Raw genomic sequence first — 216,848 nt, forward strand, 5'->3', positions numbered from 1 at the left:
CAGGATTCCGGCATTTGCCACCGCGTAGTCGAGACGGCCGTACTCGTCGACCGCGCGTTGGGCGAGAGAGTCGACGGAGGGAGTACTGCGGACATCCACTTCGTGGACGACTCCCTGCCCGCCGGCGTTCTTGACCAGGCTCAGGGTTTCTTCGGGATCGTGCGGGTCACCAGGAAAGGTCCCGATCACCGAATGTACGCCGCGGTGGGCGTAGTGGACCGCGAGGGCCCGTCCAATGCCGCTGGCCGCTCCTGTGATCACGGCCACCCTGTTCTCAGGCGTCATGGGGATGATCCTCGAGCAGGGCCTCGACCGGCGGCTTCGCGGCGATCATCAGGAGGCCGGAGAACAGCGTTCCGGCCGCGCCGACCCAGAGGGCGGCGGCACCGGTTCCTGCGCTGGCGGCTGCTGCCGTGAACAGGAAACCGCCGAGAATGGTGCCGGGCTGGCTCATTGCGCCGATGAAGGCTGTGCCGGTGGCGCGGCAGCTGACGGGGTAGCACTCGGCCATGAAGTACTGGATCGCGGCGTACGGTCCGACCAAGAAGAACAGTCCGGCACCGTAGGTCAGGATGATCATGAAGGAGCTCTCGGCGAGGGGGCTGAGCATGATGGTGAACGAAATGCCGGAGAGAATCCAGCCGCCGATGATGGTCCGCTTCCGGCCGATCTTATCGCCGAGCCACCCGTGGAAGACATAGCCGAAGTACGCCAGCCCGTTGATGACGATCAGCATCCAGAAGGCGTCAGAAAGTTCCACCCCCTTGGCGTTCTTCAGGACGGAGCTGCCGAGAATGCTGAAGATCAGGATGCCGAAGAAGTTGAAGATCCAGGCCAGCGAGAAGACGATCGTGTTCCGGCGCAGGTGCGGCTCCCAGATGCGCTTGAGCGGGGCCGCGGAGGAGTGCTCGACGCCGAATGCATGGGCCAGGGCGTGGGCTTCCTCGGTCTTGTCGCTCTTCTCGAGTTGGGTCAGCTTGTGGTGCAGTTCGAACTGCGGCGTTTCCTTCAGTTTCTTTGCGATGAGCCACACGATGATTGCTGCCGGAACGGTCGCCATCAGGTACAGGGCGCGCCAACCGAGGGACGGAAGGAAGACTAGGGCGAGGGCGCTGGCGAGCAGGAAGCCCAGCGGCCAGCCACCCTGGATGAAGGAGTAGTGGAAGCCGGGGCGCTTGCGCTTGTCGGCGACTTCGGTGACCTGGTAGACCTCGTTCATGTAGGTCGCGTTGACGGCCTGCTCCGAGAATCCGAGCCCGCCGAAGGAGCGGACCAGCACCAGCAGGCCGTTGCTGAGAAACGGGATTCCGGTCGGGATCAGGGCCGTCAGGCCGGAGACAATGGCGGTTCCGCCGATAGTGGTCATCATGCCTTTGCGGCGGCCGAGCCGGTCAATGACGGGGCCGATTCCGAAGCAGACGATGGCGGTGCCGACGGCGATCCAGGTGTTGATTGCGTAGGCTTCGGTCGCGGTCCAGCCGAATTCCTGCTGCATGGCCGGCAAGAGGGTGCCGAAAAGCCCGAAGTCGAACACGGCGACGGTCCAGGCACACAGGGCCAGGACGGTGGCAACGGTCGTGTTGTGCTTGGAGAATACCGGGAACCGGCGCTTCTCATTGGGTCCGGGTTGCGTCAGGTCGACGGCCGGCTGCTGGATGGTCATTACTGGTTTTCCTTTCTTGGGCTGCGGGCGAGGAAGGAGTCCGCGATCTGGTCGAACGTCAGCCAGCTGACGCCGTCGTGGGAGTTGATGTGTTCAATAAGGCGCTCGAGCATGAGCAGGACCTGGGGGCGGCCCGAGACGTCCGGGTGGATGGTCATGGTGAAGGCGGCCTGGTCCATTTCCCGGTACACCCAGTCGAACTGGTCCCGCCACATTTGTTCGATGTCCCGGGGGCTAACGAAGCCGTGGGAGTTCGGGGCCGCCTTGATGAACATCATGGGAGGAAGGTCGTCCAGGTACCAATTGGCCGGGATCTCGACGAGGTCGGTTTCCTCGCCCCTGACGAGCGGCTCCATCCAGGTCTCGGCGGCTTTGGTGTAGTCGATCTTCTTCCAGCTGTCGCCGACCCGGACGTAGTACGGCTCGAAATCGCGGTGCATCAGGGAGTGGTCGTATTTGATCCCGCGTTCGAGGAGGATCTCGTTGGTGACCGGGGAAAATTCCCACCACGGTGCGACATAGCCCGTGGGACGGCGACCGGACACTTTTTCAATGAGTTCGATCGACCGGTCCAGAATGGCGGTCTCCTGCTCACGGGTCATGGCGATGGGGTTTTCATGCGAGTAGCCGTGCACGCCGATTTCGTGCCCGGCGTCGACTATCATCCGCGTCAGGTCCGGAAAGGTCTCAATCGAATGGCCTGGCACGAACCAAGTGGCCGGCAGGCCGTACTTCTCGAAGAGACGAATGAGGCGCGGGCCGCCGACCTCACCGCTAAACAGGCCGCGGGAGATATCGCAGGGCGAGTCCTCGCCCCCATAGGAGCCGAGCATTCCGGCAACAGCGTCCACGTCCACACCGAACGCGACTTGGATGTCCTTAGTCATGAGATCAACCTTTCACTGCGCTTTTTTGTTGAGGTTTGTGGGTGAAACGTGGGTTGCGAGACGGACTAGCCACCGGGCGCGCCCCGGCTGACGAAGGCCTCCGCAATGCGGTCCGCGGGCGTGCCGAGCCTGAGCAGAAGACTCAGCAAGACGAGTGATTGGGATGGCCTGAGCAACCCGGAGGGGATGGCTCCGGCAGCGCGCAGGTCCTCGCCGCCGCCGTCGCCGTACCGGGGCACCACGGCACCGGACTCCACCCGGGTGCTGGTCACCACTACGACGCCCGCCGCTGTAGCGTTGGCGATGTCCCGGCAGAGCACACGGTTGGCGTTGCCGGTTCCCGTCCCCTGGAGCACGATCCCTGCCGCCCCCGCGTCGAGGCTCGCCAGCAAGAGGGTGGAATCCGCTCCGGGATAGGCGGCAATGAGGTCCACCCGCGGCGAACCGGCGTCTTCGCCCGGCAACGGCAACGGGGCAAGGGCGCGCCGTGCGCCCGCCATCGTGACCTCCCCGGAGTCGGACACCGAACCCGCGGTACCGAAATCCGGGTTGGCGAAGGCGTCGAGCCGCGTGGTGTGGTACTTCCGGACGCCGGCCACGGGAAAGATGGTTCCGGCGAACGCAAGCAGCACGCCCCTTCCCCGTGCCTGGGGAGAACCTGCGACGGCGATGGCGCGTGAGAGGTTGCCGGGCCCGTCGGGGGATTTGGCGTCGGCCGCCTGCTGCGCGCCGGTGAACACGACCGGACGCAGGTCAGCGTGGGTCAGGTCAACGAGATAGGCCGTCTCCTCCATCGTGTCCGTGCCGTGGGTGACCACGACGCCCAGAACCTGCGGGTCGGCGAGGACTTGGCGGATCCTGGCGCAGACGGCGATCATGTCGTCGACGGTCAGCAGGTACGACCCCTTCCGGAAAACGTCAACCACGCGGACCGGATGAGCGGTCGGCACACCCATGCTGGCGAACACCTGCTCCCCCGTGTCCGACGCCACGGCGGCTCCCCCGGCCTCGGACTCACGGGAGGAAATCGTTCCTCCCGTGGCCAGCAGCACCACATGGGGGCCAGCTGAATCTGCGACTGTCATGTCCACTCCGTCTGTTCTGGATCTGTTGCCAGATCCCTACCCAATCGATTGGGTGATCAGATAAAAGTTGCCCCTCCGACGTTTCCCGCAGATGCTCCCGGGAAGTATCAAGGGGGTGAAAACGGCGCCGTCCGCTGCTGGACGCCTGGCTACCCAATCGATTGGGCAACTCGATGGATCGACTATAGAATGTGAGTTGCGACACGTCAAGAGTGCCTGGGCTGGGGATCCGCTCATCATCAGGCAGTCTTGGTGACGACCTTTTGGACTGAGGCAGGGGAACGAATGGAAGAGAGCACGGCCGGTGGCCGCACGGTGACGCTGAAGGATCTCGCGAACGAGCTCGGCATCCATCCGTCGACCGTGTCCAGAATTCTGCACTCCGGCTCCGAAGTGGCCCGGGGGGCAGCTTCCGTCGCTACGGCCGAACGCGTACGCGAGCTGGCGCGGAAGCGGGGCTACTCCCCCGATCCGCAGGCCGCCGGCCTGCGGACGCGACGCACCCGCCTCATGGGCGTGATTGTTCCCCGGCTTTCCGACCTCGTTCTGGCAATCATGTACGAGGGCATTGACGAGGCCGCAGCGCAGCTCGGTTACTCCACGTTTGTCATGAACTCCCGCGACGACCCGGAGGAACAACGCCGCAAGACGGAGTCCATGCTGGCCCGGCGGGTGGACGGGCTGATCATCGGCGACGCACACCTGGGCAGCGGTCTGTTGCGGGAGCTGAGCGCCCGCAAGGTGCCGTTCGTGCTCATGAACCGCCGCGTCCCGGGCTTCCCGTCCGCCACGTGCGACGACGTCCTTGGCGGCGAGCTTGTGGCAGATCACCTGTGGAGCAAGGGGCACCGGAACGTCGCGGTGATCGCCGGCGAGCCCTATGCCAGCACGGCCGTCGACCGGACGGCCGGCTTCGTAGACCGCTGGCGTGCGCTGGGCGGGACTATTCCCCGGAATGCGGTGGTGTGGTCCCGCTTCGATACCGCCGGAGGACGGGAGGCGGCGGAGGCCATCCTGGCTCACTGCAGCCCCCGTCCGACTGCGCTGTTCGCCGTCAATGACTTCGCGGCGATCGGCGCGATGGGAGCTTTGCGGTCCCACGGCATCAGCGTCGGCCACGACGTTGCGGTGGTTGGTTTCAACGACACCTCCTTGGCCGCGGAGCTTCCCATCCCGCTGTCCTCGGTCCGCTCACCCATGCTGGATATCGGACGGACGGCAGTGCAGCTCCTCAAGCGCGTGCTGGACGGCGAACACGTCGATCCGGTGAGGCTGGAACCGTCGTTGTGCGTGCGCGAAAGCAGCGCCTGTGGCAACGCAGTATGACGCGGCAAGGGAACCTCTGATCGGCCGGACTGGTTAGTAGAATCGATCAGTCACATCCGTTGGCAAGGGCGTTGCGCCCAGCCCCTCGATGCACGGACCGGGCCCGCGTCCAAGCCCATGACTTGAGACTAGTGACCCGACTCACACGGCGCTACCGGAGATTCGCCCAATGTTGACTCCCCTTTTCATGCAGGTTGCACAAGGTGGTCAGCGGGGGGCGGCAACGATTCCGAGGGCAAGCATGTAGGTGGCCCGCACTTCGCCATCAGAGAGGTCCACCTTCAGCAGCTCTTCAATCTTCCGCAGCCGGTAGCTGAGCGTATTCCGGTGGATGAACAGCTCATCGCAGATCTTCGTAGAATTCCCGCTATGGCGCAGGTAGGCGTCGAAAGTCTCCCGCAGCGAGCTGCCGCCGTCCGCCAAGGGGGCCAGAAGGCGCTCGCACATTGCCACCAGTCCCGGGCTCGGCAACCCCTGCACAATGCCGGCGAGATCGGCCGGCGGCGCCTCGTGAACGCCGGGCCGTCCGATGTGACGGCGGGCAAGCTGAAGCGCCAGCGGCAGTTCGCTCAGGCCCCCCGATTCCGAGACGATGACCGAGAGTTCCGGGGCGTCCCCGAAGAATTCCCGGACGGCGTCAATCAAGTCGGCCGCTGCGTGCTGTTGCTGCAGCAGAAGAGTGGTGAGTCCGGCTTCTTCCATGAACCTCACGGTGCCAAAACCCGCCTGCAGCCCCACCCGGGCGCGCCACGCGATGGCGCGAAGCTTTGCGGGGGCCACTTCTACTGAGCCGCCGATGAGCACGGCGCCCCAGCCGCCGTCGGGATCGAACCCGGATTCGAGGGCGTAGCGGCGCAGCGGAGCGGACGGCTCGCCGCGGTCCTCATAGAGGGCCTCTATGAAGCGTGCCGCTTCCCGGGAATGCAGGGGCGAATGGGATCCCAAGGTATGGCTCAGCTGCATGGCGATGACGGCAGCCACGGGACCAAGGATTGGTTGCAGCACAATGTCGCTCCCGATCCCCTGGATGGACAGCCTGAATTGCTCGGATTCGCCGCTGGGCAGGCGCAGCGCGGTCCGCGCTGTCCCGCCGTGCGCCGCACCAGCGGAGACCAGCTCGAACGCATTGTGATCGATCACGGCCACTCTGGCGTTGACGACGTCCGCCACCTTCGCCAGAACCTCGGCCAGGGAACGCCCGTCGGCCGCCAGCCGGGTGCACTCATCGGCAAGCTCCCAGCCTTTCCGAAGTTCCTCGTAGCGCTCGGCCGCGATGACCTGCTCCACGTGCCGCATGACCAGGACGAAGGGCACCTCCGGCGGGAGCTCAAGCAGCGGCAGGCCGTGCGCCTCGCAGGCCAAGACCAATCCGGCCGGCAGTTCGCTGTGGGCGGCGCCCAAGCCGAATGCCAGCCCTGATACGGGCACGGAGCCCAGCCGCTCCACGTAGGCGTCCCAGATCCTGAAGTCCTTGACGTTCAGGCCCATGCCATTGGTCAGCACAAGGGCATTCACGCTAAGGAAAGGCGTGGGGTCCATGTGTTCGGTGGGGGCGCACCAGGTGATGGGCCGGGCCAGTCGGCCCTCGCCGCCCGCCACCCGGAGTCGGATGTTGAGATCGGCGTCGTCTGCTAGATCTGAAATTCGCACGCGACCCTCCCAGTACGGCGGGGCTCCCCGGCCGGTCAGTGCAATAACCATAATTGATACCCGCATATTCAGCGACCTGCACAATATCGGGCGCGTGAATTGCTGAGTAGCGTTGCAACCATGCAAACCAATGTGACTCCCGACACCTCTCCTGACGCCTCTCCCCGCGCTTCCGGGCGCGTCCTCTTGAACTCCGATATGGGCGAAGGCCTCGGCCTCCACGAGTTCGGCAACGACGAAGAACTCATGCGCATCATCGACGTCGCCAACGTGGCCTGTGGGTATCATGCCGGCGATCCCGACGTCATGGAACGGACCGTGGCGATGGCTGCAGAGCACGGCGTGGCAGTCGGAGCGCACCCCGGCCTGCCGGACTTTGTGGGGTTCGGACGCCGCCGAATGGTTCTCACGCCGGCGGAGGTCGAGTCGATCATCCTGTATCAGACCGGGGCCCTGACGGCGTTCCTCGCAAAGCACGGGCTGGAACTGAACCACATCAAGCCGCACGGCGCCCTCTACGGCATGCTGGCCGGTGACGAGGAACTGATGCAGGCCGCCGCCGGCACAGCCTTGCAGTTCGGCGTTCCGTTTTTCGGGCTCGCGGGGACCGCCCACGAACGCGTGTGCCAGGCCATGGGGGTGGATTTCGTGCCCGAACTCTTTGTTGACCTCAACTACGGTCCGGCCGGTGAGCTGCTGATCCAGCGCCGCCCGGCGCCCACCGACCCCGCCGCCGCCGCTGAGCGTGTCAGCAGGGCGCTGGCCGGCAAGCCGGTCCTCGCTGTTGACGGCACCGAGCTGGACATCCAGTTCCAAAGCATCTGCGTCCACTCCGACGCACCCAATTCTGTTGCAGTGGCCACAGCAGTGCGTGCGGTCCTGGGCTGAACCGATCAATCCAAACCATCTGAAAGAGAGCATCCCGTGGCAACCATCGTTTCCCCGCTCCCCGGCGTCTTCTACCGCAAGCCCGGCCCTGGCAAGCCGCCTTTCGCCAACGAAGGCGACGCCATCGAGGTCGGACAGACCCTCGGCATTATCGAAATCATGAAGCAGTTCACCGAAATCCAGTCCGATGTGGCCGGGACCCTGGAGTCGTTTGAGGTCAACGAGGGCGACATGGTCAACCCCGGCGATGCAATCGTCGTAGTCCGCGAAGGATAGAAATGAAGAAGCTACTCATCGCCAACCGCGGCGAGATCGCCGTGCGCATCGCCCGGACCGCCCGCGAGATGGGCATCGAGACATTTGTGGTGGCCAGCGAAGCCGACGTCGAGTCCTTGGCTGCCCGGTCCGCTGACCACGTCGTCGTGGTGGGCCCGGCGCCTGCCACCGCCAGCTACCTGAACCAGGACGCCATCGTCGCCGCGGCCGTGGACAACGGCTGCGATGCCGTCCATCCGGGCTATGGGTTCCTCTCTGAAAATGCGGACTTCGCGCGGAAGGTCGCAGATGCGGGCCTGATCTGGGTGGGGCCGGACGCGGACGCCATCGCGATGATGGGCAACAAGTCCTTGGCGAGGGAATCGGCCCGGAAGGCTGGCGTCCCCGTGCTCCGCGGCTCGGACGGCCCCCTCGATCCGGCGGCCGACGCCGTCGAAATCGCCAGCGGCATCGGCTACCCGCTCGTGATCAAGGCCTCCGCCGGCGGCGGAGGCCGGGGCATCCGCTTTGTGCACAGCGAAGGCAAACTTCTGGAATCCATTGAGCAGACGCGCGGCGAAGCGGCGGCCGTCTTCGGCGATCCCACCGTTTATCTGGAACGCTTTGTGCAGCATGCCCGTCACGTGGAGGTACAGGTCCTCGGCGATGGCACAAGCTTCATCCATCTCGGCGACCGCGACTGCTCGATGCAGCGGCGCTCCCAGAAGGTCATTGAAGAAGCACCGGCGCCGGACCTCCCGGACCACGTCCGCCAGAGGATCCGGGAGTCCTCCGTGGAACTGGCCCGCGAGTGCGGCTACAGCGGCGCCGGAACGGTCGAATTCCTCTATGATCCGGTCAACCATGAAGCGGCATTCATCGAAATGAACACTCGTATCCAGGTTGAGCACCCCATCACCGAGCAAATCACGGGCGTCGATCTGATCCGCGAACAGCTGCAGATCGCGTTCACTGGGGCAATGTCCCTCCGCCAGGACGACATCGCATTCAATGGCCACGCCATCGAATGCCGCGTCAATGCCGAGGACCCCGACCACCACTTCTTCCCCAGCCCTGGCCTGATCACGGCCATGGACTGGCCCGCGGGCGCAGGCATCAGGGTGGACACCGGGGTGGAGGCCGGTTCCACGGTCACTCCGTACTACGACTCCCTGCTGGCCAAGCTGATTGTGCATGCGGACACACGCGAAGCGGCCATTGAGGCGATGCTGACGGCCCTGGATGAGACCCACATCGAAGGGGTCAAGACCACCATCCCAGTGCACAAGAAGCTGCTGAGCCGGCCCGAATTTGCGGCCGTCACCCACCACTCGAAATTCCTCGAAACCGTCCCCGATCTGATGGAGGCACAATGAGCAGCCCGGAACCCGCCGTGTTGGAGGCCCGTTACACCTGGGGCGGAGACGAATTCCTGTTCGTTGAGGTCGCGGAGTCCATGAGTCTGGCGGCGAACTTCAGGGTCATGTCCATCGCAGCGAAGCTTTCGGCCATGCAGCTGCCCGGCATCGTGGACGTCTGTCCTGCGAACGCCTCGCTGCTGGTGAGGTTCGACCCGGACATCCTGCCGCCGTCGACCCTCGAAGAGACCGTCCGTGCGATTGAAGGGGACCTGGCGCACCACCAGGATCAAGCGCTGGAAACACGGATCGTCGAAGTCCCGGTGTGGTACGACGATCCCTTCACGGCGGAAGTGTCGGAGCGATTCCGCGAAGGATTCCATCAGGAGCCCGGCGGCACCGACATCGACTACGCAGCCAAGGTCAACAACCTCAAGGATGCCGCCGAATTCATCCAGCGCCACCATGAGCAGCCGTGGCTTGTCTCCATGGTTGGCTTCGTCGCCGGCCTGCCGTTCCTCTTCCAGCTGGTGGAACGGGAGAAACAACTGGAGGTACCCAAGTACTTGAGTCCCCGCACCGATACCCCCAAGCTGACGGTGGGCCACGGCGGCTGCTTCGGCTGCATCTACTCCGTGCGGGGTGCGGGCGGCTACCAGATGTTCGGAGTCGCTGCGGCGCCCATCTTCGATCCGGCCCAGACCCTGGCTGACTTCCGGGACTTCATGGTGTTCTTCAAGCCAGGGGACATCGTGAAATTCAAGCCGGTCAACGAGACCGCATACAACAACATCCAGGCTGAGATCTCGGCAGGGACGTTCCGCTACCGGCAGGTGCCCGTGACATTTGAGTTGTCCAAGGCGCTGGCAGATCCCGAAGGCTATAACCAGGAACTCATGGAGGCCCTTAATGGCGTTTGACATCAAGAACCCCGGACTGGCCACCACGGTCCAGGACCAGGGACGCACTGGCCACTACAACGTGGGCATCCCGCAGAGCGGTTCCATGGACCAATACTCGGCGGAACTAGGCAATGCCCTGGTGGGCAACACCGCCAAGGAGGCCGTCCTTGAATGCACATACCTGGGCCCGGTGGTAACCACCGACAAAGACGCCTTAATCGCCGTCACGGGGGCACCAGTTGAAGTTAAGATCAACGGCGAATCCCGGGCCCAGTGGACCCGGCTGCAATTGCGGGCTGGCGATGAACTCAGCTTCGGGGTCATTCGTGGCGGCACGCGCTACTACATTGCGGTCCAGGGAGGCGTCGATGTTCCCGAGGTGCTCGGCAGCCGGTCCACCTACAGCCTGGGCGCGATCGGCGGATTCCAGGGCCGCAAACTGGAGGCAGGTGACCACGTTCCGGTGGGCGCCGCGGTCAACACCGGAGCCTTGCCCGACGCAGATACCGTTCCGGAGGAATTCCGTCCTGTGTTCGCGAAAGAACAGGCCGTCCGGATTGTCCTTGGTCTGTACGACCACCGGCTCACCGACGAAGGACTGGACAACCTCCTGAACGGTGAGTGGAAAGTGACCCCGGTGGCTGACCGGATGGGGCTGAGATACTCAGGTCCCGGAGTGAAGTGGAAAGAACGGGAGCAGCCGTTCGGCGCCGGATCCGATCCCTCCAACATCGTGGATGCCGGATACGCCGTCGGGTCCATCCAGATTCCTGGCGGCACTCAACCCATCATCCTGCACCGCGATGCCGTCTCCGGCGGGGGTTACGCCATGGTGGGCACGGTCATCAGCGCCGACATGGATCTGCTGGCCCGGGCCGCGCCCGGCACCTCCACCAGGTTTGTAGCCGTCAGCCTGGATGAGGCCCTTGTGGCGCGCGCGGAACTCGCTGACCTGAGGAGGAAGGCCTGGGCTGCCCTCGGCGCCGACAGTTGACCGCCGGCAGAGGGGCCTTCGGAGGTACTCATGCGGCCAAGAAAACTCCAGCCTTGTGCGCCGGCGCCGACAGGTCCTAACTGGTGGGAGGAGGTCGAGCCGACGAACCCTTAGGGCGCGTTACCCAATGATCCAGCTACCGGTTTGAGGGCCAAAGGGGCCGGCGCTCCACACGTCAAAACCGGACCACAGGAGGCCAACATGTTCGCTCGTGTCAGCACGTATCAGCCCGGACCGGGCAGTTCAGGGGCGCCAACGGATGACACCGTCAGCCGGGTGCTCCAGCTGCCGGGGTGTTTGGGGATCTATTACTTGCTTGGGAAGGACAACAAGTCACTGTCGATCAGCCTGTGGGAGGACCAGGAGGCTCTTGCCGGCAGCGAGGAAGCTGCGACAAAGATCCGCACCGAAACCAGCGCCGAGCAGCACATGCAGATCCTCGGCGTCGAGGAATACGAGGTGCTGACACGGCAGCTCAAGGGTTGAGTGGGCGGCCGTCTCATCCGAGATCCGGCCATCCGGGCTTTAGGCTTCTGTCTCCCTGGCAGCTCCGGTGTTGTCCTTGGCGGCCTCTGTGAACAGGCCTCCCTGCGCGGCGCCGGAACCCGACTCGCCGCCGCCCGCACCGCGCAAAACAAAGGCGATGCCGACGGCGGCCACTGCTCCCACCAGTGGCCCGGCGGCATACACCCAGTAGTCGCTGAAATTCCCACTGGCGAGGTCAGGCCCGAACGTTCGTGCCGGGTTCATCGACGTGCCGGAGATGGGACTGCCCCACAGGCCCGCCAGGGCAATGTACCCGCCTACGCCAAACGCCCCCAGCAGCCCGACATTCTGGGCCCCGGAGGCGGTCCCCAAGATGACGCTGACCAGCCCCAGCGTCAGCAGTGCCTCCATCCAGAAGGCGGCTCCCGCCGAGTACTCCGGCGCCGGATAGTTTGAACCGGAGGTGGTCGAGACGCCGATGACGGCCTGCAGCAGCAGGCAGGCAAGTGTGGCCCCGATGAGCTGAACAACGATGTAGCCAGGTACCCGGCGCCAGGGGAAATCACCCCGAAGGGCAAAGGCGATGCTGACCGCGGGGTTCAGATGCGCGCCCGAGATCTTGCCCATGAACAAGATGATGCCCAACACCATCAGGCCGGGTGCCACGACGGCCGCCGTGCGGCTGATGACGCCGGGGAACGCCTGGCTCATCATGCCACCCCCGGCGGCGACTATGACGAGCAGGAAGGTGCCGTACAACTCCGAGAACAGGCGCCGCCATTCCTGGCTGGGATCATCAAAATCTTGGATTCGCAAAAGGATGTTTTGTTCGAGGACTCCCAATTCGCCGGCGAGACTGTGGGTGCGCGCCCCGCCCCGCTGGGTACGCACGCGCCCGGTTCCGTCTTTTCGCTGGTTTTCCGCCATGGCCAATCGCCTCCGACTGCGGCACAACGCTCTGCCGTGCCCCGCATGGGCCGGCATCTGGCAGCCACAATCTACCGCTGCCGGCGCCGGTTGTCGGCGTGCCGAAAGGCTCTAGTTAGCCGTGGGCCTGGTTCCGTCCGCCAGGCGGGGCTGCTCGGCCTGCAGAATGCGGGCGGACATCCGGGGAGCAAAGTCCTACCATTCAGCCATGACGCAAGAAACCTGGCTCAAGTATTCCGAGTGGCCCCTCGTCGGAGCGGCTTTTCTCTTTCTGACGGCCTATTCCATTCTGGTCATCGCCGAACCGCCGGACCCCTACGCCACTGCCCTAGCTCTCGTCATGGGGTCAACGTGGCTTGCCTTCGGCATCGACTACATCGTGAAATTACTGTTGGCCCGCCGGCGGGGCCGATGGTTCGTCCGCCACCCCTTGGACCTGCTTATGGTCGTGCTTCCGGTAGCGCGGCCACTACGCCTTCTTCGCCCATTTACCTTGCGTCAAGTCATGGAGCGGGCCCCGGGCACTGCCATCCGGACCCGCGTCATGGCCTACGTTATTGTCTCGGCCATCCTTCTGATCTACACGGTGGCCCTGAGCGTTCTCAGTTTCGAAAAGAACGCTCCGAACGCGAATATCACCACCATGGGCGACTCATTGTGGTGGGCGGTAGTCACCATCACCACGATCGGTTACGGCGACTATTACCCCGTCACGGTTCCGGGCAGGTGGGCTGCGGCCGCGCTAATGGTCGGCGGGTTTGCAGTCCTGAGCATGGTCACGGCGGCGGTGTCCTCCTGGCTCGTTGAAAGCGTAACTGCCGCAACCCATGACCGCAGGCAAGCGGATGAAATCATCAGCAGCGAGGAACTCGCCCGCCTCGCCGCCCAGATCAACAGGCTCCATGACCAGCTCGCCCGGGAGCGTGGCGCATCCGAGGATAGCCCTGAGAATGCAAAAGCACGCAAGGAACCAGGTACACAAGGAAGCGGGTAAGGCGCGCTCCCATAGCCGCACCCGGCGCGAGCGAGTACAACTGACTCATGACGACCTCTCCCTTGGTGCTCGGTCCCATGGTGCGGCACGTGGATGCGACATCTGCGAGTATCTGGGTGGAGACCGAATCTTCTGCCCAGGTCTCCGTCCGCGCCAGCGGCAGGGAGTGGGCGGCCAAAACGTTCGCAGTCCACGGTCACCACTACGCGCTGGTGGAACTGGACGGGCTGGAGCCTGGAACGGTCACCGCTTACGCCGTCGATGTGCACGGAACACAGGTCTGGCCCGATCCGTCGTCCGGGTTCCCGCAGTCGATGATCGCGACGCTGACCCCGGGCAAACCGCTGCGGATGGCCTACGGCTCCTGCCGGACGAGCGTCCCGCACGATGCGTCCGGCAACCGGACCCACGGCGTCGACTCGCTGCGCGCCTACGCCCTGCGGATGGCCTCGGACGGCCATCTGCCGTGGCCGGATCTGGTGGCCTTCCTCGGGGACCAGGTGTACGCCGACTCGACCAGCAAGCAAATGCAGGAGTTCATCCGCGCCCGTCGAGACATCGATGCACCGCCCGGCGAGGAGCTGAAGGACTACGAGGAATACGCCCATCTGTACTACCTGGCCTGGTCAGACCCTGCGAACAGGTGGTTGTTGTCCACCTTGCCCAGCGCCATGATCTTCGATGACCACGACATCCGAGACGACTGGAATACCTCCCTGAGCTGGAAGAAGGAACTGGAAACTACGTCGTGGTGGCATGACCGGATTGTTGCGGGGCTGGCCTCGTACTGGGTCTACCAGCACCTGGGGAACTTGTCTCCGCAGGAACGGGCGCAGGATGCCATCTGGCGCCGGATCACTGGCCACACGGGCGACGACGAGATCGACGTCGGCGCGGAGCTCGACGCCTTCGCGGAGCAGGCTGATCGGGACCCAAAGTCCTACCGGTGGAGCTACTGCCGGGATTTCGGGGACACCCGGCTGATCGTGGTGGATTCCCGCGCTGCCCGGGACCTGACACCGGACGACCGCGCCCTTGTAGATGATGCGGAACTTGCCTGGCTTGACGGCCGGATGCGTGGCGGACTCCGCCATCTGCTCGTCGCGACGTCTCTTCCCTTCCTGCTACCGATGGGCCTGCACTACGTCGAGTCGTGGAATGAGGCCGTCTCCGAGGGTGCGTGGGGGAAACATGCCGCCCGGGCCGGCGAGAAGCTGCGCCGCGCGGTGGACCTGGAGCATTGGGCCGCCTTCCAAAACAGTTTCCGCCAAGTGGCCGCCATGGCGAACGAGGTCGCCGATGGCAAACGTGGCCCGGCCCCGGAAACCATCACTTTCCTCTCCGGGGACGTGCACTTCTCCTACGTTGCGGAGGTGGAGCGGACCTCGGGCAGCCGGATCCTGCAAGCGGTCTGCTCCCCCATCCGAAATCCGCTGCCCCGGCTGATGCGGTCCTTCGCAGCCATCATGTCCTATGGCTTGGCCACGCCGGTTGGCGCCCTGGTTGCGCGCTCGGCCAAGGTCCCGGACCCGCCGTTTCGCTGGTCCGGCATCAAGGGTCCGTGGTTCGACAACAACCTGGCCTACTTGGAGGTGGCACCGGAAGGGCTGAACCTGTGGTGGCAGACCGGCGTGGTGGATGACGGCGACCATCTCCATCCGGGACTGGAACGCGTCGCTTCCCTCACGGTAGCTCCACGGGGAGGCGCCAACAGTACTCGACCGGCGTAGGCTGTCCGTGGGCCGCCTTGGCGGCGAAGCACGCGATCGAGAGCAGGACCGCATGGTGGCCGCGGCGACGATACTGGCGATCATTTTGGTCTGGAGTGCAATCTCCGGGCCGCTTGACCGTCGCGGAATAACCTCGGCCCTTTTCTTCACCGCCGCTGGCTTGATGGTCGGCACGTTGGCGCCCGGGATGCTCGACATCTCCCTGGAATCCGCCGTGGTCGAGCGGGTCGCCGAGATCGCGCTGGCCCTGCTCCTGTTCAGCGACGCCGCCCGGCTCGATCTGCATTCCCTCCGCCACGAGCTCGGCTGGCCCAGCCGCCTCCTGCTGATCGGGTTACCGCTAACCATGCTCGCCGGCGTGGGCGTGGGTGCGCTCGTCTTTCCCGGCGTGGCGCTCGCCTCCGTGTTCCTGCTCGCCACAATGCTGGCCTCAACCGACGCGGCCCTGGGCCAGAAAGTGGTCGCGGACACCTCTGTACCGGCCCGGGTACGGCAGGCGCTCGACGTCGAAAGCGGCCTCAACGACGGCCTCGCCGTGCCCTTTTTCATCGTCGCGTTGGGGGTCGCCAACGCCGAGCTCGAAACGGGCCTCACTTGGGCCGTGGCCGGCAACATGGCCACCCAGATCGGCTGGGGTCTCACAGCCGGGCTCGCCGCAGGGATCCTAGGCGGCCTGCTGCTCCGCGCCGCCAACCGGCGTACGTGGATCAGCTCCGAGTGGCGGCAGATCATGCCGCTCGGCATAGCGCTGCTGGCCTACACCGTCGCGCTGATGCTAGGCGGCAGCGGGTTTATCGCCGCCTTCGTAGGCGGGATCGCATTCGGGAGCGTCTCGGGCGCACCCGGTTCCACCGTCACCCTGTTCACAGAGGAAACCGGCGGCTTCCTTGCCGCCGCAACGTGGATCGGATTCGGAGCGCTGGCACTCACCGTCGCCGTTCCGTTCATCACCTGGCAGGTGCTCCTCTATGCCGCGCTCAGTCTGACTCTGGTGCGGATGGTTCCCGTGGCGGTGGCTTTCGCCGGCCGGGGCGTAAAGCGCCCGACCGTGGCGTTCGTAGGCTGGTTCGGCCCGCGCGGGCTCGCCTCGCTCGTGTTCGCGCTGCTTGCCTTCGAGCGCGGTGTCCCCGAAGGCGAGGTGGTGCTCACCACCGTGGTCGTGACCGTCGCCCTCAGCGTCGTCCTCCACGGCCTGACCTCAGTCCCGCTGGTGGCCGCTTACCATCGCTGGTACGCGGCTCACACCGCCGGGCACCCGGCGGCGGCGGAGGCGGCGTCGGCAACGCTGCCCCGCCGTCGGCGTCAATTCCCCGGCGCCGGACCCACCTGAGTCGGGCTGGCGGCTTTCGGCGCTACTTGCTGAGACGGAAGACATCGGCCGTGATCTCGTGGCGTCCTGACTTACGCTCGCCAGCCGGCGTCCCATACAACACCAAGGCCGACCGGCCGTCGTCGAGTACGGCGATCCCCTCGGCATGGTCCTCTCCCCTGCCGAAGGGCGCGTCAAATTCGCACGTGAGGTCCTCGTTCTGCACCACCGACTCGGCCTGCGACGTGAGCGCGTTCCGCCAGCGAAACACGGCCGAGCGCCCATCGAGCTCCATGGTGGGTCCGGCCAGGACGAGCAGGTCGTCGCCGTGCCGGCAAAGATCCCGCACGCCCAGGCCATGCAGGCGGAGAAAGTGCTTGCGGTAGGGCCGGTTGCCGGGACCGATCGGCTGGGGCTCGATGCCGGGCCCGCCACCGACCCTGAGCTCAACGATCATGGCCCACCCGCGCAGCACCGGTCCGCGCATTCCAATGAACACGCGGTCGCCGGCGACGGCGAGGCCTTCGCAGTCAATACCGTTGTCCTTGCCAGGTATTGGACCGTTCGGGGCCTGCACGAATCCTCCGAGGTGGGGGTCCTCAGCGAGAAGGTCCAGCAGGTCCTTCCCTCGACCGAGGCCGAAGACGGCGGGGGTTTGCGGCTGACCTGTCCGGCTGCCGGCCGGCTCGCGCCGCGATTTTGCGGCCCCGACCAGGGCCTTGGTGGAGAGCCGGGCCAACACCCTTCGACGCTGGCTGACCTCCACTGTCGCCAAGGTTCTTTGCGCCTCTGCGGGCGTCGAGTTGCCTTTGACCTGCTTGCGGGCCGCACTGTGCGATCCAAGCAACCACAGCGTGTCATCCTCCACAGCGAGTCCTTCGATGTCCAATTCGCCGCCGTCTCCCGGCAGTTCAAGGAGATCGGTGAGATCGAAGCTGCGATGGGCACGTGCCTGGCCGCCGGTCTCGAGCGTGAGCCGCTCGAGGCTGGTCGTCTCGTCATTGGCGAGCCAGAGGTGTGAGCCCTGGCGAGCGATCGCGGACAATCCATCGCGGAGGTCAGCCTTCCCACCGAGTGTGCTGCGCTGATCAAGTACGAGGGTGATGTGACCGGAAGGTTCGTCCGGCCGCGGCCATCCGTTCATCGACTGCACCCACCCTCACCAGCGGCGATCGGCCCGCAGTTGAGCCATGGTTCGTTCCGTCACCCCCATCATGCACCCGGCAGGCAGGCGGGGCCACTGCTTCAGGACATGGTTCGGGCCACCGCGCGAGGGCGGCACGCTCACTGCCGCAGCCACCGCTCAAACGAAGGGTTACAGAGGCATGCAGGAGAACGCTTTTCGCGAACCAGGCGGATCGCTTCCGCGCTGGGCATCCCTTCGAGGATGAGCGCCCGCGCGACGACGAGCGCCGACCGGTTGAGTCCGGCCTGGCAGTGGACAAGAGTCGGCCCGTCCGCCCGGCAGACGTTGACCCAGTGGGCGATTGCATCGACCTTCGCAAACTCTTGATCCTCGCTGTCGTACATGGTCACGAGAAGCAGGGAGCTGATGGGGTGCCCGACGACGTAGGACTCCCAGGGGTACAGCGACACCAGATGCTTGACGAAGGCGGGGAGGATCAGACCGGCCTCACAGCCGCCCTGCCAGAGATCGGCGACGATTTCGCTGACGTACGGCACATCGAAGGGCATCAGGCCGTGCTTGGAGATCCCCCTCATGCGCTGAACCGTCGGATCGAATTGAATCTCAATCCTGGTGGGGTCCACAGTCATGTCCGCCCTTTCAGCAGGGAACCCTGCCTTAAATTCTCCGTCATTTCCGCCGGCACAGCACGTCTTCCAGCCACCGTTGACGGACGATACTTACCGATATATCGTTAAGTATCGCTGAATATCTCAGCGGTGACTAAGAAGTGCAACACCATCGAAAGGACGATGCCGCTATGAAGGGCAGTCACGATCACAAATTCACAGACTTCGGACCGGGCAACGAGCGGTTCGGACGCGCAAGAAGCCGCCGTGGCCCCCACGGGCACGGACACGGAGGCTTCGGGCCGGGCCGGGGGTTCGGACCCGGATTCGGGTCGGGTTTTGGGCCGGGTTTCGGTCCCGGCGGCTCACGCCGGGCCAACAGGGGCGATGTCCGCTCCGCAATTTTGTCCCTCCTGGCCGAAGCCCCGTCCAACGGCTACGGGCTGATCAAGGCGATCGAGGAAAAAACCTCCGGCGCCTGGCGTCCGAGCCCGGGTTCGGTATACCCGACGCTTCAGCAGCTCGTCGATGAAGAACTCATCGCACCCGCCGGTGAAGGCCGGCGCACCGAGTACGCGCTGACCGACGCCGGGTCGGCCTACGTGGCCGAACATGCCGACGAGCTGGGCAACGCCTGGAACACCGATGCCCAGGGATCCGGGCCGGCCTTCCACCAGAGCGTGGCCAAGCTCATGGGAGTCATCCATCAGTTCCGGTTCTCGGCAACCGAGGAACAACGCACGGCCGCAATGGAAAGAATCGACGAAACGCGCCGTGCGCTCTACCTCATCCTGGCTGACTAGAACTGTTGAGTACTCGGTTCACGCCGGCCGGAGGAATGGGTGCCCATCGAAACGGACTGCGGACCGGCTCCGCGAGGAGCCGGTCCGCAAGATGTGACGGGTTTACCGGTGCCGGATCCAAGGCCCCCCTGCTCAGGCAGAGATCCGGTCAGGCGGAAATCCGGTCCGCCTGGCGGGAGTGAGCGGCGTCAACGGCCGGGACGCCGTCGCCGCCCTGGCCGTACAGCCAGTCGTTGTACTGGAAGTCGTTGTTCCTCCGGCTTTTGAAAAGCAGGTTGCGCAAGGTACGGGCCAGTCCGGAGACGTGCCACGACTCGCCCCACACCCGGGCGGTGCGCTGGACCCGGGCGGTGCGGCCGGCCCGGATATCGTTGAACTCCTTAATTGCACCGTCCCAAGCCTCCGGGTTCACGCCGTCGTCGGTGAAAACAATGCCGTTGCTGACCTCCTGGAGTACGGCTGCGTCCTCCAGCGCCTGGCAGGCACCCTGGGCGAGGTACTGGAGCATCGGGTGCGCGGCGTCGCCCATCAGCACCATCCGGCCGGCGACCCAGTTCTGGATCGGATCGCGGTCGTACATGGGCCAGCGCATGCTGGTGCCAAGGTTTTTCAGCGCTTCCTGGACGGCCGGGACGCAATCCTTGTACGCAGCCTCGAGCTCGTCCACTCCCCCGTACTGCTCCTCGCCGCGTTCGAAGGAAGCGGACTTGAAAACGGCCACGGTGTTCAGCAGCTCGCCCTTGCGCAGCGGGTACTGCACGAGGTGGCAGTCCGGTCCGAGGTAGACGATGACGTCCTCGAGGTCTGCCCTGGGCGTGTTTTCGGTGATCGGCACGGTGCCGCGGTAGGCGACATAGGCCGAGGGCACCGGCTCGTCGTTGGCAACCAGCGGGCGCAGGGTGGACTTGAGCCCGTCGGCGCCGATCACGACGTCGGCCTCGTAATCCACACCGGCAGCCGTGTGGGCCACGCCCCGGCCGTTCACGGTCTCAACACTTTCGACCATGACGTTGTTGACGAGTTTGACGCCCGCGGCCTCACAGCCTTCGAGCAGGACCCGGTGCAGGTCGCTGCGGTGGATCACGACGTACGGCGCACCGTAGCGTTCCTCGAACTCCCCGCCGAGGCTCTGGCGCGTGAGCTCCTCGCCGGTGACGGCGTCGCGGAAGACCAAGTGCTTGGGCTGGACGCCGATTGCCAGTGCCTTTTCCAGCAGGCCCCAGCGCTTTAGGACGCGGGAGGCGTTGGGGGCCATCTGCAGGCCCGCGCCGACCTCGCCGAATTCGGGGGCCCGCTCCACGAGAGTGACGTTGGCGCCGTTTTCCCGCAGCGCGAGGGCTCCGGCCAGTCCGGCCATTCCCCCTCCGATGACCAGAACATCGGTGGACAGGACATCAGTGGACAGGACATCAGTGGACGGGGCGTGCTCAGACATTGCTTGCTCCTGTTGTTGAGGGTGCAGGTGAGGGTGAGGATTTGGACTTCAGTTTGAGGCCGACAGCGGCCAGCAGGACTGCAGCGATGGCGGCTGCGCCGGCGAAGGCGAGGAAATTGGAATTGACGCCGAGGCCCGCGGCCAGCAGGAGGCCGCCAACCTGGGGCGCGGCGACGGCGCCGATGCGGCCCGTCCCCAGTGCCCAGCCCAGCGCCGTCCCGCGCAGGTGCCCGGGATAGTGGCTCGCGACGGCGGCGATGATGAGGCACTGCGTGCCGTGGGTGCCGACGCCTGCGAGGACCAGCATGAGGTACACGACGGTGACCGGCGGTCCCGCAACCAGGACCACGAGCGCGCCGGCGGCGACGGCCGCCGCGGCGATCGCCGTCGGGATCGGACCGAAGCGGGTCCCGGCCCAGGCCGTGATCACCGAGCCGGCCACCGCTCCCAGGTTGAGGGCAAGGGCGAAGGTCAGTGCGGACCCCAGGTTGTAGCCGGCCAACTGCATGAGGTTGGGCAGCCAGGTCCCCAGGCCGTACCAAGCGAACAGGGTAGCGATCGTCGCGAGGGCGAACAGCAGGCTGATCCCTAGGTACGGGGCGCGCAGCAGGGACTTGAAGCCGATCGGCTCCCTGACGACGTCGGTTGGGACGCCCGCCGTGTTGCCGGCTTTACCTTTGGCCTTGTTGCCGACACTGGCCGGGGCAAGGGTCTCCGGAAGGTATTTCAGACCCAGCGGCACGACGACTACAAGGGCCAGCACGGCGACGAGGAACATGGACTGCCAGCCGAAGGCGGGGATGAGCTGGATGCCGACGAGGGCGGCGATGGATCCGCCGATCGGGACACCGGACATCATCAGCGTGGCGACAGTGGACCGCCATTTGGTGGACACCAGTTCGGCAACGAGCGCGTTTGCGGAAGGCACCAGGCCGCCGAGCCCGATGCCGGCGAGGAGCCGCAGGGCGCCGAAAACAGGGGCGTTGGGGGCGAAGGCGCAAAAGATGGTGAAAATCGAGAAGACAACGGCGCAGCCGAGAATGGTTCGGCGGCGGCCCCAGGAGTCGGCCATCCGGCCGGCGAAGATGGCGCCGATCATCATGCCGAGGAAAGCCATGGAACCGATGGTCCCGGCGGTGGCCTTGCTTAGGCCCCAGCCGGTCTCGGAGATCAGCGAGGACTGGACGGTGCCGTAAACGATCAGGTCGTAGCCGTCGAAGACCACCAACAACCAGCAGACCAGGACGGCGGCTGCCGAGCCTTTGGAGAACCGGGGTGCAGGCCCACCAGCAGTAGTGGGGGCGGGAGCCCCCGGCGAAGACCGTTGCGGCACTGCAACAGATTGTGTGTGATTCATGCCACTACTGTCGTGGCCGTCTCAGGTGAACCACAATACAATTCTGATGTGCAGAACAACCCGCCCGGCAGGGCAGCCCGCAAGCCCGTTCAGAAACGGCCCACCTATTCCATCGAGGCCGTGGACAACGCGCTGCAACTCCTCCAGCTGCTCCGTGACGGCGGAACGCTCCGGCTCAAGGACGCCGCCGAGGAGCTCGGCGTGGCGCCGTCCACCGCCCACCGCCTTTTGGCCATGCTGGTCTACCGGGGATTCGCCGTGCAGGATGAAACCCGCCGCTACGTGCCGGGCCCGGCGATGGGCGTCGGGCCGGCGGGGCTGAGCTGGACTCGGCTGCTACGCTCGCTCGCCCAGCCGCACATGGACCTGCTCTCGGCGCACCTCAACGAGACGGTGAACCTCATGGTGCGGGTGGGGACGAAAGTGCGCTTCCTGGCGACGGTGGAAGGGGACAATGTGCTGCGTGTTGGTGACCGGCAGGGGACGGTGATGCCCGCCAACAAAACGTCCGGAGGCAAGGCCATGCTGGCCGAACTGGAACCTCCGATGATCGACCAGCTGTTCCGCAGCAACAATGCCGAGATTGGCGGGGACACCATTCCGGTCGCGGAGTACCCGGCGTTCCTGCGCGAGCTTGAAACCATCCGCAGCAACGGATTCGCGGCCAATTTCGAAGGCACGGAAGAGGGCGTGAGCGCGCTTGGGATGGCCCTGCACAACCGGCACGGGCACGTGGTCGGCGCGCTCACCGTCGCCACTCCGGCGACCCGCTTCCGCCGGGTGTTTGACGCCGGACTGGTCCCTGCACTGCGGGAAACCTGCCGGCAGCTGGAGATCGATATCGCGGCAAACCCGGCCGAGCCGGACTGAGTATCGCGGCGGCTCGGTCCCGGAAATTCTGATGAGCAGAATATGCTCGGGATCACACGGTCACGTCCTTACAGTCGAAGTACGCCAAGAACTGTTCCGCCCTACCCAGGAGGCCCACGTGTCCATCAGCGCCGAGAACACGACCCATGAATCAGTGGCCGCGGGCCACACTGCTCCGGAGCCGACGCCCGAGGAAGCAGCCCAGCTCCAGGAGCTGTACCGGGACTTCGACAAAGAAAACCTGATTCCGCTCTGGACCGAGATCGCGGACCTCATGCCGATGGTCCCGACCCCCAAAGCCGTCCCCCACGTCTGGCGGTGGAGCGACCTGTACCCGCTGGCCGCCCGTGCCGGCGATCTGGTTCCGGTGGGCCGGGGCGGGGAACGCCGGGCCATTGCCCTGGCCAACCCGGGCCTGGCTGGTACGCCGTATGCGACGCCGACGCTGTGGGCGGCCATCCAGTACCTCGGTGCCCGCGAGACCGCGCCCGAACACCGGCACTCCCAGAACGCGTTCCGCTTCGTTGTCGAGGGTGAAGGCGTCTGGACTGTGGTGAACGGGGATCCGGTGCGGATGTCCCGCGGCGACTTCCTGCTGACCCCGGGCTGGAACTTCCACGGCCACCACAACGACACCGATGAGCCGATGGCCTGGATCGACGGCCTGGACATCCCGTTCGTGCACTACGCCGACGCCGGGTTCTTCGAGTTCGGCACCGAGCGCGTGACCGACGAGGCTACTCCGGACATCTCCCGCTCCGAGCGGCTCTGGGCCCATCCGGGCCTGCGCCCGCTCTGCGGACTGGACGACACCACCAGTTCGCCCATCGCGGCGTACCGCTGGGAACACACGGACCGCGCACTGGCCGAGCAGCTGCTGCTCGAGGACGAGGGCCACCCGGCCACCGTGTCCCAGGGCCACGCCGCCGTCCGCTACACCAATCCCACCACGGGCGGGGACGTGATGCCGACCATCCGGGCCGAATTCCACCGCCTCCGTGCCGGCGCCGCCACCGAGATTCTCCGCGAGGTCGGCTCCAGCGTCTGGCAGGTCTTCGAAGGGTCCGGCGGCGTGCTGCTCAACGGCGAACGCAAGGAGCTTGCCAAGGGCGACCTGTTCGTCGTCCCGTCCTGGGCCGAATGGTCGCTGCAGGCCGAAGCTGGCTCTCAAACTTCGTTTGACCTCTTCCGCTTCAGCGACGCCCCCATTTTCGAACGACTGAATTTCAACCGCAGCTACATCGAAGGACGCAAGAACGCATGAGACTTCTCACCCTCCGCACTGAAAACGGAACCAAGGCCGTCCGCCAGGACGGCGACATCCTGACCGAGATCGACGGCTTCGCCGACGTCGGAGAGCTCCTCCGCAGCCCGGATTGGGAAGCCACGGCGAAGGCAGCGGCCGGCGTCACGCACGCGCTGGACGGCGCGGACCTGGCCGCCGTTGTGCCCTCCCCCGGCAAGATCATCTGCGTGGGCCACAACTACCGCAACCACATCAAGGAGATGGGCCGGGAAGTCCCCGAGTTCCCCACCCTGTTCGCCAAGTACCAGGAGTCCCTGATCGGCCCGAACGATGACCTGGCCCTGCCGCAGGAATCAGACGCCGTGGACTGGGAAGCAGAACTCGCCGTCGTGATCGGCAAGCAGGGCCGCCGGATCAGCGAAGCCGACGCCGCGGACCACATCGCCGGGTACGCCGTGCTCAACGATGTGTCCATGCGCGACTGCCAGTTCCGCACCATCCAGTGGCTGCAGGGCAAAACCTGGGAAAAGTCCACCCCGTTCGGTCCCGCCCTGGTCACCAAGGACGAATTCACGGCCGGGCCCCTGATGACCTCGGCGGTCGACGGCGAAATCCAGCAGCAGACCCCCACCGGCGACCTCGTCTTCACCCCCGAGTACCTGGTCTCCTACATCTCCACCATCATCACGCTGAACCCCGGCGACGTGATCGCCACCGGCACCCCCGGCGGCGTGGGCCACGCCCAGGACCCCAAGCGCTACCTGCAGGAGGGCCAGATCCTAGTCACCACTATCGAGGGACTGGGCCAACTGAAGAACCGCGTTGTCAAGGAAGCCTGATGGTTGCCCGCCACGATCAGACGACGGACCCGGAGCTGCTTGCTGCGCTGCTGGAGGCGCGCCGGGGAACCGCGTTCTTCGCCCGCAAGCTGAACGAGCTCTCCGACGCGGAGCTCGACGGCGATTCGCTGCTGCCGGGCTGGACCCGGCGGCACATCGCGGCGCACATCGGCTACAACGCCCGGGCGATCGCCCGCCTCATTGAGTGGGCCGCCACCGGGGTGGAAACGCCCATGTATCCCTCCACCGAGGTGCGGGACCATGAGATCCACTTCGGCGCCACGCTCAGCCCGATCGCGCTGCGGAACCTGTTCGACCATTCGGCGGTGCACCTGAACGTCGAATGGCGCGACCTGCCCGAAGACGCCTGGCACCAGAAAGTGCGCACGATCCAGGGCCGGGAGGTGCCTGCCAGCGAAACGGTATGGATGCGCAGTCGGGAGGTCTGGATGCACGCCGTCGACCTGGACAACGGCGCGGCCTTCCAGGACATCCCAGTCCCCGTGCTGGAGCGGCTCCTCAAAGACATTACCGGCGCCTGGAAAACCCGCGGCACCGATGAGGGGCTGGTGGTCAAGGTAACGGACCGCGAGCTCACGTTCGGGGACACGACGTCGGCGTCCCCCACCGTGGTCTCCGGACCGCTGGCGGCCGTCGTCGAATGGGCCGCGGGCCGGGGCAACGGCGGCGTCACCGCCGTCGGGTCCGGTGCAGCCGCCAGCGGCACGGTTCCGGCCGCGCCGAAGTGGATCTGAGCCCGTCACCGCCCCCGGCTCGGACGCCGCGAACGCGATCTACACTGTCTGGATGGAGGCTACGGTCAGCGGAGTGCCTGTACATTACGCCGAGCATGGCGGCGGCACACCCGTTCTCGCTCTTCACGGCGCCGGTGTGGACCATCGCGAGATCGCCGGTGCTCTTGAACCGATATTCCGCAACGTTCCCGGCTTTCGGCGCCTGTATCCGGACCTGCCGGGGATGGGCCGCACCCCGGCGCCTGAGACGATCAAGAGCAACGATGACGTTCTGGACATTCTGCTCGGCCTCATTGACAGCACTATTGGTGATGAACCGTTTCTCGTCATCGGTCAGTCGTACGGCGGGTATTTAGCCCGTGCAATTGCCCATCAGAGACCTCAGCAGGTTGTCGGGCTGGCGTTAATCTGCCCGGTTGGCGCGCATACCCGCGAGGTGCCCAAACACGAGGTTCTTGTTTCGTCGGCCGATCTGAGAGGTCAACTGGACCCCGAGCTCGAGGCTTCCTACCGAAGCTACTTCGTTGTCCAGACGACAGAAACGCTGAGCCGCTTCCGGGAGTACGTGGCTCCCGCAGTGTCCCTCGTTGATGAGCCGAGCCTGGCGCGGATCTTGTCGCACTGGGAGCTACGGGATCGTCCGGACGGTGCGAAGTCCTATTTCCATCCTGTGCTGATTCTTGCCGGGCGTCAGGATGCCACGGCCGGGCACACAGCCGCGCGGGAGCTGGCGGAGGACTACCCTCGCGCTACCTTTGCCGCACTGGACCGCGCCGGCCACGCTCTGTTGCACGAGCAACCGACGCTCACGCAGGCGCTAATTGTCGAATGGCTCGCGCGCGTGCGTGAGCACTAGGTCCAGGAGAAATCAGGGCCGGTTCTCGATCATTGCCGAGGCAACGGTTCCTGAATGCGTGGTGCCGCTGTCCGCCGGGAATTTTCAACAAGATACACCTGTCCTTCGGGCGCTTTCTTGTGAGACTCCGTGGTGTAAAAGCGGATCTCGTGTCCGTCCGGGTCTAAGAGACCGGACAGGATCCACCCGAGAGAGGCCACCTGGACGCCGGCGTGGGCGTCGCCCAACTGCGTCAGCCGCGCGGAGAGCGCTTCCATTGCAGCCTTGGTCGGAACGCCGATGGAGAAGTAATCGAATCCGGAGGAGGACGCCGCTTTGCCGGGGTCCAGCCGCAGGGCCAGCCTTGGTCCGCCATTTGGGTGGTAAAGGGCAAGACCCATGACCAGACCATTTTCGCGGAACTCCATGGCAACGGCATAGCCCAGCCGGCTCCGGTACCACTCAAGGCTGCGGTCCAGATCACTGACCGGGAGTTTGAGGTGGTGCACGCCATCGAACTGGGGAACTTGAGTGTCCACGGGAAATCCTTTGATCGCAGGCTCGTGCTCCCACGATAGTCCGAACCATCACCGGCACGCCGCGCAATAGCGGCGCCCGCGCGGCAGCCACCTAGGGACCCGGGACGCAGTTTGACGCCCGCCTAACTCTCCTTCTACTTCCGGGCGGGTTCAGCCCAGGTGGACCACGGGAGCTTCCCCGTCGGTGCCCGTGAACGTCTTGCGGTCGATGTTGATCAGGGACAGGGCAACCGGGGCGATCAGGATGGCAACGCCCGCTGCCCAGAGGAAGGCCTCGGCGTACCCCGCGGAGAGGGCAGCCAGCGAGACGCCTCCGGCCGTGGCGGCGGCAGCGATAGTACTGAAGAGCGCAATGCCGAGGGAGCCACCAATCTGCTGCGAGGCGTTGACCAAGGCGCTGGCGACACCTGAATCGTCCCTATCTACACCGAACAGGGCCAGGTTCTGCATCGGCACGAAAACCATGCCCAGGCCGACGCCCATCAGAAGCAGGGCGGGCAGCATGTTGACGAGGTAATTGCCCTCGGAGCTGACCTGTGTGAGCCACAGCATCGCAACCGCCATGAAAACCGGACCTGCGGCCGTCGGGATCTTCGCCCCCAGTTTCGGCAGGTTCTTCGCGACGAGCCCAGCCGTGATGATCAGCGCCACCGTCATGGGCAGGGACGCAAGCCCGGCGAGGAATGGTGCGAAGCCGAGCACAATTTGGATGTAGAAGTTGATGAACAAGATCCCGCCGATCAGGACCGCGCCGGACAAAAACGAAGCCAGGAAGGCCGCGCCGCGGTTGCGCTCGGTGGCCACGCGCAGCGGCAGGAGCGGATGCTTGACCTTGGTCTCAACCAGGACGAAGAATGCCATGAGCACGGCGCCGGCGGCTATGAAGCCCCACGCTTCGGGCGTGTCCCAGCCGTGCTCCGCATTGGTGAAGCCGTACACGAGGGACCCCAGGCCCAGTGCGGCCAGGACCACTCCGGGCCAGTCGTACTTGGTGGTCCCTCGGGCCTTGCTTTCGCTGACGAGCGACCACACGCCCACGAGGGCGATCATGGCGAACGGCGCGTTCACGAAGAAGCACCAGCGCCAGGTCACGTATTCGGTCAGGAACCCGCCCAGCAGCACACCGACGGCGGCACCGACGCCGGTGATGGAGCCGAAGATCGCGAACGCCGTGCCGCGGTCCTTTCCGCCCGGGAAAGCGACGGTCAGGAGCGCCAGGGCTGCAGGAGCCAGGAGCGCAGCGAACACACCCTGCAGGGCGCGGGCGCCGATCAGTTCCCAGGGCTGTTGCGCGATGCCTCCGATCAGGGACGCGACGGCAAAGCCTACGGCGGCCACGATGAACGTCCGCTTGCGTCCCCAGAAGTCCGCGATGCGGCCGCCGAGCAGCAGGAAGGCGCCGAAGGCCAAGGCGTAGGCCGTGACCACCCAGGAACGCGTCGAGTCGCTGATCCCCAAATCGATCTGGAGACGCGGCAGTGCCAGGTTCACGATCGTGCCGTCCAGCACCACCATGAACTGGGCGAGGGCCAGGAACACCAGTGCCCACCAGCCGCTTTTTGGCCGGCTCCCCTGCTGTGCGCCCGCTTCTGCTAACTGTGTTGCCATACCCAAACCCATCCTCGGAAGTAGTAATACTTACACAAGTATAACTACCTGCCCGAAGGTATCCTGGGGCAACTTTGAGTGATATTCCTTACTCGGGCTCGGACAAAAAGGCGGCGAGCCGCTGCAGAGCCGGCAGGCTGGCGGCGATTTGCTCGCGCTCTTCGGGCAGCAGCCGGGAACTCGCCGAGACCAACGCTTCCGCCCAGGCACCTTCAAGGAGCTTCTTGATTCGCTGCGATTCCGGCGTGGGGTACAGGGCGACGAACCGTTTGTCGGCGGCGTCGCGGACACGGGTGACCAGACCCGCGGCGACCAGCTCGCGCAGCTGGACACTGACGTTGCTGAACTGCCGGCCCAGGCGGGACGCGACCTCCGCCACGGTGATGCCGGGGTGGCTTTCGATCACCCGGAGGATCTCGAGCACGCCGTTCGACAGGGGCCGGACGCCGGTGTCATTGTGCGACTTCCGGCGGATATCGGAGGAAATGTCGATAATAGAGACGGCCAGGGGCCTGTAGTCCAGCACTTTTGCCGGTTCCTCGTGCGCGCCAACACTTTCCATTCCATAAGCATAGGCGTGAACAGGACTAGCCCCTCCCGCCGATCAGCGTTCGTCGCAGAGCAGGTGGTACCAGCTGTCTGCGAGCACCTCGAGCGCGTGTTCGCGGTTTGGCTCGAGCTTGCGGCGCGTCCAGAGCGTCGCGACGTAGTCGAGCTGCGTGAAGGCCAGCGTTCCGCGGATGTGGCGCGTTTCCTCAGAGAAGCGGCCGGCAAGCTGCATGCCGCGGACGATGTCGGAGATGACTTCCTCATGCCATTCCCGGGCCAAAGCCCTCACTTCGCGATCGACGGCGGCGGCCTCGTCGAGCACGTCGAGGTAGGGGCGGAAGACTGGCCAGAGCGCAGCGCGCGACTCGAGCCAGGCAAGGATGCCGGGCAACTCGCCTTTCCGGACTACGTCGACGAGTTCGGCGGCAGTCGTTGTCCGATCGGGGCCATCCGCGCGGTCGAGCACGGCATTAACGCGCGCCATAAAGTCCTTCATCAGGTCGACGCGCGAGGGGTAGTACGCGTAGAAGGTCGCCCGGGTGGTGCCGGCCGCGGCGGCGATATCGTCGATCGTCGTCGCTACGTAGCCCTTCTCGGTGAACAGCGTGAGAGCCCGCTCCACGATCATGTCGCGGGTCAGTTGCTTCTGGGCTTCTCGCAGCGACGACATGAGTCAATCCTAGCCGTGGTGTGCAGAATATTTGCGCAGGACGAGCAAAGCATGCGTGACGCCAATGTTCTGCAAGGGGGGTGCGTGAGGTTGCGCATCAGAGCTTCAGGGGTGCTGCCGGACGGAGTGCCCCCGGACCGGCATCGGCCAGCCGGCGCAGTTTGGGGATAGGGATCCGGTAGTTGATCGCAACGGCGGTGCCGGAACCGGCCTGGTTTCCCCAGCAAAGGAGCAACGAGTCCGGGTCATTGCCCGGCTCGCAGTAGTCCGGAGCCCCAACAACTGCGGTGTTGCCCACCGCCTTGAGCGACAGGCCAAAGCCCTCGGTCCAGAAGTAGGGCTGGAAGTTGAACTCAGGCGCCGCGTCACCTTTGAGCAGGCCGATGGCCGCGACCTTGGCCTGGTCGATGGCGCTGGTCCACAGGGGAATCCGCTCGACCCCGCGGCGGGTTGGGAACGCCGCCACGTCGCCGGCGGCGACGATGTCCGACCGGAGCCGGCCGCGCGAGTCCACACGCAGCTGCCCGTCGACAAGGAGATTCGAGCCGGTCAGCCACTCGACGTTCGGTTCGTCGCCGATGGCGGTGACCACAAGGTCCGCTTCCAGCTCGGTGCCGTCGGCCAGGGCGACCCGGCCCCCGGCGTCGGAGTCGATGAAACGGGCCTTTCCGCCGCCGACGACCCGCAGGCCGTGCCTGACTGCGGCCGTGGTGAATATCCCGGACAGATGCTCCCCCAGCTGGCGCGAGAGGGGCCGGACGTCGGAGACAAGCGTGACTTCGCAGCCGACCTCCAAGCAGCCCGACGCGACCTCCATGCCAAGCGGGCCGCCGCCGATCACGAGGACCGACGGGCGATCGGCGAGGCGCTGCCTGAGTGCGATCGCGTCTTCGATCGTTCGCAGCGTGAGCTCCCGGGGAGAACCGTCGCGTCGTGGCCCTGCAGCTCCTTGCCTGGGGGCGAGGCGCTTCGCCCGGGAACCGGAGGCGATGACCAGGCCGTCATACGGCAGCTCGCCACCGCCATCGAGCCGGACCACGCGGGCCTCGATGTCCAGGCCCGCTGCGCTCACGCCAAGCAGCACTGTCGCATCGTGAGTCGGCTCGGGCAATTCGTGGGCCCGCAGACCGTCGTTGCTGTTCCCGTCGCCGTCGCTGTTCCCGTCACCACTGTGCAGCAGGGCCTTGGAAAGGGCCGGCCGGCTGTAGGGGTGGTGGCGCTCGGCGCCGACGACGGTCAGCTCGCCGTCGTAGCCGGCAGAGCGCAGTGAGTCGCACGCAGTGAGCCCGGCGATGCCGTTGCCGACCACCACTATTCTGCGCATCGTCATGCCGCCGCCAGTCGCAGGGCGGCCACCGGGCAGACCCGGACCGCCGCTTTGGCGGCGGCGAGCTCGGCCCCATCCACGTCAGGGACATCGATCACCAGTTCGCCGTCGTCGTCCAGATGCATCAGCTTGGGCGCGGCTTCCTCGCACAGGCCGTGTCCCTCACAGCGCGGCCGGTCGAGTTCGATCCTCATGCTGCCACCACCTTTTCAACCTGGAGCAACTCGAAACTCCGCGTGATGTTGCTGGGCTCGCGGACCTCATCGGAGATGGTCAGGGTTCTCACCCTGCGGGCAAGCGCCTCAATGATCGCGTGCGCTTCAAGTTTCGCCAGGCCCTGGCCGGCACAGCCGTGCGGGCCATAGCCGAAGGACAGGTGGTCCACCGGGTTCCGCGTGACGTCGAAGACGTCCGGATTCTCGTAATGCCGCGGGTCCCGGTTGCCGGCACCAAAGAGGATGCCCACCTGGGCACCCGCAGGAATCGTGACTCCGTCGGTTTCCACATCGCGGGTTGCCTTGCGCCCCCAGATGTGGACCGGTGCCCAGTAGCGCAGCACCTCGGCGAAGGCAGCAGGGACGAGTTCCGGATTCTCCCGGACCAGCGCGAACTGCTCGGGGTGGTGGCCGAACAACGCAATAATGTTGCCAATCGAGGCGATGGTCGTGTCGACGCCCGCCCCCAGGTACTGGTGGATGATGTGCCCCGCAGAGCCCTGGGGGATGTCGCCGCGAGTCTCGGCGTCGAATATTCCGCGGCCAATAGAGCCGGGAGTGAGGTCTTCGGCGGTGACCGAGGAGCACCAGCCGTAAAGCTCGCCGGCGATCGGGAAGCTTTCCTGGGTGCGCTGGTTCAGCGGGCCGATGACCTGCATCGCAGCCTGGCCCCAGCGCAGCATGTTGTCCTTGACATGGCCGCTAAAGCCAATAAGGTCGGCAACGATTTCGATCGGGAAGGCCCGGGCCAGGGAATCGACGGCCTCGAAACTGCTGCTGGTGGAGAGTTCCGCGACGAGCTTGTCGGCCTTTTCGTCGATAACCACCTTGAGGCCGCGGAGGGCGCGGGGGGTGAGGTTCTGCGACAGCGTGGCGCGCAGCTGGGTGTGGACAGGCGGGTCGGAGGCAAGCGAGGTGCCCTGCAGCGCCTCGTTCACCATGGGGTTGAAGCCGATGCTGGTGGATGAAAAGGTTTCCGGATCACCGAGGGCGTCGCGGATGACGTCGTAGCGGGTCAGGACGTGCAGGTCGTTCTTGGGCAGGTGGACCACGCCAGCCTGCTCGCGCAGCGCGGCGTAGGTGGGATAGGGATCGATCAGGACGTCGTCGTCCCAGATGTCGATGCCGGATTCGGTGGGTGCAGTCACGGAATTCTCCTTAGGGATGGTTAGGGGGTCAGGTCGAGGCCGTCAGTTTTAGACGATCGCCGCGGCGTTGGCTTCAGTTGTTTTCGAGGTTTCCGCGATGGCGTCCGGCGTGGGCGCCGAGGAGCGTGTGGAGATAAAGAGGGTAAGAATGGCGGAAAGGGTCGCCGCGATGCCCGCAGCGAGGTAGACCGTCTGGAATCCGTGGCCGAGGGAGGTCCCTGCCACGCCCTGGATCTGCGGTTGCGCGGAGGTGAGGGCCTTGACCATGCCGTCGACAGCCTGTGCGGGTGCGCCGCCGGCCGTTGCCTGGCCCGTGAACTGCGCGATGACGCCGTCCCAGCCCGAGAGGTAGCCCAACGGCGGCACGTTCGTCAGCTCGGAAACGGCCTCTGCAGGCAGCCCTGCGCCGCCGAGGATCCCGGCGAGTGGTGCGGCGAAGACGCTGGCTCCGACCCCGAACGCGATGGCTGAACCGATGACGGGACCAAGGGCGAACCCGAGGTCGCGCAGGAGGTTGGTGGTGGCAGAGGCCATGCCGATGTGCTGCGGCGGGACCGTGTTGATTGCCACCGCGGTGATGGAGCCGACCGTCAGCGCGAACCCGATGCCCATCAGCAGGAGCGGCGGAATGAACGCTGTCCACGGAGTTCCGCCGAAGGCTTCGGGCGTGCCCAGGGCGAACGTGGAGAGCCAATAGGCAGAGACGGCCATGAAGGCGAAGCCCGCGGTGAGCACCCAGCGCGGGGCAACGTGGTGGATGAGCCAGCCCACCACCGGGATGAAGGCGAAAGCCGGGCCCTGGATAAAGACGAACAGCACACCGACCTTCCAGGCTTCGGCCAGGGCGAGTCCGCCGACGGCCACGCTGGTGCTGTAGCAGACCGCGAGGAAAGCGAACATCCCGGTGACGGCAACAATGCCCGTGATCGAGTAGGCGCTGTTCTTGAACAGCGACAGGTGGATGAGTGGCTGCGGGGTGCGTGTTTCGATGATGACGAAGGCGACCAGGAGGACGGCGCCAGCGATGTAGCTTGCGATCACCTCGGCGCTGCCGAAGCCGGCGTCGACCGCTTGAACGGTGGCGAAGAGGACGGCGATTAGGCCGAGCGCGAGGGTGATCTGGCCGGGCATGTCCAGCTTGCGCCCCTCGGCGGCTGCGGAGTCCAACGCCTGGACTGCGACGATGAGGACGGCGACGGCTATCGCCGCGGCAATGTAGTAGGCCACGCGCCACCCGCTGAAGACGTTAGGCGCGCCTGCTTCGGGACCTGCCACGGTGAAGGCTTGGGCCGTCAGGCCTGCCAGCATCGGGGAGATCACCGCACCAAGCGAGAGGAACCCGGCCCAGGTGGCGATCACCTTCGCCCGGGCGCCGTGGTCGGGGGTGATCGCCGCGATCATGGACAGCGAAATGGGGAAGAGGATGCCCGCCCCAATCCCGCCGACTGCCTGTGCCGCGATCATCATTTCGGTGGTGGTGGCCAGCGCCGCCAGGACGGAACCGGCGACGCTGACCACGGCGCCCGCATATAGCAGCTTCTTGCGGCCGAACATATCGCCGAGGAGCCCCCAGCTGAGCTCAAACACCACGATGCCCATCATGAACATGCCTGCGATCCAGGTCAGGCCCGCGCCCGAGGTGTGGAATTCGACGGCGAAGGTGCCGTTGAGGGCACCTGGCAGTGCATTGGTGATTTGGGCCAGCGTGACCGCGCTGTAGGCGGCTACGAAGGTGGCTCGTACCGAGCCGCGGCTCGACACAGAGGTGGTCTGACTCATCGATGAAACTCCTTGTTTCCGGTCGACTCTCCGGTGAAGCGCCAGAAGGTGCTCTACCGGGGTGGGAGCGGTAGGCCGGGGATGGATGTGGCATTCCCCACATTCTGCTGTGAATCTTTACATGATGTCAAGAAGATTTACTGACCGTCTGCCTCAATAGCGCCTTCATCGGTATTGCGTGAACGTTTCGCCTAATTTCTTGACATGTTGTAAAGAAATGGGTGATCCTGACTACACCGCAGCGGGGCGACGGCACCGTCGAACTCCGCGGCGCCCCTGCATTCAGCACCCGATCTTCAAGGGAGAAGCCAAGTGAGTCACACCACACCCGTCGCCACCGCCGGTGACGCGTTCCATACCCCGGCCGGGCCAAGCGTCAACACGGTCCTCGGGCCTGTCGCTGCTGCTGAACTGGGCGTCGTCGCGGTCCATGAGGCCTTGCTGTCGGTGCTCCCGGGCGCCCAATACGCCCCGGACATCACCATGGACCGGGCGGAAATCTTCGCGGCCCTGGCGGCGAAGCTCAACGACTTCCGCGAGCACGGCGGCCAAACGATCGTCGACAGCACCGGCATGTTCCACGGCCGCGACCTTAAGCTCTACGAGGCTCTGTCCCGCTCCACCGGCGTCCACATCGTCGCCTCCACGGGCCTGGGCCCGGAGGAAGAACTCGGCGGATACTTCCTTACGCCGCAGACCAATCCGCCCACCCCGTGGCCGGCCGAAAAGTTCGGGGAACTCTTCGGCAAGGAGGTCACCGAGGGGATGGTGGTCCCCCGCGTCGAGCGCCGTGCCGCCGCAGGCATCGTGGCCACCATCGCCGACCGCGTCGGCATGACCCCGACCGAGGAAAGCCTGTTCCGCGGCGCCGCCCGAGCCGCCAAGAACACCGGCGTTCCCGTCTCCATCCGTTTCGGTGCCGACGCCCTTCACGATCTGGACGTTGTCCTGGACGAGCAGGTCGGGGCCGACCGGGTGCTCGTGGGCGACCTGGACCGCAAGGACGCCGCCGAGACCGCCGTCAAGGTAGCTGGCCGAGGAGCCTTCGTCGGCATCGACCACGTGGGCCTGAACGACCACGCGGACTACCTGACTGACCACGGTCGCGCCGAGCTTGTGCTCGAGCTCGTCGAGGCCGGCCATGCCAACAAGATCATCCTTTCGGGCAACTCGATCGGCGTGGCCAAGGGCCTGCCGGAGTACAACTTGCCCTACAGCCATGTTCTGACCACGTTCGTGCCGTATCTCCAGACGCTCGGCCTGAGCGAGGAAGACGCCCGGCGCATCCTCGTGGACAACCCGCGCAACCTGCTGACCGTGCGCTAAGCACGCGTCGGCCGACACACAACACGCTTTCGAACCCCTGAGGTGGATGAATGACCAAGGTCAACACAGTGCTGGGAACCATCCCGGCCGAAGAACTGGAAATCGTGGCTGTCCACGAACACATCGGCTACGGCATGCCCGGGTCCGAACTGGACACCAAGTGGTGGAAGACCCCGGAGCAGGCCTACGAGGAGACCGTGCCGAAGCTGCGGAAATTCCGCGAATACGGTGGCGGGACCTTCGTTGATGCCACGGGCATCTGCAACGGCCGTGACGTGGACTACTACAAGTCCCTGTCCCAGAAGACGGGCGTGCACATCGTGGCCTGCACCGGCTTCGTCGGCGGCGACACCGCACTGCCGCATTTCTCCCGCGCCACCGTGGACTATTTGACCAAGGTGTTCATCCACGAGATCACTGTCGGGATCGGTACCACCGGTGCCAAGGCTGGCGTCATCAAGGTCGGCGTGAGCCGCGGCGGACGCATGACGGACCTGGACAAGCATATCTACCGGGCAGCGGCCCGCGCCGCCGTCGTCACCGGGGCACCGATCCTGACCCACCTGGCCATCGACCCCGAACCCGCTGTGACCATCTTCAACGAAGAGGGCCTACCGCTGGACCGCGTGCTCTTCGGGCACGCCGACGACGGCCTGAACGCCCCGGTCACCCCGCACGATTGGATCTACGAGCAGGGTGGCCGCATCGGTTTCGACACCTTTGGCTACGACCTCGAGCTCCCGGACCCGCCGTTTTGGGGCCGCAGGCGCGCCGAACGGATGGAGCACTTCGTCAGCCTCGTGAACAAGGGCTACGCGGACAAGCTCCTCGTCTCGGCCGACGCCAACTGCAGCCCGCTGGGCTGGCCGGGCGTCAAGGGCCACACCATCAACTACATCTTCGAGGACATGATCCCGGACATGCGGGCGGCCGGCATCGACGACGCCACCCTCAAACTCCTGCTTGAGGACAACCCTGCCGACTTCCTGTCCCTTGCCTGACCCCGGACAGACCAGCGCAACTTCCCCTTCCCCACGCTTGGCCCGGGCCAAGAAAGAGTCAAGAAAGAGATAAAACCATGAAGGCTTCGGAAATCAAGAACCTTAGAATCGCCATCGTCGGCGCTGGCTACGGCGGCGCGGCGGCGGCCAAGGCGCTGAGCCTGCTCGGCGCCGACGTCAAGGTCTACGAACAGGCAACTCAAATGCGCGAGGTCGGCGCCGGCATCGGGCTGCGGCCCGCCACCATGGCCCGGTTCCGCCAGTGGGGCATCTTCGAGGCGATCGCCAAAGTGAGCTCACCGAGCGACTACTTCGAGATCCTCACGGCAACCGGTGAACCCCTCATGAAGGACACCTGGCCCGAGTTCGGTGATGAAAAGCAGACGTACCTCATCCACCGCGGCGACTTCATCGAGGCGCTGCTCGGCGTGCTCCCCGAGGGCATGGTGCAGCTCGGCCACAAGCTGGAGACGATTGCGGACAAGGGCGGCCGCTCCGTCCTCACTTTCACCAACGGGAAGACCGTCGACGTCGATTTGGTGGTCGGTGCCGACGGCATCAAGTCCGTGGTGCGCGAGCAGCTGTTCAGCGACGAGGGCCCGGTGTTCTCCGGCGAGCACGCCTACCGCGTGGTGATCTCCGCTGATGACGCCCAGGGCATGGTGGTGGACGACAACCTGCGGATGTACATCGGCAAGGGCACCAAGGTCTACCTGCTGCCGCTGCGCCACCGCAACCAGATGTCCTTCGACATTACTGCCCTGAATACGGACGGCACCTGGGCCCCCACTGTCACGAAGGAAGATCTGTTGAAGTCGGTGGAAGGCTTCGACGAGCGGATCGTTGAGATCGCCCGGGGCCTCGACATGGACGCGGTCAACATCCGCGCCGTCTACGACATCGACCCCGTGCACACATGGCACACGGACTCCGCCGTGCTGATGGGCGACGCCGCCCACTCGATGCTGCACCACCAGGGCCAAGGCGCGAACTCTGCCATCGAGGACGCCGGCGCCCTTGCCGATGCGCTGGCCCAGGCCGCTTCCGTAAAGGAGGCCCTGGCCCTGTTCCAGGCAACCCGCAAGCCGGTGACGGACGAACTGCAGCGCATCTCCCGCCAAGGCTGGAGCGCGGAAGAGGTCAACGACGTCTTCCCGGGGCAGAAGCCCTCGTCCCAGATGCCCGCGGCCGCAGTGAAAGGCTGATCGCCATGACGATTCATCCCGAAATTGCCAAGATTCTCAGCACTCTGCCGGCGCCGGACGGTTCGCCGCTGAACCCGGAGGCCATGCGCGCCGGCGAGGCCGCCCAGGTCCCGCCGCTGGAGCAGCGCCTCCCGCTCCACGCCGTCGAGGACGCCATGGCTGTAGCGCCGTCGGGCGAGGTGCCGGTGCGGATCTACACACCGGCCGACGCCGACGCCTACGGCCTCCTGGTCTACTTCCACGGCGGGGCGTTCTTCCTGGGCAGCCTGGACACCTATGACCACGTGGCGCGGGCCCTGGCCAAGGAAACCGGCCACAAGGTCATCTCGGTCGGCTACCGGCTGGCCCCGGAGGCCGCCTTCCCAGCCGGGCTTGAAGACTGCTACGGCGTGGTCCGCTGGGCCGCCGAGCAGGGCAACAGCCTGGGCTGGGACGGGAAGAACCTGGCCATCGCCGGCGACAGTTCGGGAGGCAACTTCGTCGCCGCCGTCGCAGCGATTGCCCACGACGACGGCTTCAGCCGGATTACTCACCAGGTGCTGTTCTACCCGTCGCTGGACCTGGACTTCGCCGCCGACCGTTACGCCTCGCTGCGCGAGAACGCCGAGGGATACGGACTGGAGACGGCGGGCCTCAAACCCTTCAACTCGTTTTACCTTGAGAATGGCGCGGACCCGGCAGATCCCCTCGTGTCCCCCATCAAGCGCGAGGACCTCGCAGGCATGCCGCCGGCCCTCGTCATCACGGCCGAGCACGACCCGCTGCGGGACGAAGGCGAACTCTACGGCCGGCGCCTGACCGAGGCCGGCGTGGACACGACGATCAGCCGCTACGAGGGGGCCAACCACGGCTTCGTCCAGAACTTCTCCTGGATTCCGGAGTTCTACCGGGCGTTCGAGGAGACGGGTGAATTCCTGAACGCGAGGGCCGGACAGTGACGGATTCGGTTGCCGTCCATCCCATGGTTTCCCCGTGGGGCCGGTTCGGTCTCTACAGCTTCTTCATCGACGCCCCGGAGCCCGCCATCGTCGACACGGGAATTGCCTCGTCGCCCGCCCAAGGCATGATCCCCGCGCTAGAGAAGCTGGGCCGCCGGATCGAGGATGTCCGCTGGATCCTGCTGACCCACGGACACATCGACCATATCGGCGGCGCCTTCGCCTTGTGGGAGCTCACGGGACGGCGCGCGCAAGTGGTGATCCATGAGGCCGACGCACCGCTGCTACGCTCCCGCCGGGCGCATGTGGACGAATACCTTTCCGGCCGGGCGCAGTATCTGCTTGATCCCGACGGCGAGGCGCAGCTGACGGCGGCCACAAACGCCGTCATCTCCGGTGAGATGGAGCCGACGCTGCTGGTGCGGGGCGGTGAGACCATCTCTCTGGGCGGTGACGTCACTGTCTCGGTCCACGCGATTCCCGGCCACACCCCGGGCTCGGTGGCATATGTCGTAGACGGACAAAACGACGTGTTCGTCGGCGACGCCGTACAGGTGCACGGTGCGGCCAACGGATTCCCCGGTTTTGTGGACCCGGCCGGCTACCGCTCAAGCCTGCAGTTTCTCTGCGATGAGATCCGACCGCAGCGCCTCTACCTGGGGCACCCGTACCGCCGCGCGGACGGCGCACCCTACGGAGTGGAGCTCGACGCCGGGCAGGCCCGGGAAGCTCTTCAGGAAAGCCTGGAGATCGAGGCCCGCGTCCAGAATGCGGCCTTCGGCTGCCTGGCTGCCGGACTGCAGGATACAGACTCGCCGTACTCGCCCTTCGCCCGTGTCGCCGAGGACCTTGGTTACGCGGGGGACCCCACCCTGGAGCCATCCCCGTTCTTCACGACGCTGCACGGCTACCGCACTGCGTTGGACCATTCGCCGTCGAACCACTTGCCCGAAGATGAGGAGATAAGCACTCATGGATGACTTCCAGATACTGAATGCCGGTGGCGAAAAGATCGCCGTCCGCAAGGACCTTAGGGTCTCGATGCGCGACGGTGTCGAACTCGCCGCGGACGCCTATCAGCGTGCCGACGACAAGCCGCGCCCGGCGCTGGTGGCCCTCAGCCCGTATGGCAAGGAGCTGCAGGCGTTGGCCCTCACCACCCCGCCGCAGCGGCGCCCCAGCCCGATGTGGGACGGGTGCATCGAGGCCGGCGACATCGCCCGGATCGTCAAGGAGGAGTACGTCCACGTCATCGGCGACCTGCGTGGCTCCGGCCACTCCGGCGGCGAGCACATCGGCAACTACAACGCCGGCGGCGTTTCGCTGGGCCAGGACGCGTACGACTTCATCGAGTGGGTCGCGGAGCAGCCGTGGTGCGACGGCAACGTCGGCATGGTGGGCATCTCCTACTTTGGCTCCATGCAGGTGTTGGCCGCGGCCGAGCGCCCGCCGCACTTGAAAGCGATCTTCGTCTCCGGCGGCCACTACGACTTCTACGAGACCACCTACCACGGTGGTGTCATGTGGTTCATGCCCCGCGCGGCCCGCGAAGGCCGCGGCGGTGACTCCGGGTGGGCGTTCACCGACGACGCCAAGTCCCGCATGATCGAGAAGCACTCCCCCGAGGAACTGAAGAAACTCGTCGACCAGCGGCTGCAGGACCCGGACGTCGCCGCCTGGCCGAACCTTGTCCACGTCCTGAACTACCCCAAGAACCACGAGGCCTGGTTCGACATCGTGATGAACGAGCTCGACGGCGACTGGTACGAGGAGCGCAACCCCATCACGCTGGCCCCGAACATCGACATCCCGGTGTGGCTGCAGATCGACCAGGGCCGCGGATGGACCATGGACGGCACGATCGAACTGTTCAACGAGCTGAAGGGACCCAAGAAGCTGGACATCGGCCCCTACCCGCCGATGCAGTCGCGCCCCTTCATCGAGGAGCACGACAAGATGTTCCGGTGGTACGACTATTGGATCAAGGGCATCGACAACGGCGTCATGGACGAGCCGGCCGTGAGCGTCTTCGTCGAGGGCTCCCGCGAGGTGGTGACCGCAGACCAGTGGCCGCCGAAGGACGTCAAGTACAAGTCACTGTTCCTGCGCCCGCGCCACAAACTCTCCGCCGAGCCGGAGCCGATGGGTGCCGAGTACGCCGCCCCGGACGGCTTCTACCAGGCGCCGCTGACGGTGACCGACAAGGTGGAGATCACCAGCTGGAGTACAGAGCCGTTCGAGGAGGACACGGAGATGATCGGCACCGGCGCCGGCCACATCTTCGCCGAGATCGACCAGCCGGACACCAACTTCATCCTGCGCCTGTGGGACTACGCCCCCAACGGCAAGCGCCAGCTCATCACCAGCGGCTACCTCAAGGCCTCGCACCGTGAGCTCGACGAGCGGACCACGGAAGGCAATCCCTACCACCCGCACACCCGTTCCGTGCCGGTGGAGCCGGGGACGATCGAGGAGTATGTGCTGCGCCTCTACCCGTTCGCGAATACGTTCAAGCCGGGCCACAAGCTGACCGCCGAACTGTCGAACGGGGAGCCGCTGGCCGACGAGCACAACGCCCTACTGCCGCCCGATGCCTTCCACCTTCCCGTGGGCCGGCCCGTCACCCACAAGATCTACCGCGACGCCGCCCACCAGTCCAGGCTCGTCCTGCCGTTCACCACGCGGACGGCGGCAGAAAACTAAAACGACGTGGCCAGGCGGCCGTGCCGCCTGGCCACGTTTCGCACCATTCCGCACCACGGACTGCACTGACATGCTTATTGGGTGGCATCGATTTCGACCGGAACACCCCGTACTGCGCTCAGTTGGAAGCTGGTGCCAGCAGCGCTTGTCTCAGTGTCCGGGGTGCTGCTGTTCGGCGTCGAGAACAACCCCCTCGGCTACGGCGTGCTGGCCCTGGGTCTGCTCACCGCGGCTTTCATTGACCGGGGGTTGCTGCGGCACCTCGCGCTGGTGGCGGCAGGAATGTTCGTTATCAGCCTGGTTCCGCTGAACGCTGACTTGAGCATCCAGCACATGGCCCTCATGGGTGGCGCCCTTTCCTTGGCCGTACTGGTGCCGTGGCTGGTGTCGCGGTTCGTTTATGGCGAGAGGATCATCAGGTTTCCGGTAAACACCGGCCGTAGGTGGCCGTTGACCGCGAAGCTGTACCTGATCGGCGTGGCAGCGCTCGGATACTTCATTCTGCCTGTGTACTTGATCAGCACTGGGGTCTACCAAAACTGGCCGGACCCATCCGATGCGACCACCTTTTGGCGGCTCTTTCTCGGGGTGAACGCTGTTGGAATCTGGGACGAGTTGTTCTTCATCTGCACCACGTTCACGCTGCTGCGGCAGCACTTCCCAGACTGGCTGGCCAATATCCTGCAAGCCGTGGTTTTCTCGTCTTTCCTCTGGGAGATCGGCTATCAGGCCTGGGGGCCCCTGCTGACGTTCCCGTTCGCGCTGCTGCAGGGTTACACCTTCAGATTGACGAAGTCCTTCACCTATGTGGTCACAGTGCACTTGATTTTCGACTTCGTTCTGTTCCTCGCGCTGGTTCACGCACACAACCCGGACTGGCTGCCAATCTTCATATACTGAGCCAACGGCGAAGCATCCGGGGGTTCCCCGCTGACCTGCCAGGTGACGAGTGGCAGACTGGGCTTCATGCGTGAGTTCGTCGTCCTCGGCACCGCCTCGCAGGTCCCCACCCGGACCCGGAACCACAACGGGTACCTGCTGCGCTGGGATGATGAGGACATACTCTTCGATCCCGGTGAGGGCACGCAGCGGCAGATGATCCACGCCGGTGTCGGCGCCTCCCGGATCGCGCGGATCTGCCTGACACATGTGCACGGCGACCACTGCTACGGCCTGCCGGGCGTCCTTTCCCGCATGGCCCTCGACAGGGTCGACCACCCCGTCCACCTGCACTACCCTGCCTCCGGCGAGGACGTGGTCCGGGCTCTCGTGTCCGTCGCCACTCCTGGGATCGATCTGCGGCTGCACCCGCACGGCGGCTTTGCCTATGGTGGCATCGAACACGCGGGCCCCGGCCACAGGGCTGCCGAGCCAATCGCCCCGGGCCTCTACGTCCGGGCATTGAATCACCGCATCGAAGCCTACGGCTACCGGCTCGTTGAGCCCGACGCCCGCACGTTTCTTCCGGACCGGCTCGCGGCAGCCGGGATAGCGGGTCCCGACGTCGGCCGCCTGGAGCGTGTTGGGAGCCTGGGCGGCGTCAGCCTGTCGGAGGTGAGCGTCCCGCGGCCCGGCCAACGATTCGCGTTCGTCATGGATACCGCGCCGTGCCAGGGCGCGGAGGAACTGGCGGAGGGTGCCGACTTGCTTGTCACCGAGTGCACCTTCAGCGACGACGACGTCGGCCTCGCCTCGCAGTTCCGCCACCTCACAGCGGGGCAGGCGGGCGAGCTGGCAGCATCAGCCGGCGCGGGGACCCTGGTCCTCACCCACTTTTCGTCGCGCTACGGCGACGTGGCCCCGCTGGCCGAGCAGGCCCGGAGCCGCTCCGGCGGAGCCGTGGTGGCTGCCGCTAATGACCTTGACCGCTTTGCCTTTCCGCAACGCCGTGCCGCCGGCCAGGCCGGGGCTAGAACGCCGGAATCGTGAATCCAAGGCCCAGCAAGCCCCGCCCAGCCTGTTCGAGGATCGGGTCCATGCTCAATGTGGGGTGATTGAGGAGCACGTCAGGTGGCAGGATGGGCGCATGGAACTGCACATAACTGGCGACCCCGCCGCGGATAAACTTCTCGGCGATAACGCGTTCGCACTGCTGACGGGCATGCTGCTTGACCAGCAGGTGACCATGGAGTCGGCGTTCGCCGGGCCCGAAAAGATCAGAACCCGCACGGGGTCCATGGATCCTGCTGCGATCGCCGAATACGACCCGGCGGCCTTCGTTGAGATGTTCAAGGAGCGTCCGGCCGTCCACCGGTTCCCCGGCTCCATGGCAAGCCGCGTGCAGGCCCTTGCCGAGACCGTACAGCGCGAATGGGATGGGGATGCAACGGCCATCTGGACCCAGGACAACCCCGATGGGCAGGAAGTGCTCCACCGGTTGAAAGAACTGCCCGGATTCGGCGAACAAAAGGCAAAGATCTTCCTGGCACTGCTCGGGAAGCAGTGCGGACTCCAGGCGGAGGGCTGGCGGGAGGCTGCCGGCCATTACGGCCAGGAAGGTGCCTTTCTTTCGGTCGCCGACATCGTGGACCCGGAGTCGCTGACAAAGGTCCGTGCCAGCAAGCAGGCTGCCAAGGCCGCCGCCAAAGCCGCAAAAGCGTCCGGGCCAGCCTAAGCCCGGTGCACGCCCAGCATATTGGCCCCCATTCTCTACGGCTTCGTCCCTACAATTAATTACCGGCGTCCGCGGCATGCGCGCCGCGGGAGCGGCCCAGTAAGGAGAACCATCATGGGTTTGGGAGACAAGATTCACAACGCCGCCGAGAAACTCCACGGCAAAGGCAAAGAAGCCACCGGCGACGCCACCGGCAACAACGGCTTGAAGGCCGAGGGCAAGAGCCAGCAGAAAAAAGCCGACCTGAAGCAGGCCGGCGAAAAAATCAAAGACGCCTTCAAAAGGCACTGATAAGAGGCGCTAACAAGTTCAGCGTCACTGGAGCCTGCCCGTTGCCTGACAATGTGACGGGTGGCGCCCACTGCGTGGGGCCGCGGGCGGGTCTCGCTGAGGGCCAGCCAGGTCTGATAGGGCGGCTTTGGTTTGTTTCGAGGAGACATGATGGACGAGTGCTCCGACCTTAAACTCCTCATCGTCAACGGTGAAAAGCCGGGCACCACTTTTCTCGTCCCTGAAGGCGAAGCGGTGATAGGCAGCGGGAGCGCGGCCGGAATCGTTCTGCGATACGAGGGCGTAAGCCGGCGGCATGCTCTCCTCAAGTGCGCTGCCGGCCAGGCGACCATCGCCGATTTGGGATCACTAAACGGGACATGGATAAACGCGGGAAAAATTGATGGTCCAACACCACTTCAAAATGGTGATCTCCTGCAGTTCGGCAAGATCAAACTGCGCTTTTATTGTAATGACTCGACCATGCCGACAGCGTCGATAAAGTACATGCGCACTCCCGTTTCTTCAGTGCACACGCTGCCGAAAGACAGCGGTTCTACCGCGGGCAGCGGCGACGTCCCAAGGGAAGTCCCGCGCACAACTCAACGCATAAGCCAACCGGACACCGTCACTCCTTGGTATCGACGCGGCAAAACACTCCTAATTGGCGCAGGAACTATAGCAGCCGCCCTGGGGAGCATTTTGGCCCTATGGGATCGCTTCTTCGTGGACCCTGCTGACCTGGCAACGATAAAATCGGTGACCATTACCAAAAGGACGCCGCTTGCTGACTTCCCGATCGAGGGATTGGGTAAAAATCTTACCCTCAGGGGAGCCGCCCACGCAGTGAATCTCGAAATCAGAAAGCAAGCTGATTCACTGCCCCTGATACATGTCGGCGCAGCCATGCCGACCCTTCTTCCCCCCGTTTTGACACAGCCCGCTAAGCCCGGCACGTCGGCACCCACGAGAATCGGGTTTACTGCAATACTCACCGCCATCCCCAAACCGACGCCCGCTGGTACGCCATCGCCTGCGGTCACTCTCCCGGTACCCAGAACGGGAACGCCGACAATCCAACCGACGCCGGCGAAAGGTCGGATTCCGGAGATTCCCTCGGAAAACGCCCGCTCGGCCGTGGAGAAGCAACTCGTGGAGGACGGCGTGGCACCTGACGCGTCTAAGTGGGCGAGTCGGAGTACAACATTGGAGCGCGTCGACGACAAGGGCCAGCCTCACTCACCAGAACAGCTGGCCGCAGAGCTGAAACAAGCGCTGGCCGAAATAGAAACCAAAGACGGTAGCCAACCCTCCAATGCCGGCAGCGAACCGATGGGATGGACGGTCGCGGTTGGACTCGACCTCGAGGGAGTAGCCGGTGTCCCACTACTCTTGACCTGGTCCCTGGACGGTGTTGACGTATCGGAGAGTTGGCGAGCCGAAAATCTGGCATACAGAATCGTCCCGTCGACGCAACATGATGCGGGTGTCGCCGAGATTTGGGTGCCTGATCTGAAGAGAACCGGCGCCTACAACATCAATGTCACTCTTACCAACGAGTCAAAGGCAACGATCGCCGACGAGGGCCAACTGAAGCTGCCAAACGAGTAACTGCGTAGCAGCTGGAAATCGCAGAACCTGATTCCCCCCGTTCCGCTGGCCAGCGCCTCACGGGGCCAGCGCCGCGACAGTTGACGGTTCGGGCACCGCTGGCGATTCGGTGGGACGCAGCAGCTTGCCTGAGCCAGGTGGCGCCGGTTCGTTGGCTGTGCCTCCAGGCAGTCCCTCCAGAATCGTCTGCGCCCTCTTGTCCAGCGATCTGGACAGCGCCTGCTGGGCGAATCCAAAGACGAGGGCGTAGGCCAGGATCTGCCCTTGTGAGTCCAGGACCGACAGCCCGGGGACGAAGTTGCCCTGTATCGCGATCAGGCCCAGTATGGCTGTCAGCGCGCCCAGCGGTACCTTCAGAAACGCCAATGCGACCGGCACGTCGTAGGGCTCGGAGGTTCCTTTCAGGTTGCGGATCGACAGGCTGGCAGCGACTGCGCCACCCAATCCTCCGAGAAGAGCTACGACGAGGATGTCCGCGCTGCCCGGGGATGCCTGACTTCCCGAGCTGGTTGGGCAAGACATGCCACTAACCGTGGTGAGTGCGCCTTCCGCGCTCGAGATTATTTGCTTGGGGAAGCAGAGGGGAATCAGATAGGGGTTGGTGTACACCACTACGAGGGTCGCGGCCACGCCGACGGCGATAAAGGTCGCAGCGATAAGCAGGATATTGCGGAAGCTGCGGAGCTGTGCATGTTTGAGGTCTAAGTTTTCATAGCTGTCACCTATCACGCGCCGCATTCGGGACCGTTGGACTTCGGTGGACTCCGCCTCCAAATCTGGAATGGTGATACGCCGCGGGTCGTCCCTGTGCAAGGTCGCATTGGCCCGGGCCACGACCATCGGGATTTCGGCCCTCAGCTCTGCCTTGTCATACAGATCGATCAACTGCGCTCGGGCTGTGTGCATGTTCCGGTAGGCAGCCTCTACCAGAGTTCCCCGCCACCAGTTGGCCAAGCGCCCGGGAATGGGATCATCTCGGAAGGCGGCAGCGCGGGCCCTTCCAATGAACCGGCAGATACCGTCGGCGATGACTTCCTGCGACTTGGTCAAATTTCCTCTGGCCCGGGCTGCGTCCACCCGGATCTGCAGCTTGTCAGTTTCGACGGCCACGTGTTGGACCCAGATTCGTTTTCGTGGGCCATTTCCCTCCGCACGGGTCCAATCATCCTTCAGGTCAGTCATTGTCCTCCCCTTTCTGGCATGGAGCCGTATCAGCCCGGATGTTTGCACCAGGGCGCAGAACCTGGGAGGGATTTGCCGGGCCTAAACAGATCATCAAAAAGAGCTGTTACCCGGACGTTACAGTTCAGATTTTTGAGTGCCTCGGCAGCGGACCGTGGTGGCCGCTCTTTCGGGCGTTGGCCGGCTAAGGGCTCCAGTCGGCGTCGTCGTACGGGCCGTGGAAGTGAGCGCGGAGGTACTCCCCGACGACGGCGGCCCCCAGGTCCCCGACGTCGGGCGCCACCACCCTGCCGTCGATGCGCCGGGCCATCCGCTGGACAAACCGTTCCAGGCCGGGGTCCTCGCCCAACCGGAAGAACGTGGCCTGCACGCCCGCGCGCCCCAGGCGGTCCAGTTCCGCCACCGTGATGCGGATCGTCTCCGGGTCCGGCGGCCAGGAAAACCAGGACTCACCGTCCGGCAACAGGTGCGCTGTGGGTTCGCCGTCGGTCACCACCAGGAGGAGGGGCTGCATGGACGGGTGCTGGCGGAAGAATCGATTGGCCAGCAGCAGGCCGTGATGCAGGTTTGTTCCCTGTTCCCGCATCACCGGCAGGGCCGTGAGCTCACCGATGTCCATGGACTGCGCGTAGCGGCCGAACGTGATCAGCTGGAGCCGGTCGCCGCGGAAGCGGGTCGAGACAAGGTGGTGCAGGGCCAGCGCGGTGCGCTTCATCGGCACCCACCGCCCCTCCGCGGCCATGGAGAACGACACATCGACAAGCAGGGCGACGGCGGCCTGCGTCCGCGCCTCCGTTTCCGCCACCTCGATGTCCCCCACACCAAGGCGCAGGCCGCGGCTCGGATCACCGCCATCGGCCATCGTGCGGCGGATGGCGTTCGTTATGGTGCGGGTGACGTCCCACGGTTCGGCGTCGCCGAACTGCCACTCGCGGCTGGAGCCGACCTGCTCGCCGGCGGCCCCGGCCACGCGCGTGTCCCGGCGACCCTGCCGGCCGGACAGTTGCCTGGCAGTGTCGCGTAGCAGCGACTTCCCCAGCCGCCGCATGGCCTGTGGGGACAACCGCAGATCGCCGCCGGCGCCCCGCCGCAGGTAGCCGCCGTCCTGCATGGCCCGTTCGATCTCCGCGAGGGTGCGGGCGGTCACGGCGGCGTTCTGGCCCAGCTGGCGTGCCAGGGCGTCCAGATCCAAGTCATCGAGGGTGGATCCGCTGTAGGACTGGGAGAGCTGCTCGGCCAATTGGTCGAGTTCGGCGATGTCCTGCAGCACGCCCGTGCCGTCACCCAGCCCGAGCCCCTCCTGGCCCTCGAAACGTTCGGAGCCGGCCCAGTCCTCACCGGGACGCAGCGCGCGCAGGCTGGAATCGAGCTGGTCGAGCTGGGCCATCAGTTCGGCCGAGCCGAATGCCTGCGCCGAAAGACGCATCAGCTCATCGCGCTGCTCCGGGGACATGGATTGCAGGAGCCGCTGGGCCGCGGCCGCGCGCTGTGCCAGGGCGTCGATCAGTTCCTCGACAGATTCCGGGTTCTCTGGAAAGAATTGCCCGTGCCGCGCCATGAAGTCCTGGAAGTCCTCGTCGGTGTCCTCGCCGCGCCGGTGCTTGTCGAGCAGCTCGTTGAGGTCGCGCAGCATCCCGTTCACGGCGGCGCGGTCCTCGTCCGTGGCGTTCTCGAGCGCTTGTTTCATGCCGGCGAACCGCTGGTCAAGGGCTTCCCGGCCCAGCAAATCCTTGATCCGCTCGTAGGCCTCCCGTGCAGTGCTCGACTGCCAGTCATAGGAGGCGAGCTCGTTGACTGCCGCCGCCGTGGAAGCGGGCAGGTTCTGCAGCTGCATCTCCCGGAAAGAGCGGTTCGTGTCGTCCATCATGGTGTCCCGGGCCAGTTGCTTGCGCTCGTCCAGCACGGCGGTGTCGAGCAGCTTCCGGACCTCGCTGAGCGTGCCGTCCAGCCGGTGCCGGCCGAGCAGATTACGCCGGCGCTGCTGGACGCGGCCGGCGAGGTCGTCCAGGCCCTCACGGTTCCGGCCGCCGCGCCGCAGGAACTCCTGCAGCGCGTTCCGGGGCGAGTAGCCGGCCATGACGTCCTCGGCGATCGCGTCCAGCGCCTCGGCCAGGTCCACCGGCGGCGCCAGCGGATCCGGTCCGCCGGCGTACCGGCCGTACCGGGAGGACCGGTTGTGAGCGCCCATGTGCTGTCTCTCCTGCGCTAATGCTGTCGTTGATCTTTAGCCGTAGATCGTCTCCCCGTCGCCGGACTCCTTTGAGATCCGCCGGGCGAGGTAGAGACCTTCCAGTGCCAGTTCGATGGCGGCCGCCCGCTGGCCGTCGTTCTTCGCATCCGCCCGCGCGCCGATCTCGTCGTAAAGGCTGGAACCGTTGAGGGCGGGGAGATTTTCGAGGAACTCCCGCGCGGTGACTTCTTCCCCGGTGGTCACGGTCCTGTGGCCGTCGAGCGCCGCCACGAGCGGGCCGAAGTCGAGACCGCGGTAATGTTCCCGCACGGCTTCGGCAGTGGCTGTGCGCACCAGATGGTCAAGAATGGCCTGTTCACGCCCCTCCTCGCCCGATTCGAACTCGATCTTGCCCGAGAGGACGTCGACGGCACTCTCCAGGTCGACGATCCTCGCGACCGCCACGTCCTCCCCGCGCACGGCGGCCCGGCGCAGCGCCGCCGCTGCCACAGTCTCGGCCCCGGCGATGCCGAAGCGCGCCGAGACGCCGGAGCTCTGGTTAATGGCCGGGGACTGCCGAAGCGCACGGGTGTAGCGGGCCAGGATCTCCAGGAGAATGGTGGGGACGTCGGCCACCAGCCGCCCCTCCTGCCGGATGACCGCGACCTCGTCATCCAGCTCTATCGGGTAGTGGGTACGGATTTCGGCCCCGAACCGGTCCTTCAGGGGCGTGATGATCCGGCCGCGGTTGGTGTAATCCTCGGGGTTGGCGGAGGCGACCACCAGCACGTCCAGCGGCAGCCGCAACACGTAGCCGCGGATCTGGATGTCCCGCTCCTCCATGACATTTAGCATCGCCACCTGGATCCGCTCGGCGAGGTCGGGCAGTTCGTTGATGGCCACGATGCCGCGGTTGGAACGCGGGACAAGACCGTAGTGAATGGTTTCCGGGTCGCCGAGCCGGCGGCCCTCAGCAACCCGCATGGGGTCGACGTCGCCAATCAGGTCCGCAACGGAGGTGTCCGGGGTGGCGAGCTTTTCGACATAGCGTTCCGAGCGGTGGCGCCAGTCCACGCGCAGCCGGTCCCCTTCGGCGAGCGCACGGGCCCGGGACTGCTCCGTGATCGGTTCGTACGGATGCTCGTTCAGTTCCGACCCCTCGATCACCGGCGACCACTCGTCGAGCAGTCCGACCAGGGTGCGCAGGAGCCGTGTCTTGCCCTGTCCCCTCTCCCCCAGCAGGACGACGTCGTGGCCGGCAATCAGGGCACGCTCCAACTGGGGCAGCACGGTCCGGCTGAAACCGAACATGCCGGGCCACGGATCGCGGTCAGCGGCGAGCGCGGCGAGGAGATTGTCGCGGATCTCGTGGCGCAGGTCCTTGTGGACGTGGCCGGCTGCGCGCAACTCTCCAACGGTGAAGACATCGGGACGATTACTCACACCACCACCGTAGTCCTCGTACCCGCGCTGAATCGAGCGTTCCACGATTTCCAGACGCGCGAACGCTGCCGCTACCGCTCCGCGGCCACCCCCATCCCTCGCAAGCTCGGGCGGGGGCCCCTGCCGCTACCGCTACGCGGCTACCCCATCCCTCGCAAGCTCGGGCGGGGGCCCCTGCCGCTACGCTTGTGCTCATGACTGAAGCAACGGCTTCGGCACCGCCAACACCGCCGAGCACCCTGCTCCTTCTGGTGCGGCACGGACAGACGCCCACCACGGGCATGGTGCTGCCCGGGCGCGCTGCGGGACTCCACCTGTCGGATCGCGGCCGGGTCCAGGCTGAACGGGTGGCGGAACGACTCGCAGGTCTTCCGGTCGACGCCATCTACTCCTCGCCACTGGAGCGTGCCCGTGAGACGGCAGCGCCGGCGGCCGCCTGCACCGGGCGTAACGTGATCCTCCATGCCGGCCTGATCGAATGCGACTTCGGGGAGTGGACCGGGGCCACGCTCGCCGAAATCGCACGCCTGCCGGAGTGGCAGAGCGTGCAGCACACCCCGTCTGAGTTCAGCTTCCCGGGCGGGGAAAGCTTCCAGCAGATGCAGGCGCGAATGGTCGGTGCACTTGAGGAGTTGCGCACCGCCCATGCCGGCGGCGTCGTCGTCTGTTTCTCCCACGCCGACCCAATCAAGGCCGCCGTCTCCCACGCCTTGGGGACGCATCTTGACCTCTTCCAACGGATCGTCGTCAGCCCTGGCTCCGTATCGGTCATCTCCTACGCGGAAGGCCAGTCACCGGCGGTGCTCACGGTGAACTCGACTCTGGAACCCTTGAGCGGGCTGCGGGCACCGTGATGCGGGCACCGTGAGATGGAAAGAACGGTGAAGGAGGAAGAGCCCGGCCGGGAACTGACGCTGCTGGTCGATGGCCGCGTCGAACTGCTCGGGCGAATTCCGCACAGCAGCAACGCGACGTTCCTGGTCCAGCTCTCCTGCGGAGACGACTCGGCCTGGGCGGTCTATAAGCCGGAGGCCGGGGAACGGCCGCTGATCGATTTTGAGCCCGGGCTGTACCGGCGGGAACGCGCCGCGTACCTGCTCAGCGAACACCTTGAATGGGCGATTGTGCCGCCGACGGTGATCCGCGAGGACTCACCTCTGGGGGTCGGCTCGCTGCAGTGGTTCATCGAGGGTGACGTGCGTGAGCACTACTTCACGCTGTACGCCGGCTCCCCCGAGACCCATGCCGTTTTGGCGCAGATCGCCCTGTTCGACTGCATCACCAACAACACCGACCGCAAGAGCGGGCACGTGCTGCGCGGCGACGATGGCCACGTGTGGGGCATCGACCACGGGCTGTGCTTTTCCGCAGACTTCAAACTACGGACGGTGATCTGGGACTTCGCGGGCGAGCCCATCCCCCCTGCCCTGCTCGAGGACATGATGCCGCTGGCCGACGCCGTGCCTTCCGACGTCGCCGATCTCCTCGACGACGCCGAGGTCACCGCCGTGCAGCGCCGGGTGCAGCGCCTGCTGCGCGAGGGTGTACTGCCGGTGGATCACAGCGGCAGGCGTCACCCGTGGCCGCTCGTGTAGCTGTTCGTGCTTTAGCGATGCCCGTGGAGCAACTCCGCGGTGCGCTGACCGAAGGATTCCAGGCCGATTGGCTCACGAAGGTCTGCTGCCCGGCGGACCGTTGAGCACGGTGGGGATGTACTCGAGCAGCTGGAGCCGGCCGTCGAAGGTCCTGCTGTCCACCATCTGGAGCGCGACGTCAGGATAGCCGTCGTAGATCCGTTCGCTGCCAGTTCGGCCGGTGATCACCGGGAAGATAACCAATCGGAACCGGTCCACGAGGCCAGCGGTCAGCAGCGACCGGCAGAGGCTGAGGCTGCCGAGGGTGCTTAAGGGGCCGGTCCCGGTCCGTTTCATCTCCCGCACGGCCTCAACCGCGTCGCCGGTGACCAGCTTCGAGTTCGGCCAAGTCAGGGGCGCCTGCAGGCTGGAGGAGAAGACGACCTTGGGCATGGCCGCAAGGCCGGTCAGGCTGGCCCCCTCATCCTTGGAGAATCCCGGGTCCCCGGCGGCGGCCTCCCGCGACATGTTGGACATCAGCCGATAGGTTTTCGCCCCCAGAAGGAAGGTGTAGCCCTTCTCCCCCTCCTGCTCCAGCCACGCCAGGTATTCCGGCCCCTCCAGACCCCACCAGCCGGGCCACCCCTCGGCGGATGCATACCCGTCAAGGGAGATGATCAGGTCGACCAACAGGAACGCTGATGGCGTCTTTGCACTTGTCCCGCCCATGGCCGTCTCCTTGCTGCCGCACCGTACCGGTGCGCCACCGACGCCCGTGCCGGCCATGCTAATCCTCGGCGATCAGCCGTTCAAGAGGCTGTGGACCAGCGAGTTAACTAGGATGTACCGGGTGCAGCACCCAACCAATCAGTGGAACCCCGCGATCAACGTTTCCGAGCAGGCGCACGGCGTCTATCTCGCCGAAGGACCAGCCTCCAACTGGGTCGTGGTCCGCGACCAGACTGGCTTCATACTCGTTGACAGCGGTTATCCCGCCGACCGTCCTCTGGTCCTTGACTCCCTCCGCTATCTGGGCCTGCAGCCGGCTGACGCCCGGGCCATGCTGATCACGCACGGTCACGTGGACCACACCGGCTCTGCGGCTCATTTCTCCAGATCGTACGGGACACCGATTCTGTGCGCCCCGGAGGAAGTGGCCCACGTCCAGGGGAAGGAAAAGCACCAAGTCACGTTCGGGCAGGTCTTCGTCCGGGCCTGGCGCCCCCGCGTCTTCCGCTGGATGATCCACGTCATCAAGGCCGGCGCCCTCACGGCGAAGCCTTCCCCGGAGGCCCGGGCATGGGACGCGGAGGAGCTCCGGAGCCTGCCCGGCTCCCCCGCAGCGATCCCGCTACCGGGCCACACGCCAGGCAACGTCGCAATCCTGCTGCCTGTTGCCGGAGTCATCGCCGTCGGTGATTCGTTTGTCAGCGGCCATCCGCTCAGCCGAAAAACCGGACCCCAGATGCTTCACCCGATGTACCACACGGACGCCACAGCCGCGCTGGCCGCAATCCACCGCCTGGACGGCATCGAGGCCTCCATCATTCTGCCCGGCCACGGCCCCGCGCTGCACATGCCCTTGGCGGAGGCGTTGGCGGCGTTGCGGAGCTAGACCGCAGGGTTTCGGCGCCGCCGGCCCGATCGACTGCGACGGGCGGCCGCCAGATCTGTCGTACCGACAGCGCCGCCCAGCTCAGGGCAGCACGCGGTAGGTCACGTGCGTGACCAGGCTCGCTGGCCGCGACTTCACCTGCTCGAGTTTCAGTGGCGGTACGCCCTCAAACAGCCGGGTGCCGGCGCCGAACGTGAGCGGCGCAATGTGCACCCGCAGCTCGTCGACCAGTCCGGCGGCGAGGTACTGGTTAATGGTGGTGGCGCCGCCCCCGATCGCGACATCGCCGTCACCGGCCGCAACGCGCGCCTGTGCCAGTGCCGACTCGATTCCGTCAGTGACGAAGTGGTACGTGGTGCCGCCGTCCATCGGCTGCGGTTCGCGCGCGTGGTGCGTGAGCACGAAGACGGGGGCGTGGAAGGGCGGATCGTCGCCCCACCAGCCGTTCCACTGCCGATCCCACTCACCGCGCACCGGGCCGAACATGTTGCGCCCCATGATGAACGCTTTGGCGGCGATAATCTGATCGATCTCCGCCCGGTTCTCGTCGGGAGTTCTGAACATCCAGGCGTGCAGCCCGTCACCGGAGCCGTCGCCGCCGTCGTCACCGAACGGGCGTTGCTCCGTCTGGTTGAGCCCGGCCGAGTATCCGTCGGCCGTAACGGTGATGTCGCAAACCACCCGGCCCATACGATCAGTCATCGCTCCCTCCTGCACGGCCGAAACCGCCCTGTCTTCCTTTCACCCAACCCGCACCAACTACTGCCCCGCGCCGGCGCCGCCCGGCATGCCGGCCTTGATCAGCTCCATGACTGACGAGTCCGCCAAGGTGGTGACATCCCCGACCGGCCTGTCCTGCGCCACGTCTTTGAGGAGGCGTCGCATGATCTTGCCGGACCGGGTTTTAGGCAGCTCGGCTACCACCATGATCTGCCGGGGCCGGGCGATCTTGCCGATTTCCTTGGCCACATGTTCCCTCAGCTCCTCCACGACCTCCGGTCCGCCGTCGCCCACCTCGCTGCGCAGGATGACGAAGGCGACGATGGCCTGCCCGGTGGTTTCGTCGAGGGCTCCGACGACGGCGGCTTCGGCGACTTTAGGGTGGGCGACGAGCGCCGATTCGATTTCCGTCGTCGAAAGCCGGTGTCCGGCCACGTTCATCACGTCGTCCACCCGGCCGAGAAGCCAGATATCCCCGTCCTCGTCCTTCTTCGCGCCGTCCCCCGCAAAGTAGAGCCCCGGGAACCGTGCCCAGTACGTCTCCACGTACCGGTCGTTGTCGCCCCAGATGGTGCGCAGCATGGATGGCCAGGGCTCTCTCAGGACCAGATAGCCGCCGGACCCGTTAGCAACCGGTGCGCCCGCGTCATTGACGACGTCGGCCACCACCCCGGGCAGTGCCCTCATGGCGGCGCCCGGTTTACCTGCCGTTATTCCCGGGAGCGGACTGATCATGATGGCTCCGGTCTCCGTCTGCCACCACGTGTCCACGACGGGCGTTTGGTTGTGCCCAATGTTCTCCCGGTACCAGATGTAGGCAGCCGGGTTGATCGGTTCGCCCACGGTGCCGATCAGTCGCAGACTCTCGAGGCTGTACTTGGCCGGTATCTGGGCGCCCCATTTCATGAACGTCCGGATGGCGGTCGGGGCGCAGTAGAGGATCGAGACCTTGTACTTGTCGATGATCTCCCACCAGCGGCCCTGGTGCGGGGTGTCCGGCGTGCCCTCGTACAGGACTGAAGTAGCACCGTTGGCCAAGGGCCCGTACACGATGTAGCTGTGCCCGGTAACCCAGCCAATGTCCGCGGCTGTCCAGAAAATATCGGACTCAGCCTTGAGGTCGAACACTGCCCAGTGGGTGTAGGCACACGCCGTGAGGTAGCCACCGGTGGTGTGCAGGATGCCCTTGGGCTTTCCCGTGGTGCCCGAGGTGTACATCACGTACAGGGGATGTTCGGCGTCGAAGGCCTCGGCGTCGTGATCGGCGGAAGCCAGTTCCACCGACTCGTGCCACCAAATATCGCGGTCCGGTGTCCAGTCGACCTCCTGGCCCGTGCGCCGGACCACCAGGACGTTGCGGACGTCCGGGCAGTCCAGCAGGGCCTCGTCGACGGCGGACTTCAACCCGTTGGCCTTGCCGCGGCGGTAGGCGCCGTCGGAGGTGATGACGATCCGCGCATCGCAGTCGTGGATCCGGGTCCGGAGGGCGTCCGCAGAGAACCCGCCGAACACGACTGTGTGCGGCGCCCCAATGCGCGCACAGGCCAGCATCGCCACGACGGTCTCCGGAATCATGGGCATGTAAATGGCCACCCGGTCCCCGGACGTGACGCCCAAGTCGGTCAGCGTGTTCGCTGCCTGGCAGACAAGGTGGGTGAGCTGGGCATAGGTGATGGTGCGGGTGTCCCCGGCTTCGCCTTCAAAGTAGTAGGCAACCTTGTCGCCGCGGCCGGCAGCAACATGCCGGTCGAGGCAGTTGTAGGCGGCATTGAGCCTGCCCCCGACGAACCATTTGGCGAATGGCGGGTTGGACCAGTCCAGGACTTCGCTCCATTTTTCGGACCAGTCGAGCCGTTCCGCCTGCCGCGCCCAAAACGCCAGCCTGTCGCCGTCGGCTTCCTCATAGTCCGACGGCGTGGCGTTGGCTTGGGCGGAAAAACCGGCGTCGGGAGGAAAGCGCCGCTGTTCGTGCAACAGGTTTGCGAGGGTCTCATCCGATTCTGTTGGGTCTGCGGCCATAGCCTGTCACCGTCGTCCCACAGGAAGCACAGTCCGTTTGTAGGTGGAGTTAGCGACCACCGCGCAGGAGCAGTACCAGGCAACAAGCGCCGTCACGATGCCCAGCCAGCCGCCCAGCACTGTCAGCCCGGTTGCCCCGGAGAAGGCGCCGAGAAATAGCGCAATAAAGGTCAGGGTCAGGAAGACGAATACGGCAAAGACCCCCATGCTGACGCGCCACGCGGAAATGGTCATGTACGCGGTAAAGATTGCCCAGGCCAGAAGGTAAAGGCCGACTCCTTTGCTGGCATCCGCTGGCGGAAGGCCGCCCGCGCTGAACTGGCTCAAGAACCAGAAGGAGAGCCAGAAGGCCCCGTATGAGCAAAAGGCCGTGGCGCCAAAGACGTTGCGGTTGGCAAATTCCCAGATCCCGGCGGCGAACTGGGCCATGCCGCCGTAGAACAGAGCAAGTCCGAAGACTACGGGTTCGACTGTTTTCGGGATCAGGCCGGCATTGATGACACTGAGGACGAACGTGGTCAAGGCGAAAGCGCCCAGACCTAGAGCCGCCGGATCGGCAAAGGGTGGGCTCATGCTCGCCTGTGGCGACACACTGCTTTGGTTTGGTAGGAGATTTTCAGCCCTGCGACCACTTCCCGGAACGGTCCCCGCCGCGGAGCTTGATTCGATACTCATGGCACGACTCCTTGGTCAGCACCAGCACCATTGCTGGTGACTTATATCAGGCTACACCTGAGTATGCAAGGGCAACACCGGACCTTATGCACCAGGAGCCCGAAGTATGTCACCGAAGTCTGTCATTGCCCAATCTGGCACGCGGCGGCGAGGTACGGCGCCGTGCGGCTCTCCCTGGATCCCGCGACGGTGGTGGGTGTCCCGGCCGCGATGATTTTGCCACCGGCGTCACCGCCGGCCGGGCCGAGATCGATCACCCAGTCTGCTGCAGCCACAACATCCATTTCGTGTTCCACCACGACCACCGTGTTTCCCGCGTCGACGAGCCCGTGCAGCTGTGCCATGAGCAGCTGGATGTCGGCCGGATGCAGGCCCGTGGTGGGTTCATCCAGCAGGTACAGCGTGTGACCGCGGCGTGCCCGTTGCAGCTCGGTGGCGAGCTTGATGCGCTGGGCCTCGCCGCCGGAGAGTTCTGTGGCGGGCTGCCCGAGCCGCAGATAGCCCAGCCCGACGTCCCGGAGTGTCTGAAGGCTGCGGGCAGCTGAGGGAACGTCCTTGAGGAATCCAGCGGCCGCGTCCACTGTCATGCCCAGGACGTCGGCAACGTTCCTGCCGCGATAGGTGATTTCAAGGGTTTCAGGGTTGTAGCGCGAACCGCGGCATCCCGGGCATGGACCGTAGCTGCCCGGCAGGAACAGCAGCTCCACGGCCACGAACCCCTCGCCCTGGCAGGTTTCGCAGCGCCCGCCGGCCACGTTGAAGGAGAAGCGCCCGGCCCCGTATCCGCGGGCCCGCGCCTCGTCCGTGGCAGCGAACTCCTTGCGCACGGCATCGAAGAGTCCTGTGTAGGTGGCCAGATTGGACCGGGGCGTGCGGCCGATGGGTTTCTGGTCCACTGTTACCAGCCGGTCCACCTGGTGCAAGCCGGTCACGGTTCCGACGCTCAGCGGTGTGCCGGGATCGCCGGCGTTGATGGCCTGGTCCTCATCGGTGTCAGCGGTGGCGCCGTCGCCGTGAAGTTCCGATCCAACCACATCGGCCAGAACGTGACTGACCAGCGTCGACTTGCCCGAGCCGGAGACTCCGGTTACCGCGGTCAGGACCTGCAACGGGAAGGAGGCGTCAAGGCCGCGGAGGTTGTGGCGGGTGATGTCGCTCAGCTCCAGCCAGCCTCCGGGCTCCCGACGGCGGCTGGTACGGACGCTGCTGTCAGGGGCGCCGGTGCGGTAACCGCCGCCGGTACTGCCGCCGTCGTGATCACCGCTCCTGGATCCATCCGGCATGAGGAACGGGCGTGTGACGGAGGCCCCGACGGCGGCGAGGCCGGCCACGGGGCCGCTGTACAGCACTTCGCCGCCGCCTTCCCCGGCACGCGGGCCGACGTCCACGAGCCAGTCGGCGTGGCGGACAATGTCCATGTTGTGCTCCACCACGAACACGGAATTGCCGGAGGACTTGAGCTGCTCCAGTACTGCCAGGAGGGGCTCGGCGTCAGCGGGGTGCAGCCCGGCAGAGGGCTCGTCCAGCACATAGACCACCCCGAACAGCCCCGAGCGGAGCTGCGTGGCGATCCGAAGGCGCTGCATCTCGCCCGGGGAGAGGGTGGGTGTCTGCCGGCCCAAGGCGAGGTAGCCAAGCCCAAGATCCAGCAGGACCGTGATCCGCTGGAGGAGGTCGCGCGTGATGGCGACAGCCACCCCGTTGCCTTCGCCCGATGACTGCTGGCCGGGCGTCAGCTTGCGCGAGGCGGTTCCGGCATCCTTCAACTCGGTGGTCGGGCGGATCATGTCCGCCAGCTCGGCCAGGGGAACCGCATTGAGTTCGGCGATGGTCCTGCCGGCGAAGGTTACGGCCAGGGCCTCTGGCGTGAGTCCGCTGCCGGCGCACCGCGGGCAGGGGCCGGTCTCCATGAACCGGAGCACCCGCTCGCGCATCGTGTTGCTCTTGGAATCGGCGAGGGTGTGCAGCACGTAGCTCTTGGCGCTCCAGAAGCGGCCCTTGTACGGCTTGGCCACACGGTCCCGCTGAGGCGTGATTTCCACTACGGGCTGTTCCTCCGTGAAAAGGATCCAGTCACGGTGCTTCCTTGGCAGCTTCCGCCAGGGGGTGTCCACGTCGTAGCCGAGGTGAATGAGGATGTCGCGCAGGTTCTTGCCCTGCCAGGCAGTCGGCCAGGCCGCGATGGCTCCCCCGCGAATGCTCAGGGAAGGGTCGGGAACCATGGCGGCTTCGCTCACGGTGTGCGCAACACCGAGGCCGTGGCACTCGGGGCATGCCCCGGCGGCCGTGTTGGGCGAGAAGGCATCCGAGTCCAGCGGACTGGCACCCGCCGGGTAGCTGCCCGCGCGCGAGAAAAGCATACGGAGGGAGTTGGACAGTGTGGTCACCGTCCCCACCGTGGACCGGCTGCTGGGCGTGCCGCGGCGCTGTTGAAGCGCGACGGCGGGAGGCAGTCCCGTGATCATTTCCACCTTGGGATTGTGTCCCTGCTGGATCAGGCGGCGGGCGTACGGTGCCACGGATTCGAAGTACCGGCGCTGAGCTTCGGCGTAGATTGTGCCGAATGCCAGGGAGGACTTACCTGACCCCGAAACGCCGGTGAAGGCGACGATCGCGTCACGCGGGACGGCCACGTCCACGTTGCGAAGGTTGTTCTCGCGGGCGCCGCGCACCCGGACAAACCCATCGGTACCGTCATCGGAGCCCAACGTGGCAGGGGCCATCGCGGGCAGGTCAGAAGCATTCTGAAGTTCTTGCATCGCTTCGACTCTATCGGCGATCGCGTTATGGGCGGTCAATGCGAATGGCTTTGCACCCTTCGCTCGTACAGGCACTGCGGGGCGAATCTCCGGACGGCCCACGAGACATGCCAACGTCGAGGTAACTACCAGAAAATCTTGAGTTCGGTCTGAGAGAGTGCCAGACGGATGAGGGTGCCAGCGTTGGTGAGCCGGATCACCCTATTTGATGGCCGGATCGACGGGAGCTGATTGGATGGGCAGGGCAGTGTCCGATGACTTGAATGGGCCGAACGGTGGCCCGCCCACGCAGGCAACCTTGGTAATCCGAGTCTGGAGGGACCCGGAAAGTCCCGAACCCTTCCGTGCACGGATTATCGCTGGATCGTCGGAAGGTGACGAACCTACGGTTAGTTATGCTCGTGGCCGGGCGGAAGTCGTCGCAGCGGTGAACCGTTGGCTAGACAGCATCCCTGATGAGTAGGAACTGGGCCGGTTCCGGCCAAAGGTAGCACCGCCGAAGTGGACTCTCTTACAAGACGTCAGCGACGAGGCGCCGAATGGCCACTGACGGCACCAGGCCCATGTCCTCGTTCAGCTTGGCTCGATACTTTTCGAAGGCCCGGAGCGCGGCAGCATTGTTGCCCTGCCGCCTTTGAGCCTGAATGAGTAAACCAACCGCACTCTCATAGAGCGGTTCGAGTTCCAGCGCTGCCTCCGATGCTTCCAAGGCAATCTCAAAGTCGCCGCGCGCCAGCGATTCGCGGCCAATGATGTGGAACGCGTGGAGCCGGTCCTGCCGCAATCTGCTCTGTTCGAAAAGCACCCAGTCGTCGTACCAGCCCGGGAGCAGTTCGGCCTCGCGTAAGAGGTTCAGGGACGAAGCAGCCTTCCCGTCGACGCCGGATTGGCTGAGCTCCCGCATACACGACCGGACCCGGTGCAAGTCGACGTCGACCAAATCACTGAGTGACAGCTCGGCGCCCCCGTTGACCAGCAGGCCCGGGACTTGTCGTGAAACCAGGTGCATGCTGACGCGCAGACTCTCCATTGCCCGAGCCTCGCAACTCTCCGGCCAGAGGAGTCCGACCAAGTAGCTTCGGGGGCGGGGGCCATGGATGGCGAGTGCGGTGATGAGCCGCTGTTGACGCGCCGCAACATGCAAGATGCACGAGTCCCTGCGGAGTTTCCACGTTTGGAACAGGCTCAGCTGAAAATGGCATAAGTCGCCGCTTCCCATTGGTACCCCCAAATCCAGCGCCACTGCGAGCTGGAACAGTTCTAGCCACAAGGGGACCGCAATTCGGCAAGGGATGTCAATGTCCCGGCGTATCCGACGGGTTTGTGAAGCGAATGCTTGTGCAGCGCAGTGACCGTCCTCGATATTGGCCCTAGAATTCGGGCCAGAAGGCCCTAGTGACGACGATTCCAAGGAGGAGCAACCGTCTCGAATTCCGGATTCGCTGATTCTGCGCCGGCGACGGCCGGCGTCGCATTTCAAGTGGCCACAGCCGGCCGTGGACCTCTATCTCTTGTACTCGATCCGGACCGAGTTGTCGTCCGGGAGCACTATCACGGTTCCATCGCGCGGCGTCCAGCCGTCATGCAGGAAGAAGAAACGTCCGCCGCTGAGCACCAGCAGGCGCAGACCGTCATACCGGTAGAGCGCTGTGTCCCCGCTACCCAGTTTCACCTCCTCGACGGCATCCGAGCCGATACCCAGAGGCTTGAGTGAATAGACCTCCGCCCGGGGCATGTACTGAACTCCCTGCTCGAAGTTCACTGCCAGCCGACGGCCCAGGGCCTGGGCATAGTCCGCCGTTCCCCAGAAGAGCAGCAGCGTCACGATGCTCAAGACCAGCGTGGTTTCCACTGCCCGCTGCTCCGTGGTGAGCCGTGGCAGTTTGCCGTCCCGGCCCAGGCGGCGGAGACGAATGCACCAGGTGGCCATGAGCACGCCCAGGGCCATTAAATACGGCGTGACGAGCGCAGTCTGCGCAGGCTCCACTATGGCGAGCAGAAGACTAATGCTGACCAGGAGCCCACTGCACAGGGCCGCGATGCCGGCGGCTCGCACAATGTACGCCCGGTCGCGGTCCTCCTCTATTCGGCGGCGCAGCCAGCGGTCCAGGGCCACCCAAACAACACTGACGGCCAGAAGGCAGACCAGCGGCAGATAGAGCGCGTTAATGCTGATCAGGATGTAGTCCTGCACAGCGTACCCAAACAGGCTCACGTCAAGGCCCATCTGGGCTGCCTGCGCTTCTGCTCGGGCCCAGCCAAAGTAGAACAACAGTGCCGTCGCCACCGTGATTGGCGGGCCAATCGCCGAAATGACCCCAAGGGCCCGGGACCACGAGGATCGCTCATCGTGGCTGGCCTCGGTCATTGGGCGCTCCCCGGCGATGGCGGGCACGTGCTCGGGTCCGCTGCATAGTCGAAGGAGGCCGATCCCTCTACGGACCAATCGGCGTCGGCGACAGTGACGTTCACCGTGGTCGGCTCCCCCGGCACGGGAGCCGGTGCTTCGAAGTAGAACTCGAATGGGAAATTCTTGTCCTCGAAACTCTTGCGCTGCCGCACCTCTGCCGTCGTCGTTCCTACCTTCACCGTACGGATGGCGCCCGCAGGCAACCCGCCGAGAGTCCCGACCAGGGCAAGCGCATCACCGGCGCAGACGGAAATCGGCGAGTCCCCGGCGTCGTCCTTAAGGGCTTCGAGGTCTGGCTGGCAGGCGGTGCCTGAGCCAGCGGCAAGCTTGAACGGCATATCCGGCTTTTGGCTGCGGAAAGACGCAACATCGCGCAACAACGTGTAGGCGACTACGGACCAGCAATCAGAATTCCCCAGGGTTGGCACTGGCATCGTCTCCAGAGCCGACGCACCCACATCCCAGGCCGCCTGGTCACCGGCCAAACCCAGGCACAGCGTCTTCGCCGCCTTCTCCATCGTATCCAGAGGCTCGTCAAATCCCGGGAGCTTGTCGCAGTCCCTGTCCCTTAGCCACGCGTACCAGATTGGATCATCCCGTCCCACCGGGCCAATCGGCAGCCACTCGAGCACGGCGGTCTCGCGAACGGGAGGCTGACCCGCGGCGGGCGGACCGGGCGGCTGGGCGGGCGGCTGCGCGGGCTGACCTGGGACGGGAGGCTGGGCGGGAGGCTGACCCGGCGCCCGCGGACCGGGAGGCTGGGCGGGAGGCTGACGCGGCGCCTGTGGCGGGGGTTTCTGGCCCGGGGCTGGCTGCGCCTTCGGTTGGCCCGGGGCTGGCGGCCTAGGCTGTTCCCCCGGAGCCGGCCGTTGCGGCTGGTTGGGCCCGTCGCCGGCGCCATCACCAGATCCGCTCGAGTTGCTGCCGGCTCCGCCAGGGCCCGTCCCGTCAGAGGTGCTGGCCCCAGCCGATGGGTCCGCGCCAGCGTTTGCGGAAGTGCCGGGCCTGCTGGAGGTTGAGCCGCCGCGGTCGTCGTTTATCGCCACGCACGCAGCGAGAAGCAAGGCTAAAATGACCGCCCAGGCAAACGTGTTTGGAAGGCGGCGGCGGTAAGAGTGCATGTCGCACCAGCACTATCTCGGATTTTGGGCCGCTGAGCACCTCAGGTCAGTGAATTAAGTGTTCCGAGGTGCCGTTACTACGTCGTTACAGCGATGCTGTCCGGCAACTAGGCCGAACAGAGCCCGGCGCCTATTCGCTGTTCGACCGGCGACGACGGCCTTTAAACCACCGCGCCCAACGACGCGGCTCATCGCCGGCTGGCCCCGGGGACTCGCCCACTACGGACACCGGGACCTCCCCTGCCGGCCGCACATTGACCATCTGGATCGCACCGGCTGCCCTAGCGTCGTTGGCGGGAGCACTGAGGGAGGCATAGGGGCGGAACGTCAGGTTCGGCGTCGGCTCGGACACGCCCAAGATTCTGAGCAGGACCGATGTCATGGTGGGCGTGTCCTCGCACATGCCGGAATGAGAGGTGGCAGTGCAGCGGCTGGCGGGGGCTACTTCGTTCGGCGCCCAAACAAAGTCTGCTTCCAAATCTCCTAATTTCTGTGCCAGGTCGAAGCTCTCGACATGGCGCTGGATCCCTAATAGAGGCGTCTCCGATTCGCCAGGGCGGCGGCCGTTCTCGAGCGCCCGGGATACAAGATAGAGAATGGACTTCTGGTAGATGTTGATCCGGCCCATGCCGACGACGTCGTTAAGTTCCTGGGCCTCGTTCAGCCCGAACGTGACAAAACGTCCCACTCTCCCTGAGCGCAGGTGGGGCACCACCAAAGTCTGAAAGTCGTCGATCCGAATGGCGGGGGCCAGCCAAGAGAGCGATGTCACCGGGATGCCCAGTGCAAGCAGGCGATCGAGCAAATGCGCCGTGAAGATGGAACCAGCGCTGTGTCCTACCAGATGCACTTCGAGCTCGCCGTCGACCGCGTCCGCGTACAAACGCAGCCTGTCGGCAAACAGGGAACCACCCGGCAGGCCGGAAGCATCTGTTCCGTCCGCAGGGCTCCGGGGTGGCCAGGCAACGGGACCTGGGAGCTCCCCGGAAGCTGCGGCAGCGTTCTCCTTCATCTCGGACCAGATCCAGCCCAGGCGTGACCCTGCAATCTTCTCGACCAGCCGGTCCGCCTGCTCCACCAAGTCAAACCCCAGGCTGCCAAACGGCACCCTATCCCCGATGACGTCCTGCAGCTGGTCCGTCAAAGTTTCGGCCCCGCCGCTTTGCCACGCGAACGTAACGGGGTACACGCCGTTCTTAAGCCACCAGTTGAGCTGTGACTGGGCAGTGGCGAGACCCGCGCCCTCATTGGTAAGGCCGCCGTGGGCGTAGACGACGATGCGGCGGGGTCCCGGATCCCCGCTCCTTGGATCCGACTCCGCCCGCCACTGGTCATGGCTGTCCTTCATGGACTGGAAGATCCAGTCGATCTGGGACGGAGTGCTGATGAACCGTCCCCTTGTGGACAACCGGCCATTGTTGCCCAGGTTCACAACATGCCTTCTCAGGCTCTCCAGATCCGGACCGGGGCCCTGGGACACCACGCCCACCGTCGCCGTTTCAACTTTGGTGTTCTTGAGCAGGTTCACCGCCGAGGGGACGCCCGGGCGGGCGGCCCAGGCATCAAAGGCGGAATCGAGCCAGTCTTCGTACGGCAGCGTGGCGAACCCCCCTTTCCCCCACCCTTCGCCCCAGCTGTTCTGGACCAGGAACCCGACGTCGTTGTACCCCACAATCGAAAACGCATGTCCGCCCAGCTGGCGGAATCCGTCCGGCCGATCGATCCGGCAGTACTTGGAACCGTCCTCCCGCGCGACGAAAACCGGATTTTTCCACCCGCTGTGCACAAGCGCAGACGCCGCCACGGCGTGAAGCTCGCTGATCGCCGACTGCATATCATCGATGCGGAATGCGTTGACCCGGTAGAAAGCGCCCAGGGGATGCAGTCGCGCCTTTCGGGCCAAGTCGACGTCGAGGTCAATGTCAAGGTCGATGTCAAGCGAAGGCCAGTCGTCGACGGGGAGGACACCATGGTAGTACCAACCCTTGAGAGCCCCCCGTAGCGATGAGCCTTGGTCCTCGTCGCCGGCAAATTCATCGTAGCGGCGGGCCATCCGATAGATCATGTAGGGGCTGGCCATGATGGGGTCCGGCCCCTTGGAAAGGACCGTGTCGATCATGGCTGCCACCGCATGCCCGGTACATGAGTTGCCGCTCTGCGTCAGCACGAAATGTTCTTCCGGCCTCGCATCGAGGGAGCAAGGAAGCAGTTCGAGCCGGGGACGGTACTCCAGATCGCGCTTGTCGAAAACATCCGGCATCACATTTACGGCGAAAGTCTTCCCGGCAACATCTGCGACGCCGGCCGGGTAGGTTTTGGGCATCGTCATCACCTTTCCGGAGCGGATTGCCCTGCAGGCGCCACGAAGCCTTCCTGCCAGGTATCTGGTCGCGCTCATGCTCTCTGGCGCATGTGGGGAATTCTGCCGGGAGGGCGTTATCACGGCGTTACAGCCATGGAGGGCCGCGCCGGGGAATCCTTCGCAGATCCCGATAACGCTGCAGTAACGGTGTCCCGGTTGAGTTGGATATCGCAGGTAGCTCTCCCTACGAGGCACTAATCCCCGTCAAGGAGGTACAGCACAACCAAGTCACACTTGGCCGCCGACGTTGTGCCGGGCGGTTCACAATCCTTTGCAAGGGGACAATGCAATGCCAAACTCAACTTCCAGTGCGGCGGCGCGGAAAGCACTCGGCGTCATCCGTCTGGTCTTCGGAACGCTTGCCCTTACGATGCCGCACGTGCTGGTGCGAAGGTTCTCCGAAGAGGGCCCAAATGCGACGGCGGCGGCGTACGCCTTCCGGATGTTCGGCGTCCGAACGGTCGTCATCGGCTTGGAGCTGCTGCTGCTCAAAGGCACGGAATTGGAGCGTGCGGCCAAGATTGCCCCGGTGATTCACGGCAGTGACACCGTGGCGGCCTTCCTCGCGGCCCGGTACGGGCAGCTTCCCAAACGCATGGGCACCACGCTGGTCGCTGTCTCAGCCTTCAACACGGTGCTTTCCGTCATAGGTCGAAGGCGCTGAGCTCCGCCGTGACGGCGCCTTTCGGCGCTTGATACGCAGAACTTTTCCCATACACCAGCAGGAAGATCCGGACCCATGACACGTGCATCCACGTCAGTGCAGGGGCTGCTGCGCAGTCCCGGAACGAAACTCGATGACCTCTTTCGAAGGTCGCGTGCAGGTCGGATTCCCGTCGGCGACAGTGACGGAACGGTAATCCTCGCATCCGGTTCCGCGCTTCGGGCGGCCGCGGCCAAGCTGGCCCACCTGATTGTGTGGAAGGGCAAGGTTTTCGACGCCAAAACGGGAACCCTCCGCAACAAGGTCGGACCGCTGGGCACGCCGGCCATTGCGGCAAAGGTGTATTACGGACAGAGCTGGTACGACGCCAAACAGGCCATCATCCTCGATTACAGCCGTACCTCCCGCGTGGCCCGGTGGATCCGTGACGAGATCCGGGAAGTATCGCCGGGGGTGTTTCTCGGAATGGTCTATTGGGGCAAACGCCGGATTCTGAAATTCGTCCTGGATTTCACCCGCACGAAGTGAGGTCGGCCGATGCCCTACCAGAGTGCGGTGACGATCCGGGCGCAACTGTGCCCGGGCACGCCAGCGGAAACGCTGCACGATCCCTCACGTCACCAGTCATCGCCACCGTCCATGGCCATCGCCTTTGACCGAATGCAGAATGTGCATTCCGCCCGGGTTTTCATGATTCCTGAAGCCGAGGAACCCAGCGGTCGCCCCATCCCGGCAAGCATCATTTACGCAGCCGACGTCGATGGTCCGGTTCGCCGGCACCTGCACGACCTCGGAATGGTCTGCGGGGAGTTCACCGACCTGATCTTCTCGCACTGTGAGGGATACCCCGAGATTCCCGACACGCGTTCCAGGGTGGCGTGGCTGCGCCGTCATCAAGTCCCGTCCAGCGCTTACTACGTCAACACTGTGGGGCGGGGTGCGCAGCAGATCCGCGACGAAACCCGGCTCCGTGAGGCCCTGGAAGACATCATCGACCAACGCCGGAGCGACCTCGAATGCCTTCCCGCCGCACAGATCCACCGGATCCTGCGGGACGAGGTCCGCGGCCGGACCGATCTGGCCTTCTCCGGCCGCAGAGCTCGGGGGCTGCCGCCGCTTCGGCGGTACGGCGAGATGATCCGACTCGCCCTGCTGCTCCTGCTTCTTGTACTGCTCAGTCCCGTCGTGCTCATCACCGTCGTTATAGGACTGCTGGCCATCCGATGGCGTGAGATGCACGATTGGGTGTCCACCGAGCGGCCAGATCCCGAGGCCGTCCGGGCGCTGCGCGTCCAGGAGGACAACGCCGCCGCCAATCCCTTCGCGGCAGTTGGTGTGGTCAAAGCTGGCCGCCTGCGCCGGACCAGCACGGCGGCATCAGTCTGGGCGATCGATGCCGCATCCCGCCATTTATACAAAAGGGGCTCGCTGACGGGCGTTAAGACCATCCATTTCGCCCGCTGGATTTTCCTGGACGAGCACCGGCGGATGGCCTTCCTCAGCGTCTATGACGGCAGTCTGGAGAGCTACATGGACGACTTCATAGACAAGGTCGCGTTCGGCCTGAACGCAGTCTTCAGCAATGGCGTGGGCTACCCGAGGACCCGCTTCCTCGTGCTTGACGGCGCACGGGACGAGCAGTCCTTCAAGAACTACCTGCGCCGCCACCAGGAAGCCGTTCCCTTGGCATATTCCGCGTATCCGCAGCTCACTGCGGCCAATATTGAGAACAATGCACGGATCCGCGAGGGGCTGACCCGTGAACTCAATGACGAGGAGGCACGGCTGTGGCTAGCCCGCCTGTGAACCCGTCACCCCCGCCGGATCTGTCCGACCTGCAGGGCCTGCTGCGGTCGGGCTTCACCTCATTGCCGTACGCCTCGTTTTGCCTATACACGGTGGAAAGCGACAGCCTGGGGCGTGCTTTCCTGGCGGTCATGCGCCCGTTGGTCACCTCGGCAGCGGACCGTGACGCCCCGGTTGTGACCCAGGTGGCGGTGACGGCTTCCGGTCTGCGGGCGCTGAAGGTTCCGGACGACGTCGTCGCGGCATTCTCTCTGGAGTTCACCGAAGGGATGACGGTTGCCGCTCGAAGCGCCTTTCTCGGGGATACCGGCGAGCAGGGCCCCGCCAACTGGGCTTGGGGCGGCCCGGGCAGCGCACGAATCGACGTGCTCATGATGACCTACGCGGCTTCTCCGGGCCTGCTGGAGACAGCCTGCGGGGAACTGGCTGTCCTAGCCGCAGCCCATCAACTCTCGGTGGCGGCAGTGTTGGAAACCAGCCGTTGGTCGACTGAGGAACCGTTTGGGTTTCATGACGGGATTTCTCAGCCGCGGCTGGAAGAATTTGCCTCCGCCAGGCCAGGCGCTATGCAGAGCCCTTTTGCCGCGCCGCGGGCTGTCGCCCTTGGTGAGTTCGTGCTCGGGTATCCCAATGAGTATGGACGGCTGACCGAGCGTCCCGTGGTGCCGCAGTCCTCTGACCCGGACCGGCTTTTGCCGGACGATCCTTCGGGGTCGGGAGGGGCCGACCTTGGCCGTAACGGCAGCTACTTGGTCCTGCGGACGCTCCGCCAGAGCGTCGACGAGTTCTGGACTTACGCCAGGCAGGCCGCGGGCGGGGACCCCGAGGCCGCGACCGCCCTGGCTGCAAAGATGATAGGGCGATGGCCAAGCGGGGCACCTCTCACGCTTAGTCCCGACCACGACAGGCCCGAGCTGGGACAAGCCAACGATTTCGGCTACCACGCCAACGATCAGTTGGGCCTGGCCTGCCCCATCGGCGCCCATGTCCGGCGGGCCAATCCGCGCGACTCCCTGGACCCTCGCCCGGGCTCTGCGAAGTCCCTGGCAGTGACCGATCGGCACCGCCTGCTCCGGCGGGGCCGCAACTACGGACCCATGGGCGAAGGCGCCACGCCCGGAAGTGAACGCGGGCTGCAATTCGTTGCCCTAAACGCCAATCTCTCCCGGCAGTTTGAGTTTGTCCAGCACAGCTGGCTGAACAGTGCAAAGTTCGCCGGGCTGTACGAGGACGTCGATCCTGTGGCCGGGATGCGCGGCCCCGGCGCAACGACATTCACGGTCCCCGGCATGCCGTTGCGCACCCGCTACCGGGACGTGCCCTCTTTTGTCACGACCAGAGGCGGGGCATACTTTTTCCTCCCCGGCATCCGGGCACTGCAATATCTTGCTCGAGGTGACGGCGGATGAGCACGGAAAGAGTCGTCAACGACGCGCTGACCAGGTTGCTGTGGCTGGAGCGCCGGATTGATCCCCTTGTCCGGCCGGCGATCGACAAACTCGTGCGGCCGCCGCTTCAGGCCGCGGTGCAGTGGCTGGGCCGGCGGCGTCTGCCGGATCCCGGCCCGGGCCTGGCCCGGGAGCGCCGGCTGGCCGGCGAGGAGCAGATCGTCGGCGAGATCGTCGCATCCATGGAGAAGTTCGTCCGCCGCGAGTACGGGCCGGGTCAGGCGCAGCGGGCCGGGAACACCAAAACCTACGGGGTGGTACGCGGCGAGTTCGAGGTACTGGACGGCATTCCCGGGAATTTGAATCATGGTCTCTTTGCCCGGCCAGGGAACTACCTGGCCTGGGTGCGCCTGGCCGGCCCAGGCCCGCTGGCCCCTGCCGACCTTCGCGACAACGCCATCATGAGCATCGGTGTCAAGGTCATGGGTGTTCCCGGCACCAAACTCTCCGAAGATGAAAAGCACACACAGGACTTCCTGGGCATCAGCGCCCCTACGTTCACCACCCCGGACGTGCGGGAGAACCTGCAGCTGCAGCGCGAGGTGTGGAACCGGACGCCGCTGCTGTACTTCATCCGGCCGGGCAGTTCGCACTGGTGCGACCTGGTCATGCAGGGGCTCTATGCCAAAACAGCAGCGAGCCCATTACAGGTGACCTACTACAGCTGTGTCCCGTACCTACTGGGCGCCGGGCAAGCGATGCAGTTCCGGTTCGCCGTCAGGCCTTTTCCGTTCCGACGTGTGCCGTTTCGACCGGGACCGGACTACCTTCGTGAAGCCCTTGTGCGCACTCTGGCCGAACGCGAAGTTCTCTTCGACATGCTGGTGCAGGTCCAGACCGACCCACATCGGATGCCCATCGAACACGCCGGCATCATATGGCCCGCGCGGCTTTCCCCTCCCGTTCGGGTGGCGGTGCTGCGCCTCCCCCAGCAGCAATGCGATTCCCCCGCCCAGCGCGCCTTCGCGGACAACCTTTCCTTCAACCCTTGGCATGCGCTTCCCGAACACCGTCCACTCGGAAACCAGAACCGAGCCCGCCTCGCCATTTACACCACCCTGTCCCGCGTACGCCAGCAAATGAACAGTGCCGCCCACTTCGAACCCACCGGCCGAGAGGAGTTTCCTGATGAAAAGTCCCAAGAACGGTTCGCCTGTCCCGTCGAAGGCAGGCCCTGACGCAGCGGGCGCACCAGCGGGAGGGCCGGGGACCCCCGGACCATCTGCCAGCCCCTACCGGAATACCCCTGCGTGGCGGCTGTTCGACGCGCTCGCGCTGAGGCTGGACCGTCGGCGCGGCTGGTACCGGCTGCCCAAGCCGCTGGGCCTGCTCACCCTGGCCGGGATCCGCAACACCCTGCGGCGGGGCAACCTGTTCGACACAACAAGCCAACCGCAGGAAAACCCATCGCAGCCGCTTCCCTACTCGCCGTCGGTGCTTGCCGAACGCACGGCGGACGGCAGCTGGAACGACCTCGACAACCCAGCCATGGGCATGGCGAACACCCGGTTCGGCCGCAATGTCCCGATCGATAGCAGCCGCCCGGAGCCTGCCGACCGGATGCTGGAACCGAACCCCCGCGAAGTCAGCCGGCGGCTGATGACCCGGGACCGGATCATCCCCGCGACGGCCGGCAACGCGCTGATCGCGGCCTGGCTGCAGTTCATGATCCGTGACTGGTTCAACCACGGCAGAGGCTCAAGCGAGAACCCGTGGATCCTGCCCATCGAGCCCGGCGACGATTGGCCAGCGCCGCAGCTGGCCGTGCCCCGCACGCCTGCCGATCCCACGGCTCCGAAAGACTCCCCCCAACCGCCCACCTACCTGAACGTGATGTCCCACTGGTGGGACGGCTCGCAGATCTACGGCACCAGCCAGGCCGAGCAGGACTTCCTCAGGACCCGAGACGGCGGAAAACTGCGAATCGAGCACGGCCTCCAGCCCCTTCCGGACGATCCGGCCGCCAATCCGACCCTGAAGCCCGGCTTCTGGCTGGGCCTGGGCATGATGCAGACCCTCTTCGCCCTCGAGCACAATGCCATCTGCGAACGACTCGCCGACGCGTATCCCAGATGGAACGACGAACAGCTGTTCCAGCGCGCCCGGCTCACCACCGCGGCGCTGCTCGCAAAGATCCATACCGTCGAATGGACACCAGCCGTCGTCGCCCATCCAACCTCGGTGACGGCCCTGCACGCCAATTGGTACGGCCTTGCCGGCCGCCGCCTGCACGATGTCTTCGGGCGGCTCAGTCCAGACGAGATTGTCAGCGGAATTCCGGGATCGATGACGCAGAACTACGGAGTGCCCTATGCATTGACGGAGGAATTCGTTGCGGTCTACCGGATGCACCCGCTGCTCCCGGACACCTTCGACTTCAGGACCGTGGCCGGCGATACCCCGACGCTAGGGATAACCGAATTCGACCAGCTGACCGGACCCGCCGCCGTCGACCTTCTCTGGGAGTCCAGGCTGGATGATCTGCTCTACACCTTCGGGACGATGAACCCCGGCCTTGTCACCCTGCACAACTATCCCAAGCACCTGCAGACGTTTCGCCGTCCCGACGGCCAACTCATGGACCTGGCCGCAACCGACATCCTCCGGAGCCGCGAGCTCGGCGTCCCCCGCTACACCGAATTCCGGCGACTGCTCCACCTTCCGGTCCCCCGTAGCTTCGAGGAACTCACCGACAACCCCGACTGGGCTCGTGAACTCAGCGACCTCTACCGCGGCGATATCGACCGGGTGGACCTGCTCCCCGGCATGTTCGCCGAAACGCGCCCCGAGGGATTTGCCTTCAGCGACACCGCATTCCGGATCTTCATTTTGATGGCTTCGCGGCGGCTGAACAGCGACCGCTTCTTCACGCGCGACTTCACCCCTGCCGTCTACACGCCCGAAGGGATGCGCTGGATCGATGAAAACACCATGGTCACTGTCCTGCTGCGCCACTGCCCGGAACTGGCGCCCGCGCTCCGGGCAACAAGAAACGCCTTCACCCCGTGGCTGCGGACCAACCGCCAATAGCAGCCCGCTGATGATCTCCCTGACCCCGTCGTCTGCCGCGCGGCTCATCCTCGCCGTGCACTTCCTGCTCGGGACGCTCAGCTTGTTGTTTCCGCGGCTGGCCACCCGGCTTATGCTGCTAGACCGCGTCCGGTCTCCTGGGTGCGTGTCTCGGTGCCGCAGCGGCCGGCCGTGGCCCTCTCGCAGCCAAAAATTCAACTGGGTCATCGCACGCGCTGTAACGGCAGAGTAACGCCGGGAATCCTAGCCTTTTTCGTAGCGTCGGCCCGCACGGCGGGCCATTTGGTCGAAGGCCGTGTTGACAGGAAATCGATGATCGGGCCGCGGAAGCTAAGCCTGACGAGCTTCTCTCACGCGACACGAGTTCAGGAAAAAGATAGCGGAGGAAACCTGATGACAAGCAACCCAAGCCAGCTCCAGGATGCATTACTTGAGATTTCCCGCATAACCGCGCGGTTCACTCACAGCGATGAGCACCCGGACGGTGCCCAGTCCGGTGACGGTGCGGTGGACGTGAATGCCGGCTGCCGGATCATGCCACTGCCGGATCGGTTATGGGAGAAGGCGGCCAAGGCGGCAATGCGGATAAATCCGGTGAATGCCCCGTTGCAGGAGTTGCGCTTCGGCGACACACCGGTCCTCGAACCAATGCGGCTCACGCTCTTCGTCAGCAAATACTGGGGTCCTCAGCCCAAGCAGTTATCGGTGAGCTTCATGGAGAGCACACCGTCAGATCTGCGAAGTCGCATCGTCAGCCATCTCAACGCCTGGACGAACACCGCAGGCGCAGGCATCTCGTTCGCCGAAACCGCCGGGACCGGTGACGTGCGTATTTCCCGGGGCTCCGGAGGGTATTACTCCTATCTCGGAACCGACATCAAGTTCATCCCGTCCAACAGGCAGACCATGAACCTTCAGGGTTTCACCATGAGCACCCCGGAAAGCGAATACAAGAGGGTGATCCGCCACGAGGCCGGACATACGCTTGGGTTCCCGCACGAGCATATGCGCAAGGCCCTGGTGGACCGCATCGATCCTGCTAAGGCCTACACTTATTTCCTCAGGACCCAAGGCTGGGACCAGGAGATGGTTGACCAGCAGGTACTGGCCCCGTTGGGAGGCAACTCCATCATCGGCACAGAGCCGGACCAAGACTCCATCATGTGCTACCAGCTGCCCGGCGAGATCACCTTTGACGGCCAACCGATCCGCGGTGGGCTGGACATCAACGCCACGGACTCCGCTTTCGCCGCATTGATTTACCCCAAGGTCCTTCGCTCGACGATGGACAACGGCCAGGCGAATGCGGCGTCCAGTCGGATTGACTGGGATCCTTCGGAGGACGTGAACGTCTGACATGACCGACTCGCCGGCGGAAAGTGGCATGTCCTCCAGAGACGAGTCCACGAAGTGAGCCGGCTCATCAGTATCCAGCCCAGTCAGCAGGACCTGCCCGCGGAACTGGTGGTGGCGGTCGGTGACGTGCTCCAGTTTGCAGCCACGGGCGGCCACCTTCGGACCGGCACTGCCATCGAACTCATCGGAATACTGAACGACAGCGTGCTTGGGACAAATGGCCAGGTGCTCAGCCCGCTCGGAGCCCCTGGCGCGGTCCTCTTCCGCGCCGTCGAGCCGGGGCCGGCAGTCCTCGACGTCGTGACCGGCGACCCATGGCAGTCCCCTGTCACCCTCACGGTGAATGTCCGTGTGGAGTAACTACCCGGCCCTGGCCAACCTACTCAAGTAGAGCAAAGACCCCCTCTCGCGAGGGGGTCTTGTTCGTTTCGGAATCACTGTGGCCGAGGTGGGATTCGAACCGTACGCTCACGCCGGGAGTTTTCCACGATCCATGCAAGATTCCGGTGTTCCTCAGCTGGAGGCTGTCAGCGAGTAACGCTGTGATAACGGCGGCAGGAGAGACTGAGGGTGGGCTGGAGATCCGGAGTCGGCCAGTCCAAGTGGGCCAGGAGCGGAGTCGAGCAGTCGCGCCGCGTCGAGCAACGGTGCTCAGACAAAAAGTAAAAGTGGCGATGAGAGAAATGCCAAGACTTTCAAGTCGTGGACTGGGCGGGCACTCCCGTTCTATTGCGCATGTCCTGATATGGAGGAACACATGCCTCTGAAAGAATACGGCGTCCTCGCAGCCCGGGCCGTGGACCGCCGCCGGGAAGGTGCCGCGGACACGCCCCACTACCAGATCCATCTGCAGGACGGCGGCGGCAGGAACTTCCGGGCGGCGGTCAACGTCGAGTCGCAGCAGTCGCCCTCCGAACTGCTGTACCTTGCGGATGACAACTTCCGGCATCCGGTCTTGGACCTGTTGGCCGGCGCCGGAACCGGCTGGACGCCATTGCCGTCCGGGCCGGGCCGGGCCAATCTTGACTTTATCCGCGGCAACCTGTTCGATCCGGCGGCCATGCGGCTGCTGCCTCCAGACGCTGCGGGTCCGGACAATGACCTGGCGGACCTGCTGGACCACTACGTGCTGCGGGCCATCGCCGACCCCGAGGCCGGGCTATACGTTTTCGGTGAGCGCTGGGGTCCCGAGCAGGCAAAAAAGGACAAGATTTTCGGGTTCTCTCCGGGCAACGGGGTGCACGATGTCCATATGAACCAGGGCAACAGCACAGCCTTTCGCCGAGACGACGGCGTATGGCAGGACGGCGGCGTGCTGCTGCACTTTCCCGGCGAGGACCGCTGGGTCGCGATCTTCCTGGCCTTCCAGAGCCAGGCCTGGCACACCGACAACGCCACGGGGCACAGCATCGAAGGTGCCCAGCCGCGCCCCGAACCGGGAGAGCTCCAGTTGCTGATCCTGGCCGCGTTGGTCAACCCGCCTGGCCCGGCGCCCGAGGCGGAGTGCGTGCTCCTGCTCAATGCTTCCCCGGAGACGGCAGATCTGACCGGCTGGCGCATTGCGGACCGGCTGAAAAACAGCTGCCCGGTTCCGGCCGGCCCGCTGACGGCCGGCGCGGTCCTCCAGGTGCCGGTCGCCGACGGTGTGCAGCTTGGCAACAGCGGTGGCGTGATCACGCTGCTGGATCCGCAGGGGTTGAAGGTCCACGGAGTGTCCTACACGGCTGATCAAGCCAGCCGGGAGGGCTGGACCTTGACCTTCTGACCCATCGGCGTTCCCGCCGGCGGGGGTGGGCGGCCAGTTGGGTATCCGGAACTGCTCCCGGCGCCGGCGTGTGCCTGGCCCTGCAAACGAGGCTAGGCCTCCCCCGTTACACGGGCGTTATTGGCCCGCGTCCAAAGGCCCCCCAGGCTGTACAGGATCCCAAGCACTTCGCACTGTTCGTGTTTTCCAAGGGCCAGTAACGCGCCTGTAACGGCGCACTGGCATCGTCGATGGTGTGCGCGAATCTCTCAGATCAGCAGAACACGCGTAGCTGCATCGGCCCAAGGTGATCAGTGATGGCCGCCAAGAGGGACCGACCCGAGCCGGTCTTGCCGGCGCGGCGGCTGCTTCGCGCGTACGCGTTCGATCCGATGTCGACCCGCCTGTCGGGCAGGTTTCTCACCATCGACATCCCATTCGAAATAGACCTTCGGCCCGGGCCGTCCGGCCGGCTCTTGCAGGTGATCGATTACGACGTGTCCCGTGATCTTTGGTATTTGCCGGTGGACCTGAACAGCGCCGCCATCCTCGCCCAACGGGGAATGCAGCCGGCGGAAAGCGACCCCAGAACCCACCAGCAAATCGTCTACGCGGTGGCGATGAGTGTGATCGAACGATTCGAACGATTCGGCGGCTTCCGCTTCCGCTGGCGTGGAGATGACAAACTCCGCATCGTCCCCCATGCCTTCGAGGGACGAAACGCCTACTTCGACAAGCATCGGCGAGCCGTCCTTTTCGGCTACTTCCGTGCCGACTCGAGCGACCCTGGTGCAAACCTGCCCGGGCAGATGATGTTCACCTGCCTGTCCGTTGATGTGATCGCCCATGAAGTCACCCACGCCATGGTGCACCGCATGCGCAAGTACTTTTCCGAACCCACTCACCCAGATGTGTTGGCATGGCATGAAGCATTCGCCGACCTCGTCGCGCTATTCAACCACTTCGGCTTCCCCGAAGTCGTCTCCGATGCCGTAGCGAAATCGGAAGGGACACTTGAGCAGGGGGCGGCACTCCTGGATCTTGCAACCGAGTTCGGCGTGTCCACCGGCCGGGGCGCAGCGCTGCGGTCCGCGATCGGCTCCCCCCGCACGCCGGTCGCGTTCTTGAAAGCGGTCGAACCACACGATCGCGCTGCCTGCTTCGTCGCCGCCGTCTTCGACGCGTTCATTGACACTTACAAGTCGCAGATCGCCGATCTCCGACGTATCGCCAGCGCAGGCACGGGCGTCCTCCCGCCAGGGGCGCTCCCAACAGACCTGGTCAATCGTGTTTCCGCCGCGGCGGCGGTAAACGCCGACCGGTTCCTGGGAATGGTGGTCCGGGCGTTCGAATACCTCCCCGTCGTCGACGTGACCTTCGGCGATGTCGTCCGGGCGATCGTCACCGCCGACCGGGAACTCTACCCCGATGACGTCGCACACCTCAGGGCGATCCTTGTCGAGGCGTTCCGCCGACGCGGCATTTACCCATCAGGAGCGACCTCCCTCGCCGACGAAGCCTTGGTCTGGTCCAAACCACCACTGGACTTGAACCTAGGCGGTGGAATCAACGCCATCGACTTAGCACCGCTAATCTTGGAGGCAACCCTCGACCTTGACACGGGCAGCACCGTGTCATTCTCCGGGGAGAATGACACCGATGCTCCCTCCGGGGAAGCTGTCCCGGGGCCGGCGGTCCCAGCACAGGCGCCCCATGCCCGCATTCAGGACTGGGGTGTGGAACACGCCTACGAACTTGGCCTGGACAAAGCCGCAGGGAAGATCGAGCAGGTCAGCGCCCGAGTGGTTTACCTCCTGGCCTCCGACGGGCAACCCCGGCCAATCGTCGCCATCCAATTCGCCCAACGGCGGGACGATCTGGAAGATCAGCGAACCGACGAGACTGGCAGGCAGATCCCTCGAAGTCAGCGTGCAGCGGTCCGCGCCGGCACAACCGTTATCGCGCGCGTGGATGGCCAGGTCGAATTCCTCGTCGCCAAGCCATTGCCACTTTCGGACCGCACGGAACTCGAGCACCTGCCGCGGGACCTCAAAGAATGCGCGCTCGAGTTCGACAAGGCTGGCACCGAACGGTTGGGGCGGATGCACGACTGGATGGGCGACGTCGAAGACCAGGACGCACTCTCGGCTTGGACCGTCGAACCGGCAACGCTCCGGCTCTCCTTCGCTCGCCTGCACGCCGGCCAAGACGGCGTATGATCATGCCCGCATCCTCCGTCACCGTCCGCATGTATAACGTCGGCTTCGGCGACGCCTTCCTGATTACGGTTAAGCAGCACGATCGGGCCTGGCGAATGCTGGTGGACTGCGGCGTCCATAGCCAGGGCAAGGCGCGGCCCCTCCTCGACGTCGTCCGTGCCATCGTCTCCGACCTCACTGAGGCGGCCGAACCGGGAACACCACCCACCCTCGATGTGGTTGTGGCAACTCACCACCACGCCGACCACATCACGGGCTTCGCCTACGACGACTGGGACAAAGTACGCGTCGGCGAGGTCTGGGTGTCGTTCGTCGAAGACGATTCCGACGAGGACGCCAAGGCCCTGAAGAACGGTCTCGTTCGCGCAGCAAAAAACTTGAACACCCTGATCGGACGTGCCCCGGCCGCGCCCAACGACGAAACGCGAACCCTGGCTCTCGCCCTCGCCGGTACTCTGGCCCTGAACTCGCTCGGAAACGAGGACGCCATGGACCGCCTGCTTGGACGCAACGGCAAGCACTTCCTCAATGTCCCGAAGGTCCGCTACCTCACCGACAAGTATGCCCTGCTCAACCACATCCGCACGTCCCTGCCGGACGTCAACGTGCATGTCCTCGGACCGTCACGTGACCCTGCCCAGCTCAAACGGATGAACCCTCCGACGTCGGCCCGCTGGCTCGCGATGCAGCAGGCTTTGGAGACCGCACCGGGGAGCGACTCGGCTGGCAGCCAACCGCCAGTTGTGCCCCTCTTCGACGAGTCCTCCAGCGTCACTCCCGACCAAGTTAGCCACGAGATCGGAATCGAACTCGTCAGCACGCTGGATACCCTCGACCTCCCGGCCCTCCTTGACGACGCGAGCGAATTTCTGGCAGCGGCATCCATCCTCGAGCGCTCCGTCAACAACACCAGCATTTTTTTCGTTCTTGACGTGGACGGCACCAGACTCGTCTTCGTAGGTGACTCACAACAAGGTGCCTGGGACCACGTCCTTCAGGACCCCGCAGCCCGCGCCCTCGTGTCAGACCCGGCCTTCTACAAGATCGGCCACCACGGCTCCCACAACGCCACACCACGCGATTACGTCACCAACGTCATCGGCAACCACGAAACATACGCCATGCTCCCGTACGGGAAGGTCGAGCAGTGGGGCGACATCCCTAAGGCGGCTCTGCTGGCCGCTTTCGCCAAGATGAATACTCACATCATCAGGGCTGATGCACCAGTCGCCGACGCCCGAGTTCACGTCGGACCGGGCAACCTCTGGAGCGAGATCACATTCCCTGCGAATTGAATGAAGCCCCCAAGCCGGAGATCCTGTGCGACGTCGGTCCTTCCACGACCTGTGTACATTCCGACTTCAGAAAGAGCGAGCTAATTCTCCTCCGGGGCGGATTCGGGTGGTTCGAATCGGAATCCCGTGGGTATGCTTTCCGTTACAGGACGGCCGCTCCAGCCCAGGCTGATCGGAGCACCTGGCTCGAGAGTTTGAGGTTCAAGGGCAACAAATCGGTAGTGGGTGTCGTCGGCGGCGGCGACTTCGGTGAGGATGGATTCCCCCACCACGAGCACTGGGCCAAGGGCCCTGGCCGGGATGGCGCCGTCCGTCACCACCAGGAATTCGACGGCGGTGTCCACATCCGGCAGAGCCGTCTTGAAGTTACGGCGCCGGGGTGCGAACTGCGTTCGCCGGGTTTCCACGGATGTCACCCGCGGCAGATCGTAAGTTGGACGGTCCGGCTGCCGTTCCAATTCACCCGGGTCGCTGCTCATGACATTCCTCCATCCTCATGGCTTCACCAGCTGCAGATCATCAAAGGCTAGTGCGCGTTTGTCCCCGCGGTCGCATCGGATCAGGACAGCCACGATCCCTTGCAGGTCGAGTTTTCCTCGCTGTGGCCGCGCACAGCCGCTTTTGAAGCGCAGCAGAGACAGCATCGATTTGTCCGTACCGGGCCTGTCAAAGGGACGCGGGAGCCCTCCGACAAAGTCCGAGTCAATCCATCCAATGGTTCCTGCCCCGTCTTCGAGTCCCAACTGGAAGCCCGTGCCCCCGGCCGGAACAGAACCGGTGGCTACCTCGGCCACTCGTAGCCATATCTCGCGGCCGGTGAGGTCCTCACTTCCCACCTCGGTTCGGAATACGGCACCCCTTTCCAGAGGTTGGGCCACCATCCCAGTCGTGAGGCCGAAGAAGCTGCCATTGAACGCCGCGGACACTTGGTCAAATGGGTACTCATCCGCGGACATCCCGCCGGCTTGCGAGGTCGGCAGCATCAGGGAATTTACGGCGATGCCATTGCGGTCCTCGTGGTTGTCAACTGTGGTCTGCCCTTCCTTCTGATAGGACAAATGCACGATCGCGATGGGAGTTCCGACCGGTTTCAGTGTTTGATCCAAATAGACCTCTGTGGCGTGGCCCAGCAGTGTCGAACGGAACAGCGCGCAGCCATAGACATCAAGTATCCGTTCATGGGAGCTTCGGCTAATTACCGGTGTGACGCCGTCGTCGAACGCCCATTCGCGGTTGAAGAAGTTGTGGTTCGTGCTGTGGACGTACACCTGCGACTTGAACGGATCAGGACTGGCCTGGTCATAGAACTGGGCACCGTTGTTATCAACAACATCACCGTCCGCGGCAGGCAGCACGGTCATGAACGCATATCCTGCGGGCGCTATCGTCGGCAGACCAAACCAGTACCGGAAATTGGTCGACGCGAGGGCCAGTCCCGCCCTGATTGTCACCCCGATGGACCCAATCACGGCCGGAAGGGTAACGATGGCGTCCCCGCCACGGGAATGGCCCATCAGCCCGACACGGGCGAGGTCCAGCTTTCCGCCAAACAGGGAGCCCGGTGTGACGTCAAGCGTTTGGAAATGCCTGATGGAATCGATGATGAGATCGGCCCGGTCCTCGATGTTCCCGACGCCGCTGCCAGCGCCGTTCAGGGCGTTGCAGTCGACGGAGACAGCGACGATGCCCATGCGTGCCAGGCTTCGCTGAAAGTAGTCATACCCCAGATAGCTGGGATCGGCGGGACTGTGGTTTCCGTGGGCCATGAAGACCACCGGCACGCGGCCGGTTCCGGCCAATCGCTCGTTAAACGCGGTGTTCTCGCCGTCGTCGTCAGCCGGATAATAGACGCTGCCCCTGACCGGGCCGTCAGCGTACTCGATGAACCCAACCGGGAACAGGTCCAGCGCTGTCGGATCGCCCTGATACGGCGGATCAACACAGGCCACCGTGAGCTCAACTACCAGCCGGCCCACACAGCCAGGCAACTTCTGCAGTACGTGAACTGTGTCCCCGGCCACGAGAGTCTGCGTGAGATTCACAATCGGCGCACTGCCCAAACCCACTTGGACGAGGTTTCTATAGACCAGTATCTGCGAGCCCGGCACGGAACTGGTCACTACAAGACGGGAGTCGCCGGCTTGAACCGGTCCTACGCCCGGCGCCGGAAGCGAAGTACACGGCTGGACTGGAGTGGTTCCCGTACCACTGGGCGGATCTGTCGGACATAGTTGCTGGCTGGCCTCAAGATTCTCTCCAGTGGAGAACGCCGGATTCAAGCCGAGCAGCAGGGCGCCTCCCCAGCAACGGAAGGTGCCAAGCGGCAAACCATTCCGGCTGACCGAGACACGGGCACCATTCGCAATGCTGTTGATCCGCAACTGCTCGCCGCCTTCGTAGACGTCATCGAACCCAGGAATTGGCAGTGGGACCGGACCCGGCTGGGTGATGTGCTCCAAGGAGGGCGGGCTCTGGTCCCGGCACAGCTCAAAGTGCGCACGCACTCGTTGCCCCGACCCATAAAATGGATTCACGTTGACGCCTTGGCCGGGAATCGCGCAGCCGTTCACGCGTCCAACCTCTGCCCCATCCGCCGTGATCCACACGTTCCCGCCTCCCAACAGGTTGGCGACTCGGGTACGGGATCCGCAATGCAGTACAGGCGGCGGGTTGATCTGGGGCCGAGGTGGTCCGGCCGGGTAGTCCACAGTATGGTCACGCACCACAACTGAAGGTGACCAGGGACTGGTAAGCCCCGCCCACCGTTGCCGTACCCGCAGGGTTTGCCCGGACACCAGCGGTGCAGACAGCGCAAGGGTTTCTCCCACGGGCTCGGGAAATTCCGCCGTGATAGATACAGCGATGGCCCCGTCTACTTCCAGATCGATTTCCGCGTGCGGCACGAAACCGAATACCGTGACGGCTGTAGCACACTGATACAAGGGTTCACCCAGCCACGGCGGCGAAAGAAGTTCCCTGTCGTCTTGGAGGTCGAGACGATCCCGCTCCACCACTTTTCCGTCCATGCAGGCCTCCTACAGCCAGAGTCCACGCGACCGGCGTCGCATGCCGCCGTTCTGTTATGCGCCAATGCGCGTCAGGAACAAGTGCAAATGGTGCAAAAGGCTCCCTGGCAAAGGCCGTCCCAATTGAAATGCTTCCCCATGCAGACAGGGAATTTCTTGTCCAGTGCATGCCCAACTCAGAAGGCTCAAGGCCCGGCCATAGGAATAAACGCACTGCTCAGGCACGCCAACGACGTCATATTCTCACCACGGCGTTATTGGATCGTTATCACTGCTTGCACGCGAATTTCTCGGTGAGCAGCGGCGGTGCCACTGTGTCATCTCGTCAGAGGTCCCGCTTCTGGCGGTCCAATGCAGGAATGCCATCAGTAACGTCCAGGTAACGCCCGTCTGCTGTCCTGTAATTGCCCTCAGAGGCAGAATCGCGCTCAGGGACGAAGAGACCGCTCGGAATTTACGGGCTGACAATAGGAGGATTCCATGGCAGGCGTTCGTGTCTTTGTGTCATCACCTGGTGCTCAATTCATCGGCGGCGGGCAAACGTTGGTCTTCAGCTTTTTCCAACCCCTGGACGATGCCTACTGGGATATCTCGGCGGTGCCGACCGGGTCCAATAACAACATCGAGATACTTAGGAAGTTCATAGCTACCGACGCTTCAGGTGTGCGGCGTCTGAGCTACATCGTCAGGAACAACACGAACAACCCCACGACCTTTACGCGAGGTGCGATAAGGGCTCCCGAGTGACAAGCGGAGACAGCGGATTCGCACACGTGCCAGGCATGGAGAGTCTGATGACAATTTTGAGGAGAGACCGATGACAAAACTGCATGTCGCCTATACCGAGGACGGGACCATCGTGGCTGCGGCTGTGGAGGGAGGGGACCCACCACAGGAGGAAAACGGCATCAAGGTGGCCGAACTCGATGTACCGGACGAGGTCGGAGACCAGCCGCTGGAGCAATACGTGGGTTCTCTGACGGTTGACACCCAGACCGGGAAGCTGAGGCGTGGTTGATCCATGGCGCTGTCCCGTTGTTGAGGCTGACAGAGCCCCCGGCAACATATGGCGGACCGTTCGATCTTTTGGGCAGCCGGTCCGCACAGAGCGCGACAGGACCGGAGTCCCCGGATTTCCGGCCCGCTCCCTGACGGCATCCGCGCACGAAGTCGCCCGCCCTTGGGGCCGGCGCAAGGCCTGCTGATGGTCGCTCTGAACGACAGCAGCCGAAGTTCAAGTAGACCCGATCACAAGCCCGGAGGTCGCAGACCATGACGAACGGATCACTGCAGGAAAATGGCGAAGTTGACGAGAGTAGCGACCGCCTGATGAAGGTTCGTGGAGACTACGAACTGCCGCGCTCCGACGCGGAGCTAGTCGCCGGTGGTGATCCGGTGAAACAATTCCTGATCGAGCACGCGGAGGAGCTTCGGATACCGGCCGCCCCGGCCCTGGCCGAGATGCACAGCGCGACGACCCCGCTGGGCCGTGTGGTCCGCTACCAGCAGCAGCTCGACGGGCTGCCGGTGCTGGATACCCAGATCCTGGTCGCGACAAACGCCGCACAGGATCGGATCGTCCAGATCGACCTGGACCGGGAGCCGGAACTCGAGGTCACGCCCGCCGGCGACGCGCCGGTCACCGCCGAGCAGGCTCAGCAGGCCGCCTTGGAGGACGTAGGCCGGCCCGAGCTCCGTACTGAGCCGCCTCCGCCGACACAGGCCTACTTCCCGGGTGACGGCGGACTGCACCGTGTCTTCGTTGTCTTGCTGCCCACGCAGAACCCCCCGCACGACTGGCGGATCATGGTCGACGCCGCAACCGGCGACGTTCTCGACCGGCAGGACCTCATCAAGCACGTCGACGGGTCCGGCATGGTCTTCGACCCCAACCCGATCGTGACCGCTAGGGACGCCGCGCTGCGCGACCCGGACGCGACCGCCGGCGGCTGCAGCTTCACCGGGAGCGCCCGCTCGACGATCGACGCCCAGCGCGTCACTCGCCCTCTGCGTGGAATCACGTTCGATGCCGCGACTGGCCGGCACCGCCTGGCCGGCCCGTTCGTGGCCATTAAGAACTTCGGCCCCCCGAGCACTGTCCTCCCTGAGGAGGCGAATGCCCACGCCTTCACCTATTCCAGCAGCGATGCCCGCTTCGAGGCGGTCAACGTCTACTACGCGATCGACACCTTCCAGCGGTACCTGCAGGACCCGACGCAGGGACCAGGCATCACCACCGCCCGCAATTCACAAATCTCGTGTGACCCCCACGAGGGCAGCGGAGCCGCGTTCTACTCGCCCCTCGACAAGGGCCTCCACTTCTCCAACTCCGGGCCGTGCCGACCGGACCGCGCCGAAGACGCACACGTCATGATTCATGAGTACGGCCACGCCATCCAGGACGACCAGGTGCCCGGTTGGGGGGCGCCCAACCCAATCACCGGCCGACGCGAAACCCGCGCCATGGGCGAGGGCTACGGGGACATGGCGGCGTGCATCTACTTCGCCGAGCACGGCTTCCTGCGCGAGGTCTTCGAGCCGTGGATCTTCGGGGATCTGGCTGGCCTGCGCCGGGTTGACGGGATGAAGGTCTACCCGAGGGACTGGGCGGACGAGGAGCACGCGGACGGTGAGATTTGGTCGGCCGCGTTATGGAACGTCTACCTGGCAATTGGTGGTGAATCGACGGTCCCGGCCGAACGCCTCGCGGCCCGCGACGCGGTGATCAAGACCGTCACATTGTCCCACCACCTGCTCGTCGCCTCGTCGAGCATGCCCGACGGCGCAGAATCCGTGATGCGCACCAACGCGGCCCTGCCGCAGTATCGGGGACGCCACCTGACGGAGATGCTCATCAGCTTCCACGCCCGCGGCCTGCTGGTCGTCGATCCCGCTGCCGATCTCCAGCTCGGCGGCGCATCGACGACAGAAAGTTCTCCAGATGTGTGGATGCGACAGTCAGACGACAACGGCACGACGCATCAAACGCCACTGCCCGGACAGGACAACTTCTGCTACGCCAGGGTAAGGAATGTGGGAACAGCCGGTGCACGCGCCTTCGTCGTCACGTTCACCATCCAGCCTGTAGCGGGCACCGGGTTTACCTACCCGGCCGACTTCCTGCCCCCGCTATCGGCAGCGTGCGGCTTCGCGCTGGCACCGGGTGCCAGCACCATCGTCAAGGCAGCGATACCGGCAGCCAGCCTGCCGCCGACTGCCGCCCAGGGTCTGCTGCTCGCGTCGGTGTACACCCCTACGGACAGGGCCCCCGCCGGTTCACACGCGGGCGAGCACGAGAACCTGGCGCAGCGACACCTCGGCCCGGCTTCGGCGCCCTCCGAAGCCTTCCGGTCCGTGCCAACACCATGATCAACAACCGACTACCGGGAGGCACGCCATGACGCCGCGACTCATCGAAGTCCGCCAGCCCAAACCGAACGACGTGATTGGCCGGGACTTCACCATTGCCGGGTTCGGCACCGGGTTCGAGGCTGCGGTTCTTTGGCGCATGCTGGACACCGGCGGACAAACCGTCGCCGCCGGCAACATCCAGGGCGCCGGCGGCATGGGGGTGATCCGCGACTTCGGCCATCAGGTTTCGCTCGGGGGCTATTCCGCCCGGGCGGCGCACTTAACGCTTCAAGTTTTCGGCGAGGACGCATCCGGAATACATCCGCCGGGATCAGACCTCAACGTCGTCCCGGTCACCGTATTCACCGCGCTCGAAGGCTTCAGACTCTACGAAGTTATCAGCGGTGACAGCCTTGCCGAGATCGCCCGGGAGCAGGGCGAGAACACCACGATTGACGATATTTTCCAGGCCAACCGGGACCGCATCAGCAACCCGAACCTGATCTTCCCCGGCCAGGTCTTCCGCATCCCCCTGCTCCCGGCGGGTGTGGCCGTCGACGGCTGACGTTCAAGAATCGTTGTCCCGATGGACCAGTACAGTCCGATCAACTCGGTGTTGAAGGAGGCTCCAGCCCAAAACCCCCGCTACCCCGTATCGTTTAGAGTGCTGGCCGCCCTGGGACGGAGGCGTCTACCGGTCCACGCTCCATGAGCTCGTGCACAATCTCTGCGGTGGAAAGCCCGGCAAAAGCACCCAACCGCTCCCGCACGACTTGCAGGTCGGGCCGCAGCTCCGCCCGACCGTGCTCGGCTAGGGCGTCCACGAACTGAAGAGCTTCATATGCGGTCTCCGGCGCCAGGATGGCACCTTCGCTGGCAAGCTGCGCCCCGGCAGCGGTTACAAGGCGCGCGGCGCGCCCGGCCAGCTGGGGGTCCTCCAGCACGAGGCTGACCAGCGGCGCCTGGAGCTGCTCAAATAGCGCGATCCAGCCTCGTCCTTCCTCGGTGCCGCCGAGTTCGTCCCTGACCCGGCGCAACGCACGAACTTCCGTGTCACGGTCGAGCAGCTTCCAGCCAATCAGCTCGATGGCACAGATGGACTGCTGGAGCAGCGCCAGCAGCCCCGACTCCACCTCCCGCTTGACCGGTTCAGGATTGGCAGGGTGGAAGGATTCGGCCACGCTGCCCTGCCACGGACCGGTCTCGAGGGTGAAGCCGTAGGTCTTGTGCTGCCCGACGTCGGCAATGTGCCGCGCGTAGGCGTAGTCGCTCAGCGTCCCCGTGGTGGGATACAACCCGAGCCCGAATTCCCGGGTGTATTTCCGGCCGCGCACGTCGGCAATGGCCTGGACAATCCGGTCCCCGACGCCTTCAAAGCGCATCAGGTCCTGCGGCGTTATGTACTCGGCGTAGCTTGGGTCCGTGATCGGCTGGCAGGCAGTCGTCGGCAGGGTGGTGAACCGCTTCGTTGGATCCGTCTCTTGGGTTGGTGCATGTCCCCAGGGATGAAGTACGAGTTCGGAATAGGAATGCACATCAGCGAAGCAGTCGATACCGTGGGAATCGAACAGATACTGGACATTGCGGGTCTCGGGCTCCGAGAAGACGGAAGGCCCGCAGTAGACCTCCGAGCACGGGTCGCAGGAGGTCTGCCCTTCGGTGACGCCCCAGAGAAGGTCCGCATTGCGGTTCAGGTCCACCCCGTCGCAGGCGGTGCCCGGGTTGTCCCGCCGGTTCTTGCGCCACAGGTTGTCGACGGTCATCACATAGTGGCGCCCGTCCGGGTTCACGCAGGGCAACAGGTACACGTCGAGGGTCTCCAGGATCAGTTTGATATCGGCAGCCGGCCAGATGCGGCCACCGAGAACCACGTCGTTACCTGTGAGGTAGCTGGCCACGAGGTCAACGGCCAGTTCGATGAGCAGGTCCGGGTTCATCAGCTCACGCGCGTGGGTCCCGCCAACCAGCAGCACGCCCCGGCGGTTGTTCCCGCCGCCAGCGTGGAGCCGCAACGCGTGGACCGGCCGGCCTTGAACCGACGACTCGGGCAACGAGAATTGTGTGCAGAGCTGGGGATGGACCGCGGCGAGGGCGCTCCCGGCGGCGTCGAGTTGGGAAACTGTACGGTACATCAGTTCTGCCCTCCTTGTTCCGTGCCGCCAAGGCGTTCATCGAGCCAGGCCTGCGCGGCGTCGTCGTCCATGATTAGCGAGGGGTCCAGGGGGCCTGCGGGCGCGGCCTGGACGAGGGTGACCTCGAGTCCACTTTCGACGAGGCGGGCTGCCTCATCCATGTCGACCAATAGCCGCACCCCTCCCTCGGGGTCGGGCACGCGGTCCAGGTCCATATCCGCCACTTGGCGCATGTCCATCCTTTCCGCAGCCCCTGCGCGGACGATGACTTCGTACCTTGCCTTCGCATGGCTAGCGTCTTGGGGGGTGTTCTCGCCAGCCATCGCCGGCCTCCCTTTCTAAAGCAGGGAACCATCCGGTGGGCAGCACGTGAGCCTGCCGGATACCGGTGACTCGGTTCTCCTGAAATTGGAACAATTCTTAGTTCGGCTGCTTGCCGATCCCCTGCCCGGCATGGGCAGCATGGGTTGGCAGCCACGCCCATTCTGCCTAGACGCCGTTACTCGGCCGTTACACGCGTGTTGGCCCAAGCTCGACTTTCCCTAAGGCACCTCCATGATGGTCCGTTCTCGACCAAGACGATCCGGCGTCGTGTCACCGTTGCACCGGGTCAATGCCCGGGGCCGGTGACGATCTTGTTGCGTTCGGATTCGTGCGCGCCTCCCTTTTTCGCCAGCGTGGAGCACGCCTCTTCGATGTCTCGGGCGAGCGTGTCGACGTGCTCGCGGCTCAGCGTTTCCTTGACCAGGGCCCGCATGATCGTCACATCCTGGGCGTTCGGCGGGAGGGTGTATGCCGGCACCATCCAGCCGCGCTCGGCCGCGAGCTGCCAGGCAATGTCGAACTCGTCGTACCCGGTGTCCGCGGCGAGCCGGAACGCAACCAGGGGAAGTTGCTCCTCGCCGGAGCCGATGATCTCAAACCGGCCCATGGCGTCCAGCTTCTCGGCGAGGACGCGGGCGTTGGCCTGCATGTTCTGCATGATGTACGTGTAACCGGCGCGACCATAGCGCACGAAGTTGTAGTACTGGGCAAGAACCATCGCCGAACCGGTGGAGAAGTTCAGGGTGAAGGTCGAGTCGGTCTTGCCGAGGTAATTCTCCTCGAAGACGAGGTCCTTCGCCAGGTCGGCCTTCTCCCGGAAGATCAGCCAGCCGATGCCGGGGTAGACCAGTCCGAACTTGTGCCCGGAGACATTGATCGAGCGGACTTGCTCAAGCCGGAAGTCCCACTTCGAGTCCGGGTAGAGGAAGGGCCAGACGAATCCCCCACTGGCCCCGTCCACGTGCACCGGCACGTCAAGGCCTCGCTCACGCTTGATCCGCAGCAGCAGGTCGTTGATGCCGACAATATCGTCCTTGTGCCCGGTGAACGTCGTACCAAGCACAGCTGCGACACCGATGGTGTTCTCATCGACATGGGCCTGCACGTCGTCCGGGCCGATCGTGTACTTCCCCGGCTGCAGTGGCACGATCCGCGGCTCGACGTCGAAGTAGCGGCAGAACTTCTCCCACACGACATGCACGTCGCCGCCGAAAACCAGGTTCGGGTTCGACGTCGACGCGCCGGCGGCCTCGCGACGCTTGCGCCAGTTCCACTTCAGGGACAGACCGCCGAGCATGATCGCCTCGGACGATCCCTGGGTTCGGGCTCCCGTCGTCTCACCGGGCGCGTGGAAAAGGTCGGCGAGCATCCGGATGCAGCGCTGCTCGATTTCGGCCGTGCGGGGATATTCGGCGTGGTCGATGAAATTGCGGTGCAGGTTCGCGGCGATGATCTGCTGGGCCTGCGGCTCCATCCATGTCGTGACGAAGGTCGCCAGGTTCCGGGCCGGATCACCCTCCAGCGCCAGGTCCTCCGAGACCAGCCGCAAGGCGTCCTGGGCAGGAATGCCGGTCTCCGGGAACTCCCGGCTCGGAACCTCTTGGGTGACGAACCGGTTGCCGAAAAGCGCCGCGTCGGCATCCGTCGGCTGGTAATTTAGTGACATCACTTCTCCTTCAGAGATGGTGAAAAGGGGTTACGGAGGGGTTCCCCGGACCGCAGGAACCGAGGCGTCGGTTGATTCTGGACTCAGCATCAGAACCGCGCCGGTGAGGAAGCACAGGGCTCCCGCGAGTGTGCCGAGACTGGACAGCCCGGCGTTCCAGACCTCGCCGCTCGACGGTATGACAAAGGCCGCGACAGCCGAGATGCCGAACGCAACAGAGCCGGCCAGGTTGATCACGCCGATCTTCCACATCCGAGGCCTGGGCCGGCCGGCAACGGCGCCGCGACCGGCGTCCCGCAACGCCACAGCGCTTGCAACGAGGAAGGCGACCGAGCCCAGGGCGTCGGGTCGCCACACCCGCTGCTCGGTCAGCTCCGCATTGAGATTGACCCGCAGTGCGTTCCCCGTGCTCCAGTTGAACCACAGCGTGCCGGCGAGTTGAACCGCGCAAGCGAGCCAGCCGAGATTCCGCGGCGCCCACACCCAAAACGGATGGCGCCGCGTGGCACGCACGGCCGGGAGCGCGTCAACGGCTTCCCGGTACTGCAGGAACGCCGCACAGGTGAAGAACAGCGAACCGACGAAGAATGTGACTGCACACAAGCGCAATCCCACCGCCTCGGCGTATAACGGCACCGCCCCCAAGGCGAACAGACTCGAGCCGATGATGAACAGCCAGGCGGTCCACCGGCCCCGTAGGGTCGAACCGCCCTCGCTCGAACTCTCAGTTGCATGGTCGGCCCTCGGGGCAGCCCGATGTTGGACGCTGCCGGCAGCGTCAGGTGCCACGGACGCCGTCGGGCCCGCCGGGCCCGGGACCGGGAGCACATTGGTGATTACGAAGGCCACCGCCACAGCCACCACGACCTGGGGCGTTACGGCCACGCCATCCACTCCCAGCAGCAGCGTGGCCAGCAGCGTCGACGTCAACGGCAGCCGCAGCATCGCTGCGCACATGGCTCCGATGCCCATGCCGAGCCCTGCCGCGAGGTTCATTCCGGGCAACCCACTCGCAACAATACCGAGCGCCGCACCGATGAACATCGACGGGAACACCGGCCCACCACGAAATGCGCTCAGCGAAAGCCCGTAGGCCATGGCTTTGCAGGCGATCAGCAGGAGGAGCACCGCAAGGGAGTAGTCCGCGGCGTTTTCGACCAGCTCGGGAAGGGCGTCCTGCCCCGAGAACAAAACCTGCGTGAAGCTGTGCCCAGAGATCAACTGGTAGGCCATCGCGGCAAGCCCGATCAGCAGGCCGAGCGCAGACGTTACCAACACCCGGTTCAGATGGACCACCGGACGAAGCGACAGGCCGACCCAGCGGATCAACCATCCCAGCAGCGCGCCGACCGCACCCATGATCACCGCCCAGCCCAGCGTCGCCAGCGTCGGCGGCACCGCAGGCGGCACGACGGGCAGCGCCAGCGAGAAGCTGCCCAGCCCGGTCCAGCCATCCAGACCAACGAACACCAGCGCCCCGACACCGGATGCGAGCAGTCCAGGCAGTGCCATCAGGCTCAGCGTCATTCCCCCGATCCCGGCGGCCTCCATGATCAGGAATGCACCGAGCACGGGAGACCCGAGCAGGGTACTGATCGCTGCGAAGCTGCCAGCCGACGCCATGATGGTCAGGGCCATCGGCGGAGCGTCCTTCTTCGCCAGGTGCACCGCCAACGCCCCGAGGCCGCCACCGATCGCGATCAGCGGCCCCTCGGGCCCGAGCACCGCACCCAGGCTGAGCGTGGTAAGCGCCGCGAGAACGATGCCCACGAGCTCCCGGCCGCTGGGCGGACCGCCGCCCGTCTTGAAGCCGAAAGCCGGTGAGTGGCCCCCGGTTCCCGGCAGATACCGGATGGTCAAGGCCGTCAACAGGCCACACAGCACCAACCACGGAACCGGCCACCAGGCAGGAGCAGGACCCCCGAGGACTTGATTCGGCAGATTGACGAAGACGAACTGCTGGACCGCCGAGACCAAAGCGAGAAAGCCGTATGCAATGATCGAGATGGGAACGCCCAAGACCGCTGCCAGCACGAGCGCAGCGATGTACGGCCTGGAACGAATCACGACGACCGGATCGAAAGTGGGCGGCGACGCGGCAGGCCCGCTCATTCCGGGCAACCCGGCACCCATGGGCGATATAGGCTGGTCAGTCGCATGTTCGCCAAACTAACGCTTCGAGTGCGGGCTGTCTTCACCCAATGCGGGTGAAAGAGATCCAATGAACACCGACGCCCTTCGCGGACGTCGAAGGGCGCCGGCCCGCCAACCCAATAGACAGCCGCTAGGATCTCTCTTCCTAGGACACTTTCACGTGCCATAGTGTGGGCACTCCAGCCTGCGGCCGGAGGTGAAGCAGGCGGGACAGCAGGACATAAGCCGCGTAGAAGGGACCAACCATGCTGATCTGCGCAACCTGCGCCGTCGAACGCGAGGAACCTACCCCGGGGGTCTGCCCGATCTGTGCCGATGAGCGGCAGTATGTGCCCGAGGACGGACAAAAGTGGCTCACGTTAGAAAATCTGGCGCGGGCGGGCCAGCAGACATTGTTGAAGGAGAACGAGCCGGGGCTGATCGGGATCAAGACGGAGCCAAAAGTCGGGATCGGCCAGACCGCTCAGCTAGTGACGACACCCGAGGGTTCACTGTTGTGGGATCCGGTCGGATACGTCGATGACAACGCTGTGAAGGCAATTCTCGAGCAAGGTCCGGTCCTCGCGATCGCCGCTAGCCATCCACACATGTTTGGTGTGCAGGTCGAATGGTCGCATCGGCTCGGTGGTGTCCCTGTGCTTGTCGCGGACGCAGACCGACGATGGCTGGGGCGCAATGATCGGGTCATCGGCTACTGGTCCGGCAGTCAGACTATCGCCGAAGGGTTGACACTGCACCAGACCGGCGGGCATTTCCCCGGCAGCGCGGTGGTCCACTGGGCTGCAGGAGCGGGCGGCGATGGAGTTCTGCTGACCGGTGACAGCGTGTATCCGAATCCAGACCGTCGCTCCATCGCTTTCATGCGCAGCTACCCGAATCATTTGCCGCTATCCGGTGCGGTGGCGTTGCGAATCGCCGAGCAACTGGGAGAGCTCAAGTTCGACCGGATTTACGGCAACTTCAACAATGTCATCGCGTCCGAAGCCAAGGCCGTCTTGCACGATTCCGCCCAGCGGCACGCTGCTTGGGCGCGAGGAGACTTCGACCATTTGACCTGAGCCGGGCGCAGGAGTCGGTACAGCGCCGATATACCTGGCTCTTTAGGCTCGTCGGGCTTCCACGGCTGTCAAGACAGGAAGAACAGTAAGATGGTTCGATGTCCAGTTCAACGGAAAACGAAACCGCAGACCAGCTCCAGAACATTCTGGTGGGCGCAGAGAATGCATCTGAGTTTCTTTCCGGCCTCTCGAAGCTCGCCGCGGCCGCGGTTTCTGAAGTTGCCGACGATAACGTCGAATGTGCGGTCACCATCAAAGCGAGGCGCAGGCCCACTACTGCCGCAGCCAGCAGTAAACGCGCCGTGGAGTTGGATCAGATGGAGCAGGCCATCGGCGACGGCCCCTGCATAACAGCGCTCCGGCAGATGTCCCCGGTGGTGATCGACGACGTCTCATCGGATTTGCGGTGGCCGGAGTTGAACCGGAAATTCGCGGAAGCGGGCGTATATAGCTCATTAGGGGTGCCCCTGGAGATCAGCGGCGACGCCAGTGCAGCATTGAACTTCTTTGCGTCCAGGCCCGGTGCCTTCACCCCGAATGTCTACGACAAGGCCGTGGGCTTTGCCGCCGCGGCCCACAACACGCTGCATCTCTCGGTCCGCATCGACACTGCACAGAACCGGGCGGAGGATCTGGAGGCGGCCCTGCAGAGCCGGACTGCCATCAACCTGGCGTGCGGGGTAATCATGGCGCAGAACAAGTGCTCGCAGCCGGAAGCCATGGAAATCCTCATCAAGGTCTCCAGTAACCGCAACCGCAAACTGCGTGACGTGGCCAGCGAACTGATCGAACAGTTGTCCGGCGGCAGCATCCAGACCCACTTCGACGCGTAAGAGCAGCCGGCGAGCAGCCCGTTCAAGGAAGAGTCGGAGGGTCCGCCGACTCTTGCTCTTCGTCGAACCAGCGCACAACGCTGCTTCCCCCGTACGCCCTGCTGAGCGTCTCGTGCAGCCCTTCAGCCTGCTGGCCGGCAAGGTCCAGCTGTTCGACCACGGTCGTGACGCCGGCGGCGCTTTCGTCGTGGTGTTCGGCGAAGTGGACGCCTGGGATGGTTCGACGATGCCACTCAGCAAGCTCACGCAATGCCTGCTCGATGGAACGTTGCGCGTCGAGAAGGTCGCCCAAGAGAGAGTAACTGCTCGACGGGCTGTCCAGGCGCGTGATCACATCGGCGAGCTGGCGCGCATCCTGCCGGAGGCGTTTGGATGCCCCTACTGTGTCTCCTGCGCTCATAGCTGTACCCACTTCCCCGTCCGCCGTTCGTGACAACAGTCTACGAAGGAGGCGCGCACTAGCACCCCCGGATGCCGGCTCTAGGGAAGGGCGACCGAGATACTGCGACAAAGTAGCTGCATCTGAGTCAGCCTGATGGCCTCCGGACCATTCATCACCGACCCGTCGTCGATGTTCGACCGAACCAGCTACCCGGTCCAGGAGCATAGCCCACGAGCGCAACCAGAGTGCTGAAACAACTGGGTCAGTCCGTCAGGCAGGGATCAGATCCCCCTTGGGGGCGGAAAGTTCACGATGGTCATTCGACGTGAGGCAGATTTTGCGTACTTGGGCCCTGCAGGACCTCGCCTGTGGCCGCGAAGCGGGAGCCGTGCAACGGGCAGTCCCACGTTCTTTCTGCGTCGTTCCAGCTGACGATCCCGCCCAGATGTGTGCAGACCGCCGACACGCGGCAGGTTGTCCCATCCACTGTGGACACGGCCACGGGTTTGCGGCCCTGCCGAAGGACGGTGCCGGTGCCCTCCCCCGGGACTGTGTCCCCGGTGACGGGTTTGGCCGCTGTTACCTTGGCCCAGTTTTCGGCAAGGGTTTTGGCGACGTCGGCATTCAGGGCCACGGCTGCGGCCGCGCCGGCGGGCGAGGTTATCCTGCGGTGGATGGTCTCAGCCCAGCGGAGCTGTCCGCCCAGGATTCCGGCGCTGATCGCCAGAGCCGCGGCGATGCTGTTGCTCATGCCCCATTTGTTGTAGCCGGTGGCGAAGAAGATTTTCCCGCCGCCGCGGGGCATTTTGCCGAAGAAGGGCATCAGGTTGGTGGCCTGGTAGTCTTCCCCCGACCAGGTGTGGGTCGGCTCGGCGCCCGGGAAGTGGTGGCGTGCCCAGTTCAGCAGTTCATTCAGGCGGGCCTGGGGTGAGGCTTCCCGGCCGACTTGGTGTCCGTTGCCTCCGACCAACAACAGTTCCCCCTGCTCAGTTGGATAGGTGCGCAGGGAACGGCCGGGGGATTCAGCCGAGAGATACATCCCCGAGGGAATACTGGTCGAGGCAGGAATTTTTAGGGCCGCCACGTAAGACTGCGAGGCCTTCAGTTTCGCGAAATACAGGCCCCGGTCCAGGATCGGGATTCCAGTGGCCAGCACCACCCGGTCAGCACGGATTGTCCCAGCGCCGGTAACAACGGCGGGCCGGTTTCCACCGGTAACGTCCCGGACCCGCACTCCTTCGATGAGCGCACCTCCGTGGGCGCGGAAGTCTGCGCTCAGACTGTCCAGTACGTCCATCGGGTTAAATTGCGCCTGACCGGCCAGGCGAATGGCGCGGCGGGTACTGAACGGCAGACCGGAGTCGCTGGCTTCCTCCACGTCCAGGCCGGCAGCCCGGCTGACGGCCAGTTCGGCTTTTACCTGCTCTTCTCCCCCGGCAGTCATGGCGAACGTGTAGGCGTCACGGCGCTGGAAGGGCACCGCCCTTTCCTCCAGGTGACGCAGCAGCCAAGCCTGTCCCTCCCTGTTGGCCTCCACATAGGCGTTGACGATCTTCTGCGAGTACTGCCGGCGCAGCCCGGACAGGATCGTTCCCTGCAGCATGGTCAGCTTCGCGGTGGTGTTCCCGGTGGTTCCTGCTCCCAGGGTTCTGGCTTCCAGGACGGCCACCTTCATTCCCGCCCTGGCCAGCAACAGCGCTGTCGCCAGACCCGTAATGCCAGCTCCAACCACGACCGTGTCGTATTCAGCGTTGAGGTCGAAGGTGTCCGATGTGAGGGTCCGGGGACGGTCCAGCCAAAGTGAAAGCATTTACAGCACTCCCTGTCCGTCATGTGAGGCCGAAACCGACCTGGCTCTGGTGGTCACAGCCTAGACAGTTCCCGCGCCCGACAGAAGGCCCGGAGTCCACTGCAAGGCCAGCGACCCAAATAGGGGCGATCTGGGGCTGCCTCATGGACAACATCACGTCCTGGTCCGGCATTGGGTCTTGTGCTTTAACGGCAGAACTTACCAACGGCCCCGGCAGGTGCGAGGAACACCTCCGGAAGATAATAGGGACCGGGCGGGGCCAAGACCCAGATTCCGCAGAAGGTCCGGTAGGTCCCTGACGCCCGGATGACAGGATGCCGCTCCCCTCCGCCGGCAGAAGCTGAGCGGATTCGTTCGCCTGGAACTGCGTTTCGGGTCGGCAGGAACCTGCCCCGACTCTTCCTGCCGGCCAGGCACCGGGGCAGCCACCATCCATTAGAGAGTCGACTGACCTCTCGCCGTGGGCGGTCCACGTTGAATATAATTGTGGTGGAGATTCGCACCCGCCCGAGAGCGGGCAAACTTGCTCTATGCGCCTGACCGCGCAGCCCCAGCCCGATGGCTAACCCGGGGCCTCCGGCCCTTCGACTGTAGAGTGATCGCAACATCATAGCCGCCGCCAACCGGGCACCCGTCCAGCACGGCTTACTCCCCACGGGGCGGCCACCGCGCAGCTAAGAGAGGATCGCACCCGTGTCCGCCTCACCAGCCACCCTCGCCGGACCAGGGACCCTGTTGCTGGGACGGCCGTCCCGCGGTACGGCCGTCACTCCCAACCGGAACCAGTGATGGACGCCGACCTGCCCCTCGCGGATGAGCTCGCCGCCCTCACCGCCCGGCTCGCCGACTTGCTGCTGACTCACGACACCGTCGACGAGGCCGTCCATGCCCTTGCCCAAGCCCTTGTAGAAGCGGTCCCGGGAACCGCCGGGGCCGGCGTCAGTCTGATGGATACCCGGGGCCGACGTACAAGTACGGCATCAACCGATCCGGTGGTGCTGGACGCGGATCAACTGCAGTACGACCTCGGACAGGGGCCCTGCCTCACCGCCTGGGCCCAGCAGGCAACTGTGAATGTCGAGGACACCCGCACGGAAACGCGCTGGCCCGCTTGGACCCAGGCTATCGCCCATCTGCCATTGCGATCAGTGATCAGCTCCCCGCTCTCAACCCGCGACAGCGCGATCGGGGCGCTGAAGGTTTACTCCCCTACCCCTGCCCGGTTCGATGCCAGGGCCGTCCGCATGATCGAGCTACTTGCCCACCCAGCTGCCCTGATGCTTGCCAACGCCCTGGCTCGTGACTCGGCGCAGCGCCTCAGTGATGGGCTCATCCGGGCACTGGGAGACCGTGACGCGGTGAGAACAGCTACCGGCATCCTCATGGAACGCTTCCGCCTCGACCGTGATCTGGCCCTCGCCACCCTCATCATGACTTCACGAGAGCGGCACGAACCGCTGCACCAACTCTCCCGGGAAATCATCGGCGGCGCGGAGCCTTAGAACGGCCATTACCGCGGGATTTTGAGCTCCGACTACCCGCTGGCCCTCTAAGCTTCGCGGAAGTCCGGTGGCGCGAAGCCGCCCGTCCGCCCCTGCGCGGACCGGAAGCGGGTCATTTACTCGTCGAAGTGGGCGGCGAGAACGGCATCGCCACTGACGGATGCAACAATAGCCGCGGCGACGTCCCGCAGTTTGAGGTTCCTCAGGCTCGAGGCATTCTTTAAAATCCTCAGGGCAGAATCCTGTGTGCACCTGTTCTGGGCCATGATGACGCCTGTGGCGATGTCGATTGGCGTGCGTGACTGCATCGCCGCAGCCAGGTCGTTCCTGGCCTCAGTCAAATGGGCTATCCGCAAGGCCAGACGAAGGCTCCTGGAGGCTTGGGCGGCAAACTCCAAGCCACCGGCAATATCTGCGGCCGAAAATCTGTGCGGCTGGGGTGCAAATATATTCAGCGCCGCGCGGGTCTCGCCCTCCAGTTCCAGCGGGACCGCAAGGATCGAACCAACTCCTTGTCCAGCCACGGCCCGCATGTAATTCGCCCATCGGGATTCAGAAGCGACGTCGGCGACATAGACGGTGGACATGTCCTTCATGGCCGCAAGACAGGGGCCCTCTCCGAACTTAAGCTGAATCTCATCAAGTACCCGGGCCTGGGCGTCACTGCTGGCCACGGTGGCCGCCTTCTTCCTCCGCAGGACAGTAAAGGCGCAGCGTACTTCGCTGTCTGGAACTGAGAAGAATGCGCAGGAAAACTCCGCCAGAACATCGAGGAAATGTCCGACATCGACACTTTCCAGCACCAACTCCTGGAGTTGGGCAGCGATGTCCTCGCGCACCTTGTGACGGGCCTCAGCGACCACTACAACCTACTCACTTCGGCAAGCACCCCCGCGTTACACTAACGCCGGACGTGCTGCTTAAGGGCGGACAATGCTTCTGGACTGCCAGATTACCCCCCATGCGGATGCAGGGACCCGCATGTCAAGGAAAACGGGGCCTGTGAGAAGTTGGGAATCAGAAGCCGTGGACCTCCGGCAGTGCACTTTACGCCGCGGAAACACCGGAGGCGCGCGCAGCGATGCGGTTCCGTCGTGCCGCACGAGACCACCGCCCAAAAGCCGGCCCGCCCAAAAGAGACGGCCACGGCCGTCAAGGACTGCGTCCAAACCCGGATCGTGAGCTCCTTCCACAGGACCTGAACGCTGGTCAACCCCCGGGTGCATGGGCGTGTATCTTGTGTGGCCTTTGGAGAGTAGGCTCAAAATCAGAGGCGAAGCGATCACTCTGAGTACGGGAGCCACCACGTCAGGAGTCCCGGGATTGCGTTCGGCCTGTTTGTTACTCGTGGCCGTGGAGGCAAGGAGCCCGCGATCGTTCCCGGACGGTGTATCCGGCCAAAAGATGGATTGGGGATCCAGCTCCAAGTGGATCGAGGCATGTGATGGCTGAAACTGGTCGGCCGCTGACGTCCGGGCAACTTCCTTCGCCGACGATGGAACAGTTGCAAGATCTCCTGCTGGAAAGCCCTGGGTTTGACGAGTTCCTCCTTGAGCTGACGGTCTTCTCTGCCTCGAAACTCGCCGCACCCGAACCAATGCTGTGCGCGATTTCTGTGGAGCGGGACGGACGGCCCGTCACCGTGGCCAGCAGCAGCGACACTGCCAAGCGGATGGACGAAAAACAGTACGGATTCGACGACGGCCCCTGCCTCACTGCGCTGCGGGAAGGCCGCACCGTCGTCGTGGCGGATCTCAGAACGTCCGAACGGTGGCATCGGTACTCAGAGGCGGTCACTGGCGACGGCATCACATCGGTTGTTGCCGTTCCGATAAATGCCGGGGCGAACGCCGCGGCGGCCCTCAATTGTTATGCCCGGAGCACGGAGACGTTTGATGCAGCAACTATTGCTGCGGTGGAATCGTACGCGGTGCCGCTGTCCCGAATTCTCCGCCTGGCGCTTCGCGTACATAGACTGGAAATACATCCGGAAGGCCTGCACGGGGCGCTGCAGTCCAGGGCAGTAATTGATGCTGCCCTAAGCCTCATCATGGCCCAAACCCGGGGCAGCCGTGAGGACGCTGCCGCTCTGCTGCAAGAGATGGCACGGTCCAGCAAACAACAGCTGAAGCAGATAGCCATGGTCATCTTGAACGGCGCAAAGCTCCCTGAGCAGGCGCAACCTGATGGCGAAACGCAGCAGTAACCCCTCGGCGCCCCTTGCCGGACGTGGCATTATCATTTGAAGCAACTGCCGGATGGTCATCCCTCCAGAGGGATGCTGACGACCCTGATGACATGTGAGGCCAGCCTGTGACGCGGAAGCACCAAGTGGCAGACGAACTGCCCGAAATTTTCGCGCGGGTCTCGGGTCTCCTGCTCACAGAACCAGTGGTTGATCAGGCCGTGGCGAAGATAGCACAAGCAGCGCACCAAAGCTTGGCTGGCAGCGTCGGCGCCGGAGGCACACTCATCGACGCCCAGGGCCGGCCCACGAGCACGGCGTCCACCAACAGCCTCGTGGAGGAGGCCGACCGGCTGCAATACGAACTCGGCGACGGACCGTGCCTCTCCGCCTGGGCGAGTGCTCGGGCTGTGCGGGTGGACGATCTTCGCGACGATCAGCGCTGGCCGGAATGGGGCAAGGCGGGCGCCCGCCTGGGCTTGCTGTCCTGCATCAGCGTCCCGCTCCTGGTCCCGGACGCGACTGGAAACAATGAACCCGAGCCTTTCGGCGCGATGAAGGTCTATTCAGACCAGCCGCATGCCTTCGACGAACGCAGCGAAGAGGTTCTGTCCCTGCTTGCCGGACCGGCCGCGCTCATCCTGGCCAACCTCCAGGCCCGGGAGCGCGCCGCAAGGCTCAGCGTCGTCCTCAAGGACGCCCTGCATAGCCGAAGCGTCATCGACCAGGCGAAGGGGGTGCTCATGGAACGGCTGCACGTGACGGAAAGGGGTGCCCTGCAAGTCATGATCACCCGCGCCCGGGCAGAGGCGATCCTTCTGAGCAGGGTGGCCCAGGAGATCCTAGACACGACGGAAATCGACCTGACGCCATGAGCGTTGACTCGGACGGCGAGGCGCAAAGGGACGGGGCGGCCAAGGCATTCCGGGAGGCTGGCCTTGATGTGGATGATTTATGGATGCACTACTTCAGCATGGGCGGGGATGCAGGAGCCATGGAAACTGAGGCCTACCTCCACGGTTCCTACATGCTGCGCCCCATACAGCGGGACCTGCTGGACCACGCCATCTACGAACTTAGCAACGACGAGAAGCAGTGACCCGCACCATTTGGCCTGCCGGAGCTCTAAAGCTGAGCAGGTCAGCCCAGCCCGCTGCGGCAGCTCAGCGCGGCTGCGCAGGATTAGTGGGCACTCCTTGTGAAGGCGGGTTAATGGGCGGCCCCGACGTTGCGGGTGACACCTTTGATCCTTGCTGGGTCTGGCTTACCTCCGGAGTGTCCGGCGAGGACGTGCCGCTAGGCTCCGCACCCCCTTTCAGTGCGTTCAAGCGGCTTTCCAGGATTTGAATGACTGGAAGCCTGTTGCCGTGGGCGCGCTCGTAGGTGAGCAGTTGCCCCACGCCCGTCTCGTCCAGTCCCGAGATGCGCGAGGGCAGGGTTCCGCTGGGGATGTGGTCGTAATCGGCTAAGGGCAGTTCGGCATGTTCGTTCACAAAAACAACCTCCTAAAAAACCATGTCTTGCAACACCCGGAGTGCGGGCGAGGCAAGCCGATGATGCCAAATTAGCAGCGATCCACTGGCAACGTAAGCGGCAAGTTCAATGGGCACAACATCCTCAAGGGTCTCGCCGTACTTCGAAGTCCGCAACGGGGTGCGGGTGAGGTACGCGGACAACAAGGCAGACTCGGAAGGACATCATGGAAGCCCCGACTTTGGATGACGTGCGCACTCTCGGCGCCAGAACGAATATCGCGATCTGCTGCCGTCCATCACCACGCCGACCCAGATCACGGCGGGCCGCCACCACGACCTCGTGCCGTGGTCGAACAGCGAGTACCTGGACGGCCTCCTACCGAACAGCGAGATGCATCCTCTCGACGCTGGCCACTTCGCGTGGGAAAAAGCAGCGGAGGAATACAGCGACTGGTCGCTGACTGGGTCAGCGGCGGGGTACCGACGCGTCGCTGACTAGCTGCGCTGCATCAGGCACTACAAGAGATGACCCGTTGCAAGCTTGACTGTCTCGGCCTAGTTTTGGGGCTGGGATGTGATCCGGGGTGCACTCGACAACGGCCGGCGGACCCCTCACACCTCCGCCGCTGCCATCGGCACGCGGCCGCAGGCCCGTGGCATAGTTGTTGCATCCGAAACGGAGGGCGGCCCCGTGTCCTACCCATTCCAGGTGACCTTTGACTGCCACGACATCGAGACAATGACCCGATTTTGGGCGGTGGCCCTCAGCTACAGCCTCCAGGAGCCGCCCGAAGGATTTTCGAGCTGGGCGGAATTTGCCACGAACCAAGGCATCCCGGAGGAGCTGTGGCGTGGCGCTGTCATTGACCCGGCCGCCAAAGGCCCCGCCTGTTCTTTCAGCCGGTTCCCGAAGGAAATACGGCGAAGAACCGGGTCCATCTCGACATCAATGTCAGCAAGGGTGCCGAGTCGAGGGCCGACGGACGCCGCGTGGCCCTTGCCCACGCCGAACGCTGCGTGGACGCCGGAGCCACGCTCGCGACGGTGTACGACGGCGACGACGGCTGGCACATTGCCATGCTCGACCCGGAAGGGAACGAATTCTGCATCCAGTGACAGTTCCCGTGGACATTCCTGAGGCCATCCAAAAGGTGGTGATGTGGGTGCTGTTCCGGTGCGGTCCCGTCAGACCTCCCGGTGAGCTCCCTATTCCCCGAGGGGCTGGGCCGCGGCCGTGGTGTGCTGGGACTTCGCCGCATCTAGGGCCGCATGGGCGACCGCGGCGGACGAGCGTGCCTCGTGCTTCTCAGCCACGCGTGCAGTCTGGCCTGCCCGGTGCGGCGGATCGCGTCCGGGGTCCGGTGTTCTGTCGACGGCCTTGGTGGATCGCGGTACCACCAGACGTAATCGCGCCTGACTACCGGATCAGTGTCGCGGCCTGCTGTACCGGGCAATAGGTGCGCAGTCCGGACTCCTCGGCCCGCTCAATCCCGCGGCTGCACCGTGTGATGATCCCCGCGAGGGTCCCGAAGCGTTATCGCCTAGGCCGCTGACACATCGATCAGCACCTTGCCGACGATGCTCCCTTCCACCGCCGCGTGGGCCGCTGCCGTGTCAGCCAGGTCAAAGCGATGCAGCGGCAGGCCTGCGGTCTCTCCCACCGGAAGGGCGCCGTCGGCGATGGCTGCATTGATGTCCTCGGCGGCGGCTTGCACCGCCGCCATGCCAACGGTGTAGAGCAGCACGAACTGGTAGCGGACATTGAGGCTGAAATGCCTGCGCACGTCCAGGGTCACCTGATCGCCGCCGTTGTTGGCGTAGACCGCGACGGAGCCGTGGTTGCGGATCACCGCCAGGTCGAGTTCCGCGTTCTGTGCGGGTGCCAGCTCCACGATCTGGTCGACTCCCTCGGGAGCGATCCTGCGGATCTCCGCGGCCGCGCGGGTTTCCCGGTAATTGATGACGTGATCGGCGCCGGCGGCCGTGGCCAGCGCAGCCTTCGCCGGTCCGCTCACGGTCGTGATCACCACAGCGCCGGCCCACTTGGCGAGCTGGATGGCCGCATGGCCCACGGCGCCGGCCCCTCCAGCGACGAGAACTACTTTGCCGTCCAGGCTTCCCGGGTGCAGGCGCCGCGGGCCGTCCTCGGCGATGGTCAAGGCCCTGTGAGCAGTGATCGCGGGAACGCCCAGGCTTGCGCCGAGGTCGAACCCGGCGTTCTCCGGCAGCGGAAAGACCCGCTCGGCCGGCAGGACGGCGAACTCCTGCGCTGTCCCGCCGTCGGCGCGCTGGTGGGCGGCCAAGGCCACCCAGACCCTGTCACCGACGTGGAGATGCTCGACGCCGGGTCCGACGGCGTCCACCACTCCGGCGCCGTCCTGGTTCGGCACGACCTCCTCGAAGGGCAAGGGCTCGCCCCTTTTGGCGCCGCGGCGCGACTTCCAGTCCGTGGGGTTCACCGCGGAGACCATGATCCGCACCCGCGCCTCCCCGCGCCCCGGGTCGCGGATCTCGCGGTCGACGAGCTCTAGAACAGACGGATCGCCGGTGGCACGGTACACGATTGCTTTCATACTCACACCTAACGCCGGCCCTGACCGAAAATTCCCGCCGGGCGCCGGACCGGATGCGGGCACGGTCGCTCGTCCGCCGGCGGTCGCTCCCAAGTCGGCCTAGCGGGCTGTGCGACGAGTGAAGACTAGATGGAAGACGCCGCTTGGAGAAGGGGTCGCTTCAATTTCAAAGCGTTGCTCGAGTCCTTCGAGTCCATCCCAGAGCCGTTCGCCCCGGCCCAGGACGATTGGCACGAGGACGATGTGCATGTGGTCGATCAGATCGGCCTCGAGGAACTGTCGAACCGTGCTGACGCCGCCACCGATCCGGACGTCGAGGTCGCCGGCCAGGGCGCGAGCCTGCTTGAGCGCGGAGACGGGGTCGTCGTCAACGAAATGGAAGGTTGTTCCGCCATCCATCTCGAGTACCGGCCGAGGATGGTGTGTCAGAACAACGACAGGGGTGTGAAAGACAGGGTTGTCGCCCCACCATCCCTTCCATTCCTCGTCCTCCCAGGGACCGCGTTGAGGGCCGAACTTGTTGCGCCCCATGATCTCCACGCCAATCCCCGGTCCCCACTGGCTGGCGAACGCCTCGTCGACGCCGAGGGATCCCTCCGACTCCCCCGGGATGCCCATCTCGCGGAAGGTGCGCGTCTCGAAAGCCCACTCCATCAGCCGTGAGCCTGCGTGACCGAACGGAGCGTCGAGTTGCTGACCCTCGCCGGCGCCGAAGCCGTCGAGGGAGACCGAGAAGTTATGCACGCGGACGAGGGACATGTCATCTCCTGAAGTGCTTGTCGTTCGCATCACCTTATGGTGATCGAGCCCAACCACTCAAGACCGACGGTGGGAGGATCAAGCCGCGATGTACACGGAGCCGCGTAGCGGATGCCCCATCAATACGGCGCTCGAGCTCCTCGCCAGCCCCTTAAAGCACCTCGTGGATTCACCGGGCGTCCCTGGCTTCACCGCCATGGGCCATCAGCCCGTGGACTCATTCGTCGGTGCCCGTCTTCGCGGCATATGCGGTGGCTTGGGCCCGCACCTGGCGGATGTAGGGATCGGACTGGTTGTAGGCGTAGATGGCGTCCGTCCACCCTTGCGCGGTTGAGAGGTCACGGCCGTGGGCGCACAGATAAGTCGCCGCACTGAGGGCGGCGTCGTCGATATTGAACGGGTCCGCCGTTCCGTCCCCGTTCCCGTCCCGCCCTGCAATGCGCCAGGTGGAGGGAATGAACTGCATGGGTCCGACGGCGTGGTCCCAGCGGGCGTCGCCGTCCAGGGTACCGGCATCCGTGTCCGCGATGGCGGCGAATCCGGCGCCGTTGAGACTCGGGCCCACAATCGGGCCGCTCGCTTGCCCTGCGGTGTTAAGGCTGCCGCCGCCGTAAGTTCCGTGCGCTGATTCGATGGAGCCGACGGCTGCCACCGTATTCCAGCCGATCCCGCACAGCGGAGCGGAATCGTTGGCCGCGACGGCCGCAGCAACGTAGGCCCGGAGCGCGCGGGCAGGGATCCCCGTTTGCGCGGCAGCCCGGATGAGCCACTGGGCATCCGGGCTCCGGGTTACGTTCACGGCGGTGGTGATGCCGGTGGACAACGCTTCAAGTTTCGTCCCCGCTCGCGGCGGTGGGGGGAGGGTCCCGCGGGTGTCCGCGCCGGGGTGACGGAGTCCCCAGAACGAGAACGCGGTGATGGCGCAAATCGCGAACAGGCTGAAAACAGTAAGGCGTTTTAGACGGAGCACGGACTAATCAAACCATCCCAGGTCAGTGTCCCGCCGGTCCGAGCACGCCTCGGAGCGCGAGCCAGCGGGTAAGCTGGCGGCCATGAACGGGAACAACACCATCTTCGGCTGGGCCTTCGGAGACTCCGCACGCGCCGGGGACGAAGACTACCTGGCCACGATTAGGGACGAGTCGCTGGAGAACGCGCGACAGGATGCAGCCCGCCAAGGCGTGCAAATCGATCCCAGCACGGCGGTCTTCACTGTGGTTTCGGAAGACAATTCCCTGATCGATGCGGGCGAATCAGCGCGGGGCCGGATAACCGTGCGCTGCACCGTGCACGTGGAGGGTCCGGGCGCAGAGGAAATCCATGCCGAGGGGCCCATGAACGGCTAGTCATGGACAGACGTAGACCCGCCGCGTTCTGCGGCGTACCCATCGGCTCCGGCGCATCCCGCCTGCTGGAGCGCCAAGACCACGCTGCGAACTGCCTCCTCCACGCCGCGCAGCTGTATGGAATCTTCAGCCCAAGAGGCTCAATCTAGCAACCACGAAGAAGCAGTTGTCCGTGCCATTCAGGCCTGCGCAGCGTCGTCGAACGTTTTATTCCATCCATTGAAACCAACGGGGCCTTGCGAGGGCACCGGTGGCGATGATGATGCCATGTTCACAACCCGTCCCAATCCAGTCGCTCGGTGCAAAGTTCTCCATCCGGTGGCTGTCAGCGCTTCCGATGGCGGTTATCTGGCCAGCTCCATGTGGTGGCGCATCGATGAATTCCGGCGCTCCCTGCAGCCGAGACCGCAGACAGCGGCGGGCGGGAATCCGAAACGGGATTGCTCGGCATGACTGTCGCCACTTCAGCCTCCGGAGCAGTTTGCGGCACCATCCGAACAAGTGAACTTGCTGTCGACGGCGGCCCGTTGCACACCTTCCTCGGCGTCCCGTACGCCGAACCCACTGCGGGACGCCGCTTCCTGCCGCCCGTTCCCGTCCAACCCTGGGCGGAGGTCCGCGATTGCACACGGCCCGGGCCCATGGCGCCGCAGAACCCCGACCCGTTCATGGAGTCGTCGGACCTGTGGGATGAGGGCAGTTGCCTCAACCTCAACATCTGGACACCCGGGATCGACGCCGCCGCCCGCCCAGTGATGGTATGGATCCACGGCGGCGCATATCTGGGCGGCTCCAACAATGGCGGACTGCATGACGGCGGCAGCTTGGCTTGGGCGGAGAACGTCGTGGTGGTTGCAGTCAACTACCGGTTGGGAGCGTTCGGGTTCCTCCACTTGCCCGAGCTGCTGGGGCCCGAATACGCCGACTCGTCCAACGTGGCGCTTCTCGATATTCTCGAGGCGCTTCGCTGGGTGCGCCGGAACATCGCCGCGTTTGGCGGGGATCCTGGAAACGTCACGGTGTTCGGTGGGTCCGCCGGTGCGGCGGCCGTGGGTACCTTGCTGGGCATGCCAGCGTCGGAAGGGCTGTTTCGCCGTGCGATCATGCAGAGCGGCACCGCCGAACGGTTCAGGTCGACGCGGGAATCCGCTGCTGTGGCCCGGCAATTCCTGGGCCACTGCGGGTTGGAGGCGTCCCGGGCCGGCGATCTGCTGACCCTCCCCGCCGGCCGGCTATTAGAGGCCCAAAAATTGCTGGTCGATGCCGAGGCGGAGCGCGACTTCGGTGTGCCGTTGCCGTTCAAGCCCACTGTGGGGACCCCCTCGTTGCCGGCCTGTCCTCTCGACGCGGTCCGCGAAGGGCGCAGCTCTGCAGTGGACCTGCTGATTGGCACCAACCTCAATGAAGGATCGTTCGCTGTGGAAATGCGGCCTTCTTATCCCAACGACCCACCGCGCCTAGAAGATCGGGTTGGTCTGCTGGTGGCCGCACGCTCGGCGCACCCTGCCGTGGCAGCAAGAGGATACGCCGCTGCTCTCACCGATTGCATGGACGTTGAACCAACGGGCAAGGAGCTTATGGAAGCTTGCCTCGCGGACATACTTTACCGCCAGCCCAGCAACCGGCTTTTGGATGCCCGGGTCTCCGCTGCCGGAAATAGCTTCAGCTACCTATTCGCCTGGGCCACACCAGCCTTGGATGGCAGGCTCGGCGCCTGCCACACTCTCGAGGTACCGTTCGTTTTCCGGCACCTGGACGGCCAGCAGGCTCGCTTCCTGGTGGGACAGAACCCGCCGAAAGGATTGAGCGACAACATAAGCTCCGCATGGGCGGCCTTCGCTCGGAACGGAATACCATCAGCACCGGGGCTGCCGCGCTGGCCCGCGTACGGACCTGAGCGAAAAACGATGGTTTTGGACGTCGTGTCCCGTGTGGAGCTGGATCCCCGCAGCAACCTGCGTCGCTTTTGGCAAGCCTGAAGGCTCGCTTCCTGAGACACTCCATGACCGTCAAACACTGGCGCACCCGTTCGGAGATCGGTTTAAGGGGCACCCAGAATGACATTTGGCGCTGTAAATACACCGCCACGTCGGCGCATGACTGCAATCGAAAGTCATGTCACATAGGACTCGTGTCAGCAGAAAGAGGCGGCTGACTTCGATTCGGTGTTCTTCGCCCGCAGGGCTGTCTGGCCATTCATGGCCCGAGGCCGGAGGCCAGCTTGCTGGCGAAACTCCCTGTCGCACGTCCACGGAAACATTCAAATGCGCGCGGGCACCTAACGGCCCTCTTTGACAATATTTCTGAGTGCACTCACAATTGAGTTAACTCGTTTTTAGTCTATCGCGCGTCACAGAGGAGCAGCACGCCATGAGGGCATTCGTCGTTACCAAGTACAGGGAGCCGCTGCGCGCAGCAGACGTCCCCGAGCCGACCGTCGGCGACCGAGATGTGCTGGTCCAAGTCCAGGCAGCTGGACTCAACCAATTGGACGAAAAGATCCGCCTGGGTGAGTTCAAGCAGATCCTCCCGTACAAGCTCCAGCTGATCCTCGGGAACGATGTCGCCGGCACAGTCATCCGCGTCGGGCCGAAGGTGCGCGGATTCAAGCCCGGTGACGAGGTCTACGCCCGCCCCGACAAAGACCGCATCGGCACGTTCGCCGAGCGCATCGCCATCACCGAGGCGGATCTGGCACTGAAACCCGCATCGATCAGCATGGAGGAGGCCGGCTCGCTACCGCTGGTGGCACTTACGGCGTGGCAGGCCCTCGTTGAGCAAGGCAACGTGCGGCCGGGGCAGAAAGTTCTCATTCACGCCGGGGCCGGCGGGGTTGGGTCGATCGCGATCCAACTCGCCAAGCACCTCGGCGCCACCGTCGCGACCACCGCAAGTGCCTCCAATGCCGACTTCGTGCGAGACCTCGGCGCGAACACGGTGATCGACTATCGCACGCAGGACTTCGAGCAGTACATCACCGGGTACGATCTGGTGCTCGACAGCCTCGGCGGGGAGAACCTCGTGAAGTCACTGCGCATCCTGAAGCCCGGCGGGAAGGCGATCGGAATCGCCGGACCGCCGGACCCGGCCTTCGCGCGCAAAGCCGGCCTGAACCCTGTGCTGCGCCTGGCCGTCGCGGGGCTCAGCAGCAGGATCCGGTGGCAGGCGAAGAAGCTCGGCGTCAGCTACGAGTTCCTCTTCATGCGTGCCAGCGGCGACCAGTTGCGCCAGATCACCGCCCTGGTTGACGACGGCGTGCTGCGCCCGGTCGTGGGACAGGTCTTCGACTTCGCCCAGACCCCACAGGCGCTCGAGTCGCTGGCCAAGGGCGGCATCCGCGGCAAAGCCGTCGTCACCCTTCCCTCCTGAGCCGCCAGCAGCCTTTCACCTCACAGACCACTCAGGAAGACAACCAGCATGAGCAGCTTCGACACTCCGAACGGCGCTGCCGTCACCTCGTACGCGCAAGCGGCGCACCATCACCGCCGGTGGCGTCACCTACGCCTACCGTGAGCTGGGGCCCAAGGCCGGCATCGCGCCTCCACCGGGCAGGTTCCCGACAGCATCGAGGCAACGGCTGGGACGTCCTCCGCGCGACCCTGACGCGCGCGGACCCTAAGGAGTTCCTGTTCTTCAACCGCAACGCGACCGGCAAGCCCGCCGCGAAGGCGTTCATCAAGCGCCTGCAGGAGCGCACGGCCGACCGCGACAAGCCGGTCAGCACCAAAGCCTTCCAGACGCAGTTGAAGGCAATCCAGAAGTTCGGCCGCTCCGCGCCGTCGGACCTGTCGAAGCTCACCAACCCCACCCTCATGGCCAACGGCGACAACGACCGCATGGTGCCGTCGATGCTGTCCGAGGACCTGCACCGGCGCATCAAGGGATCCGAGCTGATCATCTACCCCGACTCGGGGCACGGCGGGATCTTCCAGTTCCACGACCGATTCTCCCCCGTCGCCGTAGAATTCCTCACCCACTGACCAGCACGTACTGACAAGATTCCGCCAACAGAGCAGAAAGGCACTGTGGCCCTGCCCGCCCGTGAATACGGGCGGGCAGGGCCATGGCGTGGGGCCTCGTTGCGCTGCAGCTGGTGATCACCCCGGCGTGTCAGGCCGACCCCGGATCCACCGATTTTCAGACACCCCCACCCGTTCCGTCGTCTCTTGGGCATCGTGGGCCGCGGCGCCCTTTGGCAGGGATGGTGCCACCGCGCTCACTGTTGGTGAACGCGGTGGCACCGGTTGTTCGCTTATGCGTTCGTGTCCACCAACTGCGGGTAGACCGCTTCGAGGGGTGCGCTGAGTCCGGCCTTGAGCTGGACAGACGTGTCGTCGGCGAGGACCTCGTACTCCCCCGCCTCCATGGCCTCGAATACGGTGCGCACCAGCACGGCCGGGTCGAGCTTCGGGTCAGTGGCGTGCGCGGCCATCGCGGTGTCGACGTATGCGACGTGGACGCCGACGACGTGCACGCCGGCGGGAGCGAGTTCGAGGCGGAGGGAGTTAGTCGCAGACCAGAGGGCGGCTTTGGTGGCGCTGTAGATGCCAGCGACGGCGTACCAGCTCAGGGCCGAGTGGATGTCGATGATCGTCGCTTCGTCCTTTGCTGACAGGACCGGAGCGAATGCGCGGGCTACGAAGAGGGGACCGAGGAAGTTCGTCTCGACGTTGCTGCGGATTTCCTCGTCCGTGTGGGTGAGGACCCCGGGGCTGGGGACCGACGCGCCGGCGTTGTTGATCAGCACAGTCACATCCGGTGCTGCCTCGACCGCTGCCTGGATGGAGGCCGAGTCGGTGATGTCCAGGGCGAGCGGAACGATGCGCTCGTCGTTCCAAGTGCGGGGTGTGCGGGCGGTGGCGTACACCTTTGCGGCTCCCCTGGCGAGGGCTTCGTGCACGAACTGCGTGCCGATCCCGCCGTTGGCTCCGGTGATGAGGACGACAGCTCCGTTGAGTGAGGGCATTAGCGTTTCTTCTTTCTTGTCGGTGCGGGGTATGTAAGGTCGGTGGCGGACGGCTCGCGGCAGACGATTAGGCGTGTGCCAGAGTGGGGTAGTCGATATACCCGGCCGCGCCGCCGCCGTACAGGGTGGCCAGGTCTAGCTCGTTAAGCGCTGCGCCGGTGCGCAGGCGCTCGACAATGTCGGGATTCGCTAGGGCGAATCGGCCGAGCGGCGCGATGTCCGCAAGTCCGGCGTCGATGTCGTCGGCGATTTGCTCGCGGTCGCGCCCGTACCGGACGACGAGGATGGCCGCAGGCCATGCGTCGCGGAAGGACCGCAGCAGTTCATCGTCACCGATGTGGTGTACGTGCAGGTATGCAAGGTCCAGTGTGGCGAGTTCGCCGACCAGGTGGCGGTACTGTGCCCGGACGTCGGCGGGGTCCCCTTCGTTGATTCCGCCGAGCGGGAACGCCGGTGAGATGCGGATTCCGGTCCGGCCTGCGCCGATCTCGTCTGCTACCGCGCGGGCGACATCGACGACGAACCGGGACCGGTTCTCCACGGATCCGCCGTATTCGTCCATGCGGTGGTTCGAGTTCGGCGAGAGGAACTGGTGGAGCAGGTACCCGTTCGCGCTGTGGATCTCCACGCCGTCCGCTCCTGCTGCGATAGCGGAGGCTGCGGCGTGGCGGAACCCGGCGATAGTTGCCTGGATGTCTTCGGCAGCCAACTCACGCGGCACGGGAGTCTTCTGCGGGCCCGTTGGAGTGAACATGTCCTGATCGGCCGAGATCGCCGACGGGCCAACTGGCTGGCGGTGGTGCGCGGTGTTATCCGGGTGCGCCATCCGGCCGACGTGCATCAGTTGGATGAACAGTGCCCCGCCGCCTGCGTGCACCGCATCGGCGACCTTTCGCCATCCCTCGATGTGTTCGGGGGTGTAGATGCCGGGGGTGTTCAGATAGCCCTGGCCGTCCTCGGACGGCTGTGTGCCCTCGGTGATAATCAGCCCGAGTGAGGCACGCTGGCCGTAGTACTCCGCGGCCAGCTCGCCAGGGGTGCCGTCAGGGTTCGCCCGGCTCCGGGTCAGCGGGGCCAGCGCGAGCCGGTGCGGCAGCTCCACACTGCCGAGGGTGAATGGTTGCCAGAGGGAGGAAGTCATGCGTGCGATCCTTTGGGTGGTTGGGTAATAGCGCCACCACCGTGCCGGGCGGAACACTGGGGTTGGGCCCTTGCATGGGAGAATGAAAGAAGAAAATTCAAACCCACACAGTAGTGACTACACTCATAACTGAGTGCAGTCAGAATCTATTCCGGAGGATCCATCACCATGTCTCTCGCCTCCCAGCCGGTCGGACGGCGCGAGCGGAACAAGCAGCAAAAGCTGGACCGCATCACTGCCGCGGCCAGCGAGCTGTTGGCCGCGCACGGCATCGAGGACGTCACGACCCAGCAGATCGCCGACAAAGCGGACATCGGCACCGGGACCCTCTTCCTGTACGCCAAGACCAAAGGCGAACTCCTCCTCCTCGTGCAGAACGCCCACTACGCCGAAGCGCTCCAGCGGGGTCGGGCGGATGCCGAAACCATATCGGATGTCCTCGATGCGGTGCTGGCCATCGTGCGGCCGATCGTGGAATGCAACCGCGTCCAGGTCGACAACGGACGCACTTACCTGCGGGAGATGGTCTTCGGCGATCCCGCGGAGCCCCGACACGCTGAAGCTCTGTCCATCGTCGCGCAGACCGAGGAGGCCATCGCTGCCGTCCTGGGCAGGCAGCCGCTGGTCGGGGCGGATGATGCCGCTACGACGGCCCGCATCATCAGCGCCATCATGTTCCTCAGCATGGCGGCGAGCGTGAACGCCGGATTGAGCATCGACGAGATTGTGCAGGATATCCGGACCCAGGTGGGCGTGCTGCTGTCTCGCTGACGCCTCCGGCAAGACCTTCGACGAAATTCGGCCGCCTGATGCAGGCCTCTTCGGTGCCCCTACATCATCTTTACGGCGAATTCCGGTGCCATCATCGCCGGCGCGCTGCCCTGGATCGCCACCCGCGGTCCGGCGAAAACCGGAGTGCTGAGCCCTTTAGCGTCCCCTAAGGCGGCCACACACCCTAGTTTCTGCTAGGAAAAGCCTTGCGGGCACGCGCAAGGGAGTACAACCGGGTACTGGCTCTTCTTTCGAACCGTACGGACGGGTGCTAGACCTGTTATCTCGGGATTGTGATGCCTAGCCTGGCGATGCGCCGGTAGATGGTCGCCCTGCTGATGCCCAGTTCTGTTGCCGCCCCGCTTACCGTTGCCCCCGGCGTGGAGAGACACCTGACGATTTCGTCACGTTCGACAGATTCAATCCGGCTCAGCTGTAGACGGCGCCCTCCCAGGAGGTAAGAGGGTAGATGGCTGATGTCGATGGTCTCTGTCTGGGCAGCGGCGGCATGGATGACGGTGAAGAGTTCGTCGATGTTTTCCGGCCAACCGTGGGCCATTAGTGCTTTTTCCGCGGCGGTCGTAAAGTCAATTTCTCTCAAACGGGTTTGGCGGGCCGCGTACCTAGCCAAGTGCAGAATATCGTCGCCACGTTCGCGCAGTGCCGGAGTGGAAACCACCGTGTCTACCATGCCTGCCAAAGGAAGCGGGATGTCGTCGAGCCTTGCGGCTGTGACCGCCCATGCGAACATCGGTGCGTTTCCGCTATGGGACACAGGAAGCGACCGAACTGCGCGGACGGCCTGGGAATGGAGTTCTTGCGCTGCCCACGCAGGCAACAGGTCTACGTTCTCGACGATAACAGCGGTTGCTGGCTTGGCCAGTTCGGGGGTCCACAGTGACAGCCAAGCCTCGACGTCACCAGGGGCGGGCACGGCAGCTGAGAGGATGCGACTCCCCGGGTGAACCTGCCGCATTGCCTGTGCCAGCAGCGTCGCGCGCCCCGTACCCTGCTCCCCTACGGCGGCAACAACCCGTCCGGCAGCCAGGGCGTGAGTCGCCTGATCTAGGGCGTTTGTCCAGGCTGACGACATCCTGCGCACTGTTCCGGCCGCCGGTTCGAGTTTGCCCCTCTGGATGCGGAAGACGCCGCCCTTTGGTCCGGCCTTTTCCTTGCGGCCCTGTGACCTTGCGAGCATCAGGGCGGAGGTGTTGCCGGCCGCTGATTCAGCCAACGCCAGCAGCAGTTGCGGGGACGAGCGGGACCATGTGGTGATGTTGACGCTGCCTTCCAGCAATCCACTGACCGGATCGAAGACCGGGACCGCAGCGCAGGTGTAGGTCCGGAGGCTGGCGCTGTAGTGTTCTTCGGCCCGAACAAGGGTCGGGGTACGGTCAGCCAGCGCGAGCCCCATCCCGTTGGTCCCTGCATCTCGTTCGGAAAACGCGAATCCTGGCGCCAAGTGAACCTTATCGAGTGCCCGTAAGAGGGACGTGTCTCCGCTGAGCCTGTTCAGGAGCAAGCCCTCGGCATCGGTGAGCATGAGGCTGAGGGGCTCGTTCTCCAGAGTGCTGTAGAGACCAGTGAGCACTTCCTGGCCGCACTGGAAAAACAGAGAGTCGGTCTCTGCGGAGCCTGCCCACATCGGGTCCACTTCTTCTGGTGAGACCCCGTATTCCTCGCTTCGCTGCCAAGAAGCGAGCAGGCGCTTGGCAGGAATGGCGAGCTGGCCCGCTTTAGGGTTTTGGGCCAGGTTATCAAGCCTCTTTCCCTTGTTCGGCGTCATCGCCGTCCTCCTCATTTCGATAATTCGAGGTTACTGCGTCCTCCCCTCCCCGGCTGAGGAGAACCGTCTCAAAATGAGACACAGACCACATGTTGACAGCTGTTCCCTCGGCCTAGCCTCGATGGTGTCGCGACTACGGCAGTTGCGAGAAGGAGACCAGACATGTACAGCAAAGACGGCGAAAACTACTTCATTGTCGACGCCCACATCGCATTGTGGGACGCCCGCCCGGAAAACCAGCGGAATATCCATGGCAAGCAGTTCATCGATTGCTTCTACGACTACCACCGCAACCTCTCCCCCGACGAGGAACAGTGGTCCTACGAGGAATACCTCTATCAGGGCGGCGCACGCCTTATGAAGGACCTGTTCGAAGACGGGTACGTCGACCATGCCATCTTCCAGCCGGCCTATCTCGGCGCGTTCTACAAAAACGGATTCGCGCAGGTCGAGGAGGCGTACGGCCTCGCCGCCGCCAATCCGGGCAAACTCACGTACAACCACTGCTACGACCCCCGCCACGGCGAGGCAGGCCTTGACCGACTGCGCGCCGACCACGAAAAGATGGGCTTCAAAGGAGTAAAGCTGTACACCGCCGAATGGCACGGCGATTCCCGTGGTTACAAGCTCTCGGATCCTTGGTCCTACCGGTACTTCGAGGAGTGCCGCAAGCTGGGCATCAAGAACATCCACATCCACAAGGGACCAACCATCCGCCCGCTGGACCGGGACGCTTTCGATGTCGCCGACGTCGACCACGCGGCATCGGACTTTACCGACCTGAACTTCATCGTCGAGCACGTCGGCCTGCCCCGGCTGGAAGACTTTTGCTGGATCGCCACCCAGGAACCCAATGTCCATGGCGGACTTGCCGTTGCCATGCCCTTCATGCACACCCGCCCGCGGTATTTCGCCCAGATCATCGGCGAGCTTATCTACTGGCTCGGTGAGGACCGGATCCAGTTCTCCAGCGACTACGCGCTATGGACACCCCGCTGGCTGATCGAGCGCTTCGTGGACTTCCAGATCCCGGAAGACATGACCGAATACGCCCCGCTCACTACCACCCAGAAGAAAAAGATCCTGGGACTGAACGCCGCAAAGATGTACGGCATCCCGGTGCCTGCAGAACTCCAGCTCCCGGATGCGGACGAGACAAAGACAGGACCACGACAGCCCGAACGCGCAGATCTGGCAGGCGTGCGATGACAGCCCTGATCGGCGATCCTGCAGCTGAAACCCAGATGGATGTGACCGAGGAGGACATCCGCCGTGCCTTGGAATCCGTGATCGACCCGGAACTGGATGAACCAATCACCGACCTGGGCTTCATCCGTTCCATTCAGGTCCAAACCGCTGGTGGGGGTGCGCAGGTCGAAGTGCACTTACGCCTGCCCACCTCCTTCTGCTCGCCAAATTTCGCCTACCTCATGGCCTCCGACAGCAAGGACGCCATCTCCGCACTGCCCGCTGTGGCGCAGGTGGTCGTCGAATTGGACGACCACCACGACTCCGACCTCATCAACGCCGGGCTGGCCGCAGACGCAGGGTACCGCGGCACGTTCCTGCACGAAGCTGAGGACAGCCTGGACGAGCTGCGGTGGACGTTCCGCCGCAAGGCCCACACCGCTGCAATGGAACGCTGCCTCACCGACCTCCTTCGTGCCAACGCCGAACTCCTGGAAACGCAGATGGGGACCGTTCGCCTCCGGGACCTTCCGGCCGGAAGAAACAAGCAAGCACTGCTGCGCAGACGCTCAGCGCTCGGCCTGCCCGAGGCTGCGGACTCCATAGTCCTGGTTAACCACGAAGGCCACCCCTATCCACCTGAGGCCGTCCCAATGGCACTTCGCCGGGCACGCTCGACCCGCATCTCCATTGACGGAAACGCGCACTTCTGCCGGGGTCTGCTGCGTACACGCTATGAGGGCTCCGGCGCGGACCAGAGCGCACGGCCCGAGGGTGCCGAGGCCAAAGACCACCACAACCTACTTCCGCTGAAAGTCAAGGAGATTCACTCATGAGCACCATGCGAGCCGTCCAGGTAGTCGGCTACCACGAAGGCCTGAAAATGGCAGAAGTGCCGGCCCCTGTAGTCACCGGCCCCCTGGACGTCGTCGTCAGAATCGGCGGCGCCGGCGTTTGCCGCACCGACCTGCACATTCTCGAAGGACAGTGGGCCGAAAAATCCCAGGTTCACCTCCCCTACACCATCGGCCACGAGAACGCCGGATGGGTGCACGCAGTCGGTAGCGCCGTCACCAACGTGAAGGAAGGCGACAAAGTCATCCTGCACCCACTCATCACCTGCGGTCTCTGCCGCGCCTGCCGTTCCGGCGACGACGTGCACTGCGAGCAGAGCAAGTTCCCCGGCATCGACACCAGCGGCGGGTACGCAGAATACCTTCTGACATCCGCCCGATCGGTCGTAAAAATCGACGACTCGCTGGAGCCCGCCGACGTCGCGGCACTGGCCGACGCCGGCCTGACCGCCTATCACGCAGCCGCCAAAGCGGCCAAGCGCCTGACGGCCAGGGACACCTGCGTCGTCATCGGCGCAGGTGGATTGGGGCACATCGGAATCCAGGTTCTCACAGCGCTCACGCCGGGCCGCATCATTGTCGTCGACCGTAACGCTGCCGCCCTGGACCTTGCCAAGGAAATCGGGGCGCACGAAGGCGTTCTGGCCGACGGAACCCAGGTCGAGCAAGTCCTTGCGCTGACCGATGGCAAAGGAGCTGAGGCACTCATCGACTTCGTCGGTGAGGGCGGCGCGACCGCCCAGGGCGTCGCCATGCTGCGCCGGGCCGGAGATTACTATGTGGTGGGCTACGGCGAGAACATCAACGTCCCCACTATCGACATTGTCTCGGCCGAGATCAACATCATCGGCAACCTCGTCGGCTCCTACAACGACCTCCAGGACCTCATGGCGCTGGCAGCACGCGGCGCCGTCACGCTTCATACCCAGAAATACGCCCTGGACGACTTCCAGCAGGCAATCAGCGACCTCGACGCGGGCAAGGTCCGCGGCCGGGCCATCCTCGTGCCCTAGCAGCCAACCTTGGGGGAATACGACACACCTCAAAGAGAGTAGACACGTTTTCTTCGCCGCAGGAGGAGGTGCACCCGGATTTGCCAAGGGACTGGCGTCCAACCTCTCCGGCGTCACGTACGGGTGGCTGATAGCACTGCTGACCAGCATGGCAGACTTCCCCGGCATGCTCGCCATTGGTGTATCCGTCGCAGCCCTGGCCATGTGCCTGCAAGCAGGGTGGGCACCACTGTCCTTTATCCCCGGCGCCTTCGCAGGGACAGCGGTGTTCTTCGGAGCACAGCTGTCATTCTGGCCCACCACAGTTTCCCTCATCATCGGCACCGGCCTCGGATGGCTTTCAGCCTTACTCGGAGACCGCATACAGACTCTCGTCAGCAAACCCCGCCGTGTGCCTCCCACAGACGACCCAAGCCGTCCCGTCCGCACAGCCTAAGAAAACGATCCCATCGGAACGGGCTACCGCCGTGCCCACCTGCCTCACCAAAGGACCTAGATTGATTTTCATCACCGCAAAATTTCCAGTAAAACCAGAGCACGCCAACAACTGGGCCGACATCACCAAGGACTTCACCGAAACCACGAACGCAGAAGAAGGCTGCCTCGTCTTCGAATGGTCACGCTCTCTCGAAGACCCCAATACCTACGTGTTAGTGGAAGCCTTCCGCGACGACGAGTCCGGTTCCAAACACGTGCAGTCGGCCCACTTCAGAAAAGCCACCACCGAACTTCCCACCTACCTTTCTGCGACGCCCGACATAATCAACGTCAGAGTCGAAGGCTGGTCAAAGCTGGGCGAAATGGCAGTCGACTAAACCCAACTCCTACATAGGACTCGTGGCTGCATGAACTCGTGTCAGCAGAAATAGGCACGGAGGAAGCCCGCAACTAGCAACGGCATCATCTGGTCACGGGTGTGGACACCGTACACGCCACCTTCGGCCGGGCATACAGCCGCATTGACCAACCGCGCCAGGATGCGTTTTGTTGCAGATGCCCATCGGAAACCTTCCCTCTGTCCAGCATCGCACCCCGGTTACCCGCCGCGAACCCCTGCAGCAGCCTGAGGATGGGATGACAACGTCCGAGGCGGGTGTTCAGGTCTCCGGCCGCCAGCGCGGGTCCCGTCCGGCCAGCCCCAGCACCCGCTCGAACTGTCCGGCTCCTTCGCCGACGGCAATGCGCGGGCCGAACAGTCCGTTCCGTGCGTCGGGGTCGTCCGGGATGCCGGCGCAGAACGCCTCGACCGCGTCGAGGGCCTCCGGTTCCGGCTCGTAGCCCTGTCCCGTGGCCACGGCCAGGTCCCAGCCGTGCAGCACCACCTCATCGAGGGCGACCAGTCCCGCGTCCTCGGCGGGCATGGTCACGCCGCCGGCCGCCGTCGTGCCGGCCCACGCCCCGGTTTCCTTCCACGCCGCGGCGAGCTCTTCGAGGCGTGCCGGGATGAGCTCGCGCCAATTCGCTGGAAGGACGAGACCGCTGGGGTCGGGCGGCGTGTTGGTGGTGGGGCCATTGATCTTCCGCGCCGCATCGCGGAACGCGATGGCCAGGCCGTGCAGGTGGGCCAGCATCAGACGTACCGGCATGTCCTCGCAGGGCGTGGGCGCGTCGAGCTGGGCGTCCTCGGTGCCGCGCACCAGGTCGGCGACCAGTCTCGTGCTCCCGATAAGATCGATGGTAGACATTAGCGACCTCCATCCGCCGGTTCACCCCCAGACTAGGGACGTCCCCTGCGGTTGTCGACTCCGTTCCTGCGCTCCATGCGGAGCGCGTCCGGCCTGGCCGGCCCAGTACATCGACCGGCCCCGGCCCGAGCACGAGGGGCCGGACACGCCGTCGACGCCATGACATGGGCGCTGGAGCACCTGGACGAGTCGCTGGGCGTATCCCGCAAAAACCCCCTCTGACGAGGGGGAATGCTGTGCCCGAGGTGGGACTCGAACCGGGCGCCTCCCCTTGAAAACCGCCACTCCCCCGCAAACCTCGCCGATCCGGCGAGGTCCGGCACCGGTACAACCGAGTCCGGAGCACAGGTGTGCACATTGTGCACCCCTTATTTTGCTTTGGTGCGCCGGAGCCGACGCCGGAGCCGCAATCCTGGTCTGCTGCCCGCGGCTTCCTTCCATACGATCGCAAGGAACTCCGGCCGCCTTAGCGCGCGAAATGCGGGTCACAGGTCGCCATCGCTGTCTCCGCGGTAAATTTCATCGCGTCTCTGCCACTGCGGCCTTGGTTGGGATATGCTCCTGCCATGGCACGGCGCAGTTTTCTTCAATGGCCGGTCGTCCGGCAGCTGAGTACGGGCGATCTGCTGGGCCGCGGGCCGGCAGTAACCTCCCCGCAGACGAGGACTATCACGCCGCGGACGGCCACTGCGGACCGAGTGGTGCAGAGTGTGTGCCCCTACTGCGCCGTGGGCTGTGGACAGCGGGTCTACGTCAAGGACGAGAAAGTCGTTCAAATCGAGGGTGACCCGGATTCGCCCATCTCCCGCGGCCGGCTGTGCCCCAAGGGCTCGGCCAGCGAGCAGCTGGTCAACTCACCGGGCCGGCAAACCGGAGTGCTCTACCGTGCGCCACGCTCCACTGAGTGGCAGCAGCTTGATCTCGCGACAGCCATCGACATGGTGGCTGACCGGTTCATCGAGACCCGCCGCAGGACGTGGCAGCAGGAAGACGAAAAGGGACGGTTGCTGCGCCGCACCATGGGCATAGCCTCCTTGGGCGGGGCAACCCTGGACAACGAAGAGAACTACTTGATCAAGAAACTCTTCACGGCTGCCGGGGCAGTGCAAATCGAGAACCAAGCGCGCATTTGACACTCCGCCACGGTTCCCAGTTTGGGAGCCTCGTTTGGACGCGGTGGTGCGACTCAATCACTGCAAGACATGGCCAACGCCGACTGCATCATCATCCAGGGTTCCAACATGGCCGAATGCCATCCTGTGGGGTACCAGTGGGTGGCGGAGGCCAAGGCCCGTGGAGCGAAGGTCATCCACGTCGATCCCCGGTTCACGCGCACCTCCGCGGTCGCGGACAAGCACATTCCGATCCGGGCCGGCTCTGACGTTGTTCTTCTGGGCGCGCTGATTAACTACGTCCTGACCCACGACCTGTGGTTCAAGGAGTACGTGAGCGCCTACACCAACGCGGCCACGCTGGTTCACGCCGATTACCGCGACGCCGAAGACCTCGGCGGGCTTTTTAGCGGCTTCGATCCTGAGACGGGAGCGTATGACACTGCATCATGGGCGTACGCGGAACAAGGCGGCGACAGCATCGATGATCCTGGGGCTGGCACGGAACACGGCTCCGATGCTTCGGCCCGTGCCGCTGGCCACCAGTTTGGCAGCGGAGGTCCGCCCCTGGAGCACGCCCAGGTGCAGCGTGACGATACCCTGCAGGACCCCCGGACGGTCTTCCAGATCCTGAAACGGCATTACGCCCGTTACACCCCGGAGATGGTCCAGGACATGTGTGGCATCGACGTCAGGGACTTCGAGTATCTGGCCCACGCCATAACGGAAAACTCGGGGCGCGAACGGACAACCTGCTTCGCCTACTCCGTCGGCTGGACCCAGCACTCGCTGGGAGCGCAGTTCATCCGCTCAGCCGCCATCCTGCAACTTTTGCTTGGGAACGTGGGCCGCCCGGGCAGCGGAATCATGGCCCTGCGCGGTCATGCCAGCATCCAAGGCTCCACGGACATTCCGACCCTGTTCAACCTGCTGCCCGGGTACTTGCCAATGCCCAGTGCCGGCCGCCATGACACCCTCAGCGAATATCTGGAAGCCATCGCGTCCAAGAAGCAGAAGGGTTATTGGACGGATGCCGACTCCTACACCGTCAGCCTGCTGAAAGCCTGGTGGGGCGATGCCGCGAGGGCGGAGAACGACTGGGCCTACGACTACCTTCCGAGACTGAACGGCGCGCACGGTACCTACGAGACTGTGATGAGCATGCTTGAGGACAAGGTGGAGGGTTACTTCTTGCTCGGACAGAACCCTGCAGTGGGCTCGTCTAACGGCCGGATGCAACGCATGGGCATGTCGCACCTGAAGTGGCTGGTGGTCCGTGACTTGAATCTCATCGAGTCGGCGACCTGGTGGAAAGACGGCCCGGAGATCGAATCGGGGGAACTGCGCACCGAGGACATCGAGACCGAGGTGTTCTTCATGCCTGCGGCAACCCACGTGGAGAAGGCTGGCTCGTTCACGCAGACCCAACGGCTGCTGCAATGGCGGCACCAGGCGGTCGCCCCGCCCGGGGAGTGCCAGAGTGAGTTGCAGTTCTTCTTCCAGCTTGGCCAGCGGATCCGGGAGAAGTTGGCTGGTTCGGAGGACGAACGCGACCGTCCGCTGCTCGACCTGACCTGGGATTATCCCACCGACGAACATGGAGATCCGGACGCCGAGGCGGTGCTTGCCGAGATCAACGGTCGTCACCTCAACGGCCCGGATGCGGGCAAACCCCTCTCCGCGTATACAGAGCTCCGCGCCGACGGTTCCACATCGGCGGGCTGCTGGATCTACACCGGCGTGTACGCCGACGGCATCAACCATGCCGCCAACCGGAAACCCGGCCAGGAGCAGGGCCCCGCGGCCTCTGAATGGGGCTGGGCGTGGCCGGCCAACCGCCGGATCCTCTACAACCGGGCGTCGGCCGACCCGGCAGGCAAGCCGTGGAGCGAGCGGAAGAAATACGTCTGGTGGGACCAGGAAAAGGGCCGTTGGGTCGGAGACGATGTTCCCGACTTCCCGGTTGACCGGGCACCGGGCAGCCAACCCGACCCAGACCTCGGCGGCGCTGCCGCCCTCACCGGAGATGATCCATTCATCATGCAGGCGGACGGCAAGGGCTGGTTGTTTGCCCCAAAGGGCGTCGTCGACGGTCCCCTTCCCACCCACTACGAACCGCAGGAATCGCCAGTGGCCAACGCGCTTTACCCGCAACAGCAAAATCCGGCGCGGCTAGTGTTCCCCCGTGCGGATAACCTCAGCGCACCAAGCGCCGGTACCCCTGGCGCGGACGTGTATCCCTACGTCTTCACCACGTACCGCCTCACCGAGCACCACACGGCAGGCGGCATGAGCCGCTGGTTGCCATACCTCTCGGAGCTGCAACCGGAAATGTTCTGCGAGGTCTCACCCGAGCTGGCCGCCGAGCGCGGACTTGAGCCCTACGGGTGGGCCACTATTATTTCGGCCCGCTCCGCCATCGAGGCGAAGGTGCTTGTCACTGACCGGATGAGGCCCCTGGCCGTTGGGGGTCACACCGTGCATCAGATCGGACTGCCCTACCACTGGGGCGTCGGCAGTAATGCCGTCGTCAGCGGTGACGCGGCCAACGATCTGCTGGGCGTGACGCTGGATCCCAACGTCCAGATCCAGGAATCCAAGGTGGCCTCCTGCGACATCCGTCCGGGCCGCCGGCCCCGGGGCGAGGAACTGCTTGCCTTGGTTTCTGAGTATCAGGCGCGGGCCGGAGTGACCATCGAGACCGGTAATCGCGCCGTCACCAATCCGGCTCTGGAAGGCATCGAACCAGGCCCAGGTGAGGGCGGCCGTGCCGCTGGTGGGCCGGGATGATGAAAATGACCGCTACTGCTTTAGCCGAAGCACACATTGCACCGCCCGGACAGCCCCTGCCTACCGGCAGCGTTCCGGGTACCGACTCAAAGTTGGAGGACTAGATGGGCCAGCTATCCGGGCCGACCGACCCCACCGCCGATGCCCACTGGGAGCACAGCCATCCGCGCAAGGGGTTCTTCACTGACACCTCGATCTGCATCGGCTGCAAGGCCTGTGAAGTTGCCTGCAAGGAGTGGAACCACAACCCGCAGGACGGAAACCTGGAACTGCTCGGATCCTCCTACGACAACACCGGTTCGCTCGGCGCCAGCACCTGGCGCCATGTCGCCTTCATCGAACAAGGCCAGGAACGCATCACTGAGGCGCGGGAGACCGGGCGCGCCCTCGTCAACCTGGGCATGCCCCGCATCGGCCCTCCCGCCCCGGCAGCGCCCGCGGCGACGGACCTGGCAGAGGCGGATACGACGCCCCCGGACACCGCCGACTTCCGGTGGCTGATATCCTCGGACGTCTGCAAGCACTGCACACATGCGGGATGCTTGGACGTCTGCCCCACCGGAGCGCTGTTCCGCACTGAGTTTGGCACGGTGGTGGTGCAGGACGACGTCTGCAACGGCTGCGGAACCTGCGTGGCCGGGTGCCCCTTCGGCGTGATCGAGCGCCGCAGCAATGGCACGGTCAAAGTCGCCACAAGCAGGGAAGAACAGCACACCGAACATCCCGCGGTCCCCAACGTCGGCGTCGCCCAGAAGTGCACGCTCTGCTACGACCGCCTGGTCGCCGATGAAACGCCCGCCTGCGCTAAAGCCTGCCCGACGACGTCGATCAAGTTCGGCAACCACGACGACATGGTGGAGACGGCCCGGGAACGGGTCGCCGGCCTGCACGCGCAAGGACTCACCGAGGCGAGGCTCTATGGCGCAAACGAACTCGACGGCGTCGGCGGCACCGGATCGGTCTTCCTCCTGCTTGACGAACCGGAGGTTTACGGACTCCCGCCGGACCCAAGGGTGCCCACCGCCGACTTGCCGCGGATGTACCGGCGGGCCGGTATGGCCGTAGCGGGCATGGTCGCCGCAGCTGCAGTGGCTTTCCTGAAAGGACGCGCGTGACCACCTCCGAGTTCGACAGCTTTCGGCCGCCCGAGCCTGCCCGCCGTCGTCGGCCCGGCGGCAAACGCGGCACGGGCCGTCGTAACAGCGGTGATGGCTCCCGCGAAATGCCGATGGTTCCGGAGCCGGAATTCACCTCGTACTACGGTCGTCCGGTGGTCAAGCCGGCGCCCTGGGGTGACGACGTTGCCGCCTACCTGTTCCTTGGCGGTGTCGCAGCGGGTTCCGCACTGCTTGGCCTCGGCGGTCAGCTGACCCGACGGCCGATACTGCGCCGAAATGCCCGGTTGAGTGCCCTAACAGCAGTGAGCCTCGGTGCTGTTGCCTTGGTGAAGGACCTGGGCAGGCCGGAACGCTTTTTGAATATGCTGCGGACCATCAAGGTAACCTCGCCGATGAGTGTGGGCTCGTGGATTCTCAGTGCGTTCAGCGCCGGCGCCGCCGTCTCGGCCGTGGCGGAAATCGATCGGATGAGCGGGGCGCGGTTGCCGCTCGGCCCGCTGCGGACCGTGCTGCAGGCGGTCGAGGGGCCGGCCGGCTTTGAGGCCGCGTTTTTCGCCGGCCCACTGGCGGCGTACACGGCGGTCCTGCTCGGTGACACAGCCACACCGACGTGGAACGCCGCGCACGAGGAATTGCCTTTCGTCTTCGTGAGTTCGGCGGCCCTCGCCTCTGCCGGGCTCGCCATGGTCACAACTCCGGTGCACGAGGCAGGTCCCGCCCGAAAACTTGCCGTGCTCGGCGTGGCCGGTGACGTCATCGCCATGCGCGTGATGGAACACCGGATGGACCCGGTGGCAGCCGAGCCCCTGCACCAGGGCAAGGCGGGCGCCATGCTCAAATGGAGCGAGCGGCTGGCTGCCGCCGGTGGCTTGGGGACGCTGCTGGCCGGACGTAACCGGGCCGTGGCCGCAGCTTCGGGACTGGCACTGCTGGCCGCCTCGGCCCTGACCCGGTTCGGCGTATTCGAGGCGGGCCTTGCCTCGGCCAGGGATCCGCGCTACACCATCGAACCGCAGAAGAACCGGCTCGCCGCCCGCCGCGCGGCTGGCATCACCGGGGATTCAATCACCACAGCCGGCTGACCGGGCTGCGGCGGTTTTGCGGATAGCGGGGGTTCAGCGGACCTCGATGCCCTGGCCCACGACCGTGTGCCCGATCACAGGATGTCCGGGCAATTCGCCGACGACAAGCAGGCCGCCCGAGGTCTGTGCATCGGCAAGAAGGAGCAAATCGTCTTCGGTGACGCCGGCAGCGACCTTTAGCTGCGGTCGAACCCAATCGAGATTGCGCCGGGTCCCGCCGGAAACAAAGCCATCCCGCAGAGCCTGCCGGGCGCCGTCGACGACTGGTACGGCCTTCCGATCGATTACTGCCCCCACTCCGGAGGCGCGGCACATCTTGTACAGATGCCCAAGCAGGCCGAAGCCCGTGACGTCCGTGGCCGCACGCAGGCCGGCCGCCACCGCCTCCCCGGCCGCGTCGCGATTGAGGCGAGTCATTGTCGCTACCGCCTCGGCGAACACTTCACCGGTCTGCTTGTGCCGGTTATTGAGCAGTCCGACGCCGATGGGCTTGGTCAGCGTGAGCGGCAACCCGGGCTTGGCGGCGTCGTTGCGCAGCAACCGGGCGGGATGGGCGACGCCTGTTACTGCCATCCCGTATTTCGGCTCCGGATCGTCAATGGAGTGCCCGCCAATCACCGGGCAGTCGGCCTCCGACGCGATGCTCAGGCCGCCACGGAGGACTTCAGTCATCAACTCCAGTGGCAGCACGCCGCGGGGCCAGCCGACGAGGTTGATCGCCATGATCGGGCGCCCGCCCATCGCGTAAATGTCCGAGAGCGCATTGGCGGCCGCGATCCGACCCCAGTCAAAAGCGTCGTCGACGACGGGAGTGAAGAAGTCGGCGGTGGAGAGTACCGCGAGGTCATCGCGCACCAGGACGGCTGCTGCGTCGTCACCGCTGTCGAGACCAACCAGCACATCCGCGCCGGGTTGGCCGGTGAGGCCGCGAACCGCTTCTTCGAGCTCCCCGGGCGGAATTTTGCACGCGCACCCACCACCGTGGGCATAGCCGGTGAGTCGCACAGCGTCGGCGCCGTCGTGAAGCTGCGGAATAGACGTTTGGGTCTCGTTCACTCCCCTAGCGTACCCCGGTGGTCCATCTGCTAAATTGAACGAGGTGGCGTCCGGGTCCTGGTGGGCCCCCCGGTCTTCAAAACCGGTGAGGCTGAGTATCTCGGCCTGGCGGGTTCGATTCCCGTCCGCCTCCGCCAACCACCGGCGCGCCGCGGAACGAGGAGGGACTGTGGACCAGGTCGATCCGCGCCGCCTGATTCCGCGCACCGATGACCTGCTGGCCCTGCCGGCCGTTCGGGCGGCCGGGAAGCGCCTGAGCGGACGCGTCATCCGCGAACTCGTCCGGCAGGCCCAGGAACAGGCGCGGCGCGGTGAGCTCGCTCCCGGCCAGGTGGAACCGGCCCTGCTGGCCGCCGTCGCGGCGTGCTCGGCCACAACCCTACGCCCGGTGCTCAACGCAACCGGCGTCATTGTCCACACCAATCTCGGTCGCGCCCCGCTCTCCGCGGGTGCGGTTGAAGCACTTGTCGCAGCCAGCGGCTACGTCGACGTGGAGCTCGATCTGGCGACCGGCAGCCGCTCCCGCCGCGGCGCCGGTGCCCGGGCTGCCCTGCTCGCCGCCTGTCCCGCTGCCGAGGACGCGCTGGTGGTCAACAACGGGGCCGCCGCGCTGGTGCTCGCCACCACAGCCCTCGCCGCCGGCCGGGAAGTGGTGGTGAGCCGCGGGGAACTGGTTGAGATCGGTGCCGGCTTCCGGCTGCCGGACCTGATCGAATCGACCGGCGCGACGCTGCGCGAGGTGGGCACCACCAACCGGACGCACCTGCGGGACTACGCCGACGCCCTCGGACCGGCAACCGGGTGCGTACTCAAGGTCCACCCGAGCAACTTCCGCGTCGATGGATTCACCTCCGCTGTTCCACTGGGCGAACTGAGCCCGCTGGCCGCGGCGCACGGGGTTGCACTGGTCGCCGACCTGGGCAGTGGACTGCTGGCGCCCGACCCGCACCTGCCGGAAGAACCGGATGCTGCCACCGCGTTGGCCAGCGGGGCCGACGTCGTCATCGCCAGCGGTGACAAACTCCTGGGTGGACCGCAGGCGGGTTTGCTGCTCGGTCGCGCGGAGATCATCACGCGGCTGGCACGCCACCCGCTCGCCCGCGCCCTTCGGGCCGACAAACTTGCCCTGGCCGCGCTGGAGGCGACGGTCGCGGGCGGATCACCGCCGGTTGTCCAGGCGTTGCACGCGGACCTGGGACAGCTGCGGAGCCGTACCGACCGGCTCGCCGAGGCCCTCGGGGTGCCTGTCGTCGCGCACGAAGGCCGGGTGGGCGGTGGCGGAGCACCCGGTGTTGCCCTGCCCGGATGGGCGCTCCGGCTCCCCGAAGCGCTTGCCGGCCCCTTGCGTACCGGCGACCCGGCAGTGCTCCCGCGCGTCCATGACGGCTCCTGCCTGCTCGACCTGCGCTGCGTGCCCGACGGGGACGATGACCGGATTCTCGACGCGGTACGCCAGGCGCTGGCAACCCTTGACCGTGCGGACGCAGGCAGGGCGGGCTGAGCCGTGCATGTCGTTGCCACCGCCGGACACGTCGATTCCGGTAAGAGCACGCTGGTGCGTGCGCTTACCGGCATGGAGCCGGACCGTTGGGAGGAAGAGCGGCGCCGCGGGCTGACCATCGACCTCGGTTACGCCTGGACCACGTTGCCGTCCGGGCGGGACGTTGCCTTCGTAGACGTACCGGGCCACGAACGCTTCCTGGGTAACATGCTTGCCGGTATCGGGCCGGCGCCCGTCGTCTGCTTCGTCGTCGCTGCCGATGAGGGCTGGCAGGCGCAGTCAAGCGATCACCGGGACGCCGTCGCTGCGCTGGGAATTGAGTATGGCGTCGTGGTCCTCAGCCGGGTCGACCGGGCACCCGGGAGGGTTGGCGACGTGCTGGCCCGGACCCGCAGAGAGCTAGCTGGAACAGGCCTGCAGGACGCGCCCGCAGTTGCGGTGTCTGCCACCGAGGGTACCGGCCTCGCAGAATTGCGTGCCACGCTCGACGGCGTACTGGCCCGGGTACCTTCCCCCACCACCACAGGGCGGCTCCGATTGTGGGTGGACCGCTCGTTTACCATCACCGGTTCCGGAACCGTGGTGACCGGAACACTGGCAGCGGGAACGCTCGTTCAGGGTGACCGGCTGCAGCTGCTCGGCCACGATGGTTCCCGGCCCGTCGTGGTCCGTGGCCTCCAAAGCCGCGACACGTCGTACTCCTCGCTGGGGCCGGTCAACCGGGTGGCCCTGAACCTGCGTGACGTTTCCGCCGCTGACGTCCGCCGCGGGGACGCGCTGCTTACCCCCGAGGCGTGGCCCATTACGGGCGTTCTGGGCATCCACCGCGTTACCGGCGTGGCCTACACGGATGTGCCGGAGCAGCTCATGGTGCATGCCGGCACTGCTGCCGTGCCGGCCCGGCTGCGTCCTTTTGGTGCAGACCACGCCCGGCTCGTCCTCGACAGGCGCCTGCCGCTCGTTCTCGGAGACCGTCTGGTGTTGCGGGACCCCGGGAGCCGCTCGGTGCTGGGCGGGGCACAGGTACTCGACGCCGATCCCCCGGCCTTGCGGCGGCGCGGTGACGGCGTCCACTGGGCGGAGCGGCTTGCAGGCCTGAATGCCGCCGGGGACGTGCTGGGCGAAGTGGCAGGCCGCGGGGCCGTGCAGGAACAACACCTGCGTCGGCTCGGGCTGCTGTCAGGGGACGACGCGGAGGCGCCCTCCGGTGTCCTGGTTTTGGGCGATTGGTGGGTGCATGCTCCCGTCTTCGAGGCGTGGCAGCACCGGTTGCGCACGGCCCTTGAGGTGCTGCATGAGCGCGATCCCTTGGCACCGGGCCTTTCCCAGGGCGCGGCACGGGACCTGCTCAAGTTGCCCGATGAGAGGCTTCTTGCCCCCGTCGTGCGCGATGCAGGTCTAGAACAGGAGGGCGGGCACGTTCGGCTGCCCGGCAGCCATGCCAACCTTGGCGCCGTCGGGTCCGCTGTCGCCGAGTTGGAGCGCAGGCTTGCCGAAGACGCGTTCCACGCCCCGGAAGCCGATGAGTTGGCCGCGCTGGGCTTGGGCGTCCGCGAGCTGGCTGCCGCCGAGCGGGCCGGGCGCTTGCTGCGGTTGCGCGACGGGGTGGTGCTCCTGCCTACGGCGCCGGCCTTCGCCATGCGCGAGCTGGCCCGCCTGGAGCAGCCCTTCACCACGAGCCAGGCACGCCAGGCACTTGGAACAACACGACGGGTGGCGGTTCCGCTGCTCGAATATCTCGACTCGCGCGGCTGGACGCGCCGCCTTGATGCGGGTCATCGCACGGTGGCGCGTTGACCCGTCTAAAGGAAGTTTTCGAGGCGGATCACCCGCCGAATGCGCTAATCAACGCCGAGACCGGACATTCCCAGGACCGTGATGGTCGAAACAATGACGCTGCGGCGCAGCTTGCCACAGCCCGTTGAGGCGTCGCCGAAGACCTTGACCGCTCCCGGTCAGGCTCGGACGCTACACACTCGGCTTGTCCGCGACTACCCGGAATTCATCACAGGATCCGGACCCGCGCCCCCTTGATCTCCACCTCGGTGAGCTTGACACTTTCGTCAGGAGGGTTGTTGGGCCAGTGGAAGACCAAGTAGCCCTTTCCCTTGGAGGTGCGGAGGATCATGCCGTGGCCGCCGTTGCTGGACCACAGGGGCCGGTCGTGCTGCATCCAGGGCCCCGTGATGGTTCCACTTTCTGATTCGGCGATGCCCATCGCGTATCCTGCGTCCCCGTGGCTCGACCACAGCATCAGCAGCGACCCCTCGGGCGATCGGATGAGAAAAGGACCATCGGTGAACATCGGGTCCTTGGCAAGGTTCAGGCCCTCCGGTGGTTCGACCCCGTCCGGGAACTGCAGTGGCCTGCTCCAACCTGCCGATGAAGCTGCGAACAACAGGATTGGCTCACCCACGCCAGCTTTTAGGTCTTGTGACAGGCGGAGCGCGTACATCTCGCCGTCAGAGATTCCTGCTTTGTCGGGTGTCCCCTCCGCGCCGCGGCTGTAGAGCAACCAGGGGACAGAGCCGTCATCAACGAAAAGCGTTCCGTCGAGGCTTGGCTCCGACACCGGTGTCACGGGTCCATCGCTCCACGGCTCGTAAGGGCCTGTGGGGTGGTCCGCGACCAGGACTGCGACTCCGCGGGGGTGCGCGCCGGTGGAGGTGGCGAATGTGGCGAGCATGAAGAACCGTCCGTTAACGGAGTGGACTTCCGGCGCCCAGTACTGGCTGTCCCCCCAGAAGCCGTGCGGGGGGCGGAACGCGGCAATGGGGCCATACCAGTGCTCGAGATCATCGCTGATGTAGCAGTCGAAGCCAGTCGCGGGCCCTCCCCAGACGTTATCGTCGGTGGTCCCGAAAAGGACGAACTCACCTGGAAACGGCTCCAGGATGAACGGATCACGCATCCGAATGTCTTCAAGGCGGAGTTGTTCAGCGGGCATCTGCGTTCCTTTGCTCGGGTTGGCGGCTCACCGCGTCCGGGTGCCCGGCCTGGTTCATGCGCCGATACCAGTCTTGCCGTCTTGGGCAACCGTTTGGAGAATCACTTTCGCCCAATGGAAGCTTTTGCCGCCAGTGCTTTTGATCCTTGGTCCGGCCATCCATGGGATGGTCGGACCGGTTTTTCTCTTGAAGCAGCGCAAGTGGCCGGTCCGAGGGCACGACGGAAAACGCCAGGCCAGGTCGGAGCGTTGAAATCGAGAAGGACTTCATCGACTCGGCAGTGAAGACCTTGTCTGTGCTATAGGTCACGACTGCTATTAGGCGGCAGCACACCCCATTTGACCGTCCCAACTCCCCTCCACCGAACCACCGGCCCCAAGCCGTAGGGGTGCTGCCCGCCTTTAAGTACTGACGCAATTCGGCTGTCTGGAGGTCGGCTAGATCGCCCTGCGTGTGGGCAGACGTCAGCACGTTTTTCGTTGTTCGACAATGCCCGGTTGGCGAGCGGATACTGAAGAAACCATGAAGCCTACCCAAAGCGGGTTGTGCATCCAGCTTCTCGGCTCGTTCATCGTGTACGTCAACGGGAACGCCATCGAGAACAGCCACTGGCGGCTGCAGAAGGCAAAGGCCGTGGTGGCGATGCTGGCGTTGGCGCGTGGTCAGCGTGGCCGTCGCGAGCAGGTACTGGACCGCCTGTGGCCTGACATGGAGCCGGTGGCCGCCGCACGGAATCTGCATCAGACCCTGTACGTCGCTCGTCGTACGCTCGCTGGCGCCGGAGCCGGCAGCGACGGGCTGCTCGCCATCCGCGGTGAAGTGGTCGTGCTGGATGACACTGGCCCGGTCGATGTCGATGTCCTGCAGTTCGAGCGTTCGGCCGTGGCAGCGTTGGCTGCCGGTGTCGAGGCAGGCCTGCGCGATGCGGCCGACTTGTACAGTGGTGATCTTCTGCCGGAGCTGCCGGATGCGGATTGGCTGACGACACGCCGCGATGAGCTCCGGGAAATCCATCGCGAGGTACTGGTGAAACTGGCGTCCACGGTGGCGCAGCGCGCACCGGAGGAAGCGTTGGTCATCCTCACCCATGCGCTCGAATCCGATCCCATCCACGAGGGGGCCGTGCGCGCGCAGATGGTGGTGCTGGCTGGGATGGGCCGGCGGTCGGAAGCATTGGCACGATATGAGCGGCTGGTCGACGAACTCCTCGACGCGTTCGGGACCGACCCGGACACCCAGACGATGGGACTGTTTCGCGAGTTGTTGACCGGTTCGCCGCCCGAGGAGCGCCTCCACCGACCCGTCGGCGTGGCCGGCGAAGACGATGCCATCGGTTATCTGCCATCCCCGTTGACAAGCTTCATCGGGCGCGAGCGTGAGCTCGTTGACGTCGAGCGGCTGATGGGCCATGCTCGCCTGCTCACCCTCACCGGGGCTGGCGGCAGCGGCAAAACCAGACTGGCATTGGAGGCCGCGAAGACGGTTCGTCCTGAGTACGTGGACGGAGTCTGGTTTGTCGACCTCGCGGCCGTTGGGGAGTCGCTGCTGGTGGCCGATGCCGTAGCCGAGGTCCTCGGGTTGGATTCCGGCGCGGCACCAAGCCGCGTGCAAGCGCTGGTCGACCAACTGCGGCGACGCTCGCTGCTCCTCGTGCTGGACAACTGCGAACACCTGCTCGCGGCCTGTGCGCAACTCGTCGTCGCGTTACTCGACGGATCCCCTGGGGTTAAAGTGCTGGCCACCAGCCGGGAGCCACTCCATGCCGACGGAGAGTACACCTACCGGGTGCCGTCATTGCCCCTGCCCTCGCCCCTGCGGACCGACGCTCTCGACCTGGCCGTGCTGGGCCGTCTGCCCTCTGTCCGTCTTTTCGTTGAGCGGGCAGCGCAGGTCCGGCCGGGTTTCGCGCTCGACGACGACAACGCGCAGGGGGTGACAGAGTTGTGCCGACGGCTCGACGGCATGCCGCTGGCCCTGGAATTGGCCGCAGCCAGAACCGCCGTACTCGAACCCGCCGAGATCGTCCAGAGATTGGGCGATGCTTTGTCCATGCTCGGCGGGGGAACCAGCGGCGTCACGCGGCACCAGACGCTGCGTGGCACCTTGGAATGGAGCCACGAACTGCTCACCAAACCGGAGCAGGTTCTGCTGCGCCGACTGTCTGTGTTCGCTGGTGGTTTCACCCTCGACGCTGTGGTAGCAGTCTGCGCTGACGCGCCCCTCCAGCAGATCGAACTGCTCGACCTGTTGGCCAAGCTGGTGGACAAATCTTTGGTGGTCACCGAAAGGAGGGGCGCCGGGACCCGATACCGGCAATTGGAGACGGTCCGCCAGTTTGGCCACGAGAACCTCGATCATGCAGGTGAGGCGTCTCAACTGGCGGCTGCGCATTGCGCCTACTTCCTTGCCGTCGCCGAATCCCACAATCCCGAAAGGGCCACCGGGGTGGTCATCGAACAGCCGAAGGTGCTCGACCGCGAGCACGACAACCTGCGCGCTGCGCTGCGCTGGTCGTGCGCCCACGAGCCCGAGACCGCGCTCCGGCTCGCCGCCAGCCTGTGGCGGTTCTGGTTCCTCCGCGGTCACGCGGTCGAGGGAGCACGTTGGGTCGAGCGTGCCTTGGCGGTGGCTCCCGACTCGACCCGGCCTCGCGCGGCCGCTCTGATCGGCCTGACCGGGCTGGACAGCCGGCAGGGCCGCGGCGATCGGCATCGGGCGCTCGGCGCGGAGGCCCTGGCAATTATGCGGGAGATCGGCAAACCCGACGAGGTGGCGATGGCCCGGCTCATTGAGACCTCGCTCGCTTGGAGCACTTTCGACTTGGACGAGGCCGAACAGCTGGCAGCCGACGTGCACACCGAGGCAGTCGAGGGTGGCAGACCCGAACATTGCGCTGCCAGCAGTTGGCTGCTCGGCCAGTGCGCGTTGTCCCGGGAGGACGGACCGCTCGCCGCCCGTCACCTAAACACCTGCCTGAGCGAACTCGCACAGTCTGAGACCAGCACTCCGCCTTTCCTGCCGGTGATCACACCCAGCCTGCAACTGGTCCCGATCGCCGGACGGTGGGTCCCCTGCGTCGAGGAGACCCTGCTGTTGGGCCGGCGGGTTGGCGTCGTCCAAGCCAAAGGCTACGTGCTGTCCGCGATCGGCTACGCGGCCAGGCTTTCGAGAGACACGCAGTCTGCGATATCCGTCATCACGGATGCAGCCGAACATTTCGCCGAGTTAGGAGATGACCTGGCTAGGGCGCAAACACTTCACCAACTTGGCTGCATTCTGCGCGACTGTGGCGACCACAGCGCGGCCGATGAGGCCCTGTCCTTGGCGCGGGAGCTTCGGCTCGGCCTGGGCGACCGGCGCGGCGAGCTGCTGACCGAGATTAATATCGCCCTGCTCCGCGCCATGGGTGGTGATATCGACCGCGGCCTGACAGACGCTCGGCGTTGCCTTTCAGGGTTCGAGTCCGCGGGAGATCAGGTGGGGATGGGCGCCACGCTGACCATTCTCGGTGCCGCCGAGCTGATCTCCGGGGAGGTCCGGGCAGCGCGGGAAATGTACAGGCAGGCAGCGGAAAAGGTCGCCCCATGGCGGCGACACACTGGCTGGCAACGGTTGATGGTGGCAGAGCTTTCCAACGAGCTCGGCGACCCGCATCGGGCGGCCCGCGAAATTGACAGGGCCGGGGCGATTTTCGACCGAACGAGATGCCTCATCGCCGGTCAGCGGCTGGCCGCACTGCGCAGGCGGGACTCGGATGATGATGTTGAGACGGCGTTGAGTGCTCGTTGAGTACGGTTCACTAGCGTGATTCCTGGATCTGACATATGGATCTGACAAACAAACAGCAATCAGGAGGAACGCATCGTGACAACGACGCAGACTAGGCCGACCCGCATCGGCGAGGCCACCATCGCCGAGTTCGCCGCCGGCCTGCGCGGCAAGGTCGTCCGGCCCGGGGACGCGGACTACGACCACGAACGCAGCATCTGGAACGGTGCCCACGACCGGCGCCCGACGCTCATCGCACGCTGTGCGGGTGTGGCAGATGTGATACGCACGGTCGATCTCGCGCGCAGCGAGGGGTTGCCGTTGTCGGTTCGCGGCGGTGGCCATTCGATCCCCGGGTTTTCCACCGTCGACGACGGTATCGTGCTGGACCTTTCGCTGATGAAGGGGGTCCAGGTGGACCCTGCCCGCCGCCGCGTGGCGGCCCAGGCAGGGTGTACCTGGAAGGACATGGATGCAGAGACCCAGCAATTCGGGCTTGCGGTGACCGGTGGCCTGGTTTCCTCGACCGGCATCGCCGGCTTCACCACCGGCGGCGGCATCGGCTGGCTCGTGCGCAAGCACGGGCTGGCCAGCGACAACCTGGTCGGCGCCGACGTCGTCACCGCCGACGGGCAGTTTATTCACGCCAGTGCCAACGAGCACCCCGATTTGTTCTGGGGACTGCGCGGCGGCGGCGGCAATTTCGGTGTGGTGACGTCCTTCGACTTTCAGTTGCACGAAGTGGGGCCTATCGTCCTTTCCGGCCTGGTTTTCTACCCTGCAGAAGAAGCGGAGCAGGTGTTGCGCGGTTATCGGGCGGCCTGCGCCGCGGCCCCCGATGAGCTGACCACGCTGGTCAACATGACCATGGCGCCACCGGTCCCGTTCCTGCCAGAATCAGTGCACGGCAAGCCAGTCATCGCTGTGGGAGGGTGCTGGTCCGGCGATCTCGATGCCGGCGAGGCCGCCACCGCGCCCTTCCGGTCATTGGGCACGGTCATCGCCGATGTGTTCGCGGCCAACCCGTACGCCGGATGGCAGCAGGCGCTCGATCCGCTGTACCCGCGGGGCGTGCACAACTATTTCCGCTCCGCATTTCTGCGCGCCGCCGACGACGGGTCCGTGCGCGTGCTGCTGGACTCGTTTGCGGCATTGCCCAACGCCATGACGCAGATTCACCTGCACCACCTTGGCGGCGCGGTCGGCCGGGTTCCGGCCGAAGCAACGGCCTTCGCACTCCGCGACCAGGAATTCATCGTCAATGTCATTGCGCGCACGCCGACGGCGGAAGGCTTCGCGGATGTCGTCGAATGGGCCCGGGGCGTGACGTCCGCGCTCGGTCCGGATGTGGCGGCCTACGTGAATTTCACAGGTGAAGCGAATACGACGCTCGTCCGGGCGTCGTACCCGGCGGATACCTACCGGCGGCTCGTGGAACTGAAAAACGAATACGACCCCGCCAATCTATTCCGGTTGAACCAGAACATCGTCCCCACGGTGTGACAGCACTGCCTGCGTGAGAAGTGGATGATCGACCGAGGATCCGGAAGCAACCTGACAGCCCGCGCCAGAGGGTTGAGGCAGGAAGATCCCCGGGTTTCCGGGGATCTTCCTGCCGGTCTCGTGGGGGATGACGAGGTCCTTCAGGTGTGCGGGATCGGTGTTCGTGCACTGCTGGAGGAGCCGGTAGAACAGCAGCCCGCGGCTGGCCGAGGTGCGGCGGTTGAAGCGGAAGGTGAACTCGTCCAGGTAGTAGGCCAGCTGCTCCCGGGAGACGCCCTGGTGCCGTTCTTCTGAGACGTCACAAACCAGACCGCGGCAAAGTGCCCATAGTCCCTTGACGCACGGCAAGCACCGGACGCAAAGTTCACACGAGGGCCATGCCTGAGATGGCCGCTAACCGTCCGGGCCCAGCCCTCTTGCCGCAACAGCCGCTGCACGGCGGACCGTACTGCATCCCTTGAGCTCTTCCCAGCCGGAGCCGATCGCCGTCGGCTCCGGGAGCGCTCCGGTCACCTCTTGGACAGGAGAAACAACGATGGATTTCGAGCAAACACCCCCAGGCCCAAAGACGGTAACTGCGGCTAAGGCCGCCAAAGACGCGGCCCGGGCGGCCTCTGCGTCGCCTAAGAAGGTTTCTTACGGCGCTCAGGACCGCAGAGGACCGCTACTGTGGAATTCAGGTCTGGAAATGCTCACCAACCGGACCCGCCTGCCGGGACAGCCAGCCACTGCAGGCATGAACCTGTTCTACGAGGACCTTGAGTGGAATACTTTCTTCGGCCCGGGCGATCCCTCGGGGATCATTCCGAAGGACACGGATCAGATTCCGCCTAGAAATATGGCTAATGCAGGCCGGCTGATTCTGCCGTGGTGCTCGAATTCGCAAGAGGTCCGCCAGAAGGCCATTCTTGTCTACCGTCTTGGGGAGGACCTGGATACGATCGAAGATCCCTTCCTGTACCTCTTCCAGTATTACTGGGACAACGTGGGGTATTTTTTGCCGGTCACCTTTGGATCATTTTTCGAGAAGGTCTCTATGGGTGAGGGGCCCAGCTCATCCCTCAATGTGGACTTCATCCTCGGCCCTTCAGGAGACCTGGTTGCCAGGGCATGGGCTTAGGGGCCTAGCCGGAGCGCGGCCCGGCCCCTGCCAATCACTAAAGGAGTCGGCAAGGTGTCCGGAGACTGGGTCGAGTATCGAGGCTCTCGCAGAGGGGAAAGGATGAGATGCGAGTTGGCGGCAAGCCCGGCGGCCCCCGACACTGCACTTCCCCCACCCGGCCAGGACTGCCGCCACTATGAACACCGCACCCCGTCCCTGGCGCCGGCTCATGGATCCACACCCTGGGTAGCATCGTCCGCAGCCCACCTGATGCGCGGATCTTCAAGGCAAAGAAGACGATTAGCTCAAGGGGCAGGGCAGCCACCCAGAGAACCAGGGTGAGGACTCATACAGCGTATTCGCCATGGGCCACTCCCCCCCGCGCATTGGGATCCGCTGTCAATTTTCGAACTCGTCCGCACTGATAACCCCCCAGAATTACGGGGGTAGTGCACACGGGTATGGACAGGCAGTCTCCGAGCCCGTTTGCGCCCCGATCGCTGTTGTTCCCGTTGCTGTTGCTGGCCCAATGAAGGTTCCAAGGACGTAGCGCGCGCTCTTGAAATGCGAAGGGGCTGGACGTCAGATGGTGTCAGACAACCACACCAAGGAGGCCACCATGACGGTCACTTTCAACCACACCATCGTCTACGCAACAGACAAGCGCCGTTCGGCGAAGTTCCTGGTCAACGTACTCGGGCTCCCGGAACCCCAAGCCATGTGGTCTTTCATGACCGTACCCCTTGACCATGGAGTAGCCCTCGATTTCGCCACGACGGACCGGCCCATCTCCCCGCAGCACTACGCCTTCCTGGTCAGCGAGGAGGACTTCGACGGAATCTTCGCAAGGATCCAGGCCGAAGGCATCCCCTACTGGGCAGACCCGGGACGGTCCCGCCCACAACAGATCAACCACAACGACGGCGGACGCGGCGTCTACTTCACGGATCCTGACGGACATTTCCTCGAGGCGATCACGCGTCCGTATGGATCGGGTGCTGCATGATTCCCCGTTACCAAGTTTCGCCGTTTTCAATCCGGGCGTGTGCGGAGCCCAGTGTCGGATGTCCAGCGCACTGACATCAGCAACGTCTGGCCATAGCCCTCGCCGCCCTCGTCCCCCTGGTCCCCCATGATGGATCCTTTGGTTCCTGCCCCTCTTCGCCGTCATCGGCATTCCCGAAGGGTAGCAGTCTGCGCTCTGACCATCTTTTCCGTCGCAGCAGGCATGCACCTGATCTTCCTAGACCCAAAAACCAAACCACCGTTCAAAACCACCAGCAGAGACCACCTGCAGGAACCCGCGCATGAGCTAATGGAGCAGCCGGCGACGCCGAAGCCATCAGCAGGCAGGCAGCCCTCCTCAGGCAGGTGACAGCGCCTGTCCGTGTCGAACCCCGGAATCCCCGACGCTCCTGACACCCCTTGGAAAACCACCCGATCGTCTCTTTAATCGATCCTTTATCAAGACGGAACGGCCGGTTCATCGGAGGTTTGTGGAGTTCAGCGCTTGGTTGAAGCCCTTCCAGAGTTACTGGAGCGGCTGTCCGGGCGCTGGGTTGACCAGTGATGCCCCGCGCACGAGAATGCGAACCATGAGTGATCATCGCGGCCTTTCCGAGCCGGCTCCGTTCACTGCCGATGACTTCGCCCAGCGGCTGCGGCGTGCAGCCCATGCCGCCCAAGATGCCGGGCTCGACGGCATCCTGGTCACTCCCGGACCGGACCTGCTGTACCTCACCGGATATGCACCTGTGGCCATCACTGAACGCATCACCACATGCTCGTGATCCCCGTCGACGCGGAGCCCGCCATGATCGTTCCGAGGCTCGAGAGGCCCGACGCGGAAGCGGCCGCCGGCGCCTCGATTTTGCGGATCACCGACTGGACCGACGGGAGCGACCCGTACACGAAATCTGCGACGCTGATGGCCGGCACCGGACGTTATGCCGTCTCTGACTCGGCCTGGGCCATGCACCTCCTCGGCCTGCAGGATCGACTGCCCAACTCGTCCTACGTCTCGATGACGACCGCCCTGCCGATGCTTCGGGCGATCAAGGATAACGACGGGATCGAGCGGCTGGCGGCGGCCGGCGCGGCCGCCGACCAGGCGTACGAGGAGATCGTCACCGTGCGGTTCGCTGGGCGCAGCGAGACCGACGTCGGCTCTGATCTCGCCGACCTACTTCGCCAGTTCGGTCATGCGCAGGTGGACTTCACCGTCGTCGGTTCGGGTCCGAACGGAGCCAACCCTCACCACGAGATCGGCCCGCGGATAATCGAGGACGGAGACATGGTGGTGCTCGACTTCGGCGGCCTGAAACACGGCTACGGATCGGACACGACGCGGACCGTGCACGTCGGCGAACCCACCTCCGAGGAGCGCGAGGTTCACGACGTCGTCAGACAGGCACAGCAGGCCGGGTTCGAGGCCGTGCGGCCAGGCGTCGAGTGCCAGGAGATCGATCGCGTGTCCCGGGCGGTGATTACTGAAGCTGGCTACGGCGACTACTTCATTCACCGCGTCGGGCACGGAATCGGACTGACGACTCACGAGCCGCCGTACATGGTGGAGGGCGAAACCCAGATCCTCCACCCCGGCATGTGCTTCTCGATCGAACCCGGAATCTACCTCGGGCAGATTCGGCGTACGGATCGAGGACATTGTGACGGTCGTTCCCGACGGCGGACGGCGACTCAATCAGACTTCGCACGAGATGAGAATCGTCCACTAGTTAGCCGACGTGGTCCGCGGTCTGACTGGCCCCGGAACGAGATCGCTTCTGAGTCCTCAGGAGCGATCTTGTTTTGGCCAGGCTGAGCGCTAGGCGGAACCCATGCGACCCCCGAGGCCCGCCGGCAGGCGCGATTCGGTCGATGCGGGCAAGTAGGTATTCCGGCTTAGCGGCCACGGCCCAGACGCGCACGGTGTAGCGCACTGCCAGCGGAATGCCCCTGGACAAGCTGCCGGGGCCGCTCACATGTGCGCGCACGCTCTCGGCGTAGCCGGCTACGCCGCGAAAGCGGTCGGTCTGGCCGCTCCGGAAAGGCCAACGGCCATCCCCGACGAGATCTCCTGCCAGCTCGAGCACATGAATGCTCAAGTGAGGGCGGCGCTTCAGAAGTTCCCACCACTTGGTGAGGACTCCGCGGGCCCGCTCCGTTCCGGACTTCTCGCGTCGGGCATTCTCGGGTCAATCATTCGGAAGATTCAGGCCGCTATGGACAGTACCTCGCCAGAAAAGGGTGCCCGATAGGCGGACGCTCAGCGGGATAAAGCAGCGCGTCCAGGCGAAAAATCTTCCAGAAAATTTCCTCAGGTCATGTCATCACTACAATTCGCCGGCATGAATAGGTACAGCGCCAACCACGGCCACCAGAACAATCCAGAAGGGAGACTCGGTTGACCCCACATCCCAGCCGGCGGAGGGCCCACCAGCCAGGGGACTAAACCCGCCACCTACACAACCGAACAGGCCATCGCGGCGGCCAGACAACGAGCCGCGACAAGCGTCAGAGGGACCCGGGGCAACGTACACACGTTAAAGCAAAAACCCCCTCTGACGAGGGGGAATGCTGTGCCCGAGGTGGGACTCGAACTACATTCCAGCCCTTGCAGACATTGGAAACACTGGGGACATGCGGAATCCGGCCGAATACGAAACCGGTAATGACCGGTCCGGCTCTGTTGTTTTTCGGGACGGTAATCGGCCCACTATTTGGCCCATTTGACACCTACCCCCGGATACGGGAAGTCGGGCAGCCCGTCAAGGCACCATGGTCCGGCGTCCCGAGAGGGAGCCTGGTTTTCCGCGATTCTCTAGGAGGTTTCCGGTGCGTCTCTGGTCAGGCTTTCGAAGGTGCCGGACCGGTGACAAGTGTCGCCAACTTCACTGCTCGACACCGGCCTTGTGGGTTTCGCTGCCTGTCGTGGACCACAATTCGTGGTGCACTGATTCGAACTTCCGGGGGCCGCCGTCGAACGACCCGACGTCACAGCACATCACCCACCCCGTGTCGTGGTCAACTGGACTGGCCGAGGCTGACGACGAGGTTGATCGCCACTGCGACCACGAAGGTGCCGAAGAAGTAGGAGAGCAAAGCGTGCCCCAGGGCGATCCTGCGGGAGGGAGTGGATGACTCGTTCACATTGCTCGCGCTGTATGCCATGCCGATAGAGAATGCTGCGTAGGCGAAGTCGCTGTACGACGGGTCCTCGTCCTGGTTGAAGCGGAAGCGATGGCGGTCGTCGTGGTAGTACATCCGAGCGTACTTGAACGCGTAGACAGTGTTGACGAGAGCCCACGCGAGCACCACGCCGAGAGCCGCCAGGATCGCCGCGGCCACGCCGATGGGGTCCTTCTGCTGGCTGCGGATCAATGCAAAGACGACCGCCACGAGACTGACGAATGTCGCGCCGATGATGAGGGAGTCAACGAGCCGTCGAGACCGACCTTCCTGGAGGGCGAGCTTACCCGTGGCCTCCGGACCAGCGGGCCACGCCTTAGTCCACGCCCAGACCAGGAAGACGCAGCCGGCGACAGCCCATCCGATCAAGGGCGCGAGTTCGGGAGCACCGATCAACGCCGGAACGAGTGCGATAACGAGGCCGATGACGGCCGAGACTAGAGCCTTGCGATCTATGTGCGACATTGAAGAAGTGCCCCTCCAGCCTCGATTGACCGCGAAGGGGTCCGATGGCCCACCGCCCTGGGCCAGAGCGAATCTCAACATCACGGAATATCTCAGGACCTACGGATTCCTTTGTGTTCACAAGGAACCGGGCGGTTCACTGCCCCCGATTGTACGCGGACATGCTCGGGTCCTTCATGATTGGTTCAATGAGTAAGTGATGGGCGTGCAATCCGCTTGGAGCATCAGAGCGATCCTAGACGTCACCGGATGGCTCGGGAACTTGCGGGTTCCCTTGCGCCACGAGATCCGGTGCCCAACTGGATCGTCAGCACTTCGGGAGCGCGGAGAGAGTACGTCTCCCCCTTCTGGCCGACGCCGGTGCTTCACCGTCGTGGTGCAGAGGTAGCGAAGAGCGTAACAAGCTCACGCGACACTTTGTCGTCTCTTACGCAACCGACACGACCAAAAACCCCGACCGACCACTGACCGTATCAGTACCACGTTCGGAAATTGCCCTTCCCGCAGCCAAATTCTCCGCTCCGGGCTCTCAGGATTTGGCTGGGTGGAGGACGACTTTCGTCCAGCCGTCTTCGCGGCTGTCGAAGTTTCTGTAGCCCTCAGGGGCCTGAGCCAACGGCAGTTCGTGGCTGACGATGAAGGGCCCATGACAAGGTCGCGCAGAGGCCGGTTGTACTCCGGGTCCAACAACCAGGGACTTGAATCATTCTTTCTAAGCGAGAGCTTTTTCCTACGCCGACTGCTTGCGAAAGACGTAATCAGCAGCTGCACGCCAGTGCTCGCCGTGGCCATTCAGGTACATGTCGGCCCAGGGCTGGATTCCCGTCTGTATGAGGATTCCAAGAGGTCGTACATGGCAGCCGTTCGTTTTACCAGAGCTTCGGGCAAAGCCTTCCGCATTGCGGCATCTGCTCCGTAGCCGTCCACCACTGCCCGCAATCTCAATGCAGCTTCAGCTACGGGTTGTTCGTCAAAGAGCAGGCCGAAGGACTGCGCAGCATACGCCAGGTCCCAAAGACGTGTGCTCGGACCAGCTGCATCCCAGTCGATGAAGACCCACCGCTCCCCCATGATCAGATTCCATGGAGCCAGGTCGTTATGACACATCAGATCCGGTTCCTCGGCCGGCAGCAGCATTTTCCACCCGTCTGTAGCGGGAAGCTTCACGCCTTCGCTCGCGTCGTGAATCTGCCGGATCAACCCGCCCACCCGCAGGAGCGCATCGCGTCCCAGCGGTAGCTGATCCATCGCCGAGACACCATCCACGTACTCGATAACGTGACGGCCTTCGTCATCCCTGCCTAGAGGCCGAGGAACATCAACACTTCCCGCATCGTGGCCCGCACCGATGAAATCCGACACGGACGCGTCCCCCTCCTCGTGCCCGGCAGCAAGGAACGCCGCACGGACCTGCCCGGCTTCGTCTTAAGTGAAATACGGCGTGAACGCCGCTACCTTCTTCATCCCGTTGATCTTCCCTTACGCAGTGCCCGGCTCATGATCCTTCCCTGTCCACGGCGTGCCCCGCCCGGCCCCGCTCCGTGCAGGACCAGCCGGGCGGCCCAGAAGACCAGCAGCACGGCGACCGCCACCTAGACATCCGCCCAGCCGAATGCCCCAACTCAAGCGACTCGCCCAGGGGACACGCGCCCAAGAAGAACGCGCCACCCAAGCAACTCCAGCACTCAGCCCGGGAGCCGTGGCTGTGGACCCCGAGCGGGGGCTAAGCGCCTACGATGCCCTGTTCCGCCGCTTACGGCCCGGTTCTCCTGAAGCTGTCATGAGGTGCCAAACGCTAGATCGAACGGCATGTCTTCGGGAATGCCTACTGTGGGAGATGGGCTACCGGCTGCTGCTGAAAAGCTAGTCATCAGGTGCTCCTATGGAAGAATCACGGCATGAGCGAAGCCACTGCCCCGACCCGGGTTGGCATCTTTGTATTCGACGAAGTTGAAGTCCTTGACTGCTGCGGACCGTTCGAGGTGTTCTCGGTCGCCAATCGTGTCAATTCGCTGCGCAACGGAACGCTGCCCTTCGTCCTCTCGCTGATCGCCAAGACTCCTGAGGTGTCTGCCAGAGGCGGACTGGCGCTGCGGGCTCACCAGATCATCGATCAGGATCCCGAGGTTGACCTGCTTCTCGTCTCAGGAGGCGTGACGGGTGCGGTCGAACGCGACCGGGCGACGATTTCCTGGCTCTCGAGGTCTCAGGCGCAGGTGAAGGCCTCTATCTGCACGGGAGCTTTTCTGCTCGCAGAAGCCGGAATCCTGACTGACCAGCGTGTCACGACGCATTGGGAGGACCAGAGTGCCCTCAGCGCCCGGTGGCCGAGCCTCAGAGTGGAACGGGACAGGCGGTGGGTGTGTGACGGGAACGTCTTCTCTTCAGGCGGGATATCCGCCGGGATCGACTTGAGCCTGCATCTCGTCGAAGTGACCGCTGGTCGCGATCTGGCAATCGCCACTGCAAAGCAGATGGAGTACACATGGGTCGAAGATGCCTACGCTCCCGGGGTGCGTTGATTCTAGACGCTTGCTGCTTGGCACCCAGTCAGGCGATACGCCGCGCATCCGGTGAGAGGGAACAGGGGGTGTAAGCGGCGGCCAACGCATCATGACGGATTCCAAAATCCGCTCCGCACGGAAGCTCCTCAGCGAGGGCACGCCACCCAAGAAAGTTGCCAAAATCCTCGGCGTCCCTGTACCTACCCTCTACCGCTGGGTCCCGGCAACGACTTCTGAAACTGAGAACATCCCCGTGAGACAGACTGTATGGGAAAGTGCCGACACCGAAACCACGGGATTTCGGAGGTCTGGCGGCCATCCGTCTTAACTAGAGTTTGCGAGACTGGGGGCGGCGGGCCGCTGACACGGGCGTGAGCGAGGCAGTGAACAGATGGCGAAGAGGCGGTGAACTGCGGCGTGTGGGTTGTGAGAGGCCTCCCGGCTCCCCATAGCGTCGGAGCATGATCACACCCAATCATCGTTTCCGCAGGGCCGCCATCACCGCCTTGGCCGTGACCCTCCCGGTCGCCTTCCTTGCCCCCGCCAGCGCCTCCACCGCCGCTCCGGGCACCGCGCACCAGGCCGCGGCCGTCATCCCGGACCCGTCCGCCAACCTCGACCTGGGCGCTCCCGGTCAGCCGGAGTCCCGCACTGTGACCACCCTGGCCCCCGGCCTCACCCGGACGTCCATCACCCGAGGCATCCCCAACCAGGACTTCTTCTGGACCGCTGAGGTCGCCGTTCCTTCAACGTCCCCGGACCCGGACGCGCCGGCTTCGGCGCTGTCAACGCGGGCTCAGGCCCAAATGGTCGCCAACAAGCTCAACGCAGCCGGTGCGGTTGCCCGCGTCGAACGCGTCCTGTCACCCCGGCTCGCCGACGCCGGCGGGGACCTCGGCTACCGCGTCCGCGCCGGACACTTCGCGGCCAAAGCCGACGGCTCCGCCACCGTGGCCCAGATCCAGGCAGCCGGCTACAAGTCCTCTATGATCTACACAGGCTGGGACGGCGACGACGGCTCCAGCGAGAACGACCGCGGACCCTGGAAGCTGGAGGTCCTCACCATCGACCCGAAACAATTCCGCGGCGACCTGACTTCCTCCTTCGGACCCGACCTAGAGAACCGGGAAACCACCAGCCAGCTCGCAGCCGCATCAGGCGCCTTGGCCGGGACCAACGGCGGCTACTTCGTCATGGACCCCGCCGCCGGGGCCCAGGGTGATCCCGCGGGCGCGGCGGTGCAGGACGGAAAGGTTCTCAGCGAACCCGTCGGAGACCGCCCCTCCCTCGTCATCGGGGCCAAGAACGCAACCTCGGTCCAGCGGCTGCACTGGCGCGGCACTGTCAGTACCCCCGGCAACCCCGAAGCGCTTTCCCTGGACGGCCTGAACCGTGTGCCGGGCCTCATCCGCAACTGCGGTGGCCCCGACGACACCCCAACGAACCTGCCGCTGCACGATTTCACCTGCACCGACCCGGACGAGATCGTGGCCTTTACCCCCGAGTTCGGCGTCTCCACCCCGTCCGGGCCCGGCCTCGAAGCCGTCGTTGACGCCAACGGCACGGTCACGGCCCTCCACCATACGCGCGGCACCACTGTCCCGGCCGACGGTCACACCCTGCAGGCCATCGGTGCAGATGTGGACAAGCTCGCCGCGCTGGCCAAGCCCGGCTCAAAGCTGAGGATCGGCACGGACCTCCTCAACGAAAGCGGAAAAACGCTGAAGACCGGCGTCACCACCGATGTCGTCAACGGCGGCCCCACCCTGGTCCAGAACGGTGAGCTCCACGTGACCGCCAAGCGCGACGGCATGGTCCGCACCGGCGACAACAACTCCTTCTTCTACGGCTGGGTGCACAAGCGCAACCCCCGCACCATTGCCGGCGTTGACGCCCAGGGACGCACCATGATCGTCACCGCCGACGGGCGGCAGACAACCTCCCTCGGGCTCAGCATCAAGGAGTCCGCCGACGTCGCCCGCTCACTGGGCATGATCAACGCGATCAATCTGGACGGCGGCGGATCCACCACCATGGTCCAGGGCGGTCAGGTCGTGAACTCGCCCTCCGACGCGACCGGTGAACGCCCGGTCGGAGACGCACTCCTCGTCCTGCCCGGCCGCAAGGACTAGTCCAGAGGAGCAGACCTCGCTAAAGCGCCTGTTCCGGCCCTGGAGCAGGCGCTTTCTGCGGTTCGTGATCCCGAGTTACCTTGTGCCTCCAGCAGCGCGGTCAGGTGCAGCACCTGCGCGGAGAGCTTCCAGAGTTCCTGCTGGACGTGCGCCTCGACGGCGTCCAGTTCGGCCTGGGTCTCTTGGGCGACGGTCTGCACCATCCAGGAGCAGCCCGGATTGCACCTTGCAGGCACACCCCCTACTTTCCCACCAAGTCGCCGGCGTTGTCGGTTGCTCTCGGCGACCTGCCCGGAGGGGGCGACGGGAGTGCCTTGGAAGTATCCACCGAAGGATGTTTCCCGCGAGTAGGGTGGCCAGGGGATCCGGCTTTGCCGAACGGCATAGCCGGGGCCACTCTTTGCAGCCACGAGTTTCGTTCCGTCGGAAATTGCTGACTCACAGGCCTGGGGTTTTTTCTTATGCCCTGCGGGGTGTGGGATTGAAGGGTGTTCAGGCAAGTGCTCAGGCTCTAAGCTTTAGCCCCAAATACCCGACTTCAGGAGGCTCTTGTGCGCACCTCTGACCAGATCGACCGGGCGGCTCAGGCCCGCCACTTCCAGGAAGCCCTCCTCACACGCGTTGCCAAGGGCAGGGAATGGGCGACCCCTGGCGTTGAAGCTGCGCTTCGTCGTGCCCTGACAGGCATCGACACCGGCTTGGAGGCGGCGTCACCCCGCCTTCAGGCCAGCCTGCGGACCATCGCCGATGAACTCGCCGGAAGGGTGGAAACAGCCACCCCGCGGCTCCACGAGCGGATAGCGAGGCTCATCCCAGTGGCCGAGACCCCCGCACAAGCGATGCCCCGCAGAAGACAACCCGGATGCTCTGGTGGTCGATCCTGGCTGCCTTGGCGGCCATGGCTGGCGGAGCGGCGGTGTGGCGGGTGATGCGGTCGTCGGTTCCCGAACCCGAACCTGAATCAGCGTCCGAAGCTGCAACAGCAGGGGAAACCTCCATAACCCCGCCCCCGGAAGTCGTCACATAAATCCCACTCGGGGTGAGGCCCCAACCATGCATCAACCTGCACGGGGCGTAAAACTCTAACGGCCGGCGGAGGACAGCCGGCAGGTCGCCCATGCGTGCCCGGACCGGCTCCGTCGCCGGTCCTTCGCATCGCAGCAGCCTTGTCGGCTTTGATCCAATGCCAGCGACACCGCATCGCTGTCGCGCGGTGATGTCTCGAACATGGTGGCACGGACGGCCAGCAACGCTTTCCCAAGGGCTGTAAGATCAATGCTCCCGGCGCCGGCAACCAGTCGTGACTACTCTTTCAGCCATGGACGACAGGGAGTTAAGCACAACAGCCGGCCACCCCAGCGCGTGTGCGCAGGGTTGGCCGGCCGCGGTGTTTGTGAATCAGGCCTGCTGGACGTGGTCCTTGGCGTCCGCGGCCCTGTCCTTCAGGTCAGCGACCGCGTTCTGGCCCTCGGCCTTGACGTTTCCGGTCGCGTCCGCGGCGGTTGCCTTGACGTTCTCCATGGCTTCCTGTGCCGGTCCCTTGAGCCCTTCGGCGACGTGCTTCGCAGCCTCGGTCAGTTCCGCGGTCAGCGGTTCCGCCGCGGTCTTCAGCCCGTCCGCTGCTTCGCGTTCCTTCTCGCTGGCCGGGATCAGGGACGAGACGAGCAGGCCTGCGCCGAACGCGATCAGCCCGGCCGCGAGCGGGTTGCCCTGGGTTTTGGCTTTGACCTGGGCCGGGGCATCCCCGATCGCGGCCCCGGCCTCGCCCAGGTGCGCTCCCGCAGGCTGGTGGGCTCCGGCGTTGCCGGTCGCTGGGTGCACGGTCCCGGCGGTGTGGTCGGCTGCGCCCATGACTTTCTCTTTCACCCCGAAGACGGCGTCCTTGACGCTTTCTTTCACCTTGTCCGTCTGCCGGCGGACGATGTTGGACGGCGTGACCTTGTCCGCGACGGCGTCGACGTTCGTGCCCAGGCGGGCGCGGGTTGCTTCGATATCTGCTCGGATGACATCCGGGTTTTCACTCATAGTGTTTCTCCTGGCTAAATTCTAAGAGTTGGGCTTAAGCGTGGGCGGGATTTCCTGCAGGGTCTCCGCGGTCCGGGGCAGGCCCTTGATCGCCTTGAGTTCCTTGCGCCCGATCGAGGCGAGCACGGCGGCGATGATGCCCCAGATAATGGCGACAACAACACCGGACCAGCCCAGCCCGATCACGGTGCCTAGCGCCCACCAGAGCGCCAGGGACAGGAAGACCAGGACGAAATGGCCCGCGACGCCCGCGCCGGCGAGCATACCGCTGCCCTTGCCGGCCCGTGTGGCGGACTGCTTGAGCTCGACCTTGGCCAGCTCAACTTCCTGCCGCATCAAAGTGGACATATCCCGCGTGACCTCGCTCAGGAGATCGCCCAGGGACGATGTTTCGGCCTTCGCGCGGGCGGCCGTAGGAGGCGCTTCCGGCATCTGATGACTCACAGCTGACCACCCTCCCGGCCCGGGAAGGGAACAGCGTCCCGAAGGGTCGTGTCAGCTGCAGTGCCGGACGGCAATGACTGGGTCGAAACCGGACCCGCCGTGCCGGGAAGGACCGGCTCATCGAAGAACCGGTCGCCGGAGCCCGCAGCGATCACAGTCTCGTAGTGAGTAGGGGCCGCTGCGGGCGACGAGAGTTGAGCGGGTTTCGACGCCGGCCGGTGCGTGTCCGGAGCACCGGCTTGCAGGCTTCGTCCCAGCCGGCCGGCGAGCAGCCCGGCGCCGGCTGCGGCCAGCAGGAAGGTCCCCGGGCGCCGGCGTGCGAAGGACTTCACTTCCTCGAGCAGAGACCCCGCATCCCTGTTTTCGAGCCAGGAAGCTGCGGACTGGGTCCGTTCCGCGACCTGACGGATGAGGTCAGCTGCGACGCCGGGCTGATCAGAAGCGTCCGCCATGGTGTGGAGCTGCGAAGAAATAGTGCGGATCCCATCGGCGGCCTTCTGCTGCTGCGCGCCGGCCTGATCGGTCAGGCCGGACTTGGCCTGGTCCAGGAGACCCTTGGCGTTGGTCTTCACCTCGGCCGCGACGTTGGCTGCCTCAGCCTTGGCGGTTTCAGCCACGTTCTTGGCTTCCCCTGCAGCATGCCCCGCCACTGCGGCGGCTTCGCCCTTCGCGGCTTCCTTCTTGGATGGTGAACCCTGCACACTGCCGGAGGACGCTGCCCCGATGCTCGGATACTCGTCCGCAGACGCCGATGGAGTCGTCTGGGGCCACTGGTTTTCTGTCATCGTTGCTCTCCTTCAGGAAGGGTCCGCTGGCGAACCAGCCGTGCCGGATGAATTAGTAAGCACGGTTACTAATTAGATAGTAAGCATACTTTCTGTTTCTTCCGCAAGGGGCTCCCCCTGAGGGCCGTCGGCCGCGTTCCCTCCGCCGGAGCCAGCGCGGCCTGGCTCTGGCAGTGCGCGGGTGAAGTCGGGAACGGCATGCGCATACCCGGCAGCTCGCATCCCCGTAGCGGAGAAATTAGCAAGTGGGGTTGCCAAACCGTTACTAAGCATGCTTATCGTTAAGTCATGGCGGCGTTCCCCACGGAGTCGCTGCAACCCAAACCGCATCACCGATCCAAAGGAGACATCATGCTCGCCAAGGAACATATCGATGACCTGCTGCACCGCAACGGAAACATCCTTTCCAGCGACGGCAGCAAGATCGGATCCATCGGCCAGGTCTACGCGGACGACACCACCGGGCAGCCCACGTGGGTGACGGCTAAGACCGGCCTGTTCGGGACCTCGGAATCCTTCGTTCCATTGGAGGGGGCCCGCGTCGAAGGGAACGACCTCGTCGTCCCGTACACCAAGGACCAGGTCAAGGACGCCCCCCGGGTGGACACCGACGGGCACCTCGAGCCTTCCGAGGAGGACCGGCTCTACTCCCACTACTCTTTGGGTGGCGGGAACCGGACTTACACCGATGCCGCAGCCGGCCGGGACGCGGACTCCCGCGGCACAGACTATGCAGATACCGACCGCGGGACGGTAGGACGCGACACGTCGGGCCCCACGACGGATGATGCCATGACCCGCTCCGAGGAACGCCTGAACGTCGGCACCGAACGGCAGGCCACCGGACGGGTCCGGCTGCGCAAATACGTCACCACCGAAAACGTCACCCAGACCGTTCCGGTGCAGCGCGAAGAAGTCCGGATTGAACGTGAACCCATCACCGACGCCAACCGCGGATCGGCGATGTCCGGGCCGGACCTCAGCGACGAGGAGCACGAAGTCACGCTCCACGAGGAACGCCCCGTCGTTGAGAAGGAAACCGTTCCGGTCGAGCGCGTCCGTCTCGACAAGGAAACGGTTACCGACGATGTAACCGTCAATGAGGAAGTCCGCAAGGAACGCATCGAAACCGACGACGACGACAGCACGCGCCGCTAGGCGCGGTGGGCGGGCAGGCCAGGGTCGCGGCTAACACCGGGCCTTGGCCTGCCCCTTCTTATTGACCCTTGCTCCGCTCCAGGAAGGCCGCCATCGATGCCCCTCGACCCTAAGGCCAACGTCCGGGACGGCTACCTGCTTCTCACCACAGCGGCCCGCCTGGTTCAGCGCCGCCACGACGAGGCACTTGCACCTCTGGGCCTGACACGGGCCGCCGTCATTGCCCTCAAAGCCGTGGCACCCCGCCCACTAAACCAGGAACAGCTTGCCGCAAAAGTACGCGTACAGGCCCAGACTCTGGGCCGCGTCCTGACCCGCCTGGAGGCAGAAGGCCTGGTCACCAGGAAGCGGAACCCGCATGACCGCCGCCAGTTCCAGGTTGAGATAACCGGCGCCGGAGAGGCCGCCCTCACGGCAGCCCATGAGGCCGAAAGCGCCGCGGTTCCCGCAGACTTCGACGGGTGGGACATCCTCCGGCAACAGCTCGCACGTTTTGTAACTTCACTCCAGAGTCCACGGCCGGGACGGCGGGTCAAGAAGGCCAGCCCGCGGGAGGGCGCCAGCCTTCAGCTCGTAGGTGTTGCCCGCCGCGAACCTGACCAGGATGCGCCTCCGGACCGCAGCGTGGAGTGGCCCCGCCCTGGGGATCAGAAGGGCAGCAGCCAGAAAACATCGTAGAAACGAGCCAGGGCCGGTGCTGCGCCCCGCATAATCGACCGTGGAGCAGCTCAGTCTTCGGTGGGTTCCTCGTCGCCGAGCTGACCAACCTCAATTCGGGCCTTCGTCTGCGCGTAGGCCCGCCCGAGGTAATCGGCCAAGTCGTCGTGGCTGACCCGCCACACGCGCCTCCCTTCCAGTTGCACGCCGCGAAGCTCCTGGGACGCCAGCAGCGCGTAGATGGTCGGCGTTCCGACGTTCAGGATCTCCTTCACCTGAGTGAGCGTGAGCATCCGCGGGAACTGCACCCCTGCCCGGTCGGGCTCCTGCACTCCGGATCCCCCATCAGAATCACGTGCCATCGAGGTCAGTCCTCTTTCCGGTGTTGCAGCTCGTCTTTGGTCCGCTGCCCGCGGCGCAGCGCGCCGGCCGGAACGGGCTCCCATTTCCGTCCGGCGTTGTGGCGGCGCTGCAGCCGCTTCACCTCACGCATCGTGGCACCGACGATCAGGTCGGACACGGACGCGTAACCCTCGGCTCCGCCCGCTGCCAGGAACGCGGCACGCACCTGGTCGGCCTCGGCCTCGGTGAAGTACGGGGTGAACGCCGCAATCTTCTCAGCCGGCATGCGGCGACCGGGGCCAGGGGTGGAAGGGTAGCCGGGCTGCGACGGGACCGGAGTGCGTCCAGATCTATGCTCGGCGGCGGGACTTTGCCTCCGGAAGACCTTCGCCCCAGCGCTTCACGTGACCTTGCGGCTTTCACCTTTCCCTTGCTCAAAATACCCCCCGGGGGTATATGGATGGTGTTGTCAGTGAAGTGGTATGTCCCAGCCGAAACCCGGCCTTCACAGCCGTTCAACCCCAGCACCAATCGAAGTTTTCGAATGAATGGAACTGACATGTGCGAGACCAAATCCCGTAGAGAACTTCCCCTAATTAACGCCGCATCCGGTTGCGACTGCTGCTCGCCCGCCGCTCCGGACGATTCCCTTACCCGGGCCGGGGACGCCGAATACGCCGTGGAGGGGCTCACCTGCGGACACTGCGTGGAAAGCGTCAAGAAGGCCGTCATGGCACTTGAGGGCGTGACGGCCGCATCCATCGAGCTGAACCCGGGCGGCCACTCCCGCCTCGTTATTTCCGGATCCCTCACCTCCGCGGCGGTCCGTGACGCTGTAGTTTCCGCCGGGTACAGCCTGGCCTCCAGCCGCTAATCCGGCCCCGCCGGCCTGCAGTGCCCAAACATCGCCCAGGCCGGCACCCGGTCCCCGCAAGAAGGAACCATGGAAAACCACACTCTGCACGGCCACCAGTCCGCTGCAACCGACGCCGCCTCCCACGACGCTCCCCCGGCCAGCGCAACGGCACACCCCCATGAGGCGCACGGCGGCAATGGCCACGACGATGACCACGTGGTGCACAGCCACGGCCAGCACGCCGGGCACAGCACCGCGATGTTCAAGGACAGGTTCTGGCTGACTCTGGTCCTGTCAGTCCCCGTGGTGTACTTCAGCCCGATGTTCGCTGACCTGCTCGGCTACATGCCGCCCGACTTCCCCGGCTCAGCGTGGATCCCCCCAGTCCTTGGGACCGTCATCTTTTTCCGTGGCGGGATGCCCTTCCTGAAGGGCGGCCTGAAGGAACTCAAGTCCCGGCAGCCGGGCATGATGCTGCTGATCGGCATGGCCATCAGCGTCGCCTTCGCCGCCTCCTGGGTCACCACCTTGGGCATCGGCGGCTTCGACCTGGACTTCTGGTGGGAACTGTCCCTGCTGGTCGCCATCATGCTCCTGGGCCACTGGATCGAAATGCGCGCCCTCGGATCCGCCCAGGGAGCCCTCGACACCCTCGCGGCCTTGCTACCCTATGAAGCCGAACGCATCACCGATGCAGGCACCGAAACCGTCACCATCTCCGAACTCCGGACCGGAGACACTGTCCTGGTCCGGTCCGGGGCACGGATGCCCGCGGACGGCACCGTCATCGACGGGCAGGCCGAGTTCGACGAATCCATGATCACCGGCGAGTCCAAGACCGTGCTCCACTCCCCGGGCGCCCCCGTGGTTGCCGGAACCGTCGCCACGGACAACACCGTCCGGGTCCGGGTGACCGCCGTCGGGGATGACACCGCACTGGCCGGGATCCAGCGCCTGGTCGCCGAAGCACAGGCGTCCTCATCACGGGCACAGGCCCTCGCCGACCGGGCCGCGGCATTCCTGTTCTACTTCGCCACCGTTGCCGGCGTCATCACCTTCATCGCCTGGACCCTGCTGGACAGCGTCCCCGAGGCTGTGACCCGCACAGTTACGGTCCTGGTGATCGCCTGCCCGCACGCCCTGGGCCTGGCCATCCCGCTGGTCATCGCCATCTCCACCGAGCAGGCCGCCCGCGCCGGTGTGCTGATCAAGAACCGGATGGCGCTGGAACGGATGCGGACCATCGACATCGTCTTGTTCGACAAGACCGGAACCCTGACCAAGGGTGAACCCGAATTCAAGGACACCGCCCCCGCCGGCGGCACCAGCCCGGAGGAGCTGCTGGCCCTGGCCGCCGCCGTCGAGTCCGACAGCGAACACCCGGTGGCCCGGGCCATCGTCAAGGCCGCGCGCCATCGGGGACTGGACATTCCACAGGCCACCGGTTTCACGTCCCTGACCGGCCGCGGCGTCCGGGCCACGGTGGATGGCCGCACCGTGCAGGTCGGCGGCCCGGCGCTGTTGAAGGAACTCGGCATTACCGAACCCGACACGCTGTCTGCTTCCACCCGGGAATGGATGGACCGCGGCGCGGCAGTGCTGCACGTGGTCGACGGGCGACGCATCCTCGGAGCCATCAGCCTCGAGGACGCCGTCCGCGAGGAATCGCGACAGGCCGTCGCCGCACTGCAGAAGCGGGGCATCAAGGTCGCCATGATCACCGGCGACGCCCGTCAGGTCGCCGCAGCCGTCGGAGCCGAGCTGAACATCGACGAGGTCTTCGCCGAAGTCCTGCCCGCCGACAAGGACAAGAAAGTCGCCGAGCTACAGGCCCGCGGCCTGAAGGTGGCCATGGTCGGGGACGGGGTCAACGACTCGCCGGCCCTGGCCCGCGCCGAAGTCGGCATCGCGATCGGCGCCGGCACCGACGTAGCGATGGAATCGGCCGGCGTGGTCCTGGCCGGCAACGACCCCCGGGCTGTCCTGTCGATGGTGGACCTGTCGCGGGCCAGCTACCGGAAGATGTGGCAGAACCTGGTCTGGGCCACCGGATACAACATCATCTCCGTCCCGCTGGCCGCGGGGTGCTCGCCTTCGCAGGGGTCGTGCTCTCCCCGGCCATGGGCGCGGTCCTGATGTCCGTCTCGACCATCGTGGTGGCGCTGAACGCGCAGCTGCTGCGGCGGGTGAAACTCAACCCATCCGAGGTTCGTTGAACCAAGAGGCCTCACCAGCCAGGGGCGCCAGCACCCCCGTGGCCGATAGCCTAGAAGCCACAGCAGACCCCCACGAAAAGGAGGAAACGCCTTGACCGCAGCCCATCGCACCGCCGCGGCGTTCCTTCGCAGTGCGGGCCTCGTGGCCGTGGTGCTGGCCGTCATCGCCGGGATCTTGGGCATGCACGTCCTGACGGGCACGCACGCCACACACTCCCTGGCCTCGGCAACGGCAGGCGCCCACACGCACCACCACCCCGACGCTTCCGACCACCACGCATCCCATCAGGATTCCCCCGGGATGCCGGACGCCGGAGCCGCCGGCCAGGACGGCGTCCGCGCCACAGCAGGGCAGTCCTCAGATTCTTGCTCGTGCGGCGGCATGCAGGCCATGACCTCCTGCACACCCTCAGCGAAGACGGCGTCCCTGGCCGCACCGGCACCCGGCACCTCCGTGCTGGGCATCCACACCGGCACCGCAACCGCACGCGATGCGGTCCGGTGGACCTACCTTCCGGGCAGCCCATCACCTTGTGAGCTGTCCATCAGCAGGACGTAAAACCGGGCATCCGCCGCGGCTTTTCCCGGCGCACGCTTTGTAACCTGGCCGTCCCTTCAGCGAGTGGTCAGGGCCTCACCCGATGCACCCTGTCCCTGCGCCTTCTCGGCGCCAGCTGATATTTGAAGGACCTGATTTTCCAATGAACAAGAATTTTCTGACTCTTTCCGCGACCGCCGTCGCGGCCGCACTCGCCCTGGCCGGATGCTCAACCGGCACCCCCGGATCCTCCGCCGCCTCCAGCAGTCCGGCATCCACCGGAAGTTCCACGCCGGGCATGGGCCACGGCGGCACGGGCATGATGTCCAGCAGCGCACCGGCCGCCGCGGCAGACCACAACGCCGCCGACACGATGTTCGCGCAAGCGATGATCCCGCATCACGAACAGGCCGTGGAAATGAGCGACCTGATGCTCAAGAAAACCGGTATCCAGGCATCTGTGACTGACCTTGCCACCCGGATCAAGGCCGCCCAGGCTCCCGAGATTGAAACCATGAAGGGATGGTTGAAGAGCTGGAATGAGTCCGCGACCATGGGCGCCGGCCACGGCATGGACGGCATGATGGGTGCCGCCGACCTGAAGGCGTTGGACGTGGCCCAGGGAACCGAAGCCGCGCGGCTCTTCCTGAAGCAGATGATTGCCCATCACCAGGGCGCTGTGATGATGGCCAAGAAGGAAAGCAGCGCCGGTAAGAACGCCGATGCCGTGCAGCTGAGCAAGGACATGGTGACCGCGCAGGAAGCCGAAATCCAGGAGATGCAGAAACTGCTGGCCACCCTCTAGCCAGCCCGGTTATGGCGTCGGCCCGGCCACTGCTGTTGCCGGGCCGGCACTCCTGCCCTCCTACTTTCGTCCCCCAACTCGGCCATGGACCTAATCGGCAGGTTCATCATCCTCCCGCGAGTCTGAGAAGGATGAGCGGGCCCGACGCGCCTGCCGCTTTGCGGTGTGCCAGGCCGGAACTGCCCCCCGCGGACATCGTCCTGCCCGTCATGCTGCATCCACTCGCCGGCGGCCAGTGAAGGCACGCACTGGTTAGGGGGCAGGCTCAATGAGTTCCGGGCCGTTGTTCCGCACGCTGTTGACCCGGTCGGTGACCACCCGGGGCGTCAGGACCGGTTCAGGGATGGCATCGAGCATTTCCTGCACTTTGTCCTTGTCCGTCGTGTCGGGGTCCAGCCACTGGGCATACATGCTGGGCGGAATGATGACGGGAGCCCTGTCATGGACGTGGCCGAGGGAATCATGGGCTGTAGTGGTCAGAACGGTGCAGCTGAGCAGCCACCGGTTCGGGTCATCCTCGGGAAGGGAGGGGTCCGGCCAGAACTCATACAGCCCGGCGAAGGCGAGCACATTCTCCTTTTCGGAGTAGAGGTAATTCGGGATCTTTTTCCCGTCCTCGGTTTTCTGCCACTCGTAATATCCCTCCGCCGGGACCAGTGCCCGGCGTTTGACGGCAGCCTTGCGGAACGATGGCTTGTCCAGGATCGATTCGCTGCGGGCGTTGATCAGCTTCGAACCGATCTTGATGTCCTTGGCCCAGGACGGAACCAGAGCCCAGCGCGCGATCAACAGCCGCCGGTCCACGGAGTCCTCGTACAAGCGCTCCGCGATGATGGGGACGTCCTGGGTCGGAGCGACGTTCCAACTGGGCGGGGGCGGGCTGCCTTCGATCTCCTTAGCCTCGAACTGGCTGAGGAGATCCCCGGTGGCTTTGGACATCACATATCTGCCGCACATGGACTCATTGTGCCCCACGCCGCATTCAACGGACGGCGAACCCGGGTGCGGCAAGACACGCTGCACCGCGGCTGGACGATCCGCAGATCAACAATTAAAGTCTTGCGGTATCGAATGAAGGCAGACGGACACGACGTCCGGGAAGGGGGCGCACATCACCGCTGGCCAACACCACAACCCACTGTTTCATCCGCAAAAGCCCCTCCCTCGAGGGGCTTTCCTATGTGCAACTCCTAACGTCTGTCGCGGATTCGAACTCTTCATCGAGTTCAAAGTGCCGGAACTCGGTTTCCGGGTTCGGCTCTCCCTCAGCAATGACCTCGAAGTCGAGTTGACGCTGAACCTGGCTGTCCAGGACCTGCAGCTGCCGATCTCCGACATCGGCGAGATTCAGGGGAAAATGCAGGCGTGCCAACCTTCGGTAGAAGCTCCTGTGTGAATCGCAGCGATAAGTGGCGGCATTCTCGCAGCGCTAATTGCCACCCCTGGTGCCCGTAAGCCGACCCCTCAACGGGACAGTCGGTTCTAACGCCCCCGCTATTGGCCGTAGCAGGGAGATCAAGGTTAAGCGTGTGGAATTGTGTGGCTATAATTCGGGTCCTTCTATTCCTTTATCGAACCTTCCAGCATCCCTTTGATGAAGTGCCGCTGAAGTATGAAGTACAGCATTACTACCGGGAGAGCTACCAGGACAGCGCCGGCGGCCAGCAGCGCCGTCCCCTGTGTGTACTGCCCTTGGAAGAACGCGAGGCCTAGCGGTGCAGTCCGAAATGCCCCCGTCGGCGACATAACCAGGGGAATGAGGAACTCGTTCCAGGTCCACATGAAAACCAAAACGACCATGGTGGTGATGGCCGGTCGTCCCATCGGAACGAGGATGGACCAGAGGATGCGCTGGGGTGTGGCTCCATCCATACGTGCGGCATCGAGGATCGACGGGCTGACGCCTTTGAAGTAGGTACGCATCCAGTAGGTGCCGAACGCCACTGACTGAGCAACCTGAGGGAGGGCGACCGCCCAGATCGTGTCGGTTAGGCCGAGGCTCCGTAGATCGAAGAACAGTGGGATGACAACGGCCTCTGCAGGGATCATGATGCCGAGGAGAAAGGTGTAGAACAACACCTCCCTTCCTCGGAAAGTCATGGTCCCGAAGGCGTAGCCGCTGAAAAGGGAAAGCACCACAGTCAGAGTTACCACCACGATTGCCACAAGCACCGACGTCGTCATGTATTGTCCAAAGCGGCCTTCATGCCAGGCAGTTAGAAAGTTCTCGGGGTGAAAGGAACCCTGTTGCGCCGCTTTGGCATCGGCCGGGGCAAAGGCTCCGACCACAATGGTGAAGATTGGAGCGAGGACTATCAGGGAGAAGATGATGAGAACGAAATAGTTTAATAGGCGCTCCGTCCGTCTTACTTTCATGACGAAATTCGATCCCCAATTCTGTTGACAAGGAAACTGATTACGAAGATTAGGACGGTAAGGGCAACTCCAACGGCTGCGGCCGAGCCCACTTCACCGAGCTCGAAGGCCCGACGGTATACCTCGTAGCTCGGAACGGTGGTGGAACTGCCAGGTCCTCCGCTGGTGGTCACGTACACAAGATCGAACGTCTTGAGCGAGACAACGATGGTCAGCGTGAGAGCAACAGTGACCTCGGCTCGGACCGCAGGAACGATTATGGCGAAGAACTCACGCATTGCCCCCGCCCCGTCGAGCCGGGCCGATTCAAATTGTTCTGAAGGGATCTTTGCCATCCCGGCAAGAAGCAGCACCGTGACCAGTCCAGTGGTCACCCACGTGCCAATCAGTCCTACGGCCGGCAGCGAGAAAGTGTAATCCCCAAGCCAGGCGCGGGTTAGGGAATCGAGGCCGGCCCATCTAAGGGTGCGGTTTAGGACGCCGTCTGGTGCGTAAATCTGCCTCCAGGCAACGGCCACGACGACCATGGCTATGACCTGGGGAAGAAAGACTATCGTGCGGAACATGGGGAGCCCACGCACCCGGGCCCTGGTCAGGACCGCAGCCAGAACCAGGCCGATGCCCACCGGAAGAACAGCGAAAAAGAAAACGAAGACCAGCGCATGCCCGAATGCTCCCTTGAGCCGCTCGTCGCTGAGAAGACTGACGTAGTTGTCCAGTCCAACAAAGGTGGCCAGCGACAGTCCGTCCCATTCGAACAGCGAGAGATGAACGGCTCTGCCGAGCGGGTACAGCAGGAAGGCGGCATATATGAGGAATGCCGGGAGTATGAAGTGGTAGGGAGTGGCGCCGTGGCGCCGCCCGCGGGGACGTCGTGCGGCCGTTTGCCGCACAGGGTCGCTAGCCGGCTTTAGTGAAGTCAGCATAGTCAGCTTCCAGAGCCTCAGTGAATTCCTTGGGAGCAAGGCGGCCGTCAAGCAGTCCCTGAAGTGACTCGCCCAGAGTGTCGGCCATGGTCGGAGTTGCATAGTCGAGATACGGCAGCAGGACTCCATCCTTGGTGACCGAGCCGAAAGCGGAGTAGACGTCACGGAGAACCCCTGTGGCCGGAGCGTATTTTTCCGCGTTGACAATGGGGAGATTGCCCGTCTTGGCCAGCGTCGCCATCGCTTCGTCGTTAGTGATGAAGTTGATGTAGGCGGCGGCGAGGTCGGGGTTCTTGCTGGCTTTCGTTACGGTAAACGGCAAGCCGGTCCCGCCTGTGACGTGGGCGCCGTCGCCCTCTTTGGTCGGAGGCACAAAGAAGCCGACGTCGTCGCCCATGGCACCTTGGAGATCGGCAGCGAGCCATGAGCCGCCCATAAGAAATACCCCTTCCCCCTTGGTGAGCTTCTGCCAGGCGGCGTCATAGTCAGTACCGTTTACCCCGTCATTGAAGTATCCGGCCGTTCTCCAGTCGCTGAGGCGTTTCGCTGCTGCCTCATTTTCGGGGGTCGTCCAGGACGCGCCGGCATTTCCGAAACCCAGTTTTTCGATCTGATCCGAGGGAACATTTGCTCCTTGGACTGGTCCAAACATGTGGATCGCGGGCCATTTTTCTATATTTCCCAACAGCAGGGGCGTTTCGCCGGCACTTTTCGCTGCGGCAAGAGCCGAGTCAAAGGCCGCCTGGTCTTTGGGAACTGAGATTCCCAGGGACGCCAGTTTTTTCTTGCTGTAGAAGACCCCGACAACTTCCCCGACCTGCGGTAGCCCATATACAGATCCCGTGCCGAACGACTTTCCGTCAGGGCTGTACTCGGAGTACTTCAAAACGCTCTCGGGGTACCGGTCAGCCCAGCCGTAGGCCTCTGCCCAATCGTCCAGCGGAAGGAGCTGATCCGCCTTGACGAATGCTCCCATGGAGCTTCGTGCGTTGTTGGCCTGGACGACGTCCGGAGCGTCTTTGCCGCTTAGCGCGAGTCGCAGTGTCTTGCCCAGGTCGTCAAAGGACTGGGAATCCCGCTTGATGGTGATGTTTGGGTAGGCCTTTTCAAACGCAGCATTCAGAAGTTTCATCTGTTCGTTTTGACCTCCCCGGACTTCCTGATCCCAGACTGTCAGTGTGAGGGCCCCCATTTTCGAAACATCCGTCTGTACGGTCCGGTCCGCCGCAGGCGATGACGGTGAGGCCGTGCCCGATCCCGGGGTACATCCGGCCAACGCCATGGCTACCAGGGTTGCCGCGGCAAAGCCTGCAGCTATGGATTTGTTCTTTTTCGTCATGATTTTCCCTTCAAGGAGTCAGAGATGGCAGCCAAGTTCTGAAGTGGGTTGAATCGGGGGAACTGCGTAGTGCTCACGCCAGAGAGTGCTGCTCTGCTTCGGTCAGCAGACCAAACGTGGCCTCTGCCCTGCGAACGGTTTCTCGGGATTTTTGAGCGATGAGTTCTTCCAGGAAACCGTAGCGCCTGGCAATGTCTTGGCTCTCTGCGTTTCGGTTTGCTTGTTTTTTAGTGGCTGACCACCAGTCGGATATGTCGCCCCAGCCCGGGGATGCCAGGGAACCGCCAAAGTGCTGGACTGCCAGCGCGGAACATAGGGATGCAAAAAGCAGCCGTTGCTCCAGCGGCCATTGATCCAAGGTGCCGACGACCATCGCGGCGGCAAAGACGTCGCCGGCGCCGGTGGGGTCGACCGCGTTGACCTTCAGGCTGGGAACGGATGCGCTCTCCCCAGTGGTCGAATCGACGGCGATCGCGCCACCGGCGCCCTTCGTGACGATCGCCAGCGGAACCAGGTCGCAAAGGGCACGGAGTGCTTCCCCGGCGCTGCCCGTGCGCGTGTAGGCCATGGCTTCAACATGGTTGGGAAGAAAGGCGTGGCACAGCCGGAGATCATCCAGGGCCGCGCTGTCCCATTTCTCCGTGGGATCCCATCCAACGGCAGCGAAAACCAATGCCTGCGAAGCTTCGCTTTGAACCCACCAAGGCGCTTCTCCTCCCGGCGACAACAGTTCGGCAACCACGGCCCTAGAGGGCGGGGGCGTCCCGACGAGTTCACCCTGGCTAATCGGGATGGGGTGTCCGTGGGTGATCATGCTTCGGTCTTCGTGGCGGGCAATTGAGACCGTAACCGCCGAGTGCCACCCCGGAAAAGTACGTGATCGGCTGAGATCAATCCGTTCCTGCCGTTCGAGCAATGACCAGGCCCAGGCGCCATAGGCATCGTCGCCAAATCCGGCAGCGAGTCCGGTTCTCAGGCCGAGGCGAGTCGCGGCCACCGCCAGATTGGCGATACCGCCCGGCAGTGATCCCATTCCATCGGCCCAGACTTCAGTGCCGGGTCTGGGATCAGAACGGAGGCCGGTGAAAACGATGTCGAAAAAAAGCGGACCTGTTAGAAAAAGATCGAGCTCTTTGTTCGTTTCCATGCGGTCTACCACCTCGTTCTTTCGTGCTCGGTCACGTAGTTGCACCGAATGTGCAACGGGGACGTGGGGCGAAGCGCGGGCCCCTATTCGGAGTGACCTGCGTCGCATAGGTTCGGACGCTACCATGCAACAGTGAGCAAAACCAAGCGCAAGTATGGTTGCAAATGCTCAATTCTGCGTGCTAATTTCTGTTTATGCTCACTTCAACTCGTCATGCCACGATCTTGCGTCGGGTGAAAGAAACAGGTGGGGCCTCTGTGCAGGAGCTCGCCGAGATTATGGACGTGAGCCCGTCCACCATTCGGCGGGACCTCAACATGCTTAGCGCCGAGGGCCTCCTTCGCAGGGTCAGGGGGGGTGGAAGCATTGAACCCGACGGAATACCGTTCCAGGAAGTGGCCGCCAAATCAGCGTCCTCCAAGGAGCGCATTGCCAAAGCTGCAGCCAGCCTTGTTTCGGCTGGCGATGTCGTGGTTCTGGACATCGGCACTACCACGGCCCTGATCGCGCGTGCCCTACGGGGCAAGGACATCACGGTGATAACGGCGAGCATCGCCGTCCTTGATGAATTGAGGGACGACAACGACATCGAACTCATCATGCTGGGCGGCGTCCTTCGCCGTTCGTACCACTCGCTGGTGGGTTCATTGACTGAAGACGCGCTGGGCCAATTACATGCGACGATTAGCTTCCTTGGCACCAGTGGTGTCCAAGTCGACGGAACCGTAATGGATTCGACTGGCATTGAAGTGCCTATCAAGCGAGCCATCCTCGCGTCTTCACCTCGCACCGTTCTGGTCGCGGATGAAACCAAGTTTCCTGGCACTGGAATTCTGTCTGTTTGTCAGGCGTCAGACATAAGTACCTTGGTCACATCAGCCAAGGCAAATCCCCAAACGCTCGAGTCGTTCAACCGGGCTGGAAGTGACGTGATGCTGGCGTGAAACTCACCATTATTGGCGGCGGCGGATTCCGTGTGCCCCAGATATTCGAAGCCCTCGCGGCCGAGGGCGACCACGCCCGAGTCACCGAGCTCTGCTTGTACGATTCCGCGCCGGAGCGGCTCGAAATAATACGGACTGTCCTCGCGCAACTCGCCGAAATAACGGCCAAGCCCCCACGTGTCACGCTGGCGCGGACCTTGGACGACGCCGTCAAGGCCGCCGATTTTATCTTTTCAGCGATGCGCATCGGTGGAGCCGAAGGACGCATCATCGACGAACGCGTCGCGCTGAACCTCGGCGTCCTGGGTCAAGAAACGATCGGTCCCGGCGGTCTGGCCTACGCCATTCGAACACTTCCCCATGCCCGCCACCTTGCTGAGCGCGTCGCCGCGCTGGCACCGGACGCGTGGGTCATCAACTTCACGAACCCAGCCGGCATGGTCACGGAGGCGATGCGGGCGATACTCGGGGATCGTGTCGTGGGAATCTGCGATACGCCGATCGGGCTGATGCGCCGCGCAGTCCACGCGGTCGGTTCGACACCGGAACTTGTTGACTTCGACTACGTCGGGCTCAACCACTTGGGCTGGTTGCGGCGAATTTCTGTCGACGGCCACGATCGCCTGCCCCTTTTGCTCAAAAGCGACGAAGCCCTCGGGCAGATTGAAGAAGCAAGGTTGCTCGGATTCGATTGGATCCGCGCGATGGGCGCCATTCCGAACGAATATCTCTACTACTACTACTTTGAACGAGAGGCCACGGAACGTATCCGTTCCTCCATCGAAACCCGCGGCGAGTTCCTCCGGCGCCAGCAATCCTCGTTTTACAGCGACGCCCACCAGCACGCGGACAGCGCCCTTGCCCTGTGGAACAAGACAAAACATGACCGGGAGTCGAGCTATATGGCCGAGAGCCGGGCCGAAGAAGATCGCAGCAACCGGCAGGATGCCGACGTCGACGGCGGCGGGTATCAGACGGTTGCACTCAACCTCATGACGTCCTTGGTGCAGGGCAGGTCAACCCGCATGATCCTTAATGTCGCTAACCGGGGTAATGTTCCGGAACTCCCCGATGAGGCTGTCATCGAAGTGCCGTGCACGGTGGACGCGAACGGCATCCGTCCACAGAATGTCGCCAAGGTCGAGGGCGAGATGCTGGGACTCATGCAACAGGTCAAAAGCGTGGAGCAGCTGACCATCGCCGCTTCCTTGCATCGGGACCCTGCCTTGGCCTGGCGGGCAATCGCTGCACATCCGCTTGTGGATTCAGTCAGCGTCGCCCGTCGCCTCCTCGACACCTATAGGGCAGAGATCCCCGGAGTCGCCGCCGCTTTTGACTAACTTCGTCGTTTCCCAAACCCTAAGAGCGGTGCAGCACAATGCAAGTCGAAATACTCGAAAACGCCCAGCAAGTCGGTGAATATGCCGCCGACCGGATCCTGCGCGGTGTCGCCTCCGGGAAGATCACAACCCTCGGAGTAGCGACCGGATCATCACCACTGTCCATCTACGAATCTCTAGAAAGCAAGTGGATCCCCCAACTCATTGATCTGCATGTATTCGCCCTGGATGAGTATGTGGGGCTACAGCCGGAACATCCCTCGAGCTACCACGCGGTCATCCAACGCGAGGTGACGGACCGGTTGAAGCTGAAGCCAGCGAACGTGTGCGTTCCTCAAGGCAACGGACCTGACCTCGCCGCAGCGTGCGCGCGATTTGAGGCAGCTATCGCCGCAGCCGGCGGAGTGGACCTCCAGATACTCGGCATAGGCAGGAACGGGCACATCGGTTTCAACGAACCAACGTCCTCGTTTTCCTCCAGAACTCGTGTAAAGACTCTGACTCCGGCTACCCGGGCCGACAACTCAAGGTTTTTTGAAAAGGATGAACAAGTACCGACGCGCTGCATCACGCAGGGCCTAGGAACCATCATGGAATCCAAAGAAATACTGCTGGTGGCCCATGGTGCGAGCAAGGCCAAGGCAATCGCACTTGCCGTCGAAGGACCCGTATCTGGAATGTGCCCTGCCTCTGTGCTGCAGTTTCACGCCCGAACGACCCTTGTGATTGATCGTGAAGCGGCCCGGAACCTGACCCTCCTTGACTACTACGATTCCATCAATGCCGGCTGATCGGAAAAGCTGTCAGCGACTCCCCCTTTTTCGAAGTTCGCCGAGACCACAAGGTAGCTCGCTAGCTTGTCCGATTCTCCTGGCCTACGAAGGCGCATTAGAGCCGCAATCGTCACGCTCGCATCCCACCTTGTCATCGGCCGTGGAGCAACCGTCCGAACAAGGACGTGAAGAAATAGCTGACTACAGAGGAGCGCAACAGCAGTGCGAACACAGATAACGCTTACGCTCCCGGTTGACCGCAACAGCCCGGAGCCGCTCTACTACCAGCTCGCCACGAGCCTCAAGAACGCCATCGAAATCGGACAACTGGCACACGGGAGTCACCTGCCGCCAGAGACACAACTTGCAGAGCAAATGAAACTGTCCCGGAACACTATTCGAAACGCCTGGGCATACCTCGAAAAAAGGGCATCATCATTCGCCGCCAGGGAGGCGGAACATTCGTGTGCTGAGGTTGGTTCGAGCGACCGTCCACAAGACACGTGGGGGCGCCCTGACCAACTCGGCGTGTCCGCGAACTACGTAAAAAGTGGCGTTTGTGCTGTTCGATCAAGGACTCGACGCACCCCATATGCCGGTCCTTCACCGGGCGCTACAGGCACCATCTGGTTCGCTACTCGAAAGACCGCCCCTCCGGCCCGTGCGGATTCCCGCAAGACACGCCCGCGAAACTGCCCGGTGAAGGTGCCCTAAACGCTCCGCTTCAGATCGTCTCGCAACCGAGACTCCGAGTCGGTGGACTCACGTAGAGCGCCTGACCGGCTATCGGCGTAAAGTTTTAACCGGCCGGCGGCGGACTGCCGGCTGGTGTCCCCCATGTCAGCTGGCACCCAGCTCCGTCGTCGGTCCGTCCCAGTGCGGCCGGCGTGGTGCCCTTGGGCCCGAGGAAAGCCCGATCTGGCGGCCCCGTGGTCCACCCTCCGGGACATGACTGCCTAACCCGGCCCGCCGCCAGCACCGCCAAGTTCGGGTCCTATGTCCTCGTTGATGCATGCAGCTCTGGGTGACGGTGGCGGCTTCTGGAAGATGGGTGGGGCCGTCCGGCCAATGGTAGGCGGCCGCTGCCTCGAGGTGAAAGCATCCTGTCCGGAGAGGATTACATCTTGGCGAGATGCGCCCGTACGATCGTGAAGAGCCCGTAGCAGGCCAGGCCTGCACCCACGCCGGCCACCACATACGTCCCGTAAGGCTGTTCGCGCAGGGCGTGGAGCGCGGCGTCGAGCCCTGCCTGCTCAGGATGGACGGTGACCGTGGCGATGAGCGCCGACAGTCCTGTTGCGAACAGGGCAACGCCTTTGAACACGTATCCGGTTATGCCTAGGGCGGTGATGGCTTTGTACCCGGCGGGTGAGGGCGGCAGGTTGATGTGTTTTTGGAAGGATTTCCGGATTCCGCGGATTGCGTAGATGATGCCGAGGATGGCTACTCCCGCTCCGATCAGCACCAGGAGCAGGACGCCGCCTGGCGCCCTCATGAGGTTGACTGTCAGGTCACTGGTGGATTCCCCGTCGTCTTGGTCCGTGCCTCGGGCGAAAGCGGCCAGCGTGAAGGCCATGGCGGTATAAACCACCGCCTGCGCGTCCGCTTTGAGTTTCTTGCCGGTCTTGTGCTTGGCGGGCAGGCGGTCGAAGTCGAAAAGGGCGTCGCCGGCTTGCCAGAGTGCCAGGGATACGCATGCCGCGAAGCTGACCCACAGGAGCAGCGGACCGGCTGGCTGGTTGGCCAGTGCGGCGACCGCCCCGGTGACGTCCGCGTGGCCGCTGCTGCCGGCGGCGACTCCGAAGGCAATAAGGCCTATTAGGAGGTGGAGCGCGCCGCTGACGGCAAATCCGCAGCGCGCCAGAATTCTGAGGGGCTTGGAGTTCATGACTTCCGCCGTCTTGCCGGCGGCTTTATCGGCGGCTTCGTCGGCCGCCTTTTTCAGTTCCCGCTTAATGATTCGTTCCTTTGCGCCGGCCTGCCCGTGCAGCTGCAGCGGGCACCCACACGCTTATCGTGCCACGGCGGCCCGCCGTGGAACAGGTGCCTCAGGACTGCTGGTGGCAGCCATCTATCGCACCTAAATTAGTAAGCAGAAGAAGCGCCTCCGGCGCCGACCCAACCCCACCATGAAAGGAACGCCATGCCTGTTGTGAAGATCAACGCCATCCACGTCCCCGAAGGCAAGGGCCCGGAGCTCGAGCAGCGATTCGCTGCCCGAGCACACGCCGTCGACGGACAATCTGGATTCGAAGGCTTCCAGCTGCTCCGCCCGATCAAGGGCGATGACCGCTACTTCGTCGTCACCACCTGGTCCACTGAAGAGGACTACCAGAACTGGCGGAACGGCAAGGCCGGCGAACACCACGGCGGCGACAGCTCACCCGTGGCAACTGGTGCGGACCTCCTCGAATTCGAAGTCGTCGAATTCTGACCGCTGCTCTCCTTACTCACCCATGGCGGGCCTCCAATAGGGATGGCCCGCCATCCTTGTTCTAAAGGACGGAGCCTGTCTCGTATCCCTTGGGATAGGAGAGGTCTCGCCACCTAGCGGGCGATCCGGATGACAGTGACTTGAATCCACTGCATTTGCACCAATCCGTCATCGCCCGGAGATTCTCGTAACTATGTCTCGAAACCTTCTGATTGAACTGGTGTATCCACCGTTGGTTACGAGCTGCGGAGCCGCTCCGCGGCGTTGTTGACTTGAGAAAACGGCCTTGTGGCTGGCTTGCTTAGCGGCGGATGATGACCGTGCCGCGGTCGACGCCGCTGTGTCCGACACCCAGGGTGTGCACATTGTGAACACCCCCTTTTTTGCGTTACAGCAGCAACCACGAAGGGGGCAAGGACACCGTCGCTGTAGCCCCGGCTGCTTCAGTCTCCGAATCCGGGAACCCCGGGTCGCGGCGACACTTCGAGTAGATCGAACGTTTTGTCTTCTTCAACGATCGTCATCGCTGCAGTCGCCTCCCGCCAGTCATCTCATGGCGTGACCGGCAGAAACGGACATGACGAACCGGGACGGGTCCCGCTGCCTTGGCGCCAATGGATCTCACGCCGCGAGAGGCTGCAACGTCGCCGGCATTCACCCGAGCACCGAGTCAGGCGCTGCCGTACCAGACTGGTCGGGAACAGCCACGTGGGAGGTGGCTACTAACTGCCTATTGGCTGCTGCAACTCGACCGATTTTTTTCCCTTCTGATCGGCTCTGCAATTTAGCCGGAGCGAGGTATCGCGCTGGTCTGTAATGCCTGGTTACACGTGTGTGACGGTGGTGATGTGGTTGGCGACGGCGTCGGCGAATTCGCTGGTGCCGGCGGTGCCGCCCAGGTCCTTGGTCGTGGTGCCGTCCAGGATGGTGGCTTCGACGGCTTTTTCGACGAGTTCGGCGGCCGCGAGGACTTTCTGGTCGCCGAATTTGGCGCCGAGCCAGCGCAGGAGCATCGCGGACGAGAGGATCATCGCGATCGGGTTGGCGATGTTCTTCCCGGCGATGTCCGGGGCGGACCCGTGGGAGGCCTGGGCCATGGCGCGGGTGTCCGAGGAGTTGATCGACGGGGCCATGCCCAGGGATCCGGCGACTTCCCCGGCGAGGTCCGAGAGGATGTCCCCGAACATGTTTTCGGTGACGATGACGTCGAATTTGTTCGCGCGGCGGACGAGGTGCACGGTCATCGCGTCGATGTGGAAGTCGTTCACGGTCACGTCCGGGTACTGGGCGGCGACCTCATTGCAGACGTCGCGGAACAGGCCGGTGGTCATCTTCAGCACATTGGCTTTGTGCACGATGGTCAGCTGCTTGGACCGGGACTGGGCCAGCTGGAACGCGGAGTGCGCGATGCGTTCGGTCGCGGCGCGGGTGATGATCCCGTGCATGATCGCCACGTCCGGCGTCGGCATGAATTCGCCGGTCCCGGCGAAGGTGTTCCGGTCAGCGTAGAAACCTTCGGTGTTTTCACGCACGATCACCAGGTCGGTGCCTTCGACGATGGCGTTCCCGCCCGGGAAGGCCTTGGACGGGCGGATGTTGGCGAACAGGCCGAAGTGCTTCCGGATCGTGCCGGAGGGGTTCAGCGCGGACTTGTGCGGTTCCGGGTAGGACGCGGAATCGTGCGGGCCCAGGAGCCAGCCGTCAACGTTGTTCAGCGCATCGAGGGTTTCGGCGGGGACGGCGGTGCCGTGGGTGTCGATCGCGGTCCGGCCCAAAGGCAGCTCGGTCCAGTCGATCGCGGGGGCACCCGCTGCGGCCATGGCCGCGTCGAGGATCTTCTCTGACGCCGGCACGATCTCCGGGCCGATGCCATCTCCGTTCAGGACGGCCAGCTGGTACTGCTTGGATTCAGTCACGGTATTTCCTTCTGCTCATTTTCGTGTCTCTGCCCGATCGCAATCTAAGCGGTGACCGGCAGGTGTGATGCTTCAAGGCGGGCATCAACGGCTGCGAGGAACTCTTCGGTTGTGAGCCAGGGCTGTTCCGTTCCAATGAGAAGTGCCAGGTCTTTGGTCATCATTCCGGATTCGACCGTCTTGATGACTACGTCTTCCAAGTTTTCGGCGAAGCGGATCACATCCGGTGTCTGGTCCAGCTTGCCGCGGTGCCGCAGCGCACCGGTCCATGCGAAGATGCAGGCGATGGGGTTCGTGGAGGTGGGCTTACCCTGCTGGTGCTGGCGGTAGTGGCGCGTGATAGTGCCGTGGGCGGCCTCCGCCACGACGGTGCTGCCGTCCGGGGTCATGAGCACGGACGTCATCAGTCCGAGCGAACCGAACCCCTGGGCGACGATGTCTGACTGGACATCGCCGTCGTAGTTCTTGCAGGCCCAAACGTAGCCGCCCTCCCACTTCAGGGCCGAGGCAACCATGTCATCGATCAGCCGGTGTTCGTACCCCAGGCCGGCGGCGTCGAAACGGTCCTTGAACTCGGCCTCGAACACCTCCTGGAACAGGTCCTTGAACTGCCCGTCGTAGGCCTTGAGGATGGTGTTCTTCGTGGACAGGTAGACGGGGTAGTTCCGCTGCAGGCCGTAGGAGAAGGACGCGCGGGCGAAGTCGCGGATGGACTCGTTGAAGTTGTACATGCCCATTGCCACGCCGCCTCCCTCCGGATAAGTGACCACCTCCTGCCGGATCTCCTCCCCGCCATCGGAGGGGGTAAACATCAATGTGAGCGTCCCCGGCCCGGGCACTTTGAAGTTGGTGGCCCGGTATTGGTCGCCAAAGGCGTGCCGGCCAATGATGATGGGTCTGTTCCAGCCGGGAACCAGCCGGGGGATGTTGGAGATGATAATCGGTTCGCGGAACAGGACTCCGCCCAGGACATTGCGGACTGTTCCGTTGGGTGAGGGCCACATCTTCTTGAGCTTGAACTCCTGCACCCGAGCTTCATCGGGTGTGATGGTGGCGCACTTGACGCCTACTTTGTGCTCACGGATGGCGTGGGCGGCATCCAACGTCACCTGGTCATCGGTCGCGTCCCGGTTCGCCAGGCAGAGATCAAAACTCTCCAGCTTGATGTTCAAGTAGGGAGTTATCAGGCGGTCCTTGATGAACTGCCAAAGGATGTGGGTCATTTCGTCGCCGTCGAGCTCAACCACAGAACCCACGACATCAATTTTCTCGAACGCACTCATAATTGTCCTTGCTGTTGGTGCGGCTTCCGGGTGTTTAGGATTTTGGTCTATTGCCTGCGCGCTTGTGCCTGAAGACCATGACGTCGTCGTCCGGAAGGAACATTGCCCGGCCTTTGCCGTTGTCCTGGATCAGCCAGAAAACGCTGCCGTCCAAGGCCAACATGTCCACCCGGCCTGAGGTCAGGGTTTTGCCGTTCGGGTGCACGAGCTCAAGATCGTCCTTGCGGGCGAGCTTTGTCCAGTTCAGTACCGGTTCCAGCTGGGCATGCCGGGGCAGCCCCGACTGAGAGCTGGCCGTTTGACGGTGATGGATTGGCATGAATTGCTCCTTGTTCTGATGGCGCGGGGTGCCGCCATCAGCTGTTCTTGTGGTCCAGGGTCTTGCGGAGAATCATGGGGATGACACCGCCCACGGCCAGGAGTTCGCACTCGAGTCCGGTTTCGACGGCGGCTGTGGCGGTAAAGGGCTCTTCGGTTCCGTCGCTGCGGACAATGGCAGCTACGATGTCGGCGCGGGGGTGGATGCGCTCTTCGCCGGCGTCGAGCCGGATCCGGTCGCCGGGCTCGAGGCTGAGGAGTTTGTCCCTCATATCCGCTGGCATGACGAGCGGGAGGATGCCCATCCCGATGAGGTTGGAACGGTGAATCCGCTCGAAGCTGGCCGCGATGACTGCCCGGACGCCGAGCAGTCGCTGGGCTTTGGCGGCCCAGTCGCGGGAGGAGCCCATGCCGTAGCGCTCCCCTGCCACCATGACGACGGATTCGCCGTCCTCGCGGTACCGCTGGGCGGCGTCCCAGATGGGCATGGTTTCGCCTGAGGGGGTGTGGATGGTCTGCGCGACAGGCGCCTCGGGATGGAGGAGGTTTTTGACGGACTTGTTGTGGAAGGCGCCGCGAACCATGACTTCCCAGTTGCCGCGGCGGGACGCGAAGACGTTCAGATCGGCCCGGTCCTCGCCCCTTTCGACCAAGAAGTCCGCTACATCGCTGTTTGGCGGGATGGCGCTGGCCGGGGAGATGTGGTCGGTGGTGATGTCATCGCCCAAGACCAGCAGCGGATGGGCGGCAAATCGGCCCAGGAGGCTTCCCTCGGTCATCGCCGCGAAGGGGGGCCTGCGCAGGATGGTTGATGCCGGGTCCCAGGGGTACTGGGCGCCGTCCGGGGCTTCGACCCGGCGCCACTGCGGGTCCCGGCTGGCGATGACGAAGTCGCGGCGGAAGTCGGCGGGGTCGTTGGCTATTAATACCAGCGCGTCGATCTCTTCGCGGGTCGGCCAGAGGTCGGTGAGGTAGACCGGGGTGCCGTCCTCCAGGTATTGGAGGGGTTCTGCGCTGAGGTCGCGTTTGGCGTCGCCGGCCAGGGCGAAGGCGACGACAAGGGGCGGGGACATGATGAAGCTGAGTTCGACGTCGGGGTGCACCCGTCCCGGGAAGTTCCGGTTTCCGGAGAGGATGGCCACGGGCTCGCTCCAGCCGTCGTTCTGGGCCTTGGCAACGACCGGTGTCAGGGGCCCGGGGTTGCCGATGCAGGTGGTGCAGCCAAAACCGACAATGTCGAATCCAACGGAGGCGAGGTCCTCCGTCAGGTCAGCGCGCTTTAGGTAGCTGGCAGCCGCGGGAGAACCGGGAGCGAGGGACGTCTTGACCCAAGCGGGGACTTTCATGCCCCGCTTGCGGGCATTCCGGGCCAGCAGCCCGGCGGCGATCAGCAGCCGCGGGTCCGAGGTGTTGGTGCAGCTCGTGATCGCGGCCAGGGCCACGGGGAACTCCGGCAGCGGTCCGGCGCCGGGGCGTTCCGGACCGGCTTCCTGTTCCAGGGCGTTGCGGATGCTGCCGTAGGGCAGGAGGTCCTGGGGGCGGCGGGGGCCGGCGGCGTGCATGGCAATGGAGGACAGGTCGACGTCGATGACCCTGGTGTAGACCGGGCTTGCTTCCGGGTCGAACCAGATGCCTGCCTGCCTGGCGTAGGCCTCGACGAGGCGTGTCTGTTCTGCCGTGCGGCCGGTGCCGGCGAGATAGTCCAGGGCCATTGCATCGATCGGGAAGTATCCCGTTGTGGCGCCGTACTCGGGTGCCATATTCGCGACCACGGCCCGCTCCCCCACCGTCAGAGTGGAAACGCCCGGGCCGAAGAACTCCACAAACTCTCCCGTGACGCCGACTTCGCGAAGGCGGTGGGTGATGGTCAGGGCCAGGTCGGTGGCGAGTGTGCCGGTGCGGAGTTCGCCGGTGAGCCGGACGCCGACGACGTCGGGGATCCGCAAGGTGGCGGGCATGCCGAACATCACGGTCTGGGCTTCCAGACCGCCAACGCCCCAGCCGAGGACTCCGAGGCCGTTGATCATCGGGGTGTGGCTGTCGGTGCCCACCATCATGTCAGGGACAGCCCACCGGGCACCGTCCTTCTCGATCGTGGTCACCACGGTGGCGAGCTGTTCGAGGTTAATGGTGTGCATGATGCCGGTGCCGGGCGGGTTGATGTGGACATCGTTCATCGCCTTCGATGCCCATTTCAGGAACTGGTAGCGTTCCCGGTTCCGGCGGATTTCGTGCTTGATGTTCCGGGCGGCGGCGTCGGCGCGGCCGTATTCTTCCACGGCCAGGGAGTGGTCGATCGATACGTCCACCCGCAGCATCGGGTTCAGTTCCATCGGGTCGGCGGCGCATTCGGCGAGGGTGTCGCGCATGGCGGCGATGTCCACCAGCGCCGGCGTGCTGGTGGTGTCATGCATCAGCACCCGGGTGGGCAGGAACTCGATCTCGGCGGTGCTGGTTCCGGCGTCCAGCCAGCGGCGCAGGGCGTCCATGGCGTGCTCCCGTTCGAGCCCGGTCATGTTCCGCTGGACGTTCTCGGCCAACAGTCTCAGGACGATGGGAAGACGGATATAGTCCGGCCCGAAAGCACCCTCAATGTCTACCGCCCGGAGCACCTCGCCGTTGACTTCGAGGTGGGTTACGGATGGATTGGAACCGGCGGCGGTGGCGATGCTCATGGGGACACTTTCTCGAACAGGATAGGGGCCTGGCTGAATTATAGGCTATAACCTCTGCTGCGAGGGGTAAGGCCGTGGAAGTTTTTTCGGGCCGGCGGGGAAGTTCCTTGGGGCTGACTTCCCCGCCGGGACTGGGCTGCCTAGTGGGTGACAGCCATCAGTTCGGCGACGTCCTTCGAGACGACATTCGCGCGGGGGTATAGGCGCACGGCCTCTGCCGGGACAACGAGACGGACCGCTCCGGTGAGACCGCCGGTGGTGCTGTCCACCAGGATGGTTTTGCTGCCGTATTTAAGGTCGTATTCGTAGCGTGAGCCCACGTAGGAGGTGGTGATGATGTCGGCGTTGAGGACGATGGCATCGGCCGGCAGCTCGGCGCCCCTGTTGGTCAGAAAGACTTTCTCGGGCCGGAAGGCCACGGTGACGAGGTCGCCGGCGGCTGCCTGTTCGCTGACGGCGACGTTGATGGTTTCCGCACTTTCTTCGAGGCGGACGGTTGCTGCGCCCCCGCGGGTGGAGACGACGGTGCCGTCGATGAAGTTGGAGCGGCCGATGAAGGCGGCGACTTCTGCGGTGGAGGGGCGTTCGTAGATTTCGTGGGGCGGGGCGACCTGGAGCATGTGACCGTTGGACATGACGGCGATGCGGTCACTCATGGCCAGGGCTTCTTCCTGGTCGTGTGTGACGTACACGGTGGTGATGCCCAGTTCGGACTGGAGGCGCTTGAGCCAGACGCGGGCCTGTTCTCGGAGCTTGGCGTCCAGGTTGGAGAGTGGCTCATCAAGGAGCAGGACCTTGGGCGAGTAGACCAGGGCCCGGGCCAGGGCGACTCGCTGTTGCTGGCCGCCGGAGAGCTGGTGCGGGTAGCGGTGGGCCAGGTGGGCCAGGCCCACCTTGTCCAGGGCGTCGTGGATCAGGGTTTTCTGCTCGGCCTTGGACACCTTGCGGATGTTCAGCGGCATTGCCAGGTTCTCCGCCAGGGTCATGTGCGGCCAGAGTGCGTAGGACTGGAACACCATGCCCAGGTTACGCTCTTCCGGTGGCACGAACTTGTTGGAGGAGTCATCGACCAGTACGGTTTCTCCGACGGCGATCGAGCCCGAGGTGGGCTGTTCCAGGCCGGCGAGGCAGGACAGGGTGGTGGATTTTCCGCAGCCCGAAGGGCCGAGGAGGGTGAAGAACTCCCCGTCCTTGATGGTGAAGCTGACTTCGTGGAGGACTGTTACTCCTCCGAAGTCTTTGCGGAGGTTCTTGACGGCGACATCAGGCATCTTTCTTACCTTTCATGAGCAGGCCGGCGACGCCGACGAAGACTGCGGTGATTACGATCTGGATGGTGGCCAGGGCGGCAACCGATCCGGTGTTGCCCTGGACCCAGAGCTCGAGCATCGTGGTGCCGATGACGGCCGTATCGGCAGAGCCGAGGAAGATCGCCGGGGAGTATTCCTTCATCATCACGACAAAGGTCAGGACCATGGCGGCGACGAAGGCGGGGGTGAGGAGCTTGACGAGGATGCGGAGGAACATCTTCAGCCAGTCCGCGCCGTTGACGCGGGCGGCGTTGTCCAGCTCCTCCCCGATTTGCATCACGGCCGGAGAAATGGAGCCGAAGGCACTCGGCAGGGCGCGGAGGCCGAAGCCGATGATGATGGCCCAGATGGTGCCCTGAAGCAGGGCGCCCATGTTGAACGGCATAAACGCGAAGGCCCAGAACAGGCCGATGCCGATGATCAGGCCGGGCATGGCCTGCGGGGCCAGGGCCAGGTATTCGATGACCTTGCGGTGCCGGAAGGTGGAACGCTTGGAAACGACGACGGCGACGACGGCCAGGACGCTGACGAGGATAGCGCCGACGCCAGCAACGATGAGGCTGTTGCGGATCGAGCCGGCGTAGGCCGGGAATTCGAAGATGCGCTGGTAGTTGGCCATGGTCAGGGAGGCCAGCGGGTTCTGCAGCGGGGTGAAGATCTTGGTGAACGAACGCATCACCAGGCCGAGGATCGGCACCAGTGCACCGATGACCACGTAGATGGTGATGAAGGCGACGGCGAGCCATTTGATCCATCCCAGGTCCAGCAGGCGCGGCCGGGTGGCCTTGCCCCGGACTGAAACGAAGCGCTTGGCGTCCTTGAGGAGTTTGGCCTGGACGGCGACCAGCAGGACGGTGACCAGCAGGATGATGGCTGAGGCGGCCCCCAGGATCCCGTAGTCGGGATCGATGGACTGTAGGCCGTTTTTGTACAGGAAGGTCGCGAAGACGGTGATATCGACGGGCTGGCCGTACAGCAGCGGGATGGACAGGGTCTCGATGGACATGCTGAAGACCAGCACGGAGCTGTAGACAATCGGCGGGCGCAGCATCGGGATGATGACTGACCACAGAATCCGGAACGGACCTGCGCCCACGGTCTGGGCGGCACCTTCAAGGGACGCATCCGAGTTGCGCAGGGCGTTGGCGCAGAAGAGGTACGCGATGGGGGCCAAGGCGACCGCTTCGGTCAGAGCCATGCCGGGGAGGGTGTAGAGGTCCCATGGCAGGAAGCCCAGGACCCGCTTGACCTGGACACTGACAAAGCCGGCCGGGCCGTACATGGTGATCCAGCCGAAACCCAGGATCAGGGAGGAGATGAAGAACGGCCACTGCATGGCCGCGCCGAAGAACTTCCGTCCCGGGATGCTGGTCCGGATGACCACGATGGCCATCGGGACGGCGATCAGGAGCGTCATGACGGTTGTCATGACGGCAAACAGGATGGTGTTCAGAGCGACGGAGCCGAAGCCGGCTTCGGTAAACAGGCGGGTGTAGTTCTCCAGGGTGAACAGACCGCCCTCCTCGTACAGAGGACGGTCCATCACCGACTGGTAGAGCGTGGGGACCACGGGTGCAAGGACCAGAAGCGCCAGAACGACGATGGTTGCCCAGAAAAGCAGCTGGCTGCGGTCGGCGCCGAGGATTCTTCGGTACTTCGGGGCCGGATATTCCGACCGCTGCGTCGCCACCTGGGCTGGCGGCCTTGTATCAGGGATTGTTGTCATGAGATCTCTTCCGGTCCTTGCTTGCTTGGTCAGTCACAGGTGCTTACTTTTTGAGGCTGTTCCAGCGCTCGGTGAAGGCGGCCGTTTCGGCCTCGGAGACCTTCTCGAAGGGAACGGCGATGATGTTCTCCTGCCCCACTTCCTTGAGGATGTCGGCGTAGGTGTAGGTGAACTCGACGGGCTTGACGCCCTCCCGGAAGGAAGAGAGTCCGCCTTCCTGGATGGCCTGCTGGCCTTCGGCGGAAAGCGTGAAGTCCATGAAGAGCTTTGCAGTGGCAGCGTGCGGGGCCTTGGCGGTGATGCCGAGGCCGCGGGGCAGAACCACGGTGCCGTCATCCGGCAGGGCAATCTTGAACAACCCTGCGGAGTCCTTTACTACCGGGAAGGCCGGAGCGGCGCTGACCAGGGCGCTGGCAGCATATTCGCCGGCCAGGACCTTCTCAGTGGCCGAGGAGCTCTCGGGGCGGGAAATGGGAAGGATCGTGGCCAGGGAGTCCCAGGCTTCCGGCTTGGCCTTGGTCAGGGCATGGAAGATCGTGAACCCGAAGGCGCCCTTGATGTCACGGATACCGATCTTGTCCTGGAACTGCGACGGGTTGGCCTTGACCTGCTTCGCCAGTGAGGCCAGGCCGGTCGGCGCCTCGGTCACCAGCGCGGTGTTGTAGGTGACCGTCATCGCATCGGCGGACATTGCAGTCACGCCCGGCAGCAGGTTGGCGAACTCCGGAACCTTCGTCAGCTCCGGGGAGGTGTACTGCGTCAGGACATCTCCGCGTTCGGCGAAGTCGGCCCAGGCCCCGGCCGCGTTGGTGACCAGGAGGTCGGCGGGAGAGTTGCCGGTGGCGTTTTCACTCAATACCCGCTGGAACACCTCGTCCGAGCCAAGGTTGTTCGCGGAGATTTCCTTGATAAACGGGTACTTCTTCTTGAAGTCCCGGAACACCGGCGCCCAGTTTTCCTGGTCGGTGTTCGAGTAGATGGTAAGTGCGCCACCCTCCTTTTCTGCCGCGGCGACAAGGTCCTTGTAGTCGGCCGGGTAGTAGTCGGGGTACTGCCCCGCGGCGATCGAATTCTCCGGAGCGGGAGTCCCTGCAGGGGCCGAGCCTCCGCAGGCAGTCATTGCGAGGGCGAGGGCCGAGGCCACCCCTGCTGCGGCGTACCTAGTGAACATCCGCGACCGGGACTGGGAGGTAGAGCGTGGTTTGGACGCCGTCATGGCTGTCTCTCCTTTGAGCAAAGCAACGGGATGTGGCGAAGGAAACACGGGACGTGATCCGACTCACAGAACTATAGCTTATAACCTATAGGTCATTGTCAAGCGCGTGTTCCTCTTGACTTGATCTGGATCGCCATCTATTTTTATTACAGCCTATAACCTATAGGGGTCTTCTAAGGGCCTGACCAGGAGATTTCATGAGCGTCAAAGACGACCCGGGTCAAGCACTTTTCGAGAAAAGGACCGTCCGCAAGATCACGATGCGGATCATTCCGTTCATGTTTTTGCTCTACATCGTCAACTACATCGATCGGGCAAACATCGGCTACGCATCGCTGCAGATGAACGCCGAACTCGGTTTGACGAGCCAGGCCTTCGGGCTGGCGGCGGGCCTGTTCTTCATCGGGTACTTCCTCTTTGAAGTCCCCAGCAACATCGCCCTCGCCAAGTTCGGTGCCAGGCGCTGGATCGCCCGGATTCTCGTTACGTGGGGCATCCTCGCGGTTGCTATGGGCTTTGTGCAGAACGACATCCAGCTGTACATCATCCGGTTCCTGCTCGGCGTCGCCGAAGCGGGGTTCTTCCCCGGCATCATCATCTACTTGAGCGTCTGGTTCCGGGGCAAAGAGCTGGCGACCACCATTGCACTGTTCGTCGCATCCATCCCGGTGTCCTACATCATCGCCTCCCCCCTCAGCACCTGGATCATGCACACCATCGGCTGGGCCGACATGAGCGGGTGGCGCTGGATGTTCATCCTCGAGGGCCTCCCGGCGGTCATCCTCGGCGTCGTCTGCTACTTCGTCCTCACCGAGCGCCCCAAAGACGCCAAATGGCTCACCGCCAAGGAACGCGACTGGATCAGCGCGGAACTGGAGAGCGAGCAGGCGGCAAAGAAGGGCACCACGATTCACCCGGGCATCTGGAAGACCCTGGCAAACCCCAAGGTCCTCTACCTGGGTGCCATCTACTTCGTCTACCAGGTGGGCAGCCTGGGCGTCGGCTACTGGCTCCCCCAGATCATCAAAGGCCTTTCCAAGACCCTGGACACGACCCAGATCGGCCTCATCGGCATGATCCCCTACATCGTTGCGACCGTGGCCATGATCTGGTGGCCCCGCCGTTCAGACCGTAAGAACGAACGCAAAATGCACAGCTACATTCCCATGGGCGTCGCCGCCGTCGCCATGTTCCTGGCCGCCAACCTGGAATCGCCCTTCCTGGTCATCGCCTCCATCAGCATCGCCCTGGCCGGCCTCTACGCCTTCAAATCCCCATTCTGGGCCGTTCCCAGCCAGTTCCTCTCCGTCGCCACCGCCGGAACCGCCATCGCGGCGATCAACTCCATCGGCAACCTGGGCGGATTCGTCGGCCCGTTCGCACAGGGAATGATCGTCGACGCAACCGGCTCCCAGACAGCAGGTCTGTACTTCTTTGCCGGCCTCCTGGTGGTCTCCACCGCCATGATGGTCGCCGTCCGGCTCCGCAAGTCCGAATCCCCGACGGAGACTCCGGTTGAGAACGCCGCAGTCGAGGGGGTCCGCTGAGGTGGATGCCCCCAAGCTTGCCTATGTCGGATCCCGAACCACGCCTGAACGAGGCACCGGCGCCGGCATCAGCAGCTTCATCATCACCGACAGCCGGTGGACCCTCCTGGCGGAGACACCGGCCGTCAACCCCGGATTCCTCGTCCTCGATCCGGTCTCCGAGGTGCTCCATGCATCGGCCGGAGACCACGATTACATCACCTCCTACCGGGCAGACAGTGACGGGAAGCTGAAAGAGCTGGGCCGCCAGCCCACCCTGGGAACGAACCCGGCGCATACATGCCTGGATCCCAGCGGCAGGTATGTCCTGGTGGCCAACCACACCAGCGGCTCTGTGGTCAGCCTGCCCATCCTCCCCGACGGGTCCCTAGGACCGGTTGCCGGGCAACTGAAATTCACCGGAGACCCAGGCCCGCACCGCACTGACCAAACCGGCGCGAAACCCCACCAAGTGGTGTTCTCCCCCGCCGGGGACTATTTCCTCGTCCCCGACAAAGGCCTGGACACCATCTTCACCTGTACGCTCGACACCGAAACCGGCCGTCTTGAGTTTGCAGGACGCCTCCGCCTGCGTGAGTTCAGCGGACCCCGGCATCTGGTCTTTCACCCACATCTCGCGCTGGCCTACGCCATCAACGAACTCAACTCCACTGTCACAGTCCTAGACTGCGGCTCCCCGGAAAACCTTTGCCCCGTGCAATACCTCCCGACCGTCGAAGACTCCGACACCAGGGACAGCAGAGCGGCAGAAGTAGTAATCAGTGCCGACGGGCGGTTCCTCTACGCCAGTAACCGCAGCGGTGCAGGAGACAAAACCCCCGGAGGGCCAGGGGATGACACTATTGCCGTCTACGCCGTGAAAGAAGACGGCACCCTCTCCCCCGCAACGTGGACCACAAGCGGCGGAATCCGTCCACGCTTCATCACGCTTAGCGGGGACGGCAAGACCCTTTATGCTGCGAATGAGAAAAGCGGAACGATCGAAGCGATCGGAATCGACGCGGATTCCGGTCTCCCGCGGACAGGACGCCAGGTTGCGCAAACCGGCTCCCCGGTTTGCATCGTCTTTGCCACTAGTTTTGAGGGATACACCCAAAGCCTCGCAGTACTATAGGACATAGCCTATCCGGAATTGCCCTCGGCAGCCCCCCGGAAAGGCCCTCACGAACAAGGAGTAACGGTGGCAAACCCGGCCGTAGCACTATCCAAAAACGCCTACGCCTACGAAGAACTGCGCCGCCAAATACTGACCGGGGATATTCCTCAGGGCTCGGTCCTCAACCAAGCACAGCTGGCACAGGAAATCGGGGTCAGCACCACCCCTTTGCGTGAAGCCCTCCGACGCCTCGCCGCGGAAGGACTCGTTCAGCTCGAATCGCACCGCGACGCCCGGGTTGCCTCGCTCACCGCAGACGAGGCACGAGACCTCTACGTCATCCGCGAAAACCTGGACCCCCTGGCAGCAGGCCTCGCGGCCGAGAGCAGAACACCCGCAGACATCGCCAATATCCAGGCTGCCCTGGAGCAACTGACACCCCTGCACGACGCGGCCGACCTCGGGGCAATGACCGTTCACCGCGAATTCCACCGTGCCATCTACAACGCATCGCACAACCCCCTCCTGATCGGCATCCTGGAAGGTCTGTGGGACAAAGCAGACCGCTACCGCCAGATCGGACTGCAAAGCCAGAAAGACTCCGAAAAAGACCGGATCCGCGTCCAGGAAGAACACATCCAAATCGCCGACGCAGTCGTTGCTGGCGACGCCATCCGCGCCCGGGAAATCATGCACCGACACGTTGTAGGCAGCCTCGGCCGGAGAGCCATCTCGGTGCTAGCGACCAGATAGCTCGACTGCCAGCTGGACCTGGACACAGGAGGACCAGTGATGGATCGGCGGCGTGGTCCGATGGTTCGTGCTGAGCCGCATGTCGAAGGGCTTGATGATCTCGTCGGGGTGGACTCGGCCTTGCTATGTAGCCATGTACACACCTGCGCGACAGCCTCTGGAGGCCGTTCCCGCAGCACATCCTCATGCACGAACCAATGTTTTCCGCCGGCTTGCAACGGTCGTGGAAATGGTGTCCCCGGCGGATATTTGGGACGAGATGGCGCGCACCACCTTGACTCCGATGAAAGGGCGGGGGAAGGAGCATGAAAATCACAGGGCCACTTGATGACAACGAGATCCCCAAGTACCTGCACGCCCTGGGCATACCGGGCATGGCGGATATACATGTGCATTTCCTCCCGGAGCCGATGATGCGCAAGGTCTGGACGTACTTCGACGGTGCAGAGGAGAACTACGGGCGGCCGTGGCATCCAATATCGCACGGATGAGCAATCTCGGCCGGCACGATTACGCGACTTCGGGCTCAAAGCCATCCCGGCGTTGTCTTACGCGCACAAACCTGGCATGGCCCAGTGGCTCAATGACTGGAACTTGGACTTCTCCCGGCGCATTCCGGATGCTCTGCACTGCGCCACCCTCTACCCCGAACACGGTGTTGGTAGGTACGTGTGCGAGGCCATAGACGGCGGAGCTCAGCTGTTCAAAGTCCACGTCAAGGTCGGCGGGTTCGCGCCCGAGAGCCCGCTCCTTGACGAGGCGTGGGAAGCTCTCGAGAACTCGGCCATCCCGGTCGTGATCCAGCCGGGTCGGCCCCGCTGGCCGCGATCAAAGCGCATCTTGGCCTCCGGAGAGGGATCCTCTAACGGGCGGCAGGGTGCCACTTAGCGCTGCGAAAACGACGCCACTTACCCCTGCAATTCACTGGAACCCTGGAATCGCGCGTACCCCGCCCGCAAAACTGTCCCGCTCAGCTCGGAGAATCGCGACAGTTGCACCCGCGCATCATTGGCTGCGTCCGGGTCTGCACCAACGAACAGGACCTGGCAGCGAAAGGCCCTTAAGGGGCTGGGCGTCCCTCGAGGGCCTGATCAATGGTGACCACGGCGTGACCGGCAGGAACAATGAACGGCCGGGACCGAACGAAGCCCTGGCGGCTGGCCGGGCCGGCGGCGCCCCGGTCGTCGCCAAGCCCGACCGGTTCGCCCGGCCCTACCCGATGCTCGAGAACATCATCGAGGGCATGACGAGAGTTCCCCAGGAGTTCCGGCGGCCGACCGGGACGATCACGAGAAAGTCGCAGCAAGTCATGCAGTTCCCGGCGCTCCCGGCCATGAAGGAGTAGGCAGCAACACCGCTGTCCAAGTCAAGAGAAGGAGCCGCCAGACCGCAACGGCCACCAACAAAAATGGGCCCCCGCAGGGCCCATAAAGGAGATTTGTACACATTCAGCGGCCACAAGCGCCTGAACAGGGAAAACACGTGCCCGAGGTGGGACTCGAACTGCATTCCGGGCCTTGAAAACACTGGGAACGCGCGAAAACACGCGGAATCCGAAGTAGTCCGAGGACTGTACGAGGCAGTTCGAGACGAAAAGCGTGGACAATGTCCACACCCTCCTTAGAGCCCAAATTCTCGAACTTGGTGGTCCTCTTCTGGGAGAATCCATAGCGGGCGAGGGTTGTCTTGAAAAGCTGTTGTTCTTCAAGACGCTAGGCTGCCGAACTAAGAAATGTGTTTGCTTCCGGCCTCGCACTAATCATCTCGGGCCGACGCCCTCTCACCTGTCTCATAACTAAGGATGAGTACCCGATTTTTGCTACGAAGTTATGAGACATAGTTACGAGAATCGCCCTTGCCATCGCGCGTCCAAGATTCGGTAGAGAATCTGCGGCTGTGGAGGGCAGACGTCTATTCGCTCGTTGAGGCGTCTCGTTCCCAAGGGTTTCGAGACAGTCGGGTGTGTAGCGTTTAGGGCACCTTCACCGGGCATTTTTGCGGGCGGGGTATACGGGACACCTCAAACTCCACCCCTGTAAAACCGCACGTCAAAGCAGGGTTGTCGCGGTAAGGGACAGGCTTACGAACGCTGGTGGCTCGCTGTGATCGCTGAGCGGCGATGTTGGCCTCCGCGAGACGACAGGGTCGAGGTAGATAAGGTTCCTATTTGTATTGCCTTGAACCTTTCGGCCGCCGTCGCCACCAGGGTCGTTGACGCAACTCGGCCTGCGCGTGGGCGAGCAGGAGTTGAGTCTCGCGAAGAAGTTCTAGCGACGTCTCTTGAATTTCTCGCGACGCATCCGTCGCCGCCTCTGCCTTCTCTGCCGCACGGCGGGGCAGGAGAAATTCGATAAGAAGCGTTGCTGCGGTGCCGAGCAAGACGCCTGACAGCACCAGTAGGAATTGCGCCATGGATCGCATCTCGGGAACGGTCCAGCGGACGACGAAGCCGTAAGCGATTGCGGGGAGGCGAGCTATCCGCTGATCCAGGTTGTCAGCCACCCACGGACCCTTGGGACGAAGGGAGAATTGCACGACCGCGACCCTTCCGATGTCGTTTAGGAGGACAGAGATCGTTTGCTGGTCAGGGGGGTCTGCGATGCCGTTCTGCGTCGAGTGGAGACCTCGTGAGGGCACAGGCCAGACCCTCCCTCCTGCCGGAGGAGGGCAGGTGACGGGGTGGTGGGAGCAAGCGCTTACTTGACGGCTCCCCGAAATCCGCTCAAGATTGCGTCCATGGGCGACTCGCACGAGGAAATGCTTCGCCACTACGAGCCGGGCGGACTTCTGCCGCGAATCGTGGCGGGGTTGCAAGCTCTCGGCAAGGACCTGGACTCGGTCACGCACGAAGATCTCGCGCCGGCCGACGAGTTTCATTCCGCGGGACGTTCGGCCACGCGCGCATTGTTGGAGCTTGCAAAGATTCCGCCAGGATCGCGAGTGCTCGACGTGGGCAGCGGGTTGGGCGGCCCGGCGCGTTACCTCGCCGCAACTTTGGGTTGCGACGTGACAGGCATCGACCTCTCGCCTGAATTCTGCGGGGTGGCCAGCGCCCTTTCTCGGATGACGCGGTTGTCCGATCGCACCCGCTTTCAGGCGGGTGATGCCCTGGAGCTTCCGTTCGCCGCGTCCAGCTTCGACGTGGTGTGGACGATACAAATGCAGATGAACATCCGGGACAAGCGCCGCCTGTATTCCGGAATCGCCCGGGTACTCAGGCCGGGCGGGCTGTTCGTCTGCCAGGAAATCTGCGCGGGGAACGGTGAGCCGATCGAGCTTCCGGTCCCATGGGCGAGCCGCCCCAACCAGAGCCACCTGGCCGATGCGGAATCCCTCCGCGGGTTGATCCGCGGTGCAGGTCTCCTCGAGCGCACCTGGCGCGACATTACCGCCGACGTCGTGGCGGCGCGCAAGGCACAGCAGGCGAAGGCGCAAGCGTCGGGTGCGAGCGGCTCCAGCGCCCCTCCTCCGCTTGGAATGCATCTCGTGCTGGGAGAACAGGCAGCCGTCAAGATGAGTAACTCCGGGCGCAACATCGACGCCGGGCGCACGGTGTTCATCCAGGGCGTATTCGACAAGCCTGGCTAGTGGTCCGATCCGATGATCCCGCTGGAAAACTCTGTCGAAAGCACGGGCGCGGCGAATCTCCATTGATCGTCCGGTCAAAGGGCACATTCGGTCACGACGACCGAAACTCGCCCGCTGAGGGATCCCCTTACGGACAGCAAGACCATGGCAGAAGCCGACTTGATGTGTCTCGAAACCTGAGTGCCTCAAATCCCTAGGGTTATGAGACGGGCAATAGTTGGGGAGCCAGGTTTCGGCGCGTCGCGTTGCAGGGGTGCTAATGATTTCCTGCTTGACGCGTCTTCCTAAGGTGGTCTCCACCAGCCAGAAGTTCATTCAGTCCTGGGAAGACCTCAGCCTCGATATCTGGGGCCCCCGTACCGGTAAGTCGACCTCCCGGGTTATGCCCGCAATCCTGGACGCACCCGGCGCCGTGGTCTCGACCTCGAACAAGCGTGACGTTGTGGACGGCACCCGTGGCGTCCGCGAACTCACGGCCCCGGTATGGGTGTTCGATCCGCAGAAGATCGCGCAGGAGGAAGCGCAGTGGTGGTGGAACCCGCTCTCCTATGTCACGGACGAAGAGAAGGCGTACAAGCTCACTCAGCACTTTTCTGTTGGATCACGGGTCCCGGTTTCCAAGCCCGATGCCTACTTCGATCCGAAAGCCGAAGACATCCTCTCCTCGTACTTCCTCGCGGCCGCACTCGGTGGGCTGCCCATTACGCAGGTCTACCTGTGGGTGACGGAGCAGGTGAACCGGGAACCAATCAACATACTGAAAGAGCATGACTACGAGCTGCCGTACAAGGGCCTGGAGTCCACGCTGGAACTTGCCGACAAACAGCGCGACGGTATCTTCGGCACCGCCGAGAAGATGATCCAGTGCCTCAAGTCCAGGAACACGCTGCGCTGGGTCGCTCCGATGGGTGGGGCGACGGTGGCCACGAATCCCGCCGGCAGTTCAACCCTCACGTGTTCGCCGCCTCACAGGAGACGATCTACATCCTCTCCAAGGAAGGTGCCGGCTCCGCTTCCCCCCTCACCACAGCATTGACGGTGGCCATCGCGGAGGCGATGGAGGACCGGGCCGAACGCAGCGGCGGCCGCCTGCCCAAACCAGCACTGTTCGCCCTCGATGAGTTGGCCAACGTCGTCCGCTGGGCAGCCCTGCCGGACCAGTTCAGCCACTACGGCTCCAAAGGCCTGATCGTCATGGGCTCCTGCAGTCCTGGTCACAGGGCGTCGAACTGTGGGGCGAAGCGAACATGCGGAAAATCTGGTCGGCCGCCAACGTCAAGGTCTACGGCGGCGGCGTCGCCGAAGAAGGATTCCTCCGGGCACTCTCGGGCCTGATCGGGGGCTACAGGTACACCAACGTCTCCATCTCCTCGGGCAAGTCCGGCTCCAGCCGCTCCCGCCAGGAGGGGAAGGAACGCATCTTCGATGTCTCCAACCTCGCCGAACTCGACCGCGGCCGCGCCGTGGTCCTGGCTTCTGGTGCACCTGCCACACTGGTCCGGACCATGCCCTGGTACACCGGTCGGCACAAGGAAGCCGTGGAGGTGTCCATCAAGAAGTACAGCCCCCGACGGGAGGAACCGGAGACCGGCCCGGTGCCCTCCCCTCCGGTCGCTAATCCTTGGGTCACCGGGTAAGGAAGCAATCAGCCATGGCAGATGATTTCAGATTGTTCGATACGGACACCCCCGCCCGCAACCCCGGCACAGGCGAGGACGGCAAGCCGGAGAAGGCACCGGAGCTCGTCTCCGGCACGGCCGAAGAATTCCTGCATGAGCAGCTGCTGCCGACATACGTCCGCAGCGTCACCGGAAAGACCGCGAAGTGGTGCATCGAGTGGTACTTCCACCCCGAAGCCGTCTCCCGCGTGGCGGCGCTCTGGCGTTCCTGGGAGCACCTGCGCCTCGATGCTGCCACCGGCATGAGCGTCTGGTGGCGGGACCACGCAGACCACCACATGCGGGTCCTGCTCGACCCGCACGGACCGTTCTATAACTGCGACATGAAAGAACATCGCGACCCCTACCATCTGGAACCAAAGAAAGCACCTGATGGCTGGTTCCGCGACGCACGGACGCCAACGTCTTAGACAACAATGCTCACGAAGAGGGGGACCGCCAGGCGGTCCCCCTCTTCCTTCCATGACCTATCTAAACGCCGCAAGATCCGCTCCGGAAAGGTGGCCTGACCTGGGCTGGGACTGAAGTCCGGCGACAGACCGGCCACGGTGTGGGTGGTGATGTTTTTGGGATTCAGAGTGCGAAACCACTACGGTTGCTGACCAATGGTAGCTTTTGACGAATCATCCGATCAGTCGCGGTCCGCGTCACCGCGTGGACCGGTCTTCGTCGATGCCTCAGGTCGGCGCCTGCGGCGGGTCAAGCTTATCGGCCTCGGGGCCCTCGGGCTCGTGGCGGGATATGTCATCCTCCTGCTGGTGGCATTCATTGGCGGCTCCAATGTCGCCGCACCTTTCCTCCCTCTGCCGGCCGCTCCGGCGGCCCGCGACCTTCCGTCATCCCCAGTGGCACCGGCCTCTCCCGCAACTAGGCCCCAAGCTAGCGAACCCCGATCGGCCGAGCCCGCAGCGCCAGCCGCCGTCCTGGCCCCGGTGGCTCCGGCTTCGGCCGTTCCGCTGGCACCGCCGATCGATACTGCCGCAAGGCAGCCTGCGGCACCCCTTGCCACTCCTGCGGCGAGCACGGCGCCGACAGCGCCGGGCAAGAGCGGGACGGCGCCGGGCAAGACCACGCGGCCGTCAGCGCCGCCGCACCCGTGAGGGTTCGTCGCCCGGGCAAGGGTGCTGTTCCCGACAGTGTAAGGGCTCATTGGTTCATCCTCATGGCCGTCCTGTTCGCGCTGGGTGTTGCCCTCGCAGTGCAGGGATACATGCATCACCTGGCTGGGATCGCCAATGATTCCGTTCCCGCGGGCGGCTCCGCCGGTACGGTCCCGGACGCGGTGTCCCACGGCGGCCCTGTGGTCGACGCCCGGGGCGGGGCCGTCCGCACCGTGGGCCCCGAGCACCAGACGCTAGCCTTGACATTCGACGACGGCCCGGACCCGGTCTGGACGCCTCAGATCCTCGACGTCCTCCGGAAGCACCATGTCCATGCCACGTTTTTTGTGGTCGGTTCGGCTGCCATCGACCATCCCGACCTAGTCCGCAGCATCCTCGCTGACGGCCACGAGATCGGCGTCCATACGCTGACCCACGCGGACCTCGGAAGTGCCCCGGCTTGGCGCCAGCAGCTCGAGGTGCAGGGGGCCCAGCGCGCGATCGCAGGCATCACGGGCCGCGCTGCGACGCTCCTGCGGCCGCCGTACAGCTCTGAGAACGACGCCGTCGGGGACGGCACCTGGTCAGTGATGCGCACAGCCGCAGACCAGGGTTACCTCACCGTGCTCACCAGTAAGGACAGCGAGGACTGGCAGCGGCCCGGCGTCGCCACGATCCAGCGGAACCTTGCCCCGTCCGGCCCGCAGGGCCAGGTCCTCCTGATGCACGACGGCGGCGGCGACCGGGACCAGACGGTCGCCGCGCTCGATTCCGCCCTCACTAAGTTCACGGACCAAGGATTCCGGGTCACGACGGTGGGCGACGCCGTCGGGATTACGAGCATGCGCGACGCGTCGGTGGGAGAGCGGATCAGCGGAATCGCGTTGGTTTGGGGGATCCGGCTCAGCGACTTCGTCATCACCGCCATCTCGTGGGCCCTCGTTGCGGCCGGAGCCGTGACGGTCATCCGGGCCGTCCTCGTGGTCGGATTCGCGGCGCGCCACAGGAGAGCGGCACGCCGCTCCCAGTCGGCCGGCCGCAGCCGGCGCCGGGTGGACGTGCCGGTCCGGCATGAGATCACCGAGACGGTCAGCGTAATTGTCCCCGCGTACAACGAGTCGGCCGGCATCGAAGCTGCGGTTCGATCCATCGTCGCCTCGACCCACCCGGTTGAGATCATCGTGGTCGACGACGGGTCGACCGACCGCACCGCAGAAATCGTGGAAGCGCTCAGCCTGCCCGGGGTCACGTTGATCCGGAAGGAGAACGGCGGCAAGCCGTCCGCCCTGAATGCCGGGCTTGCCGCCGCGAGCCACGACCTAGTGGTGATGGTCGACGGTGACACAGTCTTCGAACCGGAAACGGTGCATGCCCTCATACAGCCCTTCGCCAACCCACAGGTGGGCGCAATTTCGGGGAACACCAAGGTCGCCAACCGCGGAGGAATCCTCGGGGCCTGGCAGCACATCGAGTACGTCGTTGGCTTCAATCTGGACCGCAGGCTGTTCGACGTCGCGGAGTGCATGCCGACCGTCCCGGGGGCCATTGGTGCCTTCCGCCGCGATGCCCTACTCCGTGTTGGCGGAGTCAGCGACGACACGCTTGCCGAGGACACGGACTTGACCATGTCTCTGTGCCGCGACGGCTGGCGCGTCGTGTACCAGGACGACGCGAGGGCCTGGACCGAGGCACCCGAGAGCCTCGAGGCGCTCTGGAAGCAACGGTACCGCTGGTGCTACGGCACGCTTCAGGCCATGTGGAAGCACCGCGGCGCGGTCGTCCAGGGCGGAGCGGCCGGTAAGCTCGGGCGGCGTGGCCTTGGCTACCTGCTCGTACTACAGGTGTTGCTGCCACTGTTCGCACCGGTGGTGGACGTATTCGCCATCTACGGCCTGATCTTCCTTGATCCAGTCCGGATCGGAATGCTCTGGCTCGTCTTCCTTGTCGTTCAATTCCTCATGGCTGCCTACGCGTTCCGCCTCGACAATGAACGGCTTCGCCCGCTGTGGACGCTTCCTCTTCAGCAGTTTGTCTACAGGCAGCTCATGTATCTGGTCGTGATCCAGTCGGTGGTCACTGCCGTGGCCGGTGTGCACCTGCGGTGGCACCGAATGGAGAGGTACGGAAGTCTGCGCGTCCCGCCCGCCCGGATCCAAGCGTAGGGCCTGCAGGCATTCCCAAATTTTGCTGAAGCGGAACCCGACGGTGTCACAAACCGCCCTAGCTAGCGGGCGGGCCCGCTCTTGGCCCGTTCCGCGCCCACGGCTGCCCCCGCGCGGGTCTTTTTGGCTTTGGCTGCGCCCCTGCCCGCGAACGCCGCGTCGATGTACGCCGTGAGGTCACTCTCGCGGACCCGCCACACACCGCGTCCACCGAACTGCCCTGCAGGAAGCTCACCGCTTCGCACCAGCGAGTAAACGAGGGATCCTTTTGCATTCAGGACCTTCTGAACCTGCTCGAGAGTCAGCATCCTGGGGAACACCGGTCCCGTCGTCGGCGCAGGGTTCTCTTTCCCGTCCTCTGTTTGTTTCGGCATTCTCAATCCACCTCGTTCCGGTGTCGTAGCTCGTCCTTGGTGCGCTGTCCGCGGCGGAGGGATCCGGCCGCGTTCAACACCGCATTGCGCATCGTGATGCCTGATCGGGTCTTGGGTACGAGGAGGCGCGATGCGATGCCGGCGCCCCGTTGTAGCGGTCGGACGTGTTTGCGGTGCGTGTGTTCATAGCCGGCGAAAGCGGCGGTGTGGTCATCCGGGTGGGCGGCAATCGCGTCGGCGAGGGTCTTGGCACCGACGATCGCGCTGCTGGAGCCTTCACCGAACAGCGAGATGCAACTCGCCGCGTCACCGAGCAGCACCACGCGGCCGGCAGTCCACTGCGGTACGTCCACGCGGGTGACGGCGTCGAAGTACCTATTGCCGGACGCGCCCCATTCCTCGAGCGCGAGCGTGGTGAGCCATCCGCCGCCAGCGTAGGTGGACTCGACGAGGCGTCTGCCTTGTTCCGCGTCGCGGTAGTCGAAATCGTGCTGCCCACGGAAGATGAATGCGAACCCGGGCTTCCCACCTGCCGGATGGATGGCCAAGGAGGTTCCCGGTTCGTTGTACAACAGCACGGTGCGCGGATCCTCGATCGGAGTAGGGGCGCGCACGGTGCCCACGAACATGCCGAATGGGCGGGAAAAACGTTCCTCGGGGCCGAATGCCAAACGCCGAACGGTGGAGTGGGCTCCGTCGGCTCCGACGACCAGGTCGAAGCGCCGGGAAGGGGTCCGCTGAAACTCGACGTCGATTCCGCCGCCGTCCTGGTGCAGGGCAGTGATCGAGTCGTCCCGGATGATGAGGCTTGTCTCCTGGGCCTTCTCGAGCAACAGGCTGACGAGTTCATTGCGTGCGACCTCGACCTCTTCGCGGCGGTCGACGCGTTGGCGCGTGCGGATCGTGGCCTGTGGCCGCCCGTCGGCGTCGACGAAGACCAGGCGTTCGACACCGGTGGCGGCCTCCGCCAGGCGCGGCCAGATGCCCATTTGCCGTGCAATAGCGACCGCTGCTCCGCGTACGTCGACAGGGTTGCCACTGGATCGTGTGTCGGCCGCTCGTTCCACAATCGTGACCGACCAACCGGCCTTCGCCAGCCAGTACGCGGCGGTGGAGCCGGCAATTCCGCCGCCGGAGACCAGTACGCTTCGATCCACCATGCCCCCCATTCAAGCACTCAACACCAGAGGTAAGTCCGCATCGCTGGGGATTCCACATCGGGAACCCCTCTGGATCGAGATGCGTTCTCGGACGCATCTGCCTTACTACCTGAATTCCCGCCCGCACAAGTTCCCTCGTGCGGGCGCCGGCGCTGTGGTTTGGTTGCGCATCGATGAGCACGGCGATGGCCCGAGAGAGGCTGCGCACACGCATCTGGACCCCCGGACCGGGCTCGGTCGTGGTCCGGCAGACCCGAGTCGCGTCTTCAGCGGCAGGAACGTCCCGGAACTCGAACGCCGCGGGGTGCGTGTGCACAGCATCCCCGGGGCATCGCATTCGGCCTGGTACGGCCACTCGACGCATTCGTCACGGTGCTTCCCGAAGTGTTCCGCTAGGGATCCCCTTGAGGCACGTGGCATATCTCGCCCGCAAGCATCGTCCCAAAAGCCGTTCCCTTTACGGATAGCGCGGCCGTGCAGACGACTTTGGACATTTCGTGCAGACGAGTTTGGAAAAGGACATCTAGCCACCCCTGCACGGTCCGCGGAAGAGAGCTGCGGTGGAGGTGTGGCCGGTGTGACTGTGCCTGCAGGGGAAGGCCTCGTGTGCTCTCGCCTCGGGGCCCCGACCAAGAGATTGTTCGACAAATCACTTTTATGCCGCGGGTTCCGCTACCCTCATCGGAGGACTAGGGGAAATTATGCTGGAAATCGCACTGACCTGCACAAACGCAACCTTGAGCGTGGACGCGGAGGACACATTCCATCTGAGGTGGACGCCGGGTTCCACGGTCTCGGCAGCCGACGCCGACGCCGTCGTCGCGGCCGTGCAGGGCGTGACCGGAACCGGTCTGCAGCCGATGCTCGTCGAGGTTGTCGACGTGTGTATGAGTCCAGGGGCGAGAGCGACGCTGTTGGGGACGCGCTTCGTTTCCGCCGTGGCACTGGTGGGGGCCACGGTGGTCGACCGGGTGATGGCCGCAGCCTTGCTGCGTAAGCAGGAATGTCCCCACGGATATTTCACTTCCGTGGATGCGGCCAGGAAATGGCTGAGTCAACTGCCTGGCGCCCATGCGTTGGCAGGATCCTCCATTTAGCTGCGGGCCAACTGCCGGTGCAGTGGGGCCCAGCTGTTAAGCACCGCGCGCCTGCCTGAGAAGGATCGGCGCTGGGTGGTCGCCGCAACCGTACAGTGAACATATTTCGTCCACCGTCGACTGCGCCTCAGAGAGACGCCGCGGCGCCCGATCTACGATTGCGGCGTGCACTCAGCGATGGAAGAGCCCATGAATGAGCCCGCCCGGGACACGCGGCCCGGAGCCGGAGATGCTGTCTTTGTGCCGCGGCGGGTCACCGGGGCGGTCCTGGCAGGCGTCGTGCCCGGGCAACCACCGGCGGTCGTGCACCGCGCCGCAGAACTTGCGTTGACCCTGAACGTCAAGCTGATCTGTGCCTACGTGGACATTACGACCTATCTTGCCGGGGAGCCGGAGAACGGGCTGGTTGACGACGTTGAAGCCACCAGTGCCGGCATCCGGGAACGTCTCGGGAACATTCTGGATGGCACCGGAGTCCGTTGGTCCTTCCTGACGCTCACGGGGGAACCAGCCCGGGCACTGGGCCAGTTTGCCGAAACTGTGGACGCCTCCGTCATCGTCGTCGGTACCCGCGAACGCCGTCTGGGAATCCGGCTGGAACAGCTGCTCGTCAGTTCGGTCGCGGTCGAGCTCACCCACCGCCAGCACCGGCCAGTTCTGGTGATCCCACTCCCCCGGCAGGTCCCCCCGGGCACCCTCACCGGCTAAGCGCTCCGGTTTCGGCCGCCACCTTTGTGAAGGGACGGCTGAGGGGACGGCGACTGTGCGCCTCAGTCTCAGAAGGCGGATCACCGCCCCAGTCGATTCGGCGGCTCGCGTTGAGCGGGACAGGGCCCGGCGTTCTTCCCGCCGGGGCGGCATAGACGCCACGCCCTATATCTGCGTTGACGGCAGGCGTAGTCTGTACGGAATTCATCTTCATGAAGCCAGACAGGAAGGGGGGCCTGCAGAGCATGAGCATTAAAGACGGGTGGGACCGGCTCGATTCGGAGACCCGGACCTGGCTCCTGGAAAATCCGGGATGCCTGATCCTGCCACGTACCATGTCGACCAAAATGATCGAGGAAGCCGCCGGGGACCTCGAGAGTGACCCGCACGGACAGATCGTACTGTCCCAGGCTGACCACGAATTCATCCGGGAAAAGGCGGAGGCTGCCGGAACAATCCGCGTCCACCCATCGGAACACCAGTTCTTTGACACGGCACCCTTGCCTGATATCAGGACAGCGTCGGCTGGAAGGCATGCCGCGGCTCCGCCCGATGAGGCTCTGTAGGATCCAGCCGTTGCGACCGCTGCCCCAACCAACTGACAGGGCGCATGCGCGCGGTCCTGGACGACCTGGCCAGCGGACTCCCGCGGAGGACGTGGCCGCTGATCCGAGCAGCCTCCCTCTCTCCCGGTCGGATCACGCCCGCGAAGTGTTAGTCAACGAGATCGGCGGGGGCCGACCGTCGTGAGAGCAGAACGACCAGTGAAGTGTGAGGCACCGGGTTCCCCGCCGGGCAATCAGGATCGGCGGGTAGGGTCCTCGGTTGGCGGTCCCGGATCCGGCACTGGACCTGGACCGGGCCGTACGGGGGACGTCGGGTCCGGAGAATCAGGATACGGCTCCGGACCCGCCGGCGGTGCAGGGGGCGAAGTCGGATCGGGGGAACCCGGGGCAGGAACAGGCTCAGGGGGGAACGGGGCTGGTTCGCGTTGCGGCGGAATGGTCATGATGTTCCCCTTCAGCTTCTGGCCTTCTCCGGATAGTGGCTTCAGGCTACGTCTCAGCTTTCCGGAAGAACAGACCAACAGAAGTGTGGATCGCAGCGATAAGCGGCGTCATTCTCGCACCGCTACATGTCATCGGACAGGTAAGTGCCTCGGTCTTTCGCACGCATGCGCAAGGGTCGGAGGACCCATAGGCTGCGTCCCTCCCGGCGGATAGGTTAGGAAGGCGGACGACGTCGTCCGCCGCGGCTGGTGCGTTCCGTCGGGCCGAACAGACAGCAAAGGGTGAAGAAAAGCACATGGCAACTGGCACAGTGAAATGGTTCAACTCCGAAAAGGGCTTCGGATTCCTCAGCAACGACGACGGCTCCGCAGATGTCTTCGCCCATTACTCCGCCATCGCCAGTAGCGGCTACCGCTCCCTGGAGGAGAACCAGAAAGTCCAGTTCGACGTCGTCCAGGGCCCGAAAGGTCCCCAAGCGGACAACATTCACCCGCTCTAGATCCCACCGCCCGGCGAGAACCAGCGCGATCCATGGCGGTTGCCCGGGAATGCATGCGGAGCATATCGCTGGCAGAAACCCCAGACAAAGTTGTCGGGCTTCTGCGGGCAGAGTGCCTTTGAGCAGCGGGAACGGACACCGCACCCATGGGACAGGGGCCGGTTCCATGCTCACCCTCACGGCAAGGAAAACCGAAGGTTCAGAGCCTAGGGTTTCCGACGTGGCACAGCAGCCCAGTCAGGGGCACGCCACAACGTCATTCTCCCCTCGGAATGACGATGCACAACCCCAGAGACCGGCTCCATCTTCATTTATTGGATGGAGCCGGTCTCCGTTCACCGAGAACCACGACCCCACGGGACGTTCCTCGACCCCCGCAGCCTCGTCCCAGACATCCCCGCCATAGGGAACGGGACTGCCCCAGGTTTTGTTGACTCTCGGGGTTTAGTGTTGTCAGGCGGCTTTGAGGCCGGTATAGATTGTCTCAAACTCGACCGGCGTTAGCCGTCCGAGGCGCCGCTGACGGCGTTTCCGGTGGTACGTTTTCTCGATCCACGTCACCATGGCCAGGCGAAGATCCGCCCGCGTGGACCATCGCTGGCGATCCAGAACGTTCTTCTGCAGGAGCGAGAAGAACGACTCCATGGCGACATTGTCGGCACACGCCCCGACGCGTCCCATCGATCCTTTCAACCCGTTGCTCTTCAGCGTTCTGACGAAGGCATGGGAGCGGAATTGGGAGCCGCGATCACTATGCACGACGGTTCCTTCCGGATCCCTGAGTGCGATCGCGTTGTGCAGGGCCGAGACGGCCAGGGACGCTTTCATCCGGGAATCGATGGAATAGCCCACGATCCGATTTGAATAGACGTCCTTGATCGCGCACAGGTAGAGCTTGCCCTCATCGGTCCGGTGCTCGGTGATGTCCGTCAGCCACAGCCGGTCCGGCGCCGTCGCGGTGAAATCCCGCCTGACGTGGTCATCATGCACGGGCGGGCCGGCCTTGCGCGTCAGACCGCGTTTCTTGGCAAACACGGACCAGATCCGCTGGCTGCTGCACAGCCGCGCCACCCGGTTCTCTCCGGCACTGAAACCCTGGTCTTCAAGCTCGTCTGCGATGAACCGGTACCCGAACGCCGGATCGTCCCGGTGGACATCCAGGGCCGCGTTGACCACGTGCGCGTCAGACCAGTCGCGCTCCGAGACGGGACTGGTCTTCCACGCGTAGAAGGCCTGTTTGAAGAAACCCAGCACCCGGCAGGCCACCGCGACGGGAATTCCGTCCGCGGCAAGGTCAAGGACCAGCGGAAACTTCATTTTGGGGGCAGCTCCCGGGCGAAGAACGCCGCTGCCCGGCGCAGAATCTCGTTCTCCTGCTCCAGCAACCGGATCCGCTTCCTGGCATCCCTGAGCTCCGCGGCTTCCTTCTCCGTCACTCCGGGACGGGCGCCGTCCTCGATGTCGGCGTTCTTCAGCCAGTTGTGCAGGGTTGCTTCGGAAATCCCGAAGTCTTTGGCGATCTGCGAGATCGGCGCTTCGTGCTTGCGCGCCACCGCGACCACGTCACGACGGAACTCAGCGGGGAAAGGCTTCGGCATGTGAACATCCTTGCTGCAAGGAACGAATCCTCACAAGTCAGGAGTCAAGCAAACCCGGGGCAGTCCCTTGCAACCACATCCAGGCGAGGGGGCATCATGGACAAGCCCGACAACACGGCGGCGGCCACCGGCGTAAAGCGCGGGGCGTACAAGCTCGAGGCCGACGAGGGGACCGCACTGTGGTTCACGAACGCACTGGTCATGGTCAAGGCAGGCGGCCCCGAGACGAAGCAGCGGCTGACCGTTGTAGAGATTTTGCATCCGGCCGGTTACTCTCCGCCGATGCACCGGCATTTGGTTGAGGATGAAGCCTTCTACATTATTTCGGGTACGGCTCTCTTCGAGAGCGACGGTGAGCGCTTCACCGTGCAAAGGGGTGATTTCGCCTTTCTTCCCCAAGGTTCCACCCACTCGTTTTTGGCGGGCCCTCACGAGCCCTTCCGCTGCCTGGTGATCACCGTGCCGGCCGGCTTCGAAACCTTCACCGCCGAGGCGGGAGCGCCCGCAGCGCGGAGGGAACTGCCGGAACCCGCCCCTATCGACGGCGACGTACTGGCCAGCATTGCCGCCCGCCATAACATCGAGATCTTGGGACCGCCGCTTACTCCTTGACCTGCCCATTCTCGGTGCCGATGGCATCCAGCATCTCCTGCACTTTTACCTTGTCAGTCGTATCCGGGTCCAGCCACCGGGCATACATACTCGGCGGAATGATGACGGGAGACCTGTCATGGACATGGCCGAGAGAATCATGCGCCGTCGAAGTTTCTGTTGTCACAAGGGCAATCGTCCAGCACCGCTTACAAGCGAGCCAAACTGGGTGGTCGACGCACACAGCTAAGTCGGCCTTGTTCGGCCCGTCCCACTTCCTTGGCAGTTGTCATGCTGGCACTCTTCGGCGAGATGGAGCGGACCTACGCCGCCGAACGGGCCTCGCATGCGCGGGCGGTGGCATCTGCCAACGGGCGGCGAACGAGACGGCCTTCCGTGATCGATGCCGACAAGCTCGAACACGCCGCCCTGCTGCGGGACAAAGGCTTCTCCATGAAGGAGATCACCGCCAAGACCGGGCTGAAACGCACCACCCTGTACCGGCACCTGCCACCCCGCTCCCCCGCCGCTGACCTGGCAACCACTAGTGCCCCTTAATACGGACTCGTTGAGTTTTGCCCTGACCTATGGCGGAACGCTGGTCGTGGCGCTGCTGATGTTTATCGGGCAACTAACCGCGGTGGGGATTCTTCTGGTTCTTGCCGCGATTACCCGGCTGACGGCATACCCCATCCAGGCAATCGCCCGAGCATTTAGCAGACAGGACCAGTCATGAGAATGGCCCCGGCGCTGGACCTGGTTTTCTTCTCAAAACCCGTTCCGGGGTGCTGAACGGACTGTCCCGTCGGGCACGTTGCTGCACGGTCGGCGATCCCCGCAGCCCGCGAGCCGAAGACAGCGTCGACCCCGGCATGCGTGGCATCACTATCCCCCGCAAGGTCATGAAGGGCGGCTCGCACCTCTGCGCGCCGAATTACTGCCAGCGATACCGTCCGGCCGCGCGGATGCCGCAACACATCGATACGTCCACATCACACCTCGGATTCCGGTGCGTGCGACGTCCATGACCGTCCAACCAAAGACCCAGAAGAGAGAGCGGTGCTCGAGTGTCGACGTCAAGTTCTCTCCCCCGCGTCGGGTGCAGAGTTCGCCGCGTGCGGCGGCCGTGGCGAGAGCCTTGTTCGCTCTGCTCTTCGCCACATCCCTCGTCCTCCCTGCGGCTGTCGCTACCTGACGAGCGGGAAACCAACGCCGATTGGCCAGGTACTCAACGGTCGCGGCTATCTCACACGCAAGCAGACGCTGGAGATCATCGATTATGAACGGGGGCTGGATCAGCCAGGCGAAGGACCTGCCGAACACCAGCTGAAGCGTGCCAGCCCCGCCATGCCCGGCTCGAATCTCCACTCCTTCCAGACACGTGAACAGACTCTTTTCCTTTCCCACCGGCCAGCCGCAGCTAGGGTGGGCGGTGGGAAAGGAGAGATAATTCTGGGCGGATCTACCGCCATTGCAACTCCTGAAATGCTCAGGTGTTGCGACGATCGTTAGAATCCACCCCCTCCCCAATGGTCCTGATTCGGGTTGACATACTCAGCAGCTGACGGGCGCAGACCAGTGCCCGCCCTAGCCGGCCGCGGGCGAGAAGTCGAACAGGTCTTCCCCGCCTCCGTGCACTACGACGCAGGTCGACTCGGGTATTTCCCGCCACGCCCCGCGCAGGTCCCCCAGAGGCTCGGAGACCACCAAGCGTGCATCATCAGAGAGCTCATGGAGCATGGGGTTGTCCGGGTATTGGGCGCGGAGTGTCGCGACGTCAGTGCTGTGGAAAAGCGACCGGGACCGGCCTTCGCTGGAGTAGCGGAACGCCCAGGTGGTGTCGCCGTCGGTGGTTGCCACAGTCATCTGAAGCGGAAAATCGATGCCGTGGCGCCGGCCGACCTCTTCAATGAGCCCCACCGCGGCAGCGACCGCAGCGCGCGGGTCCTGCTCCAGACCGAAGGTGAGCGCGAGGAAGAAGAACAGCTCCGAGTCTGTCGCTCCCTCGATCAGCGGAAAGAGCGAGGGCTCGACGGCGAAGGCCAAGTCGCGCTTCATGGTCGGAAAATCCGTGAGGAGCCCGTTGTGCATCCACAGCCAGCGGTTGTGACGGAACGGATGGCAGTTGGTCTGTTGGACTGCCGAGCCGGTCGTGGCACGGATGTGCGCGAAGACGCGGCCGGACGATGCCTGGGCGGACACTTCGCGGAGGTTGCGGTCGTGCCAGGCCGGCTCCGTGCTGTGGAACACCCCGGGGGTCGGCGCGGAACCATACCAGCCGACCCCGAAGCCGTCGCCGTTGGTGGTCGTGGCTCCCAGGCGTGAGTGTTTGCTCTGCATCACGAGCGAATTGGCGGGTTTGTACAAAAGCTCCTCAAGCTTCACCGGCGAACCCGAATACGCAAGCCAACGGCACATGGCGTCCTCCTCTGCTTTGGACTGCAGTCCATCACGCGTACCGGGCGCGCGCATCATCACCCTGGGGTGATTCGACGTCGAAGCTGCAGCCACGTTAGGGCCCCGCGAACCATTCCCGGGGCTGGACCAAGGACATGACAGGGACGGCCCGTTCCGACGCTGCCCGAGCCCACGATCAGCACTTGCTCTGGCGTTTGCTGCCGCGTCTTCTCTCTTCAGCCCGCCCCAGGATCACCTCCGGCAGGTGAGGCGCCGGCGCGGCACTAAGCCAACACGGTTGGTACCTGCCAGTGATCGGGCTGCCGAGGCCGCGTCGTCTACTTTGCGGGGCCTTCCGCCGTGGCGGTTGTTGGCCGCGGCCGCGGCGAGTCCTGCTCTGGTGCGTTCGATCATCGTGTCCCGCTCCAGCTGCGCGAATGCGGCCATGATCGTCAGCATGGCGGTGCCCATGGGTCCGTTTGTGTCCAGCCCTTCGGTGAGTGAGCGGAAACCCGCTCCCTGTTCCCGGATAGCCTCGATGACTTCCAAGACGTGCCGGGTGTTGCGTCCCAAACGGTCGAGCTTCCGCACCGTGAACACGTCACCGGCCTCCAGCCGTGCCATGGCCTTGACGAGCTGAGGGCGGTCCATCGTGGGATCCGCTGACGCCGTTGTCGGCAAAGATCCTCGCAGCGATCGGGACTCCCGCCCCAGTGAGTTGCGTCAAGGATGTGGCCTCCGGAATACGCCTCTCGCCGACTTCCTGTCCCAGTGCGGAGCCGGTCTCGGGGGTGTCCCCGAGGAGGACATCGATTGCGGTCAGGCCGGTCACGAGCGTTCGATCTGCCCGTACACGGTGTTCCAATCCTTCTTGACGCTGACCACGGTCCAGCCCAGCTCCTTCGCTCGCGCTATCGAGGCCTCGGCGCCACTCGTGTAGGCGAACTCGCGATCATCGTCGTCATGGTCGATGATCAACGAGAACGTGGCGGACTCGAGCAGCTCGATGTCGACATCGGCGTTGCCGCCCGCAAGAACGGGAAGCCGGCCGGCGTGCGCGAAGATGTGCTCCGGCTTACCGGGCCCGATGTCCAACCCTCCCAGTCCGGCTTCGGCCCTTACGATCCGCCCATCGGTGTAACGGTAGTCGGCTGCCGTGCCAATCACGTTCTCCTTGTAAATCCCCCAGGTCTCTTCCGCGAAGGTGCGCATGAAGTCCCGGCCCCCGCCGGAGCAGACGAAGACACGGAACTCGTGCGCCTTGAGGTATTCGATCAACTCAAGCATCGGCTTGTAGACCAGTTCAATGTAGGGGACATCGAACTTCGGCTGCTTCACCGTTTCCAGCCACACCCGGACCTCCGCGTCGAATTCCGCCGGAGTCGACCCCGCCCACGACCGGCTGAACGCCTTCAACAGGGTGTCGATCGTCGCGGGATCCTGCGTCCCGACACCAGCGAAGAACGCCATATCCTTCTCGAGCAGCGCCTTATACGGCTGAACGCCTGCAAGCGACGGGTCCGCTTTGACCTCCTCGCCCCACCGTCGGAACACGAAGTCGAACTGCGGCGCCAACGGTCTTTCCGACCACAGCGTGCCGTCATTATCGAACGCCGCGATCCGATCCGCCACCTCGACGAACGACGGCCCAGGCGTTGTCGTGCTCGCAACGAAATCGAGCACTGCCTGCTTCGCGGGGCCATCGTTCCAACTCGGCAGAAGCTCAACACTTGTCATTGCCCGTACCCCTTCGCCGGGAAAGAGCCCCGCTACGGCCAAACCGCTGCGCCGCCGCGTCTCAATGTCCAGCATGCTCCACCCGGCAAAGGGACTCACCACCCGGTTCGGATGACCATCCGCCTGCGGGCGGCCGATGCCTTCTCTCGATCCGACGCCGTGTCTCGTAACCTCTGTCTCTCGAAACGCATGCCATGCAAGACGACGCGAAGGCTGGGGATGCGACACCGAGTGATCACAGAACACCGCCACGAAGCGCTGAACTCCACAGCGGTTGCGATCGGCCCTTGGGACAGTCTCACGAACGGCCGTTCACAAGAATTGCCTATCGTCATGCCCGGGGCCCCTCGGCCTATGGGACGAAGCGCTGCCCGGTGAAAACCTTCAGCAACAATATTTCTCAAGGTCGGAGAAGGGGGTCTTGACGTCGGCTTTGCAGCGGGCGAGGGTGCCGGAAAGATTGCCACCGCAACAACACCCCAGGGCGACTGTGTGCAGACGTTCACTGTGTTGGCTCGACGAGCAACTTTCTGATCTCGGTGAGCTTGGCTTCGGACTCTTCGAGGCGCAGGCGGAGTCCTTCGACCGTCTCGGTACTGGTGTCGGCCGCATCGACGGGAGGTGCGGGATTCCTGGGAGACAGGAAGAGGTTGGCCAGGTAGCCGGTGAATGTGCCGAAGATACCGACACCGAGGACGATGATCCATGCCCCGATGACACGGCCCAGATCGGTGACCGGATATTGGTCACCGTATCCAACTGTCGAGATCGTGACGATCGTGTACCAGATGGCGTCCGAGGCGGTCGTGATGTTGGCCCTTGGGGCGCCCTGCTCGACGCGGAGCATGGCGAGGCTTCCGAATTCCAGCACGAAAATGCCCATGACCAGCAGTACGTACAGCGAACTGCCAGCCCGGTCTTTGATCAGCGCGCGGCCGACCGTGCGGATGCCGACCTCGCGGAGCAGGCGGTATACGCGGATCAGCCGGAAAACGCGCAGGATCTTGAATTGCGCCAAAGGCACGCTGGCCAGCAGGTCGGCCCAGCCGAAGTGCTTGAAGAAATAGGCGGCCGCCGATGGCGCGGTGGCGATCCGGTAGAGGAAGTCGGCAACAAAGGTCACGCTGAAAATGCCGTTCATCACGCTGAGCACGGTGTCGAGGGACTGCTCCTGCACGACATACAAGAGCACGAGATTAATGATCGATAGGATCGAAAGGATTCCGATGAAGATCTCGTATCCGATGCTCTTCAGTTCACTGCGTTCCTTGGTCATATGAGGATTCTGGCACGCAAGCAGTTGCGTGGCCGACACTTTTTCGCGCAGGCCTGACAGGGTTTTGGGCCCCTGTTGCCTCAGAGCAATACGTCCGGGAAGCGGGATTCGTTGCCTCTCTAATGAAACCTCCGGGAAGATCAGGCGTGGTCCGCTTCGCTGCTGCGACCACCGACGCCATCGGGCGATCCCGTCCACGCTGGTCCAAGCACCAGGCCGCCTGATTTCAACGGCACCGTCGCCCCGACATGCCCGCAGCACATCGGGTCGCGCGCCAAAGGGCGCTGCTTAAACCACGCCAAATAGCTCTGCGATTCACAGAATTTCCGCGGCAGGGAGCGCCCCCAGAAAGTGTCGCTTCCAACAGACTTTGGGCGAGCGCGCGCGAGAAGCCGCGCCGTTCGGTTGAAGAGGATTCGGCCTCTGCCGATGCCCCCCGAGCGGGGCGTAGTATGAGCCGCATTCCCAGCTGCAGCCATCGAGACAGACGAATGGATACGTGATTATGGAAACTTCACTCGACTCTTTGGGGCCCGTTGACTTTCTGATCGTGGAGTTTCCCAAGGGGGAGTCCAACTTCACCGGCGAGATGGCCGATGAACTGGTCAGACTCGTTGACGCGGGAACGGTTCGGGTCATCGACGTGCTGATTCTCACCAAGGACGACGACGGCGTTGTCGAAGCGATGGAACTCTCCGATGTGGAAGAGCTCGGCGCCCTGCAGACGATCGAGGCCGAGCTGGCAGAGCTGCTGGCGGCGGAGGACGTTGACAAACTCGCCGCCGCGATGGATCCCGGAAGCGTCGCCGGCGTACTCGTCTACGAGAACCTGTGGGCCGCGCCCTTCGCGTCGGCAGCGCGGCGCGCGGGAGGCCAGTTGATCGCAAATGGCCGAATCCCCATCCAGGCCATCGTCGCCTCAATCGAAGCCGATGAGAATTCCGAGACAGAAGGAGAATGACATGCCATTGAGGCCCGCACGAGTTGGAAGAGTCGGCGTCGTCCACGCCCCTGTTGCCAAGGCCGCCGTCGTCGGTAAGGCTGTCTCACCGGGCCCTTCGCCGGTCGCCAAGGCCGCCGTCGTTGGGGCCGCTGTCACACCGGGCCGGCGCAGGCGCAGGATCTAGGTCCACCCGATCGGGGGACGCTGCTTCGCAGCCTGATTCATTAGGAGCCACCCCGTATTCTCGAACCTCCGTCCACTCCCGTCCTCTGGCTGGATTCCATAACATCACGGGTTTGGCCGGGGCCTCCCGGATTACTGGTCCGCGGGCAGGGAACGTGCGCAGCGGAAGCCGATGTGCGAGGTTGCCGTGTCCTCGGCCTGTGGGGAGCGGGCCGCCGGGCGGTAGCGCAGGCAGTACTCCGGGGCGCACAGGTGCGAGCCTCCCTTGAGTACGCGGCGCGGGATGCCGGACCCGGGTTCCGCGCTTTCGGCGGCCTTATCCCGGTGAGGAGTACATGCGCACCCGCTGACCCGGTCGTGGGTCCCTGCTCCTGCGACTGGGTCGTGGCGGGCCGAATAGTAGGTTCTGGTCCATTCCCACACGTTTCCGATCATGTCGATGAGCCCGTACCCGTTCGGGGGGAATGTTCCGGCCTGGGACGTTCCTTTCCACCCGTTCGCGCCCGTATTGAGGTACGGGAAACGTCCCTGCCAGGTGTTGGCCATGAGCACCCCGTCCGGGCTGGCCTCGTTTCCCCACGCATAGGTGAACGTGTCGGATAGTCCGCCCCTGGACGCAAATTCCCACTCGGCTTCGTCCGGCAGCCGTTTGCCGGCCCAGGCCGCATAAGCACCGGCGTCCGCGAAGGAGACCTGCACGGCCGGGTGGTCCTCCCGGCCTTCGATGGAGGATCCGGGGCCCAGTGGCTGCTGCCAGCACGCGCCCGGAACCCAGCGCCACCACTGTCTCCAGTCGCCCAGGTCCACCGGCCCCGGTGAAGGCGTGAAAACCAGCCCGCCCGGGTCCAGGTCCCGGGGCGAAAGGTCGGGAAATTCCGCCGGGTCCAGCGGCCGCTGGGCCACTGTCAGGTAACCCGTTGCCGCAACAAACACGGCGAATTCCGCGTTGGTGACGGGACGCTCATCGAGCTCGAAGGCCGGTACACGGACCCGATGTGTGGGTCCCTCATCGGGGTAGAAGTCGTCCGATCCCATCAGGAACTCGCCGGCCGGAATATGCAGCATCGTCGGCGTTACAGGCATGCCGGGCGTTATCCTTCCCGTTCCGCATGGGCCAGCTGCTCCGTCAGATGGGGACCGGTTGCCGCACGCCATGGCTTGAGCCGATGCTACCTGCTACCGCGGCATCGTTCCAGACGCCGTCCGACGTTCATTGGAACAGGTGTTCCTCGGACGCCTGGCCGTATCCGACGAGTCGAAGCCTCCCGTTCGGGCGACCCGGCAGCCGGAATCTCCCGCTCGCCTGGGCCTGTTCCGCTGATCCTGGTCGTGCTTGTGTCCCGTCTCTGTCGTCCTTGGAACGTTCGCCTTCGTGGGGATCTGGTCGGCCGTGGTCCGGGCGAATGGTTGGCAGCCGGTCTTTGCCGGTGTCGATGAACGCACGGAGCGCGCGCGTGTGAGGGGCGGGCGGTCTTGGCCGCGCGGAGGATAGCCCGGCAGCCGCGCGATGCCCAAGACGGCCTCGACCAGGTTCATTCATAAGCGTGGGACTGAAGGGGAGGCGGATGCGTATCCGACGCCCACGGCCAACAGGTTCATTCCTTTGGGGTGAGGCGGAGGTCGGCGGGGCGAAGCAGAGTTAGTGGCAAGCCACCATAGCAACTATCGAGGGGGGTCCCATGTCAATCAGGGAGTACAAGCCAGGTGACCCGTTCCCGGGTGTGGTCGGGCGGACGGTCGGGGAGTCGGAGCCGGCTTGGCCCGCTCTTCAACGGGCCCCTGAAGGGGCGCCGAACGTGTTGCTCGTCGTGCTCGATGACGTGGGCTATGGACAGATCTCCTGTTTCGGTGGACTGGTCGAGACGCCGAACATCGACCGTGTCGCGGCGAGCGGCCTGCGGTACGCGAACATGCACACGACTGCGATGTGCTCACCGAGCCGGTCGTGCATCCTGACCGGCCGCAACCATCACTCCAACGGAGTCGCCTGCATCATGGAGCTGGCAACCGGCTTCCCTGGCTACCACGGCCGGATGCCGTTCGAGAATGGCATGCTGCCCGAGATGTTGATCGATCACGGCTACAACACGTTCTGTGTGGGCAAGTGGCATCTGTCGCCGACGGAGGACAACTCCCCGGCGGGACCGTTCCACCGCCGGCCTCTTGGGCGGGGATTCGAGCGCTACTACGGATTCCTTGGCGCAGAGACCAACCAGTGGTATCCCGACCTCGTCCAGGACAACGCGCCGGTTGACCAGCCGCGGCTGCCCGAGGACGGTTACCACCTGAGCGAGGACCTGGCGGATCAGGCGATCAAGATGATCCTGGACAGTGAGGCCAACGCGCCGGAGAAGCCGTTCTTCCTGTACTACGCCACCGGGGCAGGACACGCCCCTCACCATGTGCCGAAGGACTGGGCCGACCGCTACCGCGGCAGGTTCGACGAAGGTTGGGACTCCTACCGCGAAACGGTGTTCGCCCAGCAAAAGAAGATCGGCCTGTTCCCCGCCGACGCCGAACTATCGCCACGTGACCCTGACGTCCCGGAGTGGGACTCGCTGAGCGAGGACGAGCGCCGGCTGTACGCCCGCATGATGGAGGTCTACGCCGGATTCGTCTCGCACGCGGACCACCACCTCGGGCGCGTGCTGGACACGATCGAGCAGATCGGCGAGCTCGAGAACACGCTGGTTATGGTCATCTCCGATAACGGCGCCTCGGGCGAAGGTGGCGTGTCGGGCTCCTTCAACGAGATGCTGTTCATCAATCGGGTCCCCGAGAACTTCGACAATAATCTTGCGATGCTCGACGAGCTGGGCGGCACGCGGACGTTCAACCACTACCCGTGGGGTTGGACCTGGGCGGGCAACACGCCGTTCCGCCGATGGAAGCGTGAGACGTACCGGGGCGGGGCGACCGACCCGTTCGTCGTCGCTTGGCCGGCGAGAATCGCGGCCCGCGGCGAAGTCCGCAGCCAGTACGCCCACGCGATCGACCTGGTGCCGACCGTTCTCGACGCCCTTGCTGTTGAGCCGCCGGCCACCGTGCGTGGAATCACCCAGACACCGATCGAAGGGGTCAGCTTCGCCGGCTCCTTCGAAGCGGCAGATGCGCCGACCGGCCACACGACGCAGTACTTCGAGCTGCTCGGTCACAGGGCGATCTACCACGACGGGTGGCGGGCGGTGTGTCCCTGGCCGGGGCCGAACTACACTGAGGCCGCAGCCAAGGGCCGCCGGATAGGTGAGCCGATCACGCCGAAGGTCCTCGAGGAGCTCGACGCGAGCGGATGGGAGCTCTACGACATCACCGGGGATCCCGCAGAGTCATCCAACGTCGCTGCCGAGCACCCTGACCGGCTGCGCGAGCTGATTGCCCTTTGGTGGGAGGAAGCCGGGAAGTACAAAGTACTGCCGCTGGACGGCTCGCTACTGGAGCGTATGAAGACGGAGCGTCCACAGACATCGAGGCCCCGCACCCGCTTCATCTATCGCCCGCACACCTCATTGGTCCCGTCCTTCACAGCGCCCCCCATCTACAATCGGCCCCACTCCATCGAGGCAGACGTCGAGATTCCGGCCGACGGCGCAAGTGGGGTTCTCATCGCGCACGGTGGAGATGCCGGCGGCTACACCTTCTTCGTGGAAGACGGACGCCCGCGGTACGTGTACAACTATGTCGGACGCGAACAGTTCGAGGTTTCCTCGTCCGAACTGCTGCTTCCGGGACGGCATGCCGTTCGCTACGAGTTCGAGCCCACTGGCCAGCCTGACTTCAAGGTGGGCAAAGGAACGCCCGGACGCGCCCAGCTCTACATCGACGGCAGACTCGTCGGGAACGCGGACTTCCCGTACACCACGCCGCTCCTCTTCGAACTCGAGGGCCTCAGCTGTGGCTACGACTTTGGCGCCCCGGCAACCAAGAGCTATCAACCGCCGTTCACGTTCACGGGCACGATCCACTCAGTCACAGTCGAGGTATCGGGCGAGCTGATCCGCGACAACGAGGCCGATATCGCCCGACTGATGGCGCAGCAGTAAGGCGGAAAGAACCAACATGACTGCCAGCACGTGTACGGGTTGCAGTGAGCGGCCGCAAGGAGCATGCAACGCTCAACCACCTTTGACACCCTCCCCCAGAGGGGAAACCCTCATCATCGGCCACTAAGGGTCGTTTTTGACGGGCAGGCAAGGCACGATGGGCCACACGGCCCTGGGCCTCCTAAGTCCAGCTTGGGACTGGGCGGGCTCCCATCCGACGGGTCCGGGTCGCGGTAAGTGCGTCGGCGAGCCTCCCGGCGTCCTCTGCCCGCACCACCTCCGTGGGCGCCACGGTGCGGGCCTCGGTGGTGCAGTTCAGCAGCGCTGCCGTGACCTCGGCGATCAGATCCGGGAAGAGGCTGGACCGGTAGTCGCTGTCGGCGGGGTCTTCGGGGTGATTCAGCGCCCTGGTGATGAGCACGGCGGCCTGGGTTCTGCGCGCCATGCCGAGTTTCATCAGGATCGTCGAGACCATGTTCTTCACGGTCTTTTCTGCCAGGAACATCTCCTGGCCTATCTGGCGGTTGGTCAGCCCTTTCCCCAGGCCGATGGCGGCATTCATTTCCTGTCTCGTGAGAGTTAGGAGCATCTCATCCGGGCGTTGCGGCCCGGGGAGGGCGAATGGGGCAACGAGCGCGGGATGGAACCGGGCGCTGTATGCGGTGTACCCGGCCAGGGCCCGGCGGATGAGCCTGAGCTGTTCGCTGCTGTCATCCTGTTTGGACAGGCACCCCCACGCGCCGGCCAGGATGGAGTCGATCAGCACCGCTACGTCAGTGTCGCCGGTCATCAGCACGCACCGGATGCCCGGAGCCGCCGCGGCGATGGCCCGGCACACGTCGGCACCGGAACCGTCCGGAAGATCATCGTCAAGGATGACCAGATCCGGGGGAAGGGCAGGGATCCGCCGGGCTGCTTCGCGCGCGGACCCTGATTCCCCGGCGATGCTGAGTCCGTTGGACTCCACCAGTTGGCGCAGGCCCCGCCTCACGACTTCGTGGTCGTCCAGCAGATACACGCCCCGGCCAGTCAAAGGGTGGTGCTGGTGGTTTTCCGGGTCGGTCATCATTTGCCGTTCCGTTCCTTCGCTTTTGACCGGAAGGCTCTGTTAGTGGATCCCTGCCGACCTCACCGTTGCGAAGACGAACCCCCGCCGGATCCCCATCCGGTGCTCCCTGCTGGCAGCCTGTGCGGATTCACTCGAACGCGTCCGGACTCATCACCCTAGACCTAATAGCGTCCAGGCAAGTGCCCTAGGCCCCGGTATTGCGCTCTCTGTTGAAGGTACCGGTTCCTGCGGCTCCAAGTTCCGGCAACAAGCCACGGACCAGCACTACCGTTTCCGGACCATCGCCTCGGGCGGTACACGGGAAAATCGGACTCAATCGATGCAGCGCCCAGGGAAAGCATAGGACGCGGACTCTATCGGCGTTCGGGATCCGTCGGTCCTACAGGAACGATTGCCCCCGACATTGGGCTGATCCCACATCCTGCGCGCCGGCTTCGCACAGATCCGGTCGCCAGTTGAACGCGATACGACATTCGGATCCATCGGCCCAGAACGCGGATAAAACTGTTGGATCAGGGCCGACAAATCGAAGCAGGACCGGAACCCCAGCGCGCTCTCAGACCGGTTCCCCGCTCTTGATCCTTTCGGACTCATCAGCGCTGATCGTTCCAGAGTCCGGAAGCGTCTCGGCTTTGGCGATCTCCTCGCTTGGACTCGCTGTGGCGACCCTACGGATGTACGCATCGGTGGCCTCTTGGTTTTCTCGCGCCCGTGCCAGGGACCGCTCAGCCATGCCCTTGCCGCGGGCAATCACGTACACCAGCAGGCCGAAGAAGGGCACGAAGGCCAGGAAGAGAATCCAGATGGCCTTCCCCCAGCCGCTGAGCTTGTCGTCGCGGAACAGGTCCCCTAGGACAGCGAACAATGCCCATATGAAGGCGACGAGTGCATACACGCATAAGGACCACCACAAAATATCCCAAAAATTTTCCCAGAAACTCATTTTAATTTCCCTGCTTTCAATTCGGAGCGGCGTGGTACATGAACGCTGCCTGGGTGGGCATGAGACTAACTGCAGATCTCCCAGAGAAGTCTGGAATTTAGCACTGCTCCGCAGTCTGGAGGTCGCTCATCGCGGCCTGGACCATAGCTGCTTTGTCTCGCAGGGAGCCGGCCGCCCGGGTGGCGGCGACGGAAGCGGGTTGGCAGCGGAAGCCGGCGATCGAACCTGCAAGGGTTGTGTGTGGTCTCGACAGGGTTCCTGTCCGAGACGGCACAATCCCCTGGCAGCCGACGGCTTTTGCAGATACAACCATTGTCTGGGCCGCACCGGGGCGTGAACCTCACCCAGGGAAGGTGAACCCGGACAGGCACCCGGGATCCGACGGCCGCCATGAAATACCCGCCCGTTACATTTATTGGGTCCCCGAGGGCCGGGGATTTGGTCGCTGGGCCCGGTATGACTTTCTCGCCCTGTCATTGATGATCCGGGGGGTGTTGTCGCCGGGCTCGGAGACACGCGTTGACTGCTGATAGGGACACGGCCGGCTCCTTCCACTGGTGCCAGGTCTCTTTGTAACGTGGGTGCCAGCATCGGGTGTCGTGACTGCGGCCATACAGTGGTGCAAAGGAGCGCCGGATGGACGAAGGATACGAGGTCTACTGCGGACTCGATGTCGGCAAATCCGAGCATCACGCCGCCGCATTGAACGCCGCGGGAGAACGGGTCTTCGATAAGCCGCTGCCGCAGGATGAGGCGCGGTTGCGCGAGCTTTTCCTCGGTCTGCAGCAGCACGGCCGGGTGCTGGTGATCGTGGACCAGCCCAACACCATCGGGGCCCTGCCGATAGCAGTGGCGCGGGACTGCGGCTGCACCGTGGCCTACCTTCCGGGCCTGGCGATGCGCAAAGCCGCGGACCTGTATCCCGGCAAGTCCAAGACGGACGCCCGGGATGCGTTCATCATCGCCGAGACAGCCCGGTCGATCCCGCACACCCTGCGCGCGGTCGACCGGGACAGCGAGGTGCTCGCGGCGCTGAAGGTCCTTTCCGGATTCGACGCGGACCTGACCCATGAATGCACCAGGGCGATCAACCGCCTGCGCTCCCTGCTGCTGCAGATTTTCCCCGCCCTGGAGCGCGCCTTCCCGGGAACCGTACTGACCAGATCCCTGGTCCTGGAGTCGAAAAACTCCTCGATGACTTCCCTCTTTCCCAGGTCTTGATGTCCATGCCGGGAGTCGGCATCAAGACCGCAGCGACGATACTCCTGACCATCGGCGACGCCCGCACCTTCACATCTGCCGGACACCTCGCCGCTTACGCCGGCATCGCCCCCGTGACACGGCGCTCCGGCACCTCGATCCGCGGCGAATTCCCCGCACGCTCCGGGAACAAACAGCTCAAGAACGCGCTCTTCAGATCGGCCTGGATCGCCAGCTGCCACCACCCGGCATCGAAGGCCTACTACCAAAAGAAACGCGGCCAAGGGAAGAAACACAACGCCGCCGTCATCTGTCTGGCCCGGCGCCGCTGCGACGTCATCTACTCCATGCTCAGACACGGCACCTTCTACGACGAGAAGCCGGCCCTGCCCGCTTGACCAAAAGCATAGGGACACCCCCCGTGGGACCATCGGACAACACGCCATCTTGTCGGCAAACATCTTTCGGCCCGATGGCAGGGCAGTGCCGCGAACTTGATCGATTGTTCGGCGTCAAGCCCCAGTTCGACCCGCCCGTGAGGACTGGAACGGCAACGGCCCCGTCAGGATTTGGGGGCCGCCGTCCACGATCTCAACCACAGGCGGCGGGCGCGACGATATTTGGTCCATGTACTCATCTGGTCTCGGCGCCAGAACTGCCATTGTTCCAACGATGGCATGCGCACGAGAAGACCACCCGATCCGGGTGAGATTGTGGATCTCAGCTAGCGGCTCCGTCGGCTGGCCAGTACGCTGGAAATGCGTCGGCTGTCAACTCTGCGGCTGTCCGCACCGAATCTCGGGGTGGCGTAGCCATGCACGTCCCAGGCAAGAAGAACGCGACAGTAAAACACGATGAACTTCCTCATGTCGTGCTGAACTTCGTCGATCGCCCACGACTGGACCTGGCTCCTGCACTCCTCTCCGGCGAGCGACGCGTGGCAGCGGTCTGGGCCGCGGCGGGCTGTGGAAAAACGTCGCTGCTGCGGTGGTGGGCGCAGAGCCTCCTTGACGCCGGACGCGATGTGTATTGGCTTGCCGGTGAACGCACGATGGATGCGCCCCGTCTGATTGCCTGGCTAAGCGCCCGGGCAGACGACGCATTCGTCTTCCTCGATGACATTCACATCTCCCCCGCACACGGGGCTATTCATGCGGCCATCGAAGCGGCGGCCGAGAACGTGCGCATCATCGTCAGTGGCCGCTTCCAGCCCATCGGTAGTCTGACCTTTCTGGAAGTGACCGGCGCGCACCTCGAACTGCGCACGGCAGACCTCGCGTTCACCACTGATGAGATCGCACGCTTCGCACACCTATGGGCCGTCGATCTGGGCCCTGAGGCAGCGAAGTCGCTTGAGGCGCGCACGGGAGGGTGGGCGACGGGCGTTGCACTCGCCATGTCGTGGCTCCAGGAAGCGGACAATCCGGACGAGGCAATCGGCCGTTTCTCCGGGGACCATCGTGCGGTCGCAGACTATCTTGTAGTCGAGATCCTGGATGGTCTTTCCCCGGCGGATCGCGAGGTGCTGACGTTCGCAGCGGTGCGGGAGATGGTTCCCTTGGCACTGGCGGCGACACTCACCGGTCGTAGCGACGCGGGTTCCGTGCTTCACGACCTCAGCCGCAAGAATGCCCTCATTACTGAGGAGCCCGCCGGATACCGCTACCACCCGGTGCTGCTGAGCTTCCTCAAAGCGGATGCCCGCCGGCAAGACATTGCAGGGGCCGTTCGAAGAGCGGGGACCGCGGCCCGTTGGTATGCGGCGCGGGACGAGGCGGTCACAGCACTGGAGTTGGCACTCGATCCCGGGAGTGAAGTAGAACTTGCAGAGATGCTTGACCGATTCGGCCTGCAGATCGTGCTGTCGGGGCGGACGGACCTCGCGTTGCGCGCGCTGTTACGGACGGATTCGGAAACCCTGGCATCGCTGGTGCTCCGCCTGCTGTTGGAAGCACCCTACTTCAACGACGTGGAACGCGCGCGCCATCTGATGGCCCGCGCCTATGGGCTGGTCGCTCTCGGGGCAATCGACATGAAGTGGATTCTGGTCATGGCCTCCCTGAAGGCCCTGACCGTCGAAGCGGAGCCAGATGTTGCCACGGTTGCGGGCGCCCTGCATTCCCCTGCCGCCCTCCGAGTGCGAGAGGACAACCTCGCCCTCGACCTGCTGGCGTCGACGGCCGAGGCATGGTGCCTGCACCGTCTCGACCGCACCACGGAGGCGCAGAAGCTGCTCGAGGACGTCGCACTTTCCGGCTTACGCGCCGGTTACAGCTGGGTGTTCATGATCGCGACCGATCTCGCCGCGACCATCGCTGCCAGCATCTGTGATTGGGACAGGGCAAGCACCCTCGACGAGCAGCTGGTCGAGAAGATGCCGGAGGTTACACTGTCACCGGCCACGCGCGAGGACGCGTCAGTGCTGCTCGCTTCAGGGGCCCGCGACTACCTCGTCTGTGACCCGGCTGCATCAGAGAAGTTGGCCGCTCTCATCGCGGCTGACCCGGCCGGGACCAAGTTCGCGCTGGATGTGCCCGCCCGAATGATCAACCTCCTTATCCGACTGGATTCCGAAAGGAACCCACGTGAGGCGCTGCAGGAGGCGCACCGCCTATTCCTGCAACACGGTCGCAGCTTCCCGCGGCTGGCCGCGGGAGCAGCAGTACGCCTCGTGAGCCTCGACCTCGAGTTGCACGGACCCGAACGCGCCCATGAATCCCTCAGCCTTCTGGAACGGATCCTCGGCAGTGACTCCATCGAAGTCGCTCTCGGGCGCTTCGCTCTCGACGTGCCTGCGCGAGCCGGTACTCTGGCCGAGGTGCGCATGCTTCACGCCCTTCACGCACCGGCCCGCTCGTGGCATTCGGGGGCGCCGATTACTGCGTGGTTGCTGCTCGCAGCCTCCGCAGCTCGTACCGGCCGCGTCTCCGAAACGCACCTGCGTCTCAACACAGCACTGCGTCTGGCCGAGCGGTACCGGGTGTGGCGTCCCTTCCTGGCCCGACACGGCGAAGGAGTCGCCATGCTGAAAGAACAGTACGGCCGGTTCGGTTACCTGGATGCGGTTGCTTCGACCATCATTGACGCCGCGCAGGCAGAGCTCCCGCCTCCCTGTGCGGACATCGGATCCATTCAGGTCCTCACTCGGCGTGAACACGAAATCCTCCTCGAGCTGCCCATTTTCCAAAGTGTCGCCGATATCGCCGCGAGCCACATGGTCAGTGTAAACACCGTCAAGTCGCACGTGCGCAACATCTACATCAAGTTTGGAGTCACAGATCGACGTGGTGCCGTGCTCGTCGCCCAACATCACGGCCTGCTCTGACCGCCCGGACCGGTTCACCCGTGCAGGGGGAAGACAACCCGGCTTTTGAGACGAGGATTAGTTGTAGGCCCAAAGAGAAAGGACGAGCAAGTGAAGCGCTATGAGATCCGGCTTCCCTATTCTCGCTCCGACACGCTCGCCGCGGCGTTCCCGGAAATGGAAGCCGTGGCCATGGGCCCGGACACGACGGTTCTCATAGGGGTGCTGCGCGATCAGCCAGAACTCCACTCATTGCTCGCGCGCATCGCCGAAATGGGCCTCGACGTCACAGAAGTCCGACAATTCGAGACGCGCTAGCTCCATGCATCCGTGGATCGACCGAAGCGGTCAGACCTCTAGCCCGGCAAGCGCGGCACGGGCCAAGTCGAAGCGCCGCGGGCCACTAATGCTCGAGCGCTGAACAATGCCATCACGGGCTGCAAATCGAGGGCGAATGCAGCTGCCTTCAATCAACAGGACCTGGCCCCGAGGCCCTGCGAACGCATTCGCGCACGCCAGTCTGCGGGCGACGAAGCATCGAGGCAGACGGCGGCCAGGAGCGTGGCGAAATGTTTGAGCGATTTACGGAGAATGCCCGGCATGTTGTGGTGCTTGCCCAGGAAGAGGCCCGCACGCTGAACCACAATCACATTGGTACGGAACATCTCCTGCTTGGTCTCACGCGTGAGACTGAGGGCAGTGCCGCCCGGGCCCTTGAGACCTTGGGCGTATCGCTCGACGGTGTCCGCGAGCAGGTGCAGGAGATCACCCGCCAGGGCCAACGGTCCCCGTCCCGGGGCATCCCCTTCACACATCGGGCCAAGAAAGTGCTGGAGCTTTCGCTGCGCGAGGCCCTGGGCCTGGGCCACGCCCGCGTCGGCACCGAACACATCCTGCTGGGAATCATCCGCGAGGGTGAAGGAGTTGCCGCCCAGGTGCTCGTCAAACTCGGCGCCGACCTGAACCGGGTCCGCCAGCAGGTCATCCGGTTGCTTCCGGGCGAGGCCAGGGAAACCTCGCGGACCGGCGCCAGCGCAGGTACCGCCGCGGGCCCGCAGAAATGGACCCCCTTGACCTCAGCGGTCCTGGATCAGTTCGGCCTCAACCTGACCCAGGCGGCGGCCGAGAACAAGCTGGACCCCGTGATCGGCCGCGAGCAGGAAATGGAACGCGTCATGCAGGTCCTTTCCCGCCGCACCAAGAACAACCCCGTGCTGATCGGCGAGCCCGGTGTCGGCAAGACCGCCGTCGTCGAGGGCCTTGCCCAGTCGATCGTCCGCGGCGATGTCCCGGAGACCATCAAGGACAAGCAGCTGTACACCCTTGACCTCGGGTCCCTCGTGGCCGGTTCCCGCTACCGCGGTGACTTCGAAGAGCGGCTGAAGAAGGTCCTCAACGAGATCCGCACCCGCGGCGACATCATCTTGTTCATTGATGAGATCCACACCCTGGTGGGTGCCGGTGCCGCCGAAGGCGCCATCGACGCGGCCTCGATCCTGAAGCCCATGCTGGCCCGCGGTGAGCTGCAGACCATCGGTGCCACCACGCTGGACGAATACCGCAAGCACATCGAGAAGGACGCCGCGCTGGAGCGCCGCTTCCAGCCGATCCAGGTCAAGGAACCCTCCGTTGCGCACGCGATCGAGATCCTCAAAGGCCTCCGCGACCGGTACGAGGCTCACCACCGCGTCACCATCACCGACGGCGCCCTCGCCTCGGCGGCAGCCCTGTCCGAGCGCTACATCTCGGACCGCTTCCTGCCGGACAAGGCCATCGACCTGATCGACGAAGCCGGTGCGCGGCTGCGCATCCGCCGCATGACCGCCCCGCCGGAGCTCAAGGTCATGGACGAGAAGATCGCCGCCATGAAGCTGGAAAAGGATGCCGCGCTGGATGCCGGGGACTATCCAGGCGCCGCCTCACTGCGCGACAAGGAGCAGAAGCTCATTGCCGAGCGCGCCGAGAAGGAACGCCAGTGGAAGACCGGCGGCATGGACGACATCTCCGAGGTTGATGAGGACCTGATCGCCGAGGTGCTGGCGAACTCCACCGGCATCCCGGTCTTCAAGCTGACCGAAGAAGAGTCCTCGCGCCTGCTGAAGATGGAAAACGAACTGCACAAGCGCGTCGTCGGCCAGGACGAGGCCATCAAGGCCCTGTCCCAGGCGATCCGGCGCACCCGTGCAGGGCTGAAGGACCCCAAGCGTCCCGGCGGCTCGTTCATCTTCGCCGGCCCCACCGGCGTCGGCAAGACCGAGCTGGCCAAGGCACTCGCGGAGTTCCTGTTCGGCGAGGAAGACGCGCTGATCACGCTGGATATGTCCGAGTACTCGGAGAAGCACACCGTGTCGCGGCTCTTCGGCGCCCCTCCGGGCTACGTGGGCTACGAGGAGGGCGGGCAGCTGACCGAAAAGGTCCGCCGTCGTCCGTTCTCGGTGGTCCTGTTCGACGAGGTGGAGAAGGCACACGCCGACCTCTTCAACTCGCTGCTGCAGATCCTCGAAGACGGCCGCCTGACCGACTCCCAGGGCC

At 64.4% G+C, this 216,848-nt stretch carries 192 protein-coding genes, 1 tRNA gene and 7 pseudogenes (1 of these 200 only partly in view); 117 read left to right on the forward strand and 83 right to left on the reverse strand.

Going from position 1 to position 216,848, the window contains the following annotated elements:
- The 4 genes from BM372_RS11250 to BM372_RS11265 all read right to left on the reverse strand — a co-directional run.
- Window positions 1–285: the 5' end (the start) of an SDR family NAD(P)-dependent oxidoreductase gene (locus BM372_RS11250; RefSeq protein WP_090955232.1), read on the reverse strand. Its footprint begins 483 nt before the window's first position; only the first 285 of its 768 coding nucleotides appear in the window; its start codon is at window positions 283–285; its stop codon lies beyond the left edge, outside the window.
- Window positions 275–1,663 (reverse strand): MFS transporter, encoded by a 1,389-nt coding sequence (locus tag BM372_RS11255; RefSeq protein WP_090955234.1) that lies wholly within the window; start codon window positions 1,661–1,663, stop codon window positions 275–277. The genes BM372_RS11250 and BM372_RS11255 overlap by 11 nt, the downstream gene beginning before the upstream one ends.
- Window positions 1,663–2,550, reverse strand: a complete 888-nt coding sequence (locus BM372_RS11260; RefSeq protein ID WP_090955236.1) for a polysaccharide deacetylase family protein — start codon at window positions 2,548–2,550, stop codon at window positions 1,663–1,665. Before BM372_RS11260 ends, BM372_RS11255 begins: the two co-directional genes overlap by 1 nt.
- A gap of 65 nt (window positions 2,551–2,615) precedes the next feature.
- On the reverse strand, window positions 2,616–3,635 hold the full coding sequence (locus tag BM372_RS11265; RefSeq protein WP_177235971.1) for an asparaginase: 1,020 nt from the start codon (window positions 3,633–3,635) through the stop codon (window positions 2,616–2,618).
- A gap of 285 nt (window positions 3,636–3,920) precedes the next feature.
- On the opposite strand from BM372_RS11265, the gene BM372_RS11270 reads away from it, so the two are divergent.
- The gene (locus BM372_RS11270; protein ID WP_090955240.1) at window positions 3,921–4,961 is read left to right on the forward strand and encodes a LacI family DNA-binding transcriptional regulator; all 1,041 of its coding nucleotides are present in this window, start codon (window positions 3,921–3,923) and stop codon (window positions 4,959–4,961) included.
- A gap of 207 nt (window positions 4,962–5,168) precedes the next feature.
- On the opposite strand, the gene BM372_RS11275 is transcribed toward BM372_RS11270, so the two are convergent.
- A complete protein-coding gene (locus BM372_RS11275; protein WP_177235972.1) occupies window positions 5,169–6,611 on the reverse strand; it encodes a PucR family transcriptional regulator in 1,443 nt (480 codons plus the stop codon).
- Between the two features lie 120 nt (window positions 6,612–6,731).
- Between BM372_RS11275 and pxpA the strand changes: the two genes are divergently transcribed.
- The 6 genes from pxpA to BM372_RS11305 all read left to right on the forward strand — a co-directional run bounded on the left by pxpA (window position 6,732) and on the right by BM372_RS11305 (window position 11,494).
- Window positions 6,732–7,499: a 5-oxoprolinase subunit PxpA gene (pxpA, locus tag BM372_RS11280; RefSeq protein ID WP_090955244.1), complete on the forward strand. Its 768-nt coding sequence runs from the start codon at window positions 6,732–6,734 to the stop codon at window positions 7,497–7,499.
- 36 nt (window positions 7,500–7,535) lie between these two features.
- Window positions 7,536–7,775: an acetyl-CoA carboxylase gene (locus BM372_RS11285; protein ID WP_028276237.1), complete on the forward strand. Its 240-nt coding sequence runs from the start codon at window positions 7,536–7,538 to the stop codon at window positions 7,773–7,775.
- Between the two features lie 2 nt (window positions 7,776–7,777).
- Entirely contained in the window at window positions 7,778–9,130 is a 1,353-nt protein-coding gene (locus BM372_RS11290; protein ID WP_090955246.1) for an acetyl-CoA carboxylase biotin carboxylase subunit, read from the forward strand.
- A complete protein-coding gene (locus tag BM372_RS11295; RefSeq protein ID WP_218160870.1) occupies window positions 9,127–10,032 on the forward strand; it encodes a 5-oxoprolinase subunit B family protein in 906 nt (301 codons plus the stop codon). Before BM372_RS11290 ends, BM372_RS11295 begins: the two co-directional genes overlap by 4 nt.
- Window positions 10,022–11,008 carry a 5-oxoprolinase subunit C family protein gene (locus BM372_RS11300; RefSeq protein WP_090955248.1) on the forward strand — a complete coding sequence of 329 codons (987 nt, stop codon included), beginning with the start codon at window positions 10,022–10,024 and terminating at the stop codon, window positions 11,006–11,008. The genes BM372_RS11295 and BM372_RS11300 overlap by 11 nt, the downstream gene beginning before the upstream one ends.
- Window positions 11,009–11,209: 201 nt before the next feature.
- Window positions 11,210–11,494 (forward strand): antibiotic biosynthesis monooxygenase family protein, encoded by a 285-nt coding sequence (locus BM372_RS11305; protein WP_090955250.1) that lies wholly within the window; start codon window positions 11,210–11,212, stop codon window positions 11,492–11,494.
- Window positions 11,495–11,533: 39 nt separating this feature from the next.
- On the opposite strand, the gene BM372_RS11310 is transcribed toward BM372_RS11305, so the two are convergent.
- Window positions 11,534–12,385, reverse strand: coding sequence for an MIP/aquaporin family protein (locus BM372_RS11310; protein WP_256214207.1), 852 nt, complete (start codon window positions 12,383–12,385; stop codon window positions 11,534–11,536).
- A gap of 244 nt (window positions 12,386–12,629) precedes the next feature.
- Between BM372_RS11310 and BM372_RS11315 the strand changes: the two genes are divergently transcribed.
- The 3 genes from BM372_RS11315 to BM372_RS11325 are packed head-to-tail and all read left to right on the forward strand — an operon-like array spanning window position 12,630 to window position 16,475.
- Entirely contained in the window at window positions 12,630–13,415 is a 786-nt protein-coding gene (locus tag BM372_RS11315; protein ID WP_090955254.1) for a potassium channel family protein, read from the forward strand.
- Window positions 13,416–13,462: 47 nt separating this feature from the next.
- Complete coding sequence (locus BM372_RS11320) at window positions 13,463–15,145, forward strand: alkaline phosphatase D family protein (protein ID WP_090955256.1); 1,683 nt, start codon at window positions 13,463–13,465, stop codon at window positions 15,143–15,145.
- A gap of 7 nt (window positions 15,146–15,152) precedes the next feature.
- Complete coding sequence (locus BM372_RS11325) at window positions 15,153–16,475, forward strand: cation:proton antiporter (RefSeq protein WP_143111463.1); 1,323 nt, start codon at window positions 15,153–15,155, stop codon at window positions 16,473–16,475.
- Between the two features lie 22 nt (window positions 16,476–16,497).
- Here the strand turns inward: BM372_RS11325 and BM372_RS11330 are convergent, their stop codons facing one another.
- Together BM372_RS11330 and BM372_RS11335 are read right to left on the reverse strand one after the other, a co-directional pair.
- A complete protein-coding gene (locus tag BM372_RS11330) occupies window positions 16,498–17,598 on the reverse strand; it encodes a DUF3616 domain-containing protein (RefSeq protein ID WP_143111464.1) in 1,101 nt (366 codons plus the stop codon).
- Window positions 17,599–17,738: 140 nt separating this feature from the next.
- Window positions 17,739–18,230 (reverse strand): protein-tyrosine phosphatase family protein, encoded by a 492-nt coding sequence (locus BM372_RS11335; protein ID WP_090955262.1) that lies wholly within the window; start codon window positions 18,228–18,230, stop codon window positions 17,739–17,741.
- 170 nt (window positions 18,231–18,400) lie between these two features.
- Here BM372_RS11335 and BM372_RS11340 point away from each other — a divergent pair, with 170 nt between their 5' ends.
- Window positions 18,401–19,012, forward strand: a complete 612-nt coding sequence (locus BM372_RS11340) for a PadR family transcriptional regulator (protein WP_090955264.1) — start codon at window positions 18,401–18,403, stop codon at window positions 19,010–19,012.
- Between the two features lie 148 nt (window positions 19,013–19,160).
- Here BM372_RS11340 and BM372_RS11345 read toward each other — a convergent pair whose 3' ends face one another.
- Together BM372_RS11345 and BM372_RS11350 are read right to left on the reverse strand one after the other, a co-directional pair.
- Window positions 19,161–20,447 (reverse strand): FAD-dependent oxidoreductase, encoded by a 1,287-nt coding sequence (locus BM372_RS11345; RefSeq protein ID WP_090955266.1) that lies wholly within the window; start codon window positions 20,445–20,447, stop codon window positions 19,161–19,163.
- Entirely contained in the window at window positions 20,440–21,804 is a 1,365-nt protein-coding gene (locus BM372_RS11350; RefSeq protein WP_090955268.1) for an MFS transporter, read from the reverse strand. Before BM372_RS11350 ends, BM372_RS11345 begins: the two co-directional genes overlap by 8 nt.
- A 48-nt stretch (window positions 21,805–21,852) precedes the next feature.
- Between BM372_RS11350 and BM372_RS11355 the strand changes: the two genes are divergently transcribed.
- The 5 genes from BM372_RS11355 (at window position 21,853) to BM372_RS11375 (ending at window position 26,370) form a co-directional block, all read left to right on the forward strand.
- Entirely contained in the window at window positions 21,853–22,674 is an 822-nt protein-coding gene (locus BM372_RS11355; RefSeq protein WP_090955270.1) for an IclR family transcriptional regulator, read from the forward strand.
- Between the two features lie 118 nt (window positions 22,675–22,792).
- Complete coding sequence (locus tag BM372_RS11360; protein ID WP_090955273.1) at window positions 22,793–23,938, forward strand: cupin domain-containing protein; 1,146 nt, start codon at window positions 22,793–22,795, stop codon at window positions 23,936–23,938.
- A complete protein-coding gene (locus tag BM372_RS11365) occupies window positions 23,935–24,759 on the forward strand; it encodes a fumarylacetoacetate hydrolase family protein (protein ID WP_090955275.1) in 825 nt (274 codons plus the stop codon). Before BM372_RS11360 ends, BM372_RS11365 begins: the two co-directional genes overlap by 4 nt.
- Entirely contained in the window at window positions 24,759–25,514 is a 756-nt protein-coding gene (locus tag BM372_RS11370) for a maleylpyruvate isomerase family mycothiol-dependent enzyme (protein WP_090955277.1), read from the forward strand. The genes BM372_RS11365 and BM372_RS11370 overlap by 1 nt, the downstream gene beginning before the upstream one ends.
- 52 nt (window positions 25,515–25,566) lie before the next feature.
- Window positions 25,567–26,370, forward strand: a complete 804-nt coding sequence (locus tag BM372_RS11375) for an alpha/beta fold hydrolase (RefSeq protein ID WP_177235973.1) — start codon at window positions 25,567–25,569, stop codon at window positions 26,368–26,370.
- A 29-nt stretch (window positions 26,371–26,399) separates the two neighbouring features.
- On the opposite strand, the gene BM372_RS11380 is transcribed toward BM372_RS11375, so the two are convergent.
- The 8 genes from BM372_RS11380 to BM372_RS11415 form a co-directional block, all read right to left on the reverse strand.
- Window positions 26,400–26,888 carry a VOC family protein gene (locus tag BM372_RS11380; protein WP_177235974.1) on the reverse strand — a complete coding sequence of 163 codons (489 nt, stop codon included), beginning with the start codon at window positions 26,886–26,888 and terminating at the stop codon, window positions 26,400–26,402.
- A 150-nt stretch (window positions 26,889–27,038) separates the two neighbouring features.
- Complete coding sequence (locus tag BM372_RS11385; RefSeq protein ID WP_090955282.1) at window positions 27,039–28,496, reverse strand: MFS transporter; 1,458 nt, start codon at window positions 28,494–28,496, stop codon at window positions 27,039–27,041.
- Window positions 28,497–28,584: 88 nt separating this feature from the next.
- A complete protein-coding gene (locus BM372_RS11390; RefSeq protein WP_090955284.1) occupies window positions 28,585–29,058 on the reverse strand; it encodes a MarR family winged helix-turn-helix transcriptional regulator in 474 nt (157 codons plus the stop codon).
- 42 nt (window positions 29,059–29,100) lie between these two features.
- A complete protein-coding gene (locus BM372_RS11395; protein WP_090955286.1) occupies window positions 29,101–29,715 on the reverse strand; it encodes a TetR/AcrR family transcriptional regulator in 615 nt (204 codons plus the stop codon).
- Between the two features lie 97 nt (window positions 29,716–29,812).
- Entirely contained in the window at window positions 29,813–31,045 is a 1,233-nt protein-coding gene (locus tag BM372_RS11400) for an NAD(P)/FAD-dependent oxidoreductase (protein ID WP_090955288.1), read from the reverse strand.
- Window positions 31,042–31,236: a ferredoxin gene (locus BM372_RS11405; protein WP_090955290.1), complete on the reverse strand. Its 195-nt coding sequence runs from the start codon at window positions 31,234–31,236 to the stop codon at window positions 31,042–31,044. The genes BM372_RS11400 and BM372_RS11405 overlap by 4 nt, the downstream gene beginning before the upstream one ends.
- Complete coding sequence (locus BM372_RS11410) at window positions 31,233–32,405, reverse strand: cytochrome P450 (protein WP_090955292.1); 1,173 nt, start codon at window positions 32,403–32,405, stop codon at window positions 31,233–31,235. Before BM372_RS11410 ends, BM372_RS11405 begins: the two co-directional genes overlap by 4 nt.
- A gap of 48 nt (window positions 32,406–32,453) precedes the next feature.
- Window positions 32,454–34,184 carry an MFS transporter gene (locus tag BM372_RS11415; RefSeq protein ID WP_090955294.1) on the reverse strand — a complete coding sequence of 577 codons (1,731 nt, stop codon included), beginning with the start codon at window positions 34,182–34,184 and terminating at the stop codon, window positions 32,454–32,456.
- A 312-nt stretch (window positions 34,185–34,496) separates the two neighbouring features.
- Here BM372_RS11415 and BM372_RS11420 point away from each other — a divergent pair, with 312 nt between their 5' ends.
- The 11 genes from BM372_RS11420 to BM372_RS11470 all read left to right on the forward strand — a co-directional run bounded on the left by BM372_RS11420 (window position 34,497) and on the right by BM372_RS11470 (window position 45,852).
- A complete protein-coding gene (locus BM372_RS11420) occupies window positions 34,497–35,510 on the forward strand; it encodes a phosphotriesterase family protein (protein WP_090955296.1) in 1,014 nt (337 codons plus the stop codon).
- A 50-nt stretch (window positions 35,511–35,560) separates the two neighbouring features.
- Complete coding sequence (locus BM372_RS11425) at window positions 35,561–36,511, forward strand: phosphotriesterase family protein (protein WP_090955298.1); 951 nt, start codon at window positions 35,561–35,563, stop codon at window positions 36,509–36,511.
- 77 nt (window positions 36,512–36,588) lie between these two features.
- A complete protein-coding gene (locus BM372_RS11430; protein WP_090955300.1) occupies window positions 36,589–37,716 on the forward strand; it encodes an FAD-dependent monooxygenase in 1,128 nt (375 codons plus the stop codon).
- A gap of 5 nt (window positions 37,717–37,721) precedes the next feature.
- Window positions 37,722–38,654 (forward strand): alpha/beta hydrolase, encoded by a 933-nt coding sequence (locus BM372_RS11435; RefSeq protein ID WP_090955302.1) that lies wholly within the window; start codon window positions 37,722–37,724, stop codon window positions 38,652–38,654.
- The gene (locus BM372_RS11440; RefSeq protein ID WP_090955304.1) at window positions 38,651–39,634 is read left to right on the forward strand and encodes an MBL fold metallo-hydrolase; all 984 of its coding nucleotides are present in this window, start codon (window positions 38,651–38,653) and stop codon (window positions 39,632–39,634) included. Before BM372_RS11435 ends, BM372_RS11440 begins: the two co-directional genes overlap by 4 nt.
- Window positions 39,627–41,357: a CocE/NonD family hydrolase gene (locus BM372_RS11445; RefSeq protein WP_090955306.1), complete on the forward strand. Its 1,731-nt coding sequence runs from the start codon at window positions 39,627–39,629 to the stop codon at window positions 41,355–41,357. Before BM372_RS11440 ends, BM372_RS11445 begins: the two co-directional genes overlap by 8 nt.
- A 162-nt stretch (window positions 41,358–41,519) precedes the next feature.
- Window positions 41,520–42,257, forward strand: a complete 738-nt coding sequence (locus tag BM372_RS11450) for a CPBP family intramembrane glutamic endopeptidase (protein WP_256214208.1) — start codon at window positions 41,520–41,522, stop codon at window positions 42,255–42,257.
- Between the two features lie 66 nt (window positions 42,258–42,323).
- Window positions 42,324–43,286, forward strand: coding sequence for a ribonuclease Z (locus BM372_RS11455; RefSeq protein WP_090955310.1), 963 nt, complete (start codon window positions 42,324–42,326; stop codon window positions 43,284–43,286).
- A gap of 97 nt (window positions 43,287–43,383) precedes the next feature.
- Window positions 43,384–43,971 carry an HhH-GPD-type base excision DNA repair protein gene (locus BM372_RS11460; protein WP_090955313.1) on the forward strand — a complete coding sequence of 196 codons (588 nt, stop codon included), beginning with the start codon at window positions 43,384–43,386 and terminating at the stop codon, window positions 43,969–43,971.
- A gap of 114 nt (window positions 43,972–44,085) precedes the next feature.
- Window positions 44,086–44,262: a CsbD family protein gene (locus tag BM372_RS11465; RefSeq protein ID WP_090955314.1), complete on the forward strand. Its 177-nt coding sequence runs from the start codon at window positions 44,086–44,088 to the stop codon at window positions 44,260–44,262.
- Window positions 44,263–44,409: 147 nt separating this feature from the next.
- A complete protein-coding gene (locus BM372_RS11470; protein WP_090955315.1) occupies window positions 44,410–45,852 on the forward strand; it encodes an FHA domain-containing protein in 1,443 nt (480 codons plus the stop codon).
- 57 nt (window positions 45,853–45,909) lie between these two features.
- Here the strand turns inward: BM372_RS11470 and BM372_RS11475 are convergent, their stop codons facing one another.
- The 3 genes from BM372_RS11475 to BM372_RS11485 form a co-directional block, all read right to left on the reverse strand.
- A complete protein-coding gene (locus tag BM372_RS11475; RefSeq protein WP_090955317.1) occupies window positions 45,910–47,034 on the reverse strand; it encodes a hypothetical protein in 1,125 nt (374 codons plus the stop codon).
- A 184-nt stretch (window positions 47,035–47,218) separates the two neighbouring features.
- Entirely contained in the window at window positions 47,219–49,222 is a 2,004-nt protein-coding gene (locus BM372_RS11480; protein WP_090955319.1) for a vWA domain-containing protein, read from the reverse strand.
- 36 nt (window positions 49,223–49,258) lie between these two features.
- Entirely contained in the window at window positions 49,259–50,647 is a 1,389-nt protein-coding gene (locus tag BM372_RS11485; protein WP_090955588.1) for a sigma 54-interacting transcriptional regulator, read from the reverse strand.
- Between the two features lie 194 nt (window positions 50,648–50,841).
- Here BM372_RS11485 and BM372_RS11490 point away from each other — a divergent pair, with 194 nt between their 5' ends.
- Entirely contained in the window at window positions 50,842–51,501 is a 660-nt protein-coding gene (locus tag BM372_RS11490; protein WP_090955590.1) for an MSMEG_4193 family putative phosphomutase, read from the forward strand.
- A 15-nt stretch (window positions 51,502–51,516) separates the two neighbouring features.
- Window positions 51,517–52,242: an SCO1664 family protein gene (locus BM372_RS11495; RefSeq protein ID WP_090955321.1), complete on the forward strand. Its 726-nt coding sequence runs from the start codon at window positions 51,517–51,519 to the stop codon at window positions 52,240–52,242.
- 72 nt (window positions 52,243–52,314) lie between these two features.
- Here the strand turns inward: BM372_RS11495 and BM372_RS11500 are convergent, their stop codons facing one another.
- A complete protein-coding gene (locus BM372_RS11500) occupies window positions 52,315–52,950 on the reverse strand; it encodes a dihydrofolate reductase family protein (protein ID WP_090955592.1) in 636 nt (211 codons plus the stop codon).
- 154 nt (window positions 52,951–53,104) lie between these two features.
- On the opposite strand from BM372_RS11500, the gene BM372_RS11505 reads away from it, so the two are divergent.
- Window positions 53,105–53,836, forward strand: coding sequence for an MBL fold metallo-hydrolase (locus tag BM372_RS11505; protein ID WP_090955595.1), 732 nt, complete (start codon window positions 53,105–53,107; stop codon window positions 53,834–53,836).
- Window positions 53,837–53,917: 81 nt separating this feature from the next.
- Here the strand turns inward: BM372_RS11505 and BM372_RS11510 are convergent, their stop codons facing one another.
- From BM372_RS11510 to BM372_RS11545, 8 genes are all read right to left on the reverse strand, one after another.
- A complete protein-coding gene (locus tag BM372_RS11510; RefSeq protein ID WP_177235975.1) occupies window positions 53,918–54,538 on the reverse strand; it encodes a dihydrofolate reductase family protein in 621 nt (206 codons plus the stop codon).
- Between the two features lie 57 nt (window positions 54,539–54,595).
- Window positions 54,596–56,575, reverse strand: a complete 1,980-nt coding sequence (gene acs, locus BM372_RS11515) for an acetate--CoA ligase (RefSeq protein WP_090955325.1) — start codon at window positions 56,573–56,575, stop codon at window positions 54,596–54,598.
- A gap of 6 nt (window positions 56,576–56,581) precedes the next feature.
- Entirely contained in the window at window positions 56,582–57,250 is a 669-nt protein-coding gene (locus BM372_RS11520) for an acetate uptake transporter (protein WP_256214211.1), read from the reverse strand.
- Window positions 57,251–57,372: 122 nt separating this feature from the next.
- Window positions 57,373–59,973, reverse strand: a complete 2,601-nt coding sequence (locus tag BM372_RS11525; protein ID WP_256214224.1) for an excinuclease ABC subunit UvrA — start codon at window positions 59,971–59,973, stop codon at window positions 57,373–57,375.
- A 547-nt stretch (window positions 59,974–60,520) separates the two neighbouring features.
- Window positions 60,521–61,039: a bacterial transcriptional activator domain-containing protein gene (locus BM372_RS11530; protein WP_256214212.1), complete on the reverse strand. Its 519-nt coding sequence runs from the start codon at window positions 61,037–61,039 to the stop codon at window positions 60,521–60,523.
- A 474-nt stretch (window positions 61,040–61,513) separates the two neighbouring features.
- Entirely contained in the window at window positions 61,514–62,377 is an 864-nt protein-coding gene (locus BM372_RS11535; protein WP_090955596.1) for a hypothetical protein, read from the reverse strand.
- Window positions 62,374–63,051, reverse strand: a complete 678-nt coding sequence (locus tag BM372_RS11540; RefSeq protein ID WP_143111465.1) for a hypothetical protein — start codon at window positions 63,049–63,051, stop codon at window positions 62,374–62,376. Before BM372_RS11540 ends, BM372_RS11535 begins: the two co-directional genes overlap by 4 nt.
- 619 nt (window positions 63,052–63,670) lie before the next feature.
- Window positions 63,671–65,863 carry a C1 family peptidase gene (locus tag BM372_RS11545; protein ID WP_143111466.1) on the reverse strand — a complete coding sequence of 731 codons (2,193 nt, stop codon included), beginning with the start codon at window positions 65,861–65,863 and terminating at the stop codon, window positions 63,671–63,673.
- A gap of 328 nt (window positions 65,864–66,191) precedes the next feature.
- On the opposite strand from BM372_RS11545, the gene BM372_RS11550 reads away from it, so the two are divergent.
- The 11 genes from BM372_RS11550 to BM372_RS11605 all read left to right on the forward strand — a co-directional run bounded on the left by BM372_RS11550 (window position 66,192) and on the right by BM372_RS11605 (window position 79,464).
- The gene (locus tag BM372_RS11550; RefSeq protein ID WP_090955337.1) at window positions 66,192–66,566 is read left to right on the forward strand and encodes a hypothetical protein; all 375 of its coding nucleotides are present in this window, start codon (window positions 66,192–66,194) and stop codon (window positions 66,564–66,566) included.
- Between the two features lie 75 nt (window positions 66,567–66,641).
- The gene (locus BM372_RS11555; protein ID WP_090955339.1) at window positions 66,642–67,094 is read left to right on the forward strand and encodes a hypothetical protein; all 453 of its coding nucleotides are present in this window, start codon (window positions 66,642–66,644) and stop codon (window positions 67,092–67,094) included.
- Window positions 67,095–67,205: 111 nt separating this feature from the next.
- Window positions 67,206–68,372 (forward strand): hypothetical protein, encoded by a 1,167-nt coding sequence (locus tag BM372_RS11560; protein ID WP_090955341.1) that lies wholly within the window; start codon window positions 67,206–67,208, stop codon window positions 68,370–68,372.
- Window positions 68,354–69,781, forward strand: a complete 1,428-nt coding sequence (locus BM372_RS11565; protein ID WP_218160871.1) for a Dyp-type peroxidase — start codon at window positions 68,354–68,356, stop codon at window positions 69,779–69,781. The genes BM372_RS11560 and BM372_RS11565 overlap by 19 nt, the downstream gene beginning before the upstream one ends.
- Window positions 69,778–70,998: a catalase family protein gene (locus BM372_RS11570; protein ID WP_090955345.1), complete on the forward strand. Its 1,221-nt coding sequence runs from the start codon at window positions 69,778–69,780 to the stop codon at window positions 70,996–70,998. The genes BM372_RS11565 and BM372_RS11570 overlap by 4 nt, the downstream gene beginning before the upstream one ends.
- Complete coding sequence (locus tag BM372_RS11575) at window positions 70,949–72,850, forward strand: peroxidase family protein (RefSeq protein WP_090955347.1); 1,902 nt, start codon at window positions 70,949–70,951, stop codon at window positions 72,848–72,850. The genes BM372_RS11570 and BM372_RS11575 overlap by 50 nt, the downstream gene beginning before the upstream one ends.
- A 171-nt stretch (window positions 72,851–73,021) precedes the next feature.
- Window positions 73,022–74,206, forward strand: a complete 1,185-nt coding sequence (locus BM372_RS11585; RefSeq protein ID WP_218160872.1) for a zinc metalloprotease — start codon at window positions 73,022–73,024, stop codon at window positions 74,204–74,206.
- 54 nt (window positions 74,207–74,260) lie between these two features.
- Complete coding sequence (locus BM372_RS11590) at window positions 74,261–74,566, forward strand: hypothetical protein (RefSeq protein WP_090955353.1); 306 nt, start codon at window positions 74,261–74,263, stop codon at window positions 74,564–74,566.
- Window positions 74,567–74,963: 397 nt separating this feature from the next.
- Window positions 74,964–75,971: a DUF2278 family protein gene (locus BM372_RS11595; RefSeq protein WP_090955355.1), complete on the forward strand. Its 1,008-nt coding sequence runs from the start codon at window positions 74,964–74,966 to the stop codon at window positions 75,969–75,971.
- Window positions 75,972–76,264: 293 nt separating this feature from the next.
- On the forward strand, window positions 76,265–78,169 hold the full coding sequence (locus BM372_RS20680; RefSeq protein WP_177235976.1) for a hypothetical protein: 1,905 nt from the start codon (window positions 76,265–76,267) through the stop codon (window positions 78,167–78,169).
- Window positions 78,166–79,464 carry an MBL fold metallo-hydrolase gene (locus tag BM372_RS11605; RefSeq protein ID WP_177235977.1) on the forward strand — a complete coding sequence of 433 codons (1,299 nt, stop codon included), beginning with the start codon at window positions 78,166–78,168 and terminating at the stop codon, window positions 79,462–79,464. The genes BM372_RS20680 and BM372_RS11605 overlap by 4 nt, the downstream gene beginning before the upstream one ends.
- 80 nt (window positions 79,465–79,544) lie before the next feature.
- Here the strand turns inward: BM372_RS11605 and BM372_RS11610 are convergent, their stop codons facing one another.
- Together BM372_RS11610 and BM372_RS20455 are read right to left on the reverse strand one after the other, a co-directional pair.
- On the reverse strand, window positions 79,545–79,943 hold the full coding sequence (locus BM372_RS11610) for a hypothetical protein (protein ID WP_090955362.1): 399 nt from the start codon (window positions 79,941–79,943) through the stop codon (window positions 79,545–79,547).
- 15 nt (window positions 79,944–79,958) lie between these two features.
- Complete coding sequence (locus BM372_RS20455) at window positions 79,959–82,490, reverse strand: alpha/beta hydrolase (RefSeq protein WP_143111468.1); 2,532 nt, start codon at window positions 82,488–82,490, stop codon at window positions 79,959–79,961.
- A gap of 480 nt (window positions 82,491–82,970) precedes the next feature.
- Here BM372_RS20455 and BM372_RS11620 point away from each other — a divergent pair, with 480 nt between their 5' ends.
- From BM372_RS11620 to BM372_RS11635, 4 genes are all read left to right on the forward strand, one after another.
- Window positions 82,971–83,237, forward strand: coding sequence for a hypothetical protein (locus BM372_RS11620; RefSeq protein ID WP_090955366.1), 267 nt, complete (start codon window positions 82,971–82,973; stop codon window positions 83,235–83,237).
- Between the two features lie 70 nt (window positions 83,238–83,307).
- Window positions 83,308–83,508, forward strand: coding sequence for a hypothetical protein (locus BM372_RS11625; protein WP_090955368.1), 201 nt, complete (start codon window positions 83,308–83,310; stop codon window positions 83,506–83,508).
- A gap of 254 nt (window positions 83,509–83,762) precedes the next feature.
- A complete protein-coding gene (locus tag BM372_RS11630; protein ID WP_090955371.1) occupies window positions 83,763–85,859 on the forward strand; it encodes a M36 family metallopeptidase in 2,097 nt (698 codons plus the stop codon).
- A 28-nt stretch (window positions 85,860–85,887) separates the two neighbouring features.
- Window positions 85,888–86,406 carry a LysM peptidoglycan-binding domain-containing protein gene (locus BM372_RS11635; protein WP_090955373.1) on the forward strand — a complete coding sequence of 173 codons (519 nt, stop codon included), beginning with the start codon at window positions 85,888–85,890 and terminating at the stop codon, window positions 86,404–86,406.
- Window positions 86,407–86,500: 94 nt separating this feature from the next.
- On the opposite strand, the gene BM372_RS11640 is transcribed toward BM372_RS11635, so the two are convergent.
- The 4 genes from BM372_RS11640 to BM372_RS20855 all read right to left on the reverse strand — a co-directional run bounded on the left by BM372_RS11640 (window position 86,501) and on the right by BM372_RS20855 (window position 92,075).
- The gene (locus tag BM372_RS11640; protein ID WP_090955375.1) at window positions 86,501–87,973 is read right to left on the reverse strand and encodes a M14 family zinc carboxypeptidase; all 1,473 of its coding nucleotides are present in this window, start codon (window positions 87,971–87,973) and stop codon (window positions 86,501–86,503) included.
- Window positions 87,973–88,206: a hypothetical protein gene (locus tag BM372_RS11645; RefSeq protein WP_143111469.1), complete on the reverse strand. Its 234-nt coding sequence runs from the start codon at window positions 88,204–88,206 to the stop codon at window positions 87,973–87,975. The genes BM372_RS11640 and BM372_RS11645 overlap by 1 nt, the downstream gene beginning before the upstream one ends.
- Before the next feature lie 377 nt (window positions 88,207–88,583).
- A complete protein-coding gene (locus BM372_RS11650) occupies window positions 88,584–89,963 on the reverse strand; it encodes a glutamate decarboxylase (RefSeq protein WP_090955380.1) in 1,380 nt (459 codons plus the stop codon).
- 30 nt (window positions 89,964–89,993) lie between these two features.
- Window positions 89,994–92,075, reverse strand: a complete 2,082-nt coding sequence (locus BM372_RS20855; RefSeq protein ID WP_218160873.1) for a chloride channel protein — start codon at window positions 92,073–92,075, stop codon at window positions 89,994–89,996.
- Window positions 92,076–92,362: 287 nt separating this feature from the next.
- Here BM372_RS20855 and BM372_RS11665 point away from each other — a divergent pair, with 287 nt between their 5' ends.
- A complete protein-coding gene (locus tag BM372_RS11665; protein ID WP_090955382.1) occupies window positions 92,363–93,175 on the forward strand; it encodes an MBL fold metallo-hydrolase in 813 nt (270 codons plus the stop codon).
- 98 nt (window positions 93,176–93,273) lie between these two features.
- The gene (locus BM372_RS11670) at window positions 93,274–94,008 is read left to right on the forward strand and encodes a GAF and ANTAR domain-containing protein (RefSeq protein ID WP_090955384.1); all 735 of its coding nucleotides are present in this window, start codon (window positions 93,274–93,276) and stop codon (window positions 94,006–94,008) included.
- A gap of 22 nt (window positions 94,009–94,030) precedes the next feature.
- Here the strand turns inward: BM372_RS11670 and BM372_RS11675 are convergent, their stop codons facing one another.
- Complete coding sequence (locus BM372_RS11675) at window positions 94,031–94,408, reverse strand: hypothetical protein (RefSeq protein WP_090955386.1); 378 nt, start codon at window positions 94,406–94,408, stop codon at window positions 94,031–94,033.
- Between the two features lie 298 nt (window positions 94,409–94,706).
- The gene (locus BM372_RS11680; protein ID WP_090955388.1) at window positions 94,707–96,200 is read right to left on the reverse strand and encodes an FAD-dependent oxidoreductase; all 1,494 of its coding nucleotides are present in this window, start codon (window positions 96,198–96,200) and stop codon (window positions 94,707–94,709) included.
- 788 nt (window positions 96,201–96,988) lie between these two features.
- On the opposite strand from BM372_RS11680, the gene BM372_RS11685 reads away from it, so the two are divergent.
- On the forward strand, window positions 96,989–97,702 hold the full coding sequence (locus BM372_RS11685; RefSeq protein ID WP_090955390.1) for a GAF and ANTAR domain-containing protein: 714 nt from the start codon (window positions 96,989–96,991) through the stop codon (window positions 97,700–97,702).
- Between the two features lie 116 nt (window positions 97,703–97,818).
- Here BM372_RS11685 and BM372_RS11690 read toward each other — a convergent pair whose 3' ends face one another.
- The gene (locus BM372_RS11690; RefSeq protein WP_256214213.1) at window positions 97,819–98,565 is read right to left on the reverse strand and encodes a GAF and ANTAR domain-containing protein; all 747 of its coding nucleotides are present in this window, start codon (window positions 98,563–98,565) and stop codon (window positions 97,819–97,821) included.
- 581 nt (window positions 98,566–99,146) lie between these two features.
- Between BM372_RS11690 and BM372_RS11695 the strand changes: the two genes are divergently transcribed.
- The 4 genes and pseudogenes from BM372_RS11695 to BM372_RS20860 all read left to right on the forward strand — a co-directional run.
- A complete protein-coding gene (locus BM372_RS11695) occupies window positions 99,147–99,908 on the forward strand; it encodes a GAF and ANTAR domain-containing protein (RefSeq protein ID WP_090955392.1) in 762 nt (253 codons plus the stop codon).
- 125 nt (window positions 99,909–100,033) lie between these two features.
- A complete protein-coding gene (locus BM372_RS11700; RefSeq protein WP_177235978.1) occupies window positions 100,034–100,762 on the forward strand; it encodes a GAF and ANTAR domain-containing protein in 729 nt (242 codons plus the stop codon).
- Window positions 100,759–100,986, forward strand: coding sequence for a hypothetical protein (locus tag BM372_RS11705; protein ID WP_090955396.1), 228 nt, complete (start codon window positions 100,759–100,761; stop codon window positions 100,984–100,986). The genes BM372_RS11700 and BM372_RS11705 overlap by 4 nt, the downstream gene beginning before the upstream one ends.
- A gap of 1,261 nt (window positions 100,987–102,247) precedes the next feature.
- Window positions 102,248–102,478 (forward strand): annotated as a pseudogene (locus tag BM372_RS20860) (VOC family protein); the annotation flags it as partial.
- Between the two features lie 425 nt (window positions 102,479–102,903).
- On the opposite strand, the gene BM372_RS11720 reads toward BM372_RS20860, so the two are convergent.
- From BM372_RS11720 to BM372_RS11730, 3 genes are all read right to left on the reverse strand, one after another.
- The gene (locus BM372_RS11720) at window positions 102,904–103,935 is read right to left on the reverse strand and encodes an NADPH:quinone reductase (protein WP_090955400.1); all 1,032 of its coding nucleotides are present in this window, start codon (window positions 103,933–103,935) and stop codon (window positions 102,904–102,906) included.
- 99 nt (window positions 103,936–104,034) lie between these two features.
- Window positions 104,035–104,694, reverse strand: coding sequence for a dihydrofolate reductase family protein (locus BM372_RS11725; protein ID WP_090955406.1), 660 nt, complete (start codon window positions 104,692–104,694; stop codon window positions 104,035–104,037).
- A 217-nt stretch (window positions 104,695–104,911) separates the two neighbouring features.
- Entirely contained in the window at window positions 104,912–105,517 is a 606-nt protein-coding gene (locus BM372_RS11730; RefSeq protein WP_371261729.1) for a lytic transglycosylase domain-containing protein, read from the reverse strand.
- A 229-nt stretch (window positions 105,518–105,746) separates the two neighbouring features.
- Between BM372_RS11730 and BM372_RS11735 the strand changes: the two genes are divergently transcribed.
- The 4 genes and pseudogenes from BM372_RS11735 to BM372_RS11750 all read left to right on the forward strand — a co-directional run.
- Window positions 105,747–106,040 (forward strand): hypothetical protein, encoded by a 294-nt coding sequence (locus tag BM372_RS11735; protein WP_090955600.1) that lies wholly within the window; start codon window positions 105,747–105,749, stop codon window positions 106,038–106,040.
- A gap of 449 nt (window positions 106,041–106,489) precedes the next feature.
- Entirely contained in the window at window positions 106,490–108,019 is a 1,530-nt protein-coding gene (locus tag BM372_RS11740) for a carboxylesterase/lipase family protein (RefSeq protein ID WP_090955601.1), read from the forward strand.
- 391 nt (window positions 108,020–108,410) lie between these two features.
- The gene (locus BM372_RS11745) at window positions 108,411–109,409 is read left to right on the forward strand and encodes an NADP-dependent oxidoreductase (protein WP_090955410.1); all 999 of its coding nucleotides are present in this window, start codon (window positions 108,411–108,413) and stop codon (window positions 109,407–109,409) included.
- 209 nt (window positions 109,410–109,618) lie between these two features.
- Window positions 109,619–110,020: pseudogene (locus BM372_RS11750) on the forward strand (alpha/beta fold hydrolase); the annotation flags it as partial.
- A 272-nt stretch (window positions 110,021–110,292) separates the two neighbouring features.
- Here the strand turns inward: BM372_RS11750 and BM372_RS11755 are convergent.
- A complete protein-coding gene (locus tag BM372_RS11755; RefSeq protein ID WP_090955412.1) occupies window positions 110,293–111,006 on the reverse strand; it encodes an SDR family oxidoreductase in 714 nt (237 codons plus the stop codon).
- 67 nt (window positions 111,007–111,073) lie between these two features.
- Window positions 111,074–112,147, reverse strand: coding sequence for an alkene reductase (locus BM372_RS11760; RefSeq protein ID WP_090955415.1), 1,074 nt, complete (start codon window positions 112,145–112,147; stop codon window positions 111,074–111,076).
- A 168-nt stretch (window positions 112,148–112,315) separates the two neighbouring features.
- Between BM372_RS11760 and BM372_RS11765 the strand changes: the two genes are divergently transcribed.
- Window positions 112,316–112,918, forward strand: a complete 603-nt coding sequence (locus BM372_RS11765; protein WP_090955417.1) for a TetR/AcrR family transcriptional regulator — start codon at window positions 112,316–112,318, stop codon at window positions 112,916–112,918.
- A 280-nt stretch (window positions 112,919–113,198) separates the two neighbouring features.
- Here BM372_RS11765 and BM372_RS11775 read toward each other — a convergent pair whose 3' ends face one another.
- A complete protein-coding gene (locus BM372_RS11775; RefSeq protein WP_090955420.1) occupies window positions 113,199–114,704 on the reverse strand; it encodes an AAA-type ATPase lid domain-containing protein in 1,506 nt (501 codons plus the stop codon).
- A 162-nt stretch (window positions 114,705–114,866) separates the two neighbouring features.
- On the opposite strand from BM372_RS11775, the gene BM372_RS11780 reads away from it, so the two are divergent.
- The 5 genes from BM372_RS11780 (at window position 114,867) to BM372_RS11800 (ending at window position 118,574) form a co-directional block, all read left to right on the forward strand.
- Window positions 114,867–115,913 (forward strand): amidohydrolase family protein, encoded by a 1,047-nt coding sequence (locus BM372_RS11780; protein WP_090955421.1) that lies wholly within the window; start codon window positions 114,867–114,869, stop codon window positions 115,911–115,913.
- Window positions 115,910–116,728 (forward strand): metal-sulfur cluster assembly factor, encoded by an 819-nt coding sequence (locus BM372_RS11785; RefSeq protein WP_090955423.1) that lies wholly within the window; start codon window positions 115,910–115,912, stop codon window positions 116,726–116,728. The genes BM372_RS11780 and BM372_RS11785 overlap by 4 nt, the downstream gene beginning before the upstream one ends.
- Window positions 116,725–117,759, forward strand: a complete 1,035-nt coding sequence (locus BM372_RS11790; protein WP_218160874.1) for an NAD(P)-dependent alcohol dehydrogenase — start codon at window positions 116,725–116,727, stop codon at window positions 117,757–117,759. Before BM372_RS11785 ends, BM372_RS11790 begins: the two co-directional genes overlap by 4 nt.
- On the forward strand, window positions 117,668–118,195 hold the full coding sequence (locus tag BM372_RS21235; protein ID WP_371261732.1) for a DUF1097 domain-containing protein: 528 nt from the start codon (window positions 117,668–117,670) through the stop codon (window positions 118,193–118,195). Before BM372_RS11790 ends, BM372_RS21235 begins: the two co-directional genes overlap by 92 nt.
- Window positions 118,196–118,256: 61 nt before the next feature.
- Window positions 118,257–118,574 (forward strand): putative quinol monooxygenase, encoded by a 318-nt coding sequence (locus tag BM372_RS11800; protein WP_090955427.1) that lies wholly within the window; start codon window positions 118,257–118,259, stop codon window positions 118,572–118,574.
- A 282-nt stretch (window positions 118,575–118,856) separates the two neighbouring features.
- On the opposite strand, the gene BM372_RS11805 is transcribed toward BM372_RS11800, so the two are convergent.
- Window positions 118,857–119,444, reverse strand: coding sequence for a TIGR03086 family metal-binding protein (locus BM372_RS11805; protein WP_090955430.1), 588 nt, complete (start codon window positions 119,442–119,444; stop codon window positions 118,857–118,859).
- Window positions 119,445–120,010: 566 nt separating this feature from the next.
- On the opposite strand from BM372_RS11805, the gene fdh reads away from it, so the two are divergent.
- From fdh to nrfD, 3 genes are all read left to right on the forward strand, one after another.
- Entirely contained in the window at window positions 120,011–123,346 is a 3,336-nt protein-coding gene (fdh, locus tag BM372_RS11815; protein ID WP_256214217.1) for a formate dehydrogenase, read from the forward strand.
- A gap of 104 nt (window positions 123,347–123,450) precedes the next feature.
- Window positions 123,451–124,461 (forward strand): 4Fe-4S dicluster domain-containing protein, encoded by a 1,011-nt coding sequence (locus BM372_RS11820; protein WP_090955436.1) that lies wholly within the window; start codon window positions 123,451–123,453, stop codon window positions 124,459–124,461.
- Window positions 124,458–125,546 (forward strand): NrfD/PsrC family molybdoenzyme membrane anchor subunit, encoded by a 1,089-nt coding sequence (gene nrfD, locus BM372_RS11825; RefSeq protein ID WP_090955438.1) that lies wholly within the window; start codon window positions 124,458–124,460, stop codon window positions 125,544–125,546. Before BM372_RS11820 ends, nrfD begins: the two co-directional genes overlap by 4 nt.
- A gap of 33 nt (window positions 125,547–125,579) precedes the next feature.
- On the opposite strand, the gene selD is transcribed toward nrfD, so the two are convergent.
- A complete protein-coding gene (selD, locus tag BM372_RS11830; protein WP_371261733.1) occupies window positions 125,580–126,581 on the reverse strand; it encodes a selenide, water dikinase SelD in 1,002 nt (333 codons plus the stop codon).
- 63 nt (window positions 126,582–126,644) lie between these two features.
- Between selD and BM372_RS11835 the strand changes: the two genes are divergently transcribed.
- The 3 genes from BM372_RS11835 (at window position 126,645) to selB (ending at window position 129,900) form a co-directional block, all read left to right on the forward strand.
- Window positions 126,645–126,739: transfer RNA gene (locus BM372_RS11835), tRNA-Sec, on the forward strand.
- Between the two features lie 32 nt (window positions 126,740–126,771).
- Window positions 126,772–128,103 (forward strand): L-seryl-tRNA(Sec) selenium transferase, encoded by a 1,332-nt coding sequence (selA, locus tag BM372_RS11840; RefSeq protein WP_090955442.1) that lies wholly within the window; start codon window positions 126,772–126,774, stop codon window positions 128,101–128,103.
- A gap of 3 nt (window positions 128,104–128,106) precedes the next feature.
- A complete protein-coding gene (gene selB, locus BM372_RS11845; protein ID WP_090955444.1) occupies window positions 128,107–129,900 on the forward strand; it encodes a selenocysteine-specific translation elongation factor in 1,794 nt (597 codons plus the stop codon).
- Between the two features lie 208 nt (window positions 129,901–130,108).
- On the opposite strand, the gene BM372_RS11850 is transcribed toward selB, so the two are convergent.
- Complete coding sequence (locus BM372_RS11850; RefSeq protein WP_256214218.1) at window positions 130,109–131,050, reverse strand: glycoside hydrolase family 43 protein; 942 nt, start codon at window positions 131,048–131,050, stop codon at window positions 130,109–130,111.
- On the reverse strand, window positions 131,040–131,360 hold the full coding sequence (locus BM372_RS20460; RefSeq protein ID WP_143111470.1) for a hypothetical protein: 321 nt from the start codon (window positions 131,358–131,360) through the stop codon (window positions 131,040–131,042). The genes BM372_RS11850 and BM372_RS20460 overlap by 11 nt, the downstream gene beginning before the upstream one ends.
- A gap of 213 nt (window positions 131,361–131,573) precedes the next feature.
- Here BM372_RS20460 and BM372_RS11855 point away from each other — a divergent pair, with 213 nt between their 5' ends.
- Both BM372_RS11855 and BM372_RS11860 read left to right on the forward strand, forming a co-directional pair.
- Window positions 131,574–134,840 carry an ATP-binding protein gene (locus tag BM372_RS11855; RefSeq protein ID WP_177235979.1) on the forward strand — a complete coding sequence of 1,089 codons (3,267 nt, stop codon included), beginning with the start codon at window positions 131,574–131,576 and terminating at the stop codon, window positions 134,838–134,840.
- A 75-nt stretch (window positions 134,841–134,915) separates the two neighbouring features.
- Window positions 134,916–136,322 carry an FAD-binding oxidoreductase gene (locus BM372_RS11860; protein WP_090955449.1) on the forward strand — a complete coding sequence of 469 codons (1,407 nt, stop codon included), beginning with the start codon at window positions 134,916–134,918 and terminating at the stop codon, window positions 136,320–136,322.
- A gap of 129 nt (window positions 136,323–136,451) precedes the next feature.
- On the opposite strand, the pseudogene BM372_RS21240 reads toward BM372_RS11860, so the two are convergent.
- Window positions 136,452–136,604: pseudogene (locus tag BM372_RS21240) on the reverse strand (IS1595 family transposase); the annotation flags it as partial.
- 253 nt (window positions 136,605–136,857) lie between these two features.
- Between BM372_RS21240 and BM372_RS11870 the strand changes: the two are divergent.
- The 5 genes and pseudogenes from BM372_RS11870 to BM372_RS21250 form a co-directional block, all read left to right on the forward strand.
- Complete coding sequence (locus BM372_RS11870) at window positions 136,858–137,442, forward strand: hypothetical protein (protein ID WP_143111471.1); 585 nt, start codon at window positions 136,858–136,860, stop codon at window positions 137,440–137,442.
- A 601-nt stretch (window positions 137,443–138,043) separates the two neighbouring features.
- A complete protein-coding gene (locus BM372_RS11875) occupies window positions 138,044–138,430 on the forward strand; it encodes a VOC family protein (protein WP_090955605.1) in 387 nt (128 codons plus the stop codon).
- 589 nt (window positions 138,431–139,019) lie between these two features.
- Window positions 139,020–139,214, forward strand: coding sequence for an aminopeptidase P family N-terminal domain-containing protein (locus BM372_RS21245; RefSeq protein ID WP_371261730.1), 195 nt, complete (start codon window positions 139,020–139,022; stop codon window positions 139,212–139,214).
- A complete protein-coding gene (locus BM372_RS11880; protein WP_371261731.1) occupies window positions 139,205–140,245 on the forward strand; it encodes a M24 family metallopeptidase in 1,041 nt (346 codons plus the stop codon). Before BM372_RS21245 ends, BM372_RS11880 begins: the two co-directional genes overlap by 10 nt.
- Window positions 140,246–140,384: 139 nt before the next feature.
- Window positions 140,385–140,681 (forward strand): annotated as a pseudogene (locus tag BM372_RS21250) (putative immunity protein); the annotation flags it as partial.
- A 766-nt stretch (window positions 140,682–141,447) separates the two neighbouring features.
- Here the strand turns inward: BM372_RS21250 and BM372_RS11890 are convergent.
- Window positions 141,448–142,077: a DUF1345 domain-containing protein gene (locus BM372_RS11890; RefSeq protein ID WP_090955606.1), complete on the reverse strand. Its 630-nt coding sequence runs from the start codon at window positions 142,075–142,077 to the stop codon at window positions 141,448–141,450.
- Window positions 142,078–142,869: 792 nt separating this feature from the next.
- Window positions 142,870–143,439, reverse strand: coding sequence for a phosphotransferase (locus BM372_RS21170; RefSeq protein WP_090955457.1), 570 nt, complete (start codon window positions 143,437–143,439; stop codon window positions 142,870–142,872).
- Window positions 143,440–143,975: 536 nt separating this feature from the next.
- Between BM372_RS21170 and BM372_RS11900 the strand changes: the two genes are divergently transcribed.
- The 3 genes and pseudogenes from BM372_RS11900 (at window position 143,976) to BM372_RS11910 (ending at window position 146,713) form a co-directional block, all read left to right on the forward strand.
- Window positions 143,976–144,599 carry a DJ-1/PfpI family protein gene (locus BM372_RS11900; RefSeq protein ID WP_090955458.1) on the forward strand — a complete coding sequence of 208 codons (624 nt, stop codon included), beginning with the start codon at window positions 143,976–143,978 and terminating at the stop codon, window positions 144,597–144,599.
- A gap of 67 nt (window positions 144,600–144,666) precedes the next feature.
- Window positions 144,667–144,819 (forward strand): annotated as a pseudogene (locus BM372_RS21255) (helix-turn-helix domain-containing protein); the annotation flags it as partial.
- A 223-nt stretch (window positions 144,820–145,042) separates the two neighbouring features.
- Complete coding sequence (locus BM372_RS11910; protein WP_090955460.1) at window positions 145,043–146,713, forward strand: phosphodiester glycosidase family protein; 1,671 nt, start codon at window positions 145,043–145,045, stop codon at window positions 146,711–146,713.
- Here BM372_RS11910 and BM372_RS11915 read toward each other — a convergent pair.
- From BM372_RS11915 to BM372_RS20690, 4 genes are all read right to left on the reverse strand, one after another.
- Complete coding sequence (locus BM372_RS11915) at window positions 146,710–146,916, reverse strand: hypothetical protein (protein WP_090955462.1); 207 nt, start codon at window positions 146,914–146,916, stop codon at window positions 146,710–146,712. The two genes, BM372_RS11910 and BM372_RS11915, sit on opposite strands and share 4 nt — an antisense overlap.
- Before the next feature lie 1,195 nt (window positions 146,917–148,111).
- Window positions 148,112–148,738, reverse strand: a complete 627-nt coding sequence (locus tag BM372_RS11920; protein WP_090955465.1) for a DUF3618 domain-containing protein — start codon at window positions 148,736–148,738, stop codon at window positions 148,112–148,114.
- 21 nt (window positions 148,739–148,759) lie between these two features.
- Window positions 148,760–149,170, reverse strand: a complete 411-nt coding sequence (locus BM372_RS11925; RefSeq protein WP_090955467.1) for a phage holin family protein — start codon at window positions 149,168–149,170, stop codon at window positions 148,760–148,762.
- A gap of 8 nt (window positions 149,171–149,178) precedes the next feature.
- The gene (locus tag BM372_RS20690; protein ID WP_177235980.1) at window positions 149,179–149,967 is read right to left on the reverse strand and encodes a hypothetical protein; all 789 of its coding nucleotides are present in this window, start codon (window positions 149,965–149,967) and stop codon (window positions 149,179–149,181) included.
- 351 nt (window positions 149,968–150,318) lie between these two features.
- On the opposite strand from BM372_RS20690, the gene BM372_RS11935 reads away from it, so the two are divergent.
- Complete coding sequence (locus BM372_RS11935; RefSeq protein ID WP_090955469.1) at window positions 150,319–151,125, forward strand: YsnF/AvaK domain-containing protein; 807 nt, start codon at window positions 150,319–150,321, stop codon at window positions 151,123–151,125.
- Window positions 151,126–151,221: 96 nt separating this feature from the next.
- Window positions 151,222–151,803, forward strand: a complete 582-nt coding sequence (locus tag BM372_RS11940) for a MarR family winged helix-turn-helix transcriptional regulator (protein ID WP_090955471.1) — start codon at window positions 151,222–151,224, stop codon at window positions 151,801–151,803.
- A gap of 50 nt (window positions 151,804–151,853) precedes the next feature.
- Here the strand turns inward: BM372_RS11940 and BM372_RS11945 are convergent, their stop codons facing one another.
- Together BM372_RS11945 and BM372_RS11950 are read right to left on the reverse strand one after the other, a co-directional pair.
- Window positions 151,854–152,144 carry a helix-turn-helix domain-containing protein gene (locus BM372_RS11945; protein WP_090955473.1) on the reverse strand — a complete coding sequence of 97 codons (291 nt, stop codon included), beginning with the start codon at window positions 152,142–152,144 and terminating at the stop codon, window positions 151,854–151,856.
- A gap of 5 nt (window positions 152,145–152,149) precedes the next feature.
- Window positions 152,150–152,410: a ParB family protein gene (locus BM372_RS11950; protein ID WP_090955475.1), complete on the reverse strand. Its 261-nt coding sequence runs from the start codon at window positions 152,408–152,410 to the stop codon at window positions 152,150–152,152.
- Between the two features lie 273 nt (window positions 152,411–152,683).
- Between BM372_RS11950 and BM372_RS11955 the strand changes: the two genes are divergently transcribed.
- From BM372_RS11955 to BM372_RS11970, 4 genes and pseudogenes are all read left to right on the forward strand, one after another.
- Window positions 152,684–152,998 (forward strand): heavy-metal-associated domain-containing protein, encoded by a 315-nt coding sequence (locus BM372_RS11955; protein WP_090955477.1) that lies wholly within the window; start codon window positions 152,684–152,686, stop codon window positions 152,996–152,998.
- Window positions 152,999–153,067: 69 nt separating this feature from the next.
- A pseudogene (locus tag BM372_RS11960) lies at window positions 153,068–155,196 on the forward strand (heavy metal translocating P-type ATPase).
- Between the two features lie 91 nt (window positions 155,197–155,287).
- Window positions 155,288–155,755: a hypothetical protein gene (locus tag BM372_RS11965; protein WP_090955479.1), complete on the forward strand. Its 468-nt coding sequence runs from the start codon at window positions 155,288–155,290 to the stop codon at window positions 155,753–155,755.
- Window positions 155,756–155,897: 142 nt separating this feature from the next.
- Complete coding sequence (locus BM372_RS11970; protein ID WP_090955480.1) at window positions 155,898–156,539, forward strand: DUF305 domain-containing protein; 642 nt, start codon at window positions 155,898–155,900, stop codon at window positions 156,537–156,539.
- Window positions 156,540–156,791: 252 nt separating this feature from the next.
- Here the strand turns inward: BM372_RS11970 and BM372_RS11975 are convergent, their stop codons facing one another.
- Window positions 156,792–157,496, reverse strand: coding sequence for an SOS response-associated peptidase (locus BM372_RS11975; RefSeq protein ID WP_090955481.1), 705 nt, complete (start codon window positions 157,494–157,496; stop codon window positions 156,792–156,794).
- Window positions 157,497–157,770: 274 nt separating this feature from the next.
- On the opposite strand from BM372_RS11975, the gene BM372_RS20695 reads away from it, so the two are divergent.
- Window positions 157,771–157,935 carry a hypothetical protein gene (locus tag BM372_RS20695; protein ID WP_177235981.1) on the forward strand — a complete coding sequence of 55 codons (165 nt, stop codon included), beginning with the start codon at window positions 157,771–157,773 and terminating at the stop codon, window positions 157,933–157,935.
- A 164-nt stretch (window positions 157,936–158,099) separates the two neighbouring features.
- On the opposite strand, the gene BM372_RS11985 is transcribed toward BM372_RS20695, so the two are convergent.
- The 4 genes from BM372_RS11985 to BM372_RS12000 all read right to left on the reverse strand — a co-directional run bounded on the left by BM372_RS11985 (window position 158,100) and on the right by BM372_RS12000 (window position 162,327).
- Window positions 158,100–158,915, reverse strand: coding sequence for a carbohydrate ABC transporter permease (locus BM372_RS11985; RefSeq protein WP_090955485.1), 816 nt, complete (start codon window positions 158,913–158,915; stop codon window positions 158,100–158,102).
- Complete coding sequence (locus BM372_RS11990) at window positions 158,912–159,841, reverse strand: carbohydrate ABC transporter permease (protein WP_090955488.1); 930 nt, start codon at window positions 159,839–159,841, stop codon at window positions 158,912–158,914. The genes BM372_RS11985 and BM372_RS11990 overlap by 4 nt, the downstream gene beginning before the upstream one ends.
- On the reverse strand, window positions 159,816–161,180 hold the full coding sequence (locus tag BM372_RS11995; RefSeq protein WP_090955490.1) for an extracellular solute-binding protein: 1,365 nt from the start codon (window positions 161,178–161,180) through the stop codon (window positions 159,816–159,818). The genes BM372_RS11990 and BM372_RS11995 overlap by 26 nt, the downstream gene beginning before the upstream one ends.
- A 73-nt stretch (window positions 161,181–161,253) precedes the next feature.
- On the reverse strand, window positions 161,254–162,327 hold the full coding sequence (locus tag BM372_RS12000; protein WP_090955492.1) for a carbohydrate kinase family protein: 1,074 nt from the start codon (window positions 162,325–162,327) through the stop codon (window positions 161,254–161,256).
- A 194-nt stretch (window positions 162,328–162,521) separates the two neighbouring features.
- Here BM372_RS12000 and BM372_RS12005 point away from each other — a divergent pair, with 194 nt between their 5' ends.
- From BM372_RS12005 to BM372_RS21260, 4 genes are all read left to right on the forward strand, one after another.
- Window positions 162,522–163,271 carry a DeoR/GlpR family DNA-binding transcription regulator gene (locus BM372_RS12005; protein ID WP_090955494.1) on the forward strand — a complete coding sequence of 250 codons (750 nt, stop codon included), beginning with the start codon at window positions 162,522–162,524 and terminating at the stop codon, window positions 163,269–163,271.
- Entirely contained in the window at window positions 163,268–164,611 is a 1,344-nt protein-coding gene (locus tag BM372_RS12010; RefSeq protein WP_177235982.1) for a 6-phospho-beta-glucosidase, read from the forward strand. The genes BM372_RS12005 and BM372_RS12010 overlap by 4 nt, the downstream gene beginning before the upstream one ends.
- A 38-nt stretch (window positions 164,612–164,649) precedes the next feature.
- Window positions 164,650–165,402 (forward strand): glucosamine-6-phosphate deaminase, encoded by a 753-nt coding sequence (gene nagB / locus BM372_RS12015; RefSeq protein ID WP_090955497.1) that lies wholly within the window; start codon window positions 164,650–164,652, stop codon window positions 165,400–165,402.
- Between the two features lie 204 nt (window positions 165,403–165,606).
- A complete protein-coding gene (locus BM372_RS21260; RefSeq protein WP_090955499.1) occupies window positions 165,607–166,098 on the forward strand; it encodes a winged helix-turn-helix domain-containing protein in 492 nt (163 codons plus the stop codon).
- Window positions 166,099–166,501: 403 nt separating this feature from the next.
- Here BM372_RS21260 and BM372_RS12025 read toward each other — a convergent pair whose 3' ends face one another.
- Complete coding sequence (locus BM372_RS12025) at window positions 166,502–167,272, reverse strand: DUF1206 domain-containing protein (RefSeq protein ID WP_090955501.1); 771 nt, start codon at window positions 167,270–167,272, stop codon at window positions 166,502–166,504.
- 255 nt (window positions 167,273–167,527) lie between these two features.
- Here BM372_RS12025 and BM372_RS12030 point away from each other — a divergent pair, with 255 nt between their 5' ends.
- Window positions 167,528–167,818, forward strand: coding sequence for an antibiotic biosynthesis monooxygenase family protein (locus BM372_RS12030; RefSeq protein ID WP_090955502.1), 291 nt, complete (start codon window positions 167,528–167,530; stop codon window positions 167,816–167,818).
- A gap of 824 nt (window positions 167,819–168,642) precedes the next feature.
- Here the strand turns inward: BM372_RS12030 and BM372_RS12035 are convergent.
- The 7 genes from BM372_RS12035 to BM372_RS12065 all read right to left on the reverse strand — a co-directional run bounded on the left by BM372_RS12035 (window position 168,643) and on the right by BM372_RS12065 (window position 178,262).
- A complete protein-coding gene (locus tag BM372_RS12035; protein WP_090955504.1) occupies window positions 168,643–169,734 on the reverse strand; it encodes an isocitrate/isopropylmalate dehydrogenase family protein in 1,092 nt (363 codons plus the stop codon).
- Window positions 169,735–169,778: 44 nt separating this feature from the next.
- Window positions 169,779–171,017 (reverse strand): NADP-dependent isocitrate dehydrogenase, encoded by a 1,239-nt coding sequence (locus BM372_RS12040; RefSeq protein WP_090955506.1) that lies wholly within the window; start codon window positions 171,015–171,017, stop codon window positions 169,779–169,781.
- 34 nt (window positions 171,018–171,051) lie between these two features.
- Entirely contained in the window at window positions 171,052–171,336 is a 285-nt protein-coding gene (locus BM372_RS12045; protein WP_090955508.1) for a hypothetical protein, read from the reverse strand.
- A 37-nt stretch (window positions 171,337–171,373) separates the two neighbouring features.
- Entirely contained in the window at window positions 171,374–174,010 is a 2,637-nt protein-coding gene (gene acnA / locus BM372_RS12050; RefSeq protein ID WP_090955510.1) for an aconitate hydratase AcnA, read from the reverse strand.
- A 140-nt stretch (window positions 174,011–174,150) separates the two neighbouring features.
- Window positions 174,151–175,281, reverse strand: coding sequence for an ABC transporter ATP-binding protein (locus BM372_RS12055; RefSeq protein WP_090955512.1), 1,131 nt, complete (start codon window positions 175,279–175,281; stop codon window positions 174,151–174,153).
- Window positions 175,274–177,046 (reverse strand): ABC transporter permease, encoded by a 1,773-nt coding sequence (locus BM372_RS12060; protein ID WP_090955514.1) that lies wholly within the window; start codon window positions 177,044–177,046, stop codon window positions 175,274–175,276. The genes BM372_RS12055 and BM372_RS12060 overlap by 8 nt, the downstream gene beginning before the upstream one ends.
- 43 nt (window positions 177,047–177,089) lie before the next feature.
- A complete protein-coding gene (locus BM372_RS12065) occupies window positions 177,090–178,262 on the reverse strand; it encodes an ABC transporter substrate-binding protein (protein WP_090955516.1) in 1,173 nt (390 codons plus the stop codon).
- A gap of 197 nt (window positions 178,263–178,459) precedes the next feature.
- Between BM372_RS12065 and BM372_RS12070 the strand changes: the two genes are divergently transcribed.
- From BM372_RS12070 to BM372_RS12095, 6 genes are all read left to right on the forward strand, one after another.
- A complete protein-coding gene (locus BM372_RS12070; RefSeq protein WP_090955518.1) occupies window positions 178,460–179,809 on the forward strand; it encodes an MFS transporter in 1,350 nt (449 codons plus the stop codon).
- A 1-nt stretch (window position 179,810) separates the two neighbouring features.
- The gene (locus BM372_RS12075) at window positions 179,811–180,923 is read left to right on the forward strand and encodes a lactonase family protein (protein WP_090955520.1); all 1,113 of its coding nucleotides are present in this window, start codon (window positions 179,811–179,813) and stop codon (window positions 180,921–180,923) included.
- Between the two features lie 66 nt (window positions 180,924–180,989).
- The gene (locus BM372_RS12080; protein WP_090955522.1) at window positions 180,990–181,658 is read left to right on the forward strand and encodes a GntR family transcriptional regulator; all 669 of its coding nucleotides are present in this window, start codon (window positions 180,990–180,992) and stop codon (window positions 181,656–181,658) included.
- Between the two features lie 305 nt (window positions 181,659–181,963).
- On the forward strand, window positions 181,964–182,149 hold the full coding sequence (locus BM372_RS12085; protein WP_090955524.1) for a hypothetical protein: 186 nt from the start codon (window positions 181,964–181,966) through the stop codon (window positions 182,147–182,149).
- Between the two features lie 76 nt (window positions 182,150–182,225).
- A complete protein-coding gene (locus tag BM372_RS12090; RefSeq protein ID WP_090955526.1) occupies window positions 182,226–182,546 on the forward strand; it encodes an amidohydrolase family protein in 321 nt (106 codons plus the stop codon).
- 220 nt (window positions 182,547–182,766) lie between these two features.
- A complete protein-coding gene (locus BM372_RS12095; protein ID WP_090955529.1) occupies window positions 182,767–183,003 on the forward strand; it encodes a hypothetical protein in 237 nt (78 codons plus the stop codon).
- An 818-nt stretch (window positions 183,004–183,821) separates the two neighbouring features.
- On the opposite strand, the gene BM372_RS12100 is transcribed toward BM372_RS12095, so the two are convergent.
- Window positions 183,822–184,160, reverse strand: a complete 339-nt coding sequence (locus BM372_RS12100; RefSeq protein ID WP_143111473.1) for a hypothetical protein — start codon at window positions 184,158–184,160, stop codon at window positions 183,822–183,824.
- 234 nt (window positions 184,161–184,394) lie between these two features.
- Between BM372_RS12100 and BM372_RS12105 the strand changes: the two genes are divergently transcribed.
- The 6 genes from BM372_RS12105 (at window position 184,395) to BM372_RS12120 (ending at window position 190,187) form a co-directional block, all read left to right on the forward strand.
- Window positions 184,395–185,246 (forward strand): SAM-dependent methyltransferase, encoded by an 852-nt coding sequence (locus BM372_RS12105; RefSeq protein WP_143111474.1) that lies wholly within the window; start codon window positions 184,395–184,397, stop codon window positions 185,244–185,246.
- Between the two features lie 271 nt (window positions 185,247–185,517).
- Window positions 185,518–186,282 carry a type IV secretory system conjugative DNA transfer family protein gene (locus tag BM372_RS21065; RefSeq protein WP_256214219.1) on the forward strand — a complete coding sequence of 255 codons (765 nt, stop codon included), beginning with the start codon at window positions 185,518–185,520 and terminating at the stop codon, window positions 186,280–186,282.
- Between the two features lie 20 nt (window positions 186,283–186,302).
- On the forward strand, window positions 186,303–186,581 hold the full coding sequence (locus tag BM372_RS21265; protein ID WP_371261734.1) for a TraM recognition domain-containing protein: 279 nt from the start codon (window positions 186,303–186,305) through the stop codon (window positions 186,579–186,581).
- Complete coding sequence (locus BM372_RS21070) at window positions 186,494–186,883, forward strand: TraM recognition domain-containing protein (protein WP_256214220.1); 390 nt, start codon at window positions 186,494–186,496, stop codon at window positions 186,881–186,883. The genes BM372_RS21265 and BM372_RS21070 overlap by 88 nt, the downstream gene beginning before the upstream one ends.
- Window positions 186,884–186,897: 14 nt before the next feature.
- The gene (locus tag BM372_RS12115) at window positions 186,898–187,335 is read left to right on the forward strand and encodes a DUF4913 domain-containing protein (RefSeq protein ID WP_090955535.1); all 438 of its coding nucleotides are present in this window, start codon (window positions 186,898–186,900) and stop codon (window positions 187,333–187,335) included.
- Window positions 187,336–188,087: 752 nt separating this feature from the next.
- Window positions 188,088–190,187, forward strand: coding sequence for a bifunctional polysaccharide deacetylase/glycosyltransferase family 2 protein (locus BM372_RS12120; RefSeq protein ID WP_090955537.1), 2,100 nt, complete (start codon window positions 188,088–188,090; stop codon window positions 190,185–190,187).
- A gap of 62 nt (window positions 190,188–190,249) precedes the next feature.
- On the opposite strand, the gene BM372_RS12125 is transcribed toward BM372_RS12120, so the two are convergent.
- Together BM372_RS12125 and BM372_RS12130 are read right to left on the reverse strand one after the other, a co-directional pair.
- Window positions 190,250–190,561: a helix-turn-helix domain-containing protein gene (locus BM372_RS12125; RefSeq protein WP_090955540.1), complete on the reverse strand. Its 312-nt coding sequence runs from the start codon at window positions 190,559–190,561 to the stop codon at window positions 190,250–190,252.
- Between the two features lie 2 nt (window positions 190,562–190,563).
- Window positions 190,564–191,721 carry an FAD-dependent oxidoreductase gene (locus BM372_RS12130; protein WP_090955542.1) on the reverse strand — a complete coding sequence of 386 codons (1,158 nt, stop codon included), beginning with the start codon at window positions 191,719–191,721 and terminating at the stop codon, window positions 190,564–190,566.
- A 701-nt stretch (window positions 191,722–192,422) separates the two neighbouring features.
- Here BM372_RS12130 and BM372_RS12135 point away from each other — a divergent pair.
- The 4 genes from BM372_RS12135 (at window position 192,423) to BM372_RS12155 (ending at window position 195,035) form a co-directional block, all read left to right on the forward strand.
- A complete protein-coding gene (locus BM372_RS12135; RefSeq protein WP_090955544.1) occupies window positions 192,423–192,818 on the forward strand; it encodes a DUF7793 family protein in 396 nt (131 codons plus the stop codon).
- 189 nt (window positions 192,819–193,007) lie between these two features.
- Window positions 193,008–193,526 carry a universal stress protein gene (locus BM372_RS12140; RefSeq protein WP_256214221.1) on the forward strand — a complete coding sequence of 173 codons (519 nt, stop codon included), beginning with the start codon at window positions 193,008–193,010 and terminating at the stop codon, window positions 193,524–193,526.
- Window positions 193,527–193,771: 245 nt separating this feature from the next.
- Window positions 193,772–194,092, forward strand: coding sequence for a hypothetical protein (locus BM372_RS20700; RefSeq protein ID WP_177235983.1), 321 nt, complete (start codon window positions 193,772–193,774; stop codon window positions 194,090–194,092).
- Between the two features lie 739 nt (window positions 194,093–194,831).
- Window positions 194,832–195,035 carry a cold-shock protein gene (locus tag BM372_RS12155; protein WP_090955551.1) on the forward strand — a complete coding sequence of 68 codons (204 nt, stop codon included), beginning with the start codon at window positions 194,832–194,834 and terminating at the stop codon, window positions 195,033–195,035.
- A 453-nt stretch (window positions 195,036–195,488) separates the two neighbouring features.
- Here BM372_RS12155 and BM372_RS12160 read toward each other — a convergent pair.
- Window positions 195,489–196,633 (reverse strand): IS3 family transposase gene (locus BM372_RS12160; protein WP_090955553.1). Its coding sequence is split into 2 segments (ribosomal slippage): window positions 195,489–196,360 and window positions 196,360–196,633, totalling 1,146 coding nucleotides; the frame shifts between segments, so codons are not numbered across the junction.
- A 96-nt stretch (window positions 196,634–196,729) separates the two neighbouring features.
- On the opposite strand from BM372_RS12160, the gene BM372_RS12165 reads away from it, so the two are divergent.
- A complete protein-coding gene (locus tag BM372_RS12165) occupies window positions 196,730–197,245 on the forward strand; it encodes a cupin domain-containing protein (RefSeq protein ID WP_090955555.1) in 516 nt (171 codons plus the stop codon).
- On the opposite strand, the gene BM372_RS20865 is transcribed toward BM372_RS12165, so the two are convergent.
- Entirely contained in the window at window positions 197,235–197,468 is a 234-nt protein-coding gene (locus BM372_RS20865) for an SOS response-associated peptidase family protein (protein WP_256214222.1), read from the reverse strand. The genes BM372_RS12165 and BM372_RS20865 overlap by 11 nt on opposite strands.
- A gap of 47 nt (window positions 197,469–197,515) precedes the next feature.
- Between BM372_RS20865 and BM372_RS12175 the strand changes: the two genes are divergently transcribed.
- From BM372_RS12175 to BM372_RS12185, 3 genes are all read left to right on the forward strand, one after another.
- Entirely contained in the window at window positions 197,516–197,782 is a 267-nt protein-coding gene (locus BM372_RS12175; RefSeq protein WP_177235984.1) for a helix-turn-helix domain-containing protein, read from the forward strand.
- Between the two features lie 10 nt (window positions 197,783–197,792).
- The gene (locus BM372_RS20705; RefSeq protein ID WP_177235985.1) at window positions 197,793–197,960 is read left to right on the forward strand and encodes a hypothetical protein; all 168 of its coding nucleotides are present in this window, start codon (window positions 197,793–197,795) and stop codon (window positions 197,958–197,960) included.
- 166 nt (window positions 197,961–198,126) lie between these two features.
- Window positions 198,127–198,252, forward strand: coding sequence for an SUMF1/EgtB/PvdO family nonheme iron enzyme (locus BM372_RS12185; RefSeq protein WP_371261735.1), 126 nt, complete (start codon window positions 198,127–198,129; stop codon window positions 198,250–198,252).
- Window positions 198,253–198,811: 559 nt separating this feature from the next.
- Here BM372_RS12185 and BM372_RS12190 read toward each other — a convergent pair.
- From BM372_RS12190 to BM372_RS12205, 4 genes are all read right to left on the reverse strand, one after another.
- Window positions 198,812–199,642, reverse strand: coding sequence for a class II glutamine amidotransferase (locus BM372_RS12190; protein WP_090955559.1), 831 nt, complete (start codon window positions 199,640–199,642; stop codon window positions 198,812–198,814).
- A 231-nt stretch (window positions 199,643–199,873) separates the two neighbouring features.
- Entirely contained in the window at window positions 199,874–200,272 is a 399-nt protein-coding gene (locus BM372_RS12195) for a recombinase family protein (protein ID WP_143111475.1), read from the reverse strand.
- A 177-nt stretch (window positions 200,273–200,449) separates the two neighbouring features.
- The gene (locus BM372_RS12200; RefSeq protein ID WP_256214223.1) at window positions 200,450–201,433 is read right to left on the reverse strand and encodes an HAD family hydrolase; all 984 of its coding nucleotides are present in this window, start codon (window positions 201,431–201,433) and stop codon (window positions 200,450–200,452) included.
- 427 nt (window positions 201,434–201,860) lie between these two features.
- Window positions 201,861–202,634 (reverse strand): ion transporter, encoded by a 774-nt coding sequence (locus BM372_RS12205; protein WP_090955561.1) that lies wholly within the window; start codon window positions 202,632–202,634, stop codon window positions 201,861–201,863.
- A gap of 505 nt (window positions 202,635–203,139) precedes the next feature.
- Between BM372_RS12205 and BM372_RS12210 the strand changes: the two genes are divergently transcribed.
- A complete protein-coding gene (locus BM372_RS12210) occupies window positions 203,140–203,595 on the forward strand; it encodes a DUF6325 family protein (protein WP_090955563.1) in 456 nt (151 codons plus the stop codon).
- Between the two features lies 1 nt (window position 203,596).
- Window positions 203,597–203,761: a hypothetical protein gene (locus BM372_RS20710; RefSeq protein ID WP_177235986.1), complete on the forward strand. Its 165-nt coding sequence runs from the start codon at window positions 203,597–203,599 to the stop codon at window positions 203,759–203,761.
- Window positions 203,762–203,892: 131 nt separating this feature from the next.
- Here BM372_RS20710 and BM372_RS12215 read toward each other — a convergent pair whose 3' ends face one another.
- A complete protein-coding gene (locus BM372_RS12215) occupies window positions 203,893–204,843 on the reverse strand; it encodes a formylglycine-generating enzyme family protein (protein ID WP_090955565.1) in 951 nt (316 codons plus the stop codon).
- A gap of 713 nt (window positions 204,844–205,556) precedes the next feature.
- Here BM372_RS12215 and BM372_RS12220 point away from each other — a divergent pair.
- Window positions 205,557–207,800, forward strand: coding sequence for an arylsulfatase (locus tag BM372_RS12220; RefSeq protein WP_218160876.1), 2,244 nt, complete (start codon window positions 205,557–205,559; stop codon window positions 207,798–207,800).
- Between the two features lie 181 nt (window positions 207,801–207,981).
- Here the strand turns inward: BM372_RS12220 and BM372_RS12225 are convergent, their stop codons facing one another.
- Both BM372_RS12225 and BM372_RS12230 read right to left on the reverse strand, forming a co-directional pair.
- Complete coding sequence (locus tag BM372_RS12225; protein WP_090955569.1) at window positions 207,982–208,869, reverse strand: response regulator; 888 nt, start codon at window positions 208,867–208,869, stop codon at window positions 207,982–207,984.
- A gap of 556 nt (window positions 208,870–209,425) precedes the next feature.
- Entirely contained in the window at window positions 209,426–209,812 is a 387-nt protein-coding gene (locus tag BM372_RS12230; RefSeq protein WP_090955571.1) for a PLDc N-terminal domain-containing protein, read from the reverse strand.
- 636 nt (window positions 209,813–210,448) lie between these two features.
- On the opposite strand from BM372_RS12230, the pseudogene BM372_RS12235 reads away from it, so the two are divergent.
- From BM372_RS12235 to BM372_RS12250, 4 genes and pseudogenes are all read left to right on the forward strand, one after another.
- Window positions 210,449–211,410 (forward strand): annotated as a pseudogene (locus BM372_RS12235) (IS110 family transposase).
- 416 nt (window positions 211,411–211,826) lie between these two features.
- On the forward strand, window positions 211,827–214,337 hold the full coding sequence (locus BM372_RS12240) for a helix-turn-helix transcriptional regulator (protein ID WP_090955573.1): 2,511 nt from the start codon (window positions 211,827–211,829) through the stop codon (window positions 214,335–214,337).
- A 90-nt stretch (window positions 214,338–214,427) separates the two neighbouring features.
- Window positions 214,428–214,634 carry a hypothetical protein gene (locus BM372_RS12245; protein WP_090955576.1) on the forward strand — a complete coding sequence of 69 codons (207 nt, stop codon included), beginning with the start codon at window positions 214,428–214,430 and terminating at the stop codon, window positions 214,632–214,634.
- Between the two features lie 251 nt (window positions 214,635–214,885).
- A partial coding sequence (locus tag BM372_RS12250) for an ATP-dependent Clp protease ATP-binding subunit (protein ID WP_090955578.1) occupies window positions 214,886–216,848 on the forward strand: 1,963 nt, incomplete at its 3' end.

The organism is Arthrobacter sp. ov118 (assembly GCF_900116495.1).
GTDB lineage: Bacteria > Actinomycetota > Actinomycetes > Actinomycetales > Micrococcaceae > Arthrobacter.

Excerpts from the sequence above, each read along its gene's own strand:
- BM372_RS11935 (WP_090955469.1), top strand. The coding sequence starts at position 150,319 with ATGCTCGCCAAGGAACATATCGATGACCTGCTGCACCGCAACGGAAAC.
- BM372_RS11610 (WP_090955362.1), bottom strand. The coding sequence starts at position 79,943 with ATGAGCAGCGACCCGGGTGAATTGGAACGGCAGCCGGACCGTCCAACT.
- BM372_RS11985 (WP_090955485.1), bottom strand. The coding sequence starts at position 158,915 with ATGAAAGTAAGACGGACGGAGCGCCTATTAAACTATTTCGTTCTCATC.
- pxpA (WP_090955244.1), top strand. The coding sequence starts at position 6,732 with ATGCAAACCAATGTGACTCCCGACACCTCTCCTGACGCCTCTCCCCGC.
- BM372_RS11345 (WP_090955266.1), bottom strand. The coding sequence starts at position 20,447 with ATGTCTGAGCACGCCCCGTCCACTGATGTCCTGTCCACTGATGTCCTG.
- BM372_RS11785 (WP_090955423.1), top strand. The coding sequence starts at position 115,910 with ATGACAGCCCTGATCGGCGATCCTGCAGCTGAAACCCAGATGGATGTG.
- BM372_RS12190 (WP_090955559.1), bottom strand. The coding sequence starts at position 199,642 with ATGTGCCGTTGGCTTGCGTATTCGGGTTCGCCGGTGAAGCTTGAGGAG.
- BM372_RS11425 (WP_090955298.1), top strand. The coding sequence starts at position 35,561 with ATGACCAAGGTCAACACAGTGCTGGGAACCATCCCGGCCGAAGAACTG.
- BM372_RS11870 (WP_143111471.1), top strand. The coding sequence starts at position 136,858 with ATGGATTTCGAGCAAACACCCCCAGGCCCAAAGACGGTAACTGCGGCT.
- BM372_RS11875 (WP_090955605.1), top strand. The coding sequence starts at position 138,044 with ATGACGGTCACTTTCAACCACACCATCGTCTACGCAACAGACAAGCGC.
- BM372_RS11920 (WP_090955465.1), bottom strand. The coding sequence starts at position 148,738 with ATGAGTGAAAACCCGGATGTCATCCGAGCAGATATCGAAGCAACCCGC.
- BM372_RS11305 (WP_090955250.1), top strand. The coding sequence starts at position 11,210 with ATGTTCGCTCGTGTCAGCACGTATCAGCCCGGACCGGGCAGTTCAGGG.
- BM372_RS11435 (WP_090955302.1), top strand. The coding sequence starts at position 37,722 with ATGACGATTCATCCCGAAATTGCCAAGATTCTCAGCACTCTGCCGGCG.
- BM372_RS11390 (WP_090955284.1), bottom strand. The coding sequence starts at position 29,058 with ATGGAAAGTGTTGGCGCGCACGAGGAACCGGCAAAAGTGCTGGACTAC.
- BM372_RS11740 (WP_090955601.1), top strand. The coding sequence starts at position 106,490 with ATGACTGTCGCCACTTCAGCCTCCGGAGCAGTTTGCGGCACCATCCGA.
- BM372_RS12140 (WP_256214221.1), top strand. The coding sequence starts at position 193,008 with ATGAATGAGCCCGCCCGGGACACGCGGCCCGGAGCCGGAGATGCTGTC.
- BM372_RS12055 (WP_090955512.1), bottom strand. The coding sequence starts at position 175,281 with ATGCCTGATGTCGCCGTCAAGAACCTCCGCAAAGACTTCGGAGGAGTA.
- BM372_RS11605 (WP_177235977.1), top strand. The coding sequence starts at position 78,166 with ATGATCATGCCCGCATCCTCCGTCACCGTCCGCATGTATAACGTCGGC.
- BM372_RS12165 (WP_090955555.1), top strand. The coding sequence starts at position 196,730 with ATGGACAAGCCCGACAACACGGCGGCGGCCACCGGCGTAAAGCGCGGG.
- BM372_RS11575 (WP_090955347.1), top strand. The coding sequence starts at position 70,949 with ATGAAAAGTCCCAAGAACGGTTCGCCTGTCCCGTCGAAGGCAGGCCCT.
- BM372_RS11790 (WP_218160874.1), top strand. The coding sequence starts at position 116,725 with ATGAGCACCATGCGAGCCGTCCAGGTAGTCGGCTACCACGAAGGCCTG.
- BM372_RS12115 (WP_090955535.1), top strand. The coding sequence starts at position 186,898 with ATGGCAGATGATTTCAGATTGTTCGATACGGACACCCCCGCCCGCAAC.
- BM372_RS11640 (WP_090955375.1), bottom strand. The coding sequence starts at position 87,973 with ATGTACCGTACAGTTTCCCAACTCGACGCCGCCGGGAGCGCCCTCGCC.
- BM372_RS11320 (WP_090955256.1), top strand. The coding sequence starts at position 13,463 with ATGACGACCTCTCCCTTGGTGCTCGGTCCCATGGTGCGGCACGTGGAT.
- BM372_RS12155 (WP_090955551.1), top strand. The coding sequence starts at position 194,832 with ATGGCAACTGGCACAGTGAAATGGTTCAACTCCGAAAAGGGCTTCGGA.
- BM372_RS11535 (WP_090955596.1), bottom strand. The coding sequence starts at position 62,377 with ATGACCGAGGCCAGCCACGATGAGCGATCCTCGTGGTCCCGGGCCCTT.
- BM372_RS12195 (WP_143111475.1), bottom strand. The coding sequence starts at position 200,272 with ATGGACCGCCCTCAGCTCGTCAAGGCCATGGCACGGCTGGAGGCCGGT.
- BM372_RS12000 (WP_090955492.1), bottom strand. The coding sequence starts at position 162,327 with ATGGAAACGAACAAAGAGCTCGATCTTTTTCTAACAGGTCCGCTTTTT.
- BM372_RS12185 (WP_371261735.1), top strand. The coding sequence starts at position 198,127 with ATGAAGGGCGGCTCGCACCTCTGCGCGCCGAATTACTGCCAGCGATAC.
- BM372_RS12005 (WP_090955494.1), top strand. The coding sequence starts at position 162,522 with ATGCTCACTTCAACTCGTCATGCCACGATCTTGCGTCGGGTGAAAGAA.
- BM372_RS12085 (WP_090955524.1), top strand. The coding sequence starts at position 181,964 with ATGAAAATCACAGGGCCACTTGATGACAACGAGATCCCCAAGTACCTG.
- BM372_RS12135 (WP_090955544.1), top strand. The coding sequence starts at position 192,423 with ATGCTGGAAATCGCACTGACCTGCACAAACGCAACCTTGAGCGTGGAC.
- BM372_RS11765 (WP_090955417.1), top strand. The coding sequence starts at position 112,316 with ATGTCTCTCGCCTCCCAGCCGGTCGGACGGCGCGAGCGGAACAAGCAG.
- BM372_RS11290 (WP_090955246.1), top strand. The coding sequence starts at position 7,778 with ATGAAGAAGCTACTCATCGCCAACCGCGGCGAGATCGCCGTGCGCATC.
- BM372_RS11940 (WP_090955471.1), top strand. The coding sequence starts at position 151,222 with ATGCCCCTCGACCCTAAGGCCAACGTCCGGGACGGCTACCTGCTTCTC.
- BM372_RS12230 (WP_090955571.1), bottom strand. The coding sequence starts at position 209,812 with ATGAGTTTCTGGGAAAATTTTTGGGATATTTTGTGGTGGTCCTTATGC.
- BM372_RS11365 (WP_090955275.1), top strand. The coding sequence starts at position 23,935 with ATGAGACTTCTCACCCTCCGCACTGAAAACGGAACCAAGGCCGTCCGC.
- BM372_RS11555 (WP_090955339.1), top strand. The coding sequence starts at position 66,642 with ATGACACGTGCATCCACGTCAGTGCAGGGGCTGCTGCGCAGTCCCGGA.
- BM372_RS11495 (WP_090955321.1), top strand. The coding sequence starts at position 51,517 with ATGGAAAGAACGGTGAAGGAGGAAGAGCCCGGCCGGGAACTGACGCTG.
- BM372_RS11650 (WP_090955380.1), bottom strand. The coding sequence starts at position 89,963 with ATGTCACTAAATTACCAGCCGACGGATGCCGACGCGGCGCTTTTCGGC.
- BM372_RS20455 (WP_143111468.1), bottom strand. The coding sequence starts at position 82,490 with ATGGACGGAAAAGTGGTGGAGCGGGATCGTCTCGACCTCCAAGACGAC.
- BM372_RS11850 (WP_256214218.1), bottom strand. The coding sequence starts at position 131,050 with ATGCCCGCTGAACAACTCCGCCTTGAAGACATTCGGATGCGTGATCCG.
- BM372_RS21070 (WP_256214220.1), top strand. The coding sequence starts at position 186,494 with ATGCGGAAAATCTGGTCGGCCGCCAACGTCAAGGTCTACGGCGGCGGC.
- BM372_RS11335 (WP_090955262.1), bottom strand. The coding sequence starts at position 18,230 with ATGACTGTGGACCCCACCAGGATTGAGATTCAATTCGATCCGACGGTT.
- BM372_RS11400 (WP_090955288.1), bottom strand. The coding sequence starts at position 31,045 with ATGACGATGCGCAGAATAGTGGTGGTCGGCAACGGCATCGCCGGGCTC.
- BM372_RS11460 (WP_090955313.1), top strand. The coding sequence starts at position 43,384 with ATGGAACTGCACATAACTGGCGACCCCGCCGCGGATAAACTTCTCGGC.
- BM372_RS12175 (WP_177235984.1), top strand. The coding sequence starts at position 197,516 with ATGCTGGCACTCTTCGGCGAGATGGAGCGGACCTACGCCGCCGAACGG.
- BM372_RS11375 (WP_177235973.1), top strand. The coding sequence starts at position 25,567 with ATGGAGGCTACGGTCAGCGGAGTGCCTGTACATTACGCCGAGCATGGC.
- BM372_RS12205 (WP_090955561.1), bottom strand. The coding sequence starts at position 202,634 with ATGACCAAGGAACGCAGTGAACTGAAGAGCATCGGATACGAGATCTTC.
- BM372_RS11445 (WP_090955306.1), top strand. The coding sequence starts at position 39,627 with ATGGATGACTTCCAGATACTGAATGCCGGTGGCGAAAAGATCGCCGTC.
- BM372_RS11595 (WP_090955355.1), top strand. The coding sequence starts at position 74,964 with ATGCCTCTGAAAGAATACGGCGTCCTCGCAGCCCGGGCCGTGGACCGC.
- BM372_RS11560 (WP_090955341.1), top strand. The coding sequence starts at position 67,206 with ATGGCCATCGCCTTTGACCGAATGCAGAATGTGCATTCCGCCCGGGTT.
- BM372_RS11820 (WP_090955436.1), top strand. The coding sequence starts at position 123,451 with ATGGGCCAGCTATCCGGGCCGACCGACCCCACCGCCGATGCCCACTGG.
- BM372_RS11405 (WP_090955290.1), bottom strand. The coding sequence starts at position 31,236 with ATGAGGATCGAACTCGACCGGCCGCGCTGTGAGGGACACGGCCTGTGC.
- BM372_RS20700 (WP_177235983.1), top strand. The coding sequence starts at position 193,772 with ATGAGCATTAAAGACGGGTGGGACCGGCTCGATTCGGAGACCCGGACC.
- BM372_RS20710 (WP_177235986.1), top strand. The coding sequence starts at position 203,597 with ATGCCATTGAGGCCCGCACGAGTTGGAAGAGTCGGCGTCGTCCACGCC.
- BM372_RS11500 (WP_090955592.1), bottom strand. The coding sequence starts at position 52,950 with ATGGGCGGGACAAGTGCAAAGACGCCATCAGCGTTCCTGTTGGTCGAC.
- BM372_RS11755 (WP_090955412.1), bottom strand. The coding sequence starts at position 111,006 with ATGCCCTCACTCAACGGAGCTGTCGTCCTCATCACCGGAGCCAACGGC.
- BM372_RS11775 (WP_090955420.1), bottom strand. The coding sequence starts at position 114,704 with ATGACGCCGAACAAGGGAAAGAGGCTTGATAACCTGGCCCAAAACCCT.
- BM372_RS11315 (WP_090955254.1), top strand. The coding sequence starts at position 12,630 with ATGACGCAAGAAACCTGGCTCAAGTATTCCGAGTGGCCCCTCGTCGGA.
- BM372_RS11525 (WP_256214224.1), bottom strand. The coding sequence starts at position 59,973 with ATGGCCCCTGCCACGTTGGGCTCCGATGACGGTACCGATGGGTTTGTC.
- BM372_RS11880 (WP_371261731.1), top strand. The coding sequence starts at position 139,205 with ATGCTCGTGATCCCCGTCGACGCGGAGCCCGCCATGATCGTTCCGAGG.
- BM372_RS11510 (WP_177235975.1), bottom strand. The coding sequence starts at position 54,538 with ATGACTGATCGTATGGGCCGGGTGGTTTGCGACATCACCGTTACGGCC.
- BM372_RS11330 (WP_143111464.1), bottom strand. The coding sequence starts at position 17,598 with ATGAACGGATGGCCGCGGCCGGACGAACCTTCCGGTCACATCACCCTC.
- BM372_RS11855 (WP_177235979.1), top strand. The coding sequence starts at position 131,574 with ATGAAGCCTACCCAAAGCGGGTTGTGCATCCAGCTTCTCGGCTCGTTC.
- BM372_RS11520 (WP_256214211.1), bottom strand. The coding sequence starts at position 57,250 with ATGAGTATCGAATCAAGCTCCGCGGCGGGGACCGTTCCGGGAAGTGGT.
- BM372_RS11490 (WP_090955590.1), top strand. The coding sequence starts at position 50,842 with ATGACTGAAGCAACGGCTTCGGCACCGCCAACACCGCCGAGCACCCTG.
- BM372_RS11995 (WP_090955490.1), bottom strand. The coding sequence starts at position 161,180 with ATGACGAAAAAGAACAAATCCATAGCTGCAGGCTTTGCCGCGGCAACC.
- BM372_RS11340 (WP_090955264.1), top strand. The coding sequence starts at position 18,401 with ATGAAGGGCAGTCACGATCACAAATTCACAGACTTCGGACCGGGCAAC.
- BM372_RS11350 (WP_090955268.1), bottom strand. The coding sequence starts at position 21,804 with ATGAATCACACACAATCTGTTGCAGTGCCGCAACGGTCTTCGCCGGGG.
- BM372_RS11475 (WP_090955317.1), bottom strand. The coding sequence starts at position 47,034 with ATGACTGACCTGAAGGATGATTGGACCCGTGCGGAGGGAAATGGCCCA.
- BM372_RS11725 (WP_090955406.1), bottom strand. The coding sequence starts at position 104,694 with ATGTCCCTCGTCCGCGTGCATAACTTCTCGGTCTCCCTCGACGGCTTC.
- BM372_RS12130 (WP_090955542.1), bottom strand. The coding sequence starts at position 191,721 with ATGGTGGATCGAAGCGTACTGGTCTCCGGCGGCGGAATTGCCGGCTCC.
- BM372_RS11270 (WP_090955240.1), top strand. The coding sequence starts at position 3,921 with ATGGAAGAGAGCACGGCCGGTGGCCGCACGGTGACGCTGAAGGATCTC.
- BM372_RS11630 (WP_090955371.1), top strand. The coding sequence starts at position 83,763 with ATGACGAACGGATCACTGCAGGAAAATGGCGAAGTTGACGAGAGTAGC.
- BM372_RS11385 (WP_090955282.1), bottom strand. The coding sequence starts at position 28,496 with ATGGCAACACAGTTAGCAGAAGCGGGCGCACAGCAGGGGAGCCGGCCA.
- BM372_RS11625 (WP_090955368.1), top strand. The coding sequence starts at position 83,308 with ATGACAAAACTGCATGTCGCCTATACCGAGGACGGGACCATCGTGGCT.
- BM372_RS11295 (WP_218160870.1), top strand. The coding sequence starts at position 9,127 with ATGAGCAGCCCGGAACCCGCCGTGTTGGAGGCCCGTTACACCTGGGGC.
- BM372_RS11675 (WP_090955386.1), bottom strand. The coding sequence starts at position 94,408 with ATGAGCGCAGGAGACACAGTAGGGGCATCCAAACGCCTCCGGCAGGAT.
- BM372_RS11925 (WP_090955467.1), bottom strand. The coding sequence starts at position 149,170 with ATGCCGGAAGCGCCTCCTACGGCCGCCCGCGCGAAGGCCGAAACATCG.
- BM372_RS11780 (WP_090955421.1), top strand. The coding sequence starts at position 114,867 with ATGTACAGCAAAGACGGCGAAAACTACTTCATTGTCGACGCCCACATC.
- BM372_RS11635 (WP_090955373.1), top strand. The coding sequence starts at position 85,888 with ATGACGCCGCGACTCATCGAAGTCCGCCAGCCCAAACCGAACGACGTG.
- BM372_RS11955 (WP_090955477.1), top strand. The coding sequence starts at position 152,684 with ATGTGCGAGACCAAATCCCGTAGAGAACTTCCCCTAATTAACGCCGCA.
- BM372_RS12045 (WP_090955508.1), bottom strand. The coding sequence starts at position 171,336 with ATGCCAATCCATCACCGTCAAACGGCCAGCTCTCAGTCGGGGCTGCCC.
- acnA (WP_090955510.1), bottom strand. The coding sequence starts at position 174,010 with ATGAGCATCGCCACCGCCGCCGGTTCCAATCCATCCGTAACCCACCTC.
- BM372_RS11260 (WP_090955236.1), bottom strand. The coding sequence starts at position 2,550 with ATGACTAAGGACATCCAAGTCGCGTTCGGTGTGGACGTGGACGCTGTT.
- BM372_RS11470 (WP_090955315.1), top strand. The coding sequence starts at position 44,410 with ATGATGGACGAGTGCTCCGACCTTAAACTCCTCATCGTCAACGGTGAA.
- BM372_RS12125 (WP_090955540.1), bottom strand. The coding sequence starts at position 190,561 with ATGCCGAAACAAACAGAGGACGGGAAAGAGAACCCTGCGCCGACGACG.
- BM372_RS11945 (WP_090955473.1), bottom strand. The coding sequence starts at position 152,144 with ATGGCACGTGATTCTGATGGGGGATCCGGAGTGCAGGAGCCCGACCGG.
- BM372_RS11760 (WP_090955415.1), bottom strand. The coding sequence starts at position 112,147 with ATGACTTCCTCCCTCTGGCAACCATTCACCCTCGGCAGTGTGGAGCTG.
- BM372_RS11300 (WP_090955248.1), top strand. The coding sequence starts at position 10,022 with ATGGCGTTTGACATCAAGAACCCCGGACTGGCCACCACGGTCCAGGAC.
- BM372_RS12070 (WP_090955518.1), top strand. The coding sequence starts at position 178,460 with ATGAGCGTCAAAGACGACCCGGGTCAAGCACTTTTCGAGAAAAGGACC.
- BM372_RS12210 (WP_090955563.1), top strand. The coding sequence starts at position 203,140 with ATGGAAACTTCACTCGACTCTTTGGGGCCCGTTGACTTTCTGATCGTG.
- BM372_RS12215 (WP_090955565.1), bottom strand. The coding sequence starts at position 204,843 with ATGCCTGTAACGCCGACGATGCTGCATATTCCGGCCGGCGAGTTCCTG.
- BM372_RS12200 (WP_256214223.1), bottom strand. The coding sequence starts at position 201,433 with ATGCTGGACATTGAGACGCGGCGGCGCAGCGGTTTGGCCGTAGCGGGG.
- BM372_RS12030 (WP_090955502.1), top strand. The coding sequence starts at position 167,528 with ATGCCTGTTGTGAAGATCAACGCCATCCACGTCCCCGAAGGCAAGGGC.
- BM372_RS12025 (WP_090955501.1), bottom strand. The coding sequence starts at position 167,272 with ATGAACTCCAAGCCCCTCAGAATTCTGGCGCGCTGCGGATTTGCCGTC.
- BM372_RS11665 (WP_090955382.1), top strand. The coding sequence starts at position 92,363 with ATGCTGATCTGCGCAACCTGCGCCGTCGAACGCGAGGAACCTACCCCG.
- BM372_RS11975 (WP_090955481.1), bottom strand. The coding sequence starts at position 157,496 with ATGTGCGGCAGATATGTGATGTCCAAAGCCACCGGGGATCTCCTCAGC.
- BM372_RS12240 (WP_090955573.1), top strand. The coding sequence starts at position 211,827 with ATGCACGTCCCAGGCAAGAAGAACGCGACAGTAAAACACGATGAACTT.
- BM372_RS11265 (WP_177235971.1), bottom strand. The coding sequence starts at position 3,635 with ATGACAGTCGCAGATTCAGCTGGCCCCCATGTGGTGCTGCTGGCCACG.
- BM372_RS11685 (WP_090955390.1), top strand. The coding sequence starts at position 96,989 with ATGGACGCCGACCTGCCCCTCGCGGATGAGCTCGCCGCCCTCACCGCC.
- BM372_RS11620 (WP_090955366.1), top strand. The coding sequence starts at position 82,971 with ATGGCAGGCGTTCGTGTCTTTGTGTCATCACCTGGTGCTCAATTCATC.
- BM372_RS12060 (WP_090955514.1), bottom strand. The coding sequence starts at position 177,046 with ATGACAACAATCCCTGATACAAGGCCGCCAGCCCAGGTGGCGACGCAG.
- BM372_RS11695 (WP_090955392.1), top strand. The coding sequence starts at position 99,147 with ATGGCTGAAACTGGTCGGCCGCTGACGTCCGGGCAACTTCCTTCGCCG.
- BM372_RS20690 (WP_177235980.1), bottom strand. The coding sequence starts at position 149,967 with ATGACAGAAAACCAGTGGCCCCAGACGACTCCATCGGCGTCTGCGGAC.
- BM372_RS11570 (WP_090955345.1), top strand. The coding sequence starts at position 69,778 with ATGAGCACGGAAAGAGTCGTCAACGACGCGCTGACCAGGTTGCTGTGG.
- BM372_RS12040 (WP_090955506.1), bottom strand. The coding sequence starts at position 171,017 with ATGAGTGCGTTCGAGAAAATTGATGTCGTGGGTTCTGTGGTTGAGCTC.
- BM372_RS11805 (WP_090955430.1), bottom strand. The coding sequence starts at position 119,444 with ATGTCTACCATCGATCTTATCGGGAGCACGAGACTGGTCGCCGACCTG.
- BM372_RS11915 (WP_090955462.1), bottom strand. The coding sequence starts at position 146,916 with ATGGTGCAGACCGTCGCCCAAGAGACCCAGGCCGAACTGGACGCCGTC.
- BM372_RS11395 (WP_090955286.1), bottom strand. The coding sequence starts at position 29,715 with ATGTCGTCGCTGCGAGAAGCCCAGAAGCAACTGACCCGCGACATGATC.
- BM372_RS11455 (WP_090955310.1), top strand. The coding sequence starts at position 42,324 with ATGCGTGAGTTCGTCGTCCTCGGCACCGCCTCGCAGGTCCCCACCCGG.
- BM372_RS11680 (WP_090955388.1), bottom strand. The coding sequence starts at position 96,200 with ATGCTTTCACTTTGGCTGGACCGTCCCCGGACCCTCACATCGGACACC.
- BM372_RS11720 (WP_090955400.1), bottom strand. The coding sequence starts at position 103,935 with ATGAAAGCAATCGTGTACCGTGCCACCGGCGATCCGTCTGTTCTAGAG.
- BM372_RS11910 (WP_090955460.1), top strand. The coding sequence starts at position 145,043 with ATGATCACACCCAATCATCGTTTCCGCAGGGCCGCCATCACCGCCTTG.
- BM372_RS11645 (WP_143111469.1), bottom strand. The coding sequence starts at position 88,206 with ATGCGCCAAGTGGCGGATATGGACCTGGACCGCGTGCCCGACCCCGAG.
- acs (WP_090955325.1), bottom strand. The coding sequence starts at position 56,575 with ATGGCCGCAGACCCAACAGAATCGGATGAGACCCTCGCAAACCTGTTG.
- nagB (WP_090955497.1), top strand. The coding sequence starts at position 164,650 with ATGCAAGTCGAAATACTCGAAAACGCCCAGCAAGTCGGTGAATATGCC.
- BM372_RS12120 (WP_090955537.1), top strand. The coding sequence starts at position 188,088 with ATGGCCGTCCTGTTCGCGCTGGGTGTTGCCCTCGCAGTGCAGGGATAC.
- BM372_RS11530 (WP_256214212.1), bottom strand. The coding sequence starts at position 61,039 with ATGGAGAGTCTGCGCGTCAGCATGCACCTGGTTTCACGACAAGTCCCG.
- BM372_RS12090 (WP_090955526.1), top strand. The coding sequence starts at position 182,226 with ATGGCCCAGTGGCTCAATGACTGGAACTTGGACTTCTCCCGGCGCATT.
- BM372_RS12225 (WP_090955569.1), bottom strand. The coding sequence starts at position 208,869 with ATGATGACCGACCCGGAAAACCACCAGCACCACCCTTTGACTGGCCGG.
- BM372_RS11415 (WP_090955294.1), bottom strand. The coding sequence starts at position 34,184 with ATGAGTCAGACCACCTCTGTGTCGAGCCGCGGCTCGGTACGAGCCACC.
- BM372_RS11970 (WP_090955480.1), top strand. The coding sequence starts at position 155,898 with ATGAACAAGAATTTTCTGACTCTTTCCGCGACCGCCGTCGCGGCCGCA.
- BM372_RS11545 (WP_143111466.1), bottom strand. The coding sequence starts at position 65,863 with ATGCCCAAAACCTACCCGGCCGGCGTCGCAGATGTTGCCGGGAAGACT.
- BM372_RS11255 (WP_090955234.1), bottom strand. The coding sequence starts at position 1,663 with ATGACCATCCAGCAGCCGGCCGTCGACCTGACGCAACCCGGACCCAAT.
- BM372_RS12065 (WP_090955516.1), bottom strand. The coding sequence starts at position 178,262 with ATGACGGCGTCCAAACCACGCTCTACCTCCCAGTCCCGGTCGCGGATG.
- BM372_RS11950 (WP_090955475.1), bottom strand. The coding sequence starts at position 152,410 with ATGCCGGCTGAGAAGATTGCGGCGTTCACCCCGTACTTCACCGAGGCC.
- BM372_RS11900 (WP_090955458.1), top strand. The coding sequence starts at position 143,976 with ATGAGCGAAGCCACTGCCCCGACCCGGGTTGGCATCTTTGTATTCGAC.
- BM372_RS11705 (WP_090955396.1), top strand. The coding sequence starts at position 100,759 with ATGAGCGTTGACTCGGACGGCGAGGCGCAAAGGGACGGGGCGGCCAAG.
- BM372_RS11465 (WP_090955314.1), top strand. The coding sequence starts at position 44,086 with ATGGGTTTGGGAGACAAGATTCACAACGCCGCCGAGAAACTCCACGGC.
- BM372_RS11370 (WP_090955277.1), top strand. The coding sequence starts at position 24,759 with ATGGTTGCCCGCCACGATCAGACGACGGACCCGGAGCTGCTTGCTGCG.
- BM372_RS11670 (WP_090955384.1), top strand. The coding sequence starts at position 93,274 with ATGTCCAGTTCAACGGAAAACGAAACCGCAGACCAGCTCCAGAACATT.
- BM372_RS11430 (WP_090955300.1), top strand. The coding sequence starts at position 36,589 with ATGAAGGCTTCGGAAATCAAGAACCTTAGAATCGCCATCGTCGGCGCT.
- BM372_RS11735 (WP_090955600.1), top strand. The coding sequence starts at position 105,747 with ATGAACGGGAACAACACCATCTTCGGCTGGGCCTTCGGAGACTCCGCA.
- BM372_RS11550 (WP_090955337.1), top strand. The coding sequence starts at position 66,192 with ATGCCAAACTCAACTTCCAGTGCGGCGGCGCGGAAAGCACTCGGCGTC.
- BM372_RS11745 (WP_090955410.1), top strand. The coding sequence starts at position 108,411 with ATGAGGGCATTCGTCGTTACCAAGTACAGGGAGCCGCTGCGCGCAGCA.
- BM372_RS20855 (WP_218160873.1), bottom strand. The coding sequence starts at position 92,075 with ATGAGCGGGCCTGCCGCGTCGCCGCCCACTTTCGATCCGGTCGTCGTG.
- BM372_RS21245 (WP_371261730.1), top strand. The coding sequence starts at position 139,020 with ATGAGTGATCATCGCGGCCTTTCCGAGCCGGCTCCGTTCACTGCCGAT.
- BM372_RS11890 (WP_090955606.1), bottom strand. The coding sequence starts at position 142,077 with ATGTCGCACATAGATCGCAAGGCTCTAGTCTCGGCCGTCATCGGCCTC.
- BM372_RS12105 (WP_143111474.1), top strand. The coding sequence starts at position 184,395 with ATGGGCGACTCGCACGAGGAAATGCTTCGCCACTACGAGCCGGGCGGA.
- BM372_RS11990 (WP_090955488.1), bottom strand. The coding sequence starts at position 159,841 with ATGCTGACTTCACTAAAGCCGGCTAGCGACCCTGTGCGGCAAACGGCC.
- BM372_RS21265 (WP_371261734.1), top strand. The coding sequence starts at position 186,303 with ATGGAGGACCGGGCCGAACGCAGCGGCGGCCGCCTGCCCAAACCAGCA.
- BM372_RS11480 (WP_090955319.1), bottom strand. The coding sequence starts at position 49,222 with ATGGGCGCTCACAACCGGTCCTCCCGGTACGGCCGGTACGCCGGCGGA.